The 230,686-nt window shown below is 42.2% G+C and carries 182 protein-coding genes, 4 tRNA genes and 9 pseudogenes (2 of these 195 running past the window's edge); 103 read left to right on the top strand and 92 right to left on the bottom strand.

Annotated elements, in window-relative coordinates; translation table 11 throughout:
- Nucleotides 1–833, bottom strand: the 5' portion of a protein-coding gene (locus tag NXV01_RS16065) for a hypothetical protein (RefSeq protein WP_008777168.1). 493 nt of this gene lie to the left of the window's left edge; 833 of the gene's 1,326 nt are visible here — the first part of the coding sequence; the start codon lies at nt 831–833; its stop codon lies off the left edge, out of view.
- 120 nt (nt 834–953) lie between these two features.
- A pseudogene (locus NXV01_RS16060) lies at nt 954–1,426 on the bottom strand (site-specific integrase); the annotation flags it as partial.
- A gap of 274 nt (nt 1,427–1,700) precedes the next feature.
- Between NXV01_RS16060 and NXV01_RS16055 the strand changes: the two are divergent.
- From NXV01_RS16055 to NXV01_RS16005, 11 genes and pseudogenes are all read left to right on the top strand, one after another.
- Nucleotides 1,701–2,605, top strand: a pseudogene (locus NXV01_RS16055) (helix-turn-helix domain-containing protein).
- Between the two features lie 82 nt (nt 2,606–2,687).
- Entirely contained in the window at nt 2,688–3,689 is a 1,002-nt protein-coding gene (locus tag NXV01_RS16050) for an aldo/keto reductase (protein ID WP_259022872.1), read from the top strand.
- A gap of 66 nt (nt 3,690–3,755) precedes the next feature.
- Nucleotides 3,756–3,995, top strand: coding sequence for a hypothetical protein (locus NXV01_RS16045; RefSeq protein ID WP_259022871.1), 240 nt, complete (start codon nt 3,756–3,758; stop codon nt 3,993–3,995).
- On the top strand, nt 3,958–4,368 hold the full coding sequence (locus NXV01_RS16040) for an RteC domain-containing protein (RefSeq protein WP_259022870.1): 411 nt from the start codon (nt 3,958–3,960) through the stop codon (nt 4,366–4,368). The genes NXV01_RS16045 and NXV01_RS16040 overlap by 38 nt, the downstream gene beginning before the upstream one ends.
- Before the next feature lie 129 nt (nt 4,369–4,497).
- Nucleotides 4,498–4,848 (top strand): helix-turn-helix domain-containing protein, encoded by a 351-nt coding sequence (locus NXV01_RS16035; RefSeq protein ID WP_259022869.1) that lies wholly within the window; start codon nt 4,498–4,500, stop codon nt 4,846–4,848.
- Nucleotides 4,849–5,102: 254 nt separating this feature from the next.
- Nucleotides 5,103–5,687, top strand: coding sequence for a BfmA/BtgA family mobilization protein (locus NXV01_RS16030; protein WP_259022868.1), 585 nt, complete (start codon nt 5,103–5,105; stop codon nt 5,685–5,687).
- A 4-nt stretch (nt 5,688–5,691) separates the two neighbouring features.
- On the top strand, nt 5,692–6,633 hold the full coding sequence (locus tag NXV01_RS16025; protein ID WP_259022867.1) for a DUF5712 family protein: 942 nt from the start codon (nt 5,692–5,694) through the stop codon (nt 6,631–6,633).
- The gene (locus NXV01_RS16020) at nt 6,630–7,034 is read left to right on the top strand and encodes a GNAT family N-acetyltransferase (protein WP_259022866.1); all 405 of its coding nucleotides are present in this window, start codon (nt 6,630–6,632) and stop codon (nt 7,032–7,034) included. The genes NXV01_RS16025 and NXV01_RS16020 overlap by 4 nt, the downstream gene beginning before the upstream one ends.
- A 333-nt stretch (nt 7,035–7,367) precedes the next feature.
- Nucleotides 7,368–7,643: a helix-turn-helix domain-containing protein gene (locus NXV01_RS16015; protein WP_259022865.1), complete on the top strand. Its 276-nt coding sequence runs from the start codon at nt 7,368–7,370 to the stop codon at nt 7,641–7,643.
- A gap of 5 nt (nt 7,644–7,648) precedes the next feature.
- Entirely contained in the window at nt 7,649–7,927 is a 279-nt protein-coding gene (locus NXV01_RS16010; RefSeq protein WP_259022864.1) for a DUF3876 domain-containing protein, read from the top strand.
- Between the two features lie 13 nt (nt 7,928–7,940).
- The gene (locus NXV01_RS16005) at nt 7,941–8,210 is read left to right on the top strand and encodes a helix-turn-helix domain-containing protein (protein ID WP_259022863.1); all 270 of its coding nucleotides are present in this window, start codon (nt 7,941–7,943) and stop codon (nt 8,208–8,210) included.
- Nucleotides 8,211–8,263: 53 nt separating this feature from the next.
- Here the strand turns inward: NXV01_RS16005 and NXV01_RS16000 are convergent, their stop codons facing one another.
- Nucleotides 8,264–9,556, bottom strand: a complete 1,293-nt coding sequence (locus NXV01_RS16000) for a site-specific integrase (RefSeq protein WP_259022862.1) — start codon at nt 9,554–9,556, stop codon at nt 8,264–8,266.
- Between the two features lie 3 nt (nt 9,557–9,559).
- Nucleotides 9,560–10,810: a site-specific integrase gene (locus tag NXV01_RS15995; protein ID WP_259022861.1), complete on the bottom strand. Its 1,251-nt coding sequence runs from the start codon at nt 10,808–10,810 to the stop codon at nt 9,560–9,562.
- A 230-nt stretch (nt 10,811–11,040) separates the two neighbouring features.
- On the opposite strand from NXV01_RS15995, the gene NXV01_RS15990 reads away from it, so the two are divergent.
- The 9 genes from NXV01_RS15990 to NXV01_RS15950 all read left to right on the top strand — a co-directional run bounded on the left by NXV01_RS15990 (nt 11,041) and on the right by NXV01_RS15950 (nt 18,579).
- Nucleotides 11,041–12,252, top strand: a complete 1,212-nt coding sequence (locus tag NXV01_RS15990; RefSeq protein WP_259022860.1) for a site-specific integrase — start codon at nt 11,041–11,043, stop codon at nt 12,250–12,252.
- 17 nt (nt 12,253–12,269) lie between these two features.
- Entirely contained in the window at nt 12,270–12,653 is a 384-nt protein-coding gene (locus NXV01_RS15985; RefSeq protein ID WP_259022859.1) for a hypothetical protein, read from the top strand.
- Between the two features lie 358 nt (nt 12,654–13,011).
- Nucleotides 13,012–14,202: a primase-helicase family protein gene (locus tag NXV01_RS15980; protein ID WP_409012955.1), complete on the top strand. Its 1,191-nt coding sequence runs from the start codon at nt 13,012–13,014 to the stop codon at nt 14,200–14,202.
- Between the two features lie 278 nt (nt 14,203–14,480).
- A complete protein-coding gene (locus NXV01_RS15975) occupies nt 14,481–15,419 on the top strand; it encodes a toprim domain-containing protein (RefSeq protein ID WP_259022857.1) in 939 nt (312 codons plus the stop codon).
- A 167-nt stretch (nt 15,420–15,586) separates the two neighbouring features.
- Nucleotides 15,587–15,949: a MobC family plasmid mobilization relaxosome protein gene (locus NXV01_RS15970; protein WP_259022856.1), complete on the top strand. Its 363-nt coding sequence runs from the start codon at nt 15,587–15,589 to the stop codon at nt 15,947–15,949.
- The gene (locus NXV01_RS15965) at nt 15,946–16,893 is read left to right on the top strand and encodes a relaxase/mobilization nuclease domain-containing protein (protein WP_259022855.1); all 948 of its coding nucleotides are present in this window, start codon (nt 15,946–15,948) and stop codon (nt 16,891–16,893) included. Before NXV01_RS15970 ends, NXV01_RS15965 begins: the two co-directional genes overlap by 4 nt.
- Before the next feature lie 107 nt (nt 16,894–17,000).
- Complete coding sequence (locus NXV01_RS15960) at nt 17,001–17,849, top strand: AraC family transcriptional regulator (RefSeq protein ID WP_259022854.1); 849 nt, start codon at nt 17,001–17,003, stop codon at nt 17,847–17,849.
- A gap of 77 nt (nt 17,850–17,926) precedes the next feature.
- Nucleotides 17,927–18,175 carry a DUF362 domain-containing protein gene (locus tag NXV01_RS15955; RefSeq protein WP_259022853.1) on the top strand — a complete coding sequence of 83 codons (249 nt, stop codon included), beginning with the start codon at nt 17,927–17,929 and terminating at the stop codon, nt 18,173–18,175.
- The gene (locus NXV01_RS15950) at nt 18,172–18,579 is read left to right on the top strand and encodes a hypothetical protein (RefSeq protein WP_259022852.1); all 408 of its coding nucleotides are present in this window, start codon (nt 18,172–18,174) and stop codon (nt 18,577–18,579) included. Before NXV01_RS15955 ends, NXV01_RS15950 begins: the two co-directional genes overlap by 4 nt.
- A gap of 594 nt (nt 18,580–19,173) precedes the next feature.
- Here NXV01_RS15950 and NXV01_RS15945 read toward each other — a convergent pair.
- Together NXV01_RS15945 and NXV01_RS15940 are read right to left on the bottom strand one after the other, a co-directional pair.
- Nucleotides 19,174–19,956, bottom strand: a pseudogene (locus NXV01_RS15945) (phage integrase SAM-like domain and Arm DNA-binding domain-containing protein); the annotation flags it as partial.
- Nucleotides 19,957–20,199: 243 nt separating this feature from the next.
- Nucleotides 20,200–20,273 (bottom strand) — tRNA-Asp (locus NXV01_RS15940).
- Nucleotides 20,274–20,425: 152 nt separating this feature from the next.
- Here NXV01_RS15940 and NXV01_RS15935 point away from each other — a divergent pair.
- Both NXV01_RS15935 and NXV01_RS15930 read left to right on the top strand, forming a co-directional pair.
- Nucleotides 20,426–21,742 (top strand): pyridoxal phosphate-dependent aminotransferase, encoded by a 1,317-nt coding sequence (locus tag NXV01_RS15935; RefSeq protein WP_148367205.1) that lies wholly within the window; start codon nt 20,426–20,428, stop codon nt 21,740–21,742.
- Between the two features lie 94 nt (nt 21,743–21,836).
- A complete protein-coding gene (locus tag NXV01_RS15930; protein WP_148367207.1) occupies nt 21,837–22,427 on the top strand; it encodes a YqgE/AlgH family protein in 591 nt (196 codons plus the stop codon).
- 4 nt (nt 22,428–22,431) lie between these two features.
- Here NXV01_RS15930 and NXV01_RS15925 read toward each other — a convergent pair whose 3' ends face one another.
- The 3 genes from NXV01_RS15925 to recR are packed head-to-tail and all read right to left on the bottom strand — an operon-like array spanning nt 22,432 to nt 24,067.
- Nucleotides 22,432–22,968, bottom strand: coding sequence for a GNAT family N-acetyltransferase (locus NXV01_RS15925; protein WP_195358045.1), 537 nt, complete (start codon nt 22,966–22,968; stop codon nt 22,432–22,434).
- Nucleotides 22,965–23,423 (bottom strand): hypothetical protein, encoded by a 459-nt coding sequence (locus NXV01_RS15920; protein WP_148367211.1) that lies wholly within the window; start codon nt 23,421–23,423, stop codon nt 22,965–22,967. Before NXV01_RS15920 ends, NXV01_RS15925 begins: the two co-directional genes overlap by 4 nt.
- Before the next feature lie 26 nt (nt 23,424–23,449).
- Nucleotides 23,450–24,067: a recombination mediator RecR gene (recR, locus tag NXV01_RS15915; protein WP_195649733.1), complete on the bottom strand. Its 618-nt coding sequence runs from the start codon at nt 24,065–24,067 to the stop codon at nt 23,450–23,452.
- A 91-nt stretch (nt 24,068–24,158) separates the two neighbouring features.
- Between recR and NXV01_RS15910 the strand changes: the two genes are divergently transcribed.
- The 7 genes from NXV01_RS15910 (at nt 24,159) to NXV01_RS15880 (ending at nt 31,909) form a co-directional block, all read left to right on the top strand.
- Complete coding sequence (locus NXV01_RS15910; RefSeq protein WP_259022851.1) at nt 24,159–25,610, top strand: sodium:solute symporter; 1,452 nt, start codon at nt 24,159–24,161, stop codon at nt 25,608–25,610.
- A 7-nt stretch (nt 25,611–25,617) separates the two neighbouring features.
- Complete coding sequence (yihA, locus tag NXV01_RS15905; RefSeq protein WP_148367218.1) at nt 25,618–26,223, top strand: ribosome biogenesis GTP-binding protein YihA/YsxC; 606 nt, start codon at nt 25,618–25,620, stop codon at nt 26,221–26,223.
- Nucleotides 26,224–26,238: 15 nt separating this feature from the next.
- Nucleotides 26,239–26,838 (top strand): DUF4923 family protein, encoded by a 600-nt coding sequence (locus NXV01_RS15900; protein WP_148367220.1) that lies wholly within the window; start codon nt 26,239–26,241, stop codon nt 26,836–26,838.
- A gap of 98 nt (nt 26,839–26,936) precedes the next feature.
- Nucleotides 26,937–27,332 (top strand): DUF1573 domain-containing protein, encoded by a 396-nt coding sequence (locus tag NXV01_RS15895; RefSeq protein ID WP_004300420.1) that lies wholly within the window; start codon nt 26,937–26,939, stop codon nt 27,330–27,332.
- Between the two features lie 105 nt (nt 27,333–27,437).
- Nucleotides 27,438–29,426 (top strand): OPT family oligopeptide transporter, encoded by a 1,989-nt coding sequence (locus NXV01_RS15890; RefSeq protein ID WP_195358041.1) that lies wholly within the window; start codon nt 27,438–27,440, stop codon nt 29,424–29,426.
- A 6-nt stretch (nt 29,427–29,432) separates the two neighbouring features.
- Nucleotides 29,433–30,989: an N-acetylmuramoyl-L-alanine amidase-like domain-containing protein gene (locus NXV01_RS15885; RefSeq protein WP_148367222.1), complete on the top strand. Its 1,557-nt coding sequence runs from the start codon at nt 29,433–29,435 to the stop codon at nt 30,987–30,989.
- A 2-nt stretch (nt 30,990–30,991) separates the two neighbouring features.
- Nucleotides 30,992–31,909, top strand: a complete 918-nt coding sequence (locus tag NXV01_RS15880; RefSeq protein ID WP_259022850.1) for a PorV/PorQ family protein — start codon at nt 30,992–30,994, stop codon at nt 31,907–31,909.
- Here the strand turns inward: NXV01_RS15880 and lipB are convergent.
- The gene (gene lipB, locus NXV01_RS15875; protein ID WP_074557218.1) at nt 31,866–32,549 is read right to left on the bottom strand and encodes a lipoyl(octanoyl) transferase LipB; all 684 of its coding nucleotides are present in this window, start codon (nt 32,547–32,549) and stop codon (nt 31,866–31,868) included. The genes NXV01_RS15880 and lipB overlap by 44 nt on opposite strands.
- A gap of 66 nt (nt 32,550–32,615) precedes the next feature.
- On the opposite strand from lipB, the gene NXV01_RS15870 reads away from it, so the two are divergent.
- The gene (locus NXV01_RS15870) at nt 32,616–33,455 is read left to right on the top strand and encodes a helix-turn-helix domain-containing protein (RefSeq protein WP_074636520.1); all 840 of its coding nucleotides are present in this window, start codon (nt 32,616–32,618) and stop codon (nt 33,453–33,455) included.
- Nucleotides 33,456–33,595: 140 nt separating this feature from the next.
- On the opposite strand, the gene NXV01_RS15865 is transcribed toward NXV01_RS15870, so the two are convergent.
- The 4 genes from NXV01_RS15865 to NXV01_RS15850 all read right to left on the bottom strand — a co-directional run bounded on the left by NXV01_RS15865 (nt 33,596) and on the right by NXV01_RS15850 (nt 39,046).
- Nucleotides 33,596–35,806, bottom strand: coding sequence for a heavy metal translocating P-type ATPase (locus tag NXV01_RS15865; RefSeq protein ID WP_148367229.1), 2,211 nt, complete (start codon nt 35,804–35,806; stop codon nt 33,596–33,598).
- A gap of 97 nt (nt 35,807–35,903) precedes the next feature.
- Entirely contained in the window at nt 35,904–36,227 is a 324-nt protein-coding gene (locus NXV01_RS15860; RefSeq protein ID WP_074557212.1) for a heavy-metal-associated domain-containing protein, read from the bottom strand.
- A gap of 73 nt (nt 36,228–36,300) precedes the next feature.
- Nucleotides 36,301–38,523 carry a TonB-dependent receptor gene (locus NXV01_RS15855; protein WP_195649738.1) on the bottom strand — a complete coding sequence of 741 codons (2,223 nt, stop codon included), beginning with the start codon at nt 38,521–38,523 and terminating at the stop codon, nt 36,301–36,303.
- 124 nt (nt 38,524–38,647) lie between these two features.
- Nucleotides 38,648–39,046, bottom strand: coding sequence for a hypothetical protein (locus NXV01_RS15850; RefSeq protein ID WP_074557273.1), 399 nt, complete (start codon nt 39,044–39,046; stop codon nt 38,648–38,650).
- 197 nt (nt 39,047–39,243) lie between these two features.
- On the opposite strand from NXV01_RS15850, the gene NXV01_RS15845 reads away from it, so the two are divergent.
- The 6 genes from NXV01_RS15845 (at nt 39,244) to gcvP (ending at nt 46,006) form a co-directional block, all read left to right on the top strand.
- Nucleotides 39,244–40,329, top strand: a complete 1,086-nt coding sequence (locus NXV01_RS15845; protein WP_234132235.1) for a metallophosphoesterase — start codon at nt 39,244–39,246, stop codon at nt 40,327–40,329.
- Between the two features lie 74 nt (nt 40,330–40,403).
- A complete protein-coding gene (locus NXV01_RS15840) occupies nt 40,404–40,637 on the top strand; it encodes a YecH family metal-binding protein (RefSeq protein WP_074557207.1) in 234 nt (77 codons plus the stop codon).
- A 144-nt stretch (nt 40,638–40,781) separates the two neighbouring features.
- Nucleotides 40,782–41,633, top strand: coding sequence for a DUF3298 and DUF4163 domain-containing protein (locus NXV01_RS15835; protein ID WP_074557205.1), 852 nt, complete (start codon nt 40,782–40,784; stop codon nt 41,631–41,633).
- 112 nt (nt 41,634–41,745) lie between these two features.
- Entirely contained in the window at nt 41,746–42,366 is a 621-nt protein-coding gene (gene rsmG, locus NXV01_RS15830) for a 16S rRNA (guanine(527)-N(7))-methyltransferase RsmG (RefSeq protein WP_217722242.1), read from the top strand.
- A 43-nt stretch (nt 42,367–42,409) separates the two neighbouring features.
- A complete protein-coding gene (locus NXV01_RS15825) occupies nt 42,410–43,048 on the top strand; it encodes an MBL fold metallo-hydrolase (protein WP_004311627.1) in 639 nt (212 codons plus the stop codon).
- Between the two features lie 108 nt (nt 43,049–43,156).
- A complete protein-coding gene (gene gcvP / locus NXV01_RS15820) occupies nt 43,157–46,006 on the top strand; it encodes an aminomethyl-transferring glycine dehydrogenase (protein WP_195649741.1) in 2,850 nt (949 codons plus the stop codon).
- A gap of 204 nt (nt 46,007–46,210) precedes the next feature.
- Here gcvP and NXV01_RS15815 read toward each other — a convergent pair whose 3' ends face one another.
- The 16 genes from NXV01_RS15815 to NXV01_RS15740 all read right to left on the bottom strand — a co-directional run bounded on the left by NXV01_RS15815 (nt 46,211) and on the right by NXV01_RS15740 (nt 62,734).
- Nucleotides 46,211–46,780: a nitroreductase gene (locus NXV01_RS15815; RefSeq protein ID WP_148367238.1), complete on the bottom strand. Its 570-nt coding sequence runs from the start codon at nt 46,778–46,780 to the stop codon at nt 46,211–46,213.
- 67 nt (nt 46,781–46,847) lie between these two features.
- Nucleotides 46,848–47,933: an HpaII family restriction endonuclease gene (locus tag NXV01_RS15810; RefSeq protein WP_099145777.1), complete on the bottom strand. Its 1,086-nt coding sequence runs from the start codon at nt 47,931–47,933 to the stop codon at nt 46,848–46,850.
- A 79-nt stretch (nt 47,934–48,012) separates the two neighbouring features.
- A complete protein-coding gene (locus NXV01_RS15805; protein ID WP_259022849.1) occupies nt 48,013–48,816 on the bottom strand; it encodes a C39 family peptidase in 804 nt (267 codons plus the stop codon).
- A gap of 41 nt (nt 48,817–48,857) precedes the next feature.
- On the bottom strand, nt 48,858–49,475 hold the full coding sequence (locus NXV01_RS15800) for a YigZ family protein (RefSeq protein ID WP_259022848.1): 618 nt from the start codon (nt 49,473–49,475) through the stop codon (nt 48,858–48,860).
- Nucleotides 49,476–49,722: 247 nt separating this feature from the next.
- Nucleotides 49,723–50,970 (bottom strand): DUF1015 domain-containing protein, encoded by a 1,248-nt coding sequence (locus tag NXV01_RS15795; protein ID WP_148367242.1) that lies wholly within the window; start codon nt 50,968–50,970, stop codon nt 49,723–49,725.
- Between the two features lie 162 nt (nt 50,971–51,132).
- Nucleotides 51,133–52,053, bottom strand: coding sequence for an NAD(P)-dependent oxidoreductase (locus NXV01_RS15790; RefSeq protein ID WP_259022847.1), 921 nt, complete (start codon nt 52,051–52,053; stop codon nt 51,133–51,135).
- Between the two features lie 98 nt (nt 52,054–52,151).
- Nucleotides 52,152–53,219 (bottom strand): 3-phosphoserine/phosphohydroxythreonine transaminase, encoded by a 1,068-nt coding sequence (gene serC / locus NXV01_RS15785; protein ID WP_099145780.1) that lies wholly within the window; start codon nt 53,217–53,219, stop codon nt 52,152–52,154.
- 205 nt (nt 53,220–53,424) lie between these two features.
- Entirely contained in the window at nt 53,425–54,753 is a 1,329-nt protein-coding gene (locus NXV01_RS15780; protein WP_259022846.1) for a DEAD/DEAH box helicase, read from the bottom strand.
- Nucleotides 54,754–54,757: 4 nt separating this feature from the next.
- Nucleotides 54,758–54,937, bottom strand: a complete 180-nt coding sequence (locus tag NXV01_RS15775) for a hypothetical protein (RefSeq protein WP_148367246.1) — start codon at nt 54,935–54,937, stop codon at nt 54,758–54,760.
- Between the two features lie 247 nt (nt 54,938–55,184).
- Complete coding sequence (nqrF, locus tag NXV01_RS15770; protein ID WP_148367248.1) at nt 55,185–56,459, bottom strand: NADH:ubiquinone reductase (Na(+)-transporting) subunit F; 1,275 nt, start codon at nt 56,457–56,459, stop codon at nt 55,185–55,187.
- 18 nt (nt 56,460–56,477) lie between these two features.
- Nucleotides 56,478–57,104, bottom strand: a complete 627-nt coding sequence (gene nqrE, locus NXV01_RS15765) for an NADH:ubiquinone reductase (Na(+)-transporting) subunit E (protein ID WP_148367250.1) — start codon at nt 57,102–57,104, stop codon at nt 56,478–56,480.
- A 30-nt stretch (nt 57,105–57,134) separates the two neighbouring features.
- Nucleotides 57,135–57,776, bottom strand: a complete 642-nt coding sequence (locus NXV01_RS15760) for an NADH:ubiquinone reductase (Na(+)-transporting) subunit D (protein ID WP_148367252.1) — start codon at nt 57,774–57,776, stop codon at nt 57,135–57,137.
- Nucleotides 57,777–57,797: 21 nt separating this feature from the next.
- Complete coding sequence (locus tag NXV01_RS15755; RefSeq protein WP_148367254.1) at nt 57,798–58,472, bottom strand: Na(+)-translocating NADH-quinone reductase subunit C; 675 nt, start codon at nt 58,470–58,472, stop codon at nt 57,798–57,800.
- A gap of 13 nt (nt 58,473–58,485) precedes the next feature.
- The gene (locus NXV01_RS15750; RefSeq protein WP_004306321.1) at nt 58,486–59,658 is read right to left on the bottom strand and encodes an NADH:ubiquinone reductase (Na(+)-transporting) subunit B; all 1,173 of its coding nucleotides are present in this window, start codon (nt 59,656–59,658) and stop codon (nt 58,486–58,488) included.
- A gap of 121 nt (nt 59,659–59,779) precedes the next feature.
- Nucleotides 59,780–61,129: a Na(+)-translocating NADH-quinone reductase subunit A gene (locus NXV01_RS15745; RefSeq protein WP_008999400.1), complete on the bottom strand. Its 1,350-nt coding sequence runs from the start codon at nt 61,127–61,129 to the stop codon at nt 59,780–59,782.
- Nucleotides 61,130–61,333: 204 nt separating this feature from the next.
- Complete coding sequence (locus tag NXV01_RS15740; protein WP_148367256.1) at nt 61,334–62,734, bottom strand: C1 family peptidase; 1,401 nt, start codon at nt 62,732–62,734, stop codon at nt 61,334–61,336.
- A gap of 218 nt (nt 62,735–62,952) precedes the next feature.
- On the opposite strand from NXV01_RS15740, the pseudogene NXV01_RS15735 reads away from it, so the two are divergent.
- From NXV01_RS15735 to NXV01_RS15705, 7 genes and pseudogenes are all read left to right on the top strand, one after another.
- A pseudogene (locus NXV01_RS15735) lies at nt 62,953–64,181 on the top strand (BamA/TamA family outer membrane protein).
- Nucleotides 64,182–64,318: 137 nt separating this feature from the next.
- Nucleotides 64,319–65,065 (top strand): TolC family protein, encoded by a 747-nt coding sequence (locus tag NXV01_RS15730; protein WP_148367258.1) that lies wholly within the window; start codon nt 64,319–64,321, stop codon nt 65,063–65,065.
- A gap of 11 nt (nt 65,066–65,076) precedes the next feature.
- Nucleotides 65,077–67,302, top strand: a complete 2,226-nt coding sequence (locus tag NXV01_RS15725; RefSeq protein WP_148367259.1) for a hypothetical protein — start codon at nt 65,077–65,079, stop codon at nt 67,300–67,302.
- Nucleotides 67,292–68,602, top strand: coding sequence for an O-antigen ligase (locus NXV01_RS15720; RefSeq protein ID WP_259022845.1), 1,311 nt, complete (start codon nt 67,292–67,294; stop codon nt 68,600–68,602). Before NXV01_RS15725 ends, NXV01_RS15720 begins: the two co-directional genes overlap by 11 nt.
- Complete coding sequence (locus tag NXV01_RS15715) at nt 68,599–69,525, top strand: glycosyltransferase family 2 protein (RefSeq protein ID WP_259022844.1); 927 nt, start codon at nt 68,599–68,601, stop codon at nt 69,523–69,525. The genes NXV01_RS15720 and NXV01_RS15715 overlap by 4 nt, the downstream gene beginning before the upstream one ends.
- Nucleotides 69,526–69,552: 27 nt before the next feature.
- Complete coding sequence (locus NXV01_RS15710; protein ID WP_148367266.1) at nt 69,553–70,746, top strand: glycosyltransferase family 2 protein; 1,194 nt, start codon at nt 69,553–69,555, stop codon at nt 70,744–70,746.
- Between the two features lie 110 nt (nt 70,747–70,856).
- Nucleotides 70,857–71,999, top strand: coding sequence for a glycosyltransferase family 1 protein (locus NXV01_RS15705; RefSeq protein ID WP_259022842.1), 1,143 nt, complete (start codon nt 70,857–70,859; stop codon nt 71,997–71,999).
- Nucleotides 72,000–72,093: 94 nt separating this feature from the next.
- Here the strand turns inward: NXV01_RS15705 and NXV01_RS15700 are convergent, their stop codons facing one another.
- The 3 genes from NXV01_RS15700 to NXV01_RS15690 are packed head-to-tail and all read right to left on the bottom strand — an operon-like array spanning nt 72,094 to nt 73,434.
- Entirely contained in the window at nt 72,094–72,543 is a 450-nt protein-coding gene (locus tag NXV01_RS15700; protein WP_217722258.1) for an N-acetylmuramoyl-L-alanine amidase, read from the bottom strand.
- A 4-nt stretch (nt 72,544–72,547) separates the two neighbouring features.
- On the bottom strand, nt 72,548–72,853 hold the full coding sequence (locus NXV01_RS15695; protein ID WP_032852146.1) for a hypothetical protein: 306 nt from the start codon (nt 72,851–72,853) through the stop codon (nt 72,548–72,550).
- A 56-nt stretch (nt 72,854–72,909) separates the two neighbouring features.
- On the bottom strand, nt 72,910–73,434 hold the full coding sequence (locus NXV01_RS15690) for an HU family DNA-binding protein (protein WP_117933107.1): 525 nt from the start codon (nt 73,432–73,434) through the stop codon (nt 72,910–72,912).
- Nucleotides 73,435–73,726: 292 nt separating this feature from the next.
- On the opposite strand from NXV01_RS15690, the gene NXV01_RS15685 reads away from it, so the two are divergent.
- On the top strand, nt 73,727–73,984 hold the full coding sequence (locus NXV01_RS15685; RefSeq protein WP_004311607.1) for a DUF4248 domain-containing protein: 258 nt from the start codon (nt 73,727–73,729) through the stop codon (nt 73,982–73,984).
- Between the two features lie 157 nt (nt 73,985–74,141).
- Here the strand turns inward: NXV01_RS15685 and NXV01_RS15680 are convergent, their stop codons facing one another.
- From NXV01_RS15680 to NXV01_RS15670, 3 genes and pseudogenes are all read right to left on the bottom strand, one after another.
- Nucleotides 74,142–75,944: a bifunctional DNA primase/helicase gene (locus tag NXV01_RS15680; RefSeq protein ID WP_148367276.1), complete on the bottom strand. Its 1,803-nt coding sequence runs from the start codon at nt 75,942–75,944 to the stop codon at nt 74,142–74,144.
- A complete protein-coding gene (locus tag NXV01_RS15675; protein ID WP_148367278.1) occupies nt 75,922–76,116 on the bottom strand; it encodes a hypothetical protein in 195 nt (64 codons plus the stop codon). The genes NXV01_RS15680 and NXV01_RS15675 overlap by 23 nt, the downstream gene beginning before the upstream one ends.
- A pseudogene (locus tag NXV01_RS15670) lies at nt 76,104–77,073 on the bottom strand (Lin1244/Lin1753 domain-containing protein). The gene NXV01_RS15675 and the pseudogene NXV01_RS15670 overlap by 13 nt, the downstream one beginning before the upstream one ends.
- A 152-nt stretch (nt 77,074–77,225) precedes the next feature.
- On the opposite strand from NXV01_RS15670, the gene NXV01_RS15665 reads away from it, so the two are divergent.
- The 13 genes from NXV01_RS15665 to NXV01_RS15605 all read left to right on the top strand — a co-directional run bounded on the left by NXV01_RS15665 (nt 77,226) and on the right by NXV01_RS15605 (nt 92,363).
- Nucleotides 77,226–77,564, top strand: coding sequence for a hypothetical protein (locus tag NXV01_RS15665; protein WP_148367282.1), 339 nt, complete (start codon nt 77,226–77,228; stop codon nt 77,562–77,564).
- A 75-nt stretch (nt 77,565–77,639) separates the two neighbouring features.
- Entirely contained in the window at nt 77,640–78,755 is a 1,116-nt protein-coding gene (locus NXV01_RS15660; RefSeq protein WP_259022841.1) for a glycosyltransferase family 1 protein, read from the top strand.
- Between the two features lie 41 nt (nt 78,756–78,796).
- Entirely contained in the window at nt 78,797–79,744 is a 948-nt protein-coding gene (locus NXV01_RS15655; RefSeq protein WP_148367287.1) for a glycosyltransferase, read from the top strand.
- A 14-nt stretch (nt 79,745–79,758) separates the two neighbouring features.
- Entirely contained in the window at nt 79,759–81,210 is a 1,452-nt protein-coding gene (locus NXV01_RS15650) for a lipopolysaccharide biosynthesis protein (RefSeq protein ID WP_148367289.1), read from the top strand.
- A gap of 43 nt (nt 81,211–81,253) precedes the next feature.
- The gene (locus tag NXV01_RS15645) at nt 81,254–82,378 is read left to right on the top strand and encodes a glycosyltransferase family 4 protein (RefSeq protein WP_148367291.1); all 1,125 of its coding nucleotides are present in this window, start codon (nt 81,254–81,256) and stop codon (nt 82,376–82,378) included.
- Nucleotides 82,379–82,403: 25 nt separating this feature from the next.
- Nucleotides 82,404–83,570 (top strand): glycosyltransferase family 4 protein, encoded by a 1,167-nt coding sequence (locus NXV01_RS15640; protein ID WP_148367365.1) that lies wholly within the window; start codon nt 82,404–82,406, stop codon nt 83,568–83,570.
- The gene (locus NXV01_RS15635; protein WP_148367293.1) at nt 83,567–84,418 is read left to right on the top strand and encodes a glycosyltransferase family 2 protein; all 852 of its coding nucleotides are present in this window, start codon (nt 83,567–83,569) and stop codon (nt 84,416–84,418) included. The genes NXV01_RS15640 and NXV01_RS15635 overlap by 4 nt, the downstream gene beginning before the upstream one ends.
- Nucleotides 84,419–84,422: 4 nt before the next feature.
- Nucleotides 84,423–85,514 (top strand): hypothetical protein, encoded by a 1,092-nt coding sequence (locus NXV01_RS15630; RefSeq protein WP_148367295.1) that lies wholly within the window; start codon nt 84,423–84,425, stop codon nt 85,512–85,514.
- Between the two features lie 376 nt (nt 85,515–85,890).
- A complete protein-coding gene (locus NXV01_RS15625) occupies nt 85,891–86,589 on the top strand; it encodes a hypothetical protein (RefSeq protein ID WP_258980432.1) in 699 nt (232 codons plus the stop codon).
- Nucleotides 86,481–87,320, top strand: coding sequence for an LTA synthase family protein (locus NXV01_RS15620; protein ID WP_309569320.1), 840 nt, complete (start codon nt 86,481–86,483; stop codon nt 87,318–87,320). Before NXV01_RS15625 ends, NXV01_RS15620 begins: the two co-directional genes overlap by 109 nt.
- A gap of 8 nt (nt 87,321–87,328) precedes the next feature.
- Entirely contained in the window at nt 87,329–88,543 is a 1,215-nt protein-coding gene (locus NXV01_RS15615) for a glycosyltransferase family 2 protein (protein WP_148367300.1), read from the top strand.
- A gap of 20 nt (nt 88,544–88,563) precedes the next feature.
- Nucleotides 88,564–91,185, top strand: a complete 2,622-nt coding sequence (locus NXV01_RS15610) for an ATP-binding protein (RefSeq protein ID WP_259022840.1) — start codon at nt 88,564–88,566, stop codon at nt 91,183–91,185.
- 77 nt (nt 91,186–91,262) lie between these two features.
- Entirely contained in the window at nt 91,263–92,363 is a 1,101-nt protein-coding gene (locus NXV01_RS15605) for an endonuclease/exonuclease/phosphatase family protein (RefSeq protein ID WP_259022839.1), read from the top strand.
- Nucleotides 92,364–92,495: 132 nt separating this feature from the next.
- Here the strand turns inward: NXV01_RS15605 and NXV01_RS15600 are convergent, their stop codons facing one another.
- Together NXV01_RS15600 and ettA are read right to left on the bottom strand one after the other, a co-directional pair.
- A complete protein-coding gene (locus NXV01_RS15600) occupies nt 92,496–95,876 on the bottom strand; it encodes a TonB-dependent receptor domain-containing protein (protein ID WP_217722279.1) in 3,381 nt (1,126 codons plus the stop codon).
- 216 nt (nt 95,877–96,092) lie between these two features.
- On the bottom strand, nt 96,093–97,784 hold the full coding sequence (gene ettA, locus NXV01_RS15595) for an energy-dependent translational throttle protein EttA (protein ID WP_148367308.1): 1,692 nt from the start codon (nt 97,782–97,784) through the stop codon (nt 96,093–96,095).
- A 120-nt stretch (nt 97,785–97,904) separates the two neighbouring features.
- Between ettA and NXV01_RS15590 the strand changes: the two genes are divergently transcribed.
- A tRNA-Lys gene (locus NXV01_RS15590) sits at nt 97,905–97,977 on the top strand.
- A gap of 112 nt (nt 97,978–98,089) precedes the next feature.
- Here the strand turns inward: NXV01_RS15590 and NXV01_RS15585 are convergent.
- The 3 genes from NXV01_RS15585 to NXV01_RS15575 form a co-directional block, all read right to left on the bottom strand.
- Nucleotides 98,090–99,040, bottom strand: coding sequence for a helix-turn-helix domain-containing GNAT family N-acetyltransferase (locus NXV01_RS15585; protein ID WP_217722283.1), 951 nt, complete (start codon nt 99,038–99,040; stop codon nt 98,090–98,092).
- A 126-nt stretch (nt 99,041–99,166) separates the two neighbouring features.
- Nucleotides 99,167–101,038: a PAS domain-containing sensor histidine kinase gene (locus NXV01_RS15580; protein WP_259022837.1), complete on the bottom strand. Its 1,872-nt coding sequence runs from the start codon at nt 101,036–101,038 to the stop codon at nt 99,167–99,169.
- A gap of 193 nt (nt 101,039–101,231) precedes the next feature.
- The gene (locus NXV01_RS15575; protein WP_259022836.1) at nt 101,232–102,617 is read right to left on the bottom strand and encodes a GDSL-type esterase/lipase family protein; all 1,386 of its coding nucleotides are present in this window, start codon (nt 102,615–102,617) and stop codon (nt 101,232–101,234) included.
- A 91-nt stretch (nt 102,618–102,708) separates the two neighbouring features.
- Here NXV01_RS15575 and NXV01_RS15570 point away from each other — a divergent pair, with 91 nt between their 5' ends.
- The 3 genes from NXV01_RS15570 to mtgA all read left to right on the top strand — a co-directional run bounded on the left by NXV01_RS15570 (nt 102,709) and on the right by mtgA (nt 105,663).
- Nucleotides 102,709–104,061, top strand: coding sequence for an MATE family efflux transporter (locus tag NXV01_RS15570; protein ID WP_195650419.1), 1,353 nt, complete (start codon nt 102,709–102,711; stop codon nt 104,059–104,061).
- 164 nt (nt 104,062–104,225) lie between these two features.
- Nucleotides 104,226–104,942 (top strand): OmpA family protein, encoded by a 717-nt coding sequence (locus NXV01_RS15565; RefSeq protein ID WP_148367314.1) that lies wholly within the window; start codon nt 104,226–104,228, stop codon nt 104,940–104,942.
- Nucleotides 104,920–105,663 carry a monofunctional biosynthetic peptidoglycan transglycosylase gene (gene mtgA, locus NXV01_RS15560; protein ID WP_148367316.1) on the top strand — a complete coding sequence of 248 codons (744 nt, stop codon included), beginning with the start codon at nt 104,920–104,922 and terminating at the stop codon, nt 105,661–105,663. Before NXV01_RS15565 ends, mtgA begins: the two co-directional genes overlap by 23 nt.
- Before the next feature lie 91 nt (nt 105,664–105,754).
- Here the strand turns inward: mtgA and NXV01_RS15555 are convergent, their stop codons facing one another.
- Entirely contained in the window at nt 105,755–106,258 is a 504-nt protein-coding gene (locus NXV01_RS15555; RefSeq protein ID WP_004300346.1) for an RNA polymerase sigma factor, read from the bottom strand.
- Nucleotides 106,259–106,499: 241 nt separating this feature from the next.
- Between NXV01_RS15555 and NXV01_RS15550 the strand changes: the two genes are divergently transcribed.
- From NXV01_RS15550 to NXV01_RS15540, 3 genes are all read left to right on the top strand, one after another.
- Entirely contained in the window at nt 106,500–107,060 is a 561-nt protein-coding gene (locus NXV01_RS15550; RefSeq protein WP_074557147.1) for a LemA family protein, read from the top strand.
- A gap of 45 nt (nt 107,061–107,105) precedes the next feature.
- On the top strand, nt 107,106–108,068 hold the full coding sequence (locus NXV01_RS15545; protein WP_195650420.1) for a M48 family metallopeptidase: 963 nt from the start codon (nt 107,106–107,108) through the stop codon (nt 108,066–108,068).
- Between the two features lie 126 nt (nt 108,069–108,194).
- Nucleotides 108,195–108,692: a DUF4251 domain-containing protein gene (locus NXV01_RS15540; RefSeq protein ID WP_074557144.1), complete on the top strand. Its 498-nt coding sequence runs from the start codon at nt 108,195–108,197 to the stop codon at nt 108,690–108,692.
- A gap of 8 nt (nt 108,693–108,700) precedes the next feature.
- On the opposite strand, the gene NXV01_RS15535 is transcribed toward NXV01_RS15540, so the two are convergent.
- On the bottom strand, nt 108,701–109,324 hold the full coding sequence (locus NXV01_RS15535; protein WP_074557143.1) for a trimeric intracellular cation channel family protein: 624 nt from the start codon (nt 109,322–109,324) through the stop codon (nt 108,701–108,703).
- A 92-nt stretch (nt 109,325–109,416) separates the two neighbouring features.
- Here NXV01_RS15535 and wecB point away from each other — a divergent pair, with 92 nt between their 5' ends.
- From wecB to NXV01_RS15515, 4 genes are all read left to right on the top strand, one after another.
- The gene (gene wecB, locus NXV01_RS15530) at nt 109,417–110,505 is read left to right on the top strand and encodes a non-hydrolyzing UDP-N-acetylglucosamine 2-epimerase (protein WP_259022835.1); all 1,089 of its coding nucleotides are present in this window, start codon (nt 109,417–109,419) and stop codon (nt 110,503–110,505) included.
- A gap of 317 nt (nt 110,506–110,822) precedes the next feature.
- Nucleotides 110,823–113,399: a DUF5686 and carboxypeptidase-like regulatory domain-containing protein gene (locus tag NXV01_RS15525; protein ID WP_259022834.1), complete on the top strand. Its 2,577-nt coding sequence runs from the start codon at nt 110,823–110,825 to the stop codon at nt 113,397–113,399.
- 6 nt (nt 113,400–113,405) lie between these two features.
- Nucleotides 113,406–114,677 carry a replication-associated recombination protein A gene (locus tag NXV01_RS15520; protein WP_074557141.1) on the top strand — a complete coding sequence of 424 codons (1,272 nt, stop codon included), beginning with the start codon at nt 113,406–113,408 and terminating at the stop codon, nt 114,675–114,677.
- 97 nt (nt 114,678–114,774) lie between these two features.
- The gene (locus tag NXV01_RS15515) at nt 114,775–115,731 is read left to right on the top strand and encodes a D-2-hydroxyacid dehydrogenase (protein ID WP_099145810.1); all 957 of its coding nucleotides are present in this window, start codon (nt 114,775–114,777) and stop codon (nt 115,729–115,731) included.
- Between the two features lie 168 nt (nt 115,732–115,899).
- Here the strand turns inward: NXV01_RS15515 and cydB are convergent, their stop codons facing one another.
- From cydB to NXV01_RS15500, 3 genes are read right to left on the bottom strand one after another with little or no spacing between them, the layout of a single operon-like run.
- Nucleotides 115,900–117,042, bottom strand: coding sequence for a cytochrome d ubiquinol oxidase subunit II (gene cydB, locus NXV01_RS15510; protein WP_004300336.1), 1,143 nt, complete (start codon nt 117,040–117,042; stop codon nt 115,900–115,902).
- Nucleotides 117,043–117,079: 37 nt separating this feature from the next.
- On the bottom strand, nt 117,080–118,627 hold the full coding sequence (locus NXV01_RS15505; protein ID WP_074557140.1) for a cytochrome ubiquinol oxidase subunit I: 1,548 nt from the start codon (nt 118,625–118,627) through the stop codon (nt 117,080–117,082).
- A gap of 20 nt (nt 118,628–118,647) precedes the next feature.
- The gene (locus NXV01_RS15500) at nt 118,648–118,884 is read right to left on the bottom strand and encodes a DUF4492 domain-containing protein (protein ID WP_004300334.1); all 237 of its coding nucleotides are present in this window, start codon (nt 118,882–118,884) and stop codon (nt 118,648–118,650) included.
- 218 nt (nt 118,885–119,102) lie between these two features.
- On the opposite strand from NXV01_RS15500, the gene NXV01_RS15495 reads away from it, so the two are divergent.
- The 7 genes from NXV01_RS15495 to NXV01_RS15465 all read left to right on the top strand — a co-directional run bounded on the left by NXV01_RS15495 (nt 119,103) and on the right by NXV01_RS15465 (nt 126,317).
- Complete coding sequence (locus NXV01_RS15495) at nt 119,103–120,500, top strand: TolC family protein (RefSeq protein ID WP_167511894.1); 1,398 nt, start codon at nt 119,103–119,105, stop codon at nt 120,498–120,500.
- A 19-nt stretch (nt 120,501–120,519) separates the two neighbouring features.
- Nucleotides 120,520–121,737, top strand: coding sequence for an efflux RND transporter periplasmic adaptor subunit (locus NXV01_RS15490; RefSeq protein WP_148367320.1), 1,218 nt, complete (start codon nt 120,520–120,522; stop codon nt 121,735–121,737).
- Between the two features lie 167 nt (nt 121,738–121,904).
- On the top strand, nt 121,905–122,648 hold the full coding sequence (locus NXV01_RS15485; RefSeq protein WP_004300330.1) for an ABC transporter ATP-binding protein: 744 nt from the start codon (nt 121,905–121,907) through the stop codon (nt 122,646–122,648).
- A gap of 120 nt (nt 122,649–122,768) precedes the next feature.
- Nucleotides 122,769–123,989 carry an ABC transporter permease gene (locus NXV01_RS15480; RefSeq protein ID WP_099145813.1) on the top strand — a complete coding sequence of 407 codons (1,221 nt, stop codon included), beginning with the start codon at nt 122,769–122,771 and terminating at the stop codon, nt 123,987–123,989.
- Between the two features lie 48 nt (nt 123,990–124,037).
- On the top strand, nt 124,038–125,099 hold the full coding sequence (locus NXV01_RS15475) for a sensor histidine kinase (protein ID WP_099145814.1): 1,062 nt from the start codon (nt 124,038–124,040) through the stop codon (nt 125,097–125,099).
- Between the two features lie 42 nt (nt 125,100–125,141).
- Nucleotides 125,142–125,840: a LytTR family DNA-binding domain-containing protein gene (locus NXV01_RS15470; RefSeq protein WP_148367324.1), complete on the top strand. Its 699-nt coding sequence runs from the start codon at nt 125,142–125,144 to the stop codon at nt 125,838–125,840.
- A gap of 264 nt (nt 125,841–126,104) precedes the next feature.
- Complete coding sequence (locus tag NXV01_RS15465; protein ID WP_099145872.1) at nt 126,105–126,317, top strand: hypothetical protein; 213 nt, start codon at nt 126,105–126,107, stop codon at nt 126,315–126,317.
- Between the two features lie 22 nt (nt 126,318–126,339).
- Here the strand turns inward: NXV01_RS15465 and NXV01_RS15460 are convergent, their stop codons facing one another.
- The 4 genes from NXV01_RS15460 to gnd form a co-directional block, all read right to left on the bottom strand.
- Nucleotides 126,340–127,290 (bottom strand): Dyp-type peroxidase, encoded by a 951-nt coding sequence (locus tag NXV01_RS15460; protein ID WP_148367326.1) that lies wholly within the window; start codon nt 127,288–127,290, stop codon nt 126,340–126,342.
- Between the two features lie 45 nt (nt 127,291–127,335).
- Complete coding sequence (gene pgl / locus NXV01_RS15455) at nt 127,336–128,067, bottom strand: 6-phosphogluconolactonase (protein ID WP_167511895.1); 732 nt, start codon at nt 128,065–128,067, stop codon at nt 127,336–127,338.
- The gene (gene zwf, locus NXV01_RS15450; protein WP_148367371.1) at nt 128,064–129,560 is read right to left on the bottom strand and encodes a glucose-6-phosphate dehydrogenase; all 1,497 of its coding nucleotides are present in this window, start codon (nt 129,558–129,560) and stop codon (nt 128,064–128,066) included. The genes pgl and zwf overlap by 4 nt, the downstream gene beginning before the upstream one ends.
- 242 nt (nt 129,561–129,802) lie before the next feature.
- Nucleotides 129,803–131,278 carry a decarboxylating NADP(+)-dependent phosphogluconate dehydrogenase gene (gnd, locus tag NXV01_RS15445; RefSeq protein WP_259022832.1) on the bottom strand — a complete coding sequence of 492 codons (1,476 nt, stop codon included), beginning with the start codon at nt 131,276–131,278 and terminating at the stop codon, nt 129,803–129,805.
- A 109-nt stretch (nt 131,279–131,387) separates the two neighbouring features.
- Between gnd and NXV01_RS15440 the strand changes: the two genes are divergently transcribed.
- The 5 genes from NXV01_RS15440 (at nt 131,388) to NXV01_RS15420 (ending at nt 138,001) form a co-directional block, all read left to right on the top strand.
- A complete protein-coding gene (locus NXV01_RS15440) occupies nt 131,388–132,557 on the top strand; it encodes a dicarboxylate/amino acid:cation symporter (RefSeq protein WP_259022831.1) in 1,170 nt (389 codons plus the stop codon).
- A 93-nt stretch (nt 132,558–132,650) separates the two neighbouring features.
- A complete protein-coding gene (gene gmd / locus NXV01_RS15435; protein ID WP_117933029.1) occupies nt 132,651–133,721 on the top strand; it encodes a GDP-mannose 4,6-dehydratase in 1,071 nt (356 codons plus the stop codon).
- A gap of 100 nt (nt 133,722–133,821) precedes the next feature.
- A complete protein-coding gene (locus tag NXV01_RS15430; protein WP_259022830.1) occupies nt 133,822–134,892 on the top strand; it encodes a GDP-L-fucose synthase in 1,071 nt (356 codons plus the stop codon).
- A 252-nt stretch (nt 134,893–135,144) separates the two neighbouring features.
- Nucleotides 135,145–136,803, top strand: a complete 1,659-nt coding sequence (locus NXV01_RS15425) for an AMP-binding protein (RefSeq protein WP_148367330.1) — start codon at nt 135,145–135,147, stop codon at nt 136,801–136,803.
- A 49-nt stretch (nt 136,804–136,852) separates the two neighbouring features.
- Complete coding sequence (locus NXV01_RS15420; RefSeq protein WP_259022829.1) at nt 136,853–138,001, top strand: LA_2272 family surface repeat-containing protein; 1,149 nt, start codon at nt 136,853–136,855, stop codon at nt 137,999–138,001.
- A 219-nt stretch (nt 138,002–138,220) separates the two neighbouring features.
- Here NXV01_RS15420 and NXV01_RS15415 read toward each other — a convergent pair whose 3' ends face one another.
- The 3 genes from NXV01_RS15415 to NXV01_RS15405 all read right to left on the bottom strand — a co-directional run bounded on the left by NXV01_RS15415 (nt 138,221) and on the right by NXV01_RS15405 (nt 142,790).
- The gene (locus NXV01_RS15415; RefSeq protein ID WP_148367332.1) at nt 138,221–140,215 is read right to left on the bottom strand and encodes a fructose-1,6-bisphosphatase; all 1,995 of its coding nucleotides are present in this window, start codon (nt 140,213–140,215) and stop codon (nt 138,221–138,223) included.
- Between the two features lie 205 nt (nt 140,216–140,420).
- Nucleotides 140,421–142,085: a putative transporter gene (locus NXV01_RS15410; RefSeq protein ID WP_148367334.1), complete on the bottom strand. Its 1,665-nt coding sequence runs from the start codon at nt 142,083–142,085 to the stop codon at nt 140,421–140,423.
- Between the two features lie 261 nt (nt 142,086–142,346).
- Complete coding sequence (locus NXV01_RS15405) at nt 142,347–142,790, bottom strand: hypothetical protein (protein WP_195650426.1); 444 nt, start codon at nt 142,788–142,790, stop codon at nt 142,347–142,349.
- Between the two features lie 213 nt (nt 142,791–143,003).
- On the opposite strand from NXV01_RS15405, the gene NXV01_RS15400 reads away from it, so the two are divergent.
- From NXV01_RS15400 to NXV01_RS15385, 4 genes are all read left to right on the top strand, one after another.
- Nucleotides 143,004–144,578 (top strand): AAA family ATPase, encoded by a 1,575-nt coding sequence (locus NXV01_RS15400; protein WP_259022828.1) that lies wholly within the window; start codon nt 143,004–143,006, stop codon nt 144,576–144,578.
- Nucleotides 144,553–145,980 (top strand): VWA domain-containing protein, encoded by a 1,428-nt coding sequence (locus NXV01_RS15395; RefSeq protein WP_259022827.1) that lies wholly within the window; start codon nt 144,553–144,555, stop codon nt 145,978–145,980. Before NXV01_RS15400 ends, NXV01_RS15395 begins: the two co-directional genes overlap by 26 nt.
- A gap of 429 nt (nt 145,981–146,409) precedes the next feature.
- Nucleotides 146,410–146,496: transfer RNA gene (locus NXV01_RS15390), tRNA-Ser, on the top strand.
- Between the two features lie 66 nt (nt 146,497–146,562).
- Nucleotides 146,563–146,637 (top strand) — tRNA-Glu (locus NXV01_RS15385).
- A 148-nt stretch (nt 146,638–146,785) separates the two neighbouring features.
- Here NXV01_RS15385 and NXV01_RS15380 read toward each other — a convergent pair.
- Nucleotides 146,786–147,523 (bottom strand): DUF3845 domain-containing protein, encoded by a 738-nt coding sequence (locus NXV01_RS15380; protein ID WP_074559704.1) that lies wholly within the window; start codon nt 147,521–147,523, stop codon nt 146,786–146,788.
- A 106-nt stretch (nt 147,524–147,629) separates the two neighbouring features.
- Here NXV01_RS15380 and NXV01_RS15375 point away from each other — a divergent pair, with 106 nt between their 5' ends.
- The gene (locus NXV01_RS15375) at nt 147,630–148,214 is read left to right on the top strand and encodes a Crp/Fnr family transcriptional regulator (protein ID WP_074559707.1); all 585 of its coding nucleotides are present in this window, start codon (nt 147,630–147,632) and stop codon (nt 148,212–148,214) included.
- A 2-nt stretch (nt 148,215–148,216) separates the two neighbouring features.
- On the opposite strand, the gene NXV01_RS15370 is transcribed toward NXV01_RS15375, so the two are convergent.
- The 3 genes from NXV01_RS15370 to NXV01_RS15360 form a co-directional block, all read right to left on the bottom strand.
- On the bottom strand, nt 148,217–149,119 hold the full coding sequence (locus NXV01_RS15370) for a helix-turn-helix domain-containing protein (RefSeq protein WP_074559709.1): 903 nt from the start codon (nt 149,117–149,119) through the stop codon (nt 148,217–148,219).
- A 93-nt stretch (nt 149,120–149,212) separates the two neighbouring features.
- On the bottom strand, nt 149,213–150,955 hold the full coding sequence (locus tag NXV01_RS15365) for a bifunctional UDP-sugar hydrolase/5'-nucleotidase (protein ID WP_234132264.1): 1,743 nt from the start codon (nt 150,953–150,955) through the stop codon (nt 149,213–149,215).
- Entirely contained in the window at nt 150,952–152,880 is a 1,929-nt protein-coding gene (locus NXV01_RS15360) for a HAMP domain-containing sensor histidine kinase (protein ID WP_074559723.1), read from the bottom strand. Before NXV01_RS15360 ends, NXV01_RS15365 begins: the two co-directional genes overlap by 4 nt.
- Before the next feature lie 118 nt (nt 152,881–152,998).
- Between NXV01_RS15360 and NXV01_RS15355 the strand changes: the two genes are divergently transcribed.
- Nucleotides 152,999–155,131, top strand: coding sequence for a Tex family protein (locus tag NXV01_RS15355; protein ID WP_259022826.1), 2,133 nt, complete (start codon nt 152,999–153,001; stop codon nt 155,129–155,131).
- Here the strand turns inward: NXV01_RS15355 and NXV01_RS15350 are convergent.
- Entirely contained in the window at nt 155,103–155,999 is an 897-nt protein-coding gene (locus NXV01_RS15350) for a CPBP family intramembrane glutamic endopeptidase (RefSeq protein WP_195650430.1), read from the bottom strand. The genes NXV01_RS15355 and NXV01_RS15350 overlap by 29 nt on opposite strands.
- A 103-nt stretch (nt 156,000–156,102) precedes the next feature.
- On the opposite strand from NXV01_RS15350, the gene NXV01_RS15345 reads away from it, so the two are divergent.
- A complete protein-coding gene (locus NXV01_RS15345) occupies nt 156,103–157,152 on the top strand; it encodes a leucine-rich repeat domain-containing protein (RefSeq protein ID WP_259022825.1) in 1,050 nt (349 codons plus the stop codon).
- Between the two features lie 60 nt (nt 157,153–157,212).
- On the opposite strand, the gene NXV01_RS15340 is transcribed toward NXV01_RS15345, so the two are convergent.
- The 8 genes and pseudogenes from NXV01_RS15340 to NXV01_RS15305 all read right to left on the bottom strand — a co-directional run bounded on the left by NXV01_RS15340 (nt 157,213) and on the right by NXV01_RS15305 (nt 168,150).
- Complete coding sequence (locus NXV01_RS15340; protein ID WP_259022824.1) at nt 157,213–157,683, bottom strand: hypothetical protein; 471 nt, start codon at nt 157,681–157,683, stop codon at nt 157,213–157,215.
- A gap of 11 nt (nt 157,684–157,694) precedes the next feature.
- Nucleotides 157,695–158,876: pseudogene (locus tag NXV01_RS15335) on the bottom strand (RHS repeat domain-containing protein); the annotation flags it as partial.
- 93 nt (nt 158,877–158,969) lie between these two features.
- Nucleotides 158,970–159,224: a hypothetical protein gene (locus NXV01_RS15330; RefSeq protein WP_259022822.1), complete on the bottom strand. Its 255-nt coding sequence runs from the start codon at nt 159,222–159,224 to the stop codon at nt 158,970–158,972.
- Between the two features lie 165 nt (nt 159,225–159,389).
- The gene (locus NXV01_RS15325) at nt 159,390–163,754 is read right to left on the bottom strand and encodes an RHS repeat-associated core domain-containing protein (RefSeq protein WP_259022820.1); all 4,365 of its coding nucleotides are present in this window, start codon (nt 163,752–163,754) and stop codon (nt 159,390–159,392) included.
- Nucleotides 163,755–163,764: 10 nt separating this feature from the next.
- Nucleotides 163,765–166,785 (bottom strand): hypothetical protein, encoded by a 3,021-nt coding sequence (locus NXV01_RS15320; protein ID WP_148367951.1) that lies wholly within the window; start codon nt 166,783–166,785, stop codon nt 163,765–163,767.
- A 104-nt stretch (nt 166,786–166,889) separates the two neighbouring features.
- On the bottom strand, nt 166,890–166,991 hold the full coding sequence (locus NXV01_RS15315; RefSeq protein ID WP_167511929.1) for a smalltalk protein: 102 nt from the start codon (nt 166,989–166,991) through the stop codon (nt 166,890–166,892).
- A gap of 113 nt (nt 166,992–167,104) precedes the next feature.
- Nucleotides 167,105–167,581: an N-acetylmuramoyl-L-alanine amidase gene (locus NXV01_RS15310; RefSeq protein ID WP_148367953.1), complete on the bottom strand. Its 477-nt coding sequence runs from the start codon at nt 167,579–167,581 to the stop codon at nt 167,105–167,107.
- A 53-nt stretch (nt 167,582–167,634) separates the two neighbouring features.
- On the bottom strand, nt 167,635–168,150 hold the full coding sequence (locus NXV01_RS15305; protein ID WP_167511927.1) for an HU family DNA-binding protein: 516 nt from the start codon (nt 168,148–168,150) through the stop codon (nt 167,635–167,637).
- A gap of 293 nt (nt 168,151–168,443) precedes the next feature.
- Here NXV01_RS15305 and NXV01_RS15300 point away from each other — a divergent pair, with 293 nt between their 5' ends.
- The 4 genes from NXV01_RS15300 (at nt 168,444) to NXV01_RS15285 (ending at nt 173,629) form a co-directional block, all read left to right on the top strand.
- Nucleotides 168,444–168,689: a DUF4248 domain-containing protein gene (locus NXV01_RS15300; RefSeq protein ID WP_148367949.1), complete on the top strand. Its 246-nt coding sequence runs from the start codon at nt 168,444–168,446 to the stop codon at nt 168,687–168,689.
- Between the two features lie 502 nt (nt 168,690–169,191).
- Nucleotides 169,192–169,428, top strand: coding sequence for a hypothetical protein (locus NXV01_RS15295; protein ID WP_167511925.1), 237 nt, complete (start codon nt 169,192–169,194; stop codon nt 169,426–169,428).
- A gap of 127 nt (nt 169,429–169,555) precedes the next feature.
- The gene (locus tag NXV01_RS15290) at nt 169,556–171,748 is read left to right on the top strand and encodes a VapE domain-containing protein (RefSeq protein WP_259022818.1); all 2,193 of its coding nucleotides are present in this window, start codon (nt 169,556–169,558) and stop codon (nt 171,746–171,748) included.
- A gap of 129 nt (nt 171,749–171,877) precedes the next feature.
- On the top strand, nt 171,878–173,629 hold the full coding sequence (locus NXV01_RS15285) for an ATP-binding protein (protein ID WP_259022815.1): 1,752 nt from the start codon (nt 171,878–171,880) through the stop codon (nt 173,627–173,629).
- A 69-nt stretch (nt 173,630–173,698) separates the two neighbouring features.
- Here NXV01_RS15285 and NXV01_RS15280 read toward each other — a convergent pair whose 3' ends face one another.
- Both NXV01_RS15280 and NXV01_RS15275 read right to left on the bottom strand, forming a co-directional pair.
- The gene (locus NXV01_RS15280; protein WP_234132270.1) at nt 173,699–174,256 is read right to left on the bottom strand and encodes a YdeI family protein; all 558 of its coding nucleotides are present in this window, start codon (nt 174,254–174,256) and stop codon (nt 173,699–173,701) included.
- Between the two features lie 107 nt (nt 174,257–174,363).
- Complete coding sequence (locus tag NXV01_RS15275; protein ID WP_195359096.1) at nt 174,364–175,983, bottom strand: ABC-F family ATP-binding cassette domain-containing protein; 1,620 nt, start codon at nt 175,981–175,983, stop codon at nt 174,364–174,366.
- A 272-nt stretch (nt 175,984–176,255) separates the two neighbouring features.
- Between NXV01_RS15275 and NXV01_RS15270 the strand changes: the two genes are divergently transcribed.
- The 3 genes from NXV01_RS15270 (at nt 176,256) to NXV01_RS15260 (ending at nt 179,602) form a co-directional block, all read left to right on the top strand.
- The gene (locus tag NXV01_RS15270; RefSeq protein WP_148367944.1) at nt 176,256–176,837 is read left to right on the top strand and encodes a nucleotide exchange factor GrpE; all 582 of its coding nucleotides are present in this window, start codon (nt 176,256–176,258) and stop codon (nt 176,835–176,837) included.
- 106 nt (nt 176,838–176,943) lie between these two features.
- Nucleotides 176,944–178,131 carry a molecular chaperone DnaJ gene (dnaJ, locus tag NXV01_RS15265; protein ID WP_195650546.1) on the top strand — a complete coding sequence of 396 codons (1,188 nt, stop codon included), beginning with the start codon at nt 176,944–176,946 and terminating at the stop codon, nt 178,129–178,131.
- Nucleotides 178,132–178,462: 331 nt separating this feature from the next.
- Entirely contained in the window at nt 178,463–179,602 is a 1,140-nt protein-coding gene (locus NXV01_RS15260) for a DNA alkylation repair protein (protein WP_008999257.1), read from the top strand.
- A 120-nt stretch (nt 179,603–179,722) separates the two neighbouring features.
- Here NXV01_RS15260 and NXV01_RS15255 read toward each other — a convergent pair whose 3' ends face one another.
- The 8 genes and pseudogenes from NXV01_RS15255 to NXV01_RS15220 form a co-directional block, all read right to left on the bottom strand.
- On the bottom strand, nt 179,723–180,115 hold the full coding sequence (locus NXV01_RS15255; RefSeq protein WP_004297896.1) for a type II toxin-antitoxin system HicB family antitoxin: 393 nt from the start codon (nt 180,113–180,115) through the stop codon (nt 179,723–179,725).
- A gap of 36 nt (nt 180,116–180,151) precedes the next feature.
- Nucleotides 180,152–180,340 carry a type II toxin-antitoxin system HicA family toxin gene (locus NXV01_RS15250; protein WP_007753884.1) on the bottom strand — a complete coding sequence of 63 codons (189 nt, stop codon included), beginning with the start codon at nt 180,338–180,340 and terminating at the stop codon, nt 180,152–180,154.
- 87 nt (nt 180,341–180,427) lie between these two features.
- Complete coding sequence (locus NXV01_RS15245) at nt 180,428–182,146, bottom strand: RagB/SusD family nutrient uptake outer membrane protein (protein ID WP_309569306.1); 1,719 nt, start codon at nt 182,144–182,146, stop codon at nt 180,428–180,430.
- A gap of 11 nt (nt 182,147–182,157) precedes the next feature.
- Nucleotides 182,158–184,905, bottom strand: coding sequence for a SusC/RagA family TonB-linked outer membrane protein (locus NXV01_RS15240; protein ID WP_259022812.1), 2,748 nt, complete (start codon nt 184,903–184,905; stop codon nt 182,158–182,160).
- Between the two features lie 98 nt (nt 184,906–185,003).
- A pseudogene (locus NXV01_RS15235) lies at nt 185,004–187,080 on the bottom strand (family 20 glycosylhydrolase).
- Nucleotides 187,080–189,404: a glycoside hydrolase family 20 protein gene (locus NXV01_RS15230; protein WP_259022811.1), complete on the bottom strand. Its 2,325-nt coding sequence runs from the start codon at nt 189,402–189,404 to the stop codon at nt 187,080–187,082. The pseudogene NXV01_RS15235 and the gene NXV01_RS15230 overlap by 1 nt, the downstream one beginning before the upstream one ends.
- Before the next feature lie 34 nt (nt 189,405–189,438).
- The gene (locus NXV01_RS15225) at nt 189,439–192,033 is read right to left on the bottom strand and encodes a glycosyl hydrolase 2 galactose-binding domain-containing protein (RefSeq protein WP_259022809.1); all 2,595 of its coding nucleotides are present in this window, start codon (nt 192,031–192,033) and stop codon (nt 189,439–189,441) included.
- 153 nt (nt 192,034–192,186) lie between these two features.
- Nucleotides 192,187–193,821: a sialidase family protein gene (locus tag NXV01_RS15220; protein WP_259022808.1), complete on the bottom strand. Its 1,635-nt coding sequence runs from the start codon at nt 193,819–193,821 to the stop codon at nt 192,187–192,189.
- A gap of 80 nt (nt 193,822–193,901) precedes the next feature.
- Here NXV01_RS15220 and NXV01_RS15215 point away from each other — a divergent pair.
- The 9 genes and pseudogenes from NXV01_RS15215 to NXV01_RS15175 form a co-directional block, all read left to right on the top strand.
- Nucleotides 193,902–194,399: pseudogene (locus NXV01_RS15215) on the top strand (MFS transporter); the annotation flags it as partial.
- Between the two features lie 40 nt (nt 194,400–194,439).
- The gene (locus tag NXV01_RS15210; protein WP_259022807.1) at nt 194,440–195,603 is read left to right on the top strand and encodes an AGE family epimerase/isomerase; all 1,164 of its coding nucleotides are present in this window, start codon (nt 194,440–194,442) and stop codon (nt 195,601–195,603) included.
- A 52-nt stretch (nt 195,604–195,655) separates the two neighbouring features.
- The gene (locus tag NXV01_RS15205) at nt 195,656–198,880 is read left to right on the top strand and encodes a TonB-dependent receptor (protein WP_259022806.1); all 3,225 of its coding nucleotides are present in this window, start codon (nt 195,656–195,658) and stop codon (nt 198,878–198,880) included.
- 18 nt (nt 198,881–198,898) lie between these two features.
- Nucleotides 198,899–200,560, top strand: a complete 1,662-nt coding sequence (locus NXV01_RS15200) for a RagB/SusD family nutrient uptake outer membrane protein (RefSeq protein ID WP_148367931.1) — start codon at nt 198,899–198,901, stop codon at nt 200,558–200,560.
- Between the two features lie 18 nt (nt 200,561–200,578).
- Nucleotides 200,579–202,276: a DUF5018 domain-containing protein gene (locus NXV01_RS15195; protein ID WP_148367930.1), complete on the top strand. Its 1,698-nt coding sequence runs from the start codon at nt 200,579–200,581 to the stop codon at nt 202,274–202,276.
- A 35-nt stretch (nt 202,277–202,311) separates the two neighbouring features.
- Complete coding sequence (locus NXV01_RS15190) at nt 202,312–203,715, top strand: alpha amylase family protein (protein ID WP_234133919.1); 1,404 nt, start codon at nt 202,312–202,314, stop codon at nt 203,713–203,715.
- 22 nt (nt 203,716–203,737) lie between these two features.
- Nucleotides 203,738–205,171: a calcineurin-like phosphoesterase family protein gene (locus NXV01_RS15185; protein ID WP_259022805.1), complete on the top strand. Its 1,434-nt coding sequence runs from the start codon at nt 203,738–203,740 to the stop codon at nt 205,169–205,171.
- Nucleotides 205,172–205,178: 7 nt separating this feature from the next.
- On the top strand, nt 205,179–207,833 hold the full coding sequence (locus tag NXV01_RS15180; RefSeq protein WP_259022804.1) for an alpha amylase family protein: 2,655 nt from the start codon (nt 205,179–205,181) through the stop codon (nt 207,831–207,833).
- The gene (locus NXV01_RS15175; protein ID WP_259022802.1) at nt 207,830–209,242 is read left to right on the top strand and encodes a DUF5009 domain-containing protein; all 1,413 of its coding nucleotides are present in this window, start codon (nt 207,830–207,832) and stop codon (nt 209,240–209,242) included. Before NXV01_RS15180 ends, NXV01_RS15175 begins: the two co-directional genes overlap by 4 nt.
- A gap of 699 nt (nt 209,243–209,941) precedes the next feature.
- On the opposite strand, the gene NXV01_RS15170 is transcribed toward NXV01_RS15175, so the two are convergent.
- The 16 genes and pseudogenes from NXV01_RS15170 to NXV01_RS15095 all read right to left on the bottom strand — a co-directional run.
- Nucleotides 209,942–211,012 (bottom strand): SGNH/GDSL hydrolase family protein, encoded by a 1,071-nt coding sequence (locus NXV01_RS15170; protein ID WP_259022801.1) that lies wholly within the window; start codon nt 211,010–211,012, stop codon nt 209,942–209,944.
- Between the two features lie 18 nt (nt 211,013–211,030).
- Nucleotides 211,031–212,376 (bottom strand): annotated as a pseudogene (locus NXV01_RS15165) (DUF5009 domain-containing protein).
- 58 nt (nt 212,377–212,434) lie between these two features.
- Nucleotides 212,435–213,886, bottom strand: a complete 1,452-nt coding sequence (locus tag NXV01_RS15160) for a calcineurin-like phosphoesterase family protein (RefSeq protein ID WP_148367925.1) — start codon at nt 213,884–213,886, stop codon at nt 212,435–212,437.
- Nucleotides 213,887–213,907: 21 nt separating this feature from the next.
- On the bottom strand, nt 213,908–216,091 hold the full coding sequence (locus NXV01_RS15155; protein WP_259022800.1) for an alpha-N-acetylglucosaminidase: 2,184 nt from the start codon (nt 216,089–216,091) through the stop codon (nt 213,908–213,910).
- Nucleotides 216,092–216,098: 7 nt separating this feature from the next.
- Entirely contained in the window at nt 216,099–218,102 is a 2,004-nt protein-coding gene (locus NXV01_RS15150; RefSeq protein WP_259022799.1) for a glycoside hydrolase family 97 protein, read from the bottom strand.
- Between the two features lie 25 nt (nt 218,103–218,127).
- Nucleotides 218,128–219,600 (bottom strand): calcineurin-like phosphoesterase family protein, encoded by a 1,473-nt coding sequence (locus NXV01_RS15145; RefSeq protein WP_259022798.1) that lies wholly within the window; start codon nt 219,598–219,600, stop codon nt 218,128–218,130.
- Nucleotides 219,597–220,985, bottom strand: coding sequence for an SGNH/GDSL hydrolase family protein (locus tag NXV01_RS15140; RefSeq protein WP_259022797.1), 1,389 nt, complete (start codon nt 220,983–220,985; stop codon nt 219,597–219,599). The genes NXV01_RS15145 and NXV01_RS15140 overlap by 4 nt, the downstream gene beginning before the upstream one ends.
- A 12-nt stretch (nt 220,986–220,997) precedes the next feature.
- Entirely contained in the window at nt 220,998–222,971 is a 1,974-nt protein-coding gene (locus NXV01_RS15135) for a glycoside hydrolase family 97 protein (protein WP_309569305.1), read from the bottom strand.
- 33 nt (nt 222,972–223,004) lie between these two features.
- Nucleotides 223,005–224,147 (bottom strand): family 10 glycosylhydrolase, encoded by a 1,143-nt coding sequence (locus tag NXV01_RS15130; protein WP_259022795.1) that lies wholly within the window; start codon nt 224,145–224,147, stop codon nt 223,005–223,007.
- Complete coding sequence (locus NXV01_RS15125) at nt 224,089–224,304, bottom strand: hypothetical protein (RefSeq protein ID WP_259022793.1); 216 nt, start codon at nt 224,302–224,304, stop codon at nt 224,089–224,091. Before NXV01_RS15125 ends, NXV01_RS15130 begins: the two co-directional genes overlap by 59 nt.
- A gap of 119 nt (nt 224,305–224,423) precedes the next feature.
- Nucleotides 224,424–225,407, bottom strand: coding sequence for a phosphodiester glycosidase family protein (locus NXV01_RS15120; protein ID WP_234133908.1), 984 nt, complete (start codon nt 225,405–225,407; stop codon nt 224,424–224,426).
- 36 nt (nt 225,408–225,443) lie between these two features.
- Nucleotides 225,444–226,688, bottom strand: coding sequence for an alpha amylase family protein (locus tag NXV01_RS15115; RefSeq protein ID WP_148367918.1), 1,245 nt, complete (start codon nt 226,686–226,688; stop codon nt 225,444–225,446).
- A 29-nt stretch (nt 226,689–226,717) separates the two neighbouring features.
- Complete coding sequence (locus tag NXV01_RS15110; protein ID WP_259022790.1) at nt 226,718–228,016, bottom strand: DUF5018 domain-containing protein; 1,299 nt, start codon at nt 228,014–228,016, stop codon at nt 226,718–226,720.
- Between the two features lie 13 nt (nt 228,017–228,029).
- Nucleotides 228,030–228,371: a hypothetical protein gene (locus NXV01_RS15105; protein ID WP_259022787.1), complete on the bottom strand. Its 342-nt coding sequence runs from the start codon at nt 228,369–228,371 to the stop codon at nt 228,030–228,032.
- A gap of 57 nt (nt 228,372–228,428) precedes the next feature.
- Nucleotides 228,429–230,069 carry a RagB/SusD family nutrient uptake outer membrane protein gene (locus NXV01_RS15100; RefSeq protein WP_148367915.1) on the bottom strand — a complete coding sequence of 547 codons (1,641 nt, stop codon included), beginning with the start codon at nt 230,067–230,069 and terminating at the stop codon, nt 228,429–228,431.
- 14 nt (nt 230,070–230,083) lie between these two features.
- Nucleotides 230,084–230,686 carry the 3' portion of a TonB-dependent receptor gene (locus NXV01_RS15095; RefSeq protein ID WP_234133906.1) on the bottom strand. It continues 2,520 nt past the right edge of the window, so only the last 603 of its 3,123 coding nucleotides appear in the window; its start codon lies beyond the right edge, outside the window; it ends in the stop codon at nt 230,084–230,086.

The raw sequence follows: 230,686 nt of genomic DNA, 5'->3' as shown, positions 1-230,686 counted from the left end.
AAAACTATTATTGTTGGATGCATTAAATTGAACAATATCTTAGTAATTACTATTGGTAAAGAAATTGCAAAATTAATTGTCTTTACTATTCTATTTTTACTCTTACTGATTAGTGATTGTAAAAGCATAAATATAACGATATATCCAATAAAAAAAACAATGGCTTTCCATTCTAATTTTATTATTATCCATGAGTATAAAGAAGTTAAAGCAATACCTATGCTAACAAATGCGAGTATAATTAATGAAAGTTTTACTTTTTCGGGTATTGTAATCTGTGTCCACCATTTAATAAGACTCCTTATTTCTATAACTTTTTTATGTTCAGGATTTATACATTGTATGGGTCTTTTTATAAACTCATGATATGCATGTTCTGTTTTTGTAGGCTTATGATACTTCAATTCATATTCTAAAATTTCTCCATTAGATAATAACACTAACATATAAGTACCAGTTATAATACCGTATGTACCTTTTGTATCTTGATGGAATTTACGCTTCACTTCATAGACGTTTTTATCATACCTTTTTAATTCATTATGCAGACGTAAGTTCACATTTTTGTTCATCATCATCTCCTCTACCACTTCATTATCTTTACATGGATAAACACACCAGTACATAAAAGTAAACATAAATAAAAACAGTAGGGGAAATAAACTATAGGTAGTATTAAAGCATAGATATTCAGCAAGTATCACAGTTCCAATACATGCACCTATAATTATAATTATTAATGGTTTCTCCATTGGTTGTTTCATATTATAGCTAAAACAAAGATTTCCTTCTTTGTTCTTCCAAGTCCTTATGCTCTTTGTTGTCGTATTCATAAAAAATAAGTGCTTATATAATAATATCACAAATACAATTATCTGCTGCTTACCAAAGATATAGTTATTATATATATTATCAAAATACTCGTTAGAGATTTATTGATAAAAAGCAAACATCTACTGTTTTCTATTAAAGTTTTTTTCTACGTTTATCATATCACGCATAATGGAGCTATCCAATATCCGTGCATAATGCTGTGTCGTTCTGATATTGGAATGTCCCAAAATCTTAGATACATTTTCCATTGATACATCATTAGCGAGAAAAACAACGGTAGCCGCAGTATGACGGGCAACATGAGTGGTCAGCCGTTTGGCTATGCCGCATACATCAGCAATTTCTTTTAAATAGGCGTTCATGCGTTGATTACTGATTACAGGCAAAAGTACTCCTTTTTTATGCACTCTACATTATCTTCATATTTCCTCAATATCCTTTGAGGAATGGATAAAACAGGAATATTACACATCTGATTGGTTTTCTGTCGTGCCTTGCGTATCCACAAAGCACCGTTATTGTCTTTTATTAGGTGTTCACGGCTTAACTGCTGCACATCCACGAAAGCAAGTGCAGTAAAACAGGAGAAGATTTTAAACGTATCTATTGATTAATAGATGTTTAGAATAAAGAGAAAGAACAATGGGTAACGATATAGAAATGAGCGAACTACTTTAGTTTACTATGCTTTACCATTGTTTCAAATAACTATGGTACAAAGATACATAACTATTTTAAGTACTCCAATAAATGGGAAAACAATCTATTGAATCTTTTGAAAAAACACAGTCTATAAGTGGAAATTTTCTTTTTTACATCAAAGTCCGCAAAAGAACTCCTACATTTGTAATTCATTGATTTAGATTATGCCTGAAAGTATTCCTCAATTCTATAAAAGAATACAGCGTTGCGGCCCGAAACTGGACACAAGCTATTCTAAGGAGAAGCCTTATTTCAATATCTTCTCCCGACAATGCAATTTTGGAGCAGTCCAATTTAGCTATAGAGATTTTTATAAAGTAACTTTAATTGTAGGTACTGGAAAACTGTATTATGCGGACAAGTGGATTTTAGTTAATCGTCCTGCACTGCTATTTTCCAATCCTTTAGTCCCTTATGCTTGGGAGTCTATCAGTGAAGAACAAAAAGGAATGTTTTGTATATTTAATGAATCGTTTGTACAAACGGAAGAAAAAAAGGCTCTTTAGCCAACACTCCTTTATTTAAAGTAACAGGAGATAAGGTTTTTTTCTTAAATGATTTACAAGTATCTAAGATACAAAATATATATGCCCAAATGCAAGAAGAAATTCAATCGGAGTATATTGCTAAGTTGGATGTATTACGTTGTTATTTACACTTATTGATACATACGGCATTGAAGATGCAGGATTCAAATCATTATGAATCACATCCCAATGCTTCACAGCGTATTACGGAACTATTCTTGGAGTTATTGGAAAGGCAGTTTCCAATTGATTATCCTCGTTCTACATTGAGCTTACGTACTCCTGCTGATTATGCTACTCGATTATCTATACATATAAATCACTTGAATAGGGTGATCAAAGAAACAACAGGGAGAACCACATCTGAGTTGATAGCAAAAAGAATAGTCAAAGAATGTTCGCAATACTTATTGCATAGCAATCTTTCAATATCAGAAATCGCTTTTTGTTTAGGCTTTGAAACTGTTTCTTACTTCAGCAAATTCTATCGAAAGCATACTGGAAAATCTCCTACTGAAATCAGAGAACTAACTATTATTTGATTTGTACAAATGATACTTTGATTTGTATTAATCTGCCAATATATTATCACCTAATTTTGTATCGTTCAAAATTATAAAAATTATGAAGTACAGAGAATTAGGTAAAACAGGTGTGCAGTTATCCGCTATAGGATTGGGCTGTATGGGTATGAGTGCTGCATACGGAGTAGCCAGTGAAAAAGAGAATATGGCGACACTGCATCGTGCATTGGAGCTCGGTGTTAATTTTTGGGATACTGCCGATGTATATGGCAATGGTGCAAATGAAGAATTACTTTCTAAAGTACTGGTAGAAAAAAGAAGTCAAATTTTTGTTGCAACGAAATTCGGTTTTCGCTTGCATAACAATCAGGGTAATGTATTTGCTGGTGGTGGTAGTTATATAGATGGCTCTCCCCGATATGTGAGACAAGCAGTAGAAAGTAGTCTAAAAAGATTAAAAATTGAAACTATTGATTTATATTATGCCCATCGGATAGACCCAACTATTCCGATTGAAGAAACGGTTGGCACTATGGCTGAATTGGTTAAGGAGGGCAAAGTACGTTATTTAGGATTAAGTGAATGTTCACCTGAATCATTACGAAAGGCTCATACGGTACATCCTATATCTGCTATTGAAAGCGAATATTCATTATTAACTCGTGATGTTGAAAAGGAAATATTACCATTGACTAAAGAACTTGGAGTAACCTTAGTTCCTTTTTCTCCATTGGGTAGAGGATTAATTACTAACACAATTAATGTAGATACATTATCCGAAAATGATTTTCGTAAACATTTACCCCGTTACAATGGTATATATTGGGAAAATAATCAAAAATTGATGACTGAATTTGCAGAGATAGCCAAAATTAAAAATACAACTCCTGCTCAATTGGCTTTAGCTTGGATATTGGCTAAAAGTGAAAATATAATTCCAATACCCGGAACAAAGCAAATCAAATACTTAGAAGAAAATATCAAAGCTGTTGATGCCATTTTATCAATAGAGGATATAGCAAATATAGAATCGCTTATCTTAAAACATCCTAACGTTGGCGATAGATATAATGAGCACGATTTTAAATTCGTAAACAAATAATTTTTATTCAAACAGACAGTTCTGTCGAAACTAATTACCGGCTAGAACTACCATTTTACAAATAAGATGAAAGATTTGTTACAACAGAGATTTTTCCGACTATTGTCGGAATACTCACAGAAAGAATTTGTCGTAAATGATTTTACGACTGCATTGCAAGAACTTGCCAATCATTTGGCAAGCATTGCTATAAATGAACAGGACTATGCCGTATTGTTACGCTATTTGTCCTTTGGACTAAACAGGCTTAAATCGCATCGAGTGCAATTTGAGCAGGGGGAAAAATGCCTTGCTATTGCTTATTGACGAAGCAATAGGGCTTGTAAATACAGAAATCCGCATACTTAATATGCGAATCAAATATCCGGTTCAGTTCCAGAGCCGGAAGAACAAATTCCCACTCTCACCACTTCACCTAACTGACGAAACCTATCTTATTGAAATTATGGAGATGGTGAGCGGACTGTTCTTATCTAAACGAGTAGTTACCCATAACGGAACAGAATCACCACTAACAGAAATCGGAAGAGCGTTTGAACACCTCTTTAATATCAAACTGGGTGACATTCACAAGAAGCATGAGAGTGTTATTAAGCGTAAGCCATCCAAAGTAACCGAGTTTTTAGATATACTTCGCAAAGCCATTGCCGAAGAAAGTAAGAACAAAGGGTATTTGTAAATCAACAACTTACCAACTATTTATAGGGGTGTACCACTGGTACACCCCTAACTTATTTGCATCCATTTGCCGAACTTTGCTTCATCAATCGATTGAAAATCTTAATGTTTAATTTAAAAATGAAGCAAAATGTATATAGATAACGAAAACTTCGATAAGTGGATGGAACGACTGTCGAAAAAACTCTCTGAAATCGGGCAAGACCTGAAATCGCTAATCAATACCGACAACGTATTAGATCCCAACGACAAATTGTTGGATAATCAGGATTTGGCGTTTCTGCTGAAAGTATCTCCCCGAACCCTGCAACGGTATCGGACAAGTGGGAAGCTCCCGTACTTTATGATTGGGCATAAGACCTACTACCGTGCCGCTGATATTCGTGCATTTGTTCAAGAAAATGCCGATTGCACTACTTATGAGCGGTTCAAAAAGGAAAATCAACTCGATACGCAAACCGATGCAAAACAGGGTGGGTAATGTTACCGCCTGATGCAGTGCCACCACTCACCATTTAGCAGAAACCGCCTCGCCCTGTGGCTCGGCTCGTTTTGCTAAATGAAGCAAGAGGGAACTGGACAAGTCCTGTTCTTCCCTCTTGCCCTGCGGGGCAAAGCCTTCGGCTTTAACAGGTTACGTTCGTAACCGTTTATAACAGTGATTATAAGTCGAAAATGTATTTCGCTTATAATCAACTGAATGAATCTCATATTCTTTATAAAAAAGTTATAATCATGGATAAGACCAGTAATATATCCACCCTTACCACCATCGGGATAGACCGACAGACAGGTAAGTTGATAGATAAGCTCTGCAAACGCTATTCGTTGAAAAAAGGGGAAATAGTCAGGTTGGCATTTGTCTATATTGATAAAGCGTGTATCAACCCATCGGAAGCACCGGAATCCGTAAAATCGGAACTGGCAAAAATAAACAAACGACAGGACGATATAATCCGCTTCATCCGTCACTATGAGGAAGAACAACTGAATCCCATGATACGAACCGCCAATTCTATTGCGGTTCGGTTTGATACCATCGGCAAGACATTGGAAACCCTTATTCTTTCTCAACTGGAATCCAGTCAGGGGAAACAAACAGCCGTACTACAAAAAGTAAGTGAGCAGTTCGGCAAACATGCAGACATAATTAACCAGCAAGGAAAACAACTCACCGCATTGTATCAGATACACCAACGGGATTATAAAAAATTGCTTCAACTGATACAACTCTATTCAGAACTATCCGCTTGTGGTGTGATGGATAGCAAGCGGAAAGAGAACCTAAAGGCGGAAATTATCAATCTGATAAATACATAGAGCCATGCACATAGATTTTGCCCCGTCATCGGGTGGAACATATAACAATGCGGGTAGCAGTCGGCAGTTGATAGCATATTTAGAGCATGAAGATTTAGAACGGATGGAGAAAGGAATCTATACTGATGGTTTTTTCAATCTGACAGAGGATAACATCTATAAATCAACCATTATAAAAGATATAGATACCAATATCGGGCAATTACTGAAAACGGATGCTAAGTTTTTTGCTATCCATGTCAGCCCATCGGAAAACGAACTTCGGGCAATGGGGAACACCGAACAGGAGAAAGCCGAAGCCATGAAGCGGTATATCCGAGATGTGTTTATTCCTGAATATGCCAAGAACTTCAACAAGGAATTATCCGAAGTAGATATAAAGTTTTACGGTAAGATTCATTTTGACCGTAGCCGTTCCGACAACGAACTGAATATGCACTGTCATTTGATAGTGAGCCGTAAAGACCAAACTAATAAAAAGAAATTATCACCGCTCACCAACCACAAAAACACCAAGAACGGAGTAATAACAGGTGGTTTTGACCGTGTGAACCTATTCCAACAGGCAGAACAGGGATTTGATAAGCTGTTCAGTTACAACCGCCAATTATCAGAATCCTTTGAGTATGCCAACACGATGAAGAACGGAAGCATGGACGAAAAACTGAAAATGCAGGAACAGGAGTTGAAAGAGCCAAAACAATATTTTACTGGCGAAAAGAAAAAAGAGATATTCCAATCCAGTGAAAAAGAAAACATGACTTCTTGCAATCTTGATAGCAAGGGAGATAACAAACAGTCTTACAATCAGCAAAATAATAGTGGCGGTGATTCTCTTTTGTCTATCTTTTCATTGGGAGATGGCAATAATTACGATGCAACACTGGCAGAGGAATTACAAGCGCAGAAACGTAAAAAGAAAAAGAAGAAAGGGATTAGACGATGATTGAATATGAGGAACTAAGAGCTGATATAGACCGCTACCTGATGGAGCGTTTCAAGTATCGCAAATCGTTTGTCTGTCTGACGATAGATAATGTTATCACCACCCGAAGAAACAGCCGTATAGACCTGTATTTGCGTATCAGAAAGATTGAAAGCCTATTCCCACCTGATTGTCTTATCATTGCCCGATTGGGATTCAATAAAGAGCGAATAGGACATGGAACGCACTTTCTTAGATTTTTGACCGAAGTAGCCCAAAAGTATGGTTTCAATCATATTGGCATTGAATGCGTCAATGCTAAAAGCAGAGCATTTGTCCAAAAGTTAGGTTTCTATTCCAGAGATAGCGAGAACTACACAGTAACAGTATCCAAACTAATATCTTATTTTTCAAAGGAATAATCTTAATTAATCCTTTCTTTCTCTGAACACAAAGGTATATTCCAAGAATAAAACGTCAATGCCAAGCCCTACGGGTTTGGGAGAATTTCTTCCTTTTTGCTTCACAAAAAGAGTAAATTCCCCCAAAGCATTGCCTTATTCATTCTTTCCATATAGTTAATGCTTATCAGAGAAAAAAAGGAAAAAATATGTTGCTGGGGTGTGGGATGAAGCCTACAGCAGCCAGTTCAGTCCACCGCATACACAGTTTCCGAAATCAGAGTTTTTTATCTCTTTCTTTGCAGCAAATCATTGCAATGACAGGAGTTTATAACAATCTAAAACAACATCAATATGGAAATTGTAGCCATCGAAAAACGAACCTTTGAACAGATGATGCAGAGGTTCGAGGGTTTTGCCAAGCAGGTAAATGAACTTTGCGGACAGAACCGAAGTAATGAAAATTGGTTAGATAACAAGCTGGTTTGTGAACTGCTTAAAATCTCTCCCCGTACCCTGCAAACCTACCGAGATACCGGAGTTTTACCCTATTCTCAAATCGGGCGTAAGTGCTATTACAAAGCTATCGACATTGAACAGTTTATCAATCAAATACAAACCAAGAAATAACGACTATGGAAAGAGAATTTTTTGATTTAGATATACTGGTCGGGAATTGGGAGAGTATTAACCTGAATCCTACCGTGATGATTCATCGGAACGGTGAGAACCACCAGTTAAGTATCATTTACATGAATGAAGCCACCAAACAGGCAAGTCCATCAACGTATGAGATTCAGGAGGACGAGGATGGATATTTTATGTACCTCAATGGAAAACGGACTTCGATTACCTATTGCCAAAGGTTGGGTATGCTAACCATCGCCACACTGGGCGATTATATGAGAAACTAAAAATCAATGAATCATGGATATACTAGATAATAAATCTCCGCAAATCGGTTCATTCTTTACGGCTTTGAATGAGCTTTCAGATACCATTCAAAAAGCCTTACAAAACTGCACTCCGCACTTGAATGGTGAAAAGTATCTCACCAACCGAGAGGTTTGCCAACTCTTGCGTATTTCATCCCGTACCCTCCAAAATTGGAGGGACACGGGGAAAATCCAGTTTATCAAATTACAGGGGAAGATTCTGTACAGGGAATCGGATATTTTGAAAGAGTTCAAAAAGTAAAATCGCAAAAAATAATCGGCAGGGAACACCTTGCCGATTATTTTTTGATGTAATTATACCGTTTTAAATATGGTTTTCTGAACACGCTTCTTTGTGGGAACAACTTCCGAGAACTCATATTTACCCTGAATCTTATCGGATAAATGTGTCATATCCTCATTAATCTTAGTACGGGTAACCTCTGCATAGATTTGAGTAGTCTTGATAGAAAGGTGTCCCATCATTTGGCTAAGGCTTTCAATCGGAACGCCTTGCGTCAGGCAAACGGTCGTTGCAAACGTGAAACGGCTCATGTGGAATGTCAGCCGTTTATCTATATCGGCAGCTTTGGCAATCCGTTTTAGTTGCCAGTTCATGTTTACATGGGTTTGAAGCGTGAAAACTTTTCCGTCTATTCCGGCAAACTCCGTATCTCTGTATCTTTCAAGAATCTGTTTGGGAATATCCAACAGGGGAATATAAGAAGTCGTTCCGGTCTTTTGCCTGTCGAGAATAATCCACTGGCTACCGTCTTCCATTTCCTGAATGTTAGAATGTTTCAGATTTCGGAGGTCAATAATCGCTATGCCCGTAAAGGTTGAGAAAATAAACATATCACGGGTAAAACGCCATGTGGCGAGTTTCAATTTCGCTTGCATAATGCGTTGTATCTCATCGTTGGAAAGCCACGGACGTTTAGGGATAACCCGTTCAGGAACAAAATCGAAGAATGGGTTCTGTCGTAGCACTACTCCTTTATTGCAAGCCCTCACAACAGCCTGACGGAACGGGTTCATATTGGTTTTAACCGACCGTGCCGTCATCTTTAAGTCAATTTTCAGATAATGAAAGTAGGCTTCAACAAATGGGGGATCAATCTTACCGAATGGAATATCGGTAAGGTTATACTTTTCTTGTAGAAACTCTTTCATGTGGCGGTAGGCATTGGTATATACAGGAAAGGTACTTTTGGTTATTCGTATTCCAATACTTCTTCGCTTTTCGTCCAACAATTCGGCAAACTCCTGCATCAAGGTATTACGGTTTATACCGATACCACGCAATGCGTTTTTAAGGGCTTCAGCGGTAACGTAGCCATTGTTATTCACCATGTTGTTGTAGTGGGAAGATATTTCGTTACGGGATTTATCTATCTGCTTATTGATAGAAACTGATTCCTTAGATTGCCCCTTTGCCGTTCCTGATTGGCTATCCCAATCATCGGGCATTATTTCCAATCCGGTGCTGAATGTGGTGTTCTTTCCATCCACAGTTATACGTCCGACTATCGGACAAGTGCTCGATTTCTTGGTCTTACTGGTGTTTGGATAGAAAAATATAGAAAATGTACTTCTGTTCGTTTTCATGGTTTACTGCTCTTTATAGGTGAATTTATTAGAGATTCGGAGAGATAATTGCTTCATGTCGTTGCCTATCTTCTCGTTATTAACACGTGCATACCGTTGAGTGGTGTTTATATTCTTGTGTCCCATCATCCGGCTAACGCTTTCGATGGGTACACCTTGCGACAGACACAGTTCGGAAGCGAAAATATGCCGCCCGACATGAAAGGTGAGTTTGGTCGTAATATTACAATGCTTAGCAATTATTTTCAGAGCAAAATTTATACGTCCTTGCCCTAATAGATGGAATACGTTATCGCTCTGTCCTAATCCTCTGTATTTCTCTATAATCTGCATTGGAATATCTAATAATTTGACATGAAACGGTATTCCTGTTTTTTGTCTGTCTGTGGAAATCCACAAGCTACCATCCTCTTCGGTGATTATCTCTTTCCATGTGAGTTGCTTCAAATCTACATACGGAAGTCCAGTAAAGGCTGCAAACACAAACATATCACGGATAAAACAGAGGCTTTTAGATTCTAACGGGGTGGATATAAGCCGCTGAAACTCGTCTTTGGTTATTGAGCGTATTTTGAAATCGGGCTTCTTCAATTTGAAACCAAAAAACGGGGGATGCACGATTAGTTTTCGGTTCAGAGCTATACGTACTACCTTGAATAACACCAACATGGTAGATGATACGGATTCATCCGTCATTTTCCGTTCTACCCTCAAATGAAAATCGAATGCTTCGATAAAGGTCAGGTCTAACTGGTTCAGGGGTATGTCCTGAACTTTGTATTTGACTTTCAAAAAGCGTTTTACCTGTTTGCGAATGGTAATGTATTTCCGATAGGTGGATTCTGCTCTGTCTATGCCAATACGTGTTTGAAAATTCTGCATCATCTCGCCAAAGAGAACGAGCAACGTTTTTTGTGCGGTTGCTATTCCTTGAAAAGCGTTTTTGACATCTTGGGCGATAACCGTTCCAGTACGCTCCAAAATATCCCTGTAATGCGCGTGTATGGAGAGATTAATTTTATTAATCTCTCTGTTGAGTTCAACGGCTACACGACTTTTGCCAATGGCTCGACCTGATTTTACACTCCAAAGCCGTTCTTCAATTTTCAGTTTGGAACTGAATTGGGCGATGGAGTTGCCAATAATGATTTTCCCGACAATCGGATAAACGGCATCGGGGTTTACTTCTGTTCTTTCTGTGCTTCCTTCCCGTTTGAGGTAGAACAAACTCCGATTTAAGCCAATGGGAGCCACTGATAGACAAATGTTTCTTTGTCAGTGATTTATGCCGTATTCTTCGTTGCATCGCAGAATAGGCAAAATGTAAACCAATGCAGTTTGCAGAAACGGTTAGGTTTCCAAATCGTAACCCTGCAATTTTGCATATTTGATGGTCTTGTGTTTGTTTTGCGCCGTTCTGCGCAGGTTTGCTTTCAGCCATTTGGCGCATGTGAAACTAAATTTGCAACCAAAAAAAGAACGGTATGAGAGCAACATTCAAAATCCTGTTCTTCGTGAACAGAAGCAAGGAGAAAAACGGCATTGTCCCCATCATGGGACGAGTGACAATCAACGGGACACAGGCACAGTTCAGCTGCAAGTATTCCATTGCGGTAGAGCAGTGGGACACCAAGGCGAACAAGGTGAAGGGCAAAGGCAAGGATGCCCGCGACATCAACTATGCCCTTGACAACATCAAGGCGCAAATCATCAAGCATTACCAGCGTATATCGGACAAGGAGGCGTATGTGACGGCTGAAATGGTCCGGAACGCCTATCAGGGCATCGGAACGGAATATGAAACCGTGCTTCGTGCCTTTGACAAGCACAATGCGGATTTTGCCAGACGTGTAGGGAAAGACAGGGTCAAGGAAACATTTTACAAACATACGATAGCCCGCACCCATGTCGCCAACTTCATCAAGTATTACTACAAGCGCAACGACCTCGGCATGAACGAGCTGACGGAGGACTTCATGAACCAGTACTGCGTCTATCTACGCAACGAGGTGGGTGTCCAGCAGTCCACGGTCCGGCTATACACGACGACATTGAAGTCCATCGTCTCCCATGCGCACAAAAACGGGCTGATACCGAGAGACCCTTTCGCCAACTGCCGTGTCAGCGGAGGAACGAAAGAGCGTGAGTTCCTGACGGAGGATGAGGTGCAGACGCTGATGTCGCACCGTTTCAACGACCCGGCAATGACACTGGTTCGGGACATTTTCGTATTCGGATGCCTGACCGGAATCTCGTTCATCGACATAAAGAACCTGACCACCGACAACCTTGTCACCATAAACGACAGCCTTTGGATTTCATCGGCACGTCAGAAGACGAAAATACCGTTCCGTGTGAAGCTGATGGAGAGTGCCCGTAAAATCATTGACCGCTACGAGCCTTTCCGTTGTGGCAACCGCCTGTTCAATGTTTACCGCAACGGATGGACCAATGTCCTGCTGAAACAGATAGCAGAGGAATGTGGGATAAACAAGCGGCTGACCTTTCACATGAGTCGGCACTCGTATGCGGTGATGGCTATCTCAAACGGTATGCCGATTGAAAGTGTGAGCAAGATTTTGGGACATACCAAAATCACCACCACCCAACATTACGCAAAGATAACCACCGAGAAACTGGACAAGGACTTGTCCGTTCTTGAAAGCAAAATTGGAGACAAGATGAAACTTGTATAACATAAGCCGAAGCGAGCATGGAAAGAGGTATCATAACAATGGATGAATCCGGCAACATTATCATGTCTGAGAATGCCGCTGACATTTGGATGAGCGAACCGGAACTTGTGGAACTGTTCGGGGTGATGGCCCCTACACTCCGAGCAACCATCAGAACCGTGTATAAAAGCGGTGTCTTGAGAGAACACGAGGTGCAGAAGTATATCCGATTGGAGAACGGCTATCACGCTGACGTGTTCAGCTTCCCGATGGTGGTCGCACTTGCTTTCCGCATCAATACTTTCGGTGCGGAACAAGTGCGCAATGCCATTCTTGAAAGGGTGTACTTGCGAAAAGAGAAAACAAGCATCTTCTTTTCGCTGGGTATAAACGACATGAAAGTTACCAAGTATCAAGCATGAAACATAACCATGTGACGACATGAAGCAGTGAAACCGATGCGTATTCCATTTGCCAACAATATATTCATGTCGATAATTGAATAGGCGTATTGCCATTCACACATACGAATACGACAAACCCGAATAAACATCTGTCAGAGTGGTGTTTATTCGGGTTTGCTTTTTCACACGATTTTCATCCACGGATTGCTCACTTTTTGGTTGCAAGGTGTTTTATGCTGCGTTCTGCTGTGATTTGCGTATCAAGTTTTCCAACAGTTGATTATACTTTTGTGGCTGACATTTTACCAAACTAAAATCGAATAAAATGACAGCCAAAGAATCGAAAAACAGCCGCCGACCGCCCACGGATAGCGGTATGGCAAGCGAAGAGTTTATCCGTGTCGGTACAATGCTCTACAAGATTGTGGACCAGCCGACTTTGAACGGAGGGTATGTGAGGAAACGCATCGCATGGAACAACGAGACCCTGCGGCAGGACTATGGCAAGGACTATCTCGCCACAGTGCCGAAGTATGACGGTTTCTGCACCGTACCCGAACACGTGGACTATCAGCCCGTGGTCGGCAAGTTCCTCAACCTCTACGAGCCGATAGACCACAAGCCGATGGAGGGCGATTTCCCCTCTATCCGCTCATTGGTGGAACACATCTTCGGGGAGCAATACGAGTTGGGGATGGACTATCTGCAACTGCTCTACCTGCAACCTGTACAGAAGCAGCCCATCCTGCTGTTGGTATCTGAGGAACGCAACACAGGCAAAAGCACGTTTCTGAACTTCTTGAAAGCCCTGTTTCAGAATAACGTGACATTCAACACCAACGAGGATTTCCGCAGCCAGTTCAATTCCGACTGGGCAGGGAAACTTCTTATCGTGGTGGACGAAGTGCTTTTGAGCCGCAGGGAGGACAGCGAACGGTTGAAGAACCTTAGCACGACACTATCCTACAAGGTGGAAGCCAAAGGCAAGGACCGTGACGAGATAGCCTTCTTCGCCAAGTTCGTGCTGTGTTCCAACAACGAGTATCTGCCTGTCATCATTGATGCAGGTGAAACACGTTATTGGGTGCGCAAGATAGAACGCTTGCAATCGGATGATACCGATTTCCTGCAAAAGCTGAAAGCGGAGATACCCGCCTTTCTCTACCATTTACAGCACAGGCAGCTATCCACCGAAAAGAAAAGCCGTATGTGGTTCGCCCCCTCGCTACTGCATACCGAAGCCTTGCAGCGCATCATCCGCAGCAACCGCAACAGATTGGAAACGGAAATGTACGAGCTTATCCTCGACATCATGGCAAACATGGGTGTTGACACTTTCTCGTTCTGTCCCGAAGACATTCTCCGTTTACTGGCAAACATATACGTCAAGGCGGAGAAATACCAAGTAAGGAGGGTATTGCAGGAGTGCTGGAAGCTGAGACCTGCCCATAACACCCTCACATATACCACCTATCAAGTGGATTATAACCGTGAATGCCGTTACTCCCCGGTTCGGAAAACCGGACGATTCTACACCGTAACGAAAGTGTTTTTGGAAACACTATGATTCTTTTTTTGATGAATTGATGAATAAGAATATAACAGAGTTGAATATCAGTAGAATATACCATCATCAAATCTTAATCAAGAATAAGATGCTGATGAAAAGAGAACACAGCACGGACAGACCATGCCCGACATTGCAAATGATGACTTTCTCTTTTTTGCAAGCAATTTGATGAATGTATGATGAGAATATATAATACTGTATATCAATATATCAAATATCTAAATCATCAAAACATCGTTTTATCAACCATCATCAAATCCGTAGGAATACACATTATGACCATACAAGAAGCAAAACAAATCAGAGTCGCAGACTATCTGCAAAGTCTGGGCTATTCGCCCGTGAAACAGCAAGGCGAAAGCCTGTGGTACAAATCCCCGTTCCGGCAGGAAACGGAAGCGTCATTCAAGGTGAACGTAAACCGCAACCTGTGGTTCGACTATGGGCTGGGCAAAGGCGGCAACATCATCGCATTGGCGCAGGAATTATATTTCTCCGACCATGTGCCTTACCTGCTCCGTAAGATAGCGGAACAGGCTCCACACATTCGTCCTGTGTCTTTCTCTTTTCGCCAACAGGCATCAGAGCCGTCCTTCCAACAGTTGGAGGTAGGGGAACTCAAGCATCCTGCACTCCTCCGATATTTGCAGGAGCGTGGGATAGACACTGCACTTGCGAAATCGGAGTGTAAGGAACTGCACTTCATCCATAACGGCAAACCTTATTTCGCCATCGGCTTCCCGAATGTGGCAGGAGGGTTTGAAGTGCGCAACCGATTTTTCAAGGGCAGCATCGCACCGAAAGACATCACCCACATCCGACAGTCGGGAGAACCGAGGGAGAAATGTCTGGTATTCGAGGGCATGACGGACTATCTCTCCTTCCTCACGTTGAGGAAAAGGAACTGCCCGACTATGCCGAACCTTGACGGGCAGGATTATGTCATTCTCAACTCCACCGCCAATGTGCCGAAAGCCATAGATGTGCTGCACGGGTACGGGCGTATCCATTGTCTGCTTGACAATGACGAGGCAGGGAGAAGAGCCTACCAAGAACTGGCAATCGGGTTTGACGGACGCATCCGGGACTTCTCCCACAACTATCACGGGCATAAAGACCTGAACGATTTCCTGTGTGGTAAGCGGCAGAATTTAACCGTCAATCCACCGCTCCGAAACATCGTTAAACCGAAGAAAAAAGGACTGGGATTATAAAGCATCAAAAGGGAAAAACGGGAGTTGCCCGAAATTGATTCGGTTAGAATCGTGGGGTAGCAAGTTTGTGTTTCGGGACACCCGAAACCGCTTGCCACCCGTCCCCCGAATATCAGGGAGCGGCATCCCGTTGGTCTATTCATTAATTATACTGACAATACTTGAAAATGGAACATAAGGAAGACAAGAAACGCAACAAGGGCGGTCGCCCGAAGAAAGGGACAGCCGAGAAACTGACATACCGTGTGGCGGTGAAGCTGGCGGCTGCCGACTACTTCCGTCTGATGACACGGGCGTATGAAGCCGGAGTGTCATCAAGCGAATACATGAGGGAGTGTTTCCGAAACGGTCACGTGAAGGGACGGCTGTCGGAGGAACACGCCGCCCATGTGCGGAACCTGTGTGGCATGGCTAACAACCTGAACCAGCTTGCACGCAGAGCAAATGCTGGGGGCTTCTATGAGGAACGTGATGACTGCAAGGTGGTAGTGGCAAGAATCCATGAACTCTTAACCAAGATAGGGATATGATGGCGAAAATCGTAAAGGGGAGCGATTTCAAGGGTGTGGTGGACTACATCCTTGACAAGGGCAAGGGAGTGCAGGTAGTGGTTCATGAGGGCTTGTTCATGGAAAACAAGGACACCATCGCAATGAGTTTTGACATCCAGTCGCAGATGAACGGTAAGGTGGCGAAGCCTGTCGGACACATCGCCCTGAGTTTCTCCAAAGAGGACGAGCCACACCTGACAGACCGTGTAATGGCAGGAATCGCACTTGACTACATGGAACGGATGGGCATCCGGAACACGCAATACCTCATTGCCCGTCACTTCGACAAGGAGCATCCTCATGTGCATATCGCCTACAACCGTATCGACAATGACGGCAATACCATTTCAGACCGGAACGAGCGGTTGCGCAGCACCCGTATCTGCAAGGAGCTTACTTTGAAATACGGTCTGCACATGGCTAATGGCAAGGAGAACGTCAAGCGCGACCGTCTGAAAGAGCCGGACAAGACGAAATATGAGCTGTATGACATCCTCAAAACGGAAGTCGGCAGGTGCGGCAACTGGAACGTGCTTGTCGCCAACCTGAAGCGGCAGGGCGTGGATGTCCGTTTCAAGCATAAGGGGCAGACAAACGAGATACAGGGTGTCGTTTTCACCAAGAACGGCTACCACTTCAACGGCTCCAAAGTGGACAGACGTTTCAGCTATTCCAAAATTGATGCTGCTTTGCAGCGCAACAGAAACGAGGAACGTATGGGATTGATGCCCAAAGGCTATGGGGCAGATATGCAAAACGCACCGTCAGACACAACCCAAAGCGAACTGTTCAGCGGTTCGCTGGGATTACTCAACGGCAACGCTTCGTCATACAATGCCGCTGATGCGGAAGCCAATCAGGAGATGGCAGAGATATTGCGCAGGAAGAAGAAAGCCAAACACAAGCGAAGATTGGGATTATAAAGTCTCTCTTCGCTACACTCTTCGCTACTTGTTACAACCATGACATTTTTCTACGACTAAAATCTGTATTCTTGGGATAAAGCGATATCTTTGCATTTTAAATAACAATGGACAAACTGCCACAACATAAAGCATCGCTGTTTTCCGATTTCGGGGTGTATCTGCGTAGGATCAATTCCTCGCAAAGCAATCATGCACCCATAACATACGCCCATCAAGACGATTATTACATCTTCGGACTGGTGGAAAACGGTGAGGGATGCGGTATCATCGATTTCAAGGAGCAATACTTTGCTCCGGGTGACGTATTCCTGATACAACCGGGACAAGTACACCGTTTCGTCAGTTCGGAAAATGTGGAAGGTTGGGCACTTATGATCGACAACAGCTTTGTGGATAGTGCCGATAAGTGCATCTTTGATAATTTCTCGTTGTTTGCTTCGTCATTTCAGATGGATGAACAGCGGAGAAACGAGTTAAAACAGATACTTTCCCTCCTCGCAGGTAGAATGGATGGCATCACGGACAAGCAGACAAAGGCAACGGCAAGGCGGATGGCAGAAACCTTTATCAGCATTGTCGCCGAAGCGGTGCATGACATCAACCTTCAACAGACGAGTCATAGCCGCAGGCATATGGAAATAGTCTTGTCGTTCCGCCATCTGCTTGCCGAACATCTTGCCACGAATCGCCAGCCGTCCTATTATGCTTCGCTCCTGAACATCTCGACTGTCTATCTGAATGAAGTGGTGAAATGTGTCACCGGCATGAACGCCACTTTGTACATAAAGAATGAAGTGGTGTTGCAAGCCAAGCGGTTGCTTGTCCATACCGACCTTGCCGTGAAGGAAATCGCCGACCGTCTCGGCATAGGCGATTACGCCTATTTCTCCCGTCTGTTCACACTGGCAACGGGCATCAGTCCTACTCGGTTTCGGAAAAGAAACCTTGAATAGTCCAAGCCTTACCTCGTTTCCTCTATCTCATTTTTCGCCTGAATATCTTAACTTTGCAGGCAAAAAAAGAGATAACAATGAAAAGAATATCAACTAAGTATGTAGCCATGAATCCACGTCGATGCGTGGCTTGCTGGGAGTGTGTGGGGAAGTGTCCGAAACATGTTATAGGAAAGGTTGGTTTCCTGTGGCACAAACACGTGGCTTTCAAAGATGCGGATGCCTGTATAGGCTGTAACAAGTGTGTTAAGACTTGTCCAAACGGTGTGTTTTTCAAACCGGACGAAGCACTCCTGTCCATTCTCTCTAAATTCGGACGCAGATGAAAACATCATTCACGATAGAGCGGCTGTTGCCATTGGCATTCGTGACATCAGCCGTCAGTGGTATCGGCCTGCATATTGCCGGACATGGAACCAGCCATGAAGTATGGCACAACTGGGCCGTGGTTCATGTTCTGTCAAGCCTGCTTTGGCTCATCTCTGTAGCATATCACATCAAGCGGCATGGATGCTGGTATAAGGCAATGGCATCAAAAGGAATCGGAAAGAAAAGCCGTACGACAATTGCCCTGTCGGTCGTGTTCCTAATTGTTGCAATCACGGGTATTATGCTGATTGCGTACGTGGACGGGGCAAACTCCACTATTGGACTATGGCATCATAAGTTCGGACTTTTACTGATAGTCTTATCCATCATCCATATTACCAAACGAACAAAACGAATATGATTTATCAAAGTGTTACTTCTCGCTATTGGCAAGGACGACACAGTACGCCAAGATGGAGGAATAAGGGATAAAGGTTGAAAAGACTTTCAAATGATGTAAATAAATGTCTGCCCATTTGATGATTTCCGGATTTTTATTGCTACTTTTGCATTGACTAAAAGCGTTATTTGAAAAAGCAAACTTGAGCAAACTGAAGAAATCAGCAAGTTGGCAAATCGTAACCCGTTAGAGCGAAAAATTTATATAAGTTCTTGAATAGCAAATCAGAATTTAAATTAAGGCTCTTTTGAGGTAGAAGGACACTTTCAGTTCGTTGTTCATAACGCTCACATTTTAAGTTTGTAAAATTACTCTCTTTGTGAGTTATTTGAACAATGTAACAAGCAGACAAACAGTGCTATAACCAGACGTTTAAGGTCATTGGTTTGCCGTGATTTTCTCTCATTGCAATGGGTAACGATTTAGAAATGGAAAGTTTGCTTAAATCTGCTTTTTCCTGCAATTTCACTATCAGACACCCAAAGACACTAAAAGACATACATTTCTATCATTCAATTAATTACCTTGCTTTTCTCTTTCTCGCTTCTACTGTAATAGGTTACTGAAACAGCAAAAGATAAAAATATCTCTTACCTGCTCCAGCCGTTTGATAGCAAATTCCTTGTTCATCAGAATATCCAGTTCTTCACGTGAGAGAAACTCTACATTTACTTCCTCCTGCTTGAAGTGGATGCCGTAAAACGGGTCTTTCTTTATCCAGTCATTAGCCAAAGCAATGCGAACAACCTTTTTCAAGTTCTTCAAATGTTTCAATGCGGAATTGTTTTGGCAATGCTTCTCCGTTTTCAGCCAAAAATCAAAATCACGGATAAATTGCCCGTCCAGTTCTGCCAACATTATATCATCACAGTGGTAACAACTGCGGATATATTCTTTCAGCCGGTTTATGGAAGTATCAAACTTGGTAACGGTGCTTTCTGTATATTCCTTGTCAATCAGGGCACGACATTTTTCGTTATGCTCTGCATACACCTCCAGCAAGCTACGCTGTACCTTATCCCGTCCGTAGAAACAATCCTTAATTGTATCAGCTGTTATTGGCTTGTTGTCTATTTCCAGTTCACGGTGTATCTGTAATACTTTGGCACGAACCGTATTAATATAGTAGTTTAGTTCAGTGGCTACACGGTCTTTTCCTTTGGAACATTCCTTTTTCTGATTCCATAAATCTACAGGAATGCTCCGTTTAATCATAACTTCGGCTACTCGTTTGTTTACGGTGATGCGCATGCAGATAGGAGCTTCACCGTTTTTCAGAAGTTTCGCTTTCTTGATGATGAACAATACGCTTAGTGTGTTTCTTTTCACTGCTCCCATAATTCTTTGATTTTTAAGTGGTACAAAATTAGTTTGCTACACTCAAAAACCAGCTACGCAAAAAGCTGACAATCAAAGACAAATGCGTCAATTCGTGGGAACAAAAACGGCTTTCAAAAAGTCCCACGAATAAGCCACGTGAGAACTGCCTGAAACCGCTATTTTTTGCCGAAGCAGAGAAAAAGAAAAAGCTCTGAAATCCTTGAATTTCAGAGCTTTGCTTTCATTTGCTATTTGCTTTCGCGGTGCGTACGGGACTCGAACCCGTGACCCCATGCGTGACAGGCATGTATTCTAACCAACTGAACTAACGCACCAAAATATTCACTTTAGCATCTCTCTCGATTGCGGATGCAAAGGTAGATATTTTTTTGAAACCTGCAATAGCTTCAGTATCTTTTTTCTGAAAAAGTGGGTTTATTAAGAATTATCGTGTACATTTGCAGCTACTAATAAAATAGAAAATAGAATGAAAAATACACCAATTGAGCGACATCTGATTGATGAAACCATCAATGAGTTTCAAATTGTCGATTTTTCCAAAGCTACCATTCGTGAAGTGAAAGCTATTGCTTCAAAAGCAGAAGCAGCATCGGGAGTTGAATTTATTAAAATGGAAATGGGTGTTCCGGGACTTCCCCCTTCCGCAGTAGGCGTGAAAGCGGAAATTGAAGCGTTACAAAATGGCATTGCCAGCCTATATCCCGATATCAACGGATTGCCGGAACTAAAAAAAGAGGCATCCAACTTTATCAAAGCATTCATCAATGTTGATTTAAGTCCGGAAGGTTGTGTGCCTGTCACCGGTTCCATGCAAGGTACATTCGCTTCATTTCTTACTTGCAGCCAATGTGACGAAAAGAAAGATACGATTTTGTTTATCGATCCGGGGTTTCCGGTACAGAAACAGCAGTTGGTTGTAATGGGACAAAAGTTTGAAACATTTGATGTGTATGACTACCGTGGAGAAAAACTGAAAGAGAAACTGGAAAGCTATCTGAAAAAAGGAAATATATCAGCCATCATTTATTCAAATCCCAATAATCCGAGCTGGATTTGCCTGAAAGAAGAAGAATTGAGGATTATCGGTGAATTGGCAACACAGTATGATGTGATTGTTCTGGAGGATTTGGCTTATTTTGCCATGGACTTCCGCCAAGATTTAAGCAAGCCGTATCAACCTCCTTTCCAGCCATCGGTTGCCCATTATACGGACAATTACGTATTGCTGATTTCCGGCTCGAAAGCATTCAGCTACGCCGGGCAACGTATCGGTGTAAGCTGCATCTCTGATAAACTATACCACCGAAGCTATCCGGGACTGACCCAACGATATGGTGGCGGAACTTTCGGAACGGTTTTCATTCACCGTGTGCTTTATGCGCTTTCTTCAGGAACCAGCCATTCTGCACAGTTCGCCATGGCCGCTATGCTGAAAGCCGCCAATGAAGGACAATATAATTTCCTCAACGAAGTGAAGATATATGGTGAAAGAGCACAGAAATTAAAAGAAATCTTCCTCCGTCACGGTTTTCATCTGGTATATGACAACGATCTGGGCGACCCGATTGCAGACGGATTTTATTTCACCATCGGATATCCGGGAATGACCAGTGGCGAACTGGCGAAAGAATTGATGTACTACGGAGTAAGCGCTATCTCATTAGTGACTACAGGAAGCCATCAGGAAGGATTACGCGCGTGTACCTCTTTTATTAAAGAACACCAATATGCTCAACTGGATGAAAGAATGAAACTATTTGCTGAAAATCATCCGATAGCCTGATTATTTGATATGAGATATTCATAAAAGCCATTCTTAAAATGAAAAAAAACGGAAAGAACGATTGTTATTCCGTTTTTTTTCTTACATTAGTGGCATGAATATCGACTCTGACATATTTAAGATTCAATCGAATAATGTGTTGCCATCGAGAGGAAAGATTTTAATATCGGAACCTTTTCTGCGTGACGCAACGTTTGGCAGATCCGTAATTTTACTGGTCGATCATACGGATGAAGGAAGTATGGGATTGGTGATCAACAAACAACTGCCATTATTCCTTAATGATATCATCATGGAATTTAAATATTTGGATGAGATTCCTCTATACAAAGGTGGACCTATTGCCACTGACACCTTATTTTATCTCCACACATTATCTGATATACCAGGATCCATTTCTATCAGTAAAGGGCTTTATCTGAATGGAGATTTTGATGAAATAAAGAAATATATATTACAAGGGAATAAAATCAGTGAATGCATTCGTTTCTTCTTGGGATATTCCGGCTGGGATAGCGAACAATTGAGTAACGAAATCAGAGAAAACACTTGGCTGGTGTCCGAGGAAGAAAAATCATATCTGATGAAAAACAATATTAAAGATATGTGGCGGAAAGCTTTAGAGAAATTGGGCAGCAAGTATGAAACGTGGTCACGTTTCCCACAAGTGCCCACTCTCAATTAGTACCTCATTTCTTAGGATTCAAACATTGGAGAAGCAATGCGTCTTTGTAACAGCCCTCCACCTGCAACCAGTTTTTTAAGATTCCGCATTGAACGAAACCACAAGAGGTGAACAGTTTTACACATACTTCATTATCCGTCATGACATGTGCATAGAGCTGACTTAAAGACAGAAAATCAAAAGCGTATTCACAAAGTAATTTCAATGCGTCAGTAGCATAACCTTGTTGCCGATAATCCTTATGGACGGCAATCCCTACTTCTCCCCGCGAATGAAGAGGTACAAAGTCTGTAATATCAATTGTACCGAGTATGCACTGGTCAGATTTGCGTACAATCATCAGCCGCAATTGCTTATCGGCAAACACATCGCACTGTGAGCCTTCGATGTATTGACGAAGCACATAACGGGAATAAGGAACCGTAAAATTGCTAATGTCCCACATGGAAGGGTCATTTTCCATCTCGTACATAATATCCATATCTTCCGGTTCCACTGCACGAAGATAAATACGTTCGTTCATTAAGAAAGAGTGTCTCATCGTTTTTCGTCTTTTGCTATGTGAAGCTCGTTACGTAATCTTTTCTCACTAGGAAGACAAAAAAGTGATGCCGTCAAACCAATCAGCATACAGAGATTGCCCGTACTGCTTAATGTCAGATAGTAACACAAAAGATTCACTACAATAGCTACTTCAAGCACTCCCAAACGAACAATATTCCATTGCACATATCGCTTCAAAGCAAGCGTGATAGTCATATAATCTATCTTCTTTTTAAGCACCAAGCTAAACAATTTGAGAGAAAGAGGCACACACAAAGCTGTGAGCAAAATGCCGATTGTCTCAAAATAGTAGATAGCTTGTGCATTATCTGCCAAACCTCCTACGGGAAAGAGTTCAAACTCTCCTGCTCCAAGCAAAAAAGCCGGGAGCACCCAAAAGAAAACATAACTAATATTCAAATTTCTAACAGCTCGTTTTATCTGTTCTTCCATGTTCGTTCTTAAATAATTAATAATGATTATACTGTTCCGGTAAAAAGTGTCCGGTTCACAATGCTGCGTCCCAGAGTTACTTCATCGGCATATTCAAGTTCATCGCCAACAGATATACCACGGGCAATTACACTTAGTTTCACGCCCAGCTTATCCAACTTGCGATAGATGTAGAAGTTGGTAGTATCACCCTCCATCGTGGTACTTAAAGCCAGAATGACCTCTTTGATTCCACCTTCAGTTACCCGCTGCACCAGACTTTCAATCTGAAGATCACTCGGTCCGACTCCATCCATTGGAGAGATAACTCCTCCCAAGACATGATAAAGTCCGCGATACTGCTGGGTTGCTTCCACTGCCATTACATCACGAATATTTTCCACCACACAGACAGTGGAAGCATCCCGTTGCGGATTGGCACAAATCTGGCAAGTTTCAGTATCGGATATATTATGACATACTTTGCAATACTTCACCTCACGTTTCAAAGTAATGATAGAATTCCCGAAAGCTTCCACAGTAGCCGTATCCTGACGGAGCAGATGCAGGACAAGCCTCATGGCTGTCTTACGCCCGATACCCGGAAGTTTGGAAAATTCGCCGACTGCCTTTTCAAGCAGTATAGAAGGATATTGTTGATTCATAGATAATAATTGCTGTTCTATCGATAAAACCTTGCAAAGATACAGATTATTGTTTTTAATACCTACAAAAATTACTACCTTTGCATCTGTTATGATGATACTTGTCACTATTATTTGCTACTTTGCGGCATTACTACTAATAGCCCGTATCACCGGACGCAGGGGCGGATCGAATGCAGCGTTCTTCAAGGGAGAGAACCAATCACCTTGGTATATAGTCTCTTTCGGAATGATTGGCGCCTCTATCTCCGGAGTCACTTTTGTCTCTGTACCGGGAATGGTGCGCGGAATGGATATGACTTACATGCAAACGGTACTCGGATTTTTTTTCGGGTACATGGTTGTGGCTCACGTCTTACTCCCTTTATATTATAAACTAAATCTGACAAGCATCTACGGGTATATCGGCAACCGTATCGGATTGCGTGCTTATCGCACAAGCTCTTTTTTCTTTCTATTATCGCGCATGCTGGGAACCGCAGCCAAACTTTATCTGGTCTGCCTCATTCTACATACTTATGTATTTCAAGAAATGCATGTCCCTTTTTGGCTGATTGCTGTCGGCTCTGTTACACTGGTTTGGATATATACTCATAAAAGCGGAATAAAGACCATCGTGTGGACAGATACCTTACAAACATGTTGCCTGATTGCCGCCCTGATCTTTATCATCTATTTTACGATCCAAAGATTAGACCTTGACTTTAACAGTATTGTCCAAACAATCCAAAGTAGTGAACATAGCCGTATTTTTGTATTTAACGACTGGGTATCGCGGCAAAACTTCTTCAAACAGTTTTTCAGCGGTATCTTCATCGTTATCGTGATGACCGGACTGGATCAGGATATGATGCAAAAAAATCTTTCTTGCCGGAACCTTCGGGAAGCACAAAAAAACATGTATTGCTACGGCTTCTCATTCATCCCACTAAATTTCCTTTTTCTATGTCTGGGAATTCTATTGATAGCACTAGCAGGACAAATGCAGCTCGAGCTACCGGCAATGAATGATGATATACTACCCATGTTTGCAGCACAAGGTTATCTAGGTCAACCCGTATTAATACTCTTCACAATCGGTATTATCGCAGCAGCTTTCAGTAACTCGGACTCCGCTCTGACAGCAATGACAACCAGCGTATGTGTAGACCTGCTGAATACGGAAAAAGACACAGAAGAAGTGGCACGTCGCAAAAGGGATAAGGTACATTTACTGCTATCAATCTTATTGGCATTCTTCATTTGCCTGGTAGAAATGCTCAATAACAAAAGTGTAATTGACGCTATATATATCATCGCCTCCTACACGTACGGTCCCCTACTCGGAATGTTTGCCTTCGGACTCTTTACCCGAAGACAAACAAATGACCGATGGGTCCCTCTGATAGCCATCCTTTCACCACTACTCTGTTATCTTGCCGACTGGTGGATTGGAAAAGAAACCGGATATAAATTTGGTTATGAATTGCTAATGTTAAATGGAACGCTTACCTTTGCGGGCTTAATGTTTATGTCTAAAAAGGAGCTACAAAGAAATAAATGACAAGAAGATGGAAATAACAAGTGCTGAATTTGTGATTAGCAATACGGACGTGAAGAAATGCCCGGCCGGAATTTTCCCGGAATATGCCTTTATAGGCCGTTCAAATGTGGGAAAATCAAGTCTTATCAATATGCTGACTAACCGTAAAGGACTGGCTATGACTTCCGCCACTCCGGGAAAAACAATGTTAATCAACCACTTCTTTATCAATAAGAACTGGTACCTCGTTGACCTTCCTGGATATGGCTATGCCCGACGCGGACAAAAAGGAAAAGACCAGATACGTACCATAATCGAAGATTATATCCTGGAACGGGAGCAAATGACCAATCTTTTCGTCCTGATAGACAGTCGGCTGGAACCTCAAAAAATAGACCTGGAATTTATGGAATGGCTGGGCGAGAACGGTATCCCTTTCTCCATCATCTTCACCAAAGCCGACAAACTCAAAGGTGGACGCTTAAAAATGAATATCAATGCCTACTTACGTGAGTTGAGTAAGCAATGGGAAGAACTCCCTCCTCACTTCATTTCTTCCTCGGAAGACCGTTTGGGGCGTACAGACATACTCAACTACATCGAAAACATAAACAAGAATCTCAACACTAAATGAAAAAAAAGAATGAAAATGAAAAAGAGTTTTTTATCGATTGCCTTAATGGCAGTATTTATGCTAATGGCGACTAACAGCCAAGCACAATCATGGTCAGACTTATTGAATAAGGACAACATCTCAAAGGTAGTGAATGCCATAACTGGAAATACCGAGTCTATCGATATGACCGGAACATGGAACTACAAAGGTTCGGCTGTAGAATTCGAATCGGACAACTTGCTGATGAAAGCAGGAGGAGCAGCCGCAGCTACTATGGCTGAAAGCAAACTGAATGAGCAATTAAGCAAAATAGGTATTAAAGACGGTCAGATGAGCTTCACCTTCAATGCCGACAGCACTTTCACCAGCACAGTGGGTAAGAAAACATTGAAAGGAACTTATTCTTACAATGCTTCAACCAAACAAGTAGACCTGAAATATCTGAAACTGCTGAATCTGCATGCAAAAGTGAATTGCAGCTCCAGTTCACTGGAATTACTGTTCAACTCGGACAAGCTACTGAAACTGATGACTTTCATCGGCAGCAAAAGCAACAGTACCGCACTGAAAACAGTTAGTTCACTCGCTGAAAATTACGACGGAATGATGCTGGGATTCCAACTCTCAAAATAGCAAAAGAGAACCGTTTAATACTATTTCGCACTCTATAAAGTATATTTTAGGGGAAAAAGCATTATCTTTGGCATTCGTAATCAAAAAGAGAAGGAAAAATGAAAAAGATACTTTTTTTAATGACCCTGTTAGTAATGGGTGTAAGCTTTGCATTTGCGCAAACAAATGCAGATATCAAGTTTGACAAAACAACTCACGATTTCGGTAAGTTTTCTGAAAACAGTCCGGTTGTCAGTTGCACATTTACCTTTACTAATATCGGTGATGCTCCTTTGGTAATCCATCAAGCTGTAGCCTCATGCGGATGTACAGTACCCGAATATACAAAAGAGCCCATCATGCCGGGCAAAAAGGGAACAATCAAGGTGACTTATAACGGAACAGGCAAATATCCGGGACATTTCAAAAAATCAATCACCTTGCGTACCAATGCCAAAACAGAGATGGTAAGATTGTATATCGAGGGCGATATGACAGCAAAAGATGCAAAGTAGGAAAAAATAGACTATTACATAAAGGAGAATCTTTCGGTTCTCTTTTTTTTTTGTTTACTTTGAGGACGGAAATGTAAATTGACACATTAGCAAATTATAAAAACTATGAAACAAGAAGAAGACAAATTCACCGGGTTACCCGAGAATGCGTTCAGAGAGTTGAAACCCGGGGAAGTGTACAACCCGTTGATGGGTCCCTCAAAAAATTATCCGGAAGTTAATATCTGGTCAGTTGCATGGGGCATTGCCATGGCAATCCTTTTTTCAGCCGCCGCTGCCTATCTGGGGTTGAAGGTCGGACAAGTATTTGAAGCCGCTATTCCGATTGCCATCATTGCCGTAGGAGTTTCCGGAGCCGCAAAAAGAAAAAATGCGCTGGGAGAAAATGTAATTATCCAGTCTATCGGAGCTTGCTCCGGTGTCATTGTTGCCGGAGCGATCTTTACCCTCCCCGCTCTTTATATTCTTCAAGCCAAATATCCAGAAATGACGGTTACTTTCATGCAGGTATTCATCAGCTCCTTACTGGGTGGCGTATTGGGTATCCTGTTCCTGATTCCTTTCCGAAAATACTTTGTTAGTGATATGCATGGAAAATATCCTTTTCCGGAAGCAACAGCCACTACACAAGTGCTGATCTCCGGAGAAAAAGGGGGCAGTCAGGCTAAACCATTGTTGATGGCAGGTATGATCGGTGGACTATATGACTTCATCGTAGCTACCTTCGGATGGTGGAACGAGAACTTTACCACCCGTGTTTGCAGTGCCGGAGAAATGCTCGCAGAAAAAGCGAAGTTAGTATTCAAAGTAAATACCGGTGCTGCTGTACTCGGTTTGGGATATATCGTCGGACTGAAATATGCTTCCATCATTTGTGCCGGTTCATTGGCTGTATGGTGGATTATCATTCCGGGAATGTCTGCTATCTGGGGAGACAGTGTATTGAATGCCTGGAACCCGGAAATTACATCTACCGTAGGAATGATGAGTCCGGAAGAGATATTCAAATATTATGCCAAGAGCATCGGTATCGGTGGTATCGCTATGGCAGGTGTGATTGGTATTATCCGTTCCTGGAGTATCATCAAAAGTGCTGTCGGACTAGCTGCTAAAGAGATGGGTGGTAAAGGAAATGTAGAGAAAAGCATTATCCGTACGCAGCGGGATCTTTCAATGAAGATTATCGCTATCGGTTCGATCATCACATTGATACTAATCGTATTATTCTTCTACCTCGACGTTATGCAAGGGAATCTGTTGCATACGTTGGTAGCTATCGTTTTAGTTGCAGGCATCTCTTTCCTGTTTACTACAGTAGCCGCTAATGCCATTGCCATTGTAGGTACTAACCCGGTTTCGGGAATGACATTGATGACACTGATTTTGGCCTCCGTAGTAATGGTAGCTGTCGGTCTGAAAGGTCCTTCGGGTATGGTTGCCGCATTGGTGATGGGTGGTGTGGTATGTACTGCACTGTCAATGGCAGGAGGTTTCATCACCGACTTGAAGATTGGGTACTGGCTCGGAAGTACACCCGCCAAACAGGAAACATGGAAGTTTCTGGGAACGATCGTATCAGCTGCAACAGTGGGTGGTGTAATGATTATCTTGAATAAGACATACGGATTTACAAGTGGTGCACTGGCTGCTCCACAAGCCAATGCAATGGCAGCCGTTATCGAACCGTTGATGAGTGGTGTAGGCGCACCCTGGTTGTTATACGGCATCGGTGCTGTCTTAGCGATTATTCTGACTCTTTGTAAAATTCCTGCATTAGCTTTCGCGCTGGGTATGTTTATTCCATTGGAACTGAACGTGCCGTTGGTAGTGGGTGGAGCTGTTAATTGGTTTGTGACCACCCGTAGCAAAGACGCAACCCTGAATACGGAAAGAGGGGAAAAAGGAACCTTGTTGGCATCCGGTTTCATTGCCGGAGGTGCATTGATGGGAGTGATCAGTGCTGCAATGCGCTTTGGCGGAATCAATCTGGTCAATGAAGCATGGTTGAACAATACTTGGTCTGAAGTGTTGGCATTAGGAGCATATGCATTATTGATTCTTTACTTTATAAAGGCTTCAATGAAAGTTAAATAATTAATTATGAGGAGACTCTTATCCATCATAGTATCGCTTATAACTGCAATAACATTTGCACAACAGCCCGTCGAGCTACCTTTGTGGCCCGACGGTGCTCCCAACTCCAGTGGGTTAACCGGAGAAGAGCAGGAAGTACGTCCTCATTTTGTCACAAATGTCACATACCCCACTATGACAGTCTACCATCCGGAAAAACCAAATGGGATGGCCATTATCATGTGTCCCGGAGGCGGTTATCGTGGACTCGGTATGGATGGAGAAGGGTATGATATGGCCCCTTGGTTTTGCGGACAAGGTATCACCTATATTGTATTAAAATACCGGATGCCGAACGGACATAGCGAAGTCCCCATATCAGACGCTGAACAAGCAATTCGCATGGTACGGCAACATGCCAAGGAATGGAATGTCAATCCTCATAAGGTAGGAATAATGGGAGCCTCTGCAGGGGGACATTTAGCTTCTACAATCGCCACTCATTATAATTCGGAAACACGTCCGGATTTTCAGATATTGCTTTATCCGGTGGTCACGATGATGCAAGTCACCCGGGGAAATACAAGAGAGGCATTGCTCGGAAAGAATCCCACGATGGAACAGATACAGAAATTCTCGGCCGAACTGCAAGTAACTCCCGATACTCCTCAAGCATTTATAGCTCTTACCTCCGACGATCCTTCCGTACCGCCTTACCATGGAGTAAACTATTACCTTGCTTTACAAAAAAATAAAGTTCCGGCCACTCTCCACATCTATCCTACCGGAGGACATGGCTGGGGATTTCAGGACAGTTTTAAGTATAAGCAACAATGGACACAAGAATTAGAGAAATGGTTGCGCGACGGTGTTGTATTCCCGGAAGATTCGGAACCTATGTTACGGATCGGGAAATCTTACCTGGGAACCAAATATGTGGCCAACACATTAGACCAAGACGAAAAAGAAACGCTAGTGATTCGGACTGATGCGGTAGATTGCCTCACTTTTGTAGAATATACACTTGCACAGGCACTCGGCTCTTCCTTTGCTGACAATCTGCAGAAAATACGCTATCGGGATGGCATCATCAACGGATATCCTTCCCGGTTGCATTACACTTCTGAATGGATTGAAAACGGCGTTCGCCACGGATTCCTCACAGATATTACTGCCAAGAACAGTCTACATACAAATAAATTAGCTCTTTCATATATGTCCGCTCACCCCTGGCAATACAAAAAAATGGCTGATTCGCCGGAAAATGTACTACAAATGGCCGAACATGAAAAAGCTATTTCCGGAAAAGTGGTACATTGGCTGCCGAAAAACGAATTGCCGGAAGCCGGATTGCCTTGGATTATGAATGGAGATATTATTGCTATTACAACGAAAATGTCCGGATTGGATATAGCTCATGTGGGAATAGCAGCATATAGACATGGAAAACTACATCTGCTACACGCTTCTTCTACATTGGGAAAAGTAGTTGTCAGCGATGAACCTCTCAATCACATGCTAAACAACAATAAATCATGGACAGGCATACGTGTTGTCCGGATGTCTCACTCTAAAAATAACTGATTATGAAACGAGTAAAACATTTCCTTCTCGTCTCGTGCTTATTCCCCACTTTGCTGGGAGCACAAGAAATGGCAAACGCCTACTTTCTGGAACTTACTCCGGACGCCCAATCGGCAGGTATGGCAGGTACAGGATTAGCTACCACCGATAACGGTAGTACAGCTATCTTTCATAATGCTTCTACCATCGCCTTCTCACAGGAAGTGATGGGGGCGAGTTATTCATACGCCAATATCAACAAAGACTATGCGCTACATAGTGCCTCCCTTTTCTATCGGATCGGCAGGGAAGGCATACATGGATTTGCTATAGGTTTCCGGCATTTCAAAGATCCCAAAGTATTTGATTACCGTCCGCATATATGGGATCTGGAAGCTGCCTATTTCAGAAATGTAGCCAAGAATCTATCTATGTCATTAACGTTCAGATACCTGCAAGCCAAAGCCGCAGAAGGTGCAGACACCAAGAATAGTGTTTGCCTGGACTTCGGTGCGACTTACTATCGCAGCATGGCTCTGTTGGACGAAATGGCTTCCTGGAGCATTGGTTTCCAAGCTGCCAACTTAGGCAAAAAACTGGATGGACAGAAATTACCTGCCAAATTAGGCTTAGGAGGTACGATCGACCTGCCATTCAGTATAGAAAATCGTTTGCAGGTTGCGCTCGACTTTAATTACCTGCTTCCTTCTGAAATCCGTCATTTACAGGCCGGTATAGGAGCCGAATATAATTTCCTGAAATATGGTGTTGTCCGTGCAGGATACCATTTTGGAGACAAAGACAAAGGAATAGGTAACTACGGCACTTTAGGCTGCGGAATCAACTTCTGGCCGATACGTGCAGACTTCTCTTATGCCTTGGCTGACAAGGATTGCTTTATGCACCGCACTTGGCAGCTGGGAGTTGGAATAGTTTTCTAAGCTCATCTTCGAGGCGTTGCTTCACTTCGTCCATCGGCACATCGTGCTTTAATTCCTGACGAAGAGAAGTGACGCCTTTATCTATAAACCCGCAAGGGTGGATATAGCTGAAATAACGCAAATCCGTATTCACATTCAAAGCCAGTCCGTGCATAGTGACAAAGTGACTGCTCCTCACTCCGATAGCACAAATCTTACGTGCACGGGGCGTATCACCCTCCAGCCACACTCCTGTCGCTTTCTCTAAACGTCCGGCTTCAATGCCATAAGAAGCACATACACGAATCACCGCTTCTTCCAACAGATGGACGTATTCTTTCAATCCTAACTGAAATTCTTCAAGATTCAGTATCGGATAGCATACCAGTTGTCCGGGGCCATGATAGGTAATATCCCCTCCCCGATCAATATGATAAAGAGTAGCGTCAATAGCTTTCAGCTGTTCACCACTCAACAGCATATTATTTTCTTTCCCGCTACGCCCTAATGTATAAACATGGGGATGCTCGCACATTACGACACGATTTTCATAACTCCCGCCCTGAACTTTTGCCCGGACAATCTCATCAAACCATTCTGTCTGCCGTTGCCATGCTTCGGCATATGGGATAAAATTCCAATCAATAAAAACTGTTTTCATGAAAACAAAGGTAAGAAATAAAAAGAAAATGTGTACATTTGTTGGCCTAATATAACAAACACAACTATGAAAATGGACTTTCCACAGGTAGACTTGCCTACCGAAGTATTAGCATGGACGAATGTTACGGAAGACATTCTCAATATTTATAAGCAATCGTGCCGGTTGCAGGCATGTATTGTTGCCATCTGTACCGAAGGTTCGATGAAAGCCTCCATCAATCTGCTTGATTATGAAATTCGTCCTAATGACCTGATAACATTGTTACCGGGAACAATCATCCAGTTCCGGGAGAGAACAGAAAAAGTATGTCTTTGCTTTGCCGGCTTCTCTGCCCATTGTGCCGGACGAATCAATCTGATGAAGAATATCGGTAATGCATATCCCAAACTGATAGAGCAACCGGTGGTTCCTCTTAATGAAGAAGTAGCCAGTTATCTGAAAGACTATTTTGCTCTATTATCACGGGCCAGTTGCAATGAGAACTTCGAAATGGATTCCGAATTGGTTGAGTTATCCCTTCAGACTATCCTGACAAGCATACGACTGATATATCATAAATTTCCGGGTGAGAACAGCAGCTCAAACCGCAAAAAGGAAATCTGCCGGGAATTGATTCAAGCCATCACCGAGAATTATAAGAATGAACGTCGTGCACAATTCTACGCAGACAAACTGGGAATCTCGCTTCAGCATCTAAGCACAACCGTGAGACAAGTGACAGGTAAAAGTGTATTGGATACCATTGCTTATATTGTAATCATGGATGCCAAAGCGAAACTGAAAGGCACTAATATGACTATCCAAGAAATAGCTTATTCTCTAAATTTCCCCAGTGCCTCATTCTTTGGTAAATATTTTAGGCGGTACGTAGGAATGACGCCATTGGAATTCAGAAACAGATAATTCCTATGAAGAGCGATAGAGGATAAAATTATAAACAACGAATTGCAAAAAAACGAACGGTGAATAAATTGCGCATGATCCGCAAAGTATTCACCGTTTATTATTTACTTACAGTTTGTTTTCTTTTTACAGTCGCTTACTCATTTTCTTCCCAAGCTCAATGAATTGAGCACTACACTCACACTGGAGAAGGCCATTGCAGCACTTGCCAACATCGGATTCAATAACAACTCATTCAATGGAAATAAGATACCGGCAGCAATAGGAATCCCGATCAGATTATAAATAAACGCCCAGAAAAGATTCTGATGAATCAGTTTGACCGTCTGCTTTGACAGCTGAAAAGCTTTAGGAAGCAGCAATAAATCCGATGTCATCAAGGTTACCATAGCTACGTCCATAGCAATATCAGTTCCTTTCCCCATGGCAATGCTAACGTCAGCCAGTGCCAGAGCCTGCGAATCATTGATACCATCTCCTACCATAGCGACTTTCTTTCCCTGCATTTGAAGCTCACGCACAAATTCGGCCTTATCGTCCGGCAGAGCGTCAGCAACAAAACGTTCAATTCCTAAACGGGAAGAAACAGCTAATGCCGTCCGCTGCCCGTCACCCGTCAACATACAGATGTCAATACCTTGACGTTTCAGTTCTTTTACCGCTTCGGCAGAAGTAGCCTTTATCGGGTCAGAAACAGCAATGATAGCCAATAACTCGTTTTCGCGTCCAAAGTAGATAATACCATTGCCATCCGATTCATAGCGAACCAGCATTTCAGCCATCACATCATTTACTGTCGCACTGAAATCTTTTAGGAGTTTATGACTACCTACCCAGTAGGTATGTCCTTCATAAGAAACTTTGATTCCTTTTCCCGTAATACTTTCGAAACTATCCAACGTAGCAGGTTTTATTTTCTCTTCATCCTGAAGTGCAGAAACGATAGCACCGGCAAGCGGATGCTCCGATTTCATTTCTGCGGCTAAAAGCACATCTTTGAAATGAGGTTCCTGCGATTGTGCCCATAACCATCCGGTAGCAGTAGGGTGTCCTTCAGTCAATGTCCCGGTTTTATCCAGTACAACGACATCCACTTTACGCATTTGTTCCAAAGCTACTGCATCTTTAATCAGAATATGCTGGCTGGCAGCTTTACCTATTCCCACCATCAATGCAGTAGGCGTAGCAAGTCCCAAAGCACACGGACAAGCAATGACAAGAACAGAAACAGCCGACAGAATACCATAAGAGATATATTCACTACCACCGATGGCAACCCATAAAACAAATGTCAGGATGGCAATACCCAATACGACAGGTACGAAAATTCCAGTAATACGGTCGACGATACGTTGCACGGGAGCTTTGCTACCCTGTGCTTCCTGCACCATGGAAATGATGCGGGCAAGCACCGTTTCACTACCTACCTGTGTGGCGTGTATGATAAATGAGCCACGCTGGTTGATCGTTCCTGCCAAGACTTTATCGCCTTTCTTCTTTTCTACCGGAACCGGTTCACCACTAATCATGCTTTCGTCAACATACGAATCGCCTTCGGAGAGTTGACCGTCCACAGGTATCTGTTCTCCCGGACGTACAACAACCATATCACCTATCTGGAGGTTCTCGATCAAAATCTCCTCTTCCACTCCATTGCGCAGAACCCGGGCAACTTTAGGCTGCATTCCCATCAACTTGCGAATAGCAGTCGAGGTATTGCCTTTAGCACGCTCCTCCATCAATTTTCCGGTAAGAACGAAAGCGATAATCACTGCAGAAGCCTCATAATAGACGTGCGGTTCCAATCCGCGAGCATACCAAAATTCGGGGAAAAAAGTATTGAACAGACTGAACAGAAAAGCAATGGAAGTACTAAGTGCAACCAGTGTATCCATATTGCTCCGTCCCAGTTTAGCCTGTTTCCAAGCCCCGGTAAAGAAACCACCTCCAAAAAAGACCATGACAGGGATAGCAAGTAGCATTTGAATCTCATTAGAGTATGGTACATGCATCAGTATCATGGAAAATACCAACAACGGTACTACCAAAATCCAAGCCCCAATCACTTTCCACTTCAAACGAGTGTAACGCATCTGCTGCTCCTCTTCCCGGCGTTCCTCTTTGTGGGCTTCTTCCACAATCAGATCATAACCTGCCGCAAGCACAGCCGCACGGATTTCTCCGGGAGTCAGCTGGTCTTTCTCATAAGAAACGGTCAATGTATTGGTAGCAAAATTAACGGAAGCCTCAATGACTCCCGGCAATTTTTTCACTGTTTTTTCTACATTATTGGCACATCCTGCACAATGCATATTAAGCACAGGAAATGCCTTTTTTATTGTGTTACCCATATAATTATTATTTATGGTCTTCCCTTCCTCCCGGAAAGAAGTCGGGGAAGAACCATTGTTTGTTTATAGAAACAAGCTAATACAGGTATTTGTTCAATTACTTCTTATCAGTCTTCTGATCGTCTTTCTTTGTTTCTTTTACAAATTCAGCTTCATAATTAAACTTGTTAAATCCTGCTTGCAAGTTCTTTACATTCGTTTTTTCAGCATCATATGTGATAGTCACCAATTTAGTTTTTACTTCGGTCGCAATATCCTTCAATCCTTTTTCAAAACGCATATTGTCTTTTACTTTCTTTTCGCATTTCTCACAATGCATCTGGGACACTTTAAATACGACTACACGAATATCTTTTGCCAATACAGCTGCTACACTCAAAAGAGCCACCACGCAAGTGGCCATCCATCTTTTTGTTTTCATTTTTCCTATCAGTTTAAAATTAGTATTCTTTATTTTCTATGCGATCGTTTCGCTACTCACTATTCTTCTGTTTTTACTCACTATTCCTAGCTAAATTAAAACGTATTCCGATATATCCTTTTGCCCCGTGTACCGGTCCCCATATCATCGTGGAATCAAAGTTGCTTCCCCAAGGATTTGCCGCATCGATAATCGGATTCTTTTGTTTGAAATTGGTCAGGTTCTCGCCTCCTACATAGATAGACCAGCGGCGGAAGTAACGTGTCACCTGTAAGCTCAACTGCTCAAAACTACCATAACGGCGTTCCCAAGACAACTGTCCATCTCCCAATTCATAAGGAGTAGGCATCCTACCTCCACCATTCAGTTGCAGTGTTGCATCAAACTGCCAAATTCCCAGCGGAGTCTGGTAGGAAGCAGTGAGCAAGCCTTTGTATTTGCTGGTTAGAGGTTTCTCCATTCGCACTCCCTTGTAAGTCGTTTTTGCATCCGTGAGTCGGTAAGCTCCTGTCAAGGTAAATCCTTTAAAGAAAGGATAACTTGCTTCCACCTGAAATACATGCGAGTAAGAACGTCCATCCAAATTATAGAAAGCCACTTCATGAGGGTTGCTATCCATATCCACTATTACTTGTTTCAAGAAATCCGTGTAATAGTATTCCGCATTTACATTCAGCGTCTTGCCGAATATAGGAATATAAGTAGATACACTAGCACCGTAATTCCATGCTTCTTCCATATCCAGATTCTTAGCTATTTCTACCCTACGACTACTGGAAAGCAGATAATTGTTTTCTGCCAGCACATGATTGGTACGATACCCTTTTCCGGCAGAAAGACGGAAGTTCACATAATCATTCGGATTGTATTTAAGATGTGCACGCGGAGTCACAAAGAAACCATGTTCGTTACTGTAGTCTCCACGCAAACCCGCCATCACCATCCATTTATCATTCAGGTTCAACGTATATTGCACGTATGCACCGGGAACAGCTTCCTTTTCAAAAGCTTTGAGAGGATTATCCGTATTATTCTCCAAACGATAATGCTGGTCGTAAGCGTCATAATTGAAGCTTAATCCTGCGGAAAAACTGTTCTGCGGATTAAATTCCGTTTCAAACATTAGCGAAGCATAAACGTTGGTTTGATCCACATTATACAGTTTGCGCCCATACGTAGCATCCTGATTGTGCAAAGTAGCGGAAAGAATCAATGCCAGATTCGTATTCTTCTCCTTATTAAATATGTAAGCATTCTTGGTGAAGAATTCATAACGTTCCGTATCAATCCCCACTTTATATAAATCACCGGAGTGTATTGCCCCTCCATGATTGGCTTGTCCGCTGGTACGTGTTTCGGAAAGAGCTTTGATACCTGCCTGAAAAACATAATGGTCGCCCATATATGCCCATCGGTTCCACACGTTATACTGCTCTACTTGAGGAATATCCACAAATCCGTCATCATTACCATCATGTGCCTTAGTCTCATTTTCATAATGCGCCAGCAGAGAAGTGCTCCACCGTTTGGAAAGTTTCAATGTAGCATCTGCATTGGCTTCATACCGGTTGGTAGTGCTTGCAAAAAGATTGGCAGATACCCAGTCGGCTTCCGGCAACTGCGGCTTCTTAAATTCCACGTTAATCTGTCCCGTGATGGCTTCATAACCATTCTTTACTGAAGATGTTCCTTTGGAAACTTGTATACTCTGCATCCACGGACCCGGGACATACCCTAGTCCATAAGGAGAAGCCGCCCCACGATAATTCGGAATATTTTCCGTCAACATCTGCACATAAGTGCCGGACAGTCCCAACAATTTAATCTGCTTGGCCCCTGTTGCTGCATCAGAATAGCTCACATCTACCGAAGGATTGGTCACAAAACTTTCACCCAGATTACAACAAGCAGCTCTACTCAGTTCAGCACTGCTTATCATATCTTCGTTCATCACGCTACTGCGTAATTTCATCGTTCCTAATTTGCGAGTGACAATATTCACCTCATTCAATTCCACTCCATCACGAAGCACAATATCCAACTGCTGATTTTTACTGCTCACATGAATGGTATCATTCTGGAAACCAATAAAACTGATTATTAACATGTGGCTTTTGGAAGGTTTTACAATAGAAAAACTACCATCTTCCTTAGTTGTCACTCCTTGTCCTGTATTCATCCAAAACACATTTGCACCCGGAATAGCCTCCCCAGCACTATCTTTCACTGTTCCCCGTACTTGCGCATATATATTACCGGCAAATAACAGGAACAGCCCTATTATCATATATTTCATTCTTTCTAAAGTTACTTTCGAGATACAAAATTAATTCATTTCTCATGCAACTTAGTTGCATTCAGTTTTGCTTTACTTTCATATTCAATAGAAAGCAAAGGAATAAATAAGAAAGAAATAGTGGCTAAATAATATAAGTGGAATATAACGCCAACTTCTGCCTCGAACAGAGAGGTGGCGGAGAGGTCAGACTATCATATTCTACCGGTTTATCCGCATAGGTCGGAGTCAACAGATAGCAAAAATGCTCACACAAAAGATCGACTACCAAAGCAGATGTTGTCAGTTCAGTAGCATGTTTCATCAAATCGAGCTTATAGATAGTAGCTGTACAACCTTTATCTTTACAACCTTTTTTTGAATCACAAGTATGAGCCTTTTTACACTTCGGACAGCCTGTATCACAACAGCTCTGCACCGTTTCACAACGGGCACAGCAATAACGCACAATAGAGACTCCGCCTCCTGAATAGATAATCAGGAGAGAGAGGATGAGTGCTGTTATGTAGGCTAGTCTTTTCATTTCAGAGGACAAAGATAAGAATAAAAACAGATTTTCCTATAATTTTTCGTAATTAAGATTCAATCAATCCGTTACAGACACCATTCCCTTTCCTTTATTTGGCTATTTTAGAGTCATATCAGCACTATTAACTCTTTTTACTCAACAATAAAACCTATCTTTGCCCCAATAATTCCTCTGATTTTTAAGTAAACACTATGCTTACATATTTACTGATTATTATCACTCTTTATCTGGTAGGTAATGCCTACATATTTATCAGAGCAAAACAAGCTCTGAAGGTTAAATCTCTCGGAGTAAAAATATTCCTGACCGTTTTATTCTGGATATGTGCTTTATCCTTTTTCGGCACGATGCTGGCTCGTAACCTTGAGATACCTGTCTTTATCTCCCATTCGATGTACACCATTGGAACAAGTTGGCTGATATTTACTTTATACATGGCATTATTCCTACTTTTGTTTGATATCTTGAAATTATTCAAAGTTGTCTGCAAATATAGGTTCTATCTGTCTTTAGTGTTCACGTTGGGACTGCTGGGATATGGAGTGTATAACTATCATCATCCGGAAACCAATGTAGTCAGCATTTTAACCAATAAACAATATGAAGATACTCCCCAAGCAATTAAAATCGTTGCAATCAGCGATGTTCACTTGGGAAATGGTACAGGGAAAGCCGCATTAAAAAAATATGTGGAAATGATAAATGCGCAGCATCCCGACTTGATTCTGATTAGTGGTGACTTGATTGATAATAGCGTCGTACCTCTTTATACAGAGAATATGGCGGAAGAATTGGGCGACTTGAAAGCTCCTATGGGTATCTATATGGTTCTCGGCAACCACGAATACATTAGTGGTATCGATGAAAGTATCCGATATATAAAAAGCACTCCAATACAATTATTGCGCGATTCAGTAGTCACACTTCCTAATGGCATCCAACTGATAGGACGTGATGACCGCCATAACCGCAAGCGTCGTTCCCTGCAAGAATTAATGGTGAATGTCGATAAAAGCAAACCTATCATTTTATTGGATCATCAACCTTTTGATTTAGAAGAAACAGAAGCTGCCGGCATCGACCTGCAATTCAGCGGGCATACACACCACGGACAAATATGGCCTATTAGTTGGGTGACCGAATCTATATTCGAGCAAAGCCACGGTTATCGCCAATGGGGAAACAGTCACGTGTATGTATCTTCCGGATTATCTCTTTGGGGACCACCTTTCAGAATAGGAACGTATAGTGAAATGGTTATTTTCAATTTTCAATGAATATTATGCAGTTTTGTCACATATGTTACAGTTTCTGAGTAATCTCTGCCCTATCTTTGCAGAAAAAAAAGATTATGGAACAATTACATGCTCATGAAGTCCTCCACATGATGGAAGGAAATAGCTACTCGGAATCATCATTGCGGGAAGCAATCATTAAGAAGTTTGGCTCACAGCAACGTTTTTATACTTGCTCGGCAGAAAACATGGATGTAGATACCCTTATCGAATTTCTCAAAATGAAAGGGAAGTTTATGCCTGCTGAAGATGGATTCACAGTAGATATCACTAAAGTTTGCAAGCATTGATTGGCGGATAATATCCGCCAATCCCATTTTAGGGGATAAATAGCTGCAAATTTTTCTGTTTTTATTAGCCCGATTCACGAATTTCATCTATATTTGTCAATAGTGAATGATAAAACAAATGTTGAATTTACAGAAAAAACGGGTATGAAAAAACAATATGTCAGTCTGCTTGCAATTATACTTTCGGTAAGCGGCTTTTTGTTTTCTTGTCATGACAAGATGAACAAAAACACAGGTGCGTTACAGTTTGATAGCATTCAAGTGAATAAGACAGCGCACCTCTTCAATGATACAGCCAAACCGGCCTGCAATATTATTATTAATTTTGCTTATCCGGTAAAATCATCGGATGATATGCTGAAAGACAGTCTGAATACTTATTTCATTTCGGCCTGTTTCGGTGATAAATACATCGGTGAAAAACCGGAAGAAGTTGTAAAGCAATATACCGAGAATTATATCAGCGAATACCGTCGCGATCTCGAGCCTATGTATACCGAGGATGAGAAAGACAAGGAAGACGAATCTTCCATCGGTGCCTGGTATTCTTATTATAAAGGTATAGAAAGCCATGTGCAACTGTATGATAAAGACCTGCTTGTATACCGCATCGACTATAACGAATATACCGGAGGTGCACATGGTATTTACATGGCAACTTATTTAAATATGGACCTCACCCTGATGCGTCCGCTCCGTCTCGATGATATTTTTGTCGGAGACTACAAAGATGCATTGACCGACCTGATCTGGAATCAGCTCATGGCGGACAACAAAGTGACCACTCACGAAGCATTGGAAGACATGGGATATGCTTCAACCGGTGACATCACTCCGACAGAGAATTTCTACCTAAGCAAAGAAGGAGTCACCTTCTATTATAATGTATATGATATCACTCCTTATTCTATGGGACCTGTAAAGGTAACAATCCCATTTGCTATGATGGAACATCTATTAGGCAGTAACCCGATTCTGGGAGAGCTGAAAAATTAAAATTCATAAAAAGCTGAACACCAATGAATACCCTGTTGTTATCACTTCCATGTGACAAAATAGGATATTCATCCACATCTATCATTCAAAACTTATAATTCAAAATTCAAAAGTGGAAATCATACTGAAATATTTTCCTGATCTGACGGAAGAGCAGCGCAAACAATTCGCAGCTCTATACGCCCTCTACACTGACTGGAATTCAAAAATCAACGTTATCTCCCGCAAAGACATTGAGAATCTATATGAGCATCACGTGCTCCATTCATTAGGCATTGCCAAAGTCATCCAATTCCGCCCCGGAACCAGCATCATGGACCTGGGTACAGGAGGAGGTTTTCCCGGCATTCCTTTAGCAATCCTGTTTCCCGAGGTAAAATTCCACCTCGTAGACAGCATCGGCAAGAAAGTACGTGTAGCAACCGAAGTGGCAAATGCCATCGGACTGAAAAATGTGACTTTCCGCCATGCCCGTGCAGAAGAGGAGAAACAAACGTTCGACTTTGTTGTCAGCCGTGCCGTAATGCCTTTGGCGGATTTGATTAAGATTATCAAAAAGAATATCTCTTCGAAACAACAGAATGCATTGCCCAACGGACTTATCTGTCTCAAAGGCGGTGAACTGGAGCACGAAACAATGCCGTTCAAACATAAAACGGTCATTCATAGCTTGAGCGACAACTTCGAGGAAGAGTTCTTTAAAACAAAAAAAGTGGTATATGTTCCGATTTAAACAAGACTATATGTTCTGATAGATGATAAATCATAGAGAAACCATGAAAATAAAAAGATTTGAATTTAATATGTTTCCCGTAAATTGCTACGTATTATGGGATGACACTAAAGAAGCAGTCGTAATTGATCCGGGCTGTTTCTATGAAGAAGAAAAGCAGGCACTGAAAAAGTTCATTCTGACCAATGAACTGAATGTAAAGCATCTGCTGAATACTCATTTACACCTGGATCATATCTTCGGAAATCCGTTCATGCTAAAAGAATTCGGATTATCGGCAGAAGCAAACAAAGCAGACGAGTACTGGATTGACGAAGCACCGAAACAAAGCAGAATGTTTGGTTTTCAGTTGCAGGAAGAACCTGTACCACTGGGCAAATACCTGCATGACGGAGATATCATCACTTTCGGACATACCAAACTGGAAGCGATACACGTGCCCGGACATTCACCCGGCAGCTTGGTGTACTATTGCAAAGAAGACAACTGCATGTTCTCCGGCGACGTCCTGTTCCAAGGCAGCATCGGCCGCGCTGATCTCACAGGAGGTAACTTCGATGAACTGATAGAGCATATTTGCAGCCGTTTATTTGTTCTCCCCAACGAAACAGTCGTTTATCCGGGGCACGGTGCTCCCACGACTATCGGAATGGAGAAAGCTGAAAACCCATTTTTTAGATAATAAAAAAGAATAAGTATCAAATATTAGGTATTAACAAGGTGAATCGCCCATTAACTGCGGTAATACTTAATACTTGATACTTAACACTTAATTTAATACTTGATTATTATGAAAACCGATTTGTTAGCTAGCCGTCACATCGGCATCAATGAACAAGATACAGCCATAATGCTCCGCAAAATTGGCGTGAACTCACTGGACGAACTGATTAATCAGACAATTCCCGCCAATATACGGCTGAAAGAGCCACTAGCATTGACTAGTCCGCTGACGGAATACGAATTTGGAAAACACATCGCTGAACTGGCAGCTAAAAACAAACTATATACTACATATATCGGTTTGGGATGGTACAACACGATCACTCCGGCCGTTATCCAGCGGAATGTATTCGAAAACCCGGTATGGTATACTTCTTACACTCCGTACCAGACAGAGGTATCGCAAGGACGTCTGGAAGCATTGATGAATTTCCAGACAGCCGTATGTGACCTTACTGCCATGCCACTCGCCAACTGCTCACTTTTGGACGAAGCAACTGCCGCCGCCGAAGCCGTAAGCATGATGTATGCCTTACGCTCTCGCGCACAACAGAAAGCCAATGCGAACGTAGTCTTCGTAGACGAGAATATTTTTCCGCAGACATTAGCTGTTATGACTACACGTGCCGTACCCCAAGGCATCGAACTACGTGTAGGCAAATATAAAGATTTTGAACCTTCACCGGAAGTGTTTGCCTGTATTCTGCAATATCCGAACTCACATGGAAACGTAGAGGACTATTCCGAATTTACCGAAAAGGCACATGCTGCAGACTGCAAAGTAGCTGTTGCCGCTGATATTTTAAGTCTCGCCCTGCTAACTCCTCCGGGAGAATGGGGAGCAGATATTGTATTCGGAACCACACAACGTCTGGGTACTCCAATGTTCTATGGCGGTCCGTCGGCTGCTTTCTTTGCTACCAAAGATGAATATAAACGGAATATGCCGGGACGAATCATCGGATGGTCCAAAGACAAATATGGCAAGCTCTGCTACCGAATGGCTTTACAGACACGTGAACAACATATCAAACGGGAAAAAGCAACTTCAAATATCTGTACCGCACAGGCACTATTAGCTACTATGGCAGGCTTTTATGCTGTTTATCACGGTCAGGAGGGTATCACTACAATTGCATCGCGTATACACAGCATTACTGTATTTCTTGAAAAGCAATTAAAGAAATGCGGATATACACAAGTCAACGCTCAATACTTTGACACCTTACGTTTCGAATTGCCCGAACACGTTTCGGCACAGCAAATCCGTACGATAGCACTTACCAAAGAAGTTAATCTGCGCTATTATGAAAATGGCAATGTCGGTTTCAGCATTGACGAAACAACAGACGTGGCAGCTGCCAATGTGTTGCTCTCGATTTTTGCCATTGCCGCCGGAAAAGATTATCAGAAAGTGGACGATATTCCGGAAAGAAGCAATATCGACAAGGCTTTGAAACGTACAACGCCTTTCCTGACACACGAAGTATTCAGCAAGTATCACACGGAAACAGAGATGATGCGTTACATCAAACGTCTGAACCGCAAAGATATTTCTCTTGCACAATCTATGATTTCCCTCGGTTCATGTACAATGAAGCTGAATGCAGCCGCGGAAATGTTGCCTTTAAGCCGTCCCGAGTTTATGGGTATGCACCCGCTGGTCCCGGAAGATCAGGCAGAAGGTTATCGTGAATTAATCAAGAACCTAAGTGAAGATTTGAAAGTTATCACCGGATTTGCAGGAGTCAGCCTACAACCCAATTCGGGTGCCGCGGGAGAATATGCAGGCCTTCGTGTGATTCGTGCCTATCTCGAAAGTATCGGTCAGGGACACCGGAACAAAGTCTTGATTCCGGCTTCGGCTCACGGAACAAATCCTGCGTCAGCTATACAGGCAGGCTTTGTGACTGTTACCTGTGCATGCGACGAGCAAGGGAATGTAGAAATGGCCGACTTGCGTGCAAAAGCAGAAGAGAATAAAGATGATTTGGCTGCACTGATGATTACTTATCCTTCTACACATGGTATCTTCGAAACCGAGATAAAAGAGATTTGCGACATCATTCACGCCTGTGGTGCACAAGTATATATGGATGGAGCCAACATGAATGCACAAGTAGGATTAACCAATCCGGGATTCATCGGTGCGGATGTCTGCCACTTGAATCTTCATAAAACATTCGCTTCCCCTCATGGTGGCGGAGGTCCGGGAGTCGGTCCTATCTGCGTAGCCGAACATCTGGTTTCTTTCCTTCCCGGACACGGAATCTTCGGCAACTCACAAAATCAAGTATCAGCAGCTCCATTCGGCAGTGCAGGTATTCTGCCTATCACATATGGATATATCCGTATGATGGGTGCGGAAGGACTGACACAGGCAACTAAAATTGCGATCCTGAATGCCAATTATCTGGCTAGTTGTCTGAAAGATACCTATGGAGTTGTTTATCGGGGAGCCAACGGTTTCGTAGGACACGAAATGATTCTGGAATGCCGGAAAGTACATGAGGAAGCAGGTATCTCGGAGAATGATATTGCCAAACGTCTGATGGATTATGGTTATCATGCTCCTACCCTCTCTTTCCCTGTCCACGGTACGTTGATGATTGAACCGACAGAAAGTGAGAGTCTGGCAGAACTAGACAATTTCGTAGATGTCATGCTGAATATCTGGAAAGAAATTCAAGAAGTAAAGAATGGCGAAGCGGATAAAGATGATAATGTATTGATTAATGCTCCTCATCCGGAATACGAAATTGTAAGTGATCGTTGGGAACACTCATATACACGCGAGAAAGCAGCCTATCCTATAGAAAGCGTACGTGATAATAAATTTTGGATAAATGTAGCTCGCGTAGATAATACCTTGGGAGACCGCAAACTGTTGCCAACCCGATATGGATCTTTTGACTGATATGTCCTTTTGAAACAGGGCAGACAGTCTACCTAAATCAGGAAAGATAGTATAAAAATAAAGCGGCGTTTTAGGAGTCCTAAAGTGCCGCTTTAAGTATCGTAAGACACCGCTTTAAGCGTATTGAGGTGTCGGACCAAGAACATCAAGATACCGCTTCAAGAATAATGAAATGTCGTTTCACAAATAGAGTGCCGGGTATTTCTATTCCACGATGGTTATCGCACCGGCTTTTATCTTTTTCTCTTTCATCGGAATCTTAGGATCGGCATATCCCAGAGCTACACAACCGTAGACTTTATGATTGGCAGGAACACCTAAAGCAGTAATAAATTCACGAACCTCCGGATCGTCACATGTTGTTCCCAACTGATTGATCCAACAAGAGCCGATACCTAAAGACTGGGCAGCCAGAAACATATTTTCTATAGCACAGGCACAATCCATACCAGCCCACCATTGAGTAGGCTCATTAGATACAATCACTAAAGTCGGAGCATGATAATAGCAACAATAAGTCTTGCTATGTCCACGTTCCTGCAAACGAGAATCGCCGCTTTTTGCAAAAGCTCCTTTAATCCGTTCATTCAGTTCTGTCAACTTATCCATATTTTGAATAGCTGTAAAATGCCATGTTTCCAAATGCATTCCACTCGGTGCATAAGTTGCAGCTTCCAAAATGGCCTGCAAATCCTCTTCTGAAACTTGCTGGCCTGTATAAGCCCGTACGCTACGGCGTGCTTTCATGTTCTCTAAAACTTCATTTGTTTTCATGGATAACAAGTATTTTATATAAGTATGTCATCATTATTAGTTTGACTCATCAATGCTTCGTACTTTTCTACCGTTTGACCAGCCCAATCTTTGCATTCAGTTTGAAATAATAGACTCCATTCTCCCTCTCCAAAAATCCGTATTTGTCTTTCTCTAAAGATCCTTTTTCTAAACGAGTATTTAGAAACAAGAAATCCTCCATTATTTGCTTTTCCGATTTATGATAACAGAGCACTTCTCCACTTCCATCCACCAACAGAATACCTTCCACAGCCGAATCCAATCCATTGTAAATCTTTGCAGGACGCATTCCCAATGCTAATGCCATCAAGAACTGCTTCATCTTGAATTCATAGAACTTATGCTTATTGATTAGTTCATCTTTAATCTTCAACGGATTCATTTGTTTGATAATTTCTGTCAACTCACCAATACGGGAGATGCCATCCAAATGCATGATACGAACCATTTCTGTCAGTACACGTGGAAAATGCAGATCAATCATCAACAGATTACTGCGGAACACACGGTCGGCTACATCAGCGTATTTAAGTACGCCACCCAAACGTTCGATCATCATCATCCGTTCGGCAACCTCATTCGGAGATTCAGGCAAAGCATTGATTTTATTCACTGTTGGAGTAGCAAATTTGATTCCGCTCTGTTCCAATTTAAGATTCGCTGCACGTCCTCCGTCCAGCAACGGATTCATTGCGCCCAATCGTGAGCGGACATTGAACCCTCTTAACGGAGCTTTCGGATGCCAAAATGCAACGGAAAAATCTGTGCGATCTTCTGTTTTTGCTTCCAAATCGAAAATGGCAGCTTCGTCTAAAAACTCTTCTACTCCTTCCGGAGAAGCAACATCATTTTCCGAAGAAGATTTCACTGCCTGCAATATCAGATCAGCTACAATACCAAAATCTTCACGAGGCATGGACTTACTCCCATTCTCTCCTTCTATACGAATCGTATCTTCTTCAATATAATATTGACGTGTTCCATCATGTTCTTCCCGTTGAATCATTGCAACAGGCCAAAATGTATCTCCCGCCTTTGCTTCTGCCGTGCCTAACACTACTTTTCCGTCTGCTAAGAGACGAAAGAAAGAATAGAGTTCGCACCATTCTTTTTTGGTTGCTTCAAATGCCATATATTTTTGTTCTTCTTTATTTTACTACAAATGTTTTATCTTAATCCTACTACTGAATTTTCCTAACTATGAGTTGCTTCTACTGATTGATAACCTGCGGTAAGGCTACAGACGACACAACCGGAGGAACTATATGAGTCACCTCCTCCAATGGAGGGAGCTTGCCTACTTGTGCAAACAGGGAATTTCGTATCCATTCTCTAGGAGTGACTATGATAAATCGTCCCGTCCAACAACCATCAAAATAGGAAGGGTTACCCGGCTGTTTCTTAATAGGATAACAGATGTTTTCTCCTTTAGTCCGCATCTCCGGCGAACGTCCGGGATCATTCACCCACACATGTTTATCATCAATGCCGCGAAGTACCATCCAATGCCCTCTCGGACCGGGACGCAAACCACGAACTGCGCCTGTATATCTCACATTCACAAGCACAGGAATGCCACGATCAATATAATCTTTCAATATCCGGTAATCTTTCTGCTGGAAATGTTCGGCACTTATCATGTTTTCATAATAACGTGTCAACGAATCAATTTCAAAAGAATAATATCCTCCCTGCCCTATCGAAGTACGGTGACGGAAAGGAGCACGTTTTTTCATAAAGTAATTCCGCTGATATTCAATTAGTTTCTTTTCTGCATCCTGGGCTGTACGTTGTGTATCAGCCGTCATTCCCTTAAAATAATCAAAGACCATTAACGAAGAAGCCAGAGAGCAATGCGAGTAAGGACATCCCGCGATTTTCTGCGAATACCACGGAACAGGAATATTATTAGGAGCCAGTTTTTGAGCTTCCTGTACTTGTGCTTGCGCCTGAACGCTTATCCATACAAAGGAACTTAAAAACAGACTAAAAAATATGTGACATTTATTTATCATGCGATCCACTCTCTATCTCTATTACCACTCTAATACTTTACCTACAAAATATTCTCATCATCAAGAATCCGCGCTGTCTCCACCTTCTCCAAACGTGCACGCAACTTAGACATCATCGAACGACGAATCCGCAATGTCATGCTACAATCCATATCATACGACTGATTAAGAATCTCCGGTTCTTCTTCTTTCACAATGCGCATAACATCGTTCATAAAAGGATATTCAAACATTACCGTCACCTCCTCATCTACCGTCTTTTCTATAATGGTAGCGGCAGCAATAGCTTCAGCAGCAGCAGCCTTGTAAGCAACGATCAATCCGCTCGTTCCCAATTTGATTCCTCCAAAATAACGGACTACTATAATCAGTATATCCGTCAGTTCATTCGAGTTTATCTGTCCGAGAATGGGTTTACCCGCTGTTCCGGAAGGTTCTCCATTATCATTGGCACGGAAATCCTTTCGTGCAGCTCCCAACATATAAGCATAGCATACATGCCGTGCATCATAATACTTTTTCTGATACGTTTCAAGATGCATCTTTATCTCATCGAGAGTACGCACAGGAAGGGCTATAGCAATGAACTTGCTTCGTTTTTCCGTATAAATACCTTCGGAAGGCTCAATGATGGTTTTATAAGTATCTTCAGCAGTCATGTTGCAAAGATACGGCTTTAATAAGAAAAGTCAATCTATCGTTTGGAAATATTAATGTTCCACTTATCAATGACAGGTAGTTGGAGGGATTGAAAATAGTGACGCTATCCAATAAAAATAGTGACGGTATACCACAACGATACCGTCACTATCCCGGGCATATCCCGTCACTATTTTTTCTACATCAATCAAGCGTCACATCTGATATAATTCCCGTCAACAATGATTTTCGCATAACAGATATTTCTTAATCTAACTTATGAATCACCAGCCCTGAACGGAGTTTCGGTTCAAACCAAGTAGTCTTCGGCGGCATAATATTGCCTGTATCTGCAATATCCATCAACTGTTTCATAGATACAGGATAGAGAGCCAAAGCCACTTTCATTTCACCACTATCCACACGTTTCTTGAGCTCTCCCAATCCACGGATACCACCTACAAAATCAATACGTTTATCAGAACGCAGATCCTTTATGCCTAAAATTTCATCCAAAATCAGGTTGGAAGAGATTGTAACATCAAGCACCCCAATAGGGTCGTTATCATTATACGTACCGGCCTTAGCGGTCAAGCTATACCATTTACCACCCAAATAGAGTGAAAAATTATGCAAGCCGGACGGTTTATAGATGTCCGCGCCTTTTTCTTCTACTACAAAGTTTTTATCAAGTGCAGCCAAGAATTGTTCAGGAGTCAAACCATTAAGATCTTTCACCACACGGTTGTAATCAATAATGGTCAACTGATTTGCCGGGAAGCAAACAGCCATAAAGTAATTATATTCTTCATCACCGCGATGATTTGGATTCAGTTTTGCTTTCTCTGCTCCCACCAATGCAGCAGCGGCAGAACGGTGATGCCCGTCAGCAATATAAAGGGCAGGCATTTTAGCAAATTCGGCAGTAATTGCAGCAATATCTGCCTCCTGGTCGACAATCCAGAAAGTATGTCCAAAACCATCACCCGGAGCGATAAAGTCATAAACCGGCTTATTTGCTGTATATTTCTTTATAATAACATCCAACTTCTCATTGTCAGGATAAGCAAAGAAAACAGGTTCAATATTAGCGTTGTTCACACGTACATGTTTCATACGATCCTCTTCCTTGTCACGACGGGTAAGCTCATGCTTCTTGATAACCCCGTTCATATAATCCGGGACATAAGCACCGACTACCAACCCATATTGTGTTTTCCCGTTCATCGTCTGGGCATAGATATAATAGTTTTCCATCTTATCCTGCACCAACCAACCTTTGTCCTGAAACAGTTGGAAATTCTCGGCAGCTTTAGCATACACCTGTTCGTCATGTTCATCCGTACCAACAGGGAAATCTATTTCCGGTTTAATAATATGATAAAGAGACTTCTCGTTACCTTCCGCTTCTGCGCGGGCTTCTTCAGAATTCAATACATCATAAGGACGTGAAGCGACCTGTTCTACGAGGTCTTGCGGAGGACGAATGCCCTTGAAAGGTTTGATTATTGCCATGATATTAGTATTTTATATGTAAAAAATTAAAGCCACAGACTTCTTGAAAATCTGTGGCTCAAATATACTACTTATTTCTAAAAAAGACATTCTGCAACGGATTGTTTTTATTCAGATACTACCATAGTTATCCTAAAAAATCCGGCTGACTTATTCAGAATCTTATTTGTTTACTCTAAATTTCTCGCAACCATCTTTCAAGAAGCCAACAATTTGTTGAGCGGCAGCAATACCGGCATTGATATTTGCTTCAGCAGTTTGAGCCCCCATCTTCTTGGGAGTTGAGAAATAACGTCCGGCAAACTTTTCTGCAAACTCTGCGTTAGCAGCAGGCATGATATCTGTGATATATTTGAAGTCTGCACGATCTTCCATCAATTTAATCAGTTCTGCTTCATTAATCACTTCCTTACGGGCAGTGTTTACCAACATAGCACCTTTCGGCATATCTTTCAACAGAGCATAATTGATAGAGTTCTTTGTTTCGGCAGTTGCCGGAATATGAAGAGATACCACCTGGCAAGTCTTATACAATTCTTCTGCAGAATCAAGTGCTTTCACACCATCTTTTTCGATTACTTCTTTCGGACAAAATGCATCATAAGCATACACTTCCATTCCGAAACCTTTGGCAACACGAGCTACATTGCGACCTACGTTTCCATAAGCATGAATACCCAATTTCTTGCCCATCAATTCCGTACCGGAAGTTCCGTTATAGAAGTTACGGACAGCATATACCATCATACCCAAAGCAAGTTCGGCAACAGCATTAGAGTTCTGTCCCGGAGTATTCATCACACATACATTGTGAGCAGTGGCAGCAGCCAGGTCAACGTTGTCATATCCTGCACCGGCACGGACTACGATTTTCAATTCTTTAGCAGCATCCAGCACCTCTGCATCAACAATATCGCTACGGATAATGATAGCATTAGCATCTTTTACTGCATCCAGCAATTGAGCCTTATCAGTATATTTCTCAAGTAAAGCAAGCTCAAATCCAACTGCTTCTATTTCTTTACGGATACCATCTACTGCAACTTTAGCAAACGGTTTTTCAGTAGCTACAAGTACTTTCATAATCTAATTCTGTTTATAAAGACTCACCACAGATAACCCAGATTCTCACAGAATTAAAAAATCTGCGTCCGTCTGTGTAATCTGTGGTGAAAATATTATTAATGAAGTTTTTCAAATTCCTGCATGCAGTCGATCAAAGCCTGTACGCTTTCTTTCGGCAGAGCATTGTAGCAAGATGCACGGAAACCACCTACAGAACGGTGTCCTTTGATACCTACCATGCCTCTTTCAGTAGCAAACTTTAAGAAGTCTGCTTCAAATTCCTTGTATTCAGGAGCCATTACGAAACAGATATTCATGCGTGAACGGTCTTCTTTGGCAGCAGTACCAACAAACATTTTGTTACGATCGATTTCAGCATACAGCATATCAGCCTTTTCGATGGCACGACGTTCCATTTCTTTCACACCACCCTGTGCTTTGATCCAGCGCAGGTTCAACAATGCAGCATAGATAGGCACTACCGGAGGAGTATTGAACATAGAACCGTTATCAATGTGTGTCTGATAGTTCAGCATTGACGGGATGTAACGGGAAACCTTACCTACAGCGTCATTCTTAACGATAACGAATGTAACACCTGCAGGAGCCAGATTCTTTTGTGCACCACCATAAATACAGATATATTTAGAAACGTCGATCGGACGTGAGAAAATATCAGAAGACATATCGGCAATCATCGGAACTGGAGAATCGAGGTCTTTCTTCAATTCTGTACCGTAAATTGTGTTGTTAGTCGTGATGTGGAAATAATCTGCGTCTGTTGGGATTGTATAATCTTTGGGGATATAAGTATATGTAGCTTCAGCAGAGGAAGCAACTTCTACAACTTCACCAAACCCTTTAGCTTCTTTCATTGCTTTCTTTGCCCATACACCAGTGTTCAGGTATGCAGCCTTTTTTTCGAGGAAGTTATAAGGAACCATGCAGAACTCCATACTAGCACCTCCGCCCAAGAACAGTACCGAATAGCCTTCGGGGATATTGAGTAATTCCTTGAATAATGCCTCTGCTTCGTCAACCACAGGTTGGAAGTCTTTGGCGCGGTGGCTGATTTCCATCAAAGAGAGACCAGAGCCGTTGAAATCTAAAATAGCCTTCGCTGTATCCTCTATCACCTCACGCGGAAGAATGGAAGGTCCTGCATTGAAATTATGCTTTTTCATTTGAAGTTTGTTTTTGGTTTAACAATTTCGTTACTTTTGTCTTTTGACCTTGCGAATTTACGAATTTATTTCCGCTGCACAAATCTTTCCTTATAAAAATACTGTTTTAAAGCAGATTTCCCTTTCTTTTTATTGGTTTATACAGGATATATACACCATTTTGTTATCCATAGATGTCAAGTAAGGTATCTTACAGAAAAGATCTTTACTTCGCTTCTTCTATAATAGTCTTCATTCCTTTGATTTTCTCCCCCTGAATCAGATTCAAGAGCTGCTTCACCTTAGCCCGGCGAATAGCAACGAAAGCATAATGCTCTTTGACGTCAATCGCTCCGACATCTTCGCGGGTCAGATTTCCTTTTTTATATAAGAATCCGGCAATATCCATCCGGCTAAGTTTCTCCTTTTTTCCTTTACCTATATAAATGGTAGCCCAAACCGATTTCGGAGGACGGGGAGGATTTTCAGGTAACACTACTGTTTCCATATCTTCCGGAATATAAGGAGGAAGTTTCTCTTCGGCATGCAAAATCAGATAGGACGTTCCGGTAGCATCCCAACGTGCTGTTCGTCCATTGCGGTGCGTAAAAGCTTCTTCATTCACCGGCAAATGATAATGAACAATATGTCCCACCTCCGGAATATCCAGTCCACGGGCAGCCAAATCGGTAGAAATCAACACATGACAACTGCCGTTACGGAATTTGTAGAGCGCACGTTCGCGGTCCGGCTGTTCCATACCACCATGGAAACGTTCTGCAGACTGTTTTTTATCCGCCAATAACTGATGCACACGATCCACTGCATCCCGATGATTACAGAATACGATGCTCGAACTGCTTCCCAATGTACAAAGCAGATTATATAAAGTATCAATCTTATCTTTGGAAGGAGAAAGTACCTTCATCAGTTTCAAACGGGCCCCCTGTTCTTCAGAAGCGTCCGAAAGAAAATCCAACTTCACCGTGCGGTTCAATCCTGTAAATTCAGGAATCTCTTCAGCATCGGTAGCCGAAAGTAATATACGTTTTTTTAATCCCGGAAGCTGCGTGATAATCTCTGCCATTTCATCATGGAAACCAAACTCCAAAGATTTGTCAAATTCATCGATAATTAAAGTCTCAATGGTTTCAGGATTGAAATTTCCTTTCGACAGATGGTCGGTGATACGTCCCGGAGTACCGATGATGATAGCAGGATGATTACCCACTATACTCTTCTTTTCTTCAGCGATAGGATGTCCACCATAACAACAACAGGTTTTCCAGGGAGTCCCCATTGCTTTGAACACAGAGTCAATTTGTAATGCCAACTCACGTGAAGGAACCAGAATCAGCACCTGCACGCTGTCATCATTCGGTTTTAGGGTAAGAAGCAAAGGCAACAGATAGGCCAATGTCTTGCCCGATCCTGTCGGTGACAACAGTATAACGTCTTTTCTTCCGGTAGCTTGTTCAAGTGATGCTTCCTGCATCGGATTCAGCTCTTTAACCTTCAAATTGCGGAGAGCCGACTGTATAATTTCATTTTTCATACAATTAAACTTTAGCCATGCCGGTCAATATATAATAACCTTTCAGGTTGTTCTCTTTCATGTAAATGGTTACTTCTGTCCTACAAGCTGTTACTAATGCATATCCCGTTAAGTTCGAACTCATTGCTTTAACAAATGAATACTCTGTATCATTGTGGATGAAAGATATACGATGATATTCCATAACCTATTGTGTTTAAAAATTCTATTGTGTAGCCAAATATACGAATATAATAGATAAGTACAGATAAAAAAGGAGAACTATCTTTTAAACAGACATAAAATAGATAGAAAACATAGCGGAAAGACATCATGGAATACCCTAAAAAAGAAGCGGGAAATCCAAGAAGCACTACTGCTTTTCAGATTTCCCGCTCTGTTTTATATATTCTTTCCGGTCATTTTACCGACCGATTGTTCTCTTCCGCGAATTATCCTCCGAAGTTATCGAACATCAGGTTCTGTGCCGGAACGCCAAGATCGTCAAGCATCTTCTCAACAGCTTTCGACATCGGGCCAGGACCACACATATAGTATTCAATATCTTCAGGAGCTTCGTGATTCTTCAGGTAAGTTTCGTAGATTACGTTGTGAACGAATCCCGGAGTATACTTCACGCCTGCAGCATCAGCAGCAGGATCCGGACGGTCGAGTGCCAGATGGAAAGTAAAGTTCGGGAAATCCTTTTCGATCTGCAGGAAATCTTCCAGATAGAACACTTCATTCAATGCACGAGCACCGTAGAAGTATGACATCTTACGATCAGTAACGTGCAGCGTCTTGGTCAAGTGCATGATTTGTGCACGCAACGGAGCCATACCGGCACCACCACCAATCCACATCATTTCCTTGTTAGAATCCAGAATCGGGTGGAAGTCTCCGTAAGGACCGCTCATTATTACCTTATCACCTGGTTTCAGGGTAAAAATATAAGAAGAAGCGATACCCGGCATTACGTCCATAAATCCAGGACCCTGTTCTTTCGGTTTGAACGGCGGAGTAGCGATACGTACTGTCAACATGATACGGTCACCTTCGGCAGGATAGTTGGCCATAGAGTAAGCACGAATTGTTTCTTCGTCATTCTTACATTTCAGTCCCATCAAACCGAATTTCTCCCATGCAGGCAGATATTCGTCACCGATCAATTTTTTATCAATGTCCTTGTCATAATCCATTGAGAATTTAGGAATCTTGATTTGTGCGTAAGAGCCCGGGATAAAGTCCATGTGTTCGCCTTTAGGCAAAGCAACGATAAACTCTTTGATAAACGTAGCCACGTTCTTGTTGGAGATTACTTCGCACTCCCACTCCTTCACACCCAAGATAGATTCGTCGATCTTGATAGCCATATCACTTTTCACTTTCACCTGACAGCCCAGACGCCAGTGGTCTTGTTGCTGTTTACGGCTGAAGTGAGGAACTTCAGAAGGCAGGATTTCTCCACCACCTTCGAGTACCTGGCATTTGCACTGTCCGCAAGAACCCTTACCACCACAAGCAGATGACAGAAATACTCCGTTTACAGACAGCGTATTGAGCAAAGTAGAACCGGAAGCCACTTCCAATTCCTTTTCGCCGTTGATTGTCAGTTTCACGTCTCCTGATGGCACCAAGAAATTCTTGGCAACCAACAAGATTACAACAAGCAACAGAATAACCACAAGGAATACCCCAATGCTCGCTAATATTAAATTCATATCCATTGTCTTATTCCTTTCTTTTTAGATGTTCAAACCAGAGAAACACATAAATGCGATTGCCATCAGACCTACTGTGATAAATGTGATCCCCAATCCTTTCAACGGAGCAGGTACGTCAGAGTAAGCCATTTTCTCGCGGATAGCAGCCAGACCTACGATAGCCAGTAACCAACCGATACCGGAACCCAATGCATAAGAGAGAGCATCCCAGATATCTCCAATGTATTTCGGATCGCTTGGAGCGAGATTGATACGTTGCTGCATAAACAGAGAAGCACCCATGATAGCACAGTTAACGGCAATCAACGGCAGGAAGATACCCAGTGAAGCATACAGCGACGGACTGAAACGCTCTACCACCATCTCCACCAACTGCACGATACCGGCAATAACGGCAATGAAAAGAATAAAGCTCAAGAAACTAAGGTCGACACCTTCAATGATAGCATTAGCAGCCAGCACTTTGGTTTGCAACAAGTAGTTCACCGGAAGCGTTACCAGTAACACGAAAGTCACAGCAATACCCAGTCCTACGGCAGTCTTCACATTCTTCGAAACAGCCAGGTATGAGCACATACCCAGGAAGAATGCGAATATCATATTGTCCACAAAGATAGAGCGGACGAATAAACTTAATAAATGTTCCATATCTTTTAATTAAGAATTAAGAATGAAGAATTAATTACTTTCTTCTTGCAGTTCTTTGTGACGTGCACGTTGATACCATATAATGCAAGCTACGATAATCAATGCCATCGGCGGCATCAACATCAAACCGTTATTTACGTATCCGATATTCCGGATAGGCTCATAGTTCAGGATATTGAAACCGAGCAATGTTCCCGAGCCAAGCAGTTCGCGGAAGAAAGCGACGATTATCAAAATTTTGGCATATCCCAAACCATTACCTACACCGTCCAAGAAAGACTCCCAAGGACCATTCTGCATGGCAAATGCTTCCAGACGCCCCATCAGGATACAGTTAGTGATAATCAAACCTACATATACAGAAAGCTGAACACTTACATCATAAGCATACGCTTTCAGAACTTCACTTACAATAGTTACCAAAGCGGCTACCACTACCAACTGAACGATAATACGGATACGGTTAGGAATGGTTTTGCGCAACAATGAAATAACGACGTTAGCAAATGCAGTAATCACTGTTACTGAAAGTCCCATTACAATAGCAGGCTCCAGTTTTGCAGTGACAGCAAGTGCAGAACAGATACCGAGCACCTGTACGGTTACCGGGTTATCAATTCCCAACGGAGCAGAGAATACTTCTTTATTTCTCTTTGAAAACAGTTGTCCCATATTCTATCTTTCTCCTCCTTATTATTTAGTTAAAAAACTCAAGTAACTATTCAGGCAAGTCTTCAGCATGGCATCTACACCTACAGAAGTGATTGTACCACCAGAGATACCGTCCACCTGATATTCAGGTTTTTCCACCTTGCCATTCTTCACAACTCCAAGAGCAATAGAGCCATCCTCCAAAGTCTTCTTTCCAACGAATTCATTCTGGAAATGTTCGGTTGCAATTTCAGCACCCAAACCCGGAGTTTCACTAGCGTGTGAGAAATAAGTACCGTAAACGGTATCTTTATCCTCGTTCAGTGCAACATATCCCCAGATAGCTCCCCAAAGACCGGCACCATAAACAGGAACCACATATTTGGTCTGACCGTCCACTTCGCATACAAACACGTGCAGACGTTGTTGTTCTTTCGCTTCTTTCTCGTAGTTGGTAGCAAATTCACCTGTATTTTCAGTCAGCGTACCGTCTACGTTCATCAGCATGTCCCCTTTCACATATTTCTTATATTCAGCATCCGCATCTTCCACATTTTTAATGTTCAATGCAGCGAGTATCTGTTTCTTAGTGTCCAACTGCACATTCTTATCTTGTGTAGATTTCAATGAAGAACTAACGAATGCCAGCAGGAATGCTACGATAATAACCATTACCGAAGCATAAATGATAGTATAACTATTACTATTCGTATTCATTTTCTTTCGGTATTTATTGGTTAGACTTGATAGCGCGTTTTTCGCGACGGCTGATGTTACCCTGTACTACACAGTAGTCGATCAGCGGAGCGAAGATGTTCATCAGCAGGATGGCAAGCATCATACCTTCCGGATAACCCGGATTCAGTACGCGGATAACGATAGCCATCACACCGATCAGGAATCCGAAGATATATTTACCTCTTTCCGTACGAGCGGAAGTCACAGGGTCAGTAGCCATAAATACGGCACCGAAGCAGAAACCACCGAGAACGAGGTGTTCGTACCAAGGCATTTGAGCCATTGTGTTGTTTTCCATGCCGATTGAGTTGAATACCCATGCCATAAATGCACCACCGACAAATACGGAAATCATTGTCTTCCAACTAGCAACGCCTGTCCAAAGCAAGATAACCGCACCAATCAGAATAGCGATCACGCTGGTTTCACCGATAGAACCCGGAATCAGACCTGTAATCATATCCATGTTGAATGCAGGAACACTACCAGATGTAGCAGCTTGTCCCAGCGGAGTGGCAACGGTAAGTCCGTCTACGCTTTGTCCCAGACCGAAAATGCTGTCGCCTGATACCCAAACGGCATCACCGGACATCTTAGTCGGATATGCGAAAAACAGGAATGCACGCGTAATCAACGCAACGTTGAATACGTTCATACCTGTACCACCGAATACTTCTTTTGCAAAGATAACAGAGAATGCAGTAGCTACGGCAAGAATCCACAGCGGACAGTCAACCGGAACGATCATCGGGATCAAAATACCGGAAACGAGGAATCCTTCCTGTATTTCTTCTTTCTTCCATTGAGCTACCACGAACTCAATACCCAAACCTACTACATAAGATACGATAATTTTAGGCAGTACTGCCAGGAATCCGTATGCAAACATTTCGATAAAGCTGCCAGTAGCACCCGTGTGAGTGAAATGCTGGTAACCTACGTTATACATACCGAACAGCAAAGCCGGTACCAACGAAATAACCACAATCGACATGATGCGCTTGCTATCAATTGCGTCATGTATGTGCGTTCCCGTTTTCGCAGTCTTGTTGGGCACGAACAGGAATGTTTCGAAGCCGTCAAACACCGACTGGAATGCGTGGAATTTGCCGCCCTCTTCAAAGTTCGGCTTTATCTTATCGAGATAATTTCTTAACGCTTTCATTTATTAAATTGAGAATTGAAAATTGAGAATTGAGAAATAGCTACGCTGTGTTTACCAGAAGACAATTTCATAAAGTCTCAACTATCATTTTTTAATTTTTAATTTTTAATTCTTAATTCTCCTATGCCATTTCCGAACGGAGCATATCAAGTCCGGCACGAACGATGCGTTGCAGTTCCATCTTCGAAGAGCAGACGAATTCGCAAAGAGCGAAATCTTCAGGAGCCACTTCATAGATGCCAAGTGCTTCCATACGGTCGATGTCACCGGCGATGATTGCTTTAATCAGATATTCGGGCAGGATATCCATCGGGAATACCCTATCGTATTCACCCGACATAATCATGTGACGTTCGCCACCTTTGATGCGGGCATCCAGCGTATATTCCTTCTTACCCATCAACCAGCTGAAATAAGAATGGTTGGCACTGAACTGGTTGAAGCGCGGCATGATCCATCCGAGCATTTCGTGAATGTCGTCACCTTCGGGGATCACAGTCAGTTGGCTGTGGAATGCTCCCAAGAATCCGTTCGGAGATACTTGCTTTCCTGTCAGCACATTACCGCTGATATAGCGTAAGTCTTTGTCTTTTGTTACATTACCGGCAAACACGTTGGTGAGCAATGCGCCTACCCGGAGTTTGCAGTATGCAGGTTTCAACACTTCGGAACCTGTCACAGCTATTGTACGGGTGAAATCTACACGACCTGTATTGAAAAGGCGGCCAATGAAGATTACGGCTTGCGGATCAATAGTCCATACCGTTTCTCCCTTGGATACGGGGTCGAGATGGTTTATCTGAACACCTACATTACCCGCAGGGTTCGGTCCGTCGAAAGCGGTGATTGTAACATTCTTAGCCTGTGTCAGTGCAGCAGCGTTCTGTTTCACACTGATATTCAGATAGGTTTTTGCCAGTTTGGCAAGAGCATCAAGTCCTGTCTGGAAGTTTGTTTCTTCACCTTTGAGGGCAAACTCAAAATCCGGAGCTAACGGATTAGTGTCGAATGCGGATACAAAGATTCCTTTCGGAGTGACCGTCGGATCAGCAATGATGTCATAAGGGCGCTGTTTGATAAACGCGAAAAGTCCGGCTTCCAACAAAGCGGTTTTCACAGCTTCAGCATCCATCGAAGCAACATTCTTTTTTCCAAAATCTTCATAGTCCTGCTCTGCAGCAGCTTCCACTACGATGTTCAACACCTTACGACGAGCACCACGTTCAACACTCGTCACCACGCCGCTCACCGGCGAAACAAATTTCACTTCAGGATGATACTTGTCGATAAACAAGGGTCCACCAGCCATTACATACTCCTGCTCTTTCACGACTACCTTAGGCGTCACTCCAGGAAAGTCATCGGGTACGAGTGCGTAGAACCCCGGTTCTTTTACTGTTGCGTACGTTTCAGCAGCTTTACCTTTCAGGTTTATGTCAAGGCCTTTACGTAACTTTATTACATTTGCCATGCTAGATAAAATAATGGTTTCATAAATTTGCCGCAAAAGTAATAAATAAGATTGGGATTCGGGAGGAAAAAAGAAAGGAATTACGGAAAAATATCCGTAATTCCTTTCGTGTTCGTGCACGTTCTTTCTTTTGCCTCTTTGAAGCAAAAGAAAGAACCAAAGAAAAATTGGAGACCTCGCGGCATACAGGTCTATGCAAAGTGGTTATTCCTCTCCGGCAAACATAGGGTCCCAGGCAGGAAGTCGAATAGGCTTCTGTTTCAACACCTCAAGTGCTTTTTTCGATGCGTATTTCGTTTCTACTACCAGACGGAACATATATTCATCAAACCAGTCATCCGTCATGATGAGATGTCCTTGATAACCGGAGGTTGCTCCCCAACTATTTTCAACCATCCATTTCGTCGGTTTTCCGTTTTTGTCAAGATCGACGGCCATAAGAGTCATGGCGTGACTGGAGCCACTGGCGAAACTTTGGATGCGTTGCTTCTTGTTCATGCCAAAAGAAGTACCCATAAGGGATTCGTAATCGTAGTTTTTGACATCCAGTAAACCACGATCGGAGTTTAGGAATTTACCTACATCGCAAGAAAAATACATCATTGTGCTATCCCTGAGAGAAGAAATAGCCATTTCTTTGATGTCCTCGATGGGGAGATTGACATACGTCCAGTTTTTGCCGTCGTAACGGTGGCGGTCGTAGTCTATCTCATAACATTTATAATATTCACGGCTCGGATCGTTCATTAACATGACATAATTGTCAATCAGTTTTTCGTCACCATACTTCTTCAGGAAAGAAAGCGGAGTGTAAGTTTCGGTAGATACAGGCTCGCCTTTAGCGTTGTATTCAGTCCAGGTAAATTCAGTGGGAGGAACACCGAGATTCAGCACTAACATGCGATAGATGGTGCTCAACATTTCTGTTTTTGTTTTCTCAAGGGCAGCAGGTTTGGCACCTTGCGCAGCGAGATCACGGAGTTGAAGCCCCTGCTCACGAAGTTTCAGGGCGATCAGACCTGCCATGCGGGAGGTATTTTCACTGCTATTGGTTTCCGGCATCACATCTTTGGGAACAAGCCCGTATTTACTGACGATATCGGCTACACCGGTGAATGTTCCACCGTCACTCAAAGGATTGCGGAAGAGCCATTCCACCATTTTATCGTCCATCGGCTTACTGCTGGTGTCGATAATACCTTGTAGAAAGAGATTAGCTTTCTCCAGCTGATCGAAGAAGAAAGGATAAGTTTGCGAGAATTCGAACGAGCCGAGGTTATGCTTGGCAATCGCTTTGGCACGCATCACATTCAGACCAGTGAAAAGCCAGCAACGACCGGAAGATTTCTGATCGGTAATACCTTTGGAAGGCACTTTGATGGAGAAATGTGTATCCATCCCCTTCAGGTTATCCTGGTTGAGAGCCAGTTTACGGATGTCGTTGCTGCCGATAGCGTTGCGGATAGCCTTGTCGGCAGGAGTGTTTGCGTAACTCTGCTTGATTTGTTGCATCATGGAGTCGCTGATGCCACCTTTCACTTCTTGCGCTTGTGTAGAATAAGAAAAAGCACAGAAAACAAAAATTGATAAAATCTGTTTATTCATTGATATAAGTAATTAATTAATAGGCTGACGGATCATGATACACTAATAAATACAGTTTGAATGTATGAGATTAAATCATGCGATTTTATTTATCAGCATATCGGAAAACATCATATTCCGCAAAAATACGATTCTTTTTTAGATTTATTATCTAAGAATATCAAAACTAATTGGAATAAAAGAGTTTTCTTTGCAGTCAAATTCCTCACAGAGAAATTATGAAGAAATATATAATAGGAATATTGATGATGCTTCCATCCATCAATATGATGTCAGCCGCGGCTAACAGTACGGCAGTAAAGAGCGATGTAGATATTGAAGACATCCCGTCAGATACCATTCCTGCCCTTTCAAAGCGCGAGTTGCGCCGCCAGCGTGTAGCAAAACGAAATTTGCACTATAACATATTAGGTGGTCCCAGCTACACACCGGACTTCGGTGTATTGGTAGGCGGTAGTGCCTTGATGACGTTCCGGATGAATCCGAGTGATACCACCCAACGACGTTCGGTAGTGCCAGTGGCCATTGCCTTGATGTTCAAAGGTGGGCTGAACTTGATGACAAAACCACAACTTTTTTTAAAGGAGACCGCTTCCGTATCTTCGGAACTTTTTCTTATAAAAATACGATTGAGAACTTTTATGGCATCGGCTATTCCACTAATAAAGATTATGAACGTGGAGAAGATACCAGCGAATACCGTTACAGCGGCATCCAAGTAAACCCCTGGTTCCTGTTCCGTCTGGGAGAAAGCAACATTTTTGCAGGTCCCCAAGTCGATTTGAACTATGATAAAATTACCAGGCCGGCTGCCGGAATGGTTAATGAACCCTCGTATATGGCGGCAGGAGGTACAGAAAGCGGATACGAAAATTTCAGCTCCGGACTCGGTTTCCTGCTGACGTATGACACACGTGATATTCCCGCAAATGCATATAACGGAACCTACCTCGACTTCCGGGGAATGATGTATAATAAAGTATTCGGAAGCGATAATAACTTTTACCGTTTGGAAATCGACTATCGTCAATACAAAACAGTAGGCCGCCGCAAGGTGATAGCCTGGACAGTGCAAAGCAAAAACGCATTCGGAAATGTGCCCCTAACAAAATATGTACTTAGCGGAACCCCCTTCGATCTTCGCGGTTACTACATGGGACAGTTTCGCGACAAGTCCTCGCATGTCCTGATGGCCGAATACCGCCAGATGATAAATACGGACAAAAGCACTTGGGTGAAAAAGATGTTAAGTCATATAGGATATGTAGCCTGGGGAGGATGCGGATTCATGGGCCCCACTCCGGGCAAGATAGAAGGTGTGCTTCCCAACCTCGGACTGGGATTACGCATTGAAGTTCAACCCCGTATGAATGTACGTCTCGACTTCGGAAGGGACATGGTGAACAAGCAGAATCTGTTCTACTTCAACATGACAGAAGCCTTCTAATACCATTTTAGCAACGATCTGTGCACAATTTACACGCAAGATTGCAAAATAGATAATAAAAGACTGTACATAAATGAAATTAATCCTTATATTTGCGCAAGCTATAACACAGCAAGAGCAAATAATAGGATTTTTTTATGAAGCAATTTATATGTTTTTTTTCGGGGCTATTACTTCTATTCATCTCTACCACCCGTGTAGTTGCACAAGAAGTGTCTGACTATTCTCAACTAAATGAAGAAGATTATAGTAAAATAATTCTCCCCCCACTATCCGTTTTATTCGAAAACGCCAAGAACAGCCCTATTTATGAGATGGCGGACGTAAAAGCGAGAATCGAGCGCAAATTACTCCAAAAAGAGAAATGGTCATTTCTAGGTTTCTTCAGTTTACGGGGAAGCTATCAATATGGAATGTTCGGCAATGAGTCCACTTTTACGGACGTGGCAGTCGCTCCATACCTCACCTACTCCACCCAGGCACAGAATGGTTACACGGTAGGTGCAGGTTTAAGTATTCCATTGAACGATTTATTCGACCTCAAAGGACGAGTTAGCCGCCAAAAGCTTACGCTCCGGAGTGCAGAACTAGAACGAGAAATGAAGTATGACGAAATCAAAAAAAGTATTATTGAAATGTACACAATGGCAACTTCGCAGATGAAAGTTCTTCAAATGAGAAGTGAAAGTTTGGTGCTAGCTAATGTGCAATACGAGATTTCTGAAAAGAACTTTGCCAATGGGACTATTGAATCTACCGATTTATCTACAGATAAGGAAAGACAATCTCAAGCCCGTGAGGCATATGAGAATAGCAAGTTCGAATTAACAAAGAGTTTAATGATACTCGAAGTTATTTCACGCACTCCCATCATACGAAAATAAAAGACTAAGATATGAACTATATCATTTCTATCATACGAACCCTATTTCGCCATCGTTGGCTGATATTGATAGGAACCGCTTTCTTCACATTGCTGGTTATTTACTACACACGGCATATGCAAGGAGGATATGATGTAAAAGCTACATTATATACAGGGGTAGCTTCTGGTTATAATCTAGAGAGTGATAAACGTACAGACTGGGCAACAGTACAAAACTCAATGGACAATTTGATCAGCATCATGCAGGCCGAAAGTACGTTGAAGAGAGTATGTCTACGGTTATTTGCGCGAATTCTTATTCAGGGAAACCCAGATAAAGAAAATAACGGTATTACTGCTTCAAGCTATAACTATACTTACAATCACTTGAAAAATAGTCCGAATGGGGCTGAAATTCTAAAACTAATCGACAAGTCGAGTGAAGATAAGACAGTAGCTAATCTGGAAAAATATATGCGTCCGCATAAAGATAACTATATCTATGGACTATTTTACTACAATCACCCCTTTTATAGCTATAATGCCCTGAAAAACATCAAAGTACAGCGTCGATTGACTAGTGATTTGTTGGATATCAGCTATTCATCCGGTGATCCGGGCATCGTCTACAATACAGTGAGTATTCTAATGGACGAATTTGTAGAAGAATATCGTCGCATTCGTTATGGAGAGACGGACAAAGTAATCAAATACTTTGAAGAAGAGTTGAAGCGCATCGGAAAGAAACTAAACTTAGAAGAAGAAGACCTAACGAAGTATAATGTAGAGAAACGCATCATCAACTACCTTGACGAGACCAAGGAAATAGCTGCCATCAGCAAAGAATACGAGCTAAGAGAGCAGGATGCACTTTTTGCTTTTAATAGTAGTAAATCCATGCTTGAAGAACTAGAGAAGCATATGGACAGTAATGCAAAACAGGTGCTCAAGAACATGGAATTTGTAGACAAACTGCGAGAAGCTTCCAACATTACTGGTAGAATATCGGAGGCCGAAGCGATGACTGTTTCCCAAAAAACAGACGATCAGACCTTGGTAAATGAAAAGAAACGGCTCTCTGAAGTCAAGCAAGAATTAAATGACTTAACATCCTCCTATATCGGTCATAAATATACCAAAGAGGGTGCCTCACGAACCAATATCATCGACCAATGGTTGGAACAAACTCTACTATACGAGAAAGCCAAAGCTGAATTACAGATTGTACAGAATGCACGTAATGAATTGAATGACCGATATGTCTTTTTCGCACCAGTAGGTACTACCATCAAGCAAAAAGAGCGTATGATAAATTTCACCGAACGCAACTATCTCACTGTACTTCAAAGTTATAATGAAGCCTTACTGAGAAAGAAAAATCTAGAAATGACTTCTGCCACTTTGAAAGTACTCAACGAACCAACTTATCCGATTTCGTCCAACTCAACCAATCGGAAACAGATTGTTATAGCTGCTTGTGCTGTCAGTTTTCTCATCATAGTCGCTTTATTGTTACTAGTCGAAATGCTTGACAGGACTTTACGAGATTCCAGCCGTACCAAGCGAGTCACCGGATTTAAGGTAATAGGCGCTATTCCCAATACAAGTCCCTCTCGCTATGGAGGTCTGACCAAGACTTATGTTCAGCTTTCCGTAAAAGAATTAAGCAATTCACTACTTCGCTTCCTGACTAAGCGCAAGTCTCCCGGCGTGTTCATCATCAACCTTTTCAGCACCAGTGACAATTCCGGAGAAGAAGAATTGGGAAATTTGATCTGCGGATATATGCAAAGCCGGATGTTAAATACCAGATTTATCACCTACGAAGTAGATTTCAATACAGACTCGACCCAATTTCTACTAGCCAAGAGTGTTACAGACTTTTACACTTTGCAAGGAGAAGATGTGCTGATAGTTGCTTATCCACCATTGTCGACCAGCAATATTCCAAGTGCTCTGCTACATGACGCCAACGCCAATATCCTAGTGGCTTCGGCAGACCGTGGCTGGAAAACTATTGACAAGCAACTTTGCGAACAACTCACACAGCAACTGGGTAAGACGGATGTTCCATTCCGTATATGCCTCACAAATGCGAACCGTGAAGCAGTAGAGGACTTTACAGGACAACTTCCACCCCATACATTGCTGCGCAGAATCGGCTATCGTCTCAGTCAGTTATCATTAACAGAAAAAATCATATTCAATCTCAGAAGAAAAGCCAAAGAAGCAGAAGACGAGGACGATGACGAATAAGGTAACCGCTTTCCACCTCCTGCTTGCCGCACAGTTCGCACTAATCGCGGCAAGTATGTTCGTAAACATCAAGATAGGATTATTCTCAATGGTGCTTATCTTATTGTTTACTACGATCTGTCTGATACAACTCAGCAATGACGAGCGCACTAACTGGAAACTCGGACAAAATATAATGTCCTATTTATTCATTGTCTGGTTATTGTATTATATACTGGAGATACTGAATCCAAACAATGTGATGGCAGCTTGGAATATTAACCTCACTCCTTATGCTCTCATCCCCTTGATATGTGCATTCGTCGTTCCGATCGTAATGCGTACCAAGAAAGACATTGAACTACTATTAATTATATGGTCAATATTTGTTTTGATATTCACCCTAAAAGGTTATTGGCAGAAGAATCATGGGTTCAGTTCTAAAGACCTTTATTTCTTACATGTAGTGGGAGGTGCACGTACTCACATTATCTGGTCAGGCATTCGTTATTTCTCTTGTTTCTCTGATGCAGCCAATTACGGCGTTCATGCCGCCATGTCTGCTGTGACCTTTGCCATTGCCTCATTCTTTGTTGACTCCAGATGGAAACGCATCTACTTCCTTTTTATTGCTTTTTGCGGCATTTATGGAATGGGAATCTCCGGAACCCGCTCTGCCATGGGCGTCCTTATGGGTGGCATGCTGATGATAACCGTCATAGCAAAGAATTGGAAAGCATTATTGGGAGGTATATTCATATCTATCAGCGTTTTCGCATTTTTCTATTATACCAACATCGGGAGCGGAAACCAATACATTCACAAAATGCGTTCCTCTTTCCATCCAACCGAAGATGCTTCATACCTCGTACGTGTCGAAAACAGGATGCGAATGAAAGAATTGATGGCAAAGAAGCCTATCGGATATGGTGTTGGGCTTTCAACCGGAAATTTCGAACCGAAAGAACAAATGCCCTATCCTCCAGATTCATGGTTAGTCGGTGTATGGATAGAAACAGGAATTGTCGGACTCATTCTCTATCTGGGTATACATAGCATTCTATTCGCTTGGTGCTCATGGCTACTGATGTTTAAAGTACGCAATAAGAGCTTGCGCGGATTAGTGGCAGCCTGGCTTTGTATGGATGCCGGTTATTTCATTGCGGCCTATGTCAACGACGTAATGCAATATCCCAATCCACTGACTGTATATATAGGATTCGCACTCTGTTTTGCCGCTCCTCATATAGACAAGCGCATCAGTGAAGAAGAGAAAGAAAAAGAACTAGTATCCACTCAAAAGACTGACGAACAAATATGACAAACAATATTCCAGACATATCATTTATCACAATCTGCTACAATGGATTCAAAGACACATGCGAACTGATAGAATCACTACAGAAAAAAGTACATTCTGTAAGTTATGAAATCATAGTCGTAGACAATGCTTCACACGAAAACGAAGCAGCTAAAATACGCCACCTGTATCCCACCGTTGTCGCTATCCGCAGCAATGAGAACAGTGGTTTTTCCGGCGGAAACAATATCGGCATCCGGGCAGCAAAAGGCAAATATATATTCCTTATCAATAATGACACCTACATCGAATCCGACAACATCGCATGCTTAATAGAACGATTAGAAAGTCGTCCGGAAATAGGAGGTGTATCTCCCAAGATACGCTTTGCATTTCCACCGCAACACATACAGTTTGCCGGCTTCACCCCTTTGTCACGAATCACGCTACGCAATAACATGCTGGGCTTCGATTGTCCGGACGACGGAACATTCGACACTCCCCACTCTACCCCTTACCTGCATGGGGCAGCCATGATGCTCAAACGGGAAGTCATTGAAAAAGCAGGAATGATGCCCGAGATATTTTTTCTCTACTATGAAGAACTAGACTGGAGCACAAGCATGACCCGTGCCGGATATAAGCTATGGTACGATCCTCGCTGCACCATTTTTCATAAAGAAAGCCAGAGCACTGGACAACTTAGTAAATTGCGTACTTATTATCTGACACGCAACCGTCTGTTCTATGCCCGACGCAATCTGAAAGGGTTCAACCGCATCGCCTCCATTGTTTATCAGAGCACCGTGGCTGCTACAAAGAATAGTCTGGCTTTCATACTCAAAGGTCGTTTCGACCTGGCGGCAGCCATATTTTATGGAATAAACTCCGGACTTTTTCGCCCGTCATCCGATAAAAAGAGCATTGTCTCACCTGATAAATAAAACGTTGTGTCATAAATTCCAACTACTATGAATATCGTCGATTGGATTCTTTTTGTACTTTTCGCGCTTTGCGTATGTTATCTGTTGCTATACGCCATTGCTTCCAAGTTCTACCGGGCACCTCAATTTTCAGAAGCCCGTACCCTCCGACGTTTCGTCGTACTCTTCCCGGCTTATAAGGAAGACCGGGTGATCGTCTCTTCCGTACGCAGCTTCCTGGGACAGGAGTATCCGAAAGAGATGTTTGATATCATCGTTATCTCTGACCAAATGCAGTCTGCCACCAACGAACTCTTACGCTCCTTGCCTATCCGACTGCTGATAGCCGACTATAAAGACAGCTCCAAAGCCAAAGCACTGACAATGGCAATGGATGCCATCGACGGAATACCCTACGATGTAGTAGTTATCATGGACGCTGATAATCTGACTTCCCCGAACTTCCTGACAGAGGTAAACCGTGCATTCGATAGCGGTGTGCGGTGCATACAAGCCCACCGGACCGGCAAAAATCTGAATACAGACATTTCTGTTCTGGATGGCATCAGCGAAGAAATCAATAATGGCATCTTCCGCAGCGGACACAACGCACTAGGACTTTCAGCTGCATTATCCGGTTCAGGAATGGCTTTTGAAGCCGACTGGTTCCGACAAAACGTCCGACTTCTTGAAACAGCAGGCGAAGACAAAGAACTAGAAGTACTTCTTCTGCAACAACGCATTCACACCACCTACTTACCGGAAATTCCAATCTATGACGAAAAAACGCAGAAAGAAGAAGCCATCAGCAATCAGAGAAAACGCTGGATAGCTGCCCAATTCGGCATTCTCCGCAGTTCATTTTCCGGATTACAGAAAGCAATCCGCCAAGGTAACATTGACTACTGCGACAAGATAATTCAGTGGATGCTTCCTCCGAGACTGATCCAAATGGCAGGTGTTTTCGGACTGACATTCATTTTCACAGCCATCGGTATCTGGTCAAGTCTGAAAGGCGATTCCGGAAACGAATGGATGATAGCCATAAAATGGTGGATATTATCCATAGCCCAGATAGTAGCGATGATATTGCCCATACCAGGAAATCTGCTTAACAAACAATTGGGTAAAGCGGTCATAAAAATCCCGATGCTGGCGCTCACTACCATCGGCAATTTGTTCAAGTTGAAAGGAGCTTATAAGAAGTTTATCCATACAGAACATGGAGAAAACCATTCTTAAAGAAAATTTTCTTGAGAAACAGGAGAATATTTATAAAGAAATGAGACTCCCTAGAAACAAAAAACTTATATAAAAGAGAAAAACATCCCCACCACTAAAAAAGAAAGAATATGAAAATAGCCATTGAAGCCCAGCGTATTTTCCGCCCCAACAAGCATGGAATGGATTTTGTCGCTCTTGAAACAATTCGGGAACTACAAAAAATGGATCATGAAAATGAATACTTCATCTTTGTCAGTCCCGGTGAAGACAAGTGTCTGGAAAGTTCCGACAACCTACATATCATCGAGCTAAAATGCCCTACTTATCCATTGTGGGAACAGGTAGCCCTGCCGCGTGCAGTAAAAAGCATCAGGCCCGACTTGCTGCATTGCACCAGCAACACGGCTCCTCTGCATTGCCCTGTGCCTCTGGTTCTAACATTGCACGATATAATCTATCTGGAAAAGCGCCAGTCGTCCAGCCTGTCGTGGTATCAGGAGATGGGATGGCATTATCGCCGGTTAGTCGTTCCGCGCATACTCCCCAAGTGTGAGAAAATTATTACCGTTTCGCAGTTCGAACGGAAACGGATTCTTGAAGCGTTACATCTGCCGGAAAAGCAATTAGTGTCTGTATATAACGGTTTCAACAGCCATTTCCATTTGCAGCCCAAAGCTCCGGAAATTACCCGGAAATATATCGATGCAGACGAATATCTGTTTTCCCTGGGAAACACGGATCCGAAAAAGAATACTCCGAGAGTACTGAAAGCGTACAGCGAATATTTGAAAAAATCAACAAAGAAGTTACCATTACTTATTGCCGACCTTAAAGAAGATGCCATTGACCGGATATTGGAAGAAGAAAAGATGATGGATATCAAAAGTTATCTCCGCTTCCCCGGATACATTGCGAATACAGACCTTGCAGCGCTCTACGGTGGTGCATTCGCATTTCTATATCCCTCACTTCGCGAAAGTTTCGGTATCCCGATGCTGGAGGCGATGGCTTGCGGAACACCAATCATTGCAGGAAATACTTCAGCAATGCCCGAAATTGCAGGCGATGGGGCTTTATTGGTTGATCCATTCAGTCCCGAAGATATCACGGCAAAAATTTTGAAACTAGAAAATGATGAGACATTCTACCAGCAACAAGTAGAATACGGGCTTAAACGCAGCCAGATGTTTTCGTGGAGAAACACAGCAGAATCGTTATTGAATATATATAAGGAACTTTCTTTATCAAACATATGCCCCGTGTCTAAGTAAGACTCACTGTAAGATAACCTAAGAAACGATAAAACGAGAAAAGACTTGTGACCGAGTATATAAATACTTGTCACAAGTCTTTCTGTAGAGTACATTACATTTTTGAGCAGAATTCTTTCACCTCAAAGCACGGACAAGCCTTGATCCACTCTTCGGGTTCGATCTCTCCGTTTCCGTTCAGGTCCGGACTCAAATCCCGATGTCCGCACACTTGGCAACCGGGATAGTCGCGCAGGAGTGTGAGGATCAGTACCTGCATTGAATGAATCTGCCATTCGGTGCGTGTATCGGCAGGACGGCCATGGCAGTCAAGTCCTCCCTCATAGCAGATACCTATACTATTCCGGTTGTATCCCTTTGCATGTGCACCGATTCGTTCGATCTCGCGGGTAGTTTTTATATCCCCATTCTTGCGGATATAAAAATGATACCCCGCCCCGTTGAAACCACGCCGACGGTGGCACACTTCCAAATCTTCTTCCGTAAAATCCCTGTCCGCCCTTGAGGCGGAACAGTGGATCACAATCAAGTTGATGGTTCGCATAAACTTATCCCTCCGTTTCAGCGACCATCTGTACTCGCTGCACACATTCCTTGCTGCTACACTGCAGAGCCGCAGCCTGCGTCAGTTGTCCTCGCAACGAGAAGATCTCCGCGTGCATCTCTTTCACTTTCGAACTAAGGTCGAAATAATCTTTCAACACTTTCTCCAACTGCTGCATCAAAAAAGTATATTGATCTTTCACCAGTTCGCTGAACTCTTTCACTTCTTGCGCCATCATCTGGCGCTTCTTGCGACTACTGCCCAGAAAGGGCAGAATCGTCATAATGATTTCGATGATTTTATCTAACATTTTAATAGATTGAGATGATAAATTGATAAATGGAGCACAAAGTCAATCAAAGCAGTTTATGCTGCCGGATCCGGAGCTTCTCCACCGCCGGAACCGCCGTCTCCCTCACCGTCGTCACCGGAGCCGCCACCGCCATCCCCAGCGGCGGATTTCTTATCCGTATACAATTCGAACATCATGTTATTATCCCCTCCACGAGTAGTTGCCGTGCTGTCATTGGCAAGGCGCAATGAGTTGTCGACTTTGAAACGAAGATTGATGCGAGTGATATTTTTCACCGTACAATCCTTTTCCTGTTCCACACCCGGACAGGTCAGCGTGGTATAAAAAATACCCAGTCCATCCACTTTCACCTTATTCCCTGCTACAAGCACTTTTTTCATCGCACGGACAAAGGATTTCATAACGTGCGACACGTCTTCCACCGAAAGCGAGCCGATAGATTCGATTTCCTGTGCCAGTGAATCGATTGAATAGATTTTCGACTCCCCAGCCTTGGGCTTGAGAAGATACATCATCGGTGATTTATCATCACCAAGCCGTTTTCTGCGCTTGTAGCGCACAACTGTAACTGTTGCCATATTAAAAAAATGTTTCTACGAAAAGAAGTACATTCTCCTTTTCTGTTGGTAAAACAAAGATACGACAACAGAATAGCGACCACCGGATTACAACGGACTACAACGGATTCTGCCGGATTAAAACGGATTATACCGGAATATATAGGATTATCTCCTAGTTTTCGAGAATCGGTATTCTATTATTTTCAATTCTTTTATGAATACACCCGAACATCTGCTCCCAAAATTTACCTATCCCACTAAAAATGAGTAACTTTACTTCAAATACAGTAATCCAAAAGCACAACTATAAATGAAAACAAAAAACAAGATTCTCCCCGAACAAGAAGAAGAAAAAACATTCCAATACCGCACCTATGGGAAAGGCGAACTTGCCTTGTTGTACCTCCCCAATATCCTGCAACAAAGCGCAGTAGACCGATTCAACGAATGGATCGAAGCTGCACCCGGACTAAAAGAACGGCTCCTGGCCACCGGCATGAATCCACGTAGCAGATACTACACTCCCGCACAAGTAAGACTCATCGTCGAAGTACTCCAAGAACCTTAAATTAGATGATAGGTGATAAATGATAGGTGATAGTTGATTGAGCGACATATAGCTGATAATCGGTAAGCTCTGGCTATTGACATGCTTATCCCGCATAACTATTGTCTATTGCTTATTGTCTGCCATCTATCATTTATCAACTATCACCTATCATTTATCACCTATCCCCCATTAAATCTTTTTCCGGTAACCAGCAGGAGTTGTCGAACATCGTATTTCGGACACGCTGGTCAACGGAGAGAGAAGGGTCATGAGATTCTTCACAGGGCAGGTATCGTCCGCTTACGGGATCGTAGATGAAGGATACCATTCCACCGACACCGAGATGCTTGAATTTCACCTTGTCCACATATACGCGGGTGACGCCGACCTCCTTATCGCGCTCCACAATGATGCCGTAATCCGCTTTGTTATAGAAATCGGCAGAGCCGTTGATGTCATACATTTCCACACGAGGGGTAATGCCCGTGACAGGGTTACGGTTCATTTTACGAGGATGGACTACGACCACAAGCAGGCAATTATGTTGCACGGCAAATTCTGTGAATTTATTCAACAGGTTGGAAATATATTGCGTTTCCGTCTGTCCCGGCTGCGGGTTGTGGTCGAAACGGTTGAGCGGGTCGAAGACAATGATGCGGCAGCCACGGCGGACAACGAGTTCATGAGCCTTGGCCAGTACACGATCCGGAGAAACATTACCTTTCAGAGAGATATGAGAGACATTTTCAGTCAGAAAATTTTCCGAGTTCGCAAGAAGCCCCTCCGTCATGCCACAGCCGTTTTGAAAACGGTGTCCGGTGAGTTTCTCAATCAGTTTGCGGAGATGATAGACGATAGGAGTATTTTCCGGGCTAAAGAACCCGATTTTCCATTGATGCCGCAGGCAAAGACGCAACACTAATTCGTCCACCCATTCGGATTTCCCTGTACCGGGAACTCCGGTGACGTAGACACTTCGCCCACGTTCATACGTGCAGATCTTATCCATTTCCTCCCATCCCGTTTCCGCTCCGGGACCGAAGCCATTGTCGAAAAGAGCCCGCAGGTCGTCATGCAAGTCGGCAGCGGTGAAGATACCTTCGAGCGGAACTTCTGCTGCCTGTTCGATGGCGATACGGAGACTGGCGATACCATATTTACAGAGATGCTCGTTGGCATCTTTGCACTCCGGACCATAAGTCACCACCCGGCAGCGTTCAGCTCCCAGCCGGTTGATGAGTTCATTGCGCAACCGGATTCCGGCAGAATCGGCGTCGACAGCAATGATGATTTCTTCCAGATCCTCGAAGTGCGTCTCCATGAAGCGGTCGAGCCAGGAGAGGTTCGAATTGGCTCCGGCCGGCACGGAGATGACACTCTGAAATCCGGCGGCGATGGAGGAAGCAGCATCCAATTCACCCTCGTGGATGATGCAGGAAGTCTGCCCCAGGATGGAGTCGATGTTGTAAGGAATCAGTTCGGCACCCTGCACCATTTTGAAGAGTTTCGGGAGAGCACGAAACTTGGTGTTGATCAGTTGCTCCCCCTCAAAGTAGTTGAAACAGATGCAACGTTCCTTTTTGCCGGATTGCGGCATAAATTCCTCCTGTTCGGTGATGCGCAGGGCGGCTATGACGGACTGCGGGATGCAACGCGTCTCCACCAGCCAACGCTCCGTTTCTTCGGAAAGCGTGGTTTTCGAGGCATCAAACACCGGACGCTGGAAATGCTGCGGAATGGCTGCCGCACGACGTTTGCGAGCTGCCGCACGCTCGGCATTCTTACGCTCTTCCACATCATCGGGAACATAGAAATCAGCTCCACAATGGTAACAGTGGCAATGTCCCGTGTCGACGTTGACACGTAGCGAACGGTCGCGCTTGTTTTTCCGGGTAGGAAGACATTTTTTACAAATCGTTTTGAGGACTCCACTCGATTTACCGTGGATGTCGACATCATAGTTGGCAAAATTTCTCATAATTTTTTCCTTTTTTCATTAAAAAAAATAGTTTAAAATAATCATTCACACGCAGAGGACTTACCTGCCGGACGAGTGTCTGCCACCTGACGGACGAGCTTCCGTTACCTATCAGACGAACATCGGCCACCTGCCGGACGAAACCAGCCATCTGCCGGATTAATGCGCCCATCGTTTCTTCACATCATCCCACACAGCCGACGCATCGGGACGTGGCGGCGCATCAGCCGGAATGAGATGTCCCAGATACGTTCGCTGCCCGTCGACGACGCTTTCAAAGCGGTTTACACCCTTGTCGACCGTATTCTCAAGCTCTTTCAGCAAGGTTTCCCTCAACGTGCGGCAAGTAACGGAACCGGCTGCGATATAATTTGAAAAATACCGTTTCACGTCCTCCGGGAAAAGCAGTCCGGCTCCCTTGTCATAAAGGCGGATATGTTTTTTGAAGATTTCCAGAATAAGTTTTTGATGGTCAACAAAGAGCTTTCCCAAACCGGAATGTTGCCCGGCCAGCTCCATATATGACTGGAAAGTAGAAAGTTGATCCACCAACTTTTCCCAAGGCAACACGGGTTGTAACGGACAATGATTGCCTTCATCCGTCAAACGGCTCACACGGGACGTTTTTTTTATATTACTACTGTTATTATTTACAACAGAAATATTTCCTTTACTCTTCTCTTCTTTACTCTCCTCTTCTCTACTCTTCTGGTTTTCATTGGCTTTTCTCCCTTTATCGACGGGCGTTTCAGCACGTTCTACCACCTTTTTCGGACGCCCTCCTTTTTTTACCGTTTTCGCTATTCGTTTTCCGCTTCTCTTCCAAGCTTTTCATCACCCTATCCAAGTAGGAAGAACGAAACATCTGCCGTTCCTCATCCACTTCGAAGAGATCGAATTCGCGAAGCACCCGCTCCACCGCCACTTCATCCATATCATACCGCCGGGCCATAGCCTTCAGTAAAACCGGTTTGCACGACGCCTCGTAAGCATCTTTAGTGCGCAGATGCAACAGCAACATCACATAAATTCCGAGTGCTTCCGCAGCATTCATCTCCGACATCATACTGGCAATATTGTCGTCATTCAACAAATTTACCTCCAAATTGAAATACTGATCTTTCTTCATTTTCAATCATCATTTATTCATTATTCCACATTTAATACTTCCGGGGCGCAAAGGTGCGAAATGTATTTTATTCCAGCTATCGCAAAAATGAGAGGGAGATTATATATTTTTTATCAGATCTTTGCCAAAAATTATTAATAACCCCAAACAATATGGATACAAAACGCAACCAAACTTTGGAAGAAATAGAAGAAAATAAAATAGTAAGCGAACATTACCAGAACAGAATAATGCTGATAAAAAAGCTCCTGAATACGTCACAGCTAGCCACAGTAGACCTATGCGTGCATATCAACATCAGTGAAGCCTCCTACTACCGTTACATAAATTTCACCAGTTATATGAAAGCAGACATTTTCATACATGCTTGCCTCTTCCTCAAGCAATATATCGAAAGCAACCACATTCCTTATACCCAAGAAGAAAAACGGCTTATAAAAACATTAGACCTGTTTCAGAGTTCCTCAAATAGTAACTTAAACAGCAATTAAAACACAGAAAAGAAGAAACTTATCATAAGTTTTATTACATTTGCCGATGTAATAAAAGTCTTTAAAACTCAAAAAATGAACGATAGCGAAACAGACAGCCAATCAATAAACGCACTGATCGTTTTCAGAGAAAACGGAGAAACCGACAATCTATTTGTTCCTATCTTATGCGATGCTATCAAAATGGCTGGAATTGATGTGAAATGCTCCCAAAAAGAATTCTGGGAATCGGACACGACTTATGACATCATCCATTTCCAATGGCCGGAGGAGGTAGTGGGATGGACATGCGAAGACCCCGACGTCATCCGCCGACTGAAAGAACGTATTGCCTTTTTCCGCTCGCGGGGGGCTCATTTCATATACACACGACACAACATCCGCCCCCACTATGCAAATGATATCATCAGCCGGGCCTACGACATCATCGAATCGGAAAGTGACATCGTGGTACACATGGGACATTACAGCCAGACGGAATTCATGCAAAAATATCCCGACAGCCGGAATGTCATCATCCCGCACCACATCTACCAATATACCTACAAGGAAGATATCAGCATAGAGCGCGCGCGCCAATATCTGAACCTGCCACAAGAAGCATTCATCGTCACCGCCTTCGGGAAGTTCCGCAACTGGGAAGAAAGACGCATGGTGCTCGGAGCATTCCGTGACTGGGACGAAGAACAGAAACTACTGATAGCCCCTCGCCTATACCCCTTTTCAAGACGCAATAACTATGGCAGAAATGTCCTCAAGCGATGGACTTCACGAATCGGATACTATATACTCATACCGTTGTTCAACCGTATGTTCAGACTACAAGCGGGAGCCAACGACGAACCGATAGACGAGTGTGACCTCCCTTATTATATGGCTGCCTCTGACGTGATATTCATCCAACGGAAAAATGCACTAAACTTTGTAAATATTCCCCTTGCTTTTCTCTTTCACAAGATAGTCGTAGGACCAAATACCGGCAATATGGGCGAACTTTTAAACAGTACAGGCAATCCGACTTTCAACCCGGATCATAAAACAGATATCATACGGGCACTGAAAAAGGCTTGGCAGTTATCTACTTTGGGAAAGGGAGAAATGAACTATGCCTATGCACTAGAAAACATGAGCATAGATAAAGTGGGCAAACAATATGCCAAAGTATATAGAGATTTGAACAGCAGCTTGTAATGCCACTGCTAGTATCAATAATTTATCAGCATACGAAAAGCATGAAATATAATGAAATAAAAGTCAGTGTCGTCATCCCTGTTTATAACACTGAAAAATATGTTCGTCAAGCAGTGGAAAGCGTGATGTATCAAAGCTTGAAAGAATTAGAAATAATAATTGTAGATGACGGATCGACAGACGAAAGTTTAAGAATAGTAGAAAAATTAGGTGACACTGACAAGCGTATACAAATATATGTACAAGCGAATCAGGGACAATCAATTGCGCGTAACATGGGGATCTCACACGCACACGGAGAATATATCTATTTTATGGATAGCGACGATCTGCTGGAAAAAGATGCTTTGGAACTGTGTTACCATAAATGCAAAGAAAAAAAACTTGATTTCGTCTTTTTTGATGCTTTAGTTTTCTTTGAAAACAACGTTGAAAATGCTCCAACACTGAATTACAAACATACAGAAAAATTAGAAGACAAAATCTATACCGGCCAAGAAGCACTTAAAGTTCAATTACAAAATAAAGAATATACTCCTTCCGTCTGCCTGCACTTTATTCATAGAAATGTTATAGAAAAACATAATCTATCATTTTATCCAGGAATCGTACACGAAGACCAACTGTTTACTACCTTGCTTTATTTACAAAGCACGAAAGCAGCTTGCATTAAACGAACTTTTTTTCATCGTCGTATGAGAAAAGATTCTACAATGACGAGTAAATTCGCAATGCGAAACATAAAAGGATATCTTGTCGTCACAGAAGAGATTCTTAGCTTTAGAAGACAGACTACCGAAAATAAAAACAAAGAAATTATTGATTTATATTTATCCCAAATGCTTGACGCTGCCATGTGGCAAGCACATTCACTCAAATTACCGGAGCGGATCAAACTCGCACGATTGTGCCTGCAAAAATATAAAAAATATGTATCGACAAAAACGATAGGGGCATTACTTTTCAAATTCCTATTTGTAAATCATTAAAAAAACGGTCAACAATGGCTAGCAACATTAAAAATCAACTCCTTTCAGGAGTATTCTATACCGCACTGGCCAAATACAGCGGCATTGTCATTTCTCTTGTAGTAGCAGGAATACTGGCCCGCCTCCTCTCTCCGGACGACTTCGGAATCGTAGCCGTTGCCACTGTAATTATCGCTTTTTTCAGCCTCCTCACCGATATGGGAGTATCTCCCGCCATCGTACAACACAAATCGCTGACAAAGGATGAACTATCAAATATTTTCTCGTTTACCGTATGGACTGGTATCGGAATCAGCATCCTGTTTTTTGCCGCTTCATGGATGATTGCCGACTATTATGAAAGCGAAATCCTGCGAACACTGTGTCAACTGCTGTCCGTTAATCTATTCTTTGCCTCCGCTACCATCGTACCAGGAGCACTATTCTATCGGAACAAGGAATTCAAATTCATCGCTATCCGTAGTTTCGTTATCCAGATTTCCGCAGGTGCGGCAGCCGTGACCGCCGCCCTCTGCGGAGCAGGACTATATGCACTGATTATCAACCCAATAGTATCCAGCATACTGATATTCGTCATCTCCTACCAACGCTATCCGCAACGACTGCATTTCACGCTAGGCCTGACGGTGCTCCGGAAAATATTTTCCTATTCCGCCTACCAGTTTCTATTCAACGTCATCAACTACTTCAGCCGTAATTTAGACAAATTGCTGATTGGCAAATACATGAGTATGTCCGACCTCGGGTATTACGAAAAATCCTACCGTCTGATGATGCTTCCCTTACAGAATATCACTCAGGTCATCACTCCTGTGATGCACCCCATCTTCAGTGATTTTCAGAACGACAAAGCAAAACTAGCCACCTCTTATGAACGTATTCTCCGATTCCTCGCTTTCATCGGATTACCTCTTAGCGTGCTGCTCTTCTTTACAGCAGAAGAAGTGACGTTGATTATTTTTGGAGACCAATGGCTGCCCTCCGTACCCGTTTTTCGGCTACTCTCCCTGTCCGTAGGAATTCAAATCATACTCTCATCCTCCGGCTCCATTTTTCAGGCGGCAGGTGATACACGAAGCCTATTTGTATGCGGAATGTTCTCGTCTACGCTCAATGTAGCGGGTATACTACTGGGAATATTCTATTTCGGAACGCTTACGGCAGTGGCAAGTTGCATTGTAGTCACATTCACGATCAATTTCATACAATGCTACTGGCAGATGTACCGGGTGACATTCCAGCGAAGTGTCTGGCCGTTCATTCATCAGCTTATTTCTCCGTTAGTTATTAGCGTGCTGATGGCATTAGTCCTCACCCCTATGCAATATGCACTAGATGGAATGAATATTTTTGTGACAATTATCGCTAAAGGTATCGTTAGTTTTATTATCTTTGGCACATATATACAGGCCACGCATGAGTATGACATTATCGGTAAAGTGCGAAGCATCCTGTGTAAGAGATAACTAAAAAGAACAGAATAAACAATATAAGAGACTTGAACAACCAATGAAAGCCTTGTTCCTTATATTCCACGGCTTCGACAAAGCCAACGGAATTAGTAAAAAAATACACTATCAGGTAAAAGCCCTCAAAGAATGTGGGCTAGATGTTCGTTTATGTTATTATGACATAAGCCTTTCTGGTGAACGCCGTTGGATGGTAGACAATGTAGTGATTGCTGAATTGGGACAAGGAATGTTTGCGAAAATTCGCAAACGACTGGGTCTAAACTGCATAGCAAACTACGTACTTCGCGAAAATATACATTTTGTCTACATCCGTTCATATCATAACGCAAACCCTTTCACCATACATATGGTGAAACGTATGAAGAGAAAAGGAGCAAAAGTGGTCATGGAGATACCTACTTTCCCTTACGATCAAGAGTACATCACATGGCCTATGAAATTCAAAAGGCTCACTGATCGTACTTTTCGCCATCGCCTAGCCTCTTTCCTTAATGGAATAGTAACCTTTTCAAACGCTAAAAACATCTTTGGCGAACGAACAATTCGCATATCTAATGGAATTGATTTTGATGCCATTCCTATGAAGAAACAAATGAATGACACGACCCATGAGCTACATTTAGTAGGAGTAGCCGAAGTACACTACTGGCATGGATTCGATCGGCTTATCCGTGGATTAGCTGAATATTATTGTACGAATCCTGACTACAAAGTTTATTTTCATATCGTGGGACCATTATCCGGCGAACGTGAAAGGCAAGAAATTCTTCCCATCATTCGTGACAATAAACTAGAACCTTACGTTATCCTTCATGGACCACAGCATGACCAGCAGCTTGACGCCATGTTTGAGCAAGCAGATTTTGCTATTGGCAGTTTAGGTCGACACCGTAGTGGTATCACACATATCAAAACTTTAAAAAATCGTGAATATGCTGCACGAGGATTGGCATTCACTTATTCAGAAATCGACGAAGATTTTGATAAAATGCCTTACATTTGGAAAGTATCACCAGATGAATCACCTATTAATATTCAACAGTTAATCACCTTTCAAAAGTCTCTGACTATGACTCCGCAGAATATTAGAGAATCTGTCCGTCCATTATCCTGGACAGCACAAATGAAAAAAGTCATCAATGAACTGGACATCAGACCATAAGATACAATACTTGGAAAATAATCCTATGAATAAAAAAGTAAAAATAGCCTACTGCATCCCCTCGCTCTATTATCCTAGTGGAATGGAGCGTGTACTTACACTAAAAGCAAACTATTTCGCAGAACATTTAGGGTATCACATACATATTATATTGACCGATGGAAAAGGAAAAGAACCTTACTATAAGTTGTATCCCTCCATCACCACACATCAGCTTGACATCAACTATGACGAATTATATGGTCTTTCCTTATTGAAACGAATTCACAGATATTGGAGTAAACAAAAATTGTTTAAAAAAAGGCTGGAGACATGCCTCAATGAGATTGAACCGGACATTACCATCTCTCTCTTACGACGTGATATAAACTTCATCAATAAGATGAAAGACAAAAGCATAAAGCTTGGAGAAATCCACTTCAACAAGTCCAATTACCGGGAATTCAGCGACAACCGCCTTCCTAGTTTCATTCAGCGTGCCGTCAAAAAATACTGGATGTGGCAACTCATCCGGCAGGTGCGACAACTCAAGCGTTTTGTCGTCCTCAGCCATGAAGATGCTGCCGAATGGACAGAACTCAATAATGTAACCGTAATCTACAATCCACTCCCGTTTTTCCCAAAACAACAATCGGATAATACCCCCAAACAGGTCATTGCCGTAGGCAGATATGTCCCTCAAAAAGGATTTGACCGTTTGATATCTGCTTGGAGCATTGTCAATAAAAAACACCCGGACTGGATTCTCCGTATCTATGGTGATGGTATGCGGAAACAACTTCAGGACCAGATCAACGAACTAGAAATTAGCTCCAGTTGTATTCTGGAGCATAGCACACCGAATATTGTCGATAAATACTGCGAAAGTTCTATCTTCGTCCTTTCTTCGCGTTATGAGGGATTTGGCATGGTTATTATAGAAGCAATGGCATGTGGAGTACCTCCTGTCTCATTTACATGCCCCTGCGGACCACGTGATATCATCAGCGACGGAATAAACGGACTATTAGTAGAAAACGGTAATATAGAGGGATTAGCAGAGAAAATATGCTATCTGATAGAAGATGAAAATGTACGACAAAAAATGGGACAGCAAGCTCGAATGGATATAGAACGTTTCAGGATCGAACCAATCGCAGAACAATGGAAAACATTGTTTGAAAGTATCATTGAAAAAAATAAAAAATTATGAAATGGTATACTAAATATCTGCAAGTTTACGAACAACCTTTCGCTTCAGCGCCAAAGGAAGCAGTAGATTTCGTAAAAACTAAATTGCAGAAATTATCGGAAAACAAACAGCCCTTAGCATCTGTCATTCTCATCTGCTATAATGAAGAAAGACGTTTGCTAAGCTGTTTATGGTCGCTTTGCGACAACATATGTGACTTTCCGATCGAAATTCTGGCTGTCAACAACAATTCTTCCGATCGAACTGAAAGTGTGCTCCAACAGCTGGGAGTCATTTATTTCAATGAGCTTAAGAAAGGACCGGGGCATGCCCGCCAATGCGGATTAAATCAGGCAAAAGGAACATACCATATCTGTATTGACACCGATACCATGTACCCGAACAATTACATCAAGACACATGTAAAAAAACTAATGCAACCAAACGTAGCCTGTACGTTCAGCCTTTGGAGTTTTATTCCTGATGAGCAACACTCTAAATGGGGATTATGGTGGTATGAATCATTAAGAGATTTTTACCTGCGCATTCAAGCCATACAGCGTCCGGAACTTTGCGTACGTGGCATGACATTTGCATTCAAGACAGAATTAGGCAGGCAGCTAGGATTCCGCACAGATATCATTCGTGGTGAAGATGGTTCACTAGCTTTAGCGATGAAACCATATGGAAAACTCGTCTTTATCCATTCTTCAAAAGCACGAGTTATGACTGGATATGGAACAGTAGGAGCCGATGGAGGACTGTTTAACAGCTTTAAAGTGCGTTTTATCAAAGGATTAAAAGGTATTGGAGGAATATTCACCAGAAAGAAAGAATATAAAGATAAAGACAGCAATTTAATCAAATAAGCAAATGAAAATAATAAGAAAAATTATTCTAGTTGTTATTTGTGTAGTATTAATTGACTATATATACCAGTATAATCAATTCCAAAAGTATAATCAGGCTCCATTAATTATCAAGACTCCGGAAGGTAGTAACCAACCCTATCACCCATCAGTAATATACATTCCGGAAGGATGGAATGGATATAAATACTGGATGGCAGAAACTCCATATCCCTTAGGCGAGGATGGCAATTGGAAAGGATTGCCTCCTTATAGAGAACGATGGGAAAATCCATGTGTGCATGTATCTAAAGACGGAATACATTGGAAAGATTTTGAAGACTCTCAAAATCCAATAGATGATTTAGATGAAAACAACATCATCAATAAAGATTATTTTTCAGACCCACATTTAGTCTTTTATAAGGACACTTTAGAGTGCTGGTATCGCATCAGCCATCTAAAAAATAATGCTACTTATATATTACGCAAATATACTCTCAATGGAAAAGACTGGTCTCCCCGAGAGATGATGATAAATCTACAGGATACCTCTATCATAAAAAATGAAACAGGTAATATGGTTATAAGCCCTGTAATACATAAAAGTACTAATGGATATGTAATGTGGTATGTGAACAGTATAGAAAAACCAAGAGAAATCTGTAGAAGTTTTTCTACAGATGGAAAAAAGTGGAGCAAAAAAGAAACATGCCATCTACCTGACAATTCTGTTACTCCTTGGCATATTGATTTAGCATATATAGACAAAAAATATTATCTACTCATATATGATTATGATACTAATAACTTAGTATTATACTCCAGTTCCGACGGCTTATCATTTAACAACAAAAAATATATATTATCCAAAGCTCCAATGCTGGGTTCTTTTTATTCATATGGTTTATATCGAAGTTCACTTATTAAGGACAATGAAAAATATAAGCTATATTTTAGTGCTTTTGAGAAAAGAACTGCTATAGGACTAATGGAAGGAAATTCAATAAGCACATTACACGCTACTTCCGTAGAGGGAAAATATATACCTTTCTACAAATTTCCAATTGTATATTTGAGGAATAAAAAACAGTCTCTAAAGGAACTATTTCAATAGCATAATCGAAAACAAACAATACAATTAAGATTGGCAATACCTTTAGCGCATGCAAAAGTATTTACAGATAAAAAAGTGAGATAGAAATATGAATATAAAAGTATTAATCAAACAATTTACATTCCCCTTGTTGTTAATATTGCTGTGCTATATTAATTTACAATATATGCACTACTCAATTCTTATCGACAAGTATTCTCTTACCCCATTCTCATATCTGGAAAATATCATTCATGCTTTTATCGATACATGTCTATTATTCTTTATTCCGCTTTATCTAATTGGGAAAAAGACTTATTTATTTTTCATTCCATATACTATCATTACAATGCTGGTAATCGTAAATGTATCTTATAGTAGATTCTTCTATACATATATGCCTCCAATATTATATGGTGAATTCAACAATCTTGACGGACTATCAGCTAACGTATTTGCAACAATTAGATTCTCTGACATTACAATACTGATAACAACTTTTGCAAGTATCTTATTTTATAAACAATATCATAGAGGTTATTCTGAAATAAAAAGAAAAACACGAAGAATCTTTTCTCTTTACATATTAGGAATTGCATTTATTCTATTGGGAGGATTAACTGCTATTGCGACAATACATTGGTCATCATTAAACTACAAATATGTCCACCCTTTTAAAAATAGTCCAACAGAAAGTATATTCAAATTCGGAATAATTTATGGGACCATTATACAACGTGCATCGAACAACAAACAAGACTGTAACCCAGAAGAAGTGGCAAAACTGGAACCATTCTTTTACGAATCAAAATATAGTATTAAATATCCACCAAGAGAAAATATTATTCTCATTCTTGTGGAATCCTTTCTATCGTTCCCCACAAATCTAAAAATAAATGGAATAGAAATTACTCCTACTCTCAACGAATTAGTAGAAAAAGGAGCATACTACAATAATAACATGACTTCTCAGATACAATTAGGTGAATCGAGCGACGGACAATTCACATACCTCAACGGACTTACACCCAAAAAAAAGGTGTTACCATCTACGATTATTTTAATAATACTTTCGTATCCTTTCCAAAACTTTTAAAGAAACAAAAACCTGGAATCGAATGTAGAATGGTTATTCCTACTTCATCAAAAACGTGGAGACAAGATGGAGTATGTATCCAATATGGGTTCGACAAACTCTATTCACGAAAGGAATATACATTGAGTAATTATAAAGAAAATTGGTTAAATGATAAACTTCTTTTTGAATATGCAGCAAGCATAGACAAAAATAGCAAACAACCTTTTTTCTCACTTATCCTCACATCATCAACGCATTCTCCATATACCAAAGTATTTGAAGACTACCTAATTCCATTCCCTGACACATATTCAGAAGAATTAAAAAATTATCTATCTAATGTGCATTATATGGATAAATACTTAGGTAAGTATTTGAATTTCTTAAAAGAAAATCATCTTTACCACAATTCTCTAATTATAATAGCCAGCGACCATTCCATTTCAAATGACTGGCTTAAATCCAAAGAAGAAGATAATGTTTCTTTTCAAATCCCATTGTATATTGTAAACTCTCCACAAAAGATCGACAAAAAAAGCGATTATGCTATCACGCAAGCTGATTTATTTCCAACCCTTCTTGATTTGGCAGGTATTGATTCTAAATGGAGAGGAATCGGAAATAGTTTACTTTGCCCTGATTCTATTTTGAACACAGAAAAAGAAAAAAAACGAATAATATATAGAGAAAAAATTTCTGATATTATATTAGATAGTGATTATTTTAAAGGAAAAGAAATAACTAAATAAATATAGCTATGAACGAAACCATTACCCCTTGTCTTGAAATTATTTTCTGGCTTGCCCTGTTCGTTGTGTTCTACACCTATTTGGGCTACGGAATTGTGCTTTATATTCTTGTCAAGTTGAAAGAGCTTTTCGTGAAGCCTGTGAAGCGTTCGTTGCCGGCATCGGACGCAGATCTGCCGGAAGTTACCCTCTTCATTACGGCATTCAACGAAGAAGATGTAGTGGACGAAAAGATGGAAAACAGTCTTGAGCTGGATTATCCTGCGGACAAGCTGCACATCGTATGGGTGACGGACGGAAGCAACGACGGTACGAACGAACGACTGCAGACCCGTTGGCAGGGAAAAGCGACCGTATATTTCCAACCGCTCCGGCAAGGTAAGACGGCTGCAATGACACGTGGAATGACGTTAGTGGACACTCCGCTCGTTGTCTTTACGGATGCCAACACGATGGTGAACCGGGAGGCCATACGGGAAATCGTGCTTGCTTTTCAGGATCCGAAAGTGGGCTGCGTGGCTGGTGAAAAACGGATTGCCGTGCAAACCAAAGACGGGGCGGCTGCCGGTGGTGAAGGTATTTACTGGAAATACGAATCAACCCTGAAAGCACTTGATGCACGACTCTACTCTGCCGTAGGGGCAGCAGGCGAACTGTTTGCCGTGCGTAACGAGCTATTCGAAGCGATGGAACCGGATACGTTGCTCGACGATTTTATTCTTTCACTCCGGATCACAATGAAAGGTTACACCATCGCTTATTGTACGAATGCTTATGCCATCGAAAGTGGTTCGGCAGATATGCGAGAAGAAGAAAAACGGAAAGTGCGCATCGCTGCGGGAGGATTGCAGTCTATCTGGCGGCTTCGTCCGTTGCTGAATCCTTTCCGTTACGGGATACTTAGCTTTCAATATACGTCGCACCGGGTATTGCGATGGTCTATTACTCCGTTCCTGTTGTTTGCCCTCCTCCCACTGAATATTGCGATTCTGCTGTTGGGCGGTTCCACGATCTTTTACGGAGTGCTGCTTGCCATGCAGGTTCTTTTTTACGGGTTAGGATATGGGGGATATTACCTATCTACGAAACAGATAAAAAACAAGTTGCTCTTTATCCCCTACTACTTTTTATTCATGAATATCAATGTGCTGAAAGGCATTCGCTATCTCAAGAAGAAAAAAGGAAGCGGAGCCTGGGAGAAGGCGAGGCGTGCCGAAAAGTAAGAACAAATAAAAAAACAGACATGGACAGAATATTACATGATGCGAATAACGCACAAAGAATATTGAAACTGACGGCAGATACAATGCTATTGGTTGACAGGCATGGCGTCTGCGTAGACATTGAGCCTCATTGTGATCTATGGTTTCTGCAAGAGGATATACTTTTAGGAAAAAATGTATTTGAGCTTTTACCGGAATATACAAGAGAGAGGGTGATACCCATCTTTCAGATTGTACTCGAAGAGCAGCGAAGCATCAGCAAGAACTTCAAGCTGGTACTGAATGACGAAATTTTCTACTTCAAATGTCTCATGTTTCCGTATGACGGCATGGTGCTTTGCCAATATCGTGACATCACGCAAAGAAGTAACGTGAAACGTCAGTTGGAGCAGGCGAATCTTACTCTAAGGGCCATCCAGAAGGTTGCCCAGATAGGACAATGGACATATAATACGAATCAGAACGTTTTCCATTATTTGGGTTATACAGGCGTTTTGTGTGAGGAAAGTGTGCAGAATCTCGCCATTGAAAAATATGTGGGGCTGATTGTAGAAGAAGACCGTCAGAGTTTCAGGGAATGGTGTCGCATGAACGGGAAGGAACTCAACATGGAGAGCATCAGCTATCGTGTGCGCCTGAACGGGGAAATCTTCTATATGCGTATCCAGACTTATCTGCGTGAAGAGTGCTCCGACGGTAGTTTCAACATCGAAGGGTATATTCAGAACATCACGGACATACAGCATCGCCGAAATGACATCAACACGCTGACGCACGCTATCAACAATGCCAAAGAAAGTATCTTTGCCGCCAAGCCCGATGGCACGATCATTTTCGCCAACCGTCGTTTCCTGCACAATCATGGTATTCCCGAAAGTGAGGATATCAGTCAGTTGAAAATCTACAACATCGCCGCAGATATGCCTACGCAAGAGGCTTGGGACAAACGCTGCAAAGATGTCATACATGGTGGCAGCAGTAACTTTATGGCTCACCATCCGTCGAAAATCAATAGAGAGATATTGGCTTACGAATGTACAATGTACAACGTTACCAATGATTCCGGTGAAGAGAGTTACTGGTCGTTTGCCCATGATATTTCCGAACGGATCCGGTATGAGGCCCAAATCAAGCGGCTGAACCAAATCATGGATACGACGATCAACAATCTCCCCGCGGGGATTGTTGTAAAGGAGATCAATAATGACTTCCGGTACATTTACCGGAATCGGGAGGCTTACAACCGTGATCTTTACAAGAACGATCCTGTCGGCAAGAATGACTTCGATTTCTATCCGCCTATCGTGGCCGAGAAGAAGAGACAGGAGGATATTCAAGTGGCCACCAGCGGAAAAGGTATGCACTGGACGGTGGAAGGAAAGGACCGGAACGGAAACCTGATTATCCTCGACAAGCGGAAGATCCGGGTGGACGGAGACGAATTGTCTTCGCCTATGATCGTCAGTATCGAATGGGATGTCACGGAACTGGAAATGATGAAGCGGGAGCTACTGTCTTCGAAGGAAAAAGCGGAAATGTCTGATAGTTTGAAATCGGCTTTCCTTGCCAATATGAGTCATGAGATACGTACTCCGCTGAATGCTATTGTGGGGTTCTCGCATCTCATTGCCGAAAGTGATGATGCGGAAGAACGAAAGACGTACTACAACATCGTAAACGCGAACAACGAGCGTCTTTTGCAACTCATCAACGAGATTCTCGATCTCTCGAAGATTGAATCGGGGACTATTGAGTTTTCTTTCGGACCTGCCAGTCTACATAATCTCTGCCGGGAAGTGCACGATGCGCATATATTCCGTACTCCGCAGGGAGTGAGTCTTGTCTATGAGCCTTCGGACGAGAGTCTGGTGATTGAAACGGACAAGAACCGGGTGTTCCAGGTGATTTCGAATCTGATTGGGAATGCTGTTAAGTTTACGAAAGAAGGAAGTATCTGTTATGGTTACAAGCTGGTGGATAACCAGATTGTTTTCCACGTAACGGATACAGGAACGGGAATTGAACCGGAGAAAGTGGGACGTGTGTTCGAACGTTTTGCCAAGCTGAACAATCATGCACAGGGCACTGGATTGGGATTATCTATCTGTAAATCTATCGTTGAGCGTCTCGGGGGCAAGATTTCCGTCAGCTCCGAATTTGGTAAGGGAACGACGTTTACATTTACTCTGCCGTATACGGTTGCAGAATCTGTGAGCGTAGATTCGGAGAAAAAGAATGGTGATGAGACGAGTGAAGGTATGAGCAGTGCTGCAAATACACGGCATGCCTGTATTTTGGTTGCCGAAGATACGGACAGTAACTTTGATTTATTGGAGGCTATCTTAGGTAAGGAGCACCGGATTATACGTGCACATGACGGAATGGAGGTTGTCACGATGTTCGATGAGGTGAAACCTGATCTTATCCTGATGGATATCAAGATGCCGAATTTGGATGGATTGGAGGCTACGAAGATCATTCGGGAACTGTCTGCCACTGTGCCTATCATTGCTCAAAGTGCCTTTGCCTATGAACAGGACCGGAAAGCGGCGAAGGAGGCCGGATGCAACGATTTTATAGCTAAACCGATAGCGGATGATAAGCTGAAAGCTATGATTCATAAATGGCTGTCGCCTCCGTAAAAGGGCACATATTGTAGAGTACATATTATATAGAAAACGATTTAATAGTGATATAATCACCCAATAATTCAGATTAGATGAAAGCCTTTTACAGACTGTTTTATTACATATCCATCGTGCTGACCAGTATTTTGGCAGGAGTTACCATTGCGGGCGCCTTCGTAGGTAATACCGCACCGGATAGTTTCAAATTTATGCCTTTCATCGGTTTGATATTACCGATACTTTTGTTGGCTAATCTTGCTTCTGTCATTTACTGGACGATCCGTTGGCGGTGTTGGGTTTTCATCCCTCTGATTGCTATATTTAGTAACTGGAGCTATATTAGTTGTGTGATTCAATCTCCTTTTTTCAGCCCGGCTTCGGCTCCAATGGTCAAAATGAACGCGTATACTCCTGGTATTCTAACTGTTGCTACTTACAACGTTGATGCTTTTAATCATGAGCATACCGGTTATTCATGCAAAGAGATAGCCTCTTACATGAGAAATCTGCAAGCAGATATTCTCTGTTTTCAGGAGTTTGGCATTAACGATGAGTTTGGTGTAGACAGTATAGCTGCGGTTCTTTCTGATTGGCCGTATCATTTTATTCCTATTTCTCCCGAGGGAAAACATTTGTTGCAGCTGGCTGTTTTCAGCCGCTACCCCATCAAGGAGGAGAATCTTATCGTCTATCCTGATTCGAAAAATTGCAGTCTTTGGTGTGATATTGAGATTAATGGCCGTACTATCCGCCTGTTCAACAATCATCTCCAAACAACGGAAGTAAGCCAGAACAAGCGCAAACTGGAAAAGGGACTCCGTACGGATGATTCTCAAAGGGTGGAGCGTGCTGCTGTGGGATTGATTGACGGATTGCATGAGAATTTCCGGAAACGTGCCGCACAAGCTGATATCCTAAAACAACTGATAGCTGCCTCTCCCTATCCTACTATCGTCTGCGGTGACTTTAACTCTCTGCCGTCTTCGTATGTTTATCACACTGTAAAAGGTGATAAGTTGCAGGATGGCTTTCAGACGAGCGGTCATGGGTATATGTATACTTTCAAGTTTTTCAAGCATCTGTTAAGAATCGACTATATTCTCCATTCACCGGAACTGAATAGTACGGATTACTTCTCTCCGGATCTTACTTATAGCGATCATAATCCGGTGGTGATGAGGGTGAAGTTATAAAAGAGTAAGAGGATGATAAGCAAATAATCATATCCTTAAAGATATTCCGTTTATATCAAAATCTTACTGATAATAAAAAAGGCTGTCCCGAACAAACGAGACAGCCTTTCATTATTTTGAGATTTTATCGAATTAATGGAATATATAACGAAGACTAAACTGAACAGAGTAAGTAGATCTAAAATCTTTATACTCTGTATAAGTTTCCGTCAACCTTTTGCCACTATTCTTTTGGAATGTATATCCCTTGCCTTCTCCAGTAGTACTATTTCCCTTATCGTAAGCCAAGAGATTGGTATTATTTACGGTCTTATACAATCCCCAATCTGAATTTAACAAATTCAAGAAGTTCTTAATATCAACACCAAATTGAAGAGTATGACGTTTACCACCAACTTTAAGATAGAAATCTTGCATAAATTTCAAATCCAATTGATGATGCCAAGGCATAACCACTCCACCGCGATCTACATATTCACCTTTGTGCTTCTTCAAATAGCTATCTTGGTTGATATATGCCCAAAAGTCATCTTTTTGTTGATCCGCACTATAAATTTGCCCGTCTAATTTATAGTCATCATATGTTCTATTTACACTATTATATGTTTTTTCCGCAAATGTCCAATTATTCAGCTCTTCTCTTGAAGCAGGAATATATAACAAGTTATTAGCTCCACCATCGCCAACAATGTTGCCAGCAAATGTATAGGAATAACGAGCATAACCATAACCACCAGCATATCCCATATTCATTCCTTCATAAATGAATGATAATGAGGAAGCAAATCTTTTAGCATATTCCAAACGATAACCAGCTGAAGCTACAATACGGTGAGGAGAAACATAGGTACCATAACCTGTTTCATGTTCATTAATACCGCCTACAGAATAAGTATTTGTTCTATATGCAGAAGTTACCTGATCACCAATACCATCACTGTACGCCTTAGCTTTCGAATATGTATATGCTGCAGACAAATACAAGCCAAAATCAAAAGATTTAGCTAATTGAGTAGTAATAGAATAATAATGGGCCTTGTGACCACCATTCTCTATATAGAATACATTCTGTTTTCCACCTGCGTTTGTCCATGAAGCATCAGAGTATTTGCTATATGAGTCACGTGTATCATTCGGATTAAAAGTGATCGTAGCTTCTGAAGGCTTAATAGCTTTATTAGAAATAACGGCAGGATTGATGTCTTTATTAAAAATACCTTCTATTGAGAAATCAATATCCCCCGGAAGTTTAGCATCAAAGGCTAAAGAGGTTTTCCAAGTAGATGGCATCTTTAAATCTTTATCAATAATAGTTGGATCTGTAGGAGCTTTAATATCAGCAATTCTACCATTCGGATACAATTCATTCAATACTCCTGATACAGAAGGTTGAAAATAAGGTTTCAAAGCAGCATTAGCCACATTTGTATAATAGTACTGATTCTGACCGACATTAGAGTTTCCAACCGCAGATACTAACCATACAAATGGTAAACGGCCTACATAAAGCCCAGTACCTCCACGAAGAACATATTTACGCTCACCGGTAATATCCCAATTGAATCCTACACGTGGAGACACAGATATCTTTGCAGAAGGAACTTGATCTGTAGAGTAGCTTACTCCGCCAAACTCACATCTTGCAAAATCTTCATTATAGTTATTCTTCAGAGAAGGATATTTAGGCATCTCAAAACGAATACCAGCAGTCAACTTAAAGTTCTCACTAATATTCATCTGATCTTGTAAATACAATGAATATTGCAAAGTTTTCATTTCAGCCTTAAATTGGCTATAATCTGCCGCATTAGAGTGTGTGATAGCAAAAGCCTTAGGATATTCATTGTTTACGAAGCTATCCCATGATTTATACACATAATATCCATTACCAGCTTGTTGGAAACCATTTGTAGCCTTGTTATACTCAAACTGGAAACCAGCCAATAAATTATGAATACCTGCCGTATAAGACATTTCATCTGTGAGAACAAATGTTCTGGCTTGAGCTAAGTTGCCCGGAGAAAAGATATCTGGTCCAATACGTGCATAAACAGCACCGTCTTCCAAAATATCAATTGATGGAAAATCTGCTGCTCCCTCATAGCTTCTTGGCTCATCTTGGAAGGAGTAAGTGACACGTGTCACATTATTCAAACTACCATCTAACCATTTTGAGTTCCATTCTGAAGCATACGATGTAAAGTTATATTCCTTGAAGTAACGAGAATTTTCAAAATACATAGCAGCATTATGATTCACATTCCCAGATCCTTTGGAAGCTGCTGTTCCACCATCATAAATATCTGTTGCATAGAAAGGAGAAACAGAAGAAGTTGGGCCACTATTATCTTTTGAATGGGCACGTGTAAAACGGAAATTGAGTTTATTATTATCATTAATATTCCAGTCCAAACGTGCCATGATCTTGTAGGCCGGAGTCTTGATAGAGTATCCCTGATAACGTCCCGGATCATAGTCATACTTGTCTATAAAATAGTTGCGAATCTCATCCATCTTTCCTACTGTAGGACGATTCACATTGGCTGTATTAGATCCCCAATCATCACTGTCGCTTAAACGAGCTCTGCTCTTAGGACCAGCTGTTACATTATCTTCATATTCACCGTTTACAAAGAAAAACAACTTATTTTTTATGATTGCACCTCCAAAACTAGCGCCATAGAGGTATTTTTGAGATTTCTCACGTATTAACTCTAAATCACCTACCTTATCACCATTCAAATTCTCATTATTTAAATAAGTATAAGCTGTTGCATAGAAATCATTGGTACCACTTTTAGTTACAGCATTGATTGCCCCACCAATGAATCCACTTTGGCGAACATCAAACGGAGTTACAGATACTGCTATTTGTTCCAATGCATCCAAAGAAATAGGTGAACCTCCGCCCGGCAAGTTAGAACCGATACCAAATGAATTACTGAAAGCAGCACCGTCGACAGTTACAGAAGACTGACGGTAATTACCACCACCTACGGCAAAACCATTACCTGTGTTAGCTCCTTGCGGAGTTAAACGCATAATATCATTCATACTACGTCCAACAGTAGGGATCATAGCCATCTGCTCTTCTCCAATATTAGTAATAGCGCCTGCACGGTCACTCTTCATATTGCTGTTTTTTGAAGCCGTCACCACGATTTCATCTAACAATTCAGAGCTTTCTTTTAAAGAAACATTTAAAACATAATTCTCTCCCAATGAAAGGTTAATTCCCTTGTAAATTGCTGTTTGATAACCAACATAAGAAATTTCTACTTTGTAAGGGCCGCCGGTACGCATACCCTGCAGATTAAATTGACCACTGACGTTAGTCACTGTACCATAACGAGTGCCTGATGGTTCGTGAACCGCAACGACTGTTGCTCCAATGATTGGTTCATCTTGTGCGGTCACTTTACCACTCATCGTGGCTGTTGTAACCTGCGCGCTCATCGTGACAGCAATAAACAACATTACTAGCACTAAGAAAGATCGCATTCTCTTTAACATAAATGTAGTTGATTAGTTAATATAAATTGTTTGCTTTTAAAAACTGTGCACAAATATAATTAATAATATTTAGAACTACATTACGATTATACTACAATTTTTTAAGAGAGATAAACGTTTTACTACCTTATAAAATGATAAAGGCTCTACAATATTTGCAGAGCCTTTTATTTTGAAACAGAAAGCATTAGAAATGCTTCAATCTATTACTTTATACTAGTCAGTCATTAACTTTCTATAACGAACACGCTTCGGCTCTTCATTTCCCAAACGTTTCATTTTATTTTCTTCGTATTCTGAATAAGACCCTTCGAAGTAGAATACATTGGAGTCTCCTTCAAAAGCCAGAATGTGTGTACAGATACGGTCGAGGAACCAACGGTCATGCGAGATAACTACGGCACAGCCGGCAAAATCTTCCAGACCTTCTTCCAAAGCACGCAGTGTGTTTACGTCAATATCATTGGTAGGCTCATCGAGCAACAGTACATTGCCTTCTTCTTTCAAAGCCATCGCCAAGTGTAAACGGTTTCTTTCACCACCGGACAGTACACCGCAAAGTTTTTCCTGATCGCCTCCGGAGAAATTGAAACGGGAAAGGTATGCACGCGCATTGATGTCACGTCCTCCCATGCGGATCAACTCATTGCCACCGGAAATTATCTGGTAAACACTCTTATTCGGATCAATGTCTCTGTGTTGCTGGTCTACATACGCCACCTTTACAGTCTCTCCTACTTCAAATTCTCCTTTATCTACTGTCTCCAATCCCATAATCAGACGGAACAGTGTCGTCTTTCCCGCACCATTGGGACCGATCACACCGACAATACCATTAGGAGGAAGCATAAAGTTCAAATCGTCAAACAATAGTTTATCGCCGTATGCTTTGGCCACCTGTTTCGCTTCAATGACTTTATTACCCAGACGCGGACCATTCGGAATGAAGATTTCAAGTTTTTCTTCTTTCTCTTTCACGTCTTCATTCAGCAACTTGTCATAAGAGTTAAGACGTGCCTTACCCTTTGCCTGACGGGCTTTCGGAGCCATGCGCACCCATTCCAACTCACGTTCCAGTGTTTTGCGACGTTTGCTGACGGTCTTTTCTTCCATTTCCATGCGTTTTGTCTTCTGCTCCAACCAGGAAGAGTAGTTACCTTTCCAGGGAATACCTTCACCACGGTCCAGTTCGAGAATCCATCCGGCTACATGATCGAGGAAGTAACGGTCGTGCGTCACGGCAATAACCGTACCTTCATATTGCTGAAGATGTTGTTCCAACCAGTCGATAGATTCTGCATCCAAGTGGTTGGTAGGTTCGTCCAGCAAGAGCACATCCGGTTTCTGCAACAACAAACGACATAAAGCTACCCGGCGACGTTCACCTCCGGACAGGTTTTCTACCGGCTGATCTTCAGGCGGACAACGGAGAGCATCCATCGCACGTTCCAGTTTGCTATCCAGATTCCATGCATCAGTCGCATCAATGATATCTTGCAGTTCGCCCTGACGAGCAAAAAGAGCATCCATCTTATCCTGATCCTCGTAGTACTCCGGTAAACCGAACTTCTGATTGATTTCTTCGTATTCTGTCAGTGCGTCAACAATGGGTTGCACACCTTCCATTACTACTTCTTTTACTGTCTTTGTGTTGTCTAAATAAGGTTCCTGTGCCAAGTAACCCACGGAATATCCCGGAGAGAACACCACTTCTCCCTGATAGGATTTCTCCAAACCGGCGATGATCTTCAATAACGTTGATTTACCGGAACCGTTCAAACCGATAATACCGATTTTCGCTCCATAGAAAAACGACAGGTAAATGTCTTTCAGCACATTCTTATTGGGGGTGAAAGCCTTGCTCACTCCCACCATCGAGAAGATAATTTTTTTATCGTCAGCAGCCATATGTATGATTATATATTGTTGATAATGGCACAAAGATAAGAAAAATGTTTGAATTCTTTTGGAGTTATAAAAAAATGTTCTACCTTTGCACCCGCATTCGAAAGAAAGCACTGAAGGACCGATTCGCTAGCTCAGCAGGTAGAGCACAACACTTTTAATGTTGGGGTCCTGGGTTCGAGCCCCAGGCGGATCACTGAAACACAGAACAGAAAAAGATAACTCCTACAATATCAAGGTATTGCAGGAGTTTTTTTTATATTATATCCGTAATCAATAATCACTATCATATTTTCTAAAAATGATAGTCACACTTTTCTCTGCAACTCTTTCACCATATGAAAAGGTGCGTCCTGATAAAGCCCTGACTTATCTAATGCACTACTTATATGCTTATATCCGCATTTTTCATACATAGCAACAGCATTTCCAAACTCGTGATATGAAACAATATACATATGTGTATATCCTGCCTTTATTGCTCGTTGTTCTATTAGTTGCAGTAGACGTTTTCCAATTCCTTTTCCCCTAAGTTCCGGTTTAAAATGGAATTTTGACAATTCAGCATACTCTTGGGGCAGGCCTTTAGTTGGATAAAAGCCGGCACCACCCAATATTACACCGTCACATTCAACCACCCAATATTCTGCATTTTTTATATTAAAAGTCTGAAACATCATATCTGTATGTGGATCATCATAAAATGTACCGACTTTAGGAGCGTCATGTTCTTCAACTGAAGCACGAAGTACACAAGCAATTGAAGTATTATCTTCTTCCTCTATTGGACGTATAACAATGGGCGCAACCTTCTTAACTGCAAGATTTGTTTCCTTTTCGTTCATTGTATTATAAATGAAGTCCATACTATTTATTATCTTTTGCAGTTGGTTATCATTCAGGTGTGCAAAAATTTCCTCCACAGATTGATTAGCGGCAGCATTTAAGCGATGATAAATTTCACATCCTTTTTGTGTGAGATTTATCAGCCCCATGCGACTATCTCTTTCTGTTCCTTTTCGACATATATACCCTTTTTGTTCCAGTTGTTTTAATAAACGGGAGAGCAAACCTTTATCCATGTTTAACTCACTGGATATATCTTTGGAACTTCTATCAGGGTGCAAATAAACATCCTGAATAATGCGAACCTCGGGAAGTCCAAATTCACTTTCTAAATAATACTTATTAAGTACGCCTAACAACTTTGTATAGAACCTATTAAAGGCTCTTATACTATTCAAATGTTCCTGTTTCATGGCGCAAAGATACGCCCTTTAGTTGACTTTGTCAACTAAAGGAAGAAATATATTATTTATCACAAACTTTCATGGCAACAGTCATGAACAAAGGGGATCTTTCTTTTTTATATTTTCCCAATATACTTATTCAACAGGCATAGAATGGCACGGTAATTCGATTACAAAAGTAGTACCTGTTCCCAGTTGGGAATCTACTATTATCCGTCCGTTCATCTTTTCGACAATCAACTTACAGATGGATAAGCCCAAACCTGCCCCTTGAGCAAAAGAGTCCAACTTCTCAAACCTTTCGAATATCTTTTCAAGCATATTCTGCGGAATACCCCGGCCGGTATCTTTAACACCGATTCGGACAAACTGCCGGTCTACCTCATAGAAGACTTCCACATATCCGGTGGTGGTGTTCTTTAAGGCATTCGAGAGGAAGTTTTTCAATATCAGCTTAATGCGCGGCCTATCCAGTTCCACCAAAGAATCATGCTCCGGATAGTGGGTCAGGAGTTCAACACCGGAGGGTACTTGATGAATGTGCTCCGCTACACTCTCGTCAAGAAGTTCGGTAAGATTGACCCAATCCGGATGCAGTTCCAGATAACCGGACTCTATCTTAGAAAGATCAATCACATTATTAATCAGATCAAGCAGAAGTTTGTTGTTATGACTGATCTGGGAATTATAGAATTCTTTTTCCGCCGCATTTTCCGTACTGCCCAACAAACTTGAGAATCCAACAATGGCATTTAAAGGAGTACGGATCTCGTGGCTCATATTAGCCAGGAAAGCAGACTTTAAACGATCGGATGCCTCGGCTTTATCACGTGCTTTGACAAGCATTTCTTCTGTTTTTTTTAGCTCTGTAATATCATAATTAATGCTGATAATTTCGATCATCCGATCTTGCGGAGCGTATCTCTTTACTAACAGATTGACATACGTCCATGTGCATGTGCCGTCCTCCCTAAGGATACGCATCTCTTTACCTAGTTTGACAGCAAGTCCCTTTCGTGCATCGTCCAGAAACTGAATCAGCAGGGCACGGTCGTCGGGATGAAAATGCCGGTATGTACCAAGAATCTCGGATAACGGAGTTCCATCCGATTCACCCACATTTCTGTACCAGTTTTTTTGGGCATAGCCGTGTCCATTCAAAACATTAAAGTGAGCATAACCGACCTTGGCATAATCGCCAACCAGTTCGAAAAACTCCTCAAACTCCTGTATTTTATTATAGGCTATGGTTGTTTCTGTCTTATCTGCATTAATCAACAAATAATTGATCGGTTGGCATTTGCTATCATATAATGTAGTCACTTTAGTCACCAAATCAATCGTGCCTTCCTTTCGGGAGCTCTGATAATAGGTTCCGACTTTCGAGAAGTCATAACGAAAAGTAAAGTCGGCATCCTCATACATCTTCAACCGTTCTTTCATCTCCTTCGGGAAAATTGGGTTCTCGAAAATATTGATACCCAAGATGTCTTCTTTCTTCTCCACATGAAACATCTCCAATTCCCTATCGTTCAAATCCACCAACGTCCCATCCATATCATACAACTCGATACCAATGGGTAAATGCTTGAAAATGTTATATAAGAGACGTTCACTGTATTGCAAGGCCTGATAAGCAGATGCCATATCAGGACCATCCTGCACTTCGGCTATTCCATAAACAATTTCATTTCCGTCTTCGTCTGTTTCTCGAAAGCAAATCTTACTGCGTATCCAAACGGCTCCTTTTACTGTATCGAGCAAATATACCGTTTCCGGTCTTTGATGCATACCAAAAGAATGAACAGTTGTAGGAGGTTGCTCTTCTTTCAGAATACGTTTATTGAAATCTTCAAAACTGATCATTCCGGTCTGATCCAGACCTAACAACTCCAATATAAGTTCAGAACATTCATAACTTGCAGTTGATAAATTGGCTTTCCACCACCCCATGTTAGCGTTAGCCATCAACTGCGAGAAAAAAGTAAAATCTTGTAGTCTATTCATAACGCTATTTATCATTTTAATATTTTTCGGGCGCAAAAATAGATATTACCGCCAAACCAGACTTTCAAAAAGATACTTTTTTAGCATATTATAAGAAGATTATTCGTCATTAAACTAAAAAACAAACGGTTGGAACAATCTCTTTGAGAGAAAGTTCCAACCGTTTGTTTGGGGTAGTTCTCGCGTTTCTGTTTTACTTTTTCAAGGACTGATAAACGGCTTTTGCCATCACTTTAGCGCCTTCTTCATTCGGATGAATCTTATCAGGGAACAAATCAGGCATTCCGTCCATTGCCACATGAAGATCGATAACAGGCAGGCCATTTTTCTTAGCAACCTTCCTTATCATCGGAATAATTTCTTTAGAGATAATATCATCGTTAATATTATCTCCGGTCTGATAGGCTTTGGAAGGATAGCAAAGATAAATCTTCGGTTGAGCAGGCAATGCTTTGAAAGCATCTACCATCGTCTGCAAATCTTTCGTGAAGTCTGCCTTATACTTCCAATTGAATGATTTACTGTCATTTGTACCCAATTTGATAACAACGATATTGGGATTGAAGGCCAGTGCATCCTGATAAGCCTTCTCATTCATATAAGGATGATCGCCCTTGTTCAACAGAGTGCGTGCACTTACTCCGAAATTCTTTACCCAATAAGCCTCCCCCAACATACGACTTAACACAGCCGGATAACTGTCACGATTGCGATTCTTGATACGTGCCCCATACGTAATGCTATTGCCGATGCAAGCTACACGGATAGCATCTTTATGAGGCACTTTGAAACTACGGAGCCAGGATGTCAGTTCATTCAGCATTTCATTCTTGTAAAGAAAACCTTCACGAATCCCCCATCCATGCCCGCCGGAAGGATAGATATGAAGTACTGAAGGAACATTGTTCTTGTTCAGAGCCAGATAATAATTAACTCCATTAGCAGGTGGAACGACCTTATCGTCATCACTATATACGATAAAAGCACGCGGCGTATCTTTCGTCACTTGCTTTTCATTGGAATATTCTGTTTCCAGTTCGGCAGAAGCATCTTTACCCAATAGATTATCATGAGATCCCATGTGGGTATATGACTTATCCATCGTAATCACAGGATAGAAAAGAATCTGGAAATTCGGACGAAGTTCCGGTTTAGCATGAGTGGCAATGGTGGATGCCAGATGTCCGCCGGCAGAAGAGCCCATAATACCGATGTCATTCGGATTCAGATTCCATACATCAGCACTGTCACGCACAGTTTTCATAGCAGCTTCGGCATCCGAGATTGGCAGTGTGCGGTCGCCTTTCGGCATCCGGTATTTCAAAACAATCAACGCAATTCCTTGTTTGTTGAAATAGGGTGCCCAATCATACCCCTCGTGGTTGACTGCCAAACCGCTATATCCGCCACCCGGACAAGCGACCACGGCACGCCCCGTTGCCAGTTCCGGTGCAGGAAGGAATACGCGAAGTGAGGGCTGTTCGATATCAAAAGGTTTCGGAGCATTCTGTGCTACCACTTGTGAACCTGCCAGTAAGATAAATAACAGGAGAAAAATAGTAGAAAATTTCTGTTTCATAGTATCTATATACTTTGTTTAATGAATAATTAGACGTGCGAAGATAGTAATTTTACGTATCTTTGCACCTCATTTTGAATAGAAAAATTATATGCAAGGAATAAAGAATCTGACAAAAGGCCCCATCAACCGTCAACTGTTTAATCTGGCAATGCCAATCATGGCAACGTCGTTTATTCAAATGGCATATAGTCTCACAGACATGGCATGGGTAGGACGGTTGGGAAGTGAAGCCGTAGCCGCCATCGGTTCCGTCGGAATCCTGACGTGGATGTCCGGTTCTATTTCCTTATTAAATAAGGTGGGATCTGAAGTGAGTGTCGGACAATCCATCGGTGCACAAAGCCAGGAAGATGCCCGCCACTTCGCGTCCCATAATATCACGATTGCTTTAATTATTTCCATTTGCTGGGGCGGGCTCCTTTTTATATTTGCAGAACCTATCATACGTATTTACGAACTTGAAGAACATATCACGGCCAATGCCATTCAATATCTGCGGATTGTTTCTACCGGATTACCTTTCGTTTTCCTTTCCGCTGCCTTCACCGGAATTTATAATGCAGCAGGACGTAGCAAAATCCCGTTCTTTATCAGTGGCACAGGATTGATTTTGAATATCATTCTGGACCCACTCTTTATATTCGGTTTCGGACTGGGAACAAACGGTGCGGCATATGCCACTTGGATTGCGGAAGCAAGCGTTTTCCTGATTTTCATCTATCAGTTGCGTTGCAGGGATGCCCTGCTGGGCGGTTTCCCTTTCTTCACCCGGCTAAAGAAAAAGTACACGCGGAGAATCCTTAAACTGGGATTACCCGTAGCCACCTTAAATACACTGTTTGCCTTCGTCAACATGTTCCTCTGCCGCACTGCCTCTGAACAGGGAGGACACATCGGCTTAATGACGTTCACCACCGGGGGACAAATCGAAGCAATCACCTGGAACACCTCACAGGGATTCTCCACCGCACTAAGTGCCTTCATCGCCCAAAACTATGCTGCCGGACGAATCGAACGGGTACTTAAATCCTGGTACACCACCCTATGGATGACGGGAATCTTCGGTACACTCTGTACTTTGCTATTCGTTTTCTTCGGAAACGAAGTTTTTGCCATATTCGTGCCCGAACAGGCAGCCTACGAAGCCGGAGGTGTATTCCTTCGGATCGACGGATATTCCCAACTCTTCATGATGCTCGAAATCACCATGCAGGGAGTTTTCTACGGCATCGGACGCACCATACCTCCCGCCATTATCAGCATCAGTTGCAACTATATGCGTATTCCGCTTGCTATCCTGTTTGTGCGGATGGGCATGGGAGTGGAAGGAATATGGTGGGCAGTCTGCGTCACCACCGTTGCCAAAGGTTTAATTCTTTTGAGTTGGTTCATTATTATTAAAAAGAAGAGCTTAAGTATTCCTTCAACGATAAAAGGATAATGATCATTTTCCTTTATTAACAAACAAAGGGATTCATCCGAGTTATTTTAACTTAAAAAGTACACGCTTGCCAAATAATATGTATCTTTGCATTGTTATTTATAATACGAAGCGATTCGTATAAAAACATTATTTATAAACCAATTTAAAAAAACATCAACATTATGAACAAGATGAAATTTATGGTTCTCTTCATGAGTATTGCCATGATTTTTGGTAGCTGTGGAAGTATGAACAACACTGGTAAAGGTGCTGCTATCGGTGGTGGTTCGGGTGCTGCACTGGGTGCAATCCTGGGAGGTGTTATCGGTAAAGGTAAAGGCGCCGCTATTGGTGCTGCTATCGGTACGGCAGTAGGTGCAGGTACGGGTGCTCTTATCGGTAAGAAGATGGACAAAGCAGCAGCAGAAGCAAAACAAATTGAAGGCGCACAAGTAGAACAGATAACAGACAACAACGGATTGCAAGCCGTGAAAGTAACATTCGATTCGGGTATTCTTTTCACTACCGGTAATGCAACTCTAAGTGCTGCTGCTAAATCTGCTTTAAGCAAGTTTGCCAACAATGTGCTCAATCAGAACCGGGATATGGACGTGTCTATCTACGGATACACCGACAACCAGGGCTGGAAAAACAGCACTGCCGCACAAAGCCAGCAGAAAAATCTGAACTTGTCACAAGAACGTGCACAGAGCGTGTCCAGTTATTTGTTGAGCTGTGGTGTTTCCACCAATCAAATCAAAGGTGTACAGGGAATGGGTGAAAGCGATCCCGTTGCAAGCAATGACACTGCTGCCGGTCGTGAACAAAACCGTCGTGTAGAAGTATACATGTACGCAAGTGAACAGATGATTAAAGATGCACAGGCAGCTGCTAATTAAAAAAATTCTGCGCTATACGCGCAACCTGCTGATTTTCTTCTTTGCATCCACCCTGTTGGCAGTGATTGTGTATCGGTTTATGCCGGTTTATGTCACTCCGTTGATGGTTATCCGAAGCGTTCAGCAGATTTTTTCAGGAGATAAACCCACGTGGAAGCACACGTGGGTTTCTTTTGATAAGATATCTCCCAACCTGCCGATGGCGGTCATAGCCTCCGAAGACAACCGTTTTGCCGAACACAACGGATTCGATCTTGTAGAAATCAAGAAGGCGATGAAAGAGAACGAAACACGCAAACGGAAACGCGGAGCAAGCACCATCAGTCAGCAGACAGCTAAGAATGTGTTCTTATGGCCGCAATCTTCATGGGTACGCAAGGGACTCGAAGTCTACTTTACGTTTCTCATCGAACTGTTCTGGTCGAAAGAACGGATCATGGAAGTCTATCTCAACTCTATAGAAATGGGAAATGGCATCTATGGCGCACAAGCTACCGCAAAGATCAAATTCGGAACAACAGCCGCCCAGCTGACCCGGGGACAATGCGCACTTATCGCCGCTACCCTGCCCAATCCGATACGGTTTAACTCGGCGAAACCTTCGTCATACATATTAAAACGACAAAAGCAGATATTACGGCTAATGAATCTGGTTCCAAAATTTCCACCTGAAGAAAAAGCCGTTGAAAAGAAAAAAGGCAAAAACAAGAAAAGCAAGTGACAATTGAATCATAAATAAAAAGAAAGGAGCAACGAGGATCTATCCCCTTGCTCCTTTTGCTTATAAGCTTGTTTGTATGCGTTATCCTCATTTATACAAAATCTTTCAACTCTTGTTGTAAACGTTGACGGGTGAAGAATATACGGCTCTTCACTGTACCTAATGGTAATCCTAATTTCTCTGCAATCTCACGGTATTTGAAACCTGATACATGCATGGAGAAAGGAATCTTATACTCCCGGGGGAGTGCGTTGACGATGCGATGCATCTCTTTCAGGTCATAAGCACCTTCGGTACTTTCAAATCCTGAATCTTGTGGCAGATTTAAGTGATAATAATTATCAGTGGTATCAACAAAGGTCTGATCGCGTACTATTTTGCGGTAGTTATTAATAAAGATGTTACGCATGATTGTGTACATCCATCCTTTGAAATTTGTGTCCGGAACATATTTCTCTTCATTGTCTAATGCTTTTAAAGATGTTTCCTGCAATAAATCATTTGCTTCTTCACGGTTGGCCGTTAATTTATAAGCGAAACGAAGCAACTCCTCCTGTACTCCAATTAAATCTTTTCTGAAACTTAAACTTTTCATACTTTAATGGTTTTATGGTTAATATTTCGTTTTTCTCGACGTTTGCAAGTTTAAAGGTTTTTTGTGTATCCAACAGGGGATAATTCGTCATTTTTTAGGGGGGTTATTCTATCAAATGATAGATTTTAGGTGCTTTCTGATAGTTTTTAGGTGGTATTTAGTAAATATATCCTCTATCTCTTGGTTAAAAGAACCAAATAGATTACTTTTGATTTTATATTACTAAATAAAACAAAAGGCTATGACCATACTTATTATTGTAGGAATTATTGTATTGCTGGGCATTATTTTCGCCTCCATGTACAACTCATTAGTGAAATTGAGAAACAATCGTGAAAACGCATTTGCCGACATCGATGTGCAGTTGAAACAACGTCATGATCTCATTCCACAACTGGTAGACACTGTGAAAGGATATGCCGCACATGAGAAAGAAACGCTCGACCGGGTGATTCAGGCACGTAACGGTGCAGTCAGTGCAAAAACGATTGACGATAAGATAGCTGCCGAAAACCAATTAAGCTCCGCTCTTGCCGGATTGAAGATTACCCTCGAAGCTTACCCCGATCTGAAAGCTAATCAGAATTTCCTGCAATTACAGGAAGAAATTTCTGACGTAGAAAATAAACTGGCTGCTGTCCGCCGCTACTTCAACTCGGCCACTAAAGAATACAATAATGCCGTGCAGACATTTCCGTCGAATATAATAGCAGGAATGACCGGATTCCAAAGAGAAATAATGTTCGACTTGGGAAAAAACGAACGTGCGAATCTGGAGCAGGCACCTAAAATTAGTTTCTAAAACCTTTATTTACACCGTCCATCCAATTACAAAAGTCGAACACGCATGCAATACGTCGGAATCCAAACACAGCAGAGCCGGAATAATCTGCGCTCTGCGTTTCTGCTATTCCTGTTTCCTTGTCTCGTAGCGGCACTCCTCTATTTATCCTGTTACCTGTTGGTTCTTTTTGGATACGGAAAGAGTATGGAAATAGAAATAATGCCAATGGTCAATCATTTCTTCTTCTCTTCGTTGCCATATACCATGGGGATCGTATTAATTTGGTTTCTGATTGCCTATTGGGCTAACACAAGTATTATCAATTCCGCCACCGGTTCCAAGCCGTTGAACCGTCGGGAGAATAAACGAGTTTATAATCTGGTGGAAAACCTTTGTATGTCTCAAGGCATGAAAATGCCGAAAATCAATATCATCTATGACAGTTCCCTGAATGCATTTGCCAGCGGTATCAACGAACGCACATACACCGTTACCCTATCGGAAGGTATCATCCGGAAACTAAATGATGAAGAACTGGAAGCGGTAATTGCGCACGAGCTAAGTCACATCCGTAACCGTGACGTGCGCCTGCTGATTATTTCCATCGTCTTTGTCGGGATCTTTTCCATGCTGACAGAAATCACATTTTATGCCATCACGCACATACGCGTGCGTAGTAACAATAAAGGTAGCGGCGGCGTGTTTCTCTTTATTCTTATCGCTTTAGTGATAGCCGCCATCGGCTATCTCTTCGCAAGCCTGATGCGCTTTGCCATTTCACGCAAACGCGAATACATGGCAGATGCAGGTTCGGCAGAAATGACGAAAAACCCATTAGCACTGGCCAACGCTCTCCGCAAAATATCGGCAGACCCTGCCATCGAGGCAGTAAAAAGGAAAGACGTGGCACAATTATTTATTCAGAATCCCAAAAAGAATTCTAAAAGTATATTCAGCGGACTTAGCGGGTTGTTCGCCACTCATCCTCCTATCGAAAAGCGAATTGAAATACTGGAACAGTTCTAAATCGGGCTAAACTTATAAAAGACAGGGATTTCTGTTTAATTTTCATTAAAAGAAACAGAAGTATCCCTGTCTTTTTTAGTATATTTGGTTGTTATACATATATACATCAACCTAAATACAACTGATATGAGAACGAAGAAACAAATCTTTATGCTGTTATTAGCCTTATTAATGGGAATCCCTACCCTTTCGGCTCAAAGTAAGAAGGAAAAGAAGGAACAGAAAAAAGAAGCGGTAAAGAAACTGATTGAATCAGAAAACTACAAGATAGATGTCAACACTGCCATGCCGATGCGCGGACGCTCCATCCCTTTGACGTCTTCCTACTCACTGACAATCAGAAATGATTCGGTTATTTCTTATTTGCCTTATTATGGACGGGCTTATAGCATCCCGTATGGCGGAGGTGACGGACTGAATTTCAAAGCCATCCTTAAAGAATATAATATGGAAATGGACAAGAAAGGGAATGCCGTTATCAAATTCGTTGCACGTAATCCTGAAGACAGATATGAATTCAGAGCCAAAGTCTTCCCCAACGGTTCGGCAAGTATCGATGTCAATATGCAAAACCGTCAGTCCATTAGTTTTCAGGGAGAACTGGATATAAAGGAGGAAAAGTAATGCCGTCCTTATTCTTCCGGCTCTTCACTACCTTTTAATATAGGCAGGCAGATATGATATTTGACAGCTAAGATGCGGGTCAGGAATACCGCCAGTCCGCCAATCAACTGACAGGCGTATGATTCCAGACCTGTGGCGTCGCAAATCCAGTATGCAATACCACCTACGACGCAGGCCATTGCATAAATTTCTTTTCGGAAAATGAGAGGTATTTCATTGATAAAAACGTCACGAATCACTCCACCTGCTGCTCCCGTAATGCTACCCATGATAATCGCCACCCAGAAAGGATAGCCTAAAGCAATGCTCTTGCCTACACCTACCACGGTAAACAATGCCAAGCCGATAGTATCGAAAATAAAGAAAGTATTATTGAGCCGTATGAGCGAACGTCCGAAACAGATCACCCACAGCAAAGCCAGTCCCGTACAAATCAGATATATAGGATCAGTCATCCATCCCGGTGTCACATCGAGCAGGACATCACGGATGGTACCGCCACCGATAGCTGTAGCAAGTCCTACCACATAAGCACCGAACCAGTCGAAACGTTTCGCCGAAGCCAGCCGGATGCCACTAATAGCAAAGGCAAATGTGCCTATAAAATCAAGAATTTGAACGAATGTGGGCATATATTTGTTATTTTGTATGCAAAGTAACAAATAAATTCCGTAAGAAAATGTACTTTTGCTTCACGAATTAAACCGAATAAGATAGAAACAATATGAAAATAACAATTGTTGCGGGGGCACGCCCCAATTTTATGAAGATAGCTCCCATTACACGCGCTATTGAGGCCGCACGGGCGCTGGGTAAAAGTATCTCTTACCGACTGGTATATACAGGAAGGAAAGACGATACAAGTCTGGATGCTTCTCTCTTTTCGGACCTTGATATGAAAGCTCCCGATGTTTATCTGGGAGTGGAAAGCAGTAATCCAACGAGTTTGACAGCCGGAATCATGATAGCCTTCGAACAGGAACTGACGGAGAATCCGGCACACGTAGTTCTCGTGGTAGACGATCTGACTGCCACCATGAGCTGTGCCATCGTTGCCAAGAAACAAGGAATCAAGGTAGCGCATCTCGTAGCCGGAACCCGTTCTTTCGACATGAAGATGCCGAAAGAGGTCAACCGCATGATTACAGATGGAATATCCGACTATCTGTTCACTGCCGGCATGGTTGCCAACCGCAACCTGAACCAGACAGGAACGGAAAGTGAAAATGTATATTATGTAGGCAACATTCTCATAGATACCGTTCGTTACAACCGGAACCGTTTGCTCAAACCGATATGGTTTTCCGTATTGGGACTGCAAGAGGGAAATTATCTCCTGCTCACCCTCAACCGTCGCGTATTGCTGAACAACAAAGGAAACCTGCGTCAGTTACTGAAAACAATCATTGAAAAATCTGCCGGTATGCCTATCGTAGCACCGCTGCACACATACGTACGAAATGCCATCAAAGAATTAGGCATCGAAGCTCCGAACCTCCACATAATGCCGCCACAGAATTACCTGTTCTTCGGTTATCTGATAAACAAGGCAAAAGGAATCATTACGGATTCGGGCAACGTGGCCGAAGAAGCAACATTTATGGGTATTCCATGTATCACGCTCAACACGTATGCCGAACATCCCGAAACATGGCGCATGGGAACCAACGAACTTGTCGGGGAAGATCCTGCCCTGCTTGCCAAAGCAATGGACACCCTGATGCAAGGTGAATGGAAAAGAGGCGAACTTCCCGAGCGTTGGGACGGGCGTACAGCAGAACGTATCGTGCAGATATTGACTGATAAAAAATAGTACTGCTACAGGGATACATTTCATCTTCCGGCACGTTACTTTCCATTTCATGCCGGAAGACTTTATTTACCCCGTAAGGGAACTGTTGTTTCCCCGTAGAGAAACAAGAGTTTCCCCATAGGGGGAACAAAGGTTTCCCATAGAGAAACAATCACTATCTACGCGGGAAACTAATTTATCGAAAGGTGAATTGCCCCATTCCCTTTCATTGACGGACAACCAAAGCTTGTAAACAACAAAAAACGATGGGTAAAAAAAGTTATATATTCTGTTATCCTTAGAGTTATTTGTTAACTTTGCGCCCTACTACGTACGTTATGAAACAACAATATAGCAAAATACTTATACTGTTCTTACTCGTATTGGCAGCTTCAAATGCTTTTGCGCAGCAAATAAAAGGGGTAGTCACTGATTCTGTTACCCACGAGCCATTGATGTATATCTCTGTTTACTATCAGGAAAAGAGAGATATGGGTACCATCACCAATATTGACGGAGAATACAGTCTTGAAGCCCGCAGAAACGGAGGAACTCTTGTGTTCTCCGCTGTAGGTTATATCAGTAAAACAGTTAAAGTCGGTTCCAACAATCAGACGGTAAACGTTAAGCTGGCTCCGGATAATGTGCTCCTGAACGAGGTTGTAGTGAAACCTCAAAAGGAAAAATACTCCCGTAAAAACAACCCGGCAGTCGAATTCATGAAGAAAGTAATCGAACACAAAAAGGCACAAGTCCTTGAAGTGAATGAATACTATCAGTACGACAAGTACGAGAAAATGAAGATGTCTATCAACGACCTCACGCCGGAAAAACTGGAAAAAGGAATCTACAAGAAATATTCATTCCTAAAAGATCAGGTGGAAGTTTCGGAAACAACCAATAAATTGATTCTCCCGATTTCCGTACAGGAGACGGCTTCGCAAACCATCTATCGCAAAAATCCCGAAAACAAAAAAACGATCATCAAAGGCAAGAACTCCAATGGTATAGAAGAATTCTTCTCCACAGGAGATATGCTCGGCACTGTACTGAAAGACGTATTTGCTGACATCAATATCTACGACGATGATATCCGGTTGCTCCAACAGCGCTTCGTGAGCCCTATCGGTAACAATGCCATCTCATTTTATAAATATTATCTGATGGACACATTGATGGTAAACAGGCGCGAATGTGTCCACCTCACGTTTGTTCCGCAAAACTCGCAGGACTTCGGATTCACCGGACATCTTTACGTATTGAACGACTCTACTTATGCCGTTCAGAAGTGTACGATGAACCTGCCTAAAAAGACAGGGGTAAACTTCGTCAACCGCATGGACATCGTGCAACAGTACGAGCAACTTCCTAACGGCAACTGGGTATTGGCGGATGATGACATGACCGTAGACCTATCCTGGAATTCCAACAAAACGGCAGGCGGATTGCAGGTGGAACGAACTACAAAATATAGTAATTATAAATTCGATCCTATCGAACAACGACTGTTCCGGTTGAAAGGCAGCGTGATAAAAGAAGCGGATATGCTTTCGAAAAGCGATGAATATTGGGCAAGTGTCCGTCAAGTACCGCTGACGAAGAAAGAAAGCTCGATGGATGTATTCGTCAACCGCCTCGAACAGATACCGGGATTCAAGTACATCATCTTCGGAGCGAAAGCACTGATTGAAAACTTTGTGGAAACAGGAAGCAAAGGCCATCCGAGCAAAGTGGATATCGGCCCTATCAACACCATGATTTCGAGCAACTACATTGATGGTACCCGTTTCCGGTTGAGCGGCATGACAACGGCTCATTTCCATAAACACTGGTTCTTGAACGGATACGGAGCTTACGGTCTGAAAGACGAACGCTGGAAATATAGCGGTACGGTGACTTATTCGTTTAATAAACGCGATTATGTTGTCTGGGAATTCCCGAAACATTATCTTTCGGCTACGTACAGTTATGACGTAATGTCTCCGATGGATAAATTCCTGTTCACGGATAAAGACAATATCTTCCTGTCGGTAAAAACAACAACAGTAGACCAAATGTCGTATATGCGCGACGCTACCATTAATTATGAACTTGAAACGCTGACAGGATTCGGAGTGAAAGCCATGCTGCGCCATCGTAACGACGAACCTACCGGCAAACTGGAATATCTGCGCAATGATGCCGCACAAACCCGTGTACATGATGTCACGACTTCGGAAGCAAGTCTGACGCTGCGTTATGCTCCGGGCGAATCATTTGTCAACTCCAAACAACGCCGCGTGCCCGTATCGCTGGATGCTCCTATCTTTACATTGACTCACGCCATGGGTTTCAAAGGAGTACTAGGCGGAGATTACAGTTTTAACCGTACGGAAGCAAGTGTGTGGAAACGTTTCTGGCTTCCCTCTTCCTGGGGAAAGATTGACTGTAGCTTAAAAGCAGGTGCTGAATGGAACACGGTTCCTTTCCCATTGTTGATCTTGCCGGAAGCTAACTTGTCCTACATCACCCAGCGCGAAACGTTCAACTTGATTAATAACATGGAATTCCTGAACGACCGTTACGCTTCCATGTCATTATCTTATGATATGAATGGAAAACTATTCAACCGTATTCCCCTTATCAAGAACTTGAAATGGAGGGAAATGTTCCGCGTACGTGCCTTGTGGGGAACATTGACGGATAAGAATAATCCATTTAAGAGCAACAATCCCGATTTGTTCCGTTTCCCGACACGCGACGGTAAGTTCACCAGTTTCGTAATGGACCCGAAAGTGCCGTATATCGAAGGAAGTGTAGGTATCTACAACATTTTCAAGTTGCTGCACATTGAATATGTACATCGTTTCACTTACCGTGATAATCCGGGTATCAACAAAAACGGTATTCGTTTCATGGTATTAATGGTATTCTAAAAAATTATGCAACCTTTAGCAGAACGGTTACGGCCAAAAACTTTGGATGAATATATCGGTCAGAAACATTTAGTTGGACCGGGAGCCATCTTGCGGAAGATGATTGACGCAGGGCGCATCTCTTCTTTTATTCTCTGGGGACCTCCCGGAGTAGGTAAAACGACTCTTGCACAGATCATTGCCAACAAACTGGAGACGCCTTTCTATACTTTGAGTGCTGTAACTTCCGGTGTGAAGGATGTGCGCGAAGTGATAGACCGTGCCAAGAGCAACCGTTTCTTTTCGCAGTCCAGTCCGATTCTGTTTATCGATGAAATCCATCGGTTCAGCAAGTCACAGCAGGATTCACTGTTGGGAGCTGTAGAGAACGGAACAGTCACGCTGATTGGTGCAACAACGGAAAACCCGTCGTTCGAGGTCATCCGCCCTCTCCTGTCCCGTTGCCAGCTTTATGTACTCAAATCTTTGGAAAAAGAAGATTTGCTGGAACTTCTGCAACGTGCCATCACTACGGATACCGTGCTGAAGGAACGAAAAATTGAATTGAAAGAAACAACAGCCATGCTGCGCTTCTCCGGTGGAGATGCCCGCAAACTGCTTAATATATTGGAACTTGTTGTACAATCGGAGACGGAGGAAATAGTTGTCATCACCGATGAAATGGTGACCGAACGCTTGCAACAGAATCCATTGGCTTATGACAAAGATGGAGAGATGCATTATGACATTATCTCGGCTTTCATCAAGTCTATCCGCGGCAGCGATCCTGACGGAGCGATCTACTGGCTTGCCCGTATGGTAGAAGGAGGCGAAGATCCTGCTTTCATTGCCCGCCGGCTTGTGATCTCTGCTTCCGAGGACATTGGTTTGGCAAACCCGAATGCATTGCTTCTCGCTAATGCGTGCTTTGATACATTGATGAAAATCGGTTGGCCCGAAGGACGGATTCCTTTGGCTGAAACAACGATTTATCTGGCTACCAGCCCTAAAAGCAACTCGGCATACAGTGCAATTAACGATGCATTAGAGTTAGTCCGGTCAACTGGTAATCTGCCTGTCCCCTTGCATCTGCGCAATGCTCCGACCAAACTGATGAAACAGTTGGGATACGGACAGGAATATAAATATGCACACAGCTATGAAGGTAACTTTGTCAAACAGCAATTTCTTCCGGACGAATTGAAAGACAAACGGATATGGCAACCGCAAAACAATCCGGCAGAGCAGAAACATGCCGAGCGAATGATACAGTTGTGGGGAGACAAATTTAAAAAATAAGTGTTCGTAAAATAAGTCACTCCCTTCTGTAAGAAAAGCTAAAAGCAAAATAAAGCAGTAGGAAACATTATAACATATTAATAATATTGAAATTGAAATGAAGATTGTAGTTTTAGACGGCTATGCCGCCAATCCCGGAGATTTATCCTGGGAGGGTATGAAGGTGCTTGGAGAATGTACAATTTATGACCGTACAGCTCCGGAAGAGGTATTAGAACGTGCAGCCGGTGCAGAAGCAATTCTGACTAACAAGGTAATCATCAATGCAGACCACATGGCTGCACTGCCCGAACTGAAATATATCGGTGTGTTGGCTACCGGATACAATGTGGTAGACACAGCTGCTGCAAAAGAACGGGGAATCGTCGTTACTAATATTCCTTCATACAGCACCGCTTCCGTTGCTCAAATGGTATTTGCGCATATCCTGAACATCACTCAACAAGTGCAACACCACTCTGAAGAAGTGCATAAAGGTCGTTGGACCAACAACAAGGATTTCTGTTTTTGGGACACTCCGTTGATGGAACTGCGGGAAAAGAAAATCGGTCTGGTAGGACTGGGAAATACCGGATATACCACAGCGCGTGTTGCGATCGGTTTCGGTATGCAAGTGTATGCATTGACTTCTAAATCGCACTTCCAGTTACCACCGGAAATCAAGAAGATGGATTTAGATCAGTTGTTCAGCGAATGTGATATTATCAGTTTGCACTGCCCGCTTACTCCGGAGACACGCGAAATGGTAAATGCACGCCGTCTCGCCATGATGAAGCCGACAGCTATCTTAATCAACACCGGTCGCGGCCCGCTTATCAACGAACAAGACCTTGCAGACGCTTTGAACAGTGGCAAAATTTATGCAGCCGGAGTAGACGTGCTTTCTACTGAACCGCCTTGTGCCGACAATCCATTACTAACTGCAAAGAACTGCTACATCACTCCGCACATTGCCTGGGCAACCATCGAGGCTCGTGAACGTCTGATGAATATTGCAATCAGTAACCTTCAGGCTTATATCGCCGGAAAGCCGGAGAATATAGTCAACAAATAAAAAGCGATCTATTTGAAAAGATAGAAAAGGCTTATACATAAAAAAACTCCCCTCATTTAACTTCTCTACCATGACATAGAGAATTAAATAAGGGGAGTTTATTTGCTCCTGCAAGAATCTCAATGTTGAAATTCTATACAGACAACATATTATGAGTCGAACAAAGTATTAATATGAGTGTCCTCCTTCATCCATTTCCTTCTCGGTTATTTTGTGACGATCGATACTACGCCAAGCATAGAAAATATATGCAATTACGAACGGAACAAGAATAGAGACATAGGCCATTGTCTTTAGCGTAAATTCGCTGGAACAGCTATTGGCTAAAGTTAATGAGCTTTGCAAGTCTGTATATGACGGATAATAAGCAGTGTTGTTGTACCCTGCTACCAGCAATAAAGATAAAACAGTCAGTACCGTACCGATTCCCGTAAACCAGATTCCTTTGTCAAACGTCTTTTTAAGCAATGTCTTTCCAATGCCGAAAAGAACCAGTACCACACCAATCAGGAATAAAGCCAGCACTACGGGCATTTCGATAAAGTTAGTGAGATACTTATATGGTTGCATATAAATTTCCTGTGTATCCGGATTAACGGCAAAACCATCAGATACCAATGTACGAATGACAAATGCCAAAAAGAATACAAGGAACAAAACTGTATTATTGCGTACTGCACGACGACATTTATCGGTCAACTCTTTATCATCAATATTATTAATGAAGTAGAGCGATCCCAACACACGCGCAAGGAAGAAGACAGCCAATCCAAGAATTACATTCCAAATGTTGGTCAACGCATCCAATCCGTGCCAGCCATTTCCCCAATGACTGATTACCGGCATAATGGTATCCGTCATATTAGCCTTATTAATATAGAAATCAGAACCGGTAAAGAATGTAGCCACTGCCCCACCAAGTAACACAGGACCTACCACTCCATTAATCACCAAAAAAGTCCGGTATGTCTTTTTACCTAACAGATTTCCGGCCTTACTCTGAAACTCATAACTGACAGCCTGCAATACAAAACTGAAAAGTATAATCATCCAAAGCCAATATGCACCACCGAAACTGGTACTGTAAAACAACGGGAAAGAAGCAAAGAAAGCTCCCCCAAACGTAACCAATGTAGTAAACGTAAACTCCCACTTACGTCCGGTAGAATTCACCATCATCTTACGATGTTCTTCGGTTTTACCCAGACAGAACAACAATGAATTACCTCCTTGTACAAACAATAAGAACACGAGTATGGCCCCTAACAAGGAAACGACAAGCCACCAATATTGTTGCAAAAATATATACATATAGCTAAAATATTAAGTAATAAGTAATAGGTAATTATCAATTCTCCGGTCCTTTTTTGATAGCCTTTACCATAATTCCGACACCTGCAATCAGCATCACTGTAAACAGGAGCAGGAAGATAAAGAAAGTCGTTTGTACAGAGCTTACATCCAGCTTGGAGATGGCAGCCATTGTCGGCAGCATATCGCGGATCGCCCACGGTTGACGGCCACATTCGGCAACCACCCATCCGGCTTGTCCGGCGATGTATCCCAAAGGAATCGTCAGCAGAGCAATCCAGTGCATCCAACGCATCTGGCTTAAATCTTTCTTATAGATAAAGAAGAGAACGACAATAAAGAACAGGATGAAGTATCCGCCCAAGATTACCATTACACGGAACGCATAGAAGTTCAGAGGAACATTCGGAACCAGTTGGTTCACATCTTTGATATATCCGTAACCGAAATATGGAATATTCTCCTGCAATACTTTATATGCAATTTGAGCATCCTCCTCGTGTCCTGCACTCTTTGCAGCACGATAGGCAGCCAATGCACCGATAGCCGTTTTTCCACGTTCTATCTTCTCGGCAGCAGAAAGAGCTGTCGATCCGTCTTTCTGTTGATAACCACCCTCGATGATATTCGTAATGCCCGGAACGTAGCCGTTTACATCACGTTCTGCAAGGAAAGAAAGCATGCTGGGGATTTCAAAACGGAAGAGGAAAGGATCTTTTCCATCATTGTAAGTCTTCTTTTCCGGATTCAATACTCCTATTCCAACCAGACCTACATGGGTGCCGCCTTCATACAAACCTTCCACAGCAGCCAGTTTCATCGGTTGCGTCTGGGCAATCTGATAACCGGAACCGTCACCTGTCCAAGCAGAAAGCAATGATGCCACTAATCCGAAAATAGCACCAATCTTGATGCTGGCAAGCGCAAACTCACGATTACGTTTCTTCAGCAGATACCAACAACTGATGCCGACTACAAAAACAGCGCCCAGCACCCAGCCGGACAATACCGTATGGAAGAATTTATTGACCGCTACGGGTGACGTAGCCACTGCCCAGAAATCTACCATCTCATTACGAACCGTATCGGGATTGAATTCCATGCCTACCGGATGCTGCATCCATGCATTGGCTACGAGAATCCACCAGGCAGAAATCGTAGCTCCCAAGCCTGTCAGCCAGGTGGAAGCCAAGTGGAAACGTTTACTTACTTTTCCCCATCCAAAGAACATGACGGCGATAAATGTGGCTTCCATAAAGAATGCCAAAATTCCTTCTATAGCCAACGGAGCACCGAAGATATCCCCTACAAACCACGAATAATTGCTCCAGTTCGTACCGAACTCAAACTCCAGAATCAAACCGGTTGCCACACCAATGGCAAAGTTTATACCGAAGAGTTTCATCCAAAACTGGGCAGTCTTTTTCCAAAATTCATTGCCTGTTTTATAATACAGCGTCTCCATGATTCCCATCACCACTGCCAGTCCGAGTGTGAGAGGAACAAAAATCCAGTGGTACATGGCTGTCATCGCAAATTGGGCTCTCGACCAATCGATCAGCGAGGTGTCAATACTTTCAATCATAATCCTATGTAGTTTAAGAGTTAAAAATCAGTAGATTTACCGGGGATGGCACGTTCTATCAGTTCGTTTCCCACGTATGTTCCCTTGTCGTCATCCGTAGGATGGTCACGGAGGAAATCAGGGAAGAAGAACATTTTAAGGATGAAGAACATGACGAATAATTTCAGCAGAATGATAACCCAAAGGGTACGCCCCAAGGTCATACTACGGAAGCCCTCCAAATAGAAGTTCCAGATCGTAAGCAGTGTATTCTTCATATGTTGACGTTATAATTTGTAATGAGTACAAATATACATTTTTTATAATTAAAACAAACAACTAGTCAAAAAAGTTGTGTGATTTGTTGTGTTTTTCTTCAAAAACCTGCCTATCGACAGAAAAAAAACATTTAACGGCGAAAATCCGTCATCCGTCTATCGTTTTTGCGGCATATATAATATGTACGTACCTTCGCCAACAGTAAATCAATAGAAGTATGAATATGATAAATGTAAGAAGATTGACAGTGATGACATTTCTTGGAGCAGGTATGCTGTCCGGCATATCCGCCCAAGTTTCTCCGCTGCAAGTCGATACGCTGAAAGAAACGAAAATTCCGGCTCAATGGGATTTGCAGTCATGCATCGACTACGCAAAAGAGCAGAACATCACGATTCGCAAGAACCGGATCACTGCGGCTAGCACGCAGATTGATGTGAAGACAGCTAAGGCTGCCTTGTTTCCCAGTCTTTCGTTCTCTACCAGCCAGCAAGTGGTGAACCGTCCGTATCAGGAGACGAGTAGCCGGGTGAGTGGCAGCGAAATTATCAGTAGTAACAGCAAAACAAGCTACAATGGTAATTATGGACTGAATGCGTCGTGGACTCTATATAATGGTAACAAAAGACTGAAAACCATCCAACAGGAAAAGTTGAACAATCAGGTAGCCGAACTGGACGTAGCGACTTCCGAAAATAACATTCAGGAATCTATCGCCCAAGTGTATATCCAGATTCTTTATGCAGCCGAGTCTGTTAAAGTAAACGAAAGTACCCTGCAAGTTTCTATTGCGCAGCGCGACCGCGGACAGGAACTTCTGAACGCCGGAAGCATTGCCAAAAGCGATTTTGCCCAACTAGAAGCACAAGTGAGCACAGACCGATACCAACTTGTCACAGCGCAAGCCACTCTTGAAGATTACAAATTACAACTGAAACAACTGCTCGAACTGGATGGGGAGAATGAAATGAACATCTATCTCCCCGCCCTGTCCGACGAAAATGTACTGGCTCCATTGCCTACAAAAAAAGATGTGTACATTAGTGCATTGAGTCTTCGCCCCGAAATTGAAGCGAGCAAACTTAATGTAGAAGCTTCCGAACTGGGTATCGATATTGCCAAATCGAGTTATTTTCCCACGATCAGCCTTAGCGCCGGAATCGGCACCAACCATACCAACGGCAGTGACTTCACTTTTGGAGAGCAAGTGAAAAACGGATGGAACAATTCCATCGGATTATCTGTCAGTGTGCCGATCTTCAATAACCGTCAAACTAAAAGTGCCGTACAGAAAGCTAAACTGCAATACGAGACGAGCATGTTATCCTTGCTCGACGAACAAAAGACGCTGTACAAAACCATTGAAGGACTCTGGCTGGATGCTAACAGTGCACAGCAACGCTATGCAGCAGCAAACGAGAAGTTGAAGAGTACACAAATCAGCTATGAGTTGATTAGCGAACAGTTTAATCTGGGAATGAAGAATACCATAGAACTTCTTACTGAAAAGAATAACTTGCTGCAAGCACAGCAGGAACAGCTTCAGGCTAAATATATGGCCATACTGAATATGCAACTGCTGAAGTTCTATCAGGGAGATCAATTAGCAATCTAAATAAAAGCATAATAAACGAATGAAAACTAAAAAGATTATCTTAATCGCTGTGGCAGTCGTTGTGGTAGCAGGTGCAGGAATCTGGTTCTTTGCAGGTTCACCGGCCAAGCACAAAGTCACCTACGCCACTGCCAACGTGAGCAAAGGCGATATTTCAAATTCGGTGACTGCTACCGGAACCATCGAACCGGTGACGGAAGTAGAAGTCGGTACACAGGTTTCCGGTATCATCGACAAGATTTACGTAGATTACAACTCGGTAGTAACCAAAGGACAGTTGATTGCCGAAATGGACCGTGCCACATTGCAAAGTGAACTGGCATCACAACAGGCAACGTACGATGGTGCAAAAGCCGAATATGAATATCAGAAGAAGAATTATGAACGCAGCAAAGGCTTACATGAAAAGTCACTGATTAGTGATACGGATTTCGAACAGGCCCTCTACAACTACCAGAAAGCAAAAAGCAGCTATGACAGCAGTAAGGCATCGCTCGCAAAAGCGGAACGTAACCTGGCTTATGCTACTATCACCTCACCGATTGACGGAGTAGTCATCAGCCGTGATGTGGAAGCAGGACAAACCGTTGCTTCCGGATTCGAAACTCCGACACTGTTCACCATCGCTGCCGACCTGACACAGATGCAAGTGGTAGCCGATGTGGATGAAGCCGATATAGGCGGCGTAGTAGAAGGCCAGCGTGCCAGCTTCACGGTAGATGCTTATCCGAATGATGTATTCGAAGGTGTAGTTACACAGATTCGTCTGGGAGACGCAAGCAGCACGAGCAGCACAAGTACCACTACTACAGTGGTTACTTATGAAGTTGTAATCTCTGCTCCCAACCCTGATCTGAAACTGAAACCGCGTTTGACGGCTAATGTCACGATCTATATTCTTGATAAAAAGGATGTGTTGTCCGTTCCGAACAAAGCACTGCGATTCACACCGGAAAAACCTCTAATCGGCAATAATGACATCGTAAAAGATTGCGAAGGCGAACACAAACTCTGGACTCGTGAAGGAACTACATTCACCGCTCATCCGGTAGAAATCGGAATCAGCAACGGTATATCTACAGAGATTATCAGTGGTATTTCCGAAGGAACAAAAGTTGTGACAGAAGCTACCATAGGAGCAATGCCCGGTGAAAATGTAGCCGCTGAAGGGAATCAGGAAAGTGGCGGAGAAAGAAGTCCGTTCATGCCTAGCCGTCCGGGAAGTAAGAAGAAATAATAATTATTAAAGAGGGTGCCATAATGAATAATAAAATGCAGATTAACGCGATTTATCGCAGAAATAATTGTATAAGTCGTTGATTAATATATCAATATAATTGAAATAATCTGCGATAAATTGCGTTAATCTGCGTTTTGACACACTCTCTTAACACATTATTTACGATGAAAAAAGTAATTGAAATACAAAATATCAAACGTAACTTTCAGGTAGGCGACGAAACTGTCCACGCATTGCGGGGCGTTTCGTTCAATATCAATGAAGGGGAGTTTGTCACCATCATGGGGACTTCCGGTTCGGGGAAATCCACGCTGCTTAATATATTAGGCTGTCTGGACACCCCAACCAGTGGAGAGTATCTGCTCGACGATATTCCTGTACGTACGATGAGCAAGCCTCAACGTGCGGTACTAAGAAACCGGAAGATTGGCTTCGTGTTCCAAAGCTACAACTTGTTACCTAAAACGACGGCTGTAGAAAATGTGGAACTACCGCTTATGTACAACTCTGCCGTGAGCGCTTCCGAACGCCGTCGCCGTGCCATCGAATCCTTACAGGCTGTAGGATTGGGAGATCGCCTGGAACATAAATCCAACCAGATGTCCGGTGGACAGATGCAACGCGTTGCCATTGCACGCGCATTGGTCAACAATCCGGCAGTGATTCTTGCCGACGAAGCGACCGGAAACCTCGACAGCCGTACCTCTTTCGAGATACTTGTACTATTTCAAAAGCTTCATGCAGAGGGACGTACGATTATCTTTGTCACACATAATCCCGAACTTTCGCAATATAGCAGCCGGAATATCCGTCTGCGTGACGGTCAGGTTATAGAAGATACAACCAATCCGAAAATTCTGTCTGCCGCCGAAGCGCTGGCTGCATTGCCGAAAAACGACGAGGATTAATAATTATTCAATGTGCCGATATACTAATGTGCCGATTGGCTGTACAATAAACAGCTTGGGTGACTATACCTTCAGGAAATTACCCCATTAGTATATGGACAAATTAGCAAATTATTCATTATGAATGGAACTAATTTATTTAAGATAGCTCTCCGGGCATTGGCGAACAATAAGCTGCGTGCTTTTCTAACCATGCTCGGTATCATTATCGGTGTTGCTTCCGTCATCACGATGCTGGCTATCGGACAAGGTTCGAAGAAAAGCATCCAGCAGCAGATTTCCGAGATGGGATCGAACATGATTATGATTCATCCGGGAGCCGATATGCGTGGAGGTGTCCGTCAGGACCCGTCTGCCATGCAGACTTTGAAGCTTGCCGACTACGAAGCCTTGCGCGATGAGACAAGTTTCCTGTCCGCCATCAGTCCCAATGTTTCATCATCGGGGCAACTCATTGCCGGAAACAACAACTACCCGGCTTCCGTGAACGGTGTCGGAACAGAATATCTCGACATCCGCCAACTGACTGTTGAAAACGGAGAGATGTTCACAGAAGCCGACATACAAAGTTCGGCCAAAGTGTGTGTGATCGGAAAGACGATAGTAGACAATCTTTTTCCGGACGGAAGTGATCCGGTAGGTAAGATTATTCGTTTCAGTAAAATACCGCTTCGTGTGGTAGGTGTGCTCAAAGCCAAAGGCTACAACTCTATGGGACAAGACCAAGATGCAGTAGTGCTTGCACCATACACCACAGTGATGAAACGTCTGCTTGCCGTTACATATTTGCAGGGAGTGTTTGCCTCTGCCCTCACCGAAGATATGACGGATTATGCTACTGACGAAATCAGTACGATCCTCCGTCGCAACCATAAACTGAAAGCTTCGGATGACGATGATTTCACCATCCGTACCCAACAGGAATTGAGCACGATGCTCAACTCAACCACCGACCTGATGACAACCCTGCTGGCTTGTATTGCAGGCATTTCGCTGGTAGTGGGTGGTATCGGAATTATGAATATCATGTATGTATCCGTTACGGAACGCACCCGTGAAATCGGTCTGCGTATGTCCGTCGGTGCACGTGGAGTCGATATTCTAAGCCAATTCCTTATCGAGGCCATCATGATTAGTATCACGGGAGGTATCATCGGAGTAATTATCGGTTGCGGGGCCAGCTGGATTGTCAAGAGCGTAGCGCATTGGCCTATCTATATCCAGCCGTGGAGCGTATTCCTTTCCTTCGCAGTATGTACCATTACGGGCGTCTTCTTCGGATGGTATCCGGCTAAGAAAGCAGCAGATTTAGACCCGATAGAAGCCATCAGATACGAATAATTGATTGACAACCGTCGGTTGTCAATTAAAAAAATTATCTTTGTCTTTATGAAACAAACCTTTACATCCGCACGTCGTCCCCTGGAGATACTGATACACATTATCAGCTGGGGGATTATGTTCGGTTTCCCGTTCTTCTTCGTTGAACGTGGAAACGGGAACATTAACTGGATGGCCTATATACGCCATCTTGCTGTACCACTCTCTTTCATGATTGCGTTCTACGTGAATTATTTCATTCTTGTTCCCCGTTACCTGTTTCAGAGTCAGGCCAAAAGATATATCGTCTACAACATTATCTTTTTATGTGTCATCGGCATTTTGTTACATCTCTGGCAAAGCCTGACATTCGATCCGTCATTTATGCCCAAATCCAAAAGACCGGGAATGCCTCCGGGATGGTTGTTCTTCCTTAGAGATATGTTGAGTCTCGTATTTACTATCGGCCTAAGTGCCGCTATCCGTATGAGCGCGCGATGGACGCAGAATGAAGCTGCCCGCAAAGAAGCGGAACGAAACCGTGCGGAAGCGGAACTGAAAAATCTACGGAACCAACTGAACCCTCACTTTCTGCTGAATACGCTGAATAATATCTATGCACTGATTGCATTTGATTCGGACAAGGCGCAACAAGCAGTTCAGGAGTTGAGCAAACTGCTTCGTTATGTGTTATATGATAATCAACAGACATACGTTCCTCTCTGTAAGGAGGTTGATTTTATCCGGAATTACATTGAACTGATGCGCATCCGCTTGTCGGCCAATGTACAGATGATTACTAAATTCGATATTCAGCCCGACAGCCAGACGCTTATAGCCCCGCTTATCTTTATCTCATTGATAGAGAATGCTTTCAAGCATGGCATCTCCCCTACTGAATCGAGTTTCATCAGTATTCATCTTTCGGAGAATGATAAGGAGGTGATTTGCGAAATCCGCAACAGTAATCATCCAAAGACAGTGGAGGATAAAAGTGGCTCGGGTGTGGGACTGGAGCAAGTCAGCCGCCGGTTGGAGATTCTTTATCCCGGGGCTTATACTTGGTCGAAAGGCATCTCAAAGGATGAAAAAGTATACGAATCGAGATTAAGCATCAAGATCAAAGAGTAGATTTCAAAACATTGGATATAAGAACTTTAGATATAAATTAGTATGATGTTACGTTGTGCAATTGTTGACGATGAGCCGTTAGCTCTTAGCTTGTTAGAGAGTTACGTGAATAAAACCCCGTTCCTGCAACTCGTAGGAAAGTATTCCAGTGCGGTTCAGGCAATGAAAGAATTGCCTGGCGAAGAGATTGATCTCCTGTTTCTGGACATCCAGATGCCGGAGCTTAATGGTTTGGAGTTTTCGAAGATGGTAGATCCGCACACCCGCATTGTGTTTACCACTGCTTTCGGACAGTATGCCATCGACGGTTATCGTGTCAATGCACTCGATTACCTGCTGAAACCGATCTCATACGTCGATTTCCTGCAAGCCGCCAACAAAGCCCTTCAATGGTTCGAACTTGTGCAGAAACCGGAAGAGATAGACAGTATCTTTGTGAAAAGTGACTACAAACTGGTGCAAGTGGACTTGAAGAAAATCATGTATATCGAAGGACTGAAAGATTATATTAAAATATATACGGAAGATGCCTCCAAACCCATTCTATCACTGATGAGTATGAAAGCAATGGAGGAACTTTTACCTTCCAGCCGTTTCATACGTGTGCACCGCTCATTCATCGTACAAAAAGATAAGATACGCGTGATCGACCGCGGCCGTATTGTTTTTGACAAGACATATATTCCTATCAGCGATAGTTACAAACAAGTTTTTCAGACTTTTCTTGACGAAAGGAGCTGATTATTCATGAATTTATCGGTAAAAAAGTGATTTTTGTCGATTATAGTTTGTCAAAACCCGTTTTATATCTACCTTTGCAAAGAACAGAAAGGGATTGTGAAATTCCAAGAATAGAATAGTTTAGTTAAGTCTAGTTTAGTTTTTGTGTTGATAGCTCCCTCGTCGGCGGACGAACAAGGGAGCTATTTTTTATTTATTACAGGAATATAATTGCATAAAATATACATATTTTCCATAACTTTGCAGTGACAAAGGATCACACAAATGGAATATAGTGTAGAAGAACTAAAAAGTGAATTAATAGAGAAATGCAAGAGCGAAGGTATCCTGTATGCAACGGTTGCAATGGACCGTCATACTAAAGAAATGATTCTTCCTGATACTTTACAAGGAGCTCTGAAACATCCGGAATTCTTCGTATGTACTTGCAAGAAAGTAAAAGACCAATATGTAGTGGAGGAGATTACCAAAGTGTAATCCTCCTCCAGTCTTTTATTTTTTATTCGCCCAGTTCACCCAGTAAATCGTAGGAAGGAGCAAAGAAAAGTGTTCCCGTTACTGCTGTACTAAAGTCCAGTAAACGGTCGGTATTGCCTACCGGATTGCCAATAAACATACTTTCCAACATCTGCCGGGTAGTAGTGAACGTACTTGCATAGCCGATGAAGTAGGTACCATATTCTCCTTTAGACGTATTGGCGAACGGCATATTGGCACGCACTATTTTCAGGTCATCACCAATATTAGTGACGGCATTATGCGCATTTTGAGGTTTCTCCTCGTCAGACAGTTCGACATCGTTAAACTTGCGACGCCCGATCACTTTCTCCTGTTCTTCCACAGGCAAGGAGTTCCACGCAACCATATCATGAATATACTTCTGCACAAAGACATAGCTACCTCCTGCAAAATCAGCATCTTCCTCTCCTACAACTGCAAAATGATAGGGATTTTCATCAACTGCCGGATTCTCCGTTCCGTCTACAAAGCCGATAATGGCCTTGCCGTCCATATATCTGAAACCGTGAGTTTCATCAACAGGCTCAACTACGCCTTGAAGTTTCTCATCAATGATGGAAGCAAACTCAAAACATAATCCCATCTGTTTTGCACGGATATGAAACAATAAGTCGCCCGGAGTAGAAACTGCCGTATGCTTCTCGCCTTTTATCTCTTCGAAAGTGTTCAGTTCTTTGGGTTTTCCCTGTTCCGGGAAAAGACGGCTCCAGGCATCAGCTCCAAATCCCATGGTACAACTGAACATCATATCGGGAAAACGGTTACGCATACTGCGAATCAGGGCCGAAAAATTGGCACACACATCTTTTACTTTGTCAAGAGTTTCAGGCGAATCTTTTAAAGCATAAACAATAAAGATAACATTTTCGCCTTGTTTCCCAGCTACGTCTTGCGGGATATTACCACCAAATGAATGTTGATAAGGATTCATATTCTTCTTTTTTCTATTAGTTTCGTCAATGAAATAGTTATTGTTCTAACTCTTCTTTTTATTAGGATCTTCAATACATGCGGCAGCCCCTTTATCCATAAACAATTCTACATTTTGAGCATGATGAGCTACATAGGCTGCGGGACCAGTGTCTCCCGAATGGCAGATTTCTTCCACTACATCAGCTTTGTTTTTTCCGGTAATCAGGAAAATGACATAGCGGGCATTCTGAATGGGATATCCCGTCATTGCGATACGCTTCTGCCCGTTACGGGGATGTGCACTGACCACATAAATAGAGTTTGAAGTCAGCAAATCTTCTTGTCCGGGAAAGATAGAAGAAGTGTGTCCGTCATCTCCGGCTCCCAACAGTATAATATCGAATTCGGGCCAACCACGTTTAAACGGCACTTGCTGCCGGACTAACTCCGAATAGCGAACCGCCTCTTTCGCAGGCTTTTCCTCTCCACGGATGCGGAATACATTCTCATAAAGAATAGGAGTTATGCCCAGAAGAAGGTTGCGCATCATTCCGTAATTACTGTCCGAATCATCGGGAGGCACACAACGTTCATCCACCCAATAAATCCGCATACGGTCCCAAGGGGTGATTTCCAGATATTCATTCGCCCATAAATCGAACATCAGAGCAGGGGTATTACCACCGCTGACTGCGATATTGAACACTCTGTCCGGCTCTTCATTCATGATTTCCACCAGGCGGAGTATCAATGCTCGTGAAGTTTCAATAGATGAGGGAAAAACTGATATTTTCATAATTCACAATATTGATCTGTATTTGTCAAATTCTTACAAGGATTCGTCCAGTCGGCCCCATGTTCATGCATCATCGCTTCGCTTTCCAAAGGCCCCCACGTACCTGCGGGATAACCGTAAAGAGGCGCGTCGGGATTATCTTTCCAATAGCGCAGCACCGGATCGAAAAATTTCCATGAGGCTTCTACTGCATCACTTCGAGTAAATAAAGTCGGATCACCCTGAATACAATCGTCTATCAGACGGGCATAAGCGTCGCCACTAGGCACACCGCCCAACTGTGCATAACTGAAATCCATCGTCACCTGACGGACTTCGAAGCCTGCACCAGGGACCTTCATTCCGATCTTGAGCACTATTCCTTCATTCGGTTGCAAACGAAGAATCAATTTATTCGCCCGCGGACAGTTGCCACCGGCACAATGAAACATCTGATGAGGTGTTTCACGAAAATGAACAACGATTTCCGTTACTTTCGTCGGCATTTGTTTTCCTGTACGAATGTAGAACGGAACGCCACTCCAGCGCCAGTTACTGATGCCCAGTTTCATGGCAATATAAGTTTCCGTGCGCGAATCGGGAGCCACTCCTTTTTCTTCACGGTATCCCTTTTTACTACCGGAGGCTGTATATTGTCCGCGAACAATATGTTCGTTCAAATCGACATCGTTCAATGGAGTAAGAGATTCGTAGACCTTCACCACTTCATTACGGAAATTGTCTGCATTGAAAACAGCAGGCGGTTCCATAGCCGTAAGGGCTACAAGCTGTATCAGATGGTTCTGCACCATATCCCGCAGCGCACCTGCCGTTTCATAGAACCCGCCACGTTGCTCGATACCCAGATTTTCTACGGCTGTAATCTCAACGTAGTCGATATAGTTACGGTTCCAGAGAGGTTCGAAGATACCATTGGCAAAACGGAAAGCCAGTACATTCTGGGCCGTTTCCTTACCGAGAAAATGGTCGATACGGTAAATTTGATGCTCATTGAAAACAGAGGCATACGTTTTATTCAGTTCAAGTGCCGATTCGAGATCATAGCCGAAAGGTTTTTCGACGATGATGCGCGAATGGGGAGTGTTAAGTCCGGCAGCTTTCAAGTAGATGGGCACTACTCCGTAAAGTGATGGCGGAGTGGCAAGGTAGAACAGCAAATTGTCCGGATCTACCTCGTTAGTCAATTCCACCAGACGTTGGCGGAGTTGTGGGTAACCTTCTTCTTTTGCCGGGTCCATCGGTAAATAGTAGAGATGGGAGACAAACGAAGCCATAAGAGCTGCGTCCTGTTCTTCGGACTTGACGAACTGTTGCAGTTCTTCTAATATATAGGAACGGTAGTTATCGTCAGAATAGACCGTACGCCCGATACCCAATATGGAAAACTCTCCGGTCAACCGGTTTTCACGGTAAAGGGAGTAAAGGGCAGGCATCAGCTTACGCTTGGTCAAGTCACCCGACGCACCGAAAATTATCATTGCAAATTTATCCATCATTCAAGAATTGTTTTGATTTATGTTTTGAAATGGTAAATAATCATTTATGAGTCCACCACAGAGGACACGGAGAACACAGAGTTCTTCTCTCTCTTTCTGCAAGTAAAACAGAGCGATAAATACAATTATAAATACGTGAAACTCTGTGTTACTCTATAGTAAATAAAATATAAAACCTCTGTGTCCTCCGTGTCCTCTGTGGTGAAATATAATTTATCATTTCAAAACTATTTTTCTATTTAAACATTATATGTACCCGATTTCGTATCTCCTCCGTGGCCTGTCCAGTTCTCGTGGAAGAACTGTCCGCGCAACTCATCCTTACGCTCAAAAGTGTGCGCACCGAAATAATCGCGTTGTGCCTGCACAAGGTTGGCGGGCAGATCGGCAGAAGTGAGCGAATAGAAATAGTTCAGGGCAGAAGAGAAAGCAGGAACGGGAAGTTCTTCTTTCATGGCTTCCGCCACCAGACTCTTCCATCCGGGAAGCAATGTCTTCATTTCTTCTTTAAAATAAGGAGCCAACAACAAGTGTTTAGGCTTGTCGGTGGCTTCGAAGGCAGCAGCAATATCGTTCAGGAATATACTGCGGATGATGCATCCCCCACGCCACATACGTGCAATGGAAGCCAGGTCGAGATGCCAGCCGAAAGCGTCGGAAGCACGTTGCAACACGGCGAATCCCTGGGCATAAGAGACGAGTTTGGAAGCATAAAGAGCAGAAAAAATATTCTTTACGAGTTCCGCCTTATTATATATAGGTTGTGTATGTTGACACTGGAATTGCTTGGAAGCCAAGTGACGCAAGTCTTTCTGTGAAGAAAGGCTTCGTTCGAATACCGCCGTGGCAATTAGCCCTAACGGCATACCGAGTTCCATCGCATTGATAACCGACCATTTACCGGTTCCTTTCTGTCCGGCTGCATCCAGAATTTTATCAATGAGATAACCTCCGGATTTGTCTTTATGCCGCAGAATGTTGGCGGTGATTTCAATCAGATAACTGCGAAGTTTGCCTTCGTTCCAACGGGCAAAGACATCAGCCATTTCCTCATTGGTCAGATCAAGCAACTTTTTCATCACCCAATAGGCTTCGGCAATCAGTTGCATATCACCATATTCGATACCGTTGTGAATCATCTTCACAAAATGACCGGAGCCGGCAGGACCCACCCATTGGCAACAAGGAGTGCCGTCCGGAGCTTTTGCCGCAATACTCTGAAGAATCGGTTTCACTTCAGGCCATGCTTTTTCCGAACCGCCGGGCATAATAGAAGCGCCATTCAAGGCTCCCTCCTCACCACCGGACACACCGCTACCGACGAAAAGAAATCCCTTTGATTCCGCCAGTTGGACACGACGGTTGGTATCTTCGTAATTAGAATTACCGCCATCAATAAGAATGTCTCCCGGTGAAAGCAACGGGAAAAGCTGATCCATCAGTTCGTCTACCGGACTTCCAGCACGAACCATCATCATAATCTTACGGGGAATAGCTATCGAATCTACAAATGCCTTTATATCCGTGAATCCTTCGATGTTTTCACCTTTTGCACGACCATTCAGGAAGCGCTCTACCACCCCCTCTTCTACTCCGGGAACAGTACGGTTATATACCGACACGTGCCATCCCTTACTCTCCATGTTTAAAGCAAGATTCTCGCCCATCACAGCCAAGCCGATAAGTCCGATATCTGTTTTATTCTGATTTGCCATAACTTGTATATTTTGAATATTCTTTATCTTAGTAACATTTAAAATGCACATTTGTTCGCAAGATTTTAGATTAAAACATTATTTTTGTAGTCTACAAATAAAATCAAGGATGAAGAAGATCAAAATCGGTTTGCTGGCACGCATCGTTATCGCCATCATTTTGGGTATTGCCATCGGCACAGTTTTCCCGGCTCCGCTAGTGCGAATATTTGTTACGTTCAATGGCATTTTCAGTGAATTTCTCAATTTCTCTATCCCATTGATTATCGTCGGGCTGGTCACTGTGGCTATTGCCGACATCGGGAAAGGTGCAGGAAAAATGCTGCTCCTGACTGCTTTGATCGCTTACTTCGCTACTCTTTTTTCCGGCTTTCTCTCCTACTTCACAGGAGTCACAATATTTCCCTCACTTATCGAACCGGGTGTGCCACTTGAAGAAGTAAGCGCAGCGCAGGGAATCCTCCCCTACTTCTCCGTTTCCATTCCGCCGCTGATGAACGTGATGACAGCCCTGGTTTTAGCTTTCACACTGGGGTTAGGACTGGCGTCACTCAACAGCGACGCATTGAAAAATGTGGCACGTGATTTTCAGGAAATTATCGTACGAATGATAAGTGCCGTCATTCTGCCTTTGCTGCCGCTTTATATTTTCGGCATATTCCTCAACATGACACATTCGGGACAAGTATATTCTATCCTGATGGTGTTTATTAAAATTATCGGAGTCATCTTCGTTCTTCATATTTTCCTGTTGGTTTTTCAGTATTCCATTGCGGCATTGTTTGTGCATAAAAATCCATTCAAATTGCTTATCAAAATGCTGCCGGCTTACTTCACGGCATTGGGCACACAATCATCCGCAGCCACCATCCCCGTGACGCTGGAACAGGCCAAAAAGAACGGAGTATCTGCCGAAGTGGCCGGATTCGTGATTCCGCTATGTGCCACCATCCATCTATCGGGCAGCACATTGAAAATCGTAGCCTGCGCACTGGCATTGATGATGATGCAGGGAATGCCGTTCGACTTCCCCCTGTTCGCCGGGTTTATCTTTATGCTGGGTATCACAATGGTAGCCGCTCCGGGAGTTCCGGGTGGAGCAATCATGGCTTCCCTGGGGATTCTGCAATCCATGCTCGGTTTCGACGAATCGGCACAAGCTTTGATGATTGCGCTTTACATCGCCATGGACAGTTTCGGCACTGCCTGCAATGTGACGGGAGACGGAGCTATCGCTTTGATTATCGACAAAATAATGGGAAAAAACCGTGCTGAATGACTGTGCTGAAAAATAATTGGAAAGTCACTTGGCTGGGTCACAAAAAATGCCGACATTTGCACCCACATTTTCAATTATATAAATAATTAGCGTATGAAAAAAGCCCTAATTTCAGGCATCACCGGACAAGATGGTTCTTATCTTGCCGAATTTCTATTGCAAAAAGGTTACGAAGTACACGGTATACTCCGTCGTTCTTCTTCGTTCAATACAGGACGTATTGAACATTTGTATTTTGACGAGTGGGTGCGCGACATGAAACAGAAACGTACGATTAATCTGCATTATGGGGATATGACAGATTCTAGTTCGTTAATTCGTATTATTCAACAGGTGCAACCGGATGAAATCTACAATCTCGCAGCTCAAAGCCACGTGAAGGTTTCGTTCGACGTTCCGGAATACACTGCCGAAGCAGATGCTATCGGTACGTTGCGTATGCTCGAAGCTGTACGCATCCTGGGACTGGAAAAGAAAACCCGCATCTATCAGGCTTCTACTTCCGAATTGTTCGGTAAGGTGCAGGAAGTTCCACAAAAAGAGACAACTCCATTCTATCCCCGTTCTCCGTATGGGGTAGCCAAACAATATGGTTTCTGGATTACTAAAAACTACCGCGAAAGCTATGGTATGTTTGCAGTAAACGGTATTTTGTTCAATCACGAGAGCGAACGCCGTGGTGAGACGTTCGTTACCCGTAAAATTTCGCTTGCTGCCGCACGTATCGCACAGGGCGAACAGGACAAACTGTATCTGGGTAATCTGGATGCACGCCGCGACTGGGGATATGCCAAAGATTACATCGAATGTATGTGGCTGATCCTGCAACATGATGTTCCCGAAGATTTCGTTATTGCTACTGGAGAAATGCACACGGTGCGCGAATTCGCAACGTTAGCATTCAAAGAAGCAGGGATCGAACTTCGTTGGGAAGGTGAAGGCGTAAATGAAAAAGGTATCGATGTAGCTACCGGAAAATCTCTGGTAGAAGTTGATCCGAAGTATTTCCGTCCATCAGAAGTAGAACAGCTGCTGGGCGACCCGACAAAAGCTAAAACACTATTGGGTTGGGATCCGCGTAAAACATCATTCGAAGAACTGGTAAGCATCATGGTTCGCCACGATATGGAGAAAGTGAGACGAATGATTGCTACCAAACACTAAATGAATTTCATTTCACCACAGAGGACACCGAGGACACAGAGGAAAAAATAAAATCCTCCGTGTCCTCTGCGTCCTCTGTGGTGAACTAATAAAAGATAGAATGGAAAAGAATGCAAAGATATATGTGGCAGGACACCGCGGACTTGTGGGATCTGCTATCTGGAAGAATTTGCAGGATAAAGGATACACAAATCTGGTAGGCCGCACTCACAAAGAGCTTGATCTGCTGGATGGCGCGGCTGTCCGTAATTTTTTCGATGAAGAACAACCGGAATATGTATTCCTTGCTGCTGCCTTTGTGGGTGGTATCATGGCGAACAGCATCTACCGTGCCGACTTCATCTATAAGAATCTGCAAATTCAACAGAATATCATCGGAGAGAGCTTCCGCCACCATGTAAAGAAGTTGCTCTTTCTGGGTAGCACGTGTATTTATCCACGTGACGCCGAACAGCCGATGAAGGAAGACGTATTGCTTACTTCACCGTTGGAATATACCAACGAACCGTATGCAATCGCTAAAATTGCCGGACTGAAAATGTGCGAAAGTTTCAACCTGCAATATGGAACGAACTACATCGCTGTGATGCCGACAAACCTTTACGGACCGAATGATAATTTCGACTTGGAACGCAGTCATGTACTGCCTGCCATGATCCGCAAGATTCATCTGGCACACTGTCTGAAAGAAGGAAACTGGGAAGCTGTACGTAAGGATATGAATCTGCGTCCGGTGGAAGGTGTGAATGGCGACAGTCCGAAAGAAGAAATCCTGGCTATTCTGCAAAAATACGGAATCAGCGAAACGGAAGTCACTCTTTGGGGTACAGGTACTCCACTCCGCGAGTTCCTTTGGAGCGAAGAAATGGCGGATGCCAGTGTCTTTGTTATGGAGCACGTAGACTTCAAAGATACCTATAGAGAAGGTAGCAAAGATATCCGCAACTGCCACATCAACATCGGCACCGGTAAGGAAATCACCATCCGCCAACTGGCCGAACGTATTGTAGAGACTGTAGGGTATCAAGGAAAACTGACCTTCGACAGCAGCAAACCGGACGGCACTATGCGCAAGCTGACCGATCCTTCGAAACTGCACGCTTTGGGGTGGCACCATAAAATTGAAATCGAGGAAGGCGTACAAAGAATGTACGAATGGTACTTGAAATAAGAATCTAAAGAATCAATCAATATGCTATGAGCAGAATTATTTTTGCTTATAGCATATTTTTTTTGATTATAGCATAATGATTTTTGGTTATAGCATAATGAAATTAGCTATAATCATATTCTTTCCTCCTACCGGCCTGTCGCGATCTCACCGCATCGCCCTTCCCCCATTTCCAAAAATTCTTCCCTCTTAATTCTTCATTCTTAATATAATTGCTATATTTGCACAAATTAATACCAAATGTGCAAAACAATGGAACAAAGTTTTATAGCCTACATTGAGAATAGTATCAAAAATAATTGGGACTTGGATGCCCTGACCGATTATAAAGGTGCAACATTACAGTATAAAGACGTAGCTCGCAAGATCGAAAAACTCCATATCATTTTTGAAGAAAGTGGAATCCGCAAAGGAGATAAGATTGCTGTTTGCGGAAGAAACAGCTCTCATTGGGGAGTCACTTTCCTTGCTACACTGACGTATGGGGCAGTTGTTGTACCCATCCTCCATGAATTTAAAGCGGACAATATACATAACATCGTCAACCATTCCGAAGCAAAATTACTGCTTGTAGGAGATATGGTATGGGAAAACCTGAATGAGTCGGCAATGCCGCTACTGGAGGGTATCCTGATGATGAACGACTTCACCCTGCTAGTGTCACGCAGCGAACGACTGACTTATGCACGCGAGCATCTGAACGAAATGTTCGGCAAAAAATATCCGAAGAATTTCCGCACAGAGCATATCGCATATCATAAGGATGAACCGGAAGAACTGGCTGTTATCAATTATACTTCAGGAACAACAAGTTACTCGAAAGGAGTAATGCTCCCCTATCGCAGTCTGTGGTCGAATACCAAATTTGCTTTTGAAGTGTTAGACCTGCAAGCCGGAGATAAGATCGTATCCATGCTCCCTATGGCACATATGTACGGACTGGCTTTCGAATTCCTTTATGAGTTCTCCGTGGGTTGCCACATCTACTTCCTTACCCGCATGCCGAGTCCGAAAATCATTTTCCAAGCTTTCGAAGAGGTGAAACCGAATCTGATTGTTGCCGTACCGCTTATCATCGAAAAAATCATCAAGAAGAGCGTACTTCCGAAACTGGAAACTCCTGCAATGAAGATCTTACTAAAAGTACCTATCATCAATGACAAGATAAAAGCAACGGTACGCGAAGAAATGATTAAGGCATTCGGCGGAAACTTCAAAGCTGTTATTGTAGGAGGTGCTGCTTTCAATCAGGAAGTAGAACAGTTCTTGAAAATGATTGATTTCCCTTATACAGTAGGATATGGAATGACGGAATGTGGTCCGATTATCTGCTACGAGGATTGGAGAAGATTCAAACCGGGTTCATGCGGAAAAGCTGTGCCACGTATGGATGTGAAAGTGTTGTCATCTGATCCCGAAAACATTGTTGGCGAAATCGTATGTAAGGGCCCGAATGTGATGTTGGGATATTACAAAAACGAAGAAGCTACCCAAGAAGTTATCGACAAAGACGGATGGCTGCATACAGGTGACCTGGCTTTGATGGATGCCGAAGGAAATGTTACGATCAGAGGACGCAGCAAGAACCTGTTATTGAGTGCCAGCGGACAGAATATCTACCCGGAAGAAATTGAAGATAAATTGAACAACCTGCCATACGTGGCTGAAAGTATTATCGTTCAGCAAAACGAAAAACTTGTCGGACTTGTTTATCCTGATTTTGACGACGCTTTCGCTCACGGTCTCAAGAATGAAGACATCGAGCAAATAATGGAAGAAAACCGTGTGGCACTGAATGATATGCTACCGGCCTACAGCCAAATATCCAAGATGAAAATCTATCCGGAAGAATTCGAAAAGACACCGAAGAAGAGCATCAAACGTTATTTATATCAGGAAGCAAAAGGCTAATATAAAGTTAGCTACATAGAGATATAACTTAAACCGAAAAGAGAAAGGAATGAAGATAAAGAAAACAATATTCACGGCAGCTATACTAATGGCTGCCGTTTGTTTACCGGCACAGAACAAGAGTGCAGGTATTAATATATCCATCTGGAAAGATATTTGTACGCAACCGCATGACAGTACACAGACGACTTATGTGAACATCGGTCTCCTGTCTACAATGAACCGTCTGAACGGTGTGGGCATCAATGCATTGGGAAGTGTGGTACATGGTGACATGAACGGAGTACAGGTCACCGGATTAGCCAATCTGGCAGGTGGAACAATGAGGGGTGTCCAGCTGGCCGGTATCAGTAATATCAGCGGTAACAACACCGTAGGACTTTCTGCTGCCGGATTGGTAAATATCACCGGTGACAGAACGCAGGGAGTAATCATATCCGGCTTAACCAGTATCGGAGGAGATAATACCTCGGGGTTAATGATTAGCGGTTTCATGAATGTGACGGGCAATATGGCTTCGGGGCTACACTTTTCCGGAGCGGCAAATATCACAGGACAGAGCTTCGGCGGTTTGATGGCTTCCGGACTTTTGAATGTGGTAGGCGAACACATGAACGGCTTGCAGATTGCAGGAATTGCCAACATAACCGCATCGAAACTGAATGGGGTGCAAATAGCATTATGTAATTATGCAACGCAGGCACGCGGGCTTCAAATTGGCCTTGTCAATTATTACAGGGAAGATATGAAGGGGTTCCAACTCGGACTGGTGAATGCGAATCCTGATACAAAAGTGCAAATGATGGTATATGGTGGAAATGCTACGCCTGCCAATATAGGTGTACGCTTTAAGAACCAATTGTTTTATACTATTCTGGGAGTCGGCTCCATGTATCAAGGATTGAATGATAAGTTTTCGGCAAGTGCATCCTATCGTGCCGGTCTGTCATTTCCTCTTTACAAAGGCTTATCCATCAGCGGAGACCTTGGCTACCAGCATATCGAGGCGTTCGATAACAAAGACGAGGTGATTCCGAAACGTTTGTACGCATTGCAGGCACGTGCCAATCTGGAATATCAATTTACCAAGAAGTTCGGTATCTTTGTGACAGGCGGTTATGGGTTAACCAGATTCTATAATAAATCAAGCAATTACGATAAAGGAGCGATTATAGAAGCAGGTATTGTTCTTTTCTAAACAAGAATCGGGCAAGATATACTGCTGAAAAGATTAAAACACTAATATCAAGATATTGCTTTACTAATGATAATTCGTTCCACCTGGATGTTTGTTTCGTTCCACCATGGTTTTCCTTTCGTCCCATCCGGGTCACCGTTTAGTCCCACCTAGGTGGAACGAATCACTCAATGCACTAAAAGTTATTGAATTTCATATTGCAAAGGAATAACATTCATTTCAAACCTTCTCCTTTATCAGACCAGTACGATAAGCAACAAGCAATTTCTTCAAATCCTGTATTTGAGTCACCAGTTCTTTTCCCTTATCGGTATCTTTCACCATCATTCGTTGCGAATTAAATTCGAGAACAAAGTTGGTCGATTTGATATCAAGCCCCTCTTCAATGGCTTTCTGACGGGACTGGAACGGTTCATGCTGTACGAGCTGCATACCATGAGAATGATAAACAAGTGTATATCCCGCAATTCCCGTTTCCGGTTGATAAGCTTTCGAAAAGCCACCATCAATAACGAAAAGCTTGCCATTGGCTTTCATGGGTTGTTCTCCCTGAATCGTTTTCACAGGCACATGACCGTTGATAATATGCGAATGAGGCCCTAAAACTCCAAACTCTGTCAAAATCTGGTCACAAATATCTTCCCGGTTACGCAATGTGTAATAATAGCCCTTCTTTTCTTTATGTAACTCTTTATCTTCTAGGAAATAACGCTCAAAAGTCGCCATCTTATCCTTATCAAACAAGGGAGCCTCCGGCCCACACCACATATACCAGATATAATCCATAGCAAATTCCTTATCCTCCTCTCCTTCTTCATCGAAGTAAGCGGTACGGATCAGTTGATCGGCTTTATCCAGCAATTTATGTCCCCAGTATTCCTTTCCACGTATTTTGACATGCTTAAAACTGCCATCCTCATTCAGAGGAACAGAAGCATGATAAAGAAGATTCGAGTTTGAAACCAGATACATGCCGCCATAGGTAAACAGACAACGCATATGCTTCTTCAATTTCTCGCTATTCATAAATGAATAATGAATCTTTTCTACCAATTCGCGTTCTTCTTCAGTCAACCGGTAAGGATTTGCCGGGTCTACAGTCGGGAAGTTGGTATCGCGCAAAGCATATTCTTTTCCTTCGTACACAAAGACACCACGTTCAAAATCAATCTTCTCCAGAAGTTTACGATTAGCCATTCCGAATTCCGGACGGCGGTCGATGATTTCAGCTTCCAGTTTAAACTGGATAATGGTAATGGCTTTATGCATTTGAGTAATCAGACGCAAAGTCTTCTCATTATAATGAGCATCGGCAAAGTTCATTTTCGGCATGAAGATCGTGCAAGGATCATCGGCATACGTATCCATTGCAAAAGTAGCCAATGGAAGCAAATTGATTCCGTACCCGTCTTCAAGCGTACCCAGATTACCGTAGCGCATGGACATACGTATCACATTAGCGATACAACTATCATTACCGGAAGCTGCTCCCATCCAAAGAATATCATGATTTCCCCATTGGATATCAAAGTTGTGGTAATTGCACAATGTATCCATAATGATATGCGCACCGGGACCACGGTCGTAAATATCTCCTACGATATGAAGAGAATCAATAGTCAAGCGCTGAATCAGATTACACATAGCGATAATGAAATCGTCGGCACGCTTCGTAGTGATAATCGTGCTGATAATTACATTAATATAAGCATGCTTGTTCGGTTCGATAGACGATTCGTGCAATAACTCCTGAATGATATAAGAGAATTCGGCAGGCAGTGATTTACGAACCTTCGAACGGGTATATTTGGAAGACACGTTCTGACAGACCTTCACCAGTTGGTTCAACGTAATCAGATACCAATCGTCCAGATCCTTTTCACGGGCCTTCACCAATTGGAGTTTCTCTTCGGGATAGTAAATCAACGTGCAGATTTCTTTCTTTTCAGCTTCACGGAGAGTATTGCCGAATATTTCATTTACTTTACGTTTTACCGCACCGGAAGCATTTTTCAGTACATGCTGAAAAGCTTCATATTCTCCATGAATATCAGTCAGGAAATGTTCCGTCCCTTTAGGTAGATTTAAGATAGCCTCTAAGTTGATAATTTCCGTACTGGCATCGGCAATGGTAGGAAAACTTCGGGAAAGCAGTTGCAGGTAACGGAGATCACTCACAATGCTTTCAGGAGTTATGTTACTTTGAGCAGTCATTCTATTTACTATTTTACTATTTACAATTTATTAATTGGCAACTTATTATTCGTTGACAACTTACCATTTAGTAACTCAAAAAAGGAATTTATTAACTCCTCTCCTTTTCTTGTTACAAATTTATCTATTTTAAACGATTCCTGATTAAGAAATGACTTCTTTTTATTTACAAATCCATCATTTCTCAATTTTCAATTCTCAATTCTCAATTTAACAAGAACATCAACAACACTTGAGCGATAATTACCCGCAGGAACATACACAGCGGATAAACAGTCGCATAGGCTACGGATGGATTGTCGCTGGGAATGGTATCGTTCACATAGTTCAGTGCCATCGGATTTGCCATACTTCCGCACAACATACCGGATACAGTACCGAAATCAATCTTCATCATCTTGAAAGCTACAAATCCGACCAACACGGTTGGAACAATAGTCAATCCGGCCCCCAAAGCGATCCATAACAAACCTTCCGGACGGAATACAGTGTCGAAAAAATGAGCTCCGGCATCCAGTCCCAGACAAGCAAGATACATGGAAAGCCCCAAGGCACGCAGCATCAGATTCGCACTACGGGTGGTATAGGTAATCATGTGTATCCGCGGTCCAAAAGTTCCCAGAAGGATACCAACGATAATCGGTCCACCCGCCAATCCCAGCTTCACAGGAGTACTGACACCCGGAAAGGAGAAAGGAATAGCTCCCAATGCCAAGCCAAGTACGATGCCGATAAACACAACAACCAGATTGGGTTCTTTCAAGCTTTTTACAGCATTTCCCAATACTTTCTCCACATTCTGAATAGCAGCAGCCTCTCCCACTACCGTCAGGCGGTCTCCTAATTGAAGTATCAATCCCGGAGTAGCAAGCAACTGCACACCCGACCGATACACGCGGCTGATGTTAATCCCATAATGGTTTCTCAATCGGAGTGACCCGAGTTTCTTACCATTCAGTTCGGGACGGGTAACGACAATACGCTGCGAAATCAATTCACTATCAATCGCATTCCAGTCAATGTCCTCTTTATTCCAATCCGTATTTTCCTGTTCACCAAAAAGCACGGTCAAGGCCAAAGCATCTTTCTCCGCAGTTACCACCAGCAAACGGTCACCTTCCTTCAATATCTTGTCAGAAGTCGGAATACTGACATGTCCGTCACGCCATAAGCGGGAGATGACAAACTTCGGGTAGCTCATGCGAGCTATATCCTTGATGCTTTTATTGAAAATAGCAGGATTGTGTACTTGAAACGCTGCAATGTAGGTTTTGTTCGCATCGTCTTTCTCTTTTATCTCCAAGTCTTCTTTGCGAACCAGCACTTTGCGAATTAATAAAACGGCAAGGATTACACCAACGACCCCCATCGGATAGGCTACCGCACATCCTAAAGCAGGAGTACTGCTGTCCATTCCCATCTGTTTCAGCGTCTGTTGTGCGGCTCCCAACGCCGGAGTATTCGTGGTTGCTCCACAGAGGATACCGACCATATCAGGAAGAGAGACGCCTGTTGCATAACTGGCTACCACCGTCAACAAGGTTCCCAACAGAACAACTCCCATTGCCAACATATTCAACGTCACCCCTCCTTTGCGGAAAGAGCTGAAGAAACCGGGACCGACTTGCAAACCGAGAGAATAAACGAAAATGACCAGTCCGAAACTTTCTGCGTAGTTCAACATCTGCGGATCGACCGAAAGCCCGAGATGTCCGGCAAGGATACCTGCAAAAAAAACAAAAGTGACTCCCAGGGAAACTCCCCAGAAATGCACTCTTCCCAAGCCCAGACCAATGGCAGAAATCAGTGAAAGTACCACAACAGCCTGTAAGGCAGAATGTTCGATAAATAGACTATATAACCACTCCATGTATATAAAAACTAATAGGGCGCAAAGATAAAAACTATTTAGTCCGGTTCAAAACTTTTAAGCTTTCATTTCACGCCCTATTGATACCCTGATTCATATATCCTGAAATCTTATTGATTACCCTTTTACTTCGTTACCTATTATTTTGTTCCTAATAACTATCCTATTTCTATCTTAACTTCCTTATCCTTCTCTTTTCACCTGCATCTTGTTATCCTTCAAACGATCTTTTCCCTCTGTTTCTTTCCTCTTTATCTTTCATCATTTCCCCTGAAACTCTACAAAGTTATTTCGTCCGTCCAGATAACCGCTTAACCTGTTTCCACCGATGTACACATCATCCAGATATGAAACATCATTCGGTCCGTATGACATACGAATGGAAGTCTGCGCATAATTCTCCCAGCTCCAACGGAAATTATATTCATATTGCTCTACTGCTCCGTTAGGATATTCCACCCGTATATAGTCAATTCCGGTACGATCTAAAAAGAAGTCCAGTTCCTGACGGCAATAGTTACCGTCCATGTCCCGGTAGAAACTAACCCAAGTACGGCTACATAAATCAGCCGAACGATTATAGTACCCTGCACCATTATGATCATCATCATAGAAACTATCTATTTCCACTTCGCAAGAGGTAAAACTTACCATCAATACGGCCATCAAAGCCAAACCGAAGTATTTAAATGTGTTCGTTTTCATATTCCTTTATTTTTAACGGTTCTCTAATTATTATCTATCATTAATCTTTCGATAGAACAAAAGTAGAGAATGAATTTTCCTTATAAAACTGAAAACTCCTACTTATCGGGAGGAAATTGCCTAAATCTGTGGGTAAATCCCCCCAATGAAGTCTATTTCAAAGAATTCTTGTATCTTTGCCTCCTGCTAACAACACATGAAATCATCTGTCGCATGAAGTCAATCAAATCCCATATCACCCAACTACTGAAATCCCTCAATGAGGGAGTATTCGAAAAAGAACATACCATCGCACTCTCCCTATTATCTGCCATGGCAGGTGAAAGTATCTTTCTATTGGGCCCTCCGGGAGTAGCCAAGAGCTTAGTGGCGCGCAGGCTCAAACTGGCATTTAAAGATGCGGATGCTTTTGAATATCTGATGTCCCGTTTCAGTACACCGGATGAAATATTCGGTCCCGTGTCCATCTCAAAATTGAAAGATGAAGATACATACGAACGTATTACACAAGGATACTTGCCGACAGCATCAATTGTCTTCCTGGATGAAATATGGAAAGCCGGTCCTGCCATCCAAAATTCTCTTTTGACGGTAATCAATGAAAAGATATATCGCAACGGACAATTTACGGTGCGTGTTCCTCTGAAAGCGCTGATTGCCGCGTCCAACGAACTACCCGCAAAGGGTGAAGGACTGGAAGCCTTATACGACCGTTTCCTGATCCGCCAGTTTGTGGGATGCATTGAACAGGAATATGCTTTCGACCAGATGATCTCTTCTACACGGGAGGTAGAACCTGAAATCCCCGCAAAACTCCAGGTAGACGATGAATTATACAATCAAATACAAGCTGAAAGTGAGAAAGTAGGTATTCACTATACCATCTTCGAGCTGATTCACAATATCAAACGAGAAATCGAACAGTACAATACGGGACGGGATGAAAACACCCCTCCCATCTATATATCCGACCGCCGTTGGAAAAAAATAGTAGGTCTGCTCCGCACCTCGGCCTATCTGAATGAATCGCCGGGGATTCACTTCTCCGACTGCCTGCTGATGAGTGCCTGCCTGTGGGATGAAGTTTCGCAGCTCCCCATCATCGAAAATATAGTGGAACAGTCGATTGCACGGGGAATCAATACCTATTTATTAGGAGAAAAACGGCTGGAACAGAAACTGGATACGTTGAAAGAAAACATGAAGTCCGAACACAGCTTACGGGAACTTAGCGATCCGGGAATCCAGGTGGTAGATACCTTCTATCATCGCATAGAAGGTTACCACATTGCCGGAAATTTACTCATCTTTGCTTCAGATTACCAGTCTTTGAAGAAAGACAGTAACCGGCTGTTTTATATCCAGCAGGATAAATTCCGTCCGGTCAACAAAATCCTGAAAGCCTACGATTTCGTAAAGAACAGAAATATCGCACAAAAGAATATTTATTCCCTCCGAAAAGGAAAACGATCTGTTTTCGTCAACAATCAGGAGTATCCACTACTATGTTATGACAATTGCGAACCTTTGCCAGCACAGCAGGACGACAGTACTCCGTTCGAATTTACATTGCAGGAAGTGATAGATTTACTTCAGCAAATGGAAGTAGAATATAAAACAATCTCCGAGCGGGAAACAGCATACACCAAGGAACATCTTTTCTTAAGTTCATCGCAAAAAAGCAAGATTAAGCGAATCTTGGGAGAGACTGCACATATCATAGAGAACTACCGGAATGAACTTCGCATCATCGCTCATGCCCATGAACAAGAGAACAGAGAGTATTAGGCTCAAACACCTGCAAGACATTTATTACGAAAAATTGCAGGGAATAGCCTATGATGTATACAACGAACAACTGCACAATCAGATTATCCGTCCCGAAGAACTGGATGCGGACATTCACCTATATTTTCGTCACACACAACCCTCCCTGCAAGATTTCTACTCCCGCTATGCATCGCAATGGGAATACTTTCATGAAATGAATGAAGCATCGGACGCAAAGTTTCTTCAATTCCTGAAAAACAGCGCATACCCCTTCTCCATGAAATATCACCTGGTAGACCTCAACGTAAAATACTATCTCCAACGTTTTGATGCAATCAGCCCGCGTTCCAAAGAATGGAAAGCGTTGCGGACTCTCTTTTTCGACAAGTGGCATACGCTGCTCTCGAACAATGAGTTCAACTATCAGATGGAACATATCGAGCAACTCTGTGAGGATTTCTACCGCATTCAACTGTCATTAGCCAAAAATCTTCCGGTACGCGGTGGCTCACGCCTCGTCTGGCTGCTTCGCAATCATAAACAGATAGCGGAACAGATTTTAGAATACGAAGAAACGATCAAACGGAATCCCGTTATCCGCGAACTGGTAGAAATCTTAGGCAAGAAACACCAAAGCAGCCGGAAACGTTTCAAAATGACCGCAGGTATTCATCGGGAACAAATTATATCTCACGCCACCCGAAGCGATATTGCAGGCATTTGTGAAGGAAATGATTTGAATAGTCTTCTCCCTCTGGAATACTGTTATCTGGCGGAAAAGAGCCTGCAGCCTATATTTTTCGAGCGTTTCATAGAGAAGAGACTACAAGTCATCGATTATCAATCGCACGAGAAGCAAACCATCAATGATAAGAAAACAGCAGGAAATGAAGTTTCCGAAGAAGCTGAAGGCCCTTTCATCGTTTGTCTGGACACTTCCGGTTCTATGGCAGGAGAACGGGAAAGAATCGCGAAATCTACTCTACTTGCCATTGCCGAATTGACAGAAGTACAACATCGGAAATGTTACGTCATCCTTTTCTCCGATGATATCGAGTGTATTGAAATAACCGATTTAGGAAGTAGCTTCGACCGCCTTGTCGATTTCCTAAGCCAATCTTTTCATGGTGGAACAGATATGGAACCGGTCATCACGCATGCTCTGCGAAAAATCAGCGAAGAAGGATATATGGAAGCAGACATCATCACCGTATCGGATTTTGAGATGCGTCCCGTCGATAAACTGCTATCCCGGTCCATAGAACATGCAAAAGCAAAACAGACAAAGATGTATGCCATTTCTTTAGGAGGCAAAAGTGCCGAGACCAGTTATCTGAAATTATGTGATAAATATTGGGAATATAGTGTTCAAAACGCTGAAAATCTTAATAAAAATAGAATTGAGGAATCAAATATTTAATCAATGTTATAAAACATCTCTTTTTTCTTGTTTTATTTGCAAATTCACCAGAAGTCCGTATATTTGTACTGTGTTTTTCATAGTATTAGATTTAAGGTTAACAAAAGATTGGCTGTCTGGGATAGATAGCCTTTTTTTATGCCCTTTTCCAAGGTTAAATATACCGTCACTATCCAATCCCGATGATTACCCTATCCCATGAAGATACCGTCACTATAATGAACGGATAGCGTCAATATGTTTCAAGTCGTCCGCCCATCGATAAAATTTAAAAGCTTTCGAAAAAAAAATTCCTCCGTTTAACATTTGAAACATAGCAGGTTATCTCATTTTACAAAAAACAGGTAAAAAAAATCTTGCTAAAAGATTTGCGTAGTCCAAAAGTTCCCCCTATATTTGCACCGCATTTGAGAGAGAATGCGGGTTCAAGGAAGTTTGGGTGAGTGGCTGAAACCACCAGTTTGCTAAACTGACGTACTCGTAAGGGTACCGGGGGTTCGAATCCCCCAGCTTCCGCAAAATCTCAAAATAAAAAAGAGCTAAGTTTTGTAGACTTGGCTCTTTTTAAATCTATCAAATTCCGGTGGGTTCGTCTAACGGTTAGGACACATGCCTCTCACGCATGTAATACGAGTTCGATTCTCGTACCCACTACCACTTGATTATCAGCCTCTTACAAACAAGTAAGAGGCTTTTTTATTGCCTTATATCTATATCAAAGTATCGTTTTAGGCGATATAAATTAGGTATTTTCAAAAGAAAAATGCAAATTTAATGCAAAATTTCATCTTGCATTATTATCGCGCTATCCCATTAATGGACTCTCTTTTTCTTTATAGATCTCGAAGTAAGATTCCTTATCAATCCTCAACCGGACTCTGTCCTCCCTTTTCTGACCTGCCAGATTCACAAACAGATTGAAATACAGTTGGCTGAAAGAAAGGTTGGAACGGTCATAAGTTATATCGAACGTCCAAGTTCTGCGGAAAGAATCGAACGTAGCATACGATTGTTCACCCCCTTTACACATAAACACTTCCGGGAAAGACGTAGGAGGATAAGGCTGGAATAAGCCGGCTAATTGAGCATAAATATAATCAATCATCCATTCATCTCCTGTTAAGGTCAATTCTCCTTTTAAACGGAGTTTGATGGCATAACTGGCAGTCACGTCGGGCGAAGTATAAACAGGGACCTGGCTTTCTGCCGGATAGTTGCCGTCTTTATATCCAAGACTCATCGTTAGTTTGGATTGACCGACACCATTAAAACCACTCACCTCCTGATCCGTCAACCGGTTTTTCAGACTAACCATAAATGTCAATTTACCGAGCGTCGGATCACCCGGATATTGCGCGAGCGTGTCCAGTACATAATCTTCGGTATTATAACTACGGGCTATCAAATCACCCTTTCCAGCCTCCAAAGCCGGACCGCCTCTTTCCACATCCACGTTGCCAACCGGATAATAAATAGCATCATTATCCCTTACACAACCACTAAAACAGAACAGCAACACTGCCAACTTTATTATCTTATTCATTATCAACTACATTTTGATTTTGCGGACAAATATACATCTTTTTTGTACCACACATGATTTATGTCAACCGTTTTTAGTATTTTTGCACACACCAAGACAAAAAGACATGGATACACTATTAAGAGATACCGTAAATGCTGTTGTTAATTCCCGCTTTCCGGAAATGAGCATAGAAGGAAGACGGCAGATAGAAAACATATTGATCCGTGAAGAATTTCCCAAAGGAGCAATAGCGCTGAATGAAGGAGAAGTAGCTCACGAACTCGTTTTTGTTGGCAAAGGTATGCTTAGGCAGTATTATTACAAAAATGGAAAAGACATAACCGAACATTTCTCATACGAAGGCTGCATCGTGATGTGTATCGAAAGTTTCTTGAAACAAGAACCTACGCGGCTGATAGTGGAAACTCTGGAACCTTCCATCATTTACCTATTCCCCCGTGATATGATACAAAAGTTGGCAAGAGAAAATTGGGAGATCAATATGTTCTACCAGAAGATACTGGAATACTCCCTAATCGTATCGCAGATTAAAGCAGACTCCTGGCGTTTTGAATCCGCCCGCGAACGCTATAACCTCCTGCTCGAAACACATCCGGAAATCATCAAACGTGCACCTTTGGCGTACATCGCCTCCTATCTTCTAATGACACCGGAGACATTAAGCCGTGTACGTTCCGGTGTTTTATAAATTTAGCGGCTTTTCCGGTATTCCTTAGGAGACATACCGGTGTAATGTTTGAAGTATTTTCCAAAGAAAGACTGGTTTGCAAAATTCAGCCGGTCGGCAATCTCTTGTATATTCATACTTGAAGAATTCAGAAGTGCTTTCGCCTCCAGAATCACCAATTCGTCAATCCACTCTCCCACTGTTTTCCCACTGACCTCTTTCACTACTCCCGAAAGATGCTTCGGTGTCAGACATAACTGATCGGCATAGAATTTCACACTGCGTTCAGACTGGTAGGACTCTACTAAAAACTCATAGAAACGTTCAAAAATATATTCTTTCCGACTTTTATTCTTCACTGTGACAGTATTGGCAGGTACATGGTTATTAAGAATATTATACAGTTCGAAAAAGAACCCCTGCATCAATCCCATCACAACCTCTTTGCGGTACACCCCCTCCTTATTTCTCAATCTCTTCCTGATAAACATATGATATTCCTTCACAACCTCCTGCTCGTGCGAGTGAAGGGCGAGACACGGATAGTCTTTCAGATAGAGAAATAAGGAAAGCACATTCCCTATTTTAGGCAACACCTCCAACATATTCTTTGACACAGCAAAAAATATTCCCTTAAAATCGGGACTAAAGCACCGCTGTTCAATAATCTGGCTGGGCAACGCTATCACCATCAATCCGGGAGACAACTCAAATTCACGCAAACTAATATTAAATGCACCAGTACCTTCCAGGCAAAGCCCTACAGTCAGCACTTCCAGTTTGGTAGGTCCATTATACAATGATATAACGCTCTCCGTATCGAAAAGTGCTATATCATTATCCATAACATCAATATGGTCGGCATCTATATGTTTGGAATGAACTACCGAAGAAATACCTATTTTAGGAACACTCTGAATATCCATACTCTCTCTTTTTTGCGACAAATATACCAGCATTTAATCAGATACACAAGCCATTCAGGAGTATTATCGGACATAATGAACACTTTTGACTACTTATTGAACAGACCGGAATAGATATTCATAATCACGTCTGGCAGCCGGCACTGTCCATTTCTCCGGAACAAACTTCCACTGATTCAGGGCTTTGGGGTCCATCTTACCTTTCTTTTCGATATAATTCATCAAATAGAAACGAAGGTCTTTATCCGTAGAGAAAATAATACGGTCTTTCAATTTCTCCTGCGGAATACCCGATCCTTTCGTCAACAGTTCTCCACCGCCATTACCACGATAAGAATTTAAGGCCACTTTATATATCTTATCCATACGGAAAGGAGAACCGTCGGCCATACTCGTAATCGTAATCTTTTCTCCCTGCGGTTTAGTCACGTCCACCGTATAAATAATGCCGGAAGCCGAGTCGAAATTAAAACTGAAGTTCCGGAAAGAAGCCCTGTCTTCCGCACCTTCCCGAGGTTTCTCCTTGAACCAGAGCAGATGATCTTCCGGTGACTTCATCCGGTTCGTCCACATATAATAAGACATCTCCAGAAACTCCTTAATCTCCTTCCCGGACAACGTCATCACGTACAACATATTCTCGTACTTATATAAGTTGAACATATCACTGACAAACACATCCCCCTTCTTTATCTCCGCATCAAACGAAAGCGGAGCGGCAAAAGAGATGTCAGCTCCGGTAATGTCGAGCTGTAAGGTATGTATCAAATCGATAAAAGCGGAAGGACCGAAGAAAGCAGGACGAGTAGAGATACTCTCGGTAAAAGTTCCGATCTTCTTGGATACAAACTTCTGCACCGCCTCATATTGCGGAGCAAAATACTTCATGAAATCCTCGCTGATTCCGTAAGTTTCCGTCTCCGTCAACTCCCCCTTGATATCCTTGCTCTGCACCTTTCCATCTTTCAATTTCAAGGTCACATCGATATTAGACAATACAATTCCATTGCTGGCCGGATCGATAATCAACACCGAATCTCCGGCCACGTTCATCACCTTCTTACATTCGCGGGCATGATCGTGTCCCATCAATACAATATCGAATCCCGGGACATTCTTCGCAACGTTGAGAGAAGCATTCTCATTGTATTTGCCCGACATTTTGAAAGCCTCCTGTCCGGCATGAAACAATCCGATCACTACATCGGGATTCTCTTTTTCATGGATAATCTTCATCCATTTGCGTGCCGTCTCTTCCATATCGTCGAAACGCAACCCTTTCCACAGATTTTCAGAAAGCCATGCAGGGATGGCAGGAGTAATCATACCCAATACCACGATCTTCACGCCATCACGTTCCAACACCTTATAAGGAGCCAGATGGGGCTTTCCCGTAGACGTATCAATGATGTTGGCACCCAACACAGGGAAGTCACAAGTGGCTATCCAACGGTCGAACACGGCACGCCCCGTTTCCACATCATGGTTTCCCATATTGCCGGCATCATATTTCATATAATTCATCATTTCCGAACAAAGATGAGGAGACACCGTATCTATATAATTATAGTAATAGGCAGTAGGCTGCCCCTGCAAAATATCACCATTATCCAGCAATATCAGATTCTCTTTATACTGTTCGCGCTCCTTCTGCACGAAAGAATAAATACGTGCCAGACTCCCCTTCCACTCGTGACGGGTTATAAAATTGTAAGGATAATAATTACCATGTACGTCACTTGTTTCCACAATCTTCAGCTTCACTACCTTTTCCTGCGCCGCAACAGACAGTACGAGACAGAAAAGCAAGCCATAAATAAATCCTATTCGTTTCATTCTTTTTCTATATTTAGCGGATGCGAGAATACGAACCGTGCCCCACCGGTATAGTCAGGGTCGATCCATATACTTCCTCTCCATTTATGCACAATCAATTTACAGATAGACAATCCCAATCCGGTTCCCTGGGCATACTCATTCAATTTTTCAAAACGCTCGAACACAAGTCCCTGTTTTTCTTTCGGGATGCCGCATCCGGTATCCGTTACCGAGAAAATAGCCATTTGCTTTTCCTCATTCACAGAAAAGTCCAATGTAATCTTCCCGCCTTTCGTAAATTTGTCAGCATTGGACAGCAGATTAATGATTACCTGTTGCATACGCTGCACATCCGTCACCATCCGGAAAGTTTCAAAAGAGGTGGAAAACAAAAACTGATTATCCGACGACTGCCGTGAAAAACTAACAGAGGCAACCACCTGACTACACAATTGCACCACATCACATTCCTCCCACGTTAAAGTCACCCGATTGGCCTCCAGACGTGAAAGATCGAGAATATCATTAATCAGACGAAGCAACAAATCCGAATTGGTTTTGATAATCTGATAATAAGACTGCTGTTCATCCTCCGTGCTATCACCCATTGCTAGTACATCCGAGAAGCCGACAATCGAGTTCAACGGTGTCCGTATCTCATGACTCATATTAGCAAGGAAAGCACTCTTCAGACGATTAGACTCTTCCGCCCTGTCTTTCGCTACACGCAAATCCTTCTCCGATTTCAGAAGCTCGTCTTTCAAACGTTTCGTACGGAAATAATAGAAGAGAGAGATACATAAGCCAAGTACCAGAATCACGAACAAAGCACAAGCAGACCATATCTGATAAGTATATTGCTGATAGAACGAAACCGACTGGTTGACAAGCTGCACTTTAAAAGGCAACACATTCGGGTGCAGCCCCCACTCTTTCACCTTCCGGCTATCCAATACCGCTTTGCAGCCGATGACCGAAAGATGCTTTTCCGTATCCTCCGGATGCTGATCCATCCGTATAGATTCCAGAGCCATTTCTCCTCCCACTTTCCGATAATCGGGCAGCACTCCTCCTATCGCCCAATAACCGAGGCTCACCGATGAAGGAGTAAAAGCCGGGATGGTAGGAGTAGCTTCCATCATGGCATACGTAGCATTTCGCATGAAATACCCTTCGTTCATGTCCACACGCCACGTTCCCACCAAGATAACTGTGTTTTCGGGCAGCTGTCTCAATTCCTCAACGATGGTATAAATAGAATGTGTCCGGCCGTCCATCAGAATCAAATCCAGATCGGGGAAGTTCTTCATTTCTTTTCGCACCAACGCTTGCATGGTCACCCCGCCATAAGTATTGTCCGAGATAAAAGCAATGTGTTTCGTTTTCGGGTAGAAAGCTTGAATCATGCGGATATTACCTTCTATATTATATTGGTTGATAAATCCCGATTCCAGTTCGGGAATATCCAGATGATCCTCAAATATATCGATAGATTCGGGCATCCAGCGATCAAGGTTTTTCACCGTATCTTTTGGCAATATCACCACATTGCTACTGGCCAGACTGCACATCACAGGCACTTTCACCTGCATTTCATCCCTCTGCGACAAATAAGCAGCCCATGCCTCCTGTCCCAACAGGATAATTTGCGCCGGATGCTTTTCCCCCTGATATTTAGCCAGAATCTGCGTCATCATTTCGCTCCATAACGGAGCTTCCGAGAAGCTTTTACAGTTCATGTTTTCGATGATAATGTCGCGCTGTCCCCCCAATTTACTATATTCATCCATATAATCGGAAATAGTGACCGAGGTTTGATGCGCAGCCGGATTATAGGAGCAAATAATCAGAATAGGTTTCTTATCTTTAGAGACAGCCAATACTTCCGTTGACTGCAGAAGCCAAAGGAAACAGATAAAAAGATATCCAAGACGTCCCAGCATAATCATGCAGTTTTGATGTGTTAATTCATTAATTAAGTTGCAAATATAGTAAAACTTGTCGGGTTTAGCAGATTAATATGTATTTTTGTCGCTCATTTACTCTCAAAAAATACAAATTATGGAATTATTTCACAAGATGATTTCCGGTTTTTTGGGTATACCGGAAAGACAAATAAGTAGTACGCTCCATCTTTTGGGTGAAGGTGCTACGATTCCCTTCATCAGCCGTTACCGTAAAGAAGCCACCGGCGGACTGGATGAAGTGCAGATAGAGCAAATCAAAGAGCAACACGATAAGTTGTGCGACATAGCCAAACGGAAAGAAACGATTCTCGGCACCATCAACGAGCAGGGAAAACTGACTGCCGAACTGGAGAAACGTATCAACGACACTTGGAATCCGACGGAACTGGAAGACATTTATCTTCCTTATAAACCCAAGCGGAAGACACGTGCTGAAGTAGCCCGCCAGAAAGGGTTGGAACCGCTTGCCATCCTCCTGATGTTGCAAAGGGAAAACAACCTTAGCGCCAAGGCTGCCTCCTTCGTGAAAGGAGACGTGAAAGATGTGGAAGATGCCCTGAAAGGCGCCCGTGACATCCTTGCAGAGCAGGTGAACGAAGACGAACGTGCCCGCAACACGGTACGTAATCAGTTCAGCCGCCAGGCAGAGATTAGTGCCAAATTGGTGAAAGGAAAAGAGGAAGAAGCAGCGAAATACCGGGATTATTTCGATTTCTCCGAAGCACTGAAACGCTGCACGTCCCACCGCCTGTTGGCCATCCGCCGGGCAGAGTCGGAAGGCCTGCTGAAAGTATCTATCCAACCCGACGACGAGGCATGTATCGAACGCTTGGAACGTCAGTTCGTACGTGGCAACAACGAGTGTAGCCAGCAGGTGGGCGAAGCTACGGTCGATGCTTACAAGCGTCTGCTCAAGCCCTCCATCGAAACAGAATTTGCCGCTCAATCCAAAGAAAAAGCCGATGAGGAAGCGATTCGGGTATTCACCGAGAACCTCCGCCAACTTCTTCTCGCCCCTCCATTGGGACAAAAACGGGTGCTCGCCATCGACCCCGGATTCCGTACGGGATGTAAAGTCGTCTGCCTCGATGCGCAAGGCAATCTGTTACATAATGAGAATATCTATCCGCATCCTCCGGTGAACAAAACAGGAGAAGCTGCTTCCAAACTCCGTAAGATGATTGAGGCCTATCAGATAGAAGCCATCTCCATCGGCAACGGAACGGCAAGCCGTGAGACAGAAGATTTCATCAACAGCCAGAGCTTCGACCGTCAGATACCCGTGTTTGTAGTCAGTGAACAGGGAGCTTCCATTTATTCGGCTTCGAAGATTGCCCGCGACGAGTTTCCCGATTATGACGTAACGGTGCGTGGAGCAGTCTCCATCGGCCGCCGCCTGATGGACCCGTTGGCAGAATTGGTGAAGATAGATCCTAAATCCATCGGTGTAGGTCAATACCAGCACGATGTAGACCAGACAAAGCTGAAAAAAGCACTCGATCAGACCGTAGAGAATTGCGTGAACCTGGTCGGCGTAAACCTGAATACGGCAAGCAGCCATCTATTGACTTACATCTCCGGACTGGGACCGCAACTGGCTCAAAACATCGTCAACTACCGGGCGGAAAACGGAGCTTTCGGTTCGCGGAAAGAATTGATGAAAGTTCCGCGCATGGGCGCCAAGGCTTTCGAACAGTGTGCCGGATTCCTCCGCATCCCCGGAGCCAAGAATCCGCTGGACAACACCGCCGTGCATCCGGAAAGCTACCACATCGTAGAGCAAATGGCCAAAGACCTGAAATGTACCATCGACGAACTGATAGCCGACAAGGAACTCCGCCGGAAGATTAACATCTCCGCCTACATCACCCCTACCGTCGGCCTGCCCACCTTACAGGACATTCTGCAGGAACTCGACAAGCCGGGACGTGACCCGCGTAAGGCTATCAAAGTCTTCGAGTTCGACAAGAACGTGCGCACCATAGCCGATTTGCGCGAAGGAATGATTCTTCCGGGCATCGTAGGCAACATCACCAATTTCGGGGCGTTTGTCGATATAGGTATTAAGGAGAACGGACTGGTGCACCTCTCGCAATTAGCGGAACGGTTCATTTCCGATCCGACGGAAGTGGTATCCATCCATCAACACGTCATGGTCAGAGTGATGAATGTAGATTATGACCGGAAACGGATTCAGCTTAGTATGATCGGGGTACCGCAAGACTGATTGCTTCTCTTTTTTCTCCCCACCACACAATCAGAATCGTAAAAACAATCATAAGTACTGTGCAAATGAGCGAGCCTTCAAAACCGAAGGCTCCGCCATTCAGTACGTTTTCTTCGGGCATACGCAAAGTCAGCATGCTCGTCGTGAAATTATTTCCGCTTACCTGATAACCCAGAATCGGACCCTGAATCCAATTCCAGAAAAGATGAAGAGAGATAGGGAAACACAGATTACGGGTATATAGATAGGAAGCACCCAGCAGCATACCGGCAAGCAATAGATTTAGCATCGGCAGGAAAGCTATTTCCGGATTAAAGATATGCATAAACGCGAATAATGCCGACGAGATGAAGAGTGCCAGGAATTTATTCATATTGGTATGAAGCAGACGTCCGAGGATATAGCCGCGCATCAGAATTTCTTCAAACAACGCCACTAACAGGAAAAACACCCACGACCCCAATAAATCCAACGGCTTAAACTGGAAACCGGTGACTTCTATTTCTCCCAAAACAACAGAGATTCCGAAACCCAGCAAATAGAGCAAGATTGCCACCAGGAGGCCATACCACAGTCCGTTGGCATGTCCTTTTAGGGAAAGTCCCAAATCAGAAAACGGACGACGTTCGAGACGAAGCAAGATGACGGCGGCAGTAAGAACGGCCAAAAGCATACCGGCCTCCACGAAAATATACCCTACTACTCCCGGATGGCGAGCCTCCACTCCAAGAACCAACGACAGGCCTCCGCTGACCAATGTCCCATACAATCCAATAAATATGAAAAGTACCACAATAAACAGCGGGATACATGCCCACACAGGAAGTCTTTTGGGTTCTTTCTTCCCATCTATGTTGTCTGCCTCCATTTTTACAATTTGTTAATCCGGCTACAAAATTAGATATAAAACATAAAAAAACATCATGTATTCTCTATTTTTCCTATATTTGTCAGAACAAATCTACAAAATTATGAAAATTAAACTACTATTGATAAGTTTCTTACTGGCCGCTAATGCATTAGGAGCCACCGCCCAAGTGAGTAAGACGTATTATGTGAGTAAGCCCGGTACGCTGATTTCCATGATGACTGAAGAGGAAGCCAACAGTATCACCCATCTCACACTGACCGGAAAACTGAATGCAGAGGACTTCCGGCATCTCCGTGACGAATTTGCCAATCTGAAAGTATTGGATATTTCGAACGCGGAAATCAAGATGTACAGCGGAAAAGCCGGTACTTATCCCAATGGAAAATTCTACATTTATATGCCGAACTTCATCCCTGCCTATGCTTTCTCGAATGTGGTAGGCGGAGTGACCAAAGGTAAAGCCACACTGGAAAAAGTGATCCTTTCCGAGAAAACGAAGAATATCGAAGATGCTGCCTTCAAAGGCTGTGAGAATCTGAAAATCTGCCAGATCCGGAAAAAGACAGCTCCCAACCTGTTGCCGGAAGCATTGGCAGACAGTGTTACCGCCATCTTCGTTCCTTTGGGCAGCAGCGACGCTTACCGCTACAAAGACAGATGGCAGAATTTTGCTTTCATCGAAGGTGAACCGGTAGAGACTACCCTGCAAGTGGGTGCAATGGGCAAACTGGAAGAAGAGATCCTGAAAGCCGGACTGCAACCCAGAGACATCAACTTCCTCACCGTTGAAGGGAAACTGGATAACGCTGACTTCAAACTTATCCGCGATTATATGCCGAATCTCGTATCGGTTGATATTTCCAAGACAAATGCAACGGCTATCCCCGACTTCACTTTCTCGCAGAAGAAGTATCTGCTGAATATGAAATTACCTCATAACCTGAAATCAATCGGACAGCGTGTATTTAGTAATTGCGGCCGTCTATGCGGCACGCTGGAATTACCGGCCAGTGTAACGGCTATCGAGTTCGGCGCTTTTATGGGATGCGATAATCTTCGCTACGTATTGGCTACGGGGGATAAGATCACAACACTGGGAGATCACTTGTTCGGGGAGGGAGTTCCGAGTAAGTTGGTTTATAAGAAATAAAAAGAATTACCCTGATATAAATAATTAGTTAGTTATTCATATCAGGGATAAACAATCATCTTATCTAGTATGAGATTCCTTCTTTACAGCTTGCTTAGCTTGCTTCTTTTGGCTAGCTTCATCCAATGAATACGCATTCGCTCTCACCGCCATCCGATATCCGAGAAATATTCCCAATAAAAGTAACATTAGATAATCAAATAAAACAGATACCCGATCTAAATAAAAAATTGCATACGCTCCAAAAACATAACAATAGACTTGCATTATTATTTTATCTGATTTCAAATAAAATGTCCGAATGATTCCTTCTTCTTTCAATGGTCGTTTAGGAGTCCGTATATAGGGAAATAAATAACTCATCATTCCGCCTATTAATGTAATCGCCCAAAAAATTAAGAATATTGTCTGCACACAGGATGACAGATAAGGAATCTTATATATATAAGGCAAGAAGATACGATAGGCAATTAGGATTATACTACCTAACAAAGCTGTTTTTTCATATATTGCTATTAAAAGATATCTCATATATTTATAAATTAAAAGTTTATTTTCCAATCAAAATACTCCTCCCATATAGTTGGACCATATATTTCTTTTTTTTCTACTTTTTTCGTATGGACTTCATAAGAATCTTGTGACGGGTCAGGGTTGGTAACGTCTAATGTTTCCTTCGATAATGTTCCTATAGCCCCAAGAATCAAACCTACCATTGTTTTCTTTCCTCCATCTTTTGGATTTCTTTTCGGAGCCGGATCACCATTCGGCATCATCCCCGATACGTTAGTATCAATGCTTTTTGCAACATTCGCCTGATTCCTATCCAGTTCTTCTTTACTTTTCCTTTCTCTATTCCGCTGATGCTCATATTCCGGACTGATAGCATTCTTCGCTTGATAGTATAAAAGAGTACCAAAAGCGTAAGACATCTTAGGAGTATCTGTTATTATTTGTCCAACTTCTGCAAACTTTCCTGACGCATGTCTCATTATTTGTTGATCCGAAGGCAAATTATAACTTTGAGGATACGTTATCGGAGAATAGAATGGAAGAGGTGCATAAGGCATTGGAACAGGTATTACTTGCTTTCCATCTGGGTCAATATATTTAATTGTATTGTTCTGACAATAAACATACACGCTCCAACTATAATCCTTATCCGCCATCGGATCCACCACATGCCATCTTCCCAATGCCGCATCATACATTCGCGCTCCATAATCATACCAATCCAGTCCGCCTTTTCTATCCAGCTCTTTCCCGTTATATTTATAAGGTTGAACGGATGAAGTTGAAGCAAACATACCACCAAACGGATAATAATGATTCACTTCTTCCACTGCTCCGGCTTGGTCTGCAACGACCCGATTGTTACCCTGATGATCTTGTAAGTAATAATGATACTTATTATCATTCAAAGATACGAATCCGGCATCTGTCAATAAAGTCTTAGGAATTCCATTTTCATAGATCACATTACCGCAATAATTGGTAGTAGTTGTATTTCCTGCGATACTATGTACAACACGTAGTTTCGTGCCTGCTGCATCATAAAGGTAAGAAATAGAGCTGCCATCTTCAAACTCTATACGGTTCGGTAAATTTAGGAAATTATACTGAATATCAATTATCTTTTTATTCAAATCTTTCAATAAATTGCCATTAGCATCATAAAAATACTCCGTACTTTGTTTTGCTCCGTCTTTAAAATCAAAATGATTCCAAGTAAATTAGCTTATCAATAAAAAAACAGCCCTGACATAAATTAATATTTAGCCAACTTATATCAGGGCGAATTTTCAGAATATTAGGAACTAAAAATCTCTAGTATTCTGCCTATTTTCTAATTCTTTGCGATATGCTCTCTTCATATAGTTTATTGCAGACAGAGTAACTCCACTACCAGTCCATAATCCCAATAAAAGAAAAAACACATTTCCAAAGAGCACATTTATCTCGACATCTAAACAGTAAAGAATCCCCATTCCTAACAAGTCCACAAAAAACAAAGTAGAAAATATTCCATACACGCGTTCAGATAAATAATATAATAATCTTTCTATTTTCATTTTAATTTTCTCTTTAATAAAGGTATAGTAATTAGCAAAGTTAAAATCATTAATAAAAATATGGGACTTCTAAAAAAAGAGGGCATATATTCATTAAAGAATATGATAAATATAATATTTATCAAACAAATAGAATATACAAAATATTCTATATAAGTCATATACTTACCAATTTTTTTTAAATACTTCATCTAATCTATTTTTTATTGGAGTTAAGATAAAATTATTATCCTTTTCTATATTAATATTTTCATTAGATTCTATGTTTTTGCTCTGACACCCATTACTGGTTTGGGAAGATCCCACAACAAAATGATCAAAATAATCTTTTACTGTCACAGCCCCCCACGTTACCCCAAGTACTATTTTTTGCCAAGTTTTTAATTCGCTTTTCGGAGCCGGATCACCATTAGGCATCATCCCCGATACGTTAGTATCAATGCTTTTTGCAACATTCGCCTGATTCCTATCCAGTTCTTCTTTACTTTTCCTTTCTCTATTCCGCTGATGCTCATATTCCGGACTAATAGCATTCTTCACTTGATAGTATAAAAGAGTACCAAAAGCATAAGACATCCTAGGAGTATCTGTTATTATTTGTCCAGCTTCCGCAAACTTTCCTGACGCATGTCTCATTATTTGTTGATCCGAAGGCAAATTATAACTTTGAGGATACGTTATCGGAGAATAGAATGGAAGAGGTGCATAAGGCATTGGAACAGGTATTACTTGTTTTCCATCTGGGTCAATATATTTAATTGTATTGTTCTGACAATAAACATACACGCTCCAACTATAATCCTTATCCGCCATCGGATCCACCACATGCCATCTTCCCAATGCCGCATCATACATTCGCGCTCCATAATCATACCAATCCAGTCCGCCTTTTCTATCCAGCTCTTTCCCGTTATATTTATAAGGTTGAACGGATGAAGTTGAAGCAAACATACCACCAAACGGATAATAATGATTCACTTCTTCCACTGCTCCGGTTTGGTCTGCAACGACCCGATTGTTACCCTGATGATCCTGTAAGTAATAATGATACTTATTATCATTCAAAGATACGAATCCGGCATCTGTCAATAAAGTCTTAGGAGTCCCATTTTCATAGATCACATTACCGCAATAATCGGTAGTAGTTGTATTTCCTGCGATACTATGTACAACACGTAGTTTTGTACCTGCTGCATCATAAAGGTAAGAAATAGAGCTACCATCTTCAAACTCTATACGGTTCGGTAAATTTAGGGAATTATATTTAATATCGATTATCTTTTTATCCAAATCTTTCAATAAATTGCCATTAGCATCATAAAAGTACTCCGTACTTTGTTTTGTTCCGTCTTTAAAATCAAAATTATCACCAAAAGCGGAACCCGAAACAGAATCATCAACCCTTTTCAGTTGATTGCCATTCAAGGTGATGGTCAGATCATCTACTAATCCGTAACCATTGGCAGAAGTCTGTCCGTATCGTTTCAACCCCAAGATATTACCATTGTTGTCGTAACCCGTTATTTGCTCATTAAAGCGGTTGGCATTCAGAGAGAGCTTTTCTCCCTCACCGTAAGTGGCATTTTTTAGCCGGGATAACAGATCATATTCAAAACAATAGTTACGAACGTCCGTGTCTACGCCGGTCTTCCAACTCATACTACTGATATTTCCATTATAACAAGGTGTGCCGATACCATCCGTATAATATAGTTTCTGGGAGAATAACGGACTTTCGATAGAAGTCAGCCAACCCCGTAAGTTATAACGGTTGGTCAAAGTCAGTGAATGGGCTCCATTCCCTCTTTTGAAACTGGCGATACGCCCCAATTCATCGTAATTATACGTCAGAGTATCAGATGCCAAATCATTAACCAAACGAGCTTCTGTCAACAGTCGCCCGGCATGGTCATAAGTCTTGTGTTGAACAAGCGATATATTCTCCACTTTATCACTGGATGCTATGACATGGTCGCAGAAATCATACGCCATGCTCTGAACATGCACCTTGCCATTTATATCAGTACTGCGCACTTGCACCGGACGTTGATAATAATCATAATAGGTAGTGGTGCAAAGCATTTGATCTGTACCGATAACCCGTATCATCATTCCGGTCTGCAAATTCTTGCAGTGAAGCGGTTCAGAGTCGTCTCCATATCGATGCCCGTAATCATTGCTATCTATATAATCCATTGCCGCAGTGAAGCGGGAGTTAGCCTTTTTATATTGATAGGTATCATAATATATCACCTTTTGAATATCCAGGCTATCCATCTTTAAATAACTACTAAAGAGATAACCATAATGGTTGTTTAGCCTATCCGGAGCAAATTCAACCGATTCAGAGATGTTGTATGGCATCTGACCTTTATAAATGCCTGTCAACACTTCTCTTCTCAACTTATCATAAAAAGTACATTGCCATTCATGCCTCTTGCGCATCTCCCCATCTCGAATTCTCAATAACTTTCCATCCTCGTCGAAACACATATCTATCCATTCCGCACCGGGAAGTTTCTTACCTTTATAATGATTGAGCTCATCATAGCGATATTGATAAGCATAAAGGTCTAACGCATCTTTCTGTCCGAGAGTATGTAAACTACTGACCGCCATCGGTGGAAGAACAAAAACCAGATTCCCGAAATCATCATATACCTGATAAGTATCGAGCGTGTCCGCACCACTGATGGTACGTGACAAAATGGTTTGTTCCAATTTATTCGTATAAGTAAGCGTAGGAAGCCCTGCTTCATCTTTCTTTTCTTCCACTACCAATTCTCCGGTTGCATAAAATCCTTTTTGAGACAGAACAGGATTATCTTTTTCTCCGCTCACCTCAAATAATCGAACCTGTGATGCTCCCGAATTCGTCTGATAAGAAACTTTTTCACTATGCCCCGTAGTATGCCAGTCCTTTCCCGGATTATATTTCTCGGTCAATCGGTTCAGGGGCGAACCGTCATAAAAAGATTTTCCACAAGCGTACTCATCATTATACAATTCAAGGATATGCTTTCTGAAATCGGATGATGAAACATAATTCCTCGAACCGGGACAAACTGCCGGAAGCCATGAACAGCTATCACGACACATCCTGTCATACTCCTTTCTACTCACCAGACTGTTGAACGCAGGAGTCACACCATATTGTATTGTCTGTTCTGTCCTGCCAAACGGGTCAAGGTAATTTATTTCATGGGTGGCATGCAATGGACTTTGCAGATCCGAAGAAAAAGGAGTATTGGTAGTCGCTTTAATCGTTGATATATAGTTTTTCGTATCAGACCATTTTCCAATAGTTTTCTGACCTTTCACCTTTATATGTATAGTATTGAACCCTCCTTCCGTTGTAAAAAAGTAAGTTCCCGGCGACAGATTAAAAGCATCAAGGATAGTGAAAGGGTCTTCTCTCTTGACTTTTCGAAGCATGCGATGGGTTGAATCGTACAAAACAATACTATTCAGATAATCCTCCGATATAATAGATATATCCATTTCATCTTTTATGGCAAAACGATGATATACAATAGGATCGTAAGAATTAGGAAAAGCGAATGTTGGGGAATAATAAGAATTTTCATAATATAAACTATCCGAATAATTACCTGCCTCAAAAGGACATTCCCAATCAATTCCCGTATAATCTACAACTCCATTTACATTTAATTTGACTTTTCTATATATAGAATCCGGATAATAAACATGAATATAATGCTTACCTATTCCACATCTGGCATCCTTTATTTGTGGTAAGGAATCCTCATTCAACGGATATTCTTCACTGCTTGCAAATGCATAACCATGTTCGTCTTCCAATTCAATAACAGGTTTCATTCCCACATTTTCTTGAGGAGCTACACTTATCATATTTAAACTATCCAAACTAAATGTATGATATACATCTCCGCTGCTAAAAATCCCGGATCTTATATTTTGAGAAAAGTTTCTTATAAAATGTCCTATATCAACAGAAGTATATTGATCAACTCCCACTGGGGACAAATAGATATTGGTTTCAAGTCTTTTGGTAGGATTTTTTTCATTATTTGACGCAATACTATAGAGCTCATATTCGCCTGGGTCTAAAACGTCATACAATACGGGAGAGTGGAGATGTACTTGTGTGAGATCTTCGTCAAAATTTAAATTAAATTTATCCTGATCACGAAGTACATCTTTTGCTCTATGACTATCATCACTAACTGATTTATTTCCGAATCTACCAGTAGTAGAATTAAATGGTCTATAAAAAAGGCGCAAAACGGTATAATCCGTATCAGTTCCCATCATATTGGCCATGAGCAAAGTAGAGCGATTCTGTATGGTAAAAGTATAGACAACGTAATTATGAAGTTCGCCTTCATAGAAAATATAACGAGGAACATCACTAAAATGGGCGACTTTCGGCTCTTTATAAATATCTGCAAAATGTACTCTTTTATCACTAAACTGCGGAGCGCTATGACCGTTTACCGCCATTAGTGTGCAGAACAAAAAAAAGAAGAATATTAACTGCTTTTTCATGATTGATTTCTTATTTAGAATAATGATATTTATTGTATTCCATCAACTGGAGTTCTCTCTTGTCTCCCCTCCTGAATCTCTGTTTCAGGCGTCCTTGATCATCAAATCGGAAGAAAGAGATTCTTCCACTGGGTTCCGAAATATATTTCAGCCCTACCTGTTGCTTATAAGCAGAGATCGTAATCTGGGCATGAGGTAGAAGTGTACGCAATTGCTCCATTTTCTTCATATTAGGTTCACTCTCTTCTGAAAGAAGTTCCGGTTTTCCTCCTAAAGCAGATTTAACCTTATCATAAGTACTTCCTTTTATTTCAGCTATCGGATATTTACCGTGATACGACCATAGATAAATTGTGGTATTATCATAAAGCCCCCTTAAGGTTACAACATTCCCATATTTATCATAGTTATCATAAGCTTCAATAAAACGGTTCATACTGTTTGAATAATCTGTCAGATCTATATCTTCAGGTAATGTTTTTGCAAAGTTAGCACCACGAAGAACTCTTTTCTGAATACCTGCATTATTTGTCGGTTCATAAATAGCGTAAATAAAATCTACCATTCTCCGTTTCTCATCCTGTGGTTTCTTCAAATACTTTATGATGCCTATCGGTTCCTCTATTCTATTCGAACTAATTAAACTGTCCCAATATATATTAGATGGAAGATTGAACGATTCTCCCGGACGTACATACTTCAAATACACATGATCCCCATTACTATTGACAGTCTCTTTTTCTGTGACAAATCCTTTGGCATTATATTCATAATTATGAAGAATTTCCACTTCATTCTCATCCGTCAGTTTTTCCTGAATCAGCAGACAGGGGACAGTAAATATTTTACTCGCCAGAAAAGCTCCGGTATTGGTATTTATCGAAACTTCATAATCGGTAGTTTTATTTTCTACGTTATAATGATACTCTTCCTCTGCCACTTTATGATAGCGATTGTCATAAGTCTTTTTAAACAGCAGTTTCCCTCTGAAAGCAGAAAGGTCGTTGGGGGCATAGTTCAAAGCTTTGTCTAATATCTGGTAATAGCCGAAACTTCTATTAGTCATATTTCCATACGTTCTGACAGGGCATCCAAAAAGTTCCACATTATCAGGAACATCAGCTAATGAAGAAAAGTGGTAGTGGCAAAAACTTCCATCATCAAAAGTCTCTGTAACATCACTATAGCCTATCAGATATTCGGATATATTACTTAGTCGCCCGATGCAGTTGCTACTGACTGAGTAAGCATGCAGATTTTTTATTTCTGTATGATCAAAAGAATCATAAACATACTGCATACTTTCTTGGGGCATATGATAGCGCGGCAATTCATTGATTCTTCCACTTTCTATTCCTGTCGTAGGATCAAGATAACTAAACGAACGTTGCCTATTCTTTCCAGTTACAGGATCATGCAATGTCAGATTCTTAACACGTACTCCACTTAAAGGAGTATCATAAGCCGCCGTATTAGAATCCCACGCAAAAGAGTCCGTTCTTTTAGTCTGGTAATATCTAAAACGGTTATATTCATAATCAATCGCCTCTTCCCCTTTCGTTGGATAAGTTATCCTTTGCAACATCGTACAACTTGCAACATTTGTATTGACAGCCTTTCTCTCTTCAAAATGACCGTCATTGAGAAACGTATCAACATTATCTATATTTTCATAGCCACCATTCCAAAATCCCCAATGGTCAATACTTGTAGTCAGTGGATCCGGCAGATCATTGCTCATATTATAATCAAAAGAGTAAATAGCAGGATTTTCACTTTGATCATACAAGGTCACGTTTTTCAGAAAGAAATACCGTCCCGATATCTGATAATCAAATTTGCATGATTTTATAACCTCCGGTTCTTTGGTCATTGTTATGCTTGAGAGATAGATCAAATCATTTCCATCCGAATCTCCGAAAAAATTGACAGGAAAAGTTTCAGTAATAAAGTTTATTTTCACATCATCGGTATTAATTGTTTTCAGAATAGGAGCATACACTTTATCTTCCATCAAAAAATGGTCAGTATTTATATCGTTTACACTCGATGATTCTGAAGGTTTAGTATATCCTTTACTATCAGGCTTATAATGTATCCATCGAATTCCACTCACATAAGAGTTAATAAAAAGATGATACTTATTCTTTTGCAGACGACTCTGGTATGAGAAGGTGATACGATGATTTTTTGTCTCATCCCGGATAGAGGTTAAATACCAGGAAGTAATCTGCACAGGTCTGCTTCTTAATTTACTGGGATTATTGGGTATGCTGTATTCTAAACATGAGACGTCTCCCCCAAAATAGTAGAGATAGCCATCCGGTGTCGTGATCTTGATGACAGAGGATTTAGGAGCATTCGTCGTGCTATAATCCTGAACGGTCATTTCACTCAAGTCAATCTTATATCCGCCTCCTGATATACATTTAGCATTTCCGTTATTGTCGATAATAAAACGTCCTTTATGCCGCCCGAAATTAAAATCGAAGATATCGGGAGCCATGTCGTATTCAGTTTCCGGATAAGGACGATTTTTCGTAGCATGGGGAATATTCAAATTGAGCAAATCCTCTTTGCTATACTGCTTGAACTGCCCATCACGGATGGCGGCCAACAATCCACTCTTCTGTTCCTGACGAATATCATCAGGCTCCCCCATTACATTTCGTGTTATCGATCCACCCACATTCAATATCCAATTATTGCCAACCATCGATGGACGTCTGCCCGGCTTGAAACCATCGGAAATATACTTGATAGACATATCCAGCTCAAAAGCCGTATCCTTGTAATCGAACAACGGGATATCCAGATCAAGCAAACCATTATAATAGTTCACATTTGTGTTGCCATATTGCACAAATTCAGCTGTCTGTGGTGTGGCGAATCCCAGATTTTGAGGAGAAAAGTAGTACCCTTGAAAATCTGTCGGAATAAATCCCGAATCGCTTTGTGCATGTATATGTGTACCTATGCCCAACAGCAGGGTAAAGCACAACATTTGTTTTATAAAATTTTTCTTTTCCATTTCTTTTTCTGATTTATTTCATGATTAGTAAAAAAAATAGAGAGAGGGTGAAAAAGATAGAAAACTTATACACCCTCTCTTCAAATGAACTAACTTCCTGTAGACTACAGATTCATCGCATTCGCACCAAATACGCCTGCTACTGCCGAAGCCACCGCGATGACTACCTTCAAAATAGTATCCCAAAGGGATCTTTTGACTGCCATAACTTTACACACCTCCTTTCCACGCTCTTTAGTTGACCACAGAGGACACAGAGGGCACAGAGGAATATTTATTTCCCTTCTCCGTATACGCTGCGGTGGTTTGTTTTTTTATACTAATTTTCCTCCGTGTCCTCTGTGTCCTCTGTGGTGAAACCTTCCGCTTTCACCTCAAAACACGGACACGCTTTGATCCATTCTTCCGGTTCAATTTCCCCGTTTCCGTTGCGGTCGGGACTTAAATCCCGGTGACCGCACACCCGGCTACCGGGGAAAGTCTCAAGCAATTGATGTACAAGCAAATGAAGTGTTGCCCGTTGTTCCGGTGTCCGCGTGTCCGCCGGACGACCATGACAGTCCAGCCCACCTTCATAGCAGATGCCTATCGAACAAGCGTTGAATCCTTTCACGTGCGCACCGATACGTTCAATCGGTCGGGTGATGTGCACCGTTCCGTCTTTGCGGATGTAGTAGTGATATCCTGTTCCGTTAAATCCACGCCGACGGTGTTGCGTTTCCAGATCATCCGGGGTGAGCGAACGGTCGGCACGGGTGGCGGAACAGTGAATCACGATCAAATCAATCTTTCTCATTATAGTGCCACTGTTTTTCTTATCAGTTGTAAGCATTATCTACGCTCTATGGCTCAAGCTGCCGGATCCGGAGCTTCACCACCGCCATCACCACTACCTCCACCGGAGTCTCCTCCTCCACCTTCTTCACCGGAATCTCCACCTTCGGTTTTCTTTTTCTTAGGTGCATCGAGGTCAAGGAACTCGATTTTCTCACCGGCACGGGTAGATGTCAGATTAGGACGGACGCTGCTGGAAGGACGGAAATTGATATTCACGCTCCTGATGTTCTTCATCGTACACTCTTCTTTCGTATCCGCCCCCAGTGTGGTAGCGGAAAGACTGAATACACCGAAGTCGCGGATATTGACGGACTTACCGTCGAACAACGCTGCACGCATCGCTTCAACAAGATTGGTTAGCACACTCTGGATATCGCCCAGCGACAAGGAACTTTTCTCTTTCATCGTGTAAGCGAGTTTATCCAGGTCTACACTCTGTCCCTGCGTCACAAGTTGTGGGTGATACTTCACCACCCCATCAACCTCTCTCGGATCTTTACGACCCATTCTTTTAAATGGTATTGCCATGATAAATTAAAAATTGAGAATTAAAAATTAAAAAATAAATGTTACAGATTGCGGTTAGCGCAATGGTATCGGAAGAGAGGAACGAGCTCTGTTTCTTTTCTTTCGATACCTCAAAGGTAGTGTATTACAGGGGAATGGAATGACGTACTTTGTCTCCGATTGGCTTACTTCGTCTTACTTTCATTTAGAATGTATTTACTTTCATTCAGAGTGATTTTATTTTACTTATACATTTGGAGTTCCTATGGATTTTTTGTATATTTGGAATACTATAAACATAATTCCCCGAAGATATGAAAGCAGAAACAGAAGAGGCGGCGGAAGAGCCGTTTGTCATACGTCCGTATTTGAAATCGGAGCTGGCGCATTTATATAATCCTTATGTACCGTTGGTGTATGCCATGCGAAAAATGAGGGAGTGGATCAGAAATAACAATGAACTATATGACGCAATGTATAGTGGCGGTGAAGGAAAAAACGACCACGCTTACAGCGCAAGGCAGGTACGGCTCATTGTGAAGTATCTCGATGAGCCATGAATCTCTTTATGGCAAGTGCTGATTAGCTATAATGAAAATGAAATTAGCTATAATGAAATCGAGATTAGCTATAATGAAAATGAAAGCGGCTATAAGGGATTCTGTGCAACACACAGCATCTTGAGGATAAACAGGCCATATGAGTTTTCTTTATATAATAATGTCCACGTGCGCAGGCGCGGGAGAATATTCTTTTAGATAGAAAAAAGCGTGTATTTGAGGGTGAGGGGTTCACCCTCAAATACACGCTTTTTCCATCAAATAAAATCTATAAAGAGAATAAACAACATAAGTAAATGATAGGAACAAAATAAAATGTACCTTTGCGTCTTTTTAAAACAACATTTTTTAACAACATTGAAATAACACTTAAAATTATGAGAAAAAAGACATTTTTTCCGAAGGCTTCGTTTACCTGAACAAGCAGGCTATAACGCTCGAAAAGGGAGAATTCCCCCAAGTATCCCAGTTTATCACACAAACGCTTGACACCGTCAATAATTTGTATAACAACAGGATAGATGTAAGTCCGCGCGAACGCAAGAAGTATCTCCTTCCCTTTGTCCATCTCTGCTATGATCACGATTCTCCTTTTAACACTAAAGGTCCCAAATTCTTTGCACAATTGTTGTTTATGACTGTTAATTTCAAGAAATATGATGATTCGGACGAATCATTAAGCGTAGAAGAGATTGACTATGAGATACAAAGACTAAAAAGAACGCTTTTTGACGATTAACATTTAAGAGCCGACTGTTAAAAAACTGCTTTTTGAGTACCAAAAGCAGTTTTTTTTATCTACAGGAAAAGCCGTCCTTTGCAGTGTGTTAATATTGACACGACTTAAATTCATATCAACAAATCAAATGGAAAATATCGTAATAACCACATACAGAGGATTATCACTCGTATCAGGAAATATCAGCATCCGGCAACTGTTCGAATTTATCCGGGGAGATGTCTATCGGGACAGAATCCGGAGACTTCGGGAAGCAATGGAGGCAGGAGACACGGCGAAAGCAGACCGCATGAAGAAGCAACTGCCCTACCACACCATCACAGCCACTTACGTAAAGGAAAGACTGGCTTACAGCCTGGACAAGTATCAGGACATCATCACGGTAGACTGTGACGATATGCCGGCAGAAAAGCTCCCGGAATTCCGCCAACTGGCGAACGATTGCCCCGACACATTAGGAAGCTTCATCAGTCCCCGCATGCACGGGTTGAAAATCTTCGTCTACCTCACCGGCAAAGAGGCGGAAGCCTTACGTGCCGAACTGAACGCGCTGGGAACCGTCGACTTCCCCACCCTCGAACGATATCACCACCGAATGTACGCCTTGGCAAGCAGCAAATACGAAACACTGCTCAATACCAAAGTAGATACAAGCGGAAGCGATCCGGGACGCGGATTCTTCGTGTCGCATGATCCGGACGCTTTCTTCGCTCCCGAACGACTGGAAAACGTAAAGCCGCTGACCGTAAAAGTGACACTGCCCACCGAGGAAGAGTGCAAAAACAAGAAACGCAAAAATCCGGCAAAACGTTCTCCGCTCCTTCCCGTGCAGGAGAACGCGTCGCCCATCGACCTGCAAGTGCAACTCGACTTCCGGAAAGCGCTGGAATACACCCAACGCAAAGAACGTCTGAAGACAGGCAACCGGGACAATTTCTTCTATTGTCTGGGCAACCAGTGTTACCGTCGGCATATCACGGAAGAGGAAGCCGTCAGTCTGGCACACAGCCATTTCGGCGAACTCCCCGATTTCGACCTCGAACTCCCCCTGCACAATGCTTACCAATATACCTCAAAGACTGACTGTGCGGAAGAAGAAGAGAAAACACCGAGAATCTGCCAGGTAATCAAATTTATGGATGAACACTACGAAATCAGGAGAAACGTAGTGAAAGAGCAAATCGAGTTCCGGAAACTAATACCCGGTGTTCCCCCCACAGAGCTGCCGCCTTTCAGCACACTTCGCGTAAAGGATGTCAACACATTCTATATCAACGCGCAGATGAAGAAGATATACGTCTCACAAGCTAATTTGAAAGCGCTGGTAGACTCGGACTATGCCAAGCCGTTCAACCCATTTGTCCATTATTTCACCTCACTCGAGGCATGGGACGGGAAAACAGACCACATCGGTCAACTGACAAAAACAGTAAAAGCGGCAGATCAGGCTTTTTTTGAAGACAGTTTCCGCCGCTGGCTGGTGGGAATGGTGGCATGCGCCATCAATGACGAAGTGCAAAACCACCAGTTGATGTTACTCCACGGCGCACAGGGAAAAGGCAAGAGTACCTTTATCCGCCGTCTCCTCCCGCCGGAGCTTAAAGATTATTATCGCAACGGCATGATTTATCCCGAAAACAAAGACCATCTCCTGCAAATGTCGTCCTGCCTGATCATCAACCTGGATGAGTTTGACACGCTCTCTCCCGTACGGATGCAGGAGTTGAAAAGTCTCATCACGCAAGATGTGATGAACGAACGGAAGGTTTACGACATCCAGAATTATACGTTCACCCGCCGCGCCTCGTTCATCGCCAGCACCAACAACCCGCACTGCCTGCCGGACATTGGTGAAAACAGGCGTATCCTGTTCAATACGCTTCTGAAAATAGACTATCACACGCCTGTCAACCATCAGGGGATATATGCACAAGCATACGCACTCTACCGGCAGGGATTCCAATATTGGTATGAGAACCAAGAGATTACGTTTCTCAACAACCGCAACGAGGCGTTCCGCCAAAAAGATCCGATGGAAGAGAATCTTTTCTTCTATTTCCGGGCTGCCAGGCCGAACGATATACAGGCGAAATGGTATCCTGCCTCCTACCTGCTGTCGGTATTAAGCGTGAACGGGCGCACACAGGCCAACGCACAGATGAAACAAATGCTGGTCACGGTACTGGAAAACAACCATTTCCACTCACGGAAGACCTCCAACAATGTCACAGAATATTGGGTGGTGGAGTATACACCCCAGGAACGTACAGAAAATTCAATACGACCGCAAGTTCCGGTTCAAAAAGGATTAGAGTTATAATCAATCTGCCAAGCAGCAGTTTTTCCATAAAATAACGGATAAACGGATAAATTAATGGCATTAACGATGTCACATTCATCCGTTTTCCGTATATTTGCTACGATATGAATTAAAGAAAGGAATCGCAATATGATGAAACAAATACCATACGGATTGACGGATTTCGGAGCCATCATCAAAGATAATTTCTATTATGTAGATAAAACCATGTTTATTGAAAAAATAGAGAAGCAACCCCGTTATCTGTTTCTGATCCGTCCCCGACGCTTTGGAAAAAGCCTCACGCTGGCAATGCTGGAAGCTTATTATGACGTTCGTTACGCTGACCAGTTCGACGAATTGTTCGGCCAGCTGTATATCGGGCAACATCCTACGCCGATACATAACCAGTTTCTCATCATGAGATTCAATTTCTCGGAGGTGAGTTCGAATATCAATGAGGTGGAGGAATCTTTCCGGCTGCATTGTTGCGGGAAGCTTTCCGATTTTGTTTACAGGTACGAACATCTGCTGGGAAAAGATATCTGGAAAGTGCTGGATGAAAAAACAAAAGAAGAGCCCGGCGCTTTTTTGTCAGCTATTAATACCTACGCTACCCGCAAGGGAGACATCAAAATTTATCTCCTGATTGATGAATACGATAATTTCACGAATACCATTCTCTCGACTTACGGCACGGACTTATATCGGAAAGCGACGCATGGCGAGGGATATATCCGGAGATTCTTCAATGTAATCAAAGCCGCCACGACGGGAATGGGTTCTGCCCTCAATCGTCTGTTTATCACGGGAGTAAGTCCGGTAACAATGGACGACGTGACAAGCGGATTCAACATCGGCACGAATATCACCACCGATCCCTGGTTTAACGACCTTGTAGGTTTCAGCGAGAAGGAACTGCGCGAGATGCTGGCGTATTATAAGGAGCAAGGCGCTCTTTCCATGTCAATAGATGATGCGGTGGCAATGATGAAACCCAACTATGACAATTATTGCTTCAGTGAGAATAAATTAACGGATTGCATGTTCAACTCGGACATGGTGCTCTATTGCATGAAGTCATTGATATTGCACGGAATCAAGCCAAAAGAGATTGTCGATCCCAATATCCGTACCGACTTTAACAAGCTTGCCTACCTCGTCCGTCTTGACCACGGACTAGGAGATAACTTCTCCGTCATCAAGGAGGTTGCGGAAAAGGGAGAAATAATAACCGAAATTGTCACTCATTTCTCCGCACTGGAAATGACGGACGTGAGCAACTTTAAATCTTTGCTGTTCTATTTCGGACTGCTTTCTATTAAAGGGGTCGATATGATGGGGCGTCCCATCCTGCACGTTCCCAATCTGGTGGTTCGCGAACAGCTATTCAATTTCCTGATTCAAGGATATGCCCGTCATGATATCTTCAAGCTCGACGTGAACCGGTTGCTTACGCTGTTTGAGAATATGTCTTTCAAGGGAGAATGGGAACCGTTGTTCGAATTTGTAGCAGAGGCCATTCGGGAGCAGAGCCGCATTCGGGAATATATAGAAGGGGAAGCTCATATCAAAGGATTCCTCCTAGCCTATCTAAGTATGTTCCGCTATTATCAACTGTATCCGGAATATGAAATGAACAAGGGTTTTGCCGATTTCTTCTTTAAACCCAGTCCGGTGGTACCCGTATCTCCACCCTACACTTATCTGCTGGAAGTGAAGTATGCGAAAGCCGATGCACCGGAAAAGGAAATAAGGACGCTTGCCGATAATGCGCGGGAACAGCTGATTCGCTATAGCAAGGACGAATGCGTGGCGGAAGCTCGTGAGAAAGGGAAACTGAAACTGATTACGATCGTGTGGCGCAGCTGGGAATTGGTGCTGATGGAAGAGGTGTTATAGGGTTATTTGTCGCATGAAATGTGCGGGTGAGTCTTATTAATAAATATAATTGGATATAGAAAAACATACCTAGTAGTATTTTTCGATTCCCCCAAATCCTTTTATCATTTTATTTTCCTTCGTTTTGTGGATGAAGTTGTTCAATCGCTTTTCAAATTCTTCCGGCCGTTTCCTTGCGGCTTCAATGTACGCAATTCGGATGCGCCTATACGCATCGGAAAATTGGAGGTAATTCTCCCATACTGTTTTATCCTCTTTCAGTTTTCCGATGATATCATTCGGAAAAACGAAAGGAGCTGACAATACTTTTCGTATATTATCTTCCCAATCAGGGTGAATCATTTGATGTTCCAGCAACCATTTCAGTCTCTCTTTGTTGGCTTGCGAATAGGAACTTTTAGGGTTTCTGGGCGTGAAATGCTGGATTTTATGTTCTTTGTCGAGCGCCTTTATAGTGCTGTCGATCCATCCGAAACAAAGGGCTTCTTCGACGGCGTCGTTGTATGTAACACTTTTTTCGCCCGAAGATTTGGAGGGGAATACAAACCAAACGTCACTGGCGGTTTCAAAGTTGTCCGCCAGCCATTTTCGCCAATCTCCTCTGTTTTCAAAATATTTTATTTCCATAGTGCTAAAAAGAACAGCAACCCATTGTTGAGAATAGGTTGCTGTAAAAATAGGTTATTCATCAGACTTCATGTATGGGAGTCAGGGGCCTTTATTCGTCCGGTCACTTATTTGTCTCCGTACATCTTCGCCCGCAATTCCTTAATATGGTCGGAAGTGATATATTCGTCATATTCCATCATCTTGTCGATGATACCGTTCGGTGTCAGTTCGATGATGCGGTTGGCAACGGTCTGGATAAATTCGTGGTCATGAGACGAGAAGAGGATATTTCCCCTGTACGTCTTCAGGTTGTTGTTGAATGCCTGAATAGATTCCAAGTCCAGATGGTTGGTCGGAGTGTCCAGAATGAGGCAGTTGGCATTGCGCAGCTGCATACGGGCAATCATACAACGCATCTTTTCACCTCCGGAGAGTACGCTTACTTTCTTCAGCACCTCTTCGCCGGAGAAAAGCATACGGCCGAGGAAGCCTTTCATATATACCTCGTTGCCTTCTCCAAACTGGCTCAACCAGTCTACCAGATTCAGGTCGGAATTGAAGAAGTCGGTGTTATCCAGCGGCAGGTAAGCAGTGGTGATGGTTACCCCCCAGTTGAAGGTCCCTGCATCCGGTTTCATGTTTCCGTTGATAATTTCGAAGAAAGCAGTCATCGCGCGCGGATTGCGTGACAGGAATACCACCTTGTCACCTTTCTCTACATTGAAGTTCACATCGTTGAAGAGCACTACACCTTCTTCCGTCTTCTTGCTCAATCCGGACACTTCCAGAATCTGGTTGCCCGGCTCGCGTTCGGGAGTGAAGATGATGCCCGGATACTTACGTGAAGAAGGTTTGATTTCTTCTACATTCAGTTTCTCCAACATCTTCTTACGGCTCGTTGTCTGCTTGCTCTTCGCTACGTTCGCGCTGAAACGGCGGATAAATTCTTCGAGCTCTTTCTTCTTCTCTTCAGCCTTCGCCTTCTGGTTCTGTTGCTGACGGAGAGCCAACTGGCTGGATTCGTACCAGAAACTATAGTTACCGGCAAACATATTGATTTTTCCGTAGTCGATGTCTACGGTGTGCGTACATACAGAGTCGAGGAAGTGACGGTCGTGGCTTACCACCAATACGGTATGCTCGAAGTTGGCAAGATATTCTTCCAACCAAGTCACTGTTTCCATATCCAAGTCATTGGTAGGCTCATCGAGCAAGAGGTTGTCCGGATTTCCGTACAATGCCTGCGCCAGCATGACACGCACTTTTTCCTTACCACTCAATTCACCCATCAATACGTAATGCTTATCTTCTTTCACGCCCAGTCCGCTCAACAGCATAGCTGCGTCGCTTTCCGCATTCCATCCGTCCAACTCGGCAAATTTTTCTTCCAATTCGGACACTTTCAGTCCGTCTTCGTCTGTGAAATCTTCTTTTGCATACAATTCTTCGCGTTGCTTCATGATGTCCCACAACACGGTATGACCCATCATGACGGTATCCATGACGGTATATGAGTCCCACTTGAAGTGGTCCTGGCTCAACACCGAAAGACGTTCGCCCGGTCCGAGCGCAATCGTACCTGTTGTCGGGTCCAGATCTCCGTAAATCGTACGAAGAAACGTAGATTTTCCCGCACCGTTCGCACCGATAATACCATAACAATTACCACTCGTAAACTTCAGGTTTACGTCATTAAACAACACTCTTTTACCAAACTGAACCGATACGTTCGAAACTGTAATCATCTTATTATTTACTATTTTACTAGTTACTATTTACTATTTGAGCGTGCAAAGGTAGACATTTAAAATGAATTATGAGCTATCTGATATGTGCCAATCTGACATAAAAGTGTTACCTTTGCTGCGTTTTTTGGCAAAACGGCCAACTTGGCAAAGTTTTTGCAGACAAAATCTGTGACATCCGGTCAGTCCGGTATGTTTATAAGCGGTATCTTGCATAGATAACGTGTGTTTCTAAATAGTAAATAGTAAATAATAAAATAGTAAATACCAAGATGGATCCGAAAGAAAAAAAAGTGAAGGAAGAGGAACTGAATGTGGAGGAAACTCAAAATCCTGCGGAAGACCAACCGCAAAACGAACAAACGGAGGAGTCTGCTCCGCTGACTCATGAAGAGGAGTTGGAAAAGGAACTGGAAAAAGCTCAAGAAGAGATTGAAGAGCAAAAGGATAAATATCTGCGCCTGTCTGCCGAGTTCGACAATTATCGTAAACGCACTTTAAAGGAGAAGGCCGAACTGATCCTGAACGGTGGCGAGAAGAGCCTTGGCAGTATTCTTCCGGTAGTGGACGACTTTGAACGTGCCATCAAGACGATGGAAACGGCAACGGATGTCAATGCCGTAAAGGAAGGGGTGGAATTGATTTACAATAAATTTATAGCTGTCTTGGCTCAAAATGGCGTGAAAGTCATCGAGACGAAAGACCAACCGTTGGATACTGATTACCATGAAGCCATCGCGGTAATCCCCGCACCGTCGGAAGCACAGAAAGGTAAGATTCTGGATTGTGTGCAAACGGGATATACACTGAACGACAAAGTGCTCCGCCACGCCAAAGTGGTAGTAGGGGAATAAGGATTGATTACGGATTATGAATGATGAAAAACGAGGGACTTCCCGCAATAATTCATCATCCATAACCCGTAATTCGTAATTCATCATTCATAATTTTAAAAGAAGCATGGCAGAAAAAAGAGATTATTACGAAGTATTGGAGGTGACGAAGACAGCCACAGTAGAGGAAATTAAGAAAGCGTACCGTAAGAAAGCAATCCAGTATCACCCTGACAAGAATCCGGGGGATAAGGAGGCTGAAGAGAAATTTAAGGAGGCGGCCGAGGCTTACGATGTGTTGAGTAACCCGGAAAAGCGTTCGCGTTACGATCAGTTCGGTCATGCGGGAGTGAGCGGTGCGGCAGGTAATGGCGGTCCGTTCGGTGGTTTCGGTGGCGAGGGGATGTCGATGGATGACATTTTCTCTATGTTTGGCGACATCTTCGGTGGCCGCGGCGGCGGTTTCGGGGGAGGCTTCGGAGGTTTCAGCGGATTTGGTGGCGGTGGCGGTTCACAGCAACGCCGGTATCGCGGCAGTGACCTTCGTGTGAAAGTGAAGCTGACGTTGAAGGAAATCTCTACCGGAGTAGAAAAGAAGTTTAAACTCAAAAAATATGTGCCGTGTGACCAGTGTCATGGCACGGGGGCCGAAGGTGATGGCGGTTCGGAAACTTGTCCTACTTGTAAGGGTAGCGGCTCGGTGATCCGTAACCAGCAGACCATTCTGGGCACTATGCAGACTCGCGTCACTTGCTCCACTTGTGGCGGTGAGGGTAAGATTATCAAGAACAAATGTAAGAAGTGTGGTGGCGACGGAATCATTTACGGTGAAGAAGTGGTGTCGGTGAAAATCCCTGCCGGAGTGGCAGAGGGTATGCAGCTCTCTATGGGTGGCAAAGGAAATGCCGGCAAACACAACGGTGTGGCAGGCGACTTGCTGATTCTCGTAGAGGAAGAACCGCATCAGGACTTGATTCGCGACGAGAATGATTTGATTTATAATCTGTTGCTTAGTTTCCCGACTGCTGCCCTGGGTGGAGCCGTGGAAATTCCGACTATCGACGGCAAAGTGAAAGTGAAGATTGATTCGGGTACTCAACCGGGTAAAGTACTTCGTTTGCGCGGCAAGGGATTGCCGAATGTGAACGGGTACGGAACGGGGGATTTGCTCGTCAATATCAGTATCTATGTGCCGGAAGCGCTCAATAAAGAGGAAAAGAGCACGCTCGAAAAGATGGAGGCTTCGGACAATTTCAAACCTAACACGTCGGTGAAGGAGAAGATTTTCAAGAAGTTCAAGAGTTTCTTCGACTAATTTTTTGCTATGAGTATGGGTACATAATTAGTTTATATAGTAATTTAGGCACGGATTACACGGATTTCACGGTTTTTAGTGTTGTCATTACTGAAAAACAACCGCGTTAATCCGTGAAATCCGTGCCTAAAAAAGATAGAAATTTATTAGTGACAAGTACTTAACATATAAAAGTGAGCTGCAATCTTTATTTGTAGCTCACTTCTGTTTTTGGGCTTATCCTTCCTTTTTCACTCTGTTCGGTTAAATAAGTCGATAAAGAATTGTCTTTTTAAAAAAAGGGCATATATTTGTGTAGCAAATAAATAGATACTAAATATAGACTTCAAGTATGGCAGAACCTTTTAAGAATATGTATAACGAGCAATTTTTCGATCTATTTACGAAAGATTTGAAACTTGTTATCGATGATTTTGATGCTCACGGGTTTGTTTCTCAAGTTATGGATGATGAATGGGAAGGCAGGGAACTTAAACAGCGCTGCATACATATCACTACCATTCTGAAAAAGTTTTTGCCGGCAGACTACAAAGAGGCAATCGCTAAGATTCTTGAGTTGTTGGATCATGTAAAAAGTACGCGGCCTGATTTTTCGGTGATAGACGATACGAAGTTTGGATTGATGCTGGAGTATGGGGCGATTCTGGATAATTATGTCGAGCAATATGGGTTGGATGATTATGAAACGTCTGTCAAGGCGATAGAGAAAATCACGCAGTTCACAAGTTGCGAGTTTGTGACTCATCCTTTTATTATAAAATATCCGGATGAAATGATGAAGCAGATGTTGGTTTGGTCGAAACACGAGCATTGGGGAGTAAGGCGGCTTGCGTCAGAAGGTTGCCGTCCGCGTTTGCCTTGGGCGATGGCTTTGCCGAATCTGAAAAAAGATCCGACACCTATTATTCCTATTTTGGAGAATCTTAAAAATGATCCGGCAAGATTTGTACGGTTGAGTGTTGCCAATAATTTGAATGATATTGCAAAAGATAATCCGGAAATAGTCATTGATTTGGCAAAGAAATGGAAAGGTGAGTCGAAAGAGGTAGACTGGATTATAAAACACGGTTGCCGGACGCTCTTAAAGCAAGGGATTCCGGAGGTGATGGAGTTGTTTGGCTTTGATTCTATCAGAAATAATATTAGTGTGGAGGATTTTCAGATTTCAAGTCCTAAGGTTAAAGTCGGGGATTCGTTGGAGTTTGGTTTTAACTTGTTGAATCATAGCAATAAGACAATCAAAATACGGCTTGAATATGGTATTTATTACCAAAAAGCAAATGGAACGCTGACGAAGAAAGTTCATAAAATCAGTGAAAAAGAATATACCGGGAATTCTACCACACGAATAACGCGAAAGCACTCTTTCCGCGTGGTTACAACGAGAAAATTCCATCTCGGGCTTCATCAGATTGCTATAATAATCAATGGGAGTGAATTTGAAAAATATGATTTCGATTTGATTGAGTAATTCGATTGCTGCAACAAATAATATAAATCCTCGATTCTCCGGATGAAAATCGAGGATTTTTTATTTGGGGTCGTCTTTATCTCACACTGGCTGGAAGTTGAATATATAGCACTCTATGTATTACAATAAATTGATTGCCGATAACTCCTTTGATAAAGCCTGAATACCTTTTTGTATTTTTTCAAGTTGTTGCCTGCGAGGCTTATGCACTCCGGCAGCATAATGCCATAATTGCCGTTCATTAATACCCGTAATCCGACTCAATGCAGCCTTAGTGAAGATGTTGCTATAATAGTTTATAAATGTAGCAGCATCAATCTTGAATTTTAATTCAAACTCTCCGGACAATACTTCACAGGGATTGGAATTATCTTCCAAATACAATTCAATCGCCTCTCGCATGTTGTCCTCAATCTCTCTCATGTCATTGCCAACAGTGATAACCGGAGCATCTTCAATATAAGCACTCAAGTTCTTTCCTGCGTGTTCCACAATTACTTCTACTGTTTTCATATCTCCTCCTATATTAAATTACAGAAAACAAGGGGGCTACTTTAGCCCCGCTTGTTTCAAAATGCTGTAATAAGTGCCTTTCTCAACGCCTTTGCTATTATGATTCGGTACAATAACTACCCTACCGTTCTTCTCAAACTTCATGTGGCTACCTTTCTGACCTTTTAGAACAAAACCGTTTTCCAGCAACATAGTTACAACGTCTTTAACTGATTTGTAACTCATAACGCTTTGGACTTAATTACTGCACAAATATAGTAATTATATGAACACTACCAAAAGAAGTATTCATATTTTCACTATGATTTCTTCCTAATACCCCGGATTCTGTTTCAACCTCTCATTCATCACCCGTATTTTCTCCGGTATAGGAAATACAGTTGTATATCCACTTGCTTCATCCGGCAGTTGCGGACGGCTGCTGTAAGCTCTTGTAAACTTCCCGAAGCGGACTAAGTCCTGTCGTCTCCATCCTTCCCAAGCCAGTTCCAGCTGACGTTCGGCAAGGATATTCTCTAAAGTGGCAGTGCGGGGAGAAGCGTTGACACGGCTACGAATTTCATTGAGTTCTTCATCTCCGTTTGCTCCGTTCCGGACTTTCGCTTCACTTTTCATCAATAAAGCGTCTGCATAGCGGAACAATACAATGTCATTCTCCATCAACTTACCGTCTTTTGTGGCAGTCGGGTCGACTTCATACTTTTTCATGCGGGCTCCTGCGGTTTGTTCGTATGGGGTATCTGTTATATCCAGAGATACTTTCCAGGGCAGATATTCCAGTACCGTTCCATTATCCAGTTTGATTATGTTTCCTTTCAGGTCGTGGACAATTCCTGCAAAATAGCAAATATCAAAACGGGGATCTTGTTCCGCGGTTTCATAACCGAAAGTTTCGAGGGCTTCAATGGTGGCGCTAGGACCGTTCTCACCGCTTAGTCCGTAAGCCTTGGCATGATTATAGTGGCGGGAACGGAAGAGATATTGCATCTGGTTGGTATACAGAGTTTTGTTCATCGGGATAGTGAAGACATTCTCTACAGACGGTTCGTTGAATATGGAGAAATTCGTTTCGTATTCCGGTTCCAGTTTGTAGCCCATAGTCTTGAGTTGGTCACAGTAGTAGATGACTGTTTCCCAAGCATTGAGTTCGCTGCCGTTCACAATGAACTTTATATTTTTTCCATCCGGACGTTGTCCGTCCGTCCAATCATTGTCTGTATAAACTTCGGAGTTCAAAGCCAGTTTGGCCAGTAAGAAACTTACCACGGGGCGAGTGATACGGCCATAGTAAGGGCCGGACTGGTTGCTATGTGCATCGCTCAACAAAGGAGCCGCCTCTTGCAATTCCTTGACAACAAAGTCAAAGACCGTTTTCCGTTCACTTTGCACTACATCTTTCATGGCTACGGAAGAGGATTGAACTAGCGGGATGCGTCCGAACAAATCCATCAGGTAATAATAATACATAGCCCGCATGGCACGTACTTCAGCGCGGTATGCCGGTAGTTCCGTAGCGGAATGAGTTTCGGCGAATTTGTCTATCCGCTCCAGTGATTTGTTACTTAACATGACGACTTTATAGAGATATTCCCATGTAGCCTGAATGGCATCATTCTCTATTCCCCAATCGTGCAGGTAAAGTCCTTGCCAAAAACCACCGTCATACCAGTCACCTCCACGGGTGGGGATAATGGCTTCGTCGGAAGTAAAGGTGTTCAGGTCGTAGACTCCCCTACCCGTTCCCTGCAATCCCTGACTATCACTATAACCGCCTACGTATGTATAAAGCGAAGCTACTGCATTGAGATATACTTCCGAGATCGTATTGTAAACGTCATCTTCGGGTAACTTATCTTTCGGATTTTCCTCCAAGAACTTATCACATGAGAATAAGCCCAGACACGCTATAAGAAGGAATACCAACACTTCCGAAGGACGTAAGATCTTCTTTGAAAACAGTTCCGCTATCCTTGAAAGCTGTTCTTCTTTCTGCAAAAAACGACTTTTATTTTTCATATATTGTTTCATCATCTCCTCCTCCATTAAAAGTTAATACTCAATCCCAGTGTGTACGTCCGCGCCAACGGATATCCCCGTTTATCATCCACGCCTAAAGTGGAGTTCACCGTGGAACTGTTAATCATGGGTGAAAGTCCCGAATAACCGGAAATGGTTGCCAGGTTGTTGACTGTAAATGCCAGACGCAGGGAACGGACATATTTCTTCAGTTTCTGCACTTTCTCAATCGGCACGTTCCAACCCAGCGTCACATAGTCGAAGTTGACATAATCTCCTTTTTCCAACCAATAGTCGGTGGCGGTTTGATCCTTGATGTTCTGTTTCGGGGCTTTCTTCATTACGTTATAGTCGGGAAATATATTCATGTTCATATAGGTCAGGGAAGTTCCGTTGTAGATTTTATGTCCGAAAGCTCCGTTAATCTGCAAAGACAGGTCGAAACGCTTGTAGCGGAAACTGATGTTGGAGCCAAGAATCGTTTTAGGTACGGCTTGTCCTGCCACGTAGCGGTCTTCACCATCTTCAAGGCTGACACCTCCGCCATTCAGGTCGGCGATGCCATAGGTGTATCCACCGTTTCCGTCGGATTCCAGTCCCGTACTGTGGGGAAGATAGAACACGCCCAACGGTTGACCCACCATCTGATATACGATGTGGTTGTATCCTCCGTGAAAGCCGGCTCCGTCGAGGCCGGCAAGACTTTTATATTCGGGGGCAGAAAGCATTTCACCATTGTGCATACCGCTTAAAGAGAGCAGTTTGTTGCGCTGGAAAGTGATATTGGCATTGATATTCAGTTCCATATCCTTCGTCTTCAAAGGGGTGATGCCGATGGCGATTTCCGTACCCCAGTTACGCATGGAACCGATGTTGGCAAGTAAGGTGTTATAGGTGAAAGGCGGTACGCTTACGTTGTAAAGGTAAAGCATGTCTGTGGTTCGGGAGTTGTAATAGTTGGCGGAAAGCAGCAGGCGGTTGCCGAAAAGAGCTACGTCGATACCGGTATTAAAGGTATGTTTCACTTCCCATTTCAGGTCGGGATTTGTGTTCCGTAAGTCTCCTAAAGATACGACGGCGGAGTTTCCGACGGGGACTACACCGTTCGGCTTTACAAGGTTCAATGTAGTGTATGAGTCAATCCCGCTCTGATTGCCTGCCAGACCGTAGCCGATACGGAATTTCAGATTGTCTACCATCGGCAAGTGCTTCATAAATTCTTCCTCACTAATCACCCATGCGGCAGATGCGGAGGGGAAGAATCCCCATTTATGGTTCGCTCCGAATTTGGAGGAAGCATCTGTACGGGCGTTCAGCGTCAATACGTAGCGGTCGGCATATGTATAGTTGAAACGTCCCATGAAGGATGCCAGACGGGGTTGGTCGTAGTATGAATTAGTGCCTTCCCACAAGCGGAGTGCGCCTGCCTGAAGATTATTATACCCGAATTTGTCGGTGCTGAAATTGCTTACTGTCGTATAATATCCCGTGTAGGTTTCTTTTTGAAGTTCGGCAAGTGCCAGCACGTCAAAGAAATGTTTTTTCCAGTTTTTCTTATAGGTCAGCATCATGTTGCCCAACAAGGATTCTCGCTTTTTGGTTCCTTTGTAAGCCTGACCGTTCGCCCAGACGGAGGTGGGGAGGTATTGCGAATTTTCCACGATATTATAGGTATAGGCGCCGAAGAGGTTTAGTTTCAGTCCTTCCAGCAGATTGAAAGTCAGACGGGCGTGCGTGCTGATGTGCGAAGTGGCATCATCGTCCTGCACTTCCATCCATGCCAATGGATTGGTGATTTGGCTGGCGGTTGTTATTCCGTCCCAGGAATTGGTGACGGGGTCTTTATGGTTGGGATAGGTGGGGTTGAATGTGGCTGCCGAATAGAACGTTTTCTGATAATCCACCAGATTATGATTCTTCTGAATGGAACCGAACATTCCCAGCTCGCAGTTCAGGAAGCCGTCGAACATCTGCTGATTCATGTTCATATTCGAAGTGAAGTTCTTCATGTCTTCATTCAGAATCACTCCCTGACGGTCCATGAAACCGAGGGAAACACGATAGCTGGATTCACTGGAACCGCCATAAAAGGCGACGTGATGGTTTTGTTGTAGTCCTGTCTGTTCAATCTCTTTCTGAAAATCGGTGTTGTTTCCTTTATCCAGAATGGAAATGCCACGCTCCGAAGCCACACGGCGGAATTCATCGCCGGACAGCATTTTCAGATTCTTGTAGACGGTGGAAACTCCGAAGCTACCGTTGTAGGCTACCTGTGTCCTGCCGCTCATTCCTTTTTTGGTGGTGACCTCAATCACACCGGAAGCTCCTCGTGAACCGTATTGTGCGGTTTCGGAAGCGTCTTTCAGAATGGTGAAGCTCTCAATATCCGTAGGGTAAATGGAGGTAAGCATACTCAAGTCGCCAAATACTCCGTCGACGATTATCAAAGGGTCATTGCCACTGGTCAGTGAGGTGGTTCCCCGCAGGCGTACCGCATCCAAGGCTGCCGGACCGTTTGATCCGCGTTGGATGGTCAAACCCGGCACACGTCCGCGGATTGCTTCCAAAGGGTTCGTTATCTGGTCTTTATTCATCTGTGTCTCCGTAATCTTCTCTACGGAACCGGAGAGGTTTTTCAAACTTCCGGTGGCATATCCTACAGTTATCAATGAGTCTATGGGCGTGACGGGAATCTTCTGCGCCAAGGTGCTCTCGCACGGGATTACCAGAAGAAGAAGAAGGCTGTAGAAAATGAGTCTAGCGTGTTGTACCATATTCTTAGTTTTTAAGGTAATAATACAAATATAACAATAAAAGAGGGAATCTGGTTGAGTAGATTCCCTCTTTTATTCATAAATGATATTGACAATGTCTATTTCACGATTATCTCATCCGTAAATATCCAGCCTCCGAGTTCGCTTCCGGCCTGTGCCTGGTAACGTACGTATCTTCCTTTGGCTTCTCCCTGCCATGAAATATCCGTAAAACGGATGGGTGTTTCTTTACTTACTTCAAAGTGTTGTTTTTGCAGCTCCGTGAAGTTTATTCCATCATCGGAAATGGAAATAATCACTGTCTCCGGCAGGAATACTTCCGCGCCGACCACTTGCATAAAAGCGGCGGTAACGGAATGGATAGGGGTTTCTTTTTTCCATATCAATCGTCACATCGAGACGATTGTCCGAGATAAATCCTTGCCATGAACCGTCACCATAAGTCCAGTCACCACGTATGCCGTCTGTCAGGGCTGTGTTGCCTTGTGCGGGATAATGGGGGCTGTAGGGGGAGTTATAGATCACTTTTTTACCGAGTGCCAAATGGCTGACTGGCTGAAGAGATTCGGGACGGCTGCCGATTTCTTTGCTCAAATCGAAAGGATGGTATCCTTTTTTCTGTAAATCGGCCACTGCTGACAGTGCACGGGTATGGAAATCGGACCATGACTTACGTTCCGGAGCCGACCAGGCTACTTCCGCCAATGCCAGCATACGGGGGTAAATCATATATTCCACGTGTTCGGGAGTGGGGATATATTCCACCCATAGGTTGCCCTGCACACCGTAGACTAACTTTGCCTGCTCCGCAGTTAAGGAAGCGGGAACAGGATCATAGGTATATACTTTCTTCAATGGCAGGTAGCCGCCGATAGCTTCCGGCTGGGAGTATGGGGCGTCCTGATAGCTGTCCAGATAACAGTATGCACCCGGCGTCATGATGGCATGATGGCCGGAGGTGACGGCAGCGATACCACCCTCTTCTCCACGCCATGACATGACGGTTGCATTGGGCGCAATGCCTCCTTGCAGAATCTCGTCCCATCCCAAGAGACGGCGTCCGTGATTGTTGAGGAATTTTTCGATGCGGTGTATCAGATAGCTTTGCAGCTCGTCTACATTGGCCAGATGCTCGTCTTTCATTCTCTTCTGACATTTCGGACAGGTCTTCCAAGCCGATTTGCCGGCCTCATCACCTCCTACATGAATGTATTCGGAAGGGAAAAGTTCCATAACTTCCGTCAGTACATTCTCCAGAAAGGTGAAAGTTTCTTCATTGCCGACACAGAAATCGGAGTTCTTGTAAGGTTCTCCCGAACAGGATAGCTGCGGGTAGGCAGCCAGCACCTCTTCCGAATGGGAAGGCATTTCAATCTCCGGAATCACGGTGATGTAGTGCTGACGGGCGTATGCCAGTATTTCACGAATATCGTCCTGGGTGTAATAGCCTCCGGAAGCTCCGGGTTCATCGTAACGGAGGTATTTACGTCCGCCGTTCCACCATTTCTTCCAGGTGGGGTCTGTACGCCAAGCTGCAAAATCGGTCAGTAAAGGATATTTCTTAATTTCAAGCCGCCAGCCTGCCGCATCGGTCAGGTGCAGGTGCAAACGGTTGATTTTGTAATATGCCAATGCGTCTATCTGCTTCTTTATAAACTCTTTGGTAGAGAAATGGCGGGATACGTCCAGCATCAGTCCGCGGTAAGCAAAACGCGGGGTGTCTTCTATCTCGACAGAGGCTACGGAATAGCTGCCTGTGCCCGCCGGTTGCATCAGCTGTAACAGGGTTTGCATTCCATAGAATAATCCGGCTCCCGAAGTTGCCCGGATCTCGATTCGTTGAGGGGTGACGGAGAGTGTATAGCTTTCCGGTGATGGCAATTGGGGGGTCTTGGGGGTTATCAATAAGAAAAGCATCTGTTTCCTGTCTTTCATTCTCGCTTCTTTCAATTGAACAGGCAATGCTTTCAGGTAATTCTCCCAGAGTTCCGCTTCTCCACCTTGCAGGTTTGTATAAAGTTTAGTCTTTTCTGATAGTAAAAAAGAGCCCGTCCCCTGCTCCATTTTTAATGGGACAGGTATGACGGACTGTGCCAGAATGGGATGTGCATGGAAGCACATCCCCAATATCCATAAGAAAAGACAAACTTTAGGGTATTCTTTTCTTATATTCATTAATCAATTTTGATTTCGTCTACAAATAAAAATGCGTTTTTACCTTTTCCTCCATGCCATGCCGGAAGTGATTTCTCCGGTGAAGCAATGACTCTCACGTATTGGGTGGTCACAGGATCAAAGGTTAGTTTATGCTCAACGATTCCGTCTTTGTCTGTCTCTTTCATCTCCGGGTATTCTTCGGAAGCAATCTTTTTGAAGTTCTTGCCATCATCTGAAGTTTCTACGGACAGGTTTCTGGCATCAAATACCCAGTCTCCTTTTGCTACATTGGTAGAGATTGTCACGCTTGAGATTTCAGTAGGTTGCTGGAGGTCGATAGTCATATCCATGTCATTTCCGTTGAAAGCGATCCAACGGCCTGACCTGTAGCTGCTATTTCCTTTCAGACCGTCTACCAAAGTGGAAGCTCCTTTGAACAGGTATTGTTCATTGATAGGCTGATTGGCTACAATCGGCTTCATGCTGGATTTGCTGAAATCAATCTTCTCCGTCACAGTCTTGCTTTCGCCGTTGGGACGGATGGCTTTAGCGGACAGGGTGACATTTTCCTTAATTTTCAATACTCCTTCGTAAACGGGGGAAGTGGCAGTAGGTTCTGTGCCGTCTAACGTATAGTAAATAGGAGCACCGTCGATGGTAGACAGGGTAACGTCCATTGTTCCTTCTGCCGGATTCGGGTCAAACTCGGCTTGTACGTCAAATACGTGTTTAGCGTAATTGTATCCTTCTGCATCGTACCACTTAATCAGTTGTGGAAGACGGGACAGGAAGTCGGCATAGTTTTTCTTTTCGGGGCTGGACCACTGAATTTCACACAAAGCAGCCCAACGAGGCAATACCATGTATTGTGCATGTGGGAAAGTAGCGATGTATTCTGTCCAGAGGTTGGCTTGCACTCCCTTGATGTATTTCTGTTCTTCGGGAGTAAGAGAAGCCGGCATCGGCTCGTAGCTATACACTCTTTCCATGGGCAGATAACCACCGATACCGAACGGTTCGTTTTCTACGTCTTTAGCTTGGTAGTAGTCGAAATACAGGTAGGTGTTCGGTGTCATGATGACATCATGTTGCTGCTTCGCAGCTTCGATACCACCTTTCTCACCACGCCATGACATCACGGTAGCATTCGGAGCAAGTCCGCCTTCGAGGATTTCATCCCAACCGATGATTTGACGTCCATGGTCGTTCAGGAATTTCTCAATATGGTTGATGACAAAGCTCTGCAAACGTTCTTCTTTGCTGTGGTTCTGATCTGACTTCAGTCCCAATGCTTTGATACGTGCCTGGCATTTCGGACATTTTTCCCATCTTACTTTCGGGCATTCGTCGCCACCTACATGAATATATGGTGATGGGAAGATTTCAATCAATTCACCATAGACATCTTCCAGGAATTTCAAGACCTGGTCGTTTCCGGCGCAAAGCACATCTTCGGATACGCCCCATTGTCTCCATACTTCGTACGGACCACCGGTACAACCCAATTCAGGGTAAGCGGCAAGGGCAGCTTGCATGTGTCCCGGAAGGTCGATTTCGGGAACAACGGTGATGTAGCGTTCGGCTGCATAATCTACGATTTCTTTGGCTTGTTCCTGGGTGTAGAATCCACCGTAAGGTTTGCCGTCGTATTCGCCGGAGTTACGTCCGATGACTGTTTCTGTTCTGTTAGCACCGATTTCAGTCAGTTTCGGGTATTTTTTGATTTCCAGACGCCAGCCTTGATCGTCGGTGATATGCCAGTGGAGGCGGTTCATGTTATGCAAAGCCTGCATGTCGATGTAGGTCTTTATTTCGTCCACAGTAAAGAAATGACGGCTGGTATCGAAATGCGCGCCACGATAGCCAAAGCGGGGAGCGTCATTGATTTCTACGGCTGGCATGGCAATATCCGCACCGACAGCCACAGGCAATGATTTGCGCAGGGACTGGATGCCATAGAATACACCGGCTTCCGTAGGACCGGTAATCGTGATTCCGTCACCGGTAACTTTCATCTGGTAGGATTCCGGATTTTCGTTCTCCGTGCCTAATGCCAGTATGATTGCGTTTTTACCTTCTGTTCCGGCTTCAATGGCGAAATCTTTTCCGGTAGCCGTTTTCAGGTAGTCTGCCAGAAATTGTGCGTTGCGTTGCATCTTCTCGTTTCCTTCCGGATAGAGAATCTTCACACTGCTCTTCAGGATGAAGGGACTTCCTTGAGCGGTTACAATCTCTTGTGGCATGGGGATGATCTGGTAGTTGGCTTCCTGTTGCGCCGATTGGCAAGAGGCAAAAAGTCCTGCTAGTGCCAGACATCCGGTTAATTTAAAGAGTTGTTTCATAAACTAAAAAATTAGGTGTTAAGTTATTAATAGATTAATTATAAGTTTCACGAATATGTTTGATTGTCAAGGGCAGCTCCTCTCCTTTCTTTATTTGGGGAGAAGTGATGACGACCGTTTTACGTTCCCCGGGAAGAAGGTCGAAAAAGTTGTCGCTGAAACGGGCTCCCTGCAAAGGAATTTCAATAAAGACATCTTTTGCAAGAGTGGGAGAAAACAATGTCAGTTCACACATGCCGTCTTTCTGTTTCATCTTGCAGGAAACGGTTGTTTCAGGCAGAAGCAGGTCTTTTGTTTTTCTAAAGAAGTATACGGTTTCGGCAAGAGTATTTCCTGCCTTGTCTTTCAGGGTCAGTTGCATGAAACAGCGTTGCTGTTCTTCCGGTGATAGCCAGATATCGGGTTTTATACGGTACACACATTGGGAAGTGTTAGCCGGAACTGACAATGTGTTGAGTCGTATCGGCTTGCCTTGTTTCTTTCCGTCAAAATCTGTTACTTTCATTTCCAACGTCAGGTGGTCTTTGGTGTCCGGACAGTCGGAAATCAGGTAGATATTGAGGCTGTCGTTCTGCCGGATAGGATTGATGAGAATTGGAGCAAAGGCTCGTTTGGCTTGGTAATGCAGGGCTTTCCAGTTACCGTAATAGTCGATGCTCGACCAGGATACTACCGGCCAGCTGTCATTCAGTTGCCAATACAGGGTGCCCATACAGTAAGGACGGTTCCGGCGGTGTGCTTCCAGTCCGTGACGCATTCCTTGTCCTTGCAGCACTAGTCCGACATAGACAAAGTCTTCAAATTTTTCGGGGATGATATAGTCGCGCTCCATGTAGGTACGAATCAGGGCGTTGCCGATGCTGCTTTTCTGATGAGCATTCATCACTTCCGATTCTATCTGATAATCTTCCGGAGCGGCGAAAGTGGAGATGGTCTTCATTTCCGGGAAGGACTGGAAACCGAATTCGCTCATGAAACGGGGCAGGTCTGTATCAAGTGACTCGAATGTTTTTTGACCATACCAGACTCCCCAGTTATGGCTGTCTCCTATCCCCCAGGATTCGGGACGCCCCCAGTTGGCAAAATATGGGGAGCTGTGTATGTAGAAACGGTCGGCATCCAGTTCCTTCACCTTGGCAGGAAGGAGCTGATGGAACAGTTTGTCGTAGCCTCGAAACATTTCCTGATAGATTTCGGGCGGGAAGTTCTTGTCGAATCCCCAATATTTTAAGGCTTCCAGTATTTCGTTATTGCCGCACCACATCGCCAGGGAAGCATGATTGCGAAGGCGACGGATATTATAGCAGGCTTCCGCCTCTACCCTTTTCAGGAAGGTGGGGTCGGACGGATAGGGAGTGCAGGCAAACATGAAGTCTTGCCACACCAGTATTCCGTTTTCATCTGCCAGGTCATAGAAGCGATCATCTTCGTACGTCCCACCTCCCCATACACGAATGACATTCATGTTCGCTTCGCGGATGTCGCGGAATAAGGTTTGGTAGCGTTCGGTAGTGACGTTAGTCAAGAGTGCATCCTGGGGGATGTAATTGGCTCCTTTGGCAAACATCGGTACACCGTTTACTTCAAAATAGAAGGATTCTCCGTCTTTATCTTTTTCATTAACGAGGCGAACGGTACGCAGTCCTATCCGGTGCGATTGCTCGGCTACGACTTTATCTTCTACTATGATTTGAGCGGAGAAATCATACAGGGCGGGCTTTCCCCATCCATTCGGCATCCAACGTACGGGGGATGCCACTTCGGAAGGTATGGAAACATGATTGATTCCGGGCTGTAAGGTGATTGCCTGGCTGATGCTTTTTTCTGCACTTCCTTCGAATGAGGTATTGATTCTCACCTCTGCCTGAAGTGGGCGGGGGAGTATGTTGTTTATTTCTAACTCATTAGACAGGTTTGCGAGCTGGTCGGTCAGTGCGAGTTGCTTTACATGGTAGTCACTGATAGAAGCTGCGTCATAAAAACGGATGGTCACCGGACGCCAGATGCCGCTGGTCACCATGCGGATTCCCCAATCCCAGCCATAGCTGTAAGGGGCTTTACGGGAGAATACGCTTAAATGTTTGTCGTGATGGTCGTTGTCTGCCGGATAGTTGAATCCGTTCGAGTTATATTGAGGCAGTGTCTGCCGGATGGGGGAATGAAAATAGATGTGAAGAAGGTTTTCTCCGATACGGAGTTGGGACTTGACGGGTATGGTATAGCCGACAAACATGTTATCGGTTTTCAGCAACAGTGCTCCATTGAGGTATACATCGGCATACGTGTCAAGGCCTTCAAAAACCAATTGGGCGTCATCCCGTTTCAGTTGTTCGGGGGTAACTGTAAAAGCAGTCCGGTATTCCCAGTCTTCATTTTCCACCCACTGAATCTTTTGTTCATTGATGCCATAAAAAGGATCGGGTATTTGTTTATGGTTGATAAGGTCCTGATGAACGGTGCCCGGAACCTGTGCCGATTGCCACAGCTCTGTTTCTGCCTGGGAAAATTCCCAACCTGTATTTAGAACGACAACTTCGGAATTGTCATTGCTCTGTGCATATGCCATACTGCAACAGCATAGTAATCCACATGCTATTTGAGCCTTTTTTCCGATCAAATTAATCATCATAGTGGGGGCATTAGATATTAACGGATTCAAAGATATTGTTTTTTCAGCAAATTTCACTGATAATTTAACAAAATATGTTGTTTTTGCATGCTACGATAAATATACGGCTTTATTCTTTTATCATATCAGATAGTTTAACCGCTATTATATCTTTCATTTCACTCCTAACAAATCTGTTAATTTCACCGTCTGAAAAGTCATGTGTGCCACACTGCTCTCATATAGAATACCGATTGTCTCTTTATCAATCATCGTCAGGCAACTATATCCCCATCCTTCTGCTTCGTCGAGCATGATTTGATGTTCGGGCAACCAGGTAAGTCCTTTATCCAGACTTGCTTTTATTGTTATATGATTGCGCCCTTTAGTCGTATCCGGATTTGAAAACAACAGGAGGTCTTTATTCAAAACGTTGTCCTTGGCATCGACATGAATCAAGCTGGCCATACATACCGGTTCCTGAAGTGCCTTACGTGAAGACGGATGTTCTGTCCAGGTTTTTCCCAAATCTTTGGTTAGGGCGACAGCACGGCTTCCTCCTCTATTATCACGCATATTCAGCATTAATACTCCCGGTTCTATTTCAGCAACTTGTGCTTCCGTCGTATTAGTCCGTGCCGGATGATGCATTTTCCATGTTTTTCCCCGATCTTTACTATACATGATTCCTGCATTCGGGATACGGGTAGAGTCGATAAACTGTGTTGGAAAGACTAATGTACCGTCGCTCATCGTTATTCCTCGTCCGGGACCTTGAAGCAGAAAATACCAGGAGGGATCTTTTACCTGTTCTGTTATATTGATCGGTTTCGACCAGGTTTTACCATCGTCTGTACTCTTTGCCAATACCAGCTGTGCGGTATGGTTTATATCCATTCCCGGATGGGAGCTCCACCAGGCACGTTGATTACCCATACCATGGGTCCATGCGGCAACCACCCAGACGGTATTCGTTTGGGTATCTACCAAAATAGAGGGATCTCCTACCCCATTCTGTGCTTTAGGTAAACCACCGTACTCACCAAATGAAAGCGGAAGACGCATCTTCTCCCAGCTCTTCCCTCCGTCAGTGCTACGACTTAAACCCACATCTACATATTCCTGTAAATCGACACTACTATTATATCGGACATCGTACACTCCCAATAATGTTCCTTTATTGGTTGTCACCAATCCGGGAATACGGAAGGAAGCAGAACCATCATTACCGGCATGACGGACTCCGACTGCCATCCGGTGAGTAACATTCTTCGGAGAAATAGATTTACAATAGAGTTCTTTCCCGTCCACTTTTACAGCACGTAAATCAGAGACTACTTTAGTATGCAAAGAGGCATCTGTTTTCATCTGCAAACTGATCCAAAAAAAGTTGACACCTGGAAATAAATTGTAATTACCTCTTAATACGACTTTTTCTGATGGTCCGACCTCTGCACATTTTATGGAATAGGAAGGATTAGCCGCCAATGTCGCACCCGGTCGATGGCTGGATATGTACTCTACAGGGGCAAAGCGATTTTTGTTTTGATCTTGTAAGGCCTCTGTTCCTCCATAATAGAGTTTGATTGCCTGAACATCCGCTAAATTGGTACTTTTACTGAAATCTAAAACTACTTCATCGAGCATCTTGCTTTCCTTTGCATCCAACCGGATATAGAACAGAACATTGTCCTGCCGCTCTATCAAAACCGGGATTTGTGTTTCATGAATAAACACTGTGTCTGAAGCTTTTACGTCAAAAGAATAGCCTAATAAGACAAGGAAAAGTAAATAAAAAATTCTTCTCATAATGGGGGTATTAGTTAGTTTAACGCGATAAAGATAAAACTTTTCTACCATAATACAGCTATGCAAACAGTTAACTTTCATTTTACCAAGTTCTGGTAGGACTAGTCAATACCTTGACCACTGTTCTGGCTCTTGTCATCATTGATAAGGTAGGCCGCAAGAAGCTGGTTTATTACGGAGTTTCGGGAATGGTTGTTTCTCTGATTCTCATCGGCCTGTACTTCCTCTTCGGAGATTCCCTGGGAGTATCCAGCCTCTTCCTGCTTATTTTCTTCCTGTTCTATGTATTCTGTTGTGCCGTGTCTATCTGCGCTGTGGTGTTCGTGCTCCTCTCGGAGATGTATCCCACCAAGGTTCGCGGACTGGCCATGTCGATAGCAGGATTCGCTCTCTGGATCGGAACGTACCTGATCGGACAGTTGACCCCCTGGATGCTCCAGAACCTTACCCCCGCCGGAACATTCTTCCTGTTCGCCCTCATGTGCGTGCCATATATGCTGATTGTCTGGAAACTCGTGCCGGAGACTACCGGGAAGTCACTGGAGGAGATTGAAAGATATTGGAACCGTTCGGAATAGTAAAACAAAAAGACCTTAATAACTTAATAATAAAAGATGTATGGATTTTAAGAAATTGGCAAATCAATACAAGGATGAACTCTTGAATAATGTTCTTCCTTTCTGGCTTGAAAACTCACAAGATCATGAATATGGAGGCTACTTCACCTGTTTGGATCGTGAAGGAAGAGTTTTCGATACAGATAAGTTTATCTGGCTGCAAGGCCGCGAAGTGTGGATGTTCTCTATGCTTTACAATAAAGTGGAAAAACGTAAGGAATGGCTGGATTGTGCCGTTCAAGGTGGTGAGTTTTTAAAAAAATATGGACATGATGGAGACTATAACTGGTATTTTTCCCTTGACCGTTTGGGTAGACCATTGGTAGAACCATACAATATCTTTTCATATACATTCGCTGCCATGGCTTTCGGGCAATTAAGCCTTGCAACCGATAATCAGGAATATGCTGACATTGCTAAGAAAACCTTCGATATTATCCTTTCCAAAGTAGATAATCCGAAAGGTAAATGGAATAAACTTCATCCGGGCACTCGTAATCTAAAAAATTTTGCCCTGCCGATGATACTATGCAATCTTGCTATGGAAATTGAGCATATTTTAGGCAAGGACTATTTGGAACAAGCGATGGATACTTGTATTCATGAAGTTATGTCTGTCTTCTATCGTCCCGAACTTGGTGGTATCATTGTTGAGAATGTAGATGTGAATGGTAATCTGATAGATTGCTTTGAAGGACGGCAGATTACCCCTGGCCATGCGATTGAAGCCATGTGGTTTATAATGGATTTAGGGAAACGCCTAAACCGTCCGGAATTAATCGAAAAGGCTAAGAACATCACTCTTACAATGCTTGAATATGGTTGGGATAAAGAATATGGAGGTATCTATTATTTTATGGATCGTAACGGTTGTCCTCCCCAACAACTGGAATGGGACCAGAAACTATGGTGGGTGCATATTGAAACACTCATATCTCTTCTGAAGAGTTATCAATTGACCGGAGATAACCAATGTCTGGAATGGTTTGAAAAAGTACACGATTATACATGGAGTCATTTTAAAGATAAAGAATATCCCGAATGGTATGGCTACTTAAACCGGAGAGGTGAAGTACTACTACCATTGAAAGGAGGAAAATGGAAAGGATGTTTCCATGTACCAAGAGGGTTATACCAATGCTGGAAAGTATTGGAACAGCTATAAACAATAACGGATATGTTAACCAATCTATATTAATAATCTAAAAATTAATTCTATGACAGAGTTTAACTCAAAAATCAAAAAAAACTCTCGTATATTGAAAATATTTATGTTTTCATTATGCGCACTATTTGCATGTGCTATCAGTAGTCATGCACAGAGTTTTGTGAAAGGAACTGTTACTGATGGTATAGGGGAACCTCTACCAGGAGTAAGTGTTGTTGTAAAAGGAACTACTAATGGCACAATTACAGATGTAAATGGAAAATACAGCATTCAGGCCACAGCAAAAGACATCTTATCATTCTCTTATGTTGGAATGGCAGATCAGGAAATAAAAGTAGCAGGTCAGAATACCATTAATGTGGTTCTGAAAGATGATGTGGCGGCTTTGGATGAAGTTATTGTTGTCGGATATGGTACTGCCAAAAAACAATCTTTGACCGGAGCCGTATCTGCGGTAAAAGGTGATGAACTGTTGAAAGCACCGGCAACCAATGTATCGAGTCTTTTAGGTGGACGCTTGCCGGGTATTTCATCCGTCCAAGTATCCGGTGAACCGGGAGATGACCAGGCTACATTACGGGTTCGTGGCTCTATTTATAATGTTACCTATATAGTGGACGGAATGCCTCGTTCTATTAATGATATTGATCCTAATGACATTGAAAGCGTATCTGTCTTAAAAGATGGAGCTTCTGCAGCAGTTTATGGATTAAAAGGAGCGGGTGGTGTTATTATTATAACTACTAAAAAAGGTCAGGAAGGAAAATCTAGAATCACTTATAACGGTTCAATAGGAGCATCTATGAATGCAAACTTCCCACAGTTTATGAATGGACCTCAATTTGCTTATTATTATAACATGGCTGACATGATGGATAAAATGGCAAATGGAAGTATTTCGGAGATTAGTCAATATACTCCTGTTTTTACAAAGGCAAATGTAGAAGCGATGTTGAATGGTGATCCTACTGACGGATGGGATAATGTTAACTATATTGATAAAGTATTCGGAACCGGTATCAACCAGAAACACAATGTAACAGTACAAGGAGGTAGTGATAAGATGCGTTACTTTGCTTCTGTGGGTTATTTAGGTCAAAAAGGTAACATTGATAATTTCTCTTACAAGAGATATAATTTGAGAACTAATCTCGAGACTCAATTGGCTAAGAACTTCCAGTTAAGTTTAGGTATTGCAGGAAATGTTGGCAAGCGTGAGACTCCGGGATATGCTTCGGGTGGTACGGATTCTAATTCCGAACTAGGTGAACAAGGCTGGTTGTCAGTAGCTCATCAGACTATAATGATGCACCCATATTTGCCGGAAACATACGACGGACTTTATAGTGCTACTACACAGAATAACACAAGTCTGCCCAACAGTCCGTTGGCTGCTATTTATGAATCCGGATATAAGCATACTAACAGCTTTGATTTACAGACCAACATCTCTTTACAATATAATGTACCTTGGGTTAAAGGCTTGAGCGTGAAAGTAACCGGAGCTTATGACTATACAACTTCTCATAATAAGAATCTGAATACGCCTTATTCTACATATATACATAGAATGCCGACTTCAACAACAGATTGGACTTGGTCTAAAGCAGATGATCCCCGTGGTACAGCCAATGGAATAAATTTAGGTGAAGGACAATACAGCTCTCATCAAATGGTAGGTCAAGGGAGTATAAACTATGCAAACTCCTTCGGAAAGCATAATGTGGAAGCAATGGTATTAGCGGAAATCCGGGACTATAAAGAAAATAGCTTCTCCGGATATAATAAAAATATGAGTTTCTCCGAACTTCCTGAATTAAGTTTTGGTCAGCCGGCTGACTCCCCAATCTCGGGCTACAGTGATGCAAATCGTAGCATAGGTTATGTTTTCCGTCTGAAATATGACTATGACAATAAGTATCTGGCAGAATTTACAGGTCGATATGACGGCTCTTATAAATTCGCGGGTAACGTCAGTGGAAAACGTTGGGCGTTCTTTCCATCAGCATCTGTAGCATGGAGAATATCCAAAGAAAATTTTATGTCTGATTTGACATTCTTGGATGACATGAAGATTCGCGCATCCATTGGTTTGTTAGGAAACGATGCAGTGAGCCCATACGCATTCCTTAGTACTTATGATTTGATGGATAGCAACAAAAATGCATACCAGACAATTTTGAATGGAAAAGTAATGCAAGCATTACGTGCTTCTGTTATAGCTAATCCTACTCTGACTTGGGAGAACACTTTAACCTACAATGCGGGTTTTGATTTTACCATGTGGAATGGTCTGTTAGGTGTAGAATTCGATGCATTTTATAATTACACCTACGATATCCTGACATCCATGGGAGGTGATTATCCACCATCCATGGGAGGATATTATTATACCTATGCCAATTACAATAAGGTAGATAGCAAAGGAGTTGAAGTAACGGTGAGTCATCGTAATAAATTAAATTTAGCAGGTAAGCCATTCTCCTATGGTGCGAGCTTCAATCTGACATTTGCAAGAAACCGCTACCTCCGCTATCCGGATAGTCCTAATACAGTAGAATGGAGAAAACGTACAGGACGTAGTGTAGATGCCTCTGTTGTGTGGATTGCAGATGGTCTATTCCGTTCGGAAGAAGAAATAGACAATTCAGCCTGGTATGGCACCCGTCCTAATGTAGGTGATATCAAGTATAAAGATTTGAATGGTGATGGTAAAATAGACGAAGATGATAGAACACGTGTTGGACGTGGTAATCGTCCGGAACTAACTTATGGTTTGAACTTAAATTGTGACTGGAATGGATTCGATTTAAGTGCACAATTTACCGGAGGTGCATTGTTCGACGTATCATTGACAGGTACTTATTATAATGGCTATGACGACAACACTGTTTGGACACAAGCATTTAAAGAAGGTGCCAACTCACCATTATACTTGGTTCAGAATGCATATACAGTAGAAAACCCGAATGGAACATTCCCCCGACTTACGCTGGGCAATCAGGGGCATGGAGGAGATAATGGACTAGCTTCCACTTTCTGGCTGCGTAATGGTAGATACCTTCGTCTCAAATCTGCACAATTAGGTTATACATTCCCCAAGAAATGGATGAGCCCCGTAGGTATTCAGAATCTAAGAATTTATGTAGAAGGTTCCAATTTATTCACGATTTGCGGTCTTCCTGATGGAATCGATCCTGAATCTCCGGGAGTAAATAACGGATACTATCCTCAACAACGCACTATTATGGGCGGTATAACTTTGACTTTCTAAACCTTTAAAAGTTCTATTATGAAAACAAAAGTATTAAGTATCATATTGTTGGGAGCCTCTTTAGGGCTTGGCTCATGTAGCGATTATCTGGACATGACTCCAACAGACAGAGCATCAGATAAACTTGTATGGAGTAAACTTGACTATGCAGAGCAAGCAGTCAACGATTTCTATCGCTATATAGATTATTTAGGAGTCTATCGGGACGGACAATGTTTGGCAGGAATGACAGAAGCTTTGACGGATCAGCTTAAATATGGTTCTTACAACTATATGGCCAAATGTCAAATACCCAGTGAAATTGCTTATGGAGGTTCTGTCCTTACGGTGAACTATGTTAGTACTTATTTAGGTAACTGGGGTACTATGTACGAGTACGTGCGCCGCGTCAATGAAGGTATCAACAAATTAAAGAAGTATGCTTCATTCAATCAGACTGATGAAGAACGCCTGGAAGCTGAAATGCGTTTTTTCAGAGGATATCTCTATACAGATTTATTAAAACGTTATAAAGAAGTTATCATATACGATGAGAACTTGGATAATATCCAAAAGGATATGCCGGTTAGTTCGGAAGCCGATGGATGGAACTTTGTATATAATGATTTGAAGTATGCTGGCGAACATTTGCCTGTCGATAAAACTCCTAACGGACGTCTAACCAGCGGAGCTGCTTATGCAATGTTGTCAAGAGCTATGTTGTATGCTGAAAGATGGGATGATGCTCGCATCGCAGCTGAAAAGGTGATGGCAATGGGCTATGAACTGGAAGCAAAAGAAGACTATTCAAATGCCTTTAAAGCGGGAAGCAAAGAAGCCATTTTACAATATTGTTATGATAAAAGTTCTACTGTGACTCATGACTTTGATGGATATATGACTCCTGGAGGTGATAAAGTATTGGATGGTAACTCCATGACTGGAGGATTTGGTACCCCAACACAAGAAATGGTTGAATCGTATGAATATGCAGATGGCAGTGGTTTCCCTGATTGGAGTGCATGGCATACTGCTGAAGGTACTACAGCTACTCCTCCTTACGATAAGCTGGAACCGCGCTTTAAAGCTACCATTCTTTATAATGGAGCAACATGGAAAGGTAGAACTATAGAATCTTTCGTAAATGGTACTGATGGCTGGGCTGCATGGAAAACGGATGCGAAGCCGGAAGGGCGTTCTACCACCGGATACTATTTGCGCAAACTGGTAGACGAGGATCACAACTTTACTTCCATACAAGCCAGTACGCAGCCATGGACGGAAATTCGTTATGCAGAAGTCTTATTGAATCATGCAGAAGCCTGCTATCATTTGAATGGCTATACGGATAAGGCAAATAAAGATATTAAAGATATTCGTAACAGAGTCGGCTTATCTTACACAGACAAAAGCGGTAATGATTTAATAAAAGCCATCCGTCAGGAACGTAAAGTGGAACTTGCATACGAAGGACATTACTATTGGGATATGCGGCGTTGGAAATTATCTGCAACAGCATTTACCGGTATTCGTCTTCATGGAATGAAAATAGAGCAAAATGCAAATGGATCTTTCACTTACATTTATACACAATGTGACGATAAAGATCGTAATTTCCCGACTAAGATGTATCGTTTCCCAATGCCACAGGCAGAGTTGGATAATAACGGTGCAGTAACTCAATATGCAGAATGGCAATAAATCTAAAATGAAAACATTATGAAAAAGAATATACTATATCTATTATTAGGGGTTTTGGCTCTCACGAGTTCTTGCCAAGATCCGGAATATGTGCTTCCTACTGCGGACAGGCAGGGAATCACGAGCTTGACTGCGCTCTTTACTTCTGGACCATACGTAGATAAAGAAGCAGTAGTGTATACCATTGCAGATGCTTCTGTAGATAAGTATGTAATCCCTATGCCATGGTATTATCCTGAAAATAGCGATAATGAAACTTCAGAATATATGAAGACGATGAGGGTTCAGGCAAAGTTGGCGCCCAACTGTACCATTGAGCCGGTTCTTTCAATTCTGGACTTGACTAAAGAAAACTATTTCACTTACACAGACGCTCAAGGATATAAGAAACAAATCTGTATCACAGGTGAAAGAGTTAAGTCTACTAAATGTCAGTTACTAAGTTTCTCAATACCATCAGAGGATATTACCGGTATTATCGATGAAGACCATAAAACTGTATCTTTAATCTCTGCAGAAGACTTATCTTCTTGCTTGGCAGATTATTCATTGTCAGCCCATGCAACCATGTCACCGGATCCTAAAACGGAGCCGCTTAATTTTAACTCGCCTGTGGAACTTACGGTGATAGCTCACGATGGAGTGACAAAACAAACGTATACCATTCAAAAAGCAGTACCGGATAAGATCCCTTACGGATACAGAAAAGGTAGTGAAACAGAATTATTCAAATTGGATATGGGAGTTATCGGATTACCTTGGACCGATGCTAATTCACCCTCTTTGGCCGTTAGCGGAAATAATTTGGTAGTTTGCCTAGGAGATGGTGCCACCACTCCTACATATTACAATGCATCTACCGGAAATAAGATTGGTAATGTAACTTTGGGAAGTGTGAGTGTTGCTTCTTTGGGATGTATGACGAGTGATAGTAAGGGAAATATATTATTAGCTACCAAGGCTACTAACGGTAAATCCTTCTCTATCTATAAAACTTCGTCTGTGACAACAGCTCCGACTTTATTGACAACTTATACCAATAGTACAGGTCTGGATATGGGTACGAAAGTGTCTGTTCAAGGAGATATCAATACTAATGCCTCTATTATTGCCACTTGCGACGGAGCATCGGGCTCTGGTTCCAACAAGTTTGTCCGTTGGATTATAACAGATGGCGTACTGGGAAGTCCTCAAGTTGTTTCAGTAAACGGTGTAGATAGTTGGGGAGCACCTGTATCAAACACTAAAGTTGTGACTAAGGGAACTACCGCTCAAAGTGATTATTTCTTGTCATATTATGACGCTAACATACTTTATTGGGTGAATGGAGCAAGTAACAATGCAGCCAAATCTTTGGCAGATTCCGACAATGGTAATTCTTGGGCAATGAACAACAACTGTCTGGATGCAAGAAGCTTTAATAATGCACAATATCTTGTATTGGTATGTACAGCTCATTTCCCACAATGGGGTGGAACTCCATACCTATATATGTATGATGTAACATCAGACGGATCATTCACCGGTACAGTATCTACTTCGGATGCTTTGTCATTCAATCCGACACTTTCTTCGTTCAACTCTGCTGATGGTGTAGCTGCAACAGGCGATGTATTGCTTGCCCCAACAACAGATGGATATAAACTCCGTGTTTACTACGTGGATAACAACTGTAAGGTTATCGGAGGATATGAATTTGATTGTATCGACAAATAATTAAAGTAGTATCTACTTAATAAAACAAATATGATATGAGAAAATTTCTAGAAATACTAATACTGACTTTCTTGGGAGCAGTTACAATAACCTCCTGTAGTGATAATTCTGATGGAATTCCCGGATGGCCGTGGAACGATAATTCGACAGAAAAGCCGGACGAGCCGGATGTTACAGAAGCTAAGCCACGATATATTTGGATTGATGCGGCTGCTAATTTTCCTGACTATGCCAATAGTAAGGAAAACATAGCCAAAGATATGGAAAAGATAAAAGCGGCAGGATTCACTGATATTATTGTCGATGTACGTCCCACTACAGGAGATGTATTATTCAATACAAATGTTGTAGATCAGGTGAAACGTATGGATGTATGGGGTAATTCCGGATATAGTTATTATGAAAGGACGGAAACTTGGGATTACTTACAAGCATTTATTGATGAGGCTCGTAAACAGGAATTAAAAGTGAATGCATCCATCAATACATTTGTAGGCGGTTATTTATGTCCGTATAATCTGGGGCATGATGGAGTATTATTCCGTGATGATTCTAAAAAAGGATGGGCTAGTGTAGCTAATTTGGCTGATGGGCTAACCAATACAATGGATTTGTTGGACGATGAGACTGATTATGGGACAAAATTCTTCAACCCGGCTAATGATGATGTACAAAACTTCGTTTTACAATTATTGGCCGACTTGGCTAAATATGATCTGGATGGCATTATACTAGACCGTTGTCGTTATGATGACTATGGTTTAGAAAGTGATTTTTCAGACATTTCCAAACAGAAGTTCGAAGAATACATCGGTGAAACTGTAGCAAACTTCCCGGCAGATATTATGGCACCCGGTACGGATGAACTTCCTTCGGAACAGCCTGCCTATTTTAAGAAGTGGCTGGAATTCAGAGTGAAAGTTATTCATGATTTCGTTGTAAAGGCGCGCGACAAGGTTAAATCTGTCAATAACAATATCAAATTTGGAGTTTATGTCGGTGCTTGGTATTCTACATACTATACGTCAGGTGTAAACTGGGCCAGCCCTAAATACAACACCTCTACTTACTATCCGAAATGGGCTACTGCCGATTATAAAAATTATGGATATGCAGATCATTTAGACTATATCTTCTTGGGTGCCTATGCTTCCGTGAACAATATATATGGAAGCGGGGAGTGGACCATGGAAGGCTTTTGCAAGAATGGACGCGAATTGCTACAAGGTGATGTACCTTTTGCCGGTGGACCGGATATAGGTAACAGTACCGGATGGACCGACGGAGGACAATCTGCCAAAATTCCGGATGCCATTGATGCTTGTATCAATAATAGCGACGGTTTCTTTGCCTTCGACCTTTGCCACATTAAGATGTATGACTACTGGAATGCTTTTAAAACGGGCTTTGATAAATATCTGGAATCTATCGAAGAATAAGGTTTGAACTAACCAACTAATTATGAAAATATATTTATTACAATTTTTTTTATTAGTAGGTCTGGGCTTGAATTTACAAGCCCAGATTCCTTCTAATCATATTCGCGGGAAAGTGACTTGCGATGGAATAGGAATTCCAGGAATAGTAGTTACCGACGGAATAGACTGTACGTTGACTGACCAACAAGGCCAATACACTCTCCTCTCCAATAGAGATGTTCGTTTTATTTATTTATCCACTCCTTCCGGATATTTGCCGAAAGCAGAACAAACAATACCTTTATTCTATCAAAAGCTGAATCCGGCCAAACAAGGTGTTTACGATTTCGAATTGATAAGAAATCCGCAAAATGAAATGAATCATCTTTTTTTGGTGCAGGCAGATGCCCAAGTGACTTCCGAGGATGATGTAAAAGCCTATGCAAAATATTTGCAGGATATGAAAGAATATATTCGTCCTTATATAGGTAAAAAAGAGGTATTCGGTATAGATTGTGGGGATATTGTAGGAGATACCCCCTCTTTATATCCCTCATATATAAACACGGTATCATCATTAAAGCTTCCCATATATCGGGCAATCGGTAATCATGACATGACGTATGGAGGACGTACTTTTGAATACTCCTATCGTACTTTCGAAAGTTATTTCGGTCCCATCTATTATTCATTTAATAAAGGAAATGCACATTATATCGTACTCGATAATTGCTTTTATGTCAACCGTGATTATCAATATATAGGTTACATTGATGAACGCACTTTCCAATGGCTGGAGCAAGACCTCTCATACGTGCCTAAAGACAAACTTGTCTTTGTGGTAATGCATATTCCTTCCAGTCTTCAGAAGAAGTTAAGATATAATACCCTAGATCAGGATGAAACTGTAAATACAGCTGCACTGTACAAACTATTGGAAGATTATAATGCTCATATCATTTCCGGACATACACATTTCAATTTGAACGTATGCTTTAATGATTCATTAATGGAACATAATACAGCTGCCGTATGCGGTACTTGGTGGCGTGCAGATATTAATGTGGACGGCACTCCGAGGGGATACGGAGTATATGAAGTAGATGGGAATCAAGTGAAATGGATATATAAAAGCGCAGGCTATCCGGCAGAACATCAGCTACATGTATATCCTGCGGGATCATCCGACGAGCATCCTTCTGATATCATTGCTAATGTATGGAACTGGGATGAACAATGGAAAGTGGAATGGTATGAAAACGGAAAGCGAATGGGAGAAATGCAACGTTATAAAGGGTACGATCCTACAGCCAAAGCAATCTGTTCTGACAAAGAAAAGGTGAAGTATGAATGGATTTCCCCTGTTCTTACCGAACATCTTTTTCATGCTACTCCCCACAATAAGAATGCTAAAATGGAAGTGAAAGTAACAGACCGCTTCGGTAATGTATACACTAAAGCTATAGAAAATAAATAAAGATAATATGTTGAGAGCCAGATATTTTATATTATTGATATGTTTGTCGTTTCTTTTGAAGGCAGAAGCTAAAGTAACTCTAACTTCCATTTGGGGGAGTAATATGGTGTTGCAGCAACAATCAGAGGTTACTTTCTCTGGAACGGCAACTTCGGGAAAACGCGTGCAAGCTATCGCTTCATGGGATAATAAAAAAGTCCAAACGAATGTTGATACAAAAGGTGAATGGAAACTTACGCTTCAAACACCGAGAGCCGGAGGGCCATACAGTATAACGTTCTCGGACGGAGAGGAACTCAAGTTACAAAATATTTTAATAGGAGAAGTCTGGTTCTGTTCCGGACAGTCGAATATGGAGATGCCTGTAAAAGGATTCCGTGGACAGCCAGTGTTTGGCTCCCAGCCGTACATTGTATCTGCCAATCCTCAACGTCCATTGCGTCTCTATACAGTAAAAAATGCCTGGAGTACCACTCCACAGGAAGCTGGGGTGGAAGGAGAATGGGAAGAAGCCTCTCCGGAAGAAGTTGCTAATTTCAGTGCGACAGCTTATTTCTTTGGTAATCAGCTACAACAATCTCTGGATATTCCCGTCGGACTGATACATTGTTCCTGGAGTATGTCAAAAATAGAGGCCTGGATGGATAAAGAGACTTTGTCGGACTTCCCGGAAATAGCATTACCCTGCGTGGAACAGAAAGAGTTTGAATGGATGGCAGGGACTCCCACATTATTATGGAATGCAATGGTAAATCCATGGAAAGGATTTCCTGTTAAAGGAGTTATCTGGTATCAAGGCGAAGCAAACACACCCGATCCTGGATTATATAAAAGATTATTTCCTGCGATGGTTTCCCAATGGAGAACATTCTTCAATAATCCCCAAATGCCATTTTATTACGTACAGATTGCGCCGTGGAAATCGGAAGGCAATGATAAACAGGATTGGGCTTGGTTCCGTCAATGTCAGTTGGAATTGATGTCAGAAGTTCCTAATGTCGGGATGGTGACAACAGGAGATGCCGGAAGTGAAAACTTTATTCATTCACCTTATAAAATAAAGATCGGTGAGCGATTGGCTTATTGGGCATTGGTAAAGACCTATCATCGTAAAGGTATTCAATATTCCGGTCCTATATATAAATCACACCGGATAAAAGAGAACATAGTAGAAATAGATTTTGAACATGGTGAAGATGGATTGACTCCTGAAAATCAAAATATAAAAGGATTTGAAATAGTCGGGACAGATGGTATATTCCGATCGGCTAAAGCAGAAATAATCAATGGCTCATCCACTGTAAAAGTATGGAATGATTCTGTAAATGATCCGGTAGAGGTGCGCTATTGTTTCCGGAATTATATGTTGGGAGAACTATGTAACAATGCGGAAATTCCTGCTTCTCCTTTCCGGATTGTAATCAAGAAGAAACCTGCTTTAATGTGGTTTGATGCCGAAGCTAATTTCGAACGTTTCAGTCATAAAGACTCGATAGACTACTATCTGGAGAAAATCAAATCATTAGGTTTTACCCACGCAATAGTGGACATCCGCCCCATTACCGGAGAAGTACTTTATCAAAGCCAGTTTGCCCCACAGATGAAGGAATGGAATGGTGCAAAAGCTGGGAATTTTGATTACTTGCAACATTTCATTAAAAAAGGGCATGAATTGGGACTTGAGATTCATGCTTCCCTAAATGTGTTCTGCGCCGGACACAATTATTTCGATCGCGGAATGGTATATAGCGGACATCCGGACTGGGCATCAATGGTGTATACTCCCGAGAAAGGCATTATTCCAATCACGGAAGAAAAACAGAAATACGGTGCTATGATTAACCCCTTGAATGAGGAATATCGGACGCATATTCTGAATGTACTGAAAGAAGTGGTGACCAATTATCCTGATTTGGATGGACTGATGCTCGATCGCGTACGTTATGATGGAATAACAGCCGACTTTTCATCACTTTCGCGTGAGAAATTTGAAGAATATATAGATAAGAAAGTGACCAAGTTCCCCGAAGATATTTTTGTTTGGAAGAAGAATGCTGGTGGGAAGTATATCATGCAACCGGGAAAGTTTTTCCAGAAATGGATTGAATGGAGGACGAAAAACATTACTGATTTTATGGCATTGGCACGTAAAGAAGTTAAAGCTACCAATCCAAAAGTTTCTTTTGGCACATATACTGGAGCTTGGTATCCGTCTTACTACGAAGTAGGAGTTAATTTCGCCAGTAAAAAGTATGATCCGGCTCAAGATTTCAGCTGGGCTACTCCCGAATATAAAAATTATGGATATGCAGAGCTGATTGATTTGTATGCAACTGGAAATTACTATACAGACATAACAATAGAAGAGTATAAGAAAACGAACCACAGTATCTGGAACGAAACAGACTCACAAGCTCAAGCCGGTACATGGTACTGTGTGGAAGGTTCTTGTCAACACTTACGTCAAATTCTGAAAGATAACAAGTTTATGGGTGGTATCCTAGTAGATCAATTCTACGATAACCCGGGAAAATTATCTGAAACAATAGAAATGAACCTCCGTCGATCGGATGGACTCATGGTATTTGATATTGTACACATCATCCAAAAGAATCTTTGGAAGGAAGTAGAAAAAGGAATGCGTGAAGGGGGAGCTTTATGAATAACAGAGCTTTAGCTTTAGATGCTTTAAGAGGATATGCAATTATTACGATGGTACTTTCGGCTACCATCGTAACGCATGTTCTTCCCGGTTGGATGAGTCATGCGCAAACGCCTCCGCCAGATCATGTGTTTAATCCGTTGTTACCCGGCATTACTTGGGTAGATCTTGTGTTCCCTTTTTTCTTGTTCGCTATGGGAGCCGCGTTTCCTTTTTCCATAAGGAAACGTGCTGAAAAAGGTGATTCAAAACTGAAACTTGTTTATGAAGCTGTCAAACGGGGGATTCAGTTGACTTTCTTTGCTATTTTTATCCAGCATTTTTATCCGTATATGTTAAGCTCTCCACAAGATATGAGGGCATGGTTGCTGGCTATACTCTGTTTTATTGTTCTATTTCCCATGTTTATGCGTATTCCTTTGAAGATGCCGGATTGGGTACATACTTCAATAAAAGTTGGAGCTTACATTATCGCTGCTATCATGTTAGCAACCACCTCTTATGCGGATGACAAGACATTCAGCCTATTCTCCAGTAATATCATCATTTTGTTGTTGGCTAATATGGCTATTTTCGGCTCTATTCTTTACATTTTCACAATGCATAATCGTTGGATACGTTTAGGAATTCTGATATTGCTACTGACAATGATATTAGGGAGTACAGTGGATGGTTCGTGGACACAGAGTGTATTTAATTATACTCCTCTGCCATGGATGTATCGGTTTGATTACTTGAAATACTTATTCATCGTTATTCCCGGCAGTATAGCTGGCGAATATTTAGCGGAGTGGATGAAAACATATCAAAAAGAGACGGATGATTATGCTACATCTCCTTATCGTAAAATGAGTATCATGTTGATGATATTATCCGTCGTTCTTATCATTAGTAATCTTTACGGTCTCTACACTCGTAATTTGGTTATTAATCTGGTGGTTACAGTTTTATTGCTGCTAACAGGCAAATGTATATTTCCCCACAAGGTGGATGGAATAGTCCTATTATGGAAAAAGCTGTTTAATGCAGGCGCATACTTACTTCTTTTGGGTTTGTGTTTTGAACCTTTTCAGGATGGCATTAAAAAAGATCCGACAACTTTTAGTTATTTCTTTGTTACTTCCGGGCTGGCTTTTCTGGCTCTTATATTCCTAAGTATTATTTGTGACTATTTCCGGTGTGTCAAAAGTACTCGTTTTTTAGTCATGTCCGGTCAGAATCCAATGATAGCTTATGTGGTCGGCGATTTATTGATTATGCCATTAGCTAACATATTAGGAGTTGCTTCATTGTTATCTTATTTTCAACAAAGTGCTTGGTTAGGTTTTCTCCAAGGAGTAATTCTTACTTCTTTGGCAGTTTTAGTGACTATGTTCTTCACAAAAATCAAATGGTTTTGGAGAACGTAAATATCAATGCGATTATTTTATATTAAAAAGATTTGCTTTCTGTCGCTTTTTTATAGATTCTACTATTTCCTATCCTTTGTAAATGAAAAGAAGTAGAGAAGTAAACAAATAAAATACGGTATTTATATGCATAATTACGAATAAAAGAACGGTCATTTGCATATAAATTACCGTATTATTTGCGAAAAACATACGGTTGATTCTAATGAAACGTACGGTTGGTTTTAAAGAAACACAAGGTTGGTTTATAAGAAACGCCACGTACATTTAAAAGGAAACATATTCTACTCGTAAAAATAGGATTTCTTGATTTATTAGAGGTGTTTTTAGGACTCTGTTTAGTTAAACAAAAAGCATGTATGGATTGATAAATGCATTCACTATGCGGCGCATAATATTCAATAATAATGATTATGCTCTATAATAGAAGAATTTCTTCGATTCCTGAATTATACAAATCACTAATCCGTACGATTCTTTTCTACGCCTGGCATTGAGACTGAATAAATTCGATTATAGTGCAATTCAAATATCAAAATGACATTTTATCATTTTGATATTTGAAGATTTGTTTCTATTGATATAGCGTACGAAAAAGCCGCCTATTAAGATTATTAAAATAGTGACGCTATGTCAACAGGATAGCGTTGCTATAAGCTTCATATAGCGACGCTATACCAAGCCGATAGCGACACTATTTTATTTGATTGCTTTTTTTATGATTGGACAGACAAGATCAGCATATCTCATCATGCCTAAATCTGTGAAATGAATACCATCAATTGTGGCTTCTCCATCTTCTCCCAGCATATTCTTTGAAGAGATTAAAATAATATTCTTCTCATTTTCCTTCTTTAGTCGGTTGAATATCTCCCTTAGCGTATCATTCTTTCTTTGTACTTCCTTAGCAATTCTTTCATCATAAAGTGTATGAGTGAAGATAGGATCTTCTATAAAAATGATTGGCGTATCCGGATGTTTACTACGAATGATGTGATAGAATGTTTCCATACGTTCTTTCATCTGTTCTACAGAAGCATTAGGCACAAAGTCCAAAACAAAAACACTGGCATCTACCTCGGCTATCACTTTGGCGACTTCTAAATCTAGCAATGCATTTCCACTGAATCCCAGATTGATACATTCACGATTTAATCTTCTTGATATAACGTTTGTATGTGCCATTCCGGGACGTGAAGCACAACCTCCCTGAAGAATACTGGTTCCATAAAATACAACCGGCTTCTGACGAATTGGATAATCAATTAAAGGCTGATTGATAGTAGCTAACGAATCAATCCCTATAGATAGGGAAACCAAACCGTCATAGAGAGGAAGATAAAGCATATATTCTCTCTCTTCCGGTTGCATGTTAGCAATGATTATTGCTTGATTTATTTTTCCATTCGGACGACCACTGTTTACAAAACGCCACTCCCCATTCTTCTGAAGACAATAAAGGTCTAAGCCTTTTGCACCTGTATCAGTCATGTGATTCATATGAAAATTGATAAGAGCTTCCCATTTTGCAGCTATCGTGGTAGAATTACTGCAAAAACGTATCGCCATTCCGGCAGAATTACGACTTAAATTCCATAACGGAGCACGGGAAATATTCTTCAATGAATCCGGAAGTCTTTCATATCGTACTCCGGTGGCTTCGGTGGCTTTTCCTAATAGAGGGAACTTTGATGCATCATGATATACTAGTTGGGCATATATATGACACATCAAAAAAAGCATTATAAAAACACAAATTCTTCTTTTCATATTTTGAATATTATTGTTTCAAGTTCTCCAAAAGCATTTTATTCGGGTAAAGAACATGGTTACCAATACTGATAATGCCGTTAATACTACCCCTCGTAAAAATCCCATCCATGCATTCTCATTGAAATAAACAAGCAATGATGCAATTCCTAATAAATTGATTACGGGCATAATCAACAGATCTCCTACTACATAGGCCATCATGGGATTTTGTCCGGGCATTACAAGAAAACGGGTACTCTTTACACAACGAAAATAATCACATATCACATTTAAAAGCAATAAAGCCATAAATGCCAGACCTGAAGTGAGAAATAAATAACTCAAAGTGGCGGGATCTTTTTTTATACCTCCCTGAAAAGGTTCAAAGCATAATCCCAAAACAACTAAGAAAGCTCCGGCTGTAAAAAGTTCTCTCCAAAGCTTTATAAATCCTGTGCCCTTTCTCAATAAAAAGACTCCACTTATCAGCAACGGAATATTTATTATCAGGTTCAAGACTGAACAATGTGTATAAAGTCCTGCCAAATTTACAATAATTATAGCTAATGTCAAAAGAATCATTGCGATAGCTTTCCATTTATTTGTAGATTCAACAGACGAATCATTGTGCTGCTTCAGCCACTCCATCAAATACTCTCCGGCGATGCTTCCCGGAATCACGATAAGGAGATATTGTAAATACTCAAAATGAAAAGCCCAAGGTAGAGGTGTGTAGGTGTATATAGCTTGTGTCCAGGAATTGTCAACCTGTCCACTTAATAACAAAGCCATCAATATTAGTAATACACCTATTCGTGCCCGGAGATTTTGCATTGTGAAAATATATATGACCGAACCAAAAACAGCCATATTTGCCAGCAGTAATATGATTATGTTGTTGAATGATACATCAAAAGTTCTTTCATTTGCATATTGAGTTGTCAGTAACAAGACAATGGCTATTACATAGGCCGTTACCTTGATAACTGTACGCATCCAATCTGGCATTTTCAGAGGGATGCGAATGAACATAGGAAATAGTATAATAAAACAAAGAATGGATAATAACCAGGCACGCACGTCTTGTGGATTACTTAAAACATACGGATAAAAATGTTGAATAAAAATAGCAAAGAAAGTCAATTGCACACCTCGCTTGATAGCTTCATATACTAATCGTAACTTAGTATCCCCTTTCTCAAATCTTTTTTGATCGAGAAAGGGAAAGCAGCACCCATTGCAAACAGGAAGAATGGAAAAACAAGATCCACCCAGGTGATTCCCGATAAACTGGCATCGAAAGCTCTGTCCGGAGGAGGAGTTTGTGCGTGATACATCCATCCGGGTAGAGAATTCCATGCAACAGTTGCCGAAAGCACCATCGTGATGATGGCATAACCTCGTAGGGCATCTAAAGCATAAGCACGTTTATTCATATATCTATGGATTGATTGTTTGAATATATTCTTTGCCAAAACGGTCGGTTACTTTAACCGTTATATGAGCATCTTTATTTTTAGGAGTTGCCCGAAACATATGTTGGGTAGGTCTTGGGGTAATCCATGTATATACCATCTTTTCCCGGTCCGAACATACTACTGATGCGTATGGATCTAAACCAGTATATCGTGTCATGTTTCCCATCAACTGACCGTCTTCCAGCCATTCCACTTTCCACAGTTTATCCCAGTTCCATACATTAGCAATAATATCTGACGGATGTTCCTTAGAAGCTCCTACAGGATAAGAACGAAATTGATGTTCTTTGGGATATCCGGAACTTTTGTAATACCATTTTACATCGTTATCATTTACTTCATATACGCCATAACCACGTGGAGTACCATCCAGACAAATATCCGCTTTCCACCACGTACCACAAACTGCAGCCGTATTATGTTCCATCAGATTCTCATCGAATACGACATTAAGATTGTAATGAGTATGTCCTGTGATAAGATGTGCTTTGTAGGGTTTCAACATCTGATGCAGTGCACCTGCGTTGACCATCTGATTACCAATCATATCATAGTTATACAAAAAAGCTTCTTGTTTTTCTGTTTGGCGGGAAGGGATATGCATAATGAAGAATACGAGTGCCCCTTTCGGTACGTATGATAAATCCTTATCAAGCCATGCAAATGTTTTCTCATCCAGATAACCCATATAGAAATAATCACGTCCGATAAAGAAATTATTGTCTACTACAATATAATGGGCATTTCCCTTATTAAAAGAATAGTAAGAAGGACCAAAAGTATCTTCAAAAGTCTTGTAGGAAGTTTCATGCGTGCGACCGTCATAATTCATATCATGATTGCCAACTACACGATAGATAGGTATATCCAGTTGATCGGCTCTTTTCAAATAATCGGGATATAATTCTTGATGATCGCCTACAATGTCTCCACAATCAATTCCAAAAACTTCTGTTGTTGCATAAGAAGAGAGAAGTTGTTTGCAATCGTCGACTACATGTTGATAAATAGCCAGTTCGTCTCTGGAAGTAACTTGTATATCAGATTGAGCTACAAAAACATGGGAAACATCATCTTTGGGATTCTTCTTCAGATTAAAATTATAGTTTTGCTTTTTAGAATAATCAATAGGTAGATAGAAAGAAGGGATAGTTCCTTTCCGGTCTGTCAGATAGCCTGAAGGAGTACAAATATATACAAAACGACTGTCTCCCAAAGTGGGGATACTATATTTCCCTGAAGCGTCGGTCTGCACACATATATGGCCGTCGGTAACCATTACTCCCCCCATTCCTTTACCTTCGCAGGTGACTTTACCTTTGATAATGTTGATAGAGGCTTCCGCCTGAACTGAAAGGTTCAGGCAGAAACACATTAAAAGAAATAAAAACAAGTGTAGTTTATTCGTTCTCATATTGAGGTATACTTTATAATTTTATCGAATGATTTCTTTTGCGTATTTTTTATAGATTTGGCGGGCTAGTTTTATTCCGTCACCGCCTTCGTTGTAGCTGATTCTGTTACTAGGATTTACCCATTCGTTTTCATAAATCCGTGATTGATTAAAGAATTCTTCTTCATCAAAATTCTTCTTCTTTTCAGCAGCCTCGATTACTTTATTTATAAAACGATCCCACCGAACAGAATAATATTGATTGGTTAGACCTGCCCATGATCGATTAGCATAGTCGGTCAGGTGATAGCTATCTCCCCAAATGGTAATCAGAGAACGGGCATTCATTTCATAATAGTTTTTAGAAGCGGTATCATGTCCCATATCACGAGCATCAGTGATCCATTTATGCAGTGAGAAAGTTGGATGACAGCTAACGAGTTTATCAAGGTCAGCAAGAATCTCTCTCATCTTATTCCCCCGGTTTTTCATCATCGGTATATCTCCCGCTTCATATGCAAGGGTGAACTCATCACGGACTACATTAAAATAATTCCCTAAAACTTGTCGTCCAATATTGACCAGATCAAACTCATAACTATCCCGTTGACAGTCTTTTACAGATAATAGCAATCTCCATGCTTCAACTAAATCTTTTGGTTGATATTCAATCGTTGGTTTGGTAGTCCAATGTCCATTTCCTTTCAAACAGGGGCGCGCATTGGTGAGTGTGCCTTGTCCCACTTGTGCTGGTTGGACGTACACTTTATTTGCTAGTATTTCCCATGCTTTTCTCGCTTCAGGAGATATCTTGCCAATTCGTCTGTCTGCCAGTTTAAAGAACCATTCTTTATCTGTCTGACCTCCATTCCATGCTTTGTCAAGAACAAATTCATACATAAACTGATTCAGGTCTATGCCTTCGAGAGTGGAACCTACTCCTTTAAGATTACTGCCGCCATTCTTTAAAGCATCTGCCAATCGTTCGCTCACCAAATTTACCGGACCTGACAGAAAGGAATTGCCACCAAAATTACCCAGATAACACCAAAGATAAGGTTGACCGAAATAACTGTCTGTCTGTTTCCAGATTTCTGTATATTCACAGAAATAGTCTAATAGAATCAACCTGTCTTGAGGCACAGAACGAAGATAGGATTTGATACGTGGAGTGGTCCAATGCTTGATGTCAGCATAAAACAGCCATGTCATCTGCAACCATACCGCTTCAGGATCTACAGCAGCTACAGATTCATAGATATGCTTAGCCATCATTCCCAAAGAATCGGCATCCCATGAAGGAGGATCTATTTCATTGAACGGATCGATGCCATAGATATGGTTTGTACCATATAAACGAGTCTGTTCGGTAAGATATTCTTTTTGTATGATCGCATACAAAGAATCCATGGGATTCAGGAAAGTACAACGATATTGATCGGCAAAACCTCCCCATTCGCTTACTCTGGTTGTTTTTATATTGGGATAAACCCGTTTCAATGCTGCCGGTACATGCCCGGCAAAAGCCAGCAATACAGGTCGCATATTAAATTCACGTTCACGGGCAACAATCTGTTCCTGCAACGCTGCCTGACTTGACAACCACTCTTTAGGTAAAGGACTTTGCCAGCCATCCAAGTTACACATTCGATGCCATGGAAGATGTGCAGGACCTGTAAAGTATCCCCGTATTTCTTCATCTGTCAATCCCAGTTTACTCCAGACTTTATACCAGATAGCTTCCTGACCGGTAATAGCAAGAGGCATATTGATTCCATTTAAAGCCATCCAGTCGATAAAATGTTCCCAATCACTCCATTTCCACCAAGTCATTGAATACCCGAACGTACAATAGTTTAGAAAGAAACGGGTCGGGACATTTGCCTTAATAGTGACTTCTGTTGATATGGAAGGGAGAGTTTTAGGTAATTCTATCGGATCATCCTTATACCATGAAATAGTGGTCAGACAGTAGTTTTTCAAATAATGATTCAAACCTACTGCCATAGAGTTAGCGTTATTTCCGGAAATAATAATTTTATTCCCTTCACTTTTGATGGTAAAAGTGTCTGCTGAAGTATTATTCAACAGACGGAAATCAAAAGATGAAGCATGTTGAGGAAACAACCGTTGTGTCATTTTATGCATGGTAGTGATATTAGCATCTTCCGCACGTATTTGGCAGACAACAACTAGAAAAAGGAGTATACTTAGTATTTTCTTCATAATCATATTATTGTTTGATAAAACGAATAGCACATCCACCGCTTGTTGCCAGTTTGACATGAAGTGTGTCAGAAGCTGTTACTATTTTCTCTTCATATTTGAAAGAAGTCGGATTCGTTTTCCATTCCGCATCGTCACCGTCAGCATATATTTGAGCAGTATACTTCGCGTCCGCATCCAAAAAGCTCAAAGGAACATCCAATTCTCTTGCATTTTCGTCTGTGATGCAGCCTACATACCAATCGCTGGTGTTACGGTCTTTCCGCGCAAACACGGAATAATCACCAATTTTGGCATCTACCACATAAGTTTTATCCCAGTCGGTAGGTACATCTTTAATGAAATCGAACGCTTTGATGCCTTTGTAGTTTTCTGGTAAATCCGAGGCCATTTGTAAGGGGCTGTAGATCACGACAAATAGCGCTAATTGCTTGCAAAGTGTAGTATTGACACGAGTTCCCGGATATGCCTCGTTAGTAAAGTTGAAAGTTCCGAATGTGAAGTCCATGGGCCCGGCTAATCCTCTAGTAAAAGGAATAACAGTTGTATGTTCCGGCGGATTTCCTCCATCGGGAGACCATGCATTGTGTTCCTGTCCGCGCACGCCTTCCTGGGTCATAAGATTAGGCCATGTGCGCTCAATACCGGTAGGCATAACAGGCTCGTGGTTGTCAATAGCTATTTGATATTTGGCAGCAGTTTCTATCACTTTCCGATAGTGACGTACACCATACTGACCGTCATGAGCTTCTTTAAAATCCATTAGGCGATTCACATATCCAGTTTTCACGGCATGCACTCCATATTGTTGATAGAAAGCGAAGGCTTTGTCCAATTGGTTCTCGTAGTTGCGGGTAGCAGCTGCTGTTTCATGATGTCCAATCAATTCTACGCCTTTCTCACGGGCATAATCAGTGATTGCCTTAATATCAAAATCCGGATAAGGTTTGGTGAAGTCTAAAGAATCCCCGTGTTTCATCCAGTTTCCTTCCCAGCCGACATTCCATCCTTCTACCAACACGCCGGAGATACCATTTTCTGATGCAAAGTCTATATATTTCTTTGTATTAGCAGTGGTAGCACTGTGTTTGGGACCATAATACCATGTTCCTTTACCCAAATGCATTTCCCACCATATACCGATGTATTTCCCTGGCTTTATCCAGGAAGTATTTTTGATTTTGGAGGGTTCGTTGAGATTCAACATCAAATAAGATGTAACCAGATCACCCGGTTTATCACCAATAACAACTGTTCTCCAAGGGGTAACAAATGGAGCTTTGATGTATGCTGCAACTCCATTAGACCAAGGAACTAATGAAGCGCAGAGTGTGGCAGAATCCTTGACTGTCAGATTCATTTTGGGATAATCTGTCAGGTTAGCTTCGTGAATGGCAAGATACTTTCCTTCTGCAGTTTCCATTGTTAGAGGAGTGCGTACAGTATCCAGTTCATTTATGGGAGAGAATGTTGCTATACATTCATAATATGGGTCGGATGCGGGAATCCACCAAGCTTTATGTATACGCGGCATTTTAAACTCTGTTGCTTCGCTCATAATAACTAATGAATCCATGGATTCCTGTTGCGGAAACTCATAACGATATCCGATACCATCATTAAAGAGACGGAATATTATATTAAGTTTACGTTTTTCTGCTACCTCTTGAAGTAGTACTTTCAATTCATTATAGTGGTTGCGTACATATCGACTCTCTCCCCAAGGTTGTTCCCAAGTTTCGTCCAAGGAGGAGCGTTCGGTGCCTTTAATTACAAAATGGTTTAAGCTATCTCCATGTTCCAGGATAAACCCTAGTTTAGAAGGGAGTATCACGGTTGCATTCTCTTTATTTACTGCGTATGATATTGTATTATCATTCTCTGTGACTGTTAGTTGTATCTTACCATCCGGGGATTTTAGTACCAGATTATCAGTTTGGCTACAAGCTGAAAGGAAGCTGGTGATTCCCACAATATAAAACACTTTTCTTAATGCAGTTAGTTGATTCATTTTCTTTCCTTTTTTATGTTTTTGCTTATTTAGGTTGCTGCATTTTACGGGTATATACATTACCGCAATGATCTGTAACTTCTACACGTATTTCGGAATCCTTCATTTCAGGAACCACATAAAACAAGTGTTCAGTAATGTCTGCTCCCAAATACTTATGCTTAAATGTAGAACTGTTTTTATCACAGTATTCATAAATAGCAGGGTCGTATCCGGAAAAACGAGTCATTTCTCCTCTGTCAATACCGTTTTCATACCATTTCACTTTCCAGGTTGGGTCGTAATTCCAAACATTTGCCACCACTGCTTCCTTTTTATTTCGACTGGCACCTACCGGATAAAGTTCAAATTGATAGTCCTTATCTTTTCCTACACATTTGTAATACCAGTTAACTTTACCTCCGTCAAACTCGTAGACGGCATATCCGCCCGGAGTTCCATCACAAGCCCAGGGAGCTTGCCAAAACAATGTTGACAAGGGGGCGTGCACGTGTTCGTAAAGATTGTCTGCCAACACATAATTTTCATTATAGTGTTCATGTCCTGACATGATATGAGCATTGTAAGGTTTTAGCAACTCATACAAATGAGAGCGGTTATTCATTACTTTCATAGTAGACTCCTTTCCCCATTCCTTTCGGCGTGCTTCTCTTGAATAGGTAGGGATATGTGTAGCAACTACTACTGTGGATCCCGGAGTAACTTGTTTCAAATCCTGTTCCAACCACTGGAGCTGTTGCTCGGTAAGATAACCAACATACAAATAGCTTTTTGCAATAAAGAAAATATCATCGAGAACAACATAATGCACATTTCCTCTATTGAATGAATAGTAAGTGGGACCATAATAAGATTTATAAGTAGTACGTGCATGTTCATTGGAACGTACATTTAAATCTAAGTCATGATTTCCAATTACATAGAAGAAGGGAATTTCCGTTTCGGCTATTGCATCTATCATGGGCGCAAAATAGCTGGGCTTTTTATTGATGTCACCAATAATATCTCCACACACTATTCCATACGCAGGGATTCCCTGATAGCTAGTTGCCAACAGCTCTTTCACATCTTTTGAGGCCTCCCGTACTTGTGGCATTTCTTCGTCAAAATACACTTGTGGGTCAGCCCATACAACCAAAACATGCTTTTGATTATTCGTAGATGATTGTGTCAGCTCAAAATCAAAATGTACTTTCTTTGAAGGTTGAGCAGGTACTTTTTGAAAGAATACAGGGATTTTACCTTTCATCGGAACGTCATAACCATCAGGAAGGGTAATATAGATGTATTCTGCATCAGAGGTACTTGTCATGGAGTATCGTCCTTTATTATCTGTAAGGACAATCTGCGTACCATCTGTCACAGGTACGTTAGCAACTCCCTTACCTCCAGACAGTACTTTCCCGTAATAGACTACGGGAGTAGTTTCAGCCTGTACACTAAAACAGGAAAAACTCCATTGGAACAGGCATAAAAGTAATAATAGTCTTAATTTCATTCTTTAATCCTTTCTATTTTAATCAAACGCGTAAGAGGCTTGTTTATTTTATATATTTGAGTTATCAACTGGTCTATTTCAGCCTGCCAGGCTTCACGTATCTGCGGAAACATGGCTTGAGTATAATTGGTATATAAATACTTCACCAGGTAATGACTCTCCCGTTCCGCTTTGGCAACATCAAGAGCAGCTTTATTATCTGCAAAAAGTAATCCTCTATGCTTAAAAAAGACATACTGCATAGCCATATATTGACGTAAACGTTTTTCTATAGCACACCTTTCTTCATTCAGATGCATGATAGACAGACTCTGTTGGTATTGGGGTGTACATGTTATTTCTGCCAGATTAACTCCTTTACTCAATTCGTCGCCACTCCAACAGCCAATTTCTATTCCATCAATAGTTACCCGGAAAATGCCATGCAAATCAGTTACTTTCATTATTTCCTGGTTCATTTCCTGCATAAAGGGAATTTGTCTGATAGCATCCCGAGCTGTGCCTTTCGTTCCCCAACGAGGAATCGTGTCGATAGGGAAAGGCAATGAACGGGATAAATATCTGAAAGATATTGTATCATTCTCATTCTTTATATGAGATATTCGGCAGTTTCGCTCTTCCATTGCTTTCCTGTTAGTGGCATTGATTTGGAAAGAAGCGATTTCCTGTCCTGCAAGTCCCTGTGCTTTCAGAAATAAGTACGCCATTACCATATGACCGTCTTTATCAGGATGAATCCGGTCACCGCCACAGAAAGTAGCTGTAGAATCAGATAGCTGAATCTGCTTATTCAACCCGCACATCACAGTATTGAAATTGACAAATCCCCATCCTCTCTTTTGGGCAACTTCTACCTGCATTTCAATAATTCGTTTGATCGTCTCATTCTTTCCGTGTAGAGCTTCTACTCCTTTCAATTTCACATTCTCATCATAGGGAGGAGAGCCTAGAAGTACTACGCTTTTTATTTTTTTGTCAGCAAGAATCTGCCGTTGCAGTTTTTCAAACTCTGTGTGAGCATACTCTACCTGCTGATTCGCATACTTATCATATCCGGGCTTATTATATCCGTCGAATCCGGAATCATTCATCCCGAAAGAACAGATCAGATAGGTCGGCTTTTTGATTTTAATATCTGAATCGAAACGATAAACCATGTGGCTCACACAATCACCACCGATTCCTCCATTATACATACGAAGAGGTAAATTGGGGAAGTGCGTCATGTAATACAGCCATATATAAGAATGATAATGCCCTCCTTCCGTTATACTATTTCCAAGAAAAACAATTCTGTCATTTGCTTTAAATGACGGAATTTGCTGCGCACTTACAGGAAACGATAAAATGCAACAGGTATATAATATAAATAGTATTTTCTTCATTACTAAACCTTTTTATTCAACCGGAGTAAGAATTGCTGCCCAACCGCCACCTTTAGCCATGGTGATGTTAATTAGTTCATCTTTTGAAACCATTACCTCTTCTGTTTTAAAATCCGAGGCGTAAACATCTGCATTCACACCGTCTTTGAAAATTTCCATTTTATATTTGGATGCTTCAAGAAAATCCAGTTTCACTTCAATGTTACGGGCATTCCAGTCTGTTAAACCTGCCAAATACCAATTCTTACCATTCTTGCGGGCAATAACTAATTGTTCTCCGATTTTAGCTTTTATAGCTTTAGTATCTTCCCAAATGGTAGGTATGCGGGAGATAAAAGAGGCAAATTCTGGAGCTTTATAATAATTTGAGGGAGAATCTGCTAACATTTGTAACGGGCTTTCATACACTACATATAAAGCTGCCTGATGGGCGCGTGTACCTAAACTGATCGGATGTACGAAATTGATGTAAAAGTCTTCCGCTGTTGCATTGTTTACTGCACCGGGAGTATAATCCATCGGACCGGCTACCATTCTTGTAAATGGAAGAATCAAGTCATGTACCGGATTAATATCTCTTGAATCCTTATCGTGCTCTAATCCCAGTACACCTTCAAAAGTCATCACATTGGGATATTTCTTCTGTAAACCGGAAGGTTTGAAAGATCCATGGAAATCAACGAGTAATTTACGGTCCATTGCGGCTTTTCCTACCCGTTCGTAGAAATTAACCATATATTGATCCGAACGTTGCATAAAATCTACTTTTATACCTTTGATTCCCCATTTTTCATAAACATCCAGAATTTCGTCCAATTCTTTATCAAGTGGGTTCCATAAAGTCCATAACACAAGACCAACATTTCTTTCCTTTCCATATCGTACCAGTTCCGGTATATCCAATCCGGGTATTGGCTCCTTAATATTCCAGGTTCCGGCTGACCAGCCTTCATCTAATAAAATATATTCAATTCCGTATTTTGAAGCGAAATCAATGAAATATTTATAGGTATCAGTATTCACACCTGCCTTAAAATCTACCCCGTATACGTTCAGTGTACTCCACCAATCCCAAGAAATCTTTCCGGGTTTTATCCAGTCTGTGTCTTGAGTAACAGATGGAGAGGCTAATTGATACACTAAGTTATTTTCAATTACTGCTTTGTCGTCTTCGTTAATCATTAATACACGCCAAGGGAAAGTTCTTGTTCCTTCAGTTTCAGCAATGTAAGAGGCTTTCTCCAATAATACTTCGTCACGGTCGGCACCTTCCTTTAAGGCACTTTTTAAAACTACAGGAGGAAATTCACCGGACAGCGTGTTATTACGATCACCTGTCAAAAATAGATTGGGATAATCGAAAAGATCGGATTCCATAATAACAACTTTCGTTCCTTTAGGGGTAGAGAGATAAATGGGTAGATAGCCTTTCATATCTTTAGTGAGCGAGGAGATGTTTAATTCATCAAAAATGGCTTCGCAGTGTGTGAGATATTCTTGATTCTTTTCTCTTGGCCAATATAGCTTACACCCTTCAGTCCAGTTCTGTTCGATGGTTTCAGTATTAATAATAACTTTAGGTTGCTTTAATGAAGTCTCAAAACGATAAGCGGCTCCATTGTTATATACTCTGAAGACTATTGCGTAGTTACCTTTACAAGTCAGAGTTAACTGGTTATATTGATCTTTGATAATTCTTTGTTTAAGTGGAATGACAGCTGTTTGCTCCGAATTTACTTTGAGTGTTTCAGCTTTTATTACTTTCGGATTTACTCCCGGTTGTTCAGTCTGCCCTTCAATATCCATCTGCATCAGACTGGGATTTAGTATACGTTCACCATTGTAATCAATACTCCAACTTAATAGTTTTCCGGCTGTTACCGTCACCTTGATTTTTCCATCCGGTGAACTTACAGTGTAGTTTTTGGCTTGAATTACCATGCATGTGCATAAAATAATGTGTAATAATATAAGTACTCGTTTCATTTTATATATTATATTTTATTGAATATTCGCTATTTAAAGACTCTCTGCTCGTTGAATTCCTTCCTTAATGGCTGCCCACTGATTGAATTCTATTACTTGCACAATGTCAAACACCATTAATCCTTCGGATTGGGAAAGACAGACATAAACAGCATCTGCTATATTGTCCTTATGATTTAAAGCATACAAAGTGCCATAGACTTTACATGCTCCATGAACAATGCGTTGTGCACGCGCTATACCATATTCTATGGATTCGGGATCGTTCAATCCAAATATTTTGGTTAAATAAGTTCCACATAGAAAGGTGTCTAACAATCCGGCAAAACCTGTATTTTTATATTCAGGTGAAGCCCAACTGTATTCTTTGGAAAAATCGTATTCGGTGGATGCCCAATTTTGTCCTTGCCCATAAATAGCATGAATCCATGAGGCAGCCCAATATTCTAATTGAATATCCGGTTTAATGTTTTTAATTTCTGTGCGCACCCGTTCTACAAAATTACGTATGACCATAGAGCGGAACTCCCACCATTTCTTATAATAAGTCCCTGTCCGTTTAGTGCCATCTGTATTCCAAATGAAAATATCATCTGGGAACCGATCTAATTGCTTTCCGATGTATTGTTCGAAAGCCGTTTTTGTTGCCTCCGAAAAATCACTTTCATCTCCCGGATAACGGCAATAGTCTAAGGCAAAACCATCAAAATTGTAATTTGTAACTAACTCTTTTATAAAATTCAGACAAAAGTCTTGTACTTCCGGTAAAACTGGGTTTAAAAAGGCGGAGACTTTTGTTTTATCGTCCTTAATATCTATCAAACCCTGATTTTTGGTATATTCCAAACAAGTTTTTCCATCCCATGTATCATCACGGTACGCCATACCATTTTTAGAAGAAGGTAGGCCTGCCGTAAATATAGTAGCAGAGACCGTAACTTTAAGTTCACGTTTATGAGCCTCATCAATGAAAAATTGAAGATAATCCCAATCTCTTTCGATATGTGTACCGGCAAGATCGGTCAATGGGGTTAAATAGGAACTTTTAAACAGGGCATCGCCTTGTACAGGACGCACATCGACTACAATTTTATTAAAACCTGTTGATCTGGCGAGATCAAGATAATATGTGATATTCTCTCTTTTTGGAGAAACGTTCAAAATTTGCTTCTGCATCAAACCAGAGCATTTTTTCTTTTTCAGGAGTTGGTTCTTCCGGAATGACAGGAGTGGGAGGATTTGGCTCGGGAAGCTCTGATTCTACAGTCTTTGTAGAACAACTACTAAGTGATAGAAGAAAAAAGAATAATAAAATGCTTGGAATGTATTTCATACTTTATTGTTTTTATTTCCCGACTTCAAGCTGGTATTTAGAAAAAAATACAGCCTGAAATCGAGAATAATAAGAAAGCTAAATAAAATAAACTTGTTATCCTAAAGATCTTTCGACCGTTATTTTAAAGCTACTGCCGTAGTTATAGCACGTTGGGCACCAGCACTTGGCTTTATCACCGGTTGACCGTTGACCAACATACAAGTTGAACCACCACCATCAAGATTCATAGCATCTACACAACCTAAGCTCTTCAGGACATTAGCCATCATAGCCATATTCATACCTTTTACACCTTCCGTTACACTGCGGCCTTCACAAACAAAAAATATCACCTTATTATTGGCTGTTACTCCGATAGCGGTTCTTGGATGATAACTTTCGGGAGCAACTCCACTTTCTTCATCAAAAAGTTCTTCAATAAAAGTATTTCTCACACTTCCGTCTTTCAACAGGATCGGTCCACCTCCAATCGCCGTTTCTGCATTTAATTTCACGCCTCTCGTCGGAAAATAAGCCGAAGGTGCAGGTTGAGGCTCATAACCGGACTTATTGGGAGAAGGTTGTTCATAGGTATATGTCACACCATCAGTTGTTGTATAAGCCCAATCTGTGGAGAAATAGCCATTCTTTGACAGCTGAAAGATACCTCGTGTAGGATAATAACTCTTTTGAGAACGTATTTCCTCCTGCGAGTTCACAGCTAAGACCTCTCCTCCACGGCATAGCAGACTGACAGACTTACCGGCTCCCATTACAAAATATCCACCATTCATAATTATCGGATATTTTTGTTGTTCTGCTTGCCAGATTTGATTGGGAGTCTTAGAGTATATCTGGTCTCCGATAGTTGCAAAATTTGCTTTTGACATATCCGCAACAGCAATAAAAGCTATGGCTTTCATGCCTTCCAGCTCTGACGGAGATTTGTATACACTTATGTATTCAGGTAATGTGCCAAACTCTGTTGTCTGTTTAACCCAACCTAATGTTGTCGGATCAGGATCCGGCATTACCACCTTTTCATTATCATCATCTGAACAACTTGTCGCAGACATGGCGGCAATCATGAAAAGAAGCCAATATTTTGATATATTTTTCATTATCATATCGATTTAATCGTAAATATTTATTTTTAGTTATCTCTGTGCTTCCGCACGTTCTATACCTTTTTGGATATCATCCCACAGATTCATTTCAATAACCTGTACTATGTCGAATATCATCAATCCTTCCGATTTCTCAAGACAAAGGCTTACTGCATCGGCTATATTGGTTTTATGATTTAAAGCATATATCGTTCCGAATACTTTGCAATCATTACCAACCAATCTCTGTGCACGGGCAATACCATACTCTATAGATTCCGGATCATCCATGCCGTAGATACGCTCTAAATACGTTCCACATAAGAAGGTATCCAGATAAGGTGCAAATCCTGATTCATTGTAGGCTTCCGATCCCCACGGATAATTTAATGAGAAATCAGATTTTGGACTGGCCCAATTCTGCCCTTGTCCATAAATACCATGAATCCAGGAAGCGGCCCAATACTCTAGTTCTACTTTATTATTGATAGAATGAATTTCTTTACGTACTTCTTTCACAAAACTAGTGATAACATTAGCCCGGAATGCCCACCATTCTTTATAATAAATACCAGGATTTTTCGTTCCATCGGCATTCCAAGTGAAAATATCGTCTGGAAAGTTCCGGACTTTTTTTCCTAAGTAATGTTCAAAAGCTTTACGACTGTCAGCAGAGAAGTCACTATCATCTCCTGGATATCGACAATAATCTAATGCATAAGCATCAACATCATAGTTTTTCACTATTTCACGAACAATACTTAAAGCAAATTTGCGGACATCTTTACGAACCGGATTTAAAAAAGCTCCTACTTTTTTCTTATCCTCTCTGATGTCAAGCATCTTTCCGTCAGGTGTATATTCCAAGCATGTTTTCCCATCCCAACGTGACTCATCATAGACCAGACCTTCGCGGGTAGCGGGATGTCCGGACGGAAACATTGCAGTGGAAACAGTGACTTTTAATCCTAACCGACGAGCTTCATTGATAAAATACTGCAGGTAATCCCAGTCACGATGAATTACTTTACCATTCACTGTTGTAAGTGGAGGTAGAATTTTACTTTTATACAGTACTTCCCCGTATATAGGTTTGACGTCTACTACTACTTGGTTGAATCCTACTGATTTGGCTTTTTCCAAATAGTAAGAAATAGAATCTTTAGAGGCAAAGCGTTCAAAATTAGCTTCTGCATCAAACCAAAGGTATTTAGGTTGTTCTTTGCCCCTGTTCCCGGCAAAGGAACAGGTAGCAAATAACAATAGAAAAAACGATATAATGCTTTTATTCAACATATTTCAATTCTATATAATTAGGAGTATGCCTATTTCTCGTATTTTGTAAGTTCATAACAACGAATACCTACACCATAACCGTAATAGAGATATAATGATTCTCCGTCATCACTTGGTGAACAAGTAGTCCAGATACAAGAGTTGGTAGTCCATGGCTCAATTGTTTCTGTGATAGGTAATGAATGATTACTAGACGGGTCTAGCAGATGCAGTCCAACCCAGCCCCAACCACAAGTTATGGTTGCTCCGTACCATCTGCCATTGAATGGAATACCTCTACCGGAAATAAGTACATGATTTCCCCAGCCAGCGTATCCTTTCTTATTCCACATGTCTATATATGGACCTGTGATGCTGCTAAATGCCCCTGCCGTATTTGCTTTATAACCGATTTCCGGTCCCATTACACCTCCGGCATTCACTGCGTCTATTACGTAAAATGGTGGGTTATCCGACACGTCGAGTACAGCCACAATCTGTCGCCAGTTACTATCATTACTGGGACGACCGGTAACCAAGGTTGAAGTGCCTGTATATGTACCATTCTCAAATTTGTAAACTGCATGTGTACCTACACCATCAGGTTTAGAATCATAAACATATCCCACTTTGTCAATATCACCGATTGCAGAAACTTTATTTGCTCCGGGAGTTACATTAGCAACCTTTTGTGGAGCTCCCTCAACAGTAGTCCATCTGTATAACCCTACATTTTTTACTACACCGATCAAATTACCGGCGTCATCATTGACTAACTGGCACAAAGAAGCGTCTATTCCTGTCACATTCAAAGTCTTATCTACTTTCTGCCCTGTATATTTATCATAGAAATTAAATTGGGTATCTATTATATAATTACCAAACACTGCACCGAAACCATCTTTGTCTTTATTAGATGGAGTGGGTACACTAATTTCCCATTTTTTGAAAAAATATTCAAAACCTTCTCCATCATTTACTTTTCCGCCATAAGTCCATTTTACGGTCCAGTCAGTGGTTGTGCCATCTTGCGCCTTCACTGTGTAATGTACATCTTTTGAAAAATCTTGAGGTACATCGGGGGTAGGTGTAACTGTTGCATATGGAGAGATAAAGAAAGAACAAGTAACTCCATTGAGTTTGCTCAAATCTAAGTCCGGAGTGATCTTAAATTCAATAATGTTACCATCCTTAACGGTACCCTGTTTATAATTACCCTCGCCCAATCTAACTTTGAATCCGGTTATATCAGTGTCAGAGTATAATGTTGGATCATCCGAGCATGCGGAAAATACAACCATTGTTGCCATGACAGCAACTTGAAGCCAATTATGATATTTTATTTTCATAACATCTACTTTTTTAGTTATTTGGGTGTTTAGCAATCAAAGTATACTCCTTTTGCGTTCCATCACCTGCTACAATAGTTAGTTTAAATGGAGTAGATAAATCTTTAGCACCAGTCAATGAAGGATAAGCAAATGCTGCTACAGGCAAATTGGCTGTTACATATAATTCGCTCAATTTCACTTTTGCCGGAAGTTCGAAAGTTATATTTCCATTCTCTGATATGAGCCCATCATAAGTAGTACCATCCTCCGGAGAATTAGCACGAACCATAATGGATATGATATCACAATCAGAATGATAATGGATATCATCATGCTTTTCACAAGAAGAAAAGGAAAAGCTAAATGCTATCATTAATATGATGTATGTAATTACTTTGAAATTTTTCATAACTATAATAATCTTTTAATATTACCAAGGAGCATTATTCTCACATAACGGATTATTCTGTAATTCATCTACAGGAATAGGTAGCAAGTAATAGCGTTCTGGAAAGAAGCGGTTTATATTGTCGTCACATGACACTTGTTCATAAGTATAAGAATTATCATCTTTTTTGGTTATTTTTGTTCCATGTGCCTGTTTTCCATCAATAACTTCGCCAGCCAAACGCCATCTGCGTAAATCCCAATAACGGAATCCTTCAAAGGCCAATTCACAAATACGTTCCTTACGTAATAGTTTCATAAATGAGTCTTTATCCGGTGCTTCTTGTGTTGTACGTTCCGGTAGGTCAACACGTCTTCTTACTTCATTGAGAGCTTCCAAGGCATCATCCTGATTTTTAGCATAATCCTGTTCTGCCAGAGCTTCAGCCAGATTTAACAAAACCTCCGCATAACGCATTTCAATCCAAAACTGATCGCTTCCCTTATCATCAAATTCGGTATTGTTTTCTTGTAGATATTTTCTGATGAAATATCCGGTAACAGTTTGTTTTTCTCCCGGATTCATGTTATCTCTGTAAGCTGCAAAACCGTTTTCTGCGTCTACATAGGTATAAATAGTCTTTTCTTTCCAAGTAGCCCCATTATATATAATGGATGCATAGAAACGAGGTTCACGACCTACATAAGGATCTTTGGCCATGGAGCCGCTCCACGAGAAAGGAGTTCCGTCAGCCATATCATAAGAATCAGCCAGCTCACTTGTCGGGACAGCTCTTCTTATCCCTTGTTTACCGTCAGGAGCAAAATAGCGATCGAAATAATGGGGCATATCCGGAATTTTGTATGCTATGGAGAAAATAATTTCTTTATTACCTGCCACTTTAAATACATCTTTATATTCATCCATTAAATCATACTTATTGAGCTTTTTAATCTCATCAGCAGCGGTAATAGCAATATCCCAACGTTTTGCAAAGAGTGCTGTACGACACATATAGGCATACGCTGCTCCTTTAGTCAAACGCCCATCCCATTTGCTGTCCCATTCTTCCGGAAGGTGTTTGGCTGCGAATTCCAAATCCTTCAGAACAAAATCCCATGATTCGGCTTCAGTTGCTCTTGCTTTTGCTTTTTCCCCTTCTGAATCAACTCCATTTGTTTCGTCACGAAGAATAACTCCTCCGAAAATTCTTATCATACGTGCATAATTCACAGCGCGAATAAAACGAATTTCAGCAATACGAGTATTGAGAAAATCTTCACTAAACTTACTTCCATAGATGCCAGCATCACGCAGAAATACATTTTCTCTAAATATGTCGGTATAAAGTCCCCACGATGACATCGGATTATTATCTGATGTTATTGTGTTTTGCTGCAATAGAATCTTGTTATGAGCACTCCATGTTTGTGGAACTCCATTTCCATACTTAACTAAATCTGTATATCCATCGGTTAAGGATAAAGAAGAAAAGTTGGATAAGCCATTGAGAGGCTTATATAAGTAAGTCACATACATATCTAAAGAAGATTCCGAGCTCCAGGCTACTGTTTCTGAATATGAGTCTGTAGGATCTTTCTCCAACAAATCATGGCACGAGGTTAGAAACTGTGACGTAAACATCAGCCCTATCCCTAATAGATATAATCTTTTTATTTTCATAATTATTGATTTAATTAGAATGTGATATTTAATCCAACACTATAATTCTTTTGTTGGGGATAATAACCATTATTTATAATAGCCATTTCAGGGTCGCAATATTTAAATTCTGTGAAAGTAAACAGATTGGTGCCTGCTACATATACACGAACGTTAGATAGTCCAATATTGGCTTTCGCAAGTATTTTTTTAGGAATTGTGTAACCAAACTGTAAATTCTTCAAACGCAGGAAATTACCATTTACTAACCACCAGGAAGAGGTATATGCATTATTTCCGTTATGAATGGCACTTAATCTGGGATAACGGGCGCTAGTATTTTCCGGTGTCCATGAATCTTCTACCAGATAATAAGGAGCATTTCCTCCCGAGTAGAATGGTCGTGTATAGACCGTATTGTCCATTGAACCATGATTATAAGTACCATTCAACGTATAACTAACAATAGCAGCTCCTTGCCATAATGCACTCAAATTGAACCCTTTCCAGTTGAAGTCCATAGACAGAGAGTAGTTTAACTCTGGCAAAGTGCTGTGACCGATTTTAACTTTATCCCCATCCTGCGTAATTTTACCATCTCCATTGATATCCTCATACATGATATCACCTAAACGTTG

It is taken from the genome of Bacteroides sp. BFG-606, from assembly GCF_024788145.1.
In the GTDB taxonomy this organism is placed as follows: domain Bacteria; phylum Bacteroidota; class Bacteroidia; order Bacteroidales; family Bacteroidaceae; genus Bacteroides; species Bacteroides vicugnae.
The sequence above is the reverse complement of the archived record's forward strand: the minus strand, read 5'-3'. Positions and strand labels throughout refer to the sequence as shown.

Excerpts from the sequence above, each read along its gene's own strand:
- NXV01_RS16050 (WP_259022872.1), top strand. The coding sequence starts at position 2,688 with ATGAAGTACAGAGAATTAGGTAAAACAGGTGTGCAGTTATCCGCTATA.
- NXV01_RS16045 (WP_259022871.1), top strand. The coding sequence starts at position 3,756 with ATGAAAGATTTGTTACAACAGAGATTTTTCCGACTATTGTCGGAATAC.
- NXV01_RS16035 (WP_259022869.1), top strand. The coding sequence starts at position 4,498 with ATGTATATAGATAACGAAAACTTCGATAAGTGGATGGAACGACTGTCG.
- NXV01_RS16030 (WP_259022868.1), top strand. The coding sequence starts at position 5,103 with ATGGATAAGACCAGTAATATATCCACCCTTACCACCATCGGGATAGAC.
- NXV01_RS16025 (WP_259022867.1), top strand. The coding sequence starts at position 5,692 with ATGCACATAGATTTTGCCCCGTCATCGGGTGGAACATATAACAATGCG.
- NXV01_RS16020 (WP_259022866.1), top strand. The coding sequence starts at position 6,630 with ATGATTGAATATGAGGAACTAAGAGCTGATATAGACCGCTACCTGATG.
- NXV01_RS16015 (WP_259022865.1), top strand. The coding sequence starts at position 7,368 with ATGGAAATTGTAGCCATCGAAAAACGAACCTTTGAACAGATGATGCAG.
- NXV01_RS16010 (WP_259022864.1), top strand. The coding sequence starts at position 7,649 with ATGGAAAGAGAATTTTTTGATTTAGATATACTGGTCGGGAATTGGGAG.
- NXV01_RS16005 (WP_259022863.1), top strand. The coding sequence starts at position 7,941 with ATGGATATACTAGATAATAAATCTCCGCAAATCGGTTCATTCTTTACG.
- NXV01_RS16000 (WP_259022862.1), bottom strand. The coding sequence starts at position 9,556 with ATGAAAACGAACAGAAGTACATTTTCTATATTTTTCTATCCAAACACC.
- NXV01_RS15990 (WP_259022860.1), top strand. The coding sequence starts at position 11,041 with ATGAGAGCAACATTCAAAATCCTGTTCTTCGTGAACAGAAGCAAGGAG.
- NXV01_RS15985 (WP_259022859.1), top strand. The coding sequence starts at position 12,270 with ATGGAAAGAGGTATCATAACAATGGATGAATCCGGCAACATTATCATG.
- NXV01_RS15980 (WP_409012955.1), top strand. The coding sequence starts at position 13,012 with ATGGCAAGCGAAGAGTTTATCCGTGTCGGTACAATGCTCTACAAGATT.
- NXV01_RS15975 (WP_259022857.1), top strand. The coding sequence starts at position 14,481 with ATGACCATACAAGAAGCAAAACAAATCAGAGTCGCAGACTATCTGCAA.
- NXV01_RS15970 (WP_259022856.1), top strand. The coding sequence starts at position 15,587 with ATGGAACATAAGGAAGACAAGAAACGCAACAAGGGCGGTCGCCCGAAG.
- NXV01_RS15965 (WP_259022855.1), top strand. The coding sequence starts at position 15,946 with ATGATGGCGAAAATCGTAAAGGGGAGCGATTTCAAGGGTGTGGTGGAC.
- NXV01_RS15960 (WP_259022854.1), top strand. The coding sequence starts at position 17,001 with ATGGACAAACTGCCACAACATAAAGCATCGCTGTTTTCCGATTTCGGG.
- NXV01_RS15955 (WP_259022853.1), top strand. The coding sequence starts at position 17,927 with ATGAAAAGAATATCAACTAAGTATGTAGCCATGAATCCACGTCGATGC.
- NXV01_RS15950 (WP_259022852.1), top strand. The coding sequence starts at position 18,172 with ATGAAAACATCATTCACGATAGAGCGGCTGTTGCCATTGGCATTCGTG.
- NXV01_RS15935 (WP_148367205.1), top strand. The coding sequence starts at position 20,426 with ATGAAAAATACACCAATTGAGCGACATCTGATTGATGAAACCATCAAT.
- NXV01_RS15930 (WP_148367207.1), top strand. The coding sequence starts at position 21,837 with ATGAATATCGACTCTGACATATTTAAGATTCAATCGAATAATGTGTTG.
- NXV01_RS15925 (WP_195358045.1), bottom strand. The coding sequence starts at position 22,968 with ATGAGACACTCTTTCTTAATGAACGAACGTATTTATCTTCGTGCAGTG.
- NXV01_RS15920 (WP_148367211.1), bottom strand. The coding sequence starts at position 23,423 with ATGGAAGAACAGATAAAACGAGCTGTTAGAAATTTGAATATTAGTTAT.
- recR (WP_195649733.1), bottom strand. The coding sequence starts at position 24,067 with ATGAATCAACAATATCCTTCTATACTGCTTGAAAAGGCAGTCGGCGAA.
- NXV01_RS15910 (WP_259022851.1), top strand. The coding sequence starts at position 24,159 with ATGATGATACTTGTCACTATTATTTGCTACTTTGCGGCATTACTACTA.
- yihA (WP_148367218.1), top strand. The coding sequence starts at position 25,618 with ATGGAAATAACAAGTGCTGAATTTGTGATTAGCAATACGGACGTGAAG.
- NXV01_RS15900 (WP_148367220.1), top strand. The coding sequence starts at position 26,239 with ATGAAAAAGAGTTTTTTATCGATTGCCTTAATGGCAGTATTTATGCTA.
- NXV01_RS15895 (WP_004300420.1), top strand. The coding sequence starts at position 26,937 with ATGAAAAAGATACTTTTTTTAATGACCCTGTTAGTAATGGGTGTAAGC.
- NXV01_RS15890 (WP_195358041.1), top strand. The coding sequence starts at position 27,438 with ATGAAACAAGAAGAAGACAAATTCACCGGGTTACCCGAGAATGCGTTC.
- NXV01_RS15885 (WP_148367222.1), top strand. The coding sequence starts at position 29,433 with ATGAGGAGACTCTTATCCATCATAGTATCGCTTATAACTGCAATAACA.
- NXV01_RS15880 (WP_259022850.1), top strand. The coding sequence starts at position 30,992 with ATGAAACGAGTAAAACATTTCCTTCTCGTCTCGTGCTTATTCCCCACT.
- lipB (WP_074557218.1), bottom strand. The coding sequence starts at position 32,549 with ATGAAAACAGTTTTTATTGATTGGAATTTTATCCCATATGCCGAAGCA.
- NXV01_RS15870 (WP_074636520.1), top strand. The coding sequence starts at position 32,616 with ATGAAAATGGACTTTCCACAGGTAGACTTGCCTACCGAAGTATTAGCA.
- NXV01_RS15865 (WP_148367229.1), bottom strand. The coding sequence starts at position 35,806 with ATGGGTAACACAATAAAAAAGGCATTTCCTGTGCTTAATATGCATTGT.
- NXV01_RS15860 (WP_074557212.1), bottom strand. The coding sequence starts at position 36,227 with ATGAAAACAAAAAGATGGATGGCCACTTGCGTGGTGGCTCTTTTGAGT.
- NXV01_RS15855 (WP_195649738.1), bottom strand. The coding sequence starts at position 38,523 with ATGAAATATATGATAATAGGGCTGTTCCTGTTATTTGCCGGTAATATA.
- NXV01_RS15850 (WP_074557273.1), bottom strand. The coding sequence starts at position 39,046 with ATGAAAAGACTAGCCTACATAACAGCACTCATCCTCTCTCTCCTGATT.
- NXV01_RS15845 (WP_234132235.1), top strand. The coding sequence starts at position 39,244 with ATGCTTACATATTTACTGATTATTATCACTCTTTATCTGGTAGGTAAT.
- NXV01_RS15840 (WP_074557207.1), top strand. The coding sequence starts at position 40,404 with ATGGAACAATTACATGCTCATGAAGTCCTCCACATGATGGAAGGAAAT.
- NXV01_RS15835 (WP_074557205.1), top strand. The coding sequence starts at position 40,782 with ATGAAAAAACAATATGTCAGTCTGCTTGCAATTATACTTTCGGTAAGC.
- NXV01_RS15825 (WP_004311627.1), top strand. The coding sequence starts at position 42,410 with ATGAAAATAAAAAGATTTGAATTTAATATGTTTCCCGTAAATTGCTAC.
- gcvP (WP_195649741.1), top strand. The coding sequence starts at position 43,157 with ATGAAAACCGATTTGTTAGCTAGCCGTCACATCGGCATCAATGAACAA.
- NXV01_RS15815 (WP_148367238.1), bottom strand. The coding sequence starts at position 46,780 with ATGAAAACAAATGAAGTTTTAGAGAACATGAAAGCACGCCGTAGCGTA.
- NXV01_RS15810 (WP_099145777.1), bottom strand. The coding sequence starts at position 47,933 with ATGGCATTTGAAGCAACCAAAAAAGAATGGTGCGAACTCTATTCTTTC.
- NXV01_RS15805 (WP_259022849.1), bottom strand. The coding sequence starts at position 48,816 with ATGATAAATAAATGTCACATATTTTTTAGTCTGTTTTTAAGTTCCTTT.
- NXV01_RS15800 (WP_259022848.1), bottom strand. The coding sequence starts at position 49,475 with ATGACTGCTGAAGATACTTATAAAACCATCATTGAGCCTTCCGAAGGT.
- NXV01_RS15795 (WP_148367242.1), bottom strand. The coding sequence starts at position 50,970 with ATGGCAATAATCAAACCTTTCAAGGGCATTCGTCCTCCGCAAGACCTC.
- NXV01_RS15790 (WP_259022847.1), bottom strand. The coding sequence starts at position 52,053 with ATGAAAGTACTTGTAGCTACTGAAAAACCGTTTGCTAAAGTTGCAGTA.
- serC (WP_099145780.1), bottom strand. The coding sequence starts at position 53,219 with ATGAAAAAGCATAATTTCAATGCAGGACCTTCCATTCTTCCGCGTGAG.
- NXV01_RS15780 (WP_259022846.1), bottom strand. The coding sequence starts at position 54,753 with ATGAAAAATGAAATTATACAGTCGGCTCTCCGCAATTTGAAGGTTAAA.
- NXV01_RS15775 (WP_148367246.1), bottom strand. The coding sequence starts at position 54,937 with ATGGAATATCATCGTATATCTTTCATCCACAATGATACAGAGTATTCA.
- nqrF (WP_148367248.1), bottom strand. The coding sequence starts at position 56,459 with ATGGATATGAATTTAATATTAGCGAGCATTGGGGTATTCCTTGTGGTT.
- nqrE (WP_148367250.1), bottom strand. The coding sequence starts at position 57,104 with ATGGAACATTTATTAAGTTTATTCGTCCGCTCTATCTTTGTGGACAAT.
- NXV01_RS15760 (WP_148367252.1), bottom strand. The coding sequence starts at position 57,776 with ATGGGACAACTGTTTTCAAAGAGAAATAAAGAAGTATTCTCTGCTCCG.
- NXV01_RS15755 (WP_148367254.1), bottom strand. The coding sequence starts at position 58,472 with ATGAATACGAATAGTAATAGTTATACTATCATTTATGCTTCGGTAATG.
- NXV01_RS15750 (WP_004306321.1), bottom strand. The coding sequence starts at position 59,658 with ATGAAAGCGTTAAGAAATTATCTCGATAAGATAAAGCCGAACTTTGAA.
- NXV01_RS15745 (WP_008999400.1), bottom strand. The coding sequence starts at position 61,129 with ATGGCAAATGTAATAAAGTTACGTAAAGGCCTTGACATAAACCTGAAA.
- NXV01_RS15740 (WP_148367256.1), bottom strand. The coding sequence starts at position 62,734 with ATGAATAAACAGATTTTATCAATTTTTGTTTTCTGTGCTTTTTCTTAT.
- NXV01_RS15730 (WP_148367258.1), top strand. The coding sequence starts at position 64,319 with ATGAAGCAATTTATATGTTTTTTTTCGGGGCTATTACTTCTATTCATC.
- NXV01_RS15725 (WP_148367259.1), top strand. The coding sequence starts at position 65,077 with ATGAACTATATCATTTCTATCATACGAACCCTATTTCGCCATCGTTGG.
- NXV01_RS15720 (WP_259022845.1), top strand. The coding sequence starts at position 67,292 with ATGACGAATAAGGTAACCGCTTTCCACCTCCTGCTTGCCGCACAGTTC.
- NXV01_RS15715 (WP_259022844.1), top strand. The coding sequence starts at position 68,599 with ATGACAAACAATATTCCAGACATATCATTTATCACAATCTGCTACAAT.
- NXV01_RS15710 (WP_148367266.1), top strand. The coding sequence starts at position 69,553 with ATGAATATCGTCGATTGGATTCTTTTTGTACTTTTCGCGCTTTGCGTA.
- NXV01_RS15705 (WP_259022842.1), top strand. The coding sequence starts at position 70,857 with ATGAAAATAGCCATTGAAGCCCAGCGTATTTTCCGCCCCAACAAGCAT.
- NXV01_RS15700 (WP_217722258.1), bottom strand. The coding sequence starts at position 72,543 with ATGCGAACCATCAACTTGATTGTGATCCACTGTTCCGCCTCAAGGGCG.
- NXV01_RS15695 (WP_032852146.1), bottom strand. The coding sequence starts at position 72,853 with ATGTTAGATAAAATCATCGAAATCATTATGACGATTCTGCCCTTTCTG.
- NXV01_RS15690 (WP_117933107.1), bottom strand. The coding sequence starts at position 73,434 with ATGGCAACAGTTACAGTTGTGCGCTACAAGCGCAGAAAACGGCTTGGT.
- NXV01_RS15685 (WP_004311607.1), top strand. The coding sequence starts at position 73,727 with ATGAAAACAAAAAACAAGATTCTCCCCGAACAAGAAGAAGAAAAAACA.
- NXV01_RS15680 (WP_148367276.1), bottom strand. The coding sequence starts at position 75,944 with ATGAGAAATTTTGCCAACTATGATGTCGACATCCACGGTAAATCGAGT.
- NXV01_RS15675 (WP_148367278.1), bottom strand. The coding sequence starts at position 76,116 with ATGGGCGCATTAATCCGGCAGATGGCTGGTTTCGTCCGGCAGGTGGCC.
- NXV01_RS15665 (WP_148367282.1), top strand. The coding sequence starts at position 77,226 with ATGGATACAAAACGCAACCAAACTTTGGAAGAAATAGAAGAAAATAAA.
- NXV01_RS15660 (WP_259022841.1), top strand. The coding sequence starts at position 77,640 with ATGAACGATAGCGAAACAGACAGCCAATCAATAAACGCACTGATCGTT.
- NXV01_RS15655 (WP_148367287.1), top strand. The coding sequence starts at position 78,797 with ATGAAATATAATGAAATAAAAGTCAGTGTCGTCATCCCTGTTTATAAC.
- NXV01_RS15650 (WP_148367289.1), top strand. The coding sequence starts at position 79,759 with ATGGCTAGCAACATTAAAAATCAACTCCTTTCAGGAGTATTCTATACC.
- NXV01_RS15645 (WP_148367291.1), top strand. The coding sequence starts at position 81,254 with ATGAAAGCCTTGTTCCTTATATTCCACGGCTTCGACAAAGCCAACGGA.
- NXV01_RS15640 (WP_148367365.1), top strand. The coding sequence starts at position 82,404 with ATGAATAAAAAAGTAAAAATAGCCTACTGCATCCCCTCGCTCTATTAT.
- NXV01_RS15635 (WP_148367293.1), top strand. The coding sequence starts at position 83,567 with ATGAAATGGTATACTAAATATCTGCAAGTTTACGAACAACCTTTCGCT.
- NXV01_RS15630 (WP_148367295.1), top strand. The coding sequence starts at position 84,423 with ATGAAAATAATAAGAAAAATTATTCTAGTTGTTATTTGTGTAGTATTA.
- NXV01_RS15625 (WP_258980432.1), top strand. The coding sequence starts at position 85,891 with ATGCCTCCAATATTATATGGTGAATTCAACAATCTTGACGGACTATCA.
- NXV01_RS15615 (WP_148367300.1), top strand. The coding sequence starts at position 87,329 with ATGAACGAAACCATTACCCCTTGTCTTGAAATTATTTTCTGGCTTGCC.
- NXV01_RS15610 (WP_259022840.1), top strand. The coding sequence starts at position 88,564 with ATGGACAGAATATTACATGATGCGAATAACGCACAAAGAATATTGAAA.
- NXV01_RS15605 (WP_259022839.1), top strand. The coding sequence starts at position 91,263 with ATGAAAGCCTTTTACAGACTGTTTTATTACATATCCATCGTGCTGACC.
- NXV01_RS15600 (WP_217722279.1), bottom strand. The coding sequence starts at position 95,876 with ATGTTAAAGAGAATGCGATCTTTCTTAGTGCTAGTAATGTTGTTTATT.
- ettA (WP_148367308.1), bottom strand. The coding sequence starts at position 97,784 with ATGGCTGCTGACGATAAAAAAATTATCTTCTCGATGGTGGGAGTGAGC.
- NXV01_RS15585 (WP_217722283.1), bottom strand. The coding sequence starts at position 99,040 with ATGAAACAGGAACATTTGAATAGTATAAGAGCCTTTAATAGGTTCTAT.
- NXV01_RS15580 (WP_259022837.1), bottom strand. The coding sequence starts at position 101,038 with ATGAATAGACTACAAGATTTTACTTTTTTCTCGCAGTTGATGGCTAAC.
- NXV01_RS15575 (WP_259022836.1), bottom strand. The coding sequence starts at position 102,617 with ATGAAACAGAAATTTTCTACTATTTTTCTCCTGTTATTTATCTTACTG.
- NXV01_RS15570 (WP_195650419.1), top strand. The coding sequence starts at position 102,709 with ATGCAAGGAATAAAGAATCTGACAAAAGGCCCCATCAACCGTCAACTG.
- NXV01_RS15565 (WP_148367314.1), top strand. The coding sequence starts at position 104,226 with ATGAACAAGATGAAATTTATGGTTCTCTTCATGAGTATTGCCATGATT.
- mtgA (WP_148367316.1), top strand. The coding sequence starts at position 104,920 with ATGCACAGGCAGCTGCTAATTAAAAAAATTCTGCGCTATACGCGCAAC.
- NXV01_RS15555 (WP_004300346.1), bottom strand. The coding sequence starts at position 106,258 with ATGAAAAGTTTAAGTTTCAGAAAAGATTTAATTGGAGTACAGGAGGAG.
- NXV01_RS15550 (WP_074557147.1), top strand. The coding sequence starts at position 106,500 with ATGACCATACTTATTATTGTAGGAATTATTGTATTGCTGGGCATTATT.
- NXV01_RS15545 (WP_195650420.1), top strand. The coding sequence starts at position 107,106 with ATGCAATACGTCGGAATCCAAACACAGCAGAGCCGGAATAATCTGCGC.
- NXV01_RS15540 (WP_074557144.1), top strand. The coding sequence starts at position 108,195 with ATGAGAACGAAGAAACAAATCTTTATGCTGTTATTAGCCTTATTAATG.
- NXV01_RS15535 (WP_074557143.1), bottom strand. The coding sequence starts at position 109,324 with ATGCCCACATTCGTTCAAATTCTTGATTTTATAGGCACATTTGCCTTT.
- wecB (WP_259022835.1), top strand. The coding sequence starts at position 109,417 with ATGAAAATAACAATTGTTGCGGGGGCACGCCCCAATTTTATGAAGATA.
- NXV01_RS15525 (WP_259022834.1), top strand. The coding sequence starts at position 110,823 with ATGAAACAACAATATAGCAAAATACTTATACTGTTCTTACTCGTATTG.
- NXV01_RS15520 (WP_074557141.1), top strand. The coding sequence starts at position 113,406 with ATGCAACCTTTAGCAGAACGGTTACGGCCAAAAACTTTGGATGAATAT.
- NXV01_RS15515 (WP_099145810.1), top strand. The coding sequence starts at position 114,775 with ATGAAGATTGTAGTTTTAGACGGCTATGCCGCCAATCCCGGAGATTTA.
- cydB (WP_004300336.1), bottom strand. The coding sequence starts at position 117,042 with ATGTATATATTTTTGCAACAATATTGGTGGCTTGTCGTTTCCTTGTTA.
- NXV01_RS15505 (WP_074557140.1), bottom strand. The coding sequence starts at position 118,627 with ATGATTGAAAGTATTGACACCTCGCTGATCGATTGGTCGAGAGCCCAA.
- NXV01_RS15500 (WP_004300334.1), bottom strand. The coding sequence starts at position 118,884 with ATGAAGAATACACTGCTTACGATCTGGAACTTCTATTTGGAGGGCTTC.
- NXV01_RS15495 (WP_167511894.1), top strand. The coding sequence starts at position 119,103 with ATGAATATGATAAATGTAAGAAGATTGACAGTGATGACATTTCTTGGA.
- NXV01_RS15490 (WP_148367320.1), top strand. The coding sequence starts at position 120,520 with ATGAAAACTAAAAAGATTATCTTAATCGCTGTGGCAGTCGTTGTGGTA.
- NXV01_RS15485 (WP_004300330.1), top strand. The coding sequence starts at position 121,905 with ATGAAAAAAGTAATTGAAATACAAAATATCAAACGTAACTTTCAGGTA.
- NXV01_RS15480 (WP_099145813.1), top strand. The coding sequence starts at position 122,769 with ATGAATGGAACTAATTTATTTAAGATAGCTCTCCGGGCATTGGCGAAC.
- NXV01_RS15475 (WP_099145814.1), top strand. The coding sequence starts at position 124,038 with ATGAAACAAACCTTTACATCCGCACGTCGTCCCCTGGAGATACTGATA.
- NXV01_RS15470 (WP_148367324.1), top strand. The coding sequence starts at position 125,142 with ATGATGTTACGTTGTGCAATTGTTGACGATGAGCCGTTAGCTCTTAGC.
- NXV01_RS15465 (WP_099145872.1), top strand. The coding sequence starts at position 126,105 with ATGGAATATAGTGTAGAAGAACTAAAAAGTGAATTAATAGAGAAATGC.
- NXV01_RS15460 (WP_148367326.1), bottom strand. The coding sequence starts at position 127,290 with ATGAATCCTTATCAACATTCATTTGGTGGTAATATCCCGCAAGACGTA.
- pgl (WP_167511895.1), bottom strand. The coding sequence starts at position 128,067 with ATGAAAATATCAGTTTTTCCCTCATCTATTGAAACTTCACGAGCATTG.
- zwf (WP_148367371.1), bottom strand. The coding sequence starts at position 129,560 with ATGGATAAATTTGCAATGATAATTTTCGGTGCGTCGGGTGACTTGACC.
- gnd (WP_259022832.1), bottom strand. The coding sequence starts at position 131,278 with ATGGCAAATCAGAATAAAACAGATATCGGACTTATCGGCTTGGCTGTG.
- NXV01_RS15440 (WP_259022831.1), top strand. The coding sequence starts at position 131,388 with ATGAAGAAGATCAAAATCGGTTTGCTGGCACGCATCGTTATCGCCATC.
- gmd (WP_117933029.1), top strand. The coding sequence starts at position 132,651 with ATGAAAAAAGCCCTAATTTCAGGCATCACCGGACAAGATGGTTCTTAT.
- NXV01_RS15430 (WP_259022830.1), top strand. The coding sequence starts at position 133,822 with ATGGAAAAGAATGCAAAGATATATGTGGCAGGACACCGCGGACTTGTG.
- NXV01_RS15425 (WP_148367330.1), top strand. The coding sequence starts at position 135,145 with ATGGAACAAAGTTTTATAGCCTACATTGAGAATAGTATCAAAAATAAT.
- NXV01_RS15420 (WP_259022829.1), top strand. The coding sequence starts at position 136,853 with ATGAAGATAAAGAAAACAATATTCACGGCAGCTATACTAATGGCTGCC.
- NXV01_RS15415 (WP_148367332.1), bottom strand. The coding sequence starts at position 140,215 with ATGACTGCTCAAAGTAACATAACTCCTGAAAGCATTGTGAGTGATCTC.
- NXV01_RS15410 (WP_148367334.1), bottom strand. The coding sequence starts at position 142,085 with ATGGAGTGGTTATATAGTCTATTTATCGAACATTCTGCCTTACAGGCT.
- NXV01_RS15405 (WP_195650426.1), bottom strand. The coding sequence starts at position 142,790 with ATGAAAACGAACACATTTAAATACTTCGGTTTGGCTTTGATGGCCGTA.
- NXV01_RS15400 (WP_259022828.1), top strand. The coding sequence starts at position 143,004 with ATGAAGTCAATCAAATCCCATATCACCCAACTACTGAAATCCCTCAAT.
- NXV01_RS15395 (WP_259022827.1), top strand. The coding sequence starts at position 144,553 with ATGAACAAGAGAACAGAGAGTATTAGGCTCAAACACCTGCAAGACATT.
- NXV01_RS15380 (WP_074559704.1), bottom strand. The coding sequence starts at position 147,523 with ATGAATAAGATAATAAAGTTGGCAGTGTTGCTGTTCTGTTTTAGTGGT.
- NXV01_RS15375 (WP_074559707.1), top strand. The coding sequence starts at position 147,630 with ATGGATACACTATTAAGAGATACCGTAAATGCTGTTGTTAATTCCCGC.
- NXV01_RS15370 (WP_074559709.1), bottom strand. The coding sequence starts at position 149,119 with ATGGATATTCAGAGTGTTCCTAAAATAGGTATTTCTTCGGTAGTTCAT.
- NXV01_RS15365 (WP_234132264.1), bottom strand. The coding sequence starts at position 150,955 with ATGAAACGAATAGGATTTATTTATGGCTTGCTTTTCTGTCTCGTACTG.
- NXV01_RS15360 (WP_074559723.1), bottom strand. The coding sequence starts at position 152,880 with ATGCTGGGACGTCTTGGATATCTTTTTATCTGTTTCCTTTGGCTTCTG.
- NXV01_RS15355 (WP_259022826.1), top strand. The coding sequence starts at position 152,999 with ATGGAATTATTTCACAAGATGATTTCCGGTTTTTTGGGTATACCGGAA.
- NXV01_RS15350 (WP_195650430.1), bottom strand. The coding sequence starts at position 155,999 with ATGGAGGCAGACAACATAGATGGGAAGAAAGAACCCAAAAGACTTCCT.
- NXV01_RS15345 (WP_259022825.1), top strand. The coding sequence starts at position 156,103 with ATGAAAATTAAACTACTATTGATAAGTTTCTTACTGGCCGCTAATGCA.
- NXV01_RS15340 (WP_259022824.1), bottom strand. The coding sequence starts at position 157,683 with ATGAGATATCTTTTAATAGCAATATATGAAAAAACAGCTTTGTTAGGT.
- NXV01_RS15330 (WP_259022822.1), bottom strand. The coding sequence starts at position 159,224 with ATGAAAATAGAAAGATTATTATATTATTTATCTGAACGCGTGTATGGA.
- NXV01_RS15325 (WP_259022820.1), bottom strand. The coding sequence starts at position 163,754 with ATGAAAAAGCAGTTAATATTCTTCTTTTTTTTGTTCTGCACACTAATG.
- NXV01_RS15320 (WP_148367951.1), bottom strand. The coding sequence starts at position 166,785 with ATGGAAAAGAAAAATTTTATAAAACAAATGTTGTGCTTTACCCTGCTG.
- NXV01_RS15315 (WP_167511929.1), bottom strand. The coding sequence starts at position 166,991 with ATGGCAGTCAAAAGATCCCTTTGGGATACTATTTTGAAGGTAGTCATC.
- NXV01_RS15310 (WP_148367953.1), bottom strand. The coding sequence starts at position 167,581 with ATGAGAAAGATTGATTTGATCGTGATTCACTGTTCCGCCACCCGTGCC.
- NXV01_RS15305 (WP_167511927.1), bottom strand. The coding sequence starts at position 168,150 with ATGGCAATACCATTTAAAAGAATGGGTCGTAAAGATCCGAGAGAGGTT.
- NXV01_RS15300 (WP_148367949.1), top strand. The coding sequence starts at position 168,444 with ATGAAAGCAGAAACAGAAGAGGCGGCGGAAGAGCCGTTTGTCATACGT.
- NXV01_RS15290 (WP_259022818.1), top strand. The coding sequence starts at position 169,556 with ATGGAAAATATCGTAATAACCACATACAGAGGATTATCACTCGTATCA.
- NXV01_RS15285 (WP_259022815.1), top strand. The coding sequence starts at position 171,878 with ATGATGAAACAAATACCATACGGATTGACGGATTTCGGAGCCATCATC.
- NXV01_RS15280 (WP_234132270.1), bottom strand. The coding sequence starts at position 174,256 with ATGGAAATAAAATATTTTGAAAACAGAGGAGATTGGCGAAAATGGCTG.
- NXV01_RS15275 (WP_195359096.1), bottom strand. The coding sequence starts at position 175,983 with ATGATTACAGTTTCGAACGTATCGGTTCAGTTTGGTAAAAGAGTGTTG.
- NXV01_RS15270 (WP_148367944.1), top strand. The coding sequence starts at position 176,256 with ATGGATCCGAAAGAAAAAAAAGTGAAGGAAGAGGAACTGAATGTGGAG.
- dnaJ (WP_195650546.1), top strand. The coding sequence starts at position 176,944 with ATGGCAGAAAAAAGAGATTATTACGAAGTATTGGAGGTGACGAAGACA.
- NXV01_RS15260 (WP_008999257.1), top strand. The coding sequence starts at position 178,463 with ATGGCAGAACCTTTTAAGAATATGTATAACGAGCAATTTTTCGATCTA.
- NXV01_RS15255 (WP_004297896.1), bottom strand. The coding sequence starts at position 180,115 with ATGAAAACAGTAGAAGTAATTGTGGAACACGCAGGAAAGAACTTGAGT.
- NXV01_RS15250 (WP_007753884.1), bottom strand. The coding sequence starts at position 180,340 with ATGAGTTACAAATCAGTTAAAGACGTTGTAACTATGTTGCTGGAAAAC.
- NXV01_RS15245 (WP_309569306.1), bottom strand. The coding sequence starts at position 182,146 with ATGATGAAACAATATATGAAAAATAAAAGTCGTTTTTTGCAGAAAGAA.
- NXV01_RS15240 (WP_259022812.1), bottom strand. The coding sequence starts at position 184,905 with ATGGTACAACACGCTAGACTCATTTTCTACAGCCTTCTTCTTCTTCTG.
- NXV01_RS15230 (WP_259022811.1), bottom strand. The coding sequence starts at position 189,404 with ATGAAACAACTCTTTAAATTAACCGGATGTCTGGCACTAGCAGGACTT.
- NXV01_RS15225 (WP_259022809.1), bottom strand. The coding sequence starts at position 192,033 with ATGATGATTAATTTGATCGGAAAAAAGGCTCAAATAGCATGTGGATTA.
- NXV01_RS15220 (WP_259022808.1), bottom strand. The coding sequence starts at position 193,821 with ATGAGAAGAATTTTTTATTTACTTTTCCTTGTCTTATTAGGCTATTCT.
- NXV01_RS15210 (WP_259022807.1), top strand. The coding sequence starts at position 194,440 with ATGGATTTTAAGAAATTGGCAAATCAATACAAGGATGAACTCTTGAAT.
- NXV01_RS15205 (WP_259022806.1), top strand. The coding sequence starts at position 195,656 with ATGACAGAGTTTAACTCAAAAATCAAAAAAAACTCTCGTATATTGAAA.
- NXV01_RS15200 (WP_148367931.1), top strand. The coding sequence starts at position 198,899 with ATGAAAACAAAAGTATTAAGTATCATATTGTTGGGAGCCTCTTTAGGG.
- NXV01_RS15195 (WP_148367930.1), top strand. The coding sequence starts at position 200,579 with ATGAAAAAGAATATACTATATCTATTATTAGGGGTTTTGGCTCTCACG.
- NXV01_RS15190 (WP_234133919.1), top strand. The coding sequence starts at position 202,312 with ATGAGAAAATTTCTAGAAATACTAATACTGACTTTCTTGGGAGCAGTT.
- NXV01_RS15185 (WP_259022805.1), top strand. The coding sequence starts at position 203,738 with ATGAAAATATATTTATTACAATTTTTTTTATTAGTAGGTCTGGGCTTG.
- NXV01_RS15180 (WP_259022804.1), top strand. The coding sequence starts at position 205,179 with ATGTTGAGAGCCAGATATTTTATATTATTGATATGTTTGTCGTTTCTT.
- NXV01_RS15175 (WP_259022802.1), top strand. The coding sequence starts at position 207,830 with ATGAATAACAGAGCTTTAGCTTTAGATGCTTTAAGAGGATATGCAATT.
- NXV01_RS15170 (WP_259022801.1), bottom strand. The coding sequence starts at position 211,012 with ATGAAAAGAAGAATTTGTGTTTTTATAATGCTTTTTTTGATGTGTCAT.
- NXV01_RS15160 (WP_148367925.1), bottom strand. The coding sequence starts at position 213,886 with ATGAGAACGAATAAACTACACTTGTTTTTATTTCTTTTAATGTGTTTC.
- NXV01_RS15155 (WP_259022800.1), bottom strand. The coding sequence starts at position 216,091 with ATGAAGAAAATACTAAGTATACTCCTTTTTCTAGTTGTTGTCTGCCAA.
- NXV01_RS15150 (WP_259022799.1), bottom strand. The coding sequence starts at position 218,102 with ATGAATCAACTAACTGCATTAAGAAAAGTGTTTTATATTGTGGGAATC.
- NXV01_RS15145 (WP_259022798.1), bottom strand. The coding sequence starts at position 219,600 with ATGAAATTAAGACTATTATTACTTTTATGCCTGTTCCAATGGAGTTTT.
- NXV01_RS15140 (WP_259022797.1), bottom strand. The coding sequence starts at position 220,985 with ATGAAGAAAATACTATTTATATTATATACCTGTTGCATTTTATCGTTT.
- NXV01_RS15135 (WP_309569305.1), bottom strand. The coding sequence starts at position 222,971 with ATGAAACGAGTACTTATATTATTACACATTATTTTATGCACATGCATG.
- NXV01_RS15130 (WP_259022795.1), bottom strand. The coding sequence starts at position 224,147 with ATGCAGAAGCAAATTTTGAACGTTTCTCCAAAAAGAGAGAATATCACA.
- NXV01_RS15125 (WP_259022793.1), bottom strand. The coding sequence starts at position 224,304 with ATGAAATACATTCCAAGCATTTTATTATTCTTTTTTCTTCTATCACTT.
- NXV01_RS15120 (WP_234133908.1), bottom strand. The coding sequence starts at position 225,407 with ATGAAAAATATATCAAAATATTGGCTTCTTTTCATGATTGCCGCCATG.
- NXV01_RS15115 (WP_148367918.1), bottom strand. The coding sequence starts at position 226,688 with ATGTTGAATAAAAGCATTATATCGTTTTTTCTATTGTTATTTGCTACC.
- NXV01_RS15110 (WP_259022790.1), bottom strand. The coding sequence starts at position 228,016 with ATGAAAATAAAATATCATAATTGGCTTCAAGTTGCTGTCATGGCAACA.
- NXV01_RS15105 (WP_259022787.1), bottom strand. The coding sequence starts at position 228,371 with ATGATAGCATTTAGCTTTTCCTTTTCTTCTTGTGAAAAGCATGATGAT.
- NXV01_RS15100 (WP_148367915.1), bottom strand. The coding sequence starts at position 230,069 with ATGAAAATAAAAAGATTATATCTATTAGGGATAGGGCTGATGTTTACG.